This is a genomic window from Curtobacterium sp. AC272 (assembly GCF_979258155.1).
This window is the reverse complement of the sequence record NZ_OZ409838.1, coordinates 683746-914431: the sequence shown is the minus strand read 5'-3', so window position 1 is coordinate 914431 and position 230686 is coordinate 683746. Positions and strand designations below refer to the sequence as shown.

At 71.5% G+C, this 230686-nt stretch carries 184 protein-coding genes, 2 tRNA genes, 1 other RNA gene and 32 pseudogenes (1 of these 219 cut by a window edge); 149 read left to right on the top strand and 70 right to left on the bottom strand.

Annotation, left to right across the window (positions count from 1 at the left end; genetic code table 11):
• Positions 1–150: 150 nt before the first annotated feature.
• Entirely contained in the window at positions 151–2214 is a 2064-nt protein-coding gene (locus ACZZ0J_RS04525) for a glycogen debranching protein (RefSeq protein WP_463435098.1), read from the bottom strand.
• Between the two features lie 59 nt (positions 2215–2273).
• Here ACZZ0J_RS04525 and ACZZ0J_RS04520 point away from each other — a divergent pair, with 59 nt between their 5' ends.
• The 9 genes and pseudogenes from ACZZ0J_RS04520 (at position 2274) to ACZZ0J_RS04480 (ending at position 10140) form a co-directional block, all read left to right on the top strand.
• Complete coding sequence (locus ACZZ0J_RS04520) at positions 2274–3455, top strand: cysteine desulfurase family protein (RefSeq protein ID WP_131846415.1); 1182 nt, start codon at positions 2274–2276, stop codon at positions 3453–3455.
• A gap of 60 nt (positions 3456–3515) precedes the next feature.
• Positions 3516–4625, top strand: a complete 1110-nt coding sequence (gene prfB / locus ACZZ0J_RS04515) for a peptide chain release factor 2 (RefSeq protein WP_463435096.1) — start codon at positions 3516–3518, stop codon at positions 4623–4625.
• Positions 4626–4686: 61 nt separating this feature from the next.
• Positions 4687–5442 (top strand): cell division ATP-binding protein FtsE, encoded by a 756-nt coding sequence (gene ftsE, locus ACZZ0J_RS04510; protein WP_111086441.1) that lies wholly within the window; start codon positions 4687–4689, stop codon positions 5440–5442.
• A complete protein-coding gene (gene ftsX / locus ACZZ0J_RS04505; protein ID WP_111086440.1) occupies positions 5439–6353 on the top strand; it encodes a permease-like cell division protein FtsX in 915 nt (304 codons plus the stop codon). The genes ftsE and ftsX overlap by 4 nt, the downstream gene beginning before the upstream one ends.
• Positions 6354–6442: 89 nt before the next feature.
• Positions 6443–6918 (top strand): annotated as a pseudogene (gene smpB / locus ACZZ0J_RS04500) (SsrA-binding protein SmpB).
• 101 nt (positions 6919–7019) lie between these two features.
• Positions 7020–7396, top strand: a transfer-messenger RNA (tmRNA) gene (ssrA, locus tag ACZZ0J_RS04495).
• A 160-nt stretch (positions 7397–7556) separates the two neighbouring features.
• Positions 7557–8063 carry a hypothetical protein gene (locus ACZZ0J_RS04490; RefSeq protein ID WP_463435093.1) on the top strand — a complete coding sequence of 169 codons (507 nt, stop codon included), beginning with the start codon at positions 7557–7559 and terminating at the stop codon, positions 8061–8063.
• Positions 8042–8344: a hypothetical protein gene (locus ACZZ0J_RS04485; protein WP_463435091.1), complete on the top strand. Its 303-nt coding sequence runs from the start codon at positions 8042–8044 to the stop codon at positions 8342–8344. The genes ACZZ0J_RS04490 and ACZZ0J_RS04485 overlap by 22 nt, the downstream gene beginning before the upstream one ends.
• A 99-nt stretch (positions 8345–8443) precedes the next feature.
• A pseudogene (locus ACZZ0J_RS04480) lies at positions 8444–10140 on the top strand (APC family permease).
• Here ACZZ0J_RS04480 and ACZZ0J_RS04475 read toward each other — a convergent pair.
• From ACZZ0J_RS04475 to ACZZ0J_RS04465, 3 genes and pseudogenes are all read right to left on the bottom strand, one after another.
• A pseudogene (locus tag ACZZ0J_RS04475) lies at positions 10137–11442 on the bottom strand (LLM class flavin-dependent oxidoreductase). The pseudogenes ACZZ0J_RS04480 and ACZZ0J_RS04475 overlap by 4 nt on opposite strands.
• Before the next feature lie 3 nt (positions 11443–11445).
• On the bottom strand, positions 11446–12432 hold the full coding sequence (locus ACZZ0J_RS04470; protein ID WP_463438137.1) for a PLP-dependent transferase: 987 nt from the start codon (positions 12430–12432) through the stop codon (positions 11446–11448).
• A gap of 94 nt (positions 12433–12526) precedes the next feature.
• A pseudogene (locus tag ACZZ0J_RS04465) lies at positions 12527–12904 on the bottom strand (PLP-dependent transferase); the annotation flags it as partial.
• 135 nt (positions 12905–13039) lie between these two features.
• Here ACZZ0J_RS04465 and ACZZ0J_RS04460 point away from each other — a divergent pair.
• On the top strand, positions 13040–14296 hold the full coding sequence (locus ACZZ0J_RS04460; RefSeq protein WP_463435089.1) for an amidohydrolase family protein: 1257 nt from the start codon (positions 13040–13042) through the stop codon (positions 14294–14296).
• Positions 14297–14383: 87 nt separating this feature from the next.
• Here the strand turns inward: ACZZ0J_RS04460 and ACZZ0J_RS04455 are convergent, their stop codons facing one another.
• The 4 genes from ACZZ0J_RS04455 to ACZZ0J_RS04440 form a co-directional block, all read right to left on the bottom strand.
• A complete protein-coding gene (locus tag ACZZ0J_RS04455) occupies positions 14384–15073 on the bottom strand; it encodes a M50 family metallopeptidase (protein WP_463435087.1) in 690 nt (229 codons plus the stop codon).
• A 163-nt stretch (positions 15074–15236) separates the two neighbouring features.
• A complete protein-coding gene (locus ACZZ0J_RS04450; protein WP_240347339.1) occupies positions 15237–15350 on the bottom strand; it encodes a Rax2 family protein in 114 nt (37 codons plus the stop codon).
• Entirely contained in the window at positions 15350–17164 is a 1815-nt protein-coding gene (gene glmS, locus ACZZ0J_RS04445; protein ID WP_463435084.1) for a glutamine--fructose-6-phosphate transaminase (isomerizing), read from the bottom strand. The genes ACZZ0J_RS04450 and glmS overlap by 1 nt, the downstream gene beginning before the upstream one ends.
• Before the next feature lie 411 nt (positions 17165–17575).
• On the bottom strand, positions 17576–20074 hold the full coding sequence (locus ACZZ0J_RS04440; RefSeq protein ID WP_463435082.1) for a helix-turn-helix transcriptional regulator: 2499 nt from the start codon (positions 20072–20074) through the stop codon (positions 17576–17578).
• Positions 20075–20756: 682 nt separating this feature from the next.
• Here ACZZ0J_RS04440 and ACZZ0J_RS04435 point away from each other — a divergent pair.
• Complete coding sequence (locus tag ACZZ0J_RS04435) at positions 20757–22274, top strand: MFS transporter (RefSeq protein WP_463435080.1); 1518 nt, start codon at positions 20757–20759, stop codon at positions 22272–22274.
• Between the two features lie 81 nt (positions 22275–22355).
• Here the strand turns inward: ACZZ0J_RS04435 and hisN are convergent, their stop codons facing one another.
• The 4 genes from hisN to aroA all read right to left on the bottom strand — a co-directional run bounded on the left by hisN (position 22356) and on the right by aroA (position 27071).
• Positions 22356–23138, bottom strand: a complete 783-nt coding sequence (hisN, locus tag ACZZ0J_RS04430; RefSeq protein ID WP_123294773.1) for a histidinol-phosphatase — start codon at positions 23136–23138, stop codon at positions 22356–22358.
• An 18-nt stretch (positions 23139–23156) separates the two neighbouring features.
• A complete protein-coding gene (locus tag ACZZ0J_RS04425) occupies positions 23157–24161 on the bottom strand; it encodes a hypothetical protein (RefSeq protein ID WP_463435078.1) in 1005 nt (334 codons plus the stop codon).
• Positions 24162–24590: 429 nt separating this feature from the next.
• Entirely contained in the window at positions 24591–25688 is a 1098-nt protein-coding gene (rsgA, locus tag ACZZ0J_RS04420; protein WP_463435076.1) for a ribosome small subunit-dependent GTPase A, read from the bottom strand.
• A 3-nt stretch (positions 25689–25691) separates the two neighbouring features.
• A complete protein-coding gene (gene aroA / locus ACZZ0J_RS04415; protein WP_463435074.1) occupies positions 25692–27071 on the bottom strand; it encodes a 3-phosphoshikimate 1-carboxyvinyltransferase in 1380 nt (459 codons plus the stop codon).
• A 111-nt stretch (positions 27072–27182) separates the two neighbouring features.
• On the opposite strand from aroA, the gene ACZZ0J_RS04410 reads away from it, so the two are divergent.
• From ACZZ0J_RS04410 to ACZZ0J_RS04400, 3 genes are read left to right on the top strand one after another with little or no spacing between them, the layout of a single operon-like run.
• Positions 27183–27944, top strand: coding sequence for a sigma-70 family RNA polymerase sigma factor (locus ACZZ0J_RS04410; RefSeq protein WP_111086427.1), 762 nt, complete (start codon positions 27183–27185; stop codon positions 27942–27944).
• Positions 27941–28183 carry a zf-HC2 domain-containing protein gene (locus ACZZ0J_RS04405; protein ID WP_111086426.1) on the top strand — a complete coding sequence of 81 codons (243 nt, stop codon included), beginning with the start codon at positions 27941–27943 and terminating at the stop codon, positions 28181–28183. The genes ACZZ0J_RS04410 and ACZZ0J_RS04405 overlap by 4 nt, the downstream gene beginning before the upstream one ends.
• Positions 28184–28234: 51 nt before the next feature.
• The gene (locus ACZZ0J_RS04400; RefSeq protein ID WP_123294768.1) at positions 28235–28675 is read left to right on the top strand and encodes a GNAT family N-acetyltransferase; all 441 of its coding nucleotides are present in this window, start codon (positions 28235–28237) and stop codon (positions 28673–28675) included.
• A gap of 32 nt (positions 28676–28707) precedes the next feature.
• Here the strand turns inward: ACZZ0J_RS04400 and ACZZ0J_RS04395 are convergent.
• Positions 28708–32453: pseudogene (locus tag ACZZ0J_RS04395) on the bottom strand (multifunctional oxoglutarate decarboxylase/oxoglutarate dehydrogenase thiamine pyrophosphate-binding subunit/dihydrolipoyllysine-residue succinyltransferase subunit).
• A gap of 165 nt (positions 32454–32618) precedes the next feature.
• On the opposite strand from ACZZ0J_RS04395, the gene guaB1 reads away from it, so the two are divergent.
• Positions 32619–34058 (top strand): GMP reductase, encoded by a 1440-nt coding sequence (gene guaB1, locus ACZZ0J_RS04390; protein ID WP_463435069.1) that lies wholly within the window; start codon positions 32619–32621, stop codon positions 34056–34058.
• A gap of 152 nt (positions 34059–34210) precedes the next feature.
• Here the strand turns inward: guaB1 and ACZZ0J_RS04385 are convergent, their stop codons facing one another.
• The 4 genes from ACZZ0J_RS04385 to ACZZ0J_RS04370 form a co-directional block, all read right to left on the bottom strand.
• A complete protein-coding gene (locus tag ACZZ0J_RS04385) occupies positions 34211–35248 on the bottom strand; it encodes a hemolysin family protein (RefSeq protein ID WP_111086420.1) in 1038 nt (345 codons plus the stop codon).
• Entirely contained in the window at positions 35245–36627 is a 1383-nt protein-coding gene (locus tag ACZZ0J_RS04380; protein ID WP_123671645.1) for a hemolysin family protein, read from the bottom strand. The genes ACZZ0J_RS04385 and ACZZ0J_RS04380 overlap by 4 nt, the downstream gene beginning before the upstream one ends.
• Before the next feature lie 157 nt (positions 36628–36784).
• A complete protein-coding gene (locus ACZZ0J_RS04375) occupies positions 36785–37867 on the bottom strand; it encodes an NADH:flavin oxidoreductase/NADH oxidase (protein ID WP_194647922.1) in 1083 nt (360 codons plus the stop codon).
• Positions 37868–37877: 10 nt separating this feature from the next.
• Complete coding sequence (locus tag ACZZ0J_RS04370) at positions 37878–38510, bottom strand: HAD family hydrolase (protein ID WP_463435066.1); 633 nt, start codon at positions 38508–38510, stop codon at positions 37878–37880.
• Between the two features lie 65 nt (positions 38511–38575).
• Between ACZZ0J_RS04370 and ACZZ0J_RS04365 the strand changes: the two are divergent.
• A pseudogene (locus tag ACZZ0J_RS04365) lies at positions 38576–38938 on the top strand (NAD(P)H-hydrate dehydratase); the annotation flags it as partial.
• A gap of 35 nt (positions 38939–38973) precedes the next feature.
• Positions 38974–39690: an NAD(P)H-hydrate dehydratase gene (locus ACZZ0J_RS04360; protein ID WP_463435064.1), complete on the top strand. Its 717-nt coding sequence runs from the start codon at positions 38974–38976 to the stop codon at positions 39688–39690.
• A gap of 142 nt (positions 39691–39832) precedes the next feature.
• On the opposite strand, the gene ACZZ0J_RS04355 is transcribed toward ACZZ0J_RS04360, so the two are convergent.
• Entirely contained in the window at positions 39833–40543 is a 711-nt protein-coding gene (locus ACZZ0J_RS04355; RefSeq protein ID WP_323749153.1) for a YceI family protein, read from the bottom strand.
• A gap of 105 nt (positions 40544–40648) precedes the next feature.
• Between ACZZ0J_RS04355 and ACZZ0J_RS04350 the strand changes: the two genes are divergently transcribed.
• The 3 genes and pseudogenes from ACZZ0J_RS04350 to ACZZ0J_RS04340 all read left to right on the top strand — a co-directional run bounded on the left by ACZZ0J_RS04350 (position 40649) and on the right by ACZZ0J_RS04340 (position 42217).
• Positions 40649–41752: a glycosyltransferase 87 family protein gene (locus tag ACZZ0J_RS04350; RefSeq protein WP_463435062.1), complete on the top strand. Its 1104-nt coding sequence runs from the start codon at positions 40649–40651 to the stop codon at positions 41750–41752.
• Entirely contained in the window at positions 41713–41913 is a 201-nt protein-coding gene (locus ACZZ0J_RS04345) for a hypothetical protein (protein ID WP_463435060.1), read from the top strand. Before ACZZ0J_RS04350 ends, ACZZ0J_RS04345 begins: the two co-directional genes overlap by 40 nt.
• Positions 41910–42217: pseudogene (locus ACZZ0J_RS04340) on the top strand (thiamine-binding protein). Before ACZZ0J_RS04345 ends, ACZZ0J_RS04340 begins: the two are co-directional and overlap by 4 nt.
• Before the next feature lie 49 nt (positions 42218–42266).
• On the opposite strand, the gene ACZZ0J_RS04335 reads toward ACZZ0J_RS04340, so the two are convergent.
• Entirely contained in the window at positions 42267–42461 is a 195-nt protein-coding gene (locus ACZZ0J_RS04335; protein ID WP_463435058.1) for a hypothetical protein, read from the bottom strand.
• 124 nt (positions 42462–42585) lie between these two features.
• Between ACZZ0J_RS04335 and ACZZ0J_RS04330 the strand changes: the two genes are divergently transcribed.
• Entirely contained in the window at positions 42586–42771 is a 186-nt protein-coding gene (locus ACZZ0J_RS04330) for a hypothetical protein (RefSeq protein WP_123671650.1), read from the top strand.
• Positions 42772–43077: 306 nt separating this feature from the next.
• On the top strand, positions 43078–44343 hold the full coding sequence (locus tag ACZZ0J_RS04325) for an MFS transporter (RefSeq protein ID WP_123312344.1): 1266 nt from the start codon (positions 43078–43080) through the stop codon (positions 44341–44343).
• A 175-nt stretch (positions 44344–44518) separates the two neighbouring features.
• Here the strand turns inward: ACZZ0J_RS04325 and ACZZ0J_RS04320 are convergent, their stop codons facing one another.
• The 6 genes and pseudogenes from ACZZ0J_RS04320 to ACZZ0J_RS04295 all read right to left on the bottom strand — a co-directional run bounded on the left by ACZZ0J_RS04320 (position 44519) and on the right by ACZZ0J_RS04295 (position 52090).
• A complete protein-coding gene (locus ACZZ0J_RS04320; protein ID WP_111086410.1) occupies positions 44519–45190 on the bottom strand; it encodes a response regulator transcription factor in 672 nt (223 codons plus the stop codon).
• 87 nt (positions 45191–45277) lie between these two features.
• Positions 45278–46603 carry a hypothetical protein gene (locus ACZZ0J_RS04315; RefSeq protein ID WP_194647916.1) on the bottom strand — a complete coding sequence of 442 codons (1326 nt, stop codon included), beginning with the start codon at positions 46601–46603 and terminating at the stop codon, positions 45278–45280.
• Positions 46600–47757 carry a sensor histidine kinase gene (locus ACZZ0J_RS04310; protein ID WP_123339798.1) on the bottom strand — a complete coding sequence of 386 codons (1158 nt, stop codon included), beginning with the start codon at positions 47755–47757 and terminating at the stop codon, positions 46600–46602. Before ACZZ0J_RS04310 ends, ACZZ0J_RS04315 begins: the two co-directional genes overlap by 4 nt.
• Before the next feature lie 169 nt (positions 47758–47926).
• Positions 47927–49129 carry a homoserine O-acetyltransferase MetX gene (metX, locus tag ACZZ0J_RS04305; protein ID WP_194647914.1) on the bottom strand — a complete coding sequence of 401 codons (1203 nt, stop codon included), beginning with the start codon at positions 49127–49129 and terminating at the stop codon, positions 47927–47929.
• Positions 49130–49399: 270 nt separating this feature from the next.
• Positions 49400–50730, bottom strand: a pseudogene (locus tag ACZZ0J_RS04300) (bifunctional o-acetylhomoserine/o-acetylserine sulfhydrylase).
• A gap of 268 nt (positions 50731–50998) precedes the next feature.
• On the bottom strand, positions 50999–52090 hold the full coding sequence (locus ACZZ0J_RS04295; RefSeq protein ID WP_123339796.1) for an acyltransferase family protein: 1092 nt from the start codon (positions 52088–52090) through the stop codon (positions 50999–51001).
• Positions 52091–52208: 118 nt separating this feature from the next.
• On the opposite strand from ACZZ0J_RS04295, the gene ACZZ0J_RS04290 reads away from it, so the two are divergent.
• The 5 genes from ACZZ0J_RS04290 (at position 52209) to ACZZ0J_RS04270 (ending at position 55602) form a co-directional block, all read left to right on the top strand.
• Positions 52209–52982 (top strand): SDR family oxidoreductase, encoded by a 774-nt coding sequence (locus ACZZ0J_RS04290; RefSeq protein ID WP_463435052.1) that lies wholly within the window; start codon positions 52209–52211, stop codon positions 52980–52982.
• Between the two features lie 69 nt (positions 52983–53051).
• Positions 53052–53585: a phosphoribosyltransferase gene (locus ACZZ0J_RS04285; protein ID WP_173168683.1), complete on the top strand. Its 534-nt coding sequence runs from the start codon at positions 53052–53054 to the stop codon at positions 53583–53585.
• Positions 53582–54301 carry a Type 1 glutamine amidotransferase-like domain-containing protein gene (locus tag ACZZ0J_RS04280; protein ID WP_463435049.1) on the top strand — a complete coding sequence of 240 codons (720 nt, stop codon included), beginning with the start codon at positions 53582–53584 and terminating at the stop codon, positions 54299–54301. The genes ACZZ0J_RS04285 and ACZZ0J_RS04280 overlap by 4 nt, the downstream gene beginning before the upstream one ends.
• A gap of 5 nt (positions 54302–54306) precedes the next feature.
• Complete coding sequence (locus ACZZ0J_RS04275) at positions 54307–54990, top strand: uracil-DNA glycosylase (protein ID WP_463435047.1); 684 nt, start codon at positions 54307–54309, stop codon at positions 54988–54990.
• A 9-nt stretch (positions 54991–54999) separates the two neighbouring features.
• Positions 55000–55602, top strand: a complete 603-nt coding sequence (locus tag ACZZ0J_RS04270) for an N-acetyltransferase family protein (RefSeq protein WP_463435045.1) — start codon at positions 55000–55002, stop codon at positions 55600–55602.
• A 185-nt stretch (positions 55603–55787) separates the two neighbouring features.
• Here the strand turns inward: ACZZ0J_RS04270 and ACZZ0J_RS04265 are convergent, their stop codons facing one another.
• On the bottom strand, positions 55788–56486 hold the full coding sequence (locus ACZZ0J_RS04265) for a FadR/GntR family transcriptional regulator (RefSeq protein WP_463435043.1): 699 nt from the start codon (positions 56484–56486) through the stop codon (positions 55788–55790).
• Between the two features lie 206 nt (positions 56487–56692).
• On the opposite strand from ACZZ0J_RS04265, the gene ACZZ0J_RS04260 reads away from it, so the two are divergent.
• Positions 56693–58243 carry a GntP family permease gene (locus ACZZ0J_RS04260; RefSeq protein WP_463435041.1) on the top strand — a complete coding sequence of 517 codons (1551 nt, stop codon included), beginning with the start codon at positions 56693–56695 and terminating at the stop codon, positions 58241–58243.
• The gene (locus tag ACZZ0J_RS04255) at positions 58240–58767 is read left to right on the top strand and encodes a gluconokinase (RefSeq protein ID WP_463435039.1); all 528 of its coding nucleotides are present in this window, start codon (positions 58240–58242) and stop codon (positions 58765–58767) included. The genes ACZZ0J_RS04260 and ACZZ0J_RS04255 overlap by 4 nt, the downstream gene beginning before the upstream one ends.
• On the opposite strand, the gene ACZZ0J_RS04250 is transcribed toward ACZZ0J_RS04255, so the two are convergent.
• The 3 genes and pseudogenes from ACZZ0J_RS04250 to ACZZ0J_RS04240 all read right to left on the bottom strand — a co-directional run bounded on the left by ACZZ0J_RS04250 (position 58764) and on the right by ACZZ0J_RS04240 (position 62152).
• On the bottom strand, positions 58764–59522 hold the full coding sequence (locus ACZZ0J_RS04250) for a 3-keto-5-aminohexanoate cleavage protein (protein ID WP_463435037.1): 759 nt from the start codon (positions 59520–59522) through the stop codon (positions 58764–58766). The genes ACZZ0J_RS04255 and ACZZ0J_RS04250 overlap by 4 nt on opposite strands.
• Positions 59523–59533: 11 nt before the next feature.
• On the bottom strand, positions 59534–60448 hold the full coding sequence (locus ACZZ0J_RS04245; protein WP_463435035.1) for a L,D-transpeptidase: 915 nt from the start codon (positions 60446–60448) through the stop codon (positions 59534–59536).
• Between the two features lie 40 nt (positions 60449–60488).
• Positions 60489–62152, bottom strand: a pseudogene (locus tag ACZZ0J_RS04240) (ABC-F family ATP-binding cassette domain-containing protein).
• A gap of 81 nt (positions 62153–62233) precedes the next feature.
• Here ACZZ0J_RS04240 and ACZZ0J_RS04235 point away from each other — a divergent pair.
• Positions 62234–62650 carry an HIT family protein gene (locus ACZZ0J_RS04235; protein WP_123937737.1) on the top strand — a complete coding sequence of 139 codons (417 nt, stop codon included), beginning with the start codon at positions 62234–62236 and terminating at the stop codon, positions 62648–62650.
• Between the two features lie 84 nt (positions 62651–62734).
• Positions 62735–63040: an EthD domain-containing protein gene (locus tag ACZZ0J_RS04230; protein WP_194647904.1), complete on the top strand. Its 306-nt coding sequence runs from the start codon at positions 62735–62737 to the stop codon at positions 63038–63040.
• 100 nt (positions 63041–63140) lie between these two features.
• Here the strand turns inward: ACZZ0J_RS04230 and ACZZ0J_RS04225 are convergent, their stop codons facing one another.
• On the bottom strand, positions 63141–63482 hold the full coding sequence (locus ACZZ0J_RS04225; RefSeq protein WP_463435033.1) for a hypothetical protein: 342 nt from the start codon (positions 63480–63482) through the stop codon (positions 63141–63143).
• Positions 63483–63547: 65 nt separating this feature from the next.
• On the opposite strand from ACZZ0J_RS04225, the gene ACZZ0J_RS04220 reads away from it, so the two are divergent.
• Complete coding sequence (locus ACZZ0J_RS04220) at positions 63548–64447, top strand: NmrA family NAD(P)-binding protein (protein ID WP_463435032.1); 900 nt, start codon at positions 63548–63550, stop codon at positions 64445–64447.
• A 99-nt stretch (positions 64448–64546) separates the two neighbouring features.
• Here ACZZ0J_RS04220 and ACZZ0J_RS04215 read toward each other — a convergent pair whose 3' ends face one another.
• From ACZZ0J_RS04215 to ACZZ0J_RS04205, 3 genes are read right to left on the bottom strand one after another with little or no spacing between them, the layout of a single operon-like run.
• Positions 64547–65434 carry an alpha/beta hydrolase gene (locus tag ACZZ0J_RS04215; RefSeq protein WP_463435031.1) on the bottom strand — a complete coding sequence of 296 codons (888 nt, stop codon included), beginning with the start codon at positions 65432–65434 and terminating at the stop codon, positions 64547–64549.
• On the bottom strand, positions 65431–66114 hold the full coding sequence (locus ACZZ0J_RS04210; RefSeq protein WP_463435030.1) for a TetR/AcrR family transcriptional regulator: 684 nt from the start codon (positions 66112–66114) through the stop codon (positions 65431–65433). The genes ACZZ0J_RS04215 and ACZZ0J_RS04210 overlap by 4 nt, the downstream gene beginning before the upstream one ends.
• 9 nt (positions 66115–66123) lie before the next feature.
• On the bottom strand, positions 66124–66888 hold the full coding sequence (locus ACZZ0J_RS04205) for an acetoacetate decarboxylase (protein WP_463435029.1): 765 nt from the start codon (positions 66886–66888) through the stop codon (positions 66124–66126).
• 80 nt (positions 66889–66968) lie between these two features.
• Here ACZZ0J_RS04205 and ACZZ0J_RS04200 point away from each other — a divergent pair, with 80 nt between their 5' ends.
• Both ACZZ0J_RS04200 and ACZZ0J_RS04195 read left to right on the top strand, forming a co-directional pair.
• Entirely contained in the window at positions 66969–67835 is an 867-nt protein-coding gene (locus ACZZ0J_RS04200; RefSeq protein ID WP_131879730.1) for a 3-hydroxyacyl-CoA dehydrogenase family protein, read from the top strand.
• A 128-nt stretch (positions 67836–67963) separates the two neighbouring features.
• Positions 67964–69334 carry an amidase gene (locus ACZZ0J_RS04195; RefSeq protein WP_463435028.1) on the top strand — a complete coding sequence of 457 codons (1371 nt, stop codon included), beginning with the start codon at positions 67964–67966 and terminating at the stop codon, positions 69332–69334.
• 499 nt (positions 69335–69833) lie between these two features.
• On the opposite strand, the pseudogene ACZZ0J_RS04190 reads toward ACZZ0J_RS04195, so the two are convergent.
• From ACZZ0J_RS04190 to ACZZ0J_RS04180, 3 genes and pseudogenes are all read right to left on the bottom strand, one after another.
• Positions 69834–70997 (bottom strand): annotated as a pseudogene (locus ACZZ0J_RS04190) (extracellular solute-binding protein); the annotation flags it as partial.
• Positions 70998–71044: 47 nt separating this feature from the next.
• On the bottom strand, positions 71045–71938 hold the full coding sequence (locus ACZZ0J_RS04185) for a carbohydrate ABC transporter permease (protein WP_123294247.1): 894 nt from the start codon (positions 71936–71938) through the stop codon (positions 71045–71047).
• Complete coding sequence (locus tag ACZZ0J_RS04180; protein WP_463435027.1) at positions 71935–72918, bottom strand: ABC transporter permease; 984 nt, start codon at positions 72916–72918, stop codon at positions 71935–71937. The genes ACZZ0J_RS04185 and ACZZ0J_RS04180 overlap by 4 nt, the downstream gene beginning before the upstream one ends.
• A gap of 109 nt (positions 72919–73027) precedes the next feature.
• Here ACZZ0J_RS04180 and ACZZ0J_RS04175 point away from each other — a divergent pair, with 109 nt between their 5' ends.
• The 4 genes from ACZZ0J_RS04175 to ACZZ0J_RS04160 all read left to right on the top strand — a co-directional run bounded on the left by ACZZ0J_RS04175 (position 73028) and on the right by ACZZ0J_RS04160 (position 77896).
• Positions 73028–74131, top strand: a complete 1104-nt coding sequence (locus tag ACZZ0J_RS04175) for a LacI family DNA-binding transcriptional regulator (RefSeq protein ID WP_463435026.1) — start codon at positions 73028–73030, stop codon at positions 74129–74131.
• Between the two features lie 128 nt (positions 74132–74259).
• A complete protein-coding gene (locus ACZZ0J_RS04170) occupies positions 74260–75327 on the top strand; it encodes a hydroxyacid dehydrogenase (RefSeq protein ID WP_463435024.1) in 1068 nt (355 codons plus the stop codon).
• 641 nt (positions 75328–75968) lie between these two features.
• A complete protein-coding gene (locus ACZZ0J_RS04165) occupies positions 75969–77270 on the top strand; it encodes a heparinase II/III family protein (protein WP_463435022.1) in 1302 nt (433 codons plus the stop codon).
• Positions 77267–77896, top strand: a complete 630-nt coding sequence (locus tag ACZZ0J_RS04160) for a ThuA domain-containing protein (protein ID WP_463435020.1) — start codon at positions 77267–77269, stop codon at positions 77894–77896. Before ACZZ0J_RS04165 ends, ACZZ0J_RS04160 begins: the two co-directional genes overlap by 4 nt.
• Here ACZZ0J_RS04160 and ACZZ0J_RS04155 read toward each other — a convergent pair.
• From ACZZ0J_RS04155 to ACZZ0J_RS04125, 7 genes are all read right to left on the bottom strand, one after another.
• The gene (locus tag ACZZ0J_RS04155) at positions 77835–79652 is read right to left on the bottom strand and encodes a hypothetical protein (RefSeq protein ID WP_463435018.1); all 1818 of its coding nucleotides are present in this window, start codon (positions 79650–79652) and stop codon (positions 77835–77837) included. The genes ACZZ0J_RS04160 and ACZZ0J_RS04155 overlap by 62 nt on opposite strands.
• A gap of 248 nt (positions 79653–79900) precedes the next feature.
• Entirely contained in the window at positions 79901–80707 is an 807-nt protein-coding gene (locus ACZZ0J_RS04150; protein WP_463435016.1) for an ABC transporter ATP-binding protein, read from the bottom strand.
• Positions 80679–81497, bottom strand: a complete 819-nt coding sequence (locus tag ACZZ0J_RS04145) for an ABC transporter ATP-binding protein (protein WP_463435014.1) — start codon at positions 81495–81497, stop codon at positions 80679–80681. Before ACZZ0J_RS04145 ends, ACZZ0J_RS04150 begins: the two co-directional genes overlap by 29 nt.
• Positions 81494–82381 carry an ABC transporter permease gene (locus ACZZ0J_RS04140; RefSeq protein ID WP_463435012.1) on the bottom strand — a complete coding sequence of 296 codons (888 nt, stop codon included), beginning with the start codon at positions 82379–82381 and terminating at the stop codon, positions 81494–81496. The genes ACZZ0J_RS04145 and ACZZ0J_RS04140 overlap by 4 nt, the downstream gene beginning before the upstream one ends.
• Positions 82378–83331, bottom strand: coding sequence for an ABC transporter permease (locus tag ACZZ0J_RS04135; protein ID WP_463435010.1), 954 nt, complete (start codon positions 83329–83331; stop codon positions 82378–82380). Before ACZZ0J_RS04135 ends, ACZZ0J_RS04140 begins: the two co-directional genes overlap by 4 nt.
• A gap of 28 nt (positions 83332–83359) precedes the next feature.
• Positions 83360–84913 carry an ABC transporter substrate-binding protein gene (locus ACZZ0J_RS04130; protein ID WP_463435008.1) on the bottom strand — a complete coding sequence of 518 codons (1554 nt, stop codon included), beginning with the start codon at positions 84911–84913 and terminating at the stop codon, positions 83360–83362.
• A gap of 58 nt (positions 84914–84971) precedes the next feature.
• The gene (locus ACZZ0J_RS04125; RefSeq protein ID WP_463435006.1) at positions 84972–85913 is read right to left on the bottom strand and encodes an alpha/beta fold hydrolase; all 942 of its coding nucleotides are present in this window, start codon (positions 85911–85913) and stop codon (positions 84972–84974) included.
• A gap of 65 nt (positions 85914–85978) precedes the next feature.
• On the opposite strand from ACZZ0J_RS04125, the gene ACZZ0J_RS04120 reads away from it, so the two are divergent.
• Together ACZZ0J_RS04120 and ACZZ0J_RS04115 are read left to right on the top strand one after the other, a co-directional pair.
• The gene (locus ACZZ0J_RS04120; protein WP_463435004.1) at positions 85979–86914 is read left to right on the top strand and encodes a siderophore-interacting protein; all 936 of its coding nucleotides are present in this window, start codon (positions 85979–85981) and stop codon (positions 86912–86914) included.
• Between the two features lie 26 nt (positions 86915–86940).
• Positions 86941–87738 carry an ABC transporter ATP-binding protein gene (locus ACZZ0J_RS04115; RefSeq protein ID WP_463435002.1) on the top strand — a complete coding sequence of 266 codons (798 nt, stop codon included), beginning with the start codon at positions 86941–86943 and terminating at the stop codon, positions 87736–87738.
• A 210-nt stretch (positions 87739–87948) separates the two neighbouring features.
• On the opposite strand, the gene ACZZ0J_RS04110 is transcribed toward ACZZ0J_RS04115, so the two are convergent.
• The 6 genes from ACZZ0J_RS04110 to ACZZ0J_RS04085 form a co-directional block, all read right to left on the bottom strand.
• A complete protein-coding gene (locus tag ACZZ0J_RS04110; RefSeq protein ID WP_463438136.1) occupies positions 87949–88260 on the bottom strand; it encodes a Fe-S oxidoreductase in 312 nt (103 codons plus the stop codon).
• Positions 88261–88317: 57 nt separating this feature from the next.
• Positions 88318–89721 (bottom strand): dihydrolipoyl dehydrogenase family protein, encoded by a 1404-nt coding sequence (locus ACZZ0J_RS04105; protein ID WP_194647884.1) that lies wholly within the window; start codon positions 89719–89721, stop codon positions 88318–88320.
• Between the two features lie 55 nt (positions 89722–89776).
• The gene (locus ACZZ0J_RS04100; protein ID WP_123339765.1) at positions 89777–90598 is read right to left on the bottom strand and encodes an arginase family protein; all 822 of its coding nucleotides are present in this window, start codon (positions 90596–90598) and stop codon (positions 89777–89779) included.
• A 42-nt stretch (positions 90599–90640) separates the two neighbouring features.
• Positions 90641–91366 carry a PspA/IM30 family protein gene (locus tag ACZZ0J_RS04095; RefSeq protein ID WP_463435000.1) on the bottom strand — a complete coding sequence of 242 codons (726 nt, stop codon included), beginning with the start codon at positions 91364–91366 and terminating at the stop codon, positions 90641–90643.
• A 95-nt stretch (positions 91367–91461) separates the two neighbouring features.
• A complete protein-coding gene (locus tag ACZZ0J_RS04090; RefSeq protein WP_463434998.1) occupies positions 91462–92142 on the bottom strand; it encodes a hypothetical protein in 681 nt (226 codons plus the stop codon).
• Positions 92064–93359: a TPM domain-containing protein gene (locus ACZZ0J_RS04085; RefSeq protein ID WP_463438135.1), complete on the bottom strand. Its 1296-nt coding sequence runs from the start codon at positions 93357–93359 to the stop codon at positions 92064–92066. Before ACZZ0J_RS04085 ends, ACZZ0J_RS04090 begins: the two co-directional genes overlap by 79 nt.
• Positions 93360–93911: 552 nt before the next feature.
• Here ACZZ0J_RS04085 and ACZZ0J_RS04080 point away from each other — a divergent pair.
• A pseudogene (locus ACZZ0J_RS04080) lies at positions 93912–94301 on the top strand (4'-phosphopantetheinyl transferase family protein); the annotation flags it as partial.
• Between the two features lie 183 nt (positions 94302–94484).
• Here the strand turns inward: ACZZ0J_RS04080 and map are convergent.
• Positions 94485–95246 (bottom strand): annotated as a pseudogene (gene map, locus ACZZ0J_RS04075) (type I methionyl aminopeptidase); the annotation flags it as partial.
• A 32-nt stretch (positions 95247–95278) separates the two neighbouring features.
• Between map and ACZZ0J_RS04070 the strand changes: the two are divergent.
• Positions 95279–95548: a helix-turn-helix domain-containing protein gene (locus ACZZ0J_RS04070; RefSeq protein WP_123671677.1), complete on the top strand. Its 270-nt coding sequence runs from the start codon at positions 95279–95281 to the stop codon at positions 95546–95548.
• On the opposite strand, the gene ACZZ0J_RS04065 is transcribed toward ACZZ0J_RS04070, so the two are convergent.
• The 4 genes and pseudogenes from ACZZ0J_RS04065 to ACZZ0J_RS04050 form a co-directional block, all read right to left on the bottom strand.
• Positions 95545–96933 carry a M1 family metallopeptidase gene (locus ACZZ0J_RS04065; RefSeq protein ID WP_463434996.1) on the bottom strand — a complete coding sequence of 463 codons (1389 nt, stop codon included), beginning with the start codon at positions 96931–96933 and terminating at the stop codon, positions 95545–95547. The two genes, ACZZ0J_RS04070 and ACZZ0J_RS04065, sit on opposite strands and share 4 nt — an antisense overlap.
• Positions 96900–100783, bottom strand: a pseudogene (locus ACZZ0J_RS04060) (Pls/PosA family non-ribosomal peptide synthetase). The gene ACZZ0J_RS04065 and the pseudogene ACZZ0J_RS04060 overlap by 34 nt, the downstream one beginning before the upstream one ends.
• Before the next feature lie 317 nt (positions 100784–101100).
• Positions 101101–101172: transfer RNA gene (locus ACZZ0J_RS04055), tRNA-Arg, on the bottom strand.
• 242 nt (positions 101173–101414) lie between these two features.
• A complete protein-coding gene (locus ACZZ0J_RS04050; RefSeq protein ID WP_463434994.1) occupies positions 101415–101984 on the bottom strand; it encodes a hypothetical protein in 570 nt (189 codons plus the stop codon).
• Between the two features lie 59 nt (positions 101985–102043).
• Between ACZZ0J_RS04050 and argS the strand changes: the two genes are divergently transcribed.
• From argS to prmC, 9 genes and pseudogenes are all read left to right on the top strand, one after another.
• Positions 102044–103714: an arginine--tRNA ligase gene (gene argS / locus ACZZ0J_RS04045; protein WP_248703235.1), complete on the top strand. Its 1671-nt coding sequence runs from the start codon at positions 102044–102046 to the stop codon at positions 103712–103714.
• Positions 103715–103912: 198 nt separating this feature from the next.
• Positions 103913–104668 (top strand): LmeA family phospholipid-binding protein, encoded by a 756-nt coding sequence (locus tag ACZZ0J_RS04040; protein ID WP_463434992.1) that lies wholly within the window; start codon positions 103913–103915, stop codon positions 104666–104668.
• 48 nt (positions 104669–104716) lie between these two features.
• Positions 104717–106153: a diaminopimelate decarboxylase gene (gene lysA, locus ACZZ0J_RS04035; RefSeq protein WP_463438134.1), complete on the top strand. Its 1437-nt coding sequence runs from the start codon at positions 104717–104719 to the stop codon at positions 106151–106153.
• A 25-nt stretch (positions 106154–106178) separates the two neighbouring features.
• Positions 106179–107485, top strand: a pseudogene (locus tag ACZZ0J_RS04030) (homoserine dehydrogenase).
• 68 nt (positions 107486–107553) lie between these two features.
• Positions 107554–108632: pseudogene (gene thrC, locus ACZZ0J_RS04025) on the top strand (threonine synthase).
• A gap of 94 nt (positions 108633–108726) precedes the next feature.
• Positions 108727–109647, top strand: coding sequence for a homoserine kinase (gene thrB, locus ACZZ0J_RS04020; protein ID WP_463434990.1), 921 nt, complete (start codon positions 108727–108729; stop codon positions 109645–109647).
• Positions 109648–109829: 182 nt separating this feature from the next.
• Positions 109830–112115 (top strand): transcription termination factor Rho, encoded by a 2286-nt coding sequence (gene rho / locus ACZZ0J_RS04015; RefSeq protein ID WP_463434988.1) that lies wholly within the window; start codon positions 109830–109832, stop codon positions 112113–112115.
• A 3-nt stretch (positions 112116–112118) separates the two neighbouring features.
• Entirely contained in the window at positions 112119–113201 is a 1083-nt protein-coding gene (gene prfA / locus ACZZ0J_RS04010; RefSeq protein ID WP_111083862.1) for a peptide chain release factor 1, read from the top strand.
• Between the two features lie 14 nt (positions 113202–113215).
• A pseudogene (prmC, locus tag ACZZ0J_RS04005) lies at positions 113216–114090 on the top strand (peptide chain release factor N(5)-glutamine methyltransferase).
• Positions 114091–114243: 153 nt separating this feature from the next.
• Here the strand turns inward: prmC and ACZZ0J_RS04000 are convergent.
• On the bottom strand, positions 114244–114894 hold the full coding sequence (locus ACZZ0J_RS04000; protein WP_131879678.1) for an HAD family hydrolase: 651 nt from the start codon (positions 114892–114894) through the stop codon (positions 114244–114246).
• Positions 114895–114931: 37 nt separating this feature from the next.
• On the opposite strand from ACZZ0J_RS04000, the gene ACZZ0J_RS03995 reads away from it, so the two are divergent.
• From ACZZ0J_RS03995 to ACZZ0J_RS03870, 26 genes and pseudogenes are all read left to right on the top strand, one after another.
• Positions 114932–115606, top strand: coding sequence for an L-threonylcarbamoyladenylate synthase (locus ACZZ0J_RS03995; protein WP_123294277.1), 675 nt, complete (start codon positions 114932–114934; stop codon positions 115604–115606).
• Positions 115603–116829 (top strand): MraY family glycosyltransferase, encoded by a 1227-nt coding sequence (locus ACZZ0J_RS03990; RefSeq protein WP_463434985.1) that lies wholly within the window; start codon positions 115603–115605, stop codon positions 116827–116829. Before ACZZ0J_RS03995 ends, ACZZ0J_RS03990 begins: the two co-directional genes overlap by 4 nt.
• Positions 116830–116881: 52 nt before the next feature.
• Positions 116882–117421 (top strand): hypothetical protein, encoded by a 540-nt coding sequence (locus tag ACZZ0J_RS03985; protein WP_463434983.1) that lies wholly within the window; start codon positions 116882–116884, stop codon positions 117419–117421.
• A 1-nt stretch (position 117422) separates the two neighbouring features.
• On the top strand, positions 117423–118283 hold the full coding sequence (gene atpB / locus ACZZ0J_RS03980) for a F0F1 ATP synthase subunit A (protein WP_333925860.1): 861 nt from the start codon (positions 117423–117425) through the stop codon (positions 118281–118283).
• Between the two features lie 61 nt (positions 118284–118344).
• The gene (gene atpE / locus ACZZ0J_RS03975; protein WP_027465781.1) at positions 118345–118581 is read left to right on the top strand and encodes an ATP synthase F0 subunit C; all 237 of its coding nucleotides are present in this window, start codon (positions 118345–118347) and stop codon (positions 118579–118581) included.
• 9 nt (positions 118582–118590) lie between these two features.
• Positions 118591–119133, top strand: a pseudogene (locus tag ACZZ0J_RS03970) (F0F1 ATP synthase subunit B); the annotation flags it as partial.
• A 13-nt stretch (positions 119134–119146) separates the two neighbouring features.
• Positions 119147–119941 carry a F0F1 ATP synthase subunit delta gene (locus ACZZ0J_RS03965; RefSeq protein WP_123937769.1) on the top strand — a complete coding sequence of 265 codons (795 nt, stop codon included), beginning with the start codon at positions 119147–119149 and terminating at the stop codon, positions 119939–119941.
• A gap of 107 nt (positions 119942–120048) precedes the next feature.
• A complete protein-coding gene (gene atpA / locus ACZZ0J_RS03960) occupies positions 120049–121677 on the top strand; it encodes a F0F1 ATP synthase subunit alpha (protein ID WP_123294282.1) in 1629 nt (542 codons plus the stop codon).
• On the top strand, positions 121678–122580 hold the full coding sequence (locus ACZZ0J_RS03955; protein WP_123339744.1) for a F0F1 ATP synthase subunit gamma: 903 nt from the start codon (positions 121678–121680) through the stop codon (positions 122578–122580).
• Between the two features lie 47 nt (positions 122581–122627).
• Positions 122628–124083, top strand: a pseudogene (gene atpD, locus ACZZ0J_RS03950) (F0F1 ATP synthase subunit beta).
• A gap of 1 nt (position 124084) precedes the next feature.
• Positions 124085–124348 (top strand): F0F1 ATP synthase subunit epsilon, encoded by a 264-nt coding sequence (locus ACZZ0J_RS03945; protein WP_027465776.1) that lies wholly within the window; start codon positions 124085–124087, stop codon positions 124346–124348.
• Between the two features lie 263 nt (positions 124349–124611).
• Positions 124612–125115: a peroxide stress protein YaaA gene (yaaA, locus tag ACZZ0J_RS03940; RefSeq protein WP_463434973.1), complete on the top strand. Its 504-nt coding sequence runs from the start codon at positions 124612–124614 to the stop codon at positions 125113–125115.
• A gap of 104 nt (positions 125116–125219) precedes the next feature.
• Positions 125220–125798 (top strand): hypothetical protein, encoded by a 579-nt coding sequence (locus tag ACZZ0J_RS03935; protein WP_228505237.1) that lies wholly within the window; start codon positions 125220–125222, stop codon positions 125796–125798.
• Between the two features lie 52 nt (positions 125799–125850).
• On the top strand, positions 125851–126588 hold the full coding sequence (locus ACZZ0J_RS03930) for an FHA domain-containing protein (RefSeq protein WP_463434970.1): 738 nt from the start codon (positions 125851–125853) through the stop codon (positions 126586–126588).
• A gap of 3 nt (positions 126589–126591) precedes the next feature.
• A complete protein-coding gene (locus ACZZ0J_RS03925; protein WP_123294286.1) occupies positions 126592–127413 on the top strand; it encodes a PP2C family protein-serine/threonine phosphatase in 822 nt (273 codons plus the stop codon).
• Between the two features lie 140 nt (positions 127414–127553).
• Positions 127554–128282, top strand: a pseudogene (locus tag ACZZ0J_RS03920) (serine/threonine-protein kinase); the annotation flags it as partial.
• Positions 128283–128650: 368 nt separating this feature from the next.
• Positions 128651–128965: a hypothetical protein gene (locus ACZZ0J_RS03915; RefSeq protein ID WP_463438240.1), complete on the top strand. Its 315-nt coding sequence runs from the start codon at positions 128651–128653 to the stop codon at positions 128963–128965.
• The gene (locus ACZZ0J_RS03910; RefSeq protein ID WP_463438239.1) at positions 128962–130212 is read left to right on the top strand and encodes a hypothetical protein; all 1251 of its coding nucleotides are present in this window, start codon (positions 128962–128964) and stop codon (positions 130210–130212) included. The genes ACZZ0J_RS03915 and ACZZ0J_RS03910 overlap by 4 nt, the downstream gene beginning before the upstream one ends.
• Entirely contained in the window at positions 130119–130778 is a 660-nt protein-coding gene (locus ACZZ0J_RS03905; protein WP_463438133.1) for an Ig-like domain-containing protein, read from the top strand. The genes ACZZ0J_RS03910 and ACZZ0J_RS03905 overlap by 94 nt, the downstream gene beginning before the upstream one ends.
• On the top strand, positions 130706–134761 hold the full coding sequence (locus ACZZ0J_RS03900) for an Ig-like domain-containing protein (RefSeq protein ID WP_463434968.1): 4056 nt from the start codon (positions 130706–130708) through the stop codon (positions 134759–134761). The genes ACZZ0J_RS03905 and ACZZ0J_RS03900 overlap by 73 nt, the downstream gene beginning before the upstream one ends.
• 28 nt (positions 134762–134789) lie before the next feature.
• Positions 134790–135761, top strand: coding sequence for an AAA family ATPase (locus tag ACZZ0J_RS03895; RefSeq protein ID WP_123294288.1), 972 nt, complete (start codon positions 134790–134792; stop codon positions 135759–135761).
• Positions 135758–137170, top strand: coding sequence for a DUF58 domain-containing protein (locus tag ACZZ0J_RS03890; RefSeq protein WP_111083878.1), 1413 nt, complete (start codon positions 135758–135760; stop codon positions 137168–137170). The genes ACZZ0J_RS03895 and ACZZ0J_RS03890 overlap by 4 nt, the downstream gene beginning before the upstream one ends.
• Positions 137167–139626: a TgpA N-terminal domain-containing protein gene (locus ACZZ0J_RS03885; RefSeq protein ID WP_463434964.1), complete on the top strand. Its 2460-nt coding sequence runs from the start codon at positions 137167–137169 to the stop codon at positions 139624–139626. The genes ACZZ0J_RS03890 and ACZZ0J_RS03885 overlap by 4 nt, the downstream gene beginning before the upstream one ends.
• Before the next feature lie 188 nt (positions 139627–139814).
• The gene (locus ACZZ0J_RS03880) at positions 139815–141293 is read left to right on the top strand and encodes a zinc ribbon domain-containing protein (RefSeq protein ID WP_463434962.1); all 1479 of its coding nucleotides are present in this window, start codon (positions 139815–139817) and stop codon (positions 141291–141293) included.
• Entirely contained in the window at positions 141224–141505 is a 282-nt protein-coding gene (locus ACZZ0J_RS03875) for an FHA domain-containing protein (protein ID WP_463434960.1), read from the top strand. Before ACZZ0J_RS03880 ends, ACZZ0J_RS03875 begins: the two co-directional genes overlap by 70 nt.
• Before the next feature lie 70 nt (positions 141506–141575).
• Positions 141576–142289, top strand: a complete 714-nt coding sequence (locus ACZZ0J_RS03870) for a hypothetical protein (protein WP_463434959.1) — start codon at positions 141576–141578, stop codon at positions 142287–142289.
• A 5-nt stretch (positions 142290–142294) separates the two neighbouring features.
• Here ACZZ0J_RS03870 and ACZZ0J_RS03865 read toward each other — a convergent pair whose 3' ends face one another.
• Positions 142295–143287, bottom strand: a complete 993-nt coding sequence (locus ACZZ0J_RS03865; protein ID WP_463434958.1) for an asparaginase — start codon at positions 143285–143287, stop codon at positions 142295–142297.
• A gap of 58 nt (positions 143288–143345) precedes the next feature.
• Here ACZZ0J_RS03865 and ACZZ0J_RS03860 point away from each other — a divergent pair, with 58 nt between their 5' ends.
• Positions 143346–143855, top strand: a complete 510-nt coding sequence (locus ACZZ0J_RS03860; protein ID WP_194647861.1) for an OsmC family protein — start codon at positions 143346–143348, stop codon at positions 143853–143855.
• 6 nt (positions 143856–143861) lie between these two features.
• A complete protein-coding gene (locus tag ACZZ0J_RS03855) occupies positions 143862–144833 on the top strand; it encodes an FKBP-type peptidyl-prolyl cis-trans isomerase (RefSeq protein WP_194647860.1) in 972 nt (323 codons plus the stop codon).
• Positions 144834–145024: 191 nt separating this feature from the next.
• Here ACZZ0J_RS03855 and ACZZ0J_RS03850 read toward each other — a convergent pair whose 3' ends face one another.
• A complete protein-coding gene (locus tag ACZZ0J_RS03850; protein WP_463434955.1) occupies positions 145025–145387 on the bottom strand; it encodes a hypothetical protein in 363 nt (120 codons plus the stop codon).
• 98 nt (positions 145388–145485) lie between these two features.
• On the opposite strand from ACZZ0J_RS03850, the pseudogene dxr reads away from it, so the two are divergent.
• The 10 genes and pseudogenes from dxr to rbfA all read left to right on the top strand — a co-directional run bounded on the left by dxr (position 145486) and on the right by rbfA (position 158424).
• Positions 145486–146576, top strand: a pseudogene (gene dxr, locus ACZZ0J_RS03845) (1-deoxy-D-xylulose-5-phosphate reductoisomerase).
• 174 nt (positions 146577–146750) lie between these two features.
• Positions 146751–148085, top strand: coding sequence for a M50 family metallopeptidase (locus ACZZ0J_RS03840; RefSeq protein ID WP_463434953.1), 1335 nt, complete (start codon positions 146751–146753; stop codon positions 148083–148085).
• 24 nt (positions 148086–148109) lie between these two features.
• Entirely contained in the window at positions 148110–149582 is a 1473-nt protein-coding gene (locus tag ACZZ0J_RS03835; protein WP_463434951.1) for a purine-cytosine permease family protein, read from the top strand.
• Positions 149579–150139 carry a cysteine hydrolase family protein gene (locus tag ACZZ0J_RS03830; RefSeq protein WP_463434949.1) on the top strand — a complete coding sequence of 187 codons (561 nt, stop codon included), beginning with the start codon at positions 149579–149581 and terminating at the stop codon, positions 150137–150139. The genes ACZZ0J_RS03835 and ACZZ0J_RS03830 overlap by 4 nt, the downstream gene beginning before the upstream one ends.
• A 74-nt stretch (positions 150140–150213) precedes the next feature.
• Positions 150214–151347, top strand: a complete 1134-nt coding sequence (ispG, locus tag ACZZ0J_RS03825) for a flavodoxin-dependent (E)-4-hydroxy-3-methylbut-2-enyl-diphosphate synthase (RefSeq protein WP_111083888.1) — start codon at positions 150214–150216, stop codon at positions 151345–151347.
• A 294-nt stretch (positions 151348–151641) separates the two neighbouring features.
• Positions 151642–153393 carry a proline--tRNA ligase gene (locus tag ACZZ0J_RS03820; protein ID WP_463434947.1) on the top strand — a complete coding sequence of 584 codons (1752 nt, stop codon included), beginning with the start codon at positions 151642–151644 and terminating at the stop codon, positions 153391–153393.
• Positions 153394–153552: 159 nt separating this feature from the next.
• Positions 153553–154548: a transcription termination factor NusA gene (gene nusA, locus ACZZ0J_RS03815; protein ID WP_111083890.1), complete on the top strand. Its 996-nt coding sequence runs from the start codon at positions 153553–153555 to the stop codon at positions 154546–154548.
• 66 nt (positions 154549–154614) lie between these two features.
• On the top strand, positions 154615–154926 hold the full coding sequence (locus ACZZ0J_RS03810) for a YlxR family protein (protein WP_111083891.1): 312 nt from the start codon (positions 154615–154617) through the stop codon (positions 154924–154926).
• 73 nt (positions 154927–154999) lie between these two features.
• A pseudogene (gene infB, locus ACZZ0J_RS03805) lies at positions 155000–157849 on the top strand (translation initiation factor IF-2).
• Between the two features lie 110 nt (positions 157850–157959).
• Complete coding sequence (gene rbfA, locus ACZZ0J_RS03800; protein ID WP_123294301.1) at positions 157960–158424, top strand: 30S ribosome-binding factor RbfA; 465 nt, start codon at positions 157960–157962, stop codon at positions 158422–158424.
• A gap of 54 nt (positions 158425–158478) precedes the next feature.
• Here rbfA and ACZZ0J_RS03795 read toward each other — a convergent pair.
• Positions 158479–159368: pseudogene (locus ACZZ0J_RS03795) on the bottom strand (HhH-GPD family protein).
• A 52-nt stretch (positions 159369–159420) separates the two neighbouring features.
• Here ACZZ0J_RS03795 and ACZZ0J_RS03790 point away from each other — a divergent pair.
• Genes ACZZ0J_RS03790 through ACZZ0J_RS03770 form a run of 5 tightly spaced genes read left to right on the top strand, consistent with a single transcriptional unit; the run spans position 159421 to position 162674 of the window.
• Complete coding sequence (locus tag ACZZ0J_RS03790; protein WP_463434944.1) at positions 159421–159867, top strand: hypothetical protein; 447 nt, start codon at positions 159421–159423, stop codon at positions 159865–159867.
• 22 nt (positions 159868–159889) lie between these two features.
• Positions 159890–160849: a tRNA pseudouridine(55) synthase TruB gene (gene truB / locus ACZZ0J_RS03785; protein WP_463434942.1), complete on the top strand. Its 960-nt coding sequence runs from the start codon at positions 159890–159892 to the stop codon at positions 160847–160849.
• On the top strand, positions 160846–161211 hold the full coding sequence (locus tag ACZZ0J_RS03780) for a hypothetical protein (protein ID WP_463434940.1): 366 nt from the start codon (positions 160846–160848) through the stop codon (positions 161209–161211). Before truB ends, ACZZ0J_RS03780 begins: the two co-directional genes overlap by 4 nt.
• Positions 161212–161256: 45 nt before the next feature.
• The gene (locus ACZZ0J_RS03775) at positions 161257–161703 is read left to right on the top strand and encodes a hypothetical protein (RefSeq protein ID WP_123339724.1); all 447 of its coding nucleotides are present in this window, start codon (positions 161257–161259) and stop codon (positions 161701–161703) included.
• Between the two features lie 8 nt (positions 161704–161711).
• Positions 161712–162674, top strand: coding sequence for a bifunctional riboflavin kinase/FAD synthetase (locus ACZZ0J_RS03770; protein WP_463434937.1), 963 nt, complete (start codon positions 161712–161714; stop codon positions 162672–162674).
• A 100-nt stretch (positions 162675–162774) separates the two neighbouring features.
• On the opposite strand, the gene ACZZ0J_RS03765 is transcribed toward ACZZ0J_RS03770, so the two are convergent.
• The 3 genes and pseudogenes from ACZZ0J_RS03765 to ACZZ0J_RS03755 form a co-directional block, all read right to left on the bottom strand.
• Positions 162775–163218, bottom strand: coding sequence for a DUF349 domain-containing protein (locus ACZZ0J_RS03765; protein WP_463434935.1), 444 nt, complete (start codon positions 163216–163218; stop codon positions 162775–162777).
• Positions 163219–163400: 182 nt separating this feature from the next.
• Positions 163401–163715, bottom strand: a pseudogene (locus ACZZ0J_RS03760) (DUF349 domain-containing protein); the annotation flags it as partial.
• Between the two features lie 404 nt (positions 163716–164119).
• Positions 164120–164932 carry a peptidylprolyl isomerase gene (locus ACZZ0J_RS03755; RefSeq protein WP_463434933.1) on the bottom strand — a complete coding sequence of 271 codons (813 nt, stop codon included), beginning with the start codon at positions 164930–164932 and terminating at the stop codon, positions 164120–164122.
• Positions 164933–165061: 129 nt separating this feature from the next.
• Between ACZZ0J_RS03755 and ACZZ0J_RS03750 the strand changes: the two genes are divergently transcribed.
• The 9 genes and pseudogenes from ACZZ0J_RS03750 (at position 165062) to aroB (ending at position 175391) form a co-directional block, all read left to right on the top strand.
• On the top strand, positions 165062–166414 hold the full coding sequence (locus tag ACZZ0J_RS03750; protein WP_194648014.1) for a replication-associated recombination protein A: 1353 nt from the start codon (positions 165062–165064) through the stop codon (positions 166412–166414).
• Positions 166415–166637: 223 nt separating this feature from the next.
• Positions 166638–167267 (top strand): 30S ribosomal protein S4, encoded by a 630-nt coding sequence (rpsD, locus tag ACZZ0J_RS03745; protein ID WP_111083900.1) that lies wholly within the window; start codon positions 166638–166640, stop codon positions 167265–167267.
• Positions 167268–167398: 131 nt separating this feature from the next.
• Complete coding sequence (locus tag ACZZ0J_RS03740; protein ID WP_111083901.1) at positions 167399–167581, top strand: hypothetical protein; 183 nt, start codon at positions 167399–167401, stop codon at positions 167579–167581.
• A gap of 80 nt (positions 167582–167661) precedes the next feature.
• Positions 167662–170318: pseudogene (alaS, locus tag ACZZ0J_RS03735) on the top strand (alanine--tRNA ligase).
• Between the two features lie 2 nt (positions 170319–170320).
• Entirely contained in the window at positions 170321–170770 is a 450-nt protein-coding gene (gene ruvX / locus ACZZ0J_RS03730; protein WP_333925893.1) for a Holliday junction resolvase RuvX, read from the top strand.
• Positions 170771–170859: 89 nt separating this feature from the next.
• On the top strand, positions 170860–172362 hold the full coding sequence (gene mltG / locus ACZZ0J_RS03725) for an endolytic transglycosylase MltG (protein ID WP_228510019.1): 1503 nt from the start codon (positions 170860–170862) through the stop codon (positions 172360–172362).
• A gap of 43 nt (positions 172363–172405) precedes the next feature.
• A complete protein-coding gene (aroC, locus tag ACZZ0J_RS03720) occupies positions 172406–173626 on the top strand; it encodes a chorismate synthase (protein WP_123294309.1) in 1221 nt (406 codons plus the stop codon).
• Positions 173623–174297 carry a shikimate kinase gene (locus ACZZ0J_RS03715; protein WP_463434926.1) on the top strand — a complete coding sequence of 225 codons (675 nt, stop codon included), beginning with the start codon at positions 173623–173625 and terminating at the stop codon, positions 174295–174297. The genes aroC and ACZZ0J_RS03715 overlap by 4 nt, the downstream gene beginning before the upstream one ends.
• Complete coding sequence (aroB, locus tag ACZZ0J_RS03710) at positions 174294–175391, top strand: 3-dehydroquinate synthase (protein ID WP_463434924.1); 1098 nt, start codon at positions 174294–174296, stop codon at positions 175389–175391. Before ACZZ0J_RS03715 ends, aroB begins: the two co-directional genes overlap by 4 nt.
• Here aroB and ACZZ0J_RS03705 read toward each other — a convergent pair.
• Complete coding sequence (locus ACZZ0J_RS03705; protein WP_194647847.1) at positions 175388–176701, bottom strand: LLM class flavin-dependent oxidoreductase; 1314 nt, start codon at positions 176699–176701, stop codon at positions 175388–175390. The genes aroB and ACZZ0J_RS03705 overlap by 4 nt on opposite strands.
• A 383-nt stretch (positions 176702–177084) precedes the next feature.
• Between ACZZ0J_RS03705 and ACZZ0J_RS03700 the strand changes: the two genes are divergently transcribed.
• A complete protein-coding gene (locus ACZZ0J_RS03700; RefSeq protein ID WP_123937792.1) occupies positions 177085–177699 on the top strand; it encodes a deaminase in 615 nt (204 codons plus the stop codon).
• Between the two features lie 7 nt (positions 177700–177706).
• Here ACZZ0J_RS03700 and ACZZ0J_RS03695 read toward each other — a convergent pair whose 3' ends face one another.
• Entirely contained in the window at positions 177707–177901 is a 195-nt protein-coding gene (locus ACZZ0J_RS03695) for a hypothetical protein (RefSeq protein ID WP_194647846.1), read from the bottom strand.
• Positions 177901–178191: a hypothetical protein gene (locus ACZZ0J_RS03690; RefSeq protein ID WP_463434920.1), complete on the bottom strand. Its 291-nt coding sequence runs from the start codon at positions 178189–178191 to the stop codon at positions 177901–177903. The genes ACZZ0J_RS03695 and ACZZ0J_RS03690 overlap by 1 nt, the downstream gene beginning before the upstream one ends.
• 369 nt (positions 178192–178560) lie before the next feature.
• On the opposite strand from ACZZ0J_RS03690, the pseudogene ACZZ0J_RS03685 reads away from it, so the two are divergent.
• The 15 genes and pseudogenes from ACZZ0J_RS03685 to ACZZ0J_RS03615 form a co-directional block, all read left to right on the top strand.
• Positions 178561–179352 (top strand): annotated as a pseudogene (locus tag ACZZ0J_RS03685) (ABC1 kinase family protein); the annotation flags it as partial.
• Positions 179353–180108: 756 nt separating this feature from the next.
• Positions 180109–180672 (top strand): elongation factor P, encoded by a 564-nt coding sequence (gene efp / locus ACZZ0J_RS03680; RefSeq protein WP_111083909.1) that lies wholly within the window; start codon positions 180109–180111, stop codon positions 180670–180672.
• A 10-nt stretch (positions 180673–180682) separates the two neighbouring features.
• Entirely contained in the window at positions 180683–181135 is a 453-nt protein-coding gene (gene nusB, locus ACZZ0J_RS03675; RefSeq protein ID WP_463434918.1) for a transcription antitermination factor NusB, read from the top strand.
• Positions 181136–181191: 56 nt separating this feature from the next.
• Complete coding sequence (pyrR, locus tag ACZZ0J_RS03670) at positions 181192–181758, top strand: bifunctional pyr operon transcriptional regulator/uracil phosphoribosyltransferase PyrR (RefSeq protein WP_165900972.1); 567 nt, start codon at positions 181192–181194, stop codon at positions 181756–181758.
• Positions 181758–182717, top strand: coding sequence for an aspartate carbamoyltransferase catalytic subunit (locus ACZZ0J_RS03665; RefSeq protein ID WP_123294316.1), 960 nt, complete (start codon positions 181758–181760; stop codon positions 182715–182717). Before pyrR ends, ACZZ0J_RS03665 begins: the two co-directional genes overlap by 1 nt.
• Entirely contained in the window at positions 182714–184072 is a 1359-nt protein-coding gene (locus ACZZ0J_RS03660; RefSeq protein ID WP_463434914.1) for a dihydroorotase, read from the top strand. The genes ACZZ0J_RS03665 and ACZZ0J_RS03660 overlap by 4 nt, the downstream gene beginning before the upstream one ends.
• Positions 184069–184632, top strand: a complete 564-nt coding sequence (locus ACZZ0J_RS03655) for a PH-like domain-containing protein (RefSeq protein WP_194647841.1) — start codon at positions 184069–184071, stop codon at positions 184630–184632. The genes ACZZ0J_RS03660 and ACZZ0J_RS03655 overlap by 4 nt, the downstream gene beginning before the upstream one ends.
• Entirely contained in the window at positions 184629–185828 is a 1200-nt protein-coding gene (carA, locus tag ACZZ0J_RS03650) for a glutamine-hydrolyzing carbamoyl-phosphate synthase small subunit (protein WP_123937797.1), read from the top strand. The genes ACZZ0J_RS03655 and carA overlap by 4 nt, the downstream gene beginning before the upstream one ends.
• A complete protein-coding gene (gene carB / locus ACZZ0J_RS03645) occupies positions 185828–189121 on the top strand; it encodes a carbamoyl-phosphate synthase large subunit (protein ID WP_194647839.1) in 3294 nt (1097 codons plus the stop codon). The genes carA and carB overlap by 1 nt, the downstream gene beginning before the upstream one ends.
• A complete protein-coding gene (gene pyrF, locus ACZZ0J_RS03640) occupies positions 189118–190002 on the top strand; it encodes an orotidine-5'-phosphate decarboxylase (protein ID WP_463434909.1) in 885 nt (294 codons plus the stop codon). Before carB ends, pyrF begins: the two co-directional genes overlap by 4 nt.
• Entirely contained in the window at positions 189999–190952 is a 954-nt protein-coding gene (gene gmk / locus ACZZ0J_RS03635) for a guanylate kinase (protein ID WP_228510018.1), read from the top strand. Before pyrF ends, gmk begins: the two co-directional genes overlap by 4 nt.
• 27 nt (positions 190953–190979) lie before the next feature.
• Positions 190980–191243: a DNA-directed RNA polymerase subunit omega gene (gene rpoZ, locus ACZZ0J_RS03630; protein WP_114849971.1), complete on the top strand. Its 264-nt coding sequence runs from the start codon at positions 190980–190982 to the stop codon at positions 191241–191243.
• A 5-nt stretch (positions 191244–191248) separates the two neighbouring features.
• Positions 191249–192460, top strand: a complete 1212-nt coding sequence (gene metK, locus ACZZ0J_RS03625; protein ID WP_111083919.1) for a methionine adenosyltransferase — start codon at positions 191249–191251, stop codon at positions 192458–192460.
• An 8-nt stretch (positions 192461–192468) separates the two neighbouring features.
• The gene (locus ACZZ0J_RS03620; RefSeq protein ID WP_463434904.1) at positions 192469–194202 is read left to right on the top strand and encodes a primosomal protein N' family DNA-binding protein; all 1734 of its coding nucleotides are present in this window, start codon (positions 192469–192471) and stop codon (positions 194200–194202) included.
• On the top strand, positions 194199–194486 hold the full coding sequence (locus ACZZ0J_RS03615; protein WP_463434902.1) for a hypothetical protein: 288 nt from the start codon (positions 194199–194201) through the stop codon (positions 194484–194486). The genes ACZZ0J_RS03620 and ACZZ0J_RS03615 overlap by 4 nt, the downstream gene beginning before the upstream one ends.
• Positions 194487–194567: 81 nt before the next feature.
• Here ACZZ0J_RS03615 and ACZZ0J_RS03610 read toward each other — a convergent pair whose 3' ends face one another.
• Positions 194568–195023, bottom strand: a complete 456-nt coding sequence (locus ACZZ0J_RS03610) for a DUF4383 domain-containing protein (protein ID WP_463434900.1) — start codon at positions 195021–195023, stop codon at positions 194568–194570.
• A gap of 96 nt (positions 195024–195119) precedes the next feature.
• Between ACZZ0J_RS03610 and ACZZ0J_RS03605 the strand changes: the two are divergent.
• Positions 195120–196054: pseudogene (locus ACZZ0J_RS03605) on the top strand (methionyl-tRNA formyltransferase).
• Positions 196051–197624: pseudogene (locus tag ACZZ0J_RS03600) on the top strand (RsmB/NOP family class I SAM-dependent RNA methyltransferase). Before ACZZ0J_RS03605 ends, ACZZ0J_RS03600 begins: the two co-directional pseudogenes overlap by 4 nt.
• A 16-nt stretch (positions 197625–197640) precedes the next feature.
• On the opposite strand, the gene ACZZ0J_RS03595 reads toward ACZZ0J_RS03600, so the two are convergent.
• Entirely contained in the window at positions 197641–198294 is a 654-nt protein-coding gene (locus ACZZ0J_RS03595; protein ID WP_463434898.1) for an NAD(P)-dependent oxidoreductase, read from the bottom strand.
• Positions 198295–198356: 62 nt separating this feature from the next.
• On the opposite strand from ACZZ0J_RS03595, the gene ACZZ0J_RS03590 reads away from it, so the two are divergent.
• The 18 genes and pseudogenes from ACZZ0J_RS03590 (at position 198357) to ACZZ0J_RS03505 (ending at position 217753) form a co-directional block, all read left to right on the top strand.
• Positions 198357–198563: a TetR/AcrR family transcriptional regulator gene (locus ACZZ0J_RS03590; RefSeq protein WP_463434896.1), complete on the top strand. Its 207-nt coding sequence runs from the start codon at positions 198357–198359 to the stop codon at positions 198561–198563.
• Positions 198564–198828: 265 nt separating this feature from the next.
• Positions 198829–198957, top strand: a complete 129-nt coding sequence (locus ACZZ0J_RS03585; protein WP_463434895.1) for a hypothetical protein — start codon at positions 198829–198831, stop codon at positions 198955–198957.
• 47 nt (positions 198958–199004) lie between these two features.
• On the top strand, positions 199005–199664 hold the full coding sequence (gene rpe / locus ACZZ0J_RS03580) for a ribulose-phosphate 3-epimerase (protein WP_463434893.1): 660 nt from the start codon (positions 199005–199007) through the stop codon (positions 199662–199664).
• A 59-nt stretch (positions 199665–199723) separates the two neighbouring features.
• Complete coding sequence (locus tag ACZZ0J_RS03575) at positions 199724–199987, top strand: phosphoribosyl-ATP diphosphatase (protein WP_111084162.1); 264 nt, start codon at positions 199724–199726, stop codon at positions 199985–199987.
• 70 nt (positions 199988–200057) lie between these two features.
• Positions 200058–200897, top strand: coding sequence for an ATP phosphoribosyltransferase (gene hisG / locus ACZZ0J_RS03570; RefSeq protein ID WP_111083926.1), 840 nt, complete (start codon positions 200058–200060; stop codon positions 200895–200897).
• Complete coding sequence (gene hisF / locus ACZZ0J_RS03565; RefSeq protein WP_463434891.1) at positions 200894–201679, top strand: imidazole glycerol phosphate synthase subunit HisF; 786 nt, start codon at positions 200894–200896, stop codon at positions 201677–201679. Before hisG ends, hisF begins: the two co-directional genes overlap by 4 nt.
• A 43-nt stretch (positions 201680–201722) precedes the next feature.
• Positions 201723–202168: pseudogene (gene hisI, locus ACZZ0J_RS03560) on the top strand (phosphoribosyl-AMP cyclohydrolase).
• Entirely contained in the window at positions 202165–203709 is a 1545-nt protein-coding gene (locus ACZZ0J_RS03555) for an anthranilate synthase component I (RefSeq protein WP_463434888.1), read from the top strand. The pseudogene hisI and the gene ACZZ0J_RS03555 overlap by 4 nt, the downstream one beginning before the upstream one ends.
• Entirely contained in the window at positions 203706–204371 is a 666-nt protein-coding gene (locus ACZZ0J_RS03550) for a Trp biosynthesis-associated membrane protein (protein WP_463434886.1), read from the top strand. Before ACZZ0J_RS03555 ends, ACZZ0J_RS03550 begins: the two co-directional genes overlap by 4 nt.
• Positions 204368–204607, top strand: a complete 240-nt coding sequence (locus tag ACZZ0J_RS03545; RefSeq protein ID WP_173168620.1) for an HGxxPAAW family protein — start codon at positions 204368–204370, stop codon at positions 204605–204607. Before ACZZ0J_RS03550 ends, ACZZ0J_RS03545 begins: the two co-directional genes overlap by 4 nt.
• 16 nt (positions 204608–204623) lie before the next feature.
• Positions 204624–205409 carry an indole-3-glycerol phosphate synthase TrpC gene (gene trpC, locus ACZZ0J_RS03540; protein ID WP_463438132.1) on the top strand — a complete coding sequence of 262 codons (786 nt, stop codon included), beginning with the start codon at positions 204624–204626 and terminating at the stop codon, positions 205407–205409.
• 64 nt (positions 205410–205473) lie between these two features.
• Positions 205474–206688: a tryptophan synthase subunit beta gene (trpB, locus tag ACZZ0J_RS03535; RefSeq protein WP_131846519.1), complete on the top strand. Its 1215-nt coding sequence runs from the start codon at positions 205474–205476 to the stop codon at positions 206686–206688.
• Positions 206685–207479 carry a tryptophan synthase subunit alpha gene (trpA, locus tag ACZZ0J_RS03530; RefSeq protein WP_463434883.1) on the top strand — a complete coding sequence of 265 codons (795 nt, stop codon included), beginning with the start codon at positions 206685–206687 and terminating at the stop codon, positions 207477–207479. The genes trpB and trpA overlap by 4 nt, the downstream gene beginning before the upstream one ends.
• 98 nt (positions 207480–207577) lie before the next feature.
• Entirely contained in the window at positions 207578–208576 is a 999-nt protein-coding gene (gene lgt / locus ACZZ0J_RS03525; protein WP_194647832.1) for a prolipoprotein diacylglyceryl transferase, read from the top strand.
• 202 nt (positions 208577–208778) lie between these two features.
• A pseudogene (gene gltB / locus ACZZ0J_RS03520) lies at positions 208779–213295 on the top strand (glutamate synthase large subunit).
• A gap of 175 nt (positions 213296–213470) precedes the next feature.
• Complete coding sequence (locus ACZZ0J_RS03515; protein WP_463434880.1) at positions 213471–214928, top strand: glutamate synthase subunit beta; 1458 nt, start codon at positions 213471–213473, stop codon at positions 214926–214928.
• Positions 214929–215083: 155 nt separating this feature from the next.
• Positions 215084–216529, top strand: coding sequence for a pyruvate kinase (gene pyk / locus ACZZ0J_RS03510; RefSeq protein WP_123294333.1), 1446 nt, complete (start codon positions 215084–215086; stop codon positions 216527–216529).
• A gap of 130 nt (positions 216530–216659) precedes the next feature.
• Positions 216660–217753: pseudogene (locus ACZZ0J_RS03505) on the top strand (VIT1/CCC1 transporter family protein).
• Between the two features lie 3 nt (positions 217754–217756).
• Here the strand turns inward: ACZZ0J_RS03505 and ACZZ0J_RS03500 are convergent.
• Positions 217757–218296 carry an HdeD family acid-resistance protein gene (locus ACZZ0J_RS03500; RefSeq protein WP_165901426.1) on the bottom strand — a complete coding sequence of 180 codons (540 nt, stop codon included), beginning with the start codon at positions 218294–218296 and terminating at the stop codon, positions 217757–217759.
• Positions 218297–218479: 183 nt separating this feature from the next.
• Here ACZZ0J_RS03500 and exaC point away from each other — a divergent pair, with 183 nt between their 5' ends.
• The 3 genes and pseudogenes from exaC (at position 218480) to ACZZ0J_RS03485 (ending at position 221649) form a co-directional block, all read left to right on the top strand.
• Positions 218480–220021, top strand: a complete 1542-nt coding sequence (gene exaC, locus ACZZ0J_RS03495) for an acetaldehyde dehydrogenase ExaC (protein ID WP_123294335.1) — start codon at positions 218480–218482, stop codon at positions 220019–220021.
• A pseudogene (locus ACZZ0J_RS03490) lies at positions 220021–220418 on the top strand (DUF779 domain-containing protein). The gene exaC and the pseudogene ACZZ0J_RS03490 overlap by 1 nt, the downstream one beginning before the upstream one ends.
• 52 nt (positions 220419–220470) lie before the next feature.
• A complete protein-coding gene (locus ACZZ0J_RS03485) occupies positions 220471–221649 on the top strand; it encodes a GAF domain-containing protein (protein ID WP_463434875.1) in 1179 nt (392 codons plus the stop codon).
• A gap of 79 nt (positions 221650–221728) precedes the next feature.
• Here the strand turns inward: ACZZ0J_RS03485 and ACZZ0J_RS03480 are convergent, their stop codons facing one another.
• On the bottom strand, positions 221729–222211 hold the full coding sequence (locus ACZZ0J_RS03480) for a hypothetical protein (RefSeq protein ID WP_463434873.1): 483 nt from the start codon (positions 222209–222211) through the stop codon (positions 221729–221731).
• Positions 222212–222358: 147 nt separating this feature from the next.
• Between ACZZ0J_RS03480 and ACZZ0J_RS03475 the strand changes: the two genes are divergently transcribed.
• The 5 genes from ACZZ0J_RS03475 to ACZZ0J_RS03455 all read left to right on the top strand — a co-directional run bounded on the left by ACZZ0J_RS03475 (position 222359) and on the right by ACZZ0J_RS03455 (position 226188).
• Complete coding sequence (locus tag ACZZ0J_RS03475; protein ID WP_243650050.1) at positions 222359–223042, top strand: response regulator; 684 nt, start codon at positions 222359–222361, stop codon at positions 223040–223042.
• Positions 223039–224547 (top strand): ATP-binding protein, encoded by a 1509-nt coding sequence (locus tag ACZZ0J_RS03470; protein ID WP_463434870.1) that lies wholly within the window; start codon positions 223039–223041, stop codon positions 224545–224547. The genes ACZZ0J_RS03475 and ACZZ0J_RS03470 overlap by 4 nt, the downstream gene beginning before the upstream one ends.
• Before the next feature lie 12 nt (positions 224548–224559).
• Positions 224560–224641: transfer RNA gene (locus ACZZ0J_RS03465), tRNA-Leu, on the top strand.
• Positions 224642–224765: 124 nt separating this feature from the next.
• Positions 224766–225371 carry an ANTAR domain-containing response regulator gene (locus ACZZ0J_RS03460; protein WP_071291723.1) on the top strand — a complete coding sequence of 202 codons (606 nt, stop codon included), beginning with the start codon at positions 224766–224768 and terminating at the stop codon, positions 225369–225371.
• 277 nt (positions 225372–225648) lie between these two features.
• On the top strand, positions 225649–226188 hold the full coding sequence (locus ACZZ0J_RS03455) for an N-acetyltransferase family protein (protein ID WP_463434866.1): 540 nt from the start codon (positions 225649–225651) through the stop codon (positions 226186–226188).
• Here the strand turns inward: ACZZ0J_RS03455 and ACZZ0J_RS03450 are convergent.
• Together ACZZ0J_RS03450 and ACZZ0J_RS03445 are read right to left on the bottom strand one after the other, a co-directional pair.
• Complete coding sequence (locus ACZZ0J_RS03450) at positions 226133–226507, bottom strand: VOC family protein (RefSeq protein WP_123339689.1); 375 nt, start codon at positions 226505–226507, stop codon at positions 226133–226135. The genes ACZZ0J_RS03455 and ACZZ0J_RS03450 overlap by 56 nt on opposite strands.
• Before the next feature lie 29 nt (positions 226508–226536).
• Positions 226537–226905, bottom strand: coding sequence for a PaaI family thioesterase (locus ACZZ0J_RS03445; RefSeq protein ID WP_111084165.1), 369 nt, complete (start codon positions 226903–226905; stop codon positions 226537–226539).
• Between the two features lie 127 nt (positions 226906–227032).
• Between ACZZ0J_RS03445 and polA the strand changes: the two are divergent.
• Together polA and ACZZ0J_RS03435 are read left to right on the top strand one after the other, a co-directional pair.
• Positions 227033–229674, top strand: a pseudogene (gene polA / locus ACZZ0J_RS03440) (DNA polymerase I).
• Between the two features lie 117 nt (positions 229675–229791).
• Positions 229792–230686 carry the 5' portion of a DUF885 domain-containing protein gene (locus ACZZ0J_RS03435; RefSeq protein WP_463434863.1) on the top strand. 785 nt of this gene lie beyond the right edge of the window, so 895 of the gene's 1680 nt are visible here — the first part of the coding sequence; its start codon is at positions 229792–229794; its stop codon lies beyond the right edge, outside the window.

Genomic DNA, 230686 nt, shown 5'->3' with positions numbered 1-230686 from the left:
GCGCGTGGCGGGGCCGCCACGGGCCTCCCGTCCGACCGCCGGTTGGGACCACGTTGCGCCCCGCCGTGGTCATCGCGCCCCGACTCTCCGGGGCGCGATGACGTTGACGGGGCGCCGCGCGCGAGCGCGCGAGCGCCCGAACGCCCGGCGCTACGCCGGCTCGAACAGGTGGATGCCGGGGCCGTACGCGGTGAACACCTGGCCGGCGGGGCGGAGCCGCTCGTGGTCACGGTGCTTCTCGCTCGACCACGCGAGGCGGTAGCCGAGGACGTCCTCGCGCACCGGCAGCGTCAGGTCACGTGTGCGCCCGCTGCCGTGGACGACGACCAGCACGCGGTCGTACGGCTCGTGCTCGGGCGTCGACTCGGCGAAGTACTGCAGGACGCGGTGCACCGGCTGGTCCCAGCCCTCGATGGTCATCGGGTGCCCGTCCGGCCCGTACCAGGACATCCGCGAGGCGCCCGGGGTCTCCTGCCCCTCGACGCCGAAGCGCGTCGGCCGGAGTGCGGGGTGCGCCTGCCGGAACCGGGCGAGCGCGGCGACGGCCTCGGTCATCGACTCGGCGTCCTCGTCATCGGACCAGTCCACCGGGGTGAGGTCGTCGGACACGACGTACGCGCTGTTGTTGCCGTGCTGCGTGCGGCTCCGCTCGTCGCCCGCGGTGAGCATCGGCACCCCCGCGGAGAGCAGCAGCGTCGCCGCGAGGTTCCGCATCGACCGCCCGCGCGCTGCCCGGACGCCGCGGTCGGCGGTGTCGCCCTCGATGCCGTGGTTGAACGAGCGGTTGTCGTTCGAACCGTCGCGGTTCTCCTCGCCGTTCGCCGCGTTGTGCTTGCCGTCGTACGACACCAGGTCGAGCAGCGTGAAGCCGTCGTGGGCGGTGACGAAGTTGACGCTCGCGAGCGGACCGCGGTCGGCGCCGAAGACGTGGCGCGAGCCGGTCAGTGCTCCGGCGAGGGCGCCGATACCGGTGCGGGGCATGCCGTTGCGGCGTTCCTCGGCGATGTCCGTCAGCCAGAACTGGCGGACCGTGTTGCGGAAGCCGTCGTTCCACTCACCGGTGCGGTCGCCGGCCGCGCCGAACGAGCCGGTCTTCCAACCGTCGGGTCCGACGTCCCACGGCTCGGCGATGACCAGGGTGTCCTGCAGGTCGGGGTGGTTCCGGATCCGCTCGAGCAGCGGGTGTTGCGGATCGAAGACGTGGTGGGCGTTGCGGGCGAGCGCGGCCATCAGGTCGAAGCGGAAGCCGTCGACCTGCACCTCGCGGGCCCAGTACACCAGGCTGTCGACGATCAGGTCGGCGGTGGACTCCACCGAGGTGTCCAGGGTGTTCCCGCAGCCCGTGGTGTCGTAGTAGGTGTCCCGGAACGGCGGCGCGGCCTCGGTCCAGCGGTACCGCTCCGCGCCGTCGATGCCGCGGAGGCTCGTGGTGGGTCCGCCGAGGCCCTCTTCCGCAGTGTGGTTGTAGACGACGTCGAGCACCACCTGGATGCCCGCTTCGTGCAGCAGCCGGACCATGCCCTTGAACTCGCGCAGGACCGCGGACGCGCCCTCCGCCCGTGCGGGAGCCGAGGCGTGCGCGGCGTGCGGCGCGAAGAACCCGAGCGTGTTGTAGCCCCAGGCGTTCTCGCGGCCGGCGTCCCGCAGCCAGTTCTCGGTGTCGAACGCGTGCACCGGCAGGAGCTCGAGCGTCGTGACACCGATCCGGTGCAGGTGGGCGATGGTGCTCTCGTGCGCCACCCCGGCGTACGTGCCGCGCAGGTGCTCCGGCAGGTGCGGGTTCGCGGCGGTCAGGGTGCGGACGTTCGCCTCGTAGACCACGGCGCGGTCGAGCGGGACCGTGGGCTTGACGACGCCGCCCCAGTCGAAGGCGTCGTCCACGACGACGCTCGTCCAGCGGGGCGTCCCGGGCCCTGTCGGTGCGATGCCGCGGGCGTACGGGTCGAGCAGGGGGCGTGTCGGGTCGAACTCGTTGCGCGGTCCGACGGGCCCGTCGACGATCAGGTGGTAGCGGTCACCCGGGGCGACGCCTGGGGTCTCGGCCGTCCACAGGTCGGTCGCCGGCAGCCGCTCGAGCGGGTACCGGACCGGCTGCCCGCCCGCTCGCTCGACGACCACGACGACGGCCGTGGCGGTGGCGGACCGCAGGGAGAACCGCGGGACGTCGGCCCCGAGGTCGAACCCCGGGGTGTGGTCGATCGCTGTCTCGTGCACCCGACAAGGGTACGAGGACCGGCGCGTATCCTGGACACCGCTCGTTCCAGGGGGTGCAGATGCCGGTCTACCTCGACCACGCCGCGACGACGCCGATCCTGCCGGAGGCGCTCGCCGCGTTCACCGACGCGCTCGGAACCGTCGGCAACCCGTCCTCGATCCACAGCGCCGGGCAGCGCGCCAAGATGCTGCTCGAGGACGGCCGCGCCGCGGTCGCCCGGTCGCTCGACGCCGACACCGTCGAGGTCGTGTTCACCTCCGGCGGCACCGAGAGCATCAACCTCGCCGTGAAGGGCCTGTTCTGGGCGCGTCAACGCGACCGTGCCCGCCCCCGCATCGTCGTCCCGGGTGGCGAGCACCACGCCACCGTCGACACCCTGACCTGGTTGGAGACGCACGAGGGCGCCGTCGTCGACGTGGTCCCGTTGGACGCGCAGGGCCGCGTCGACCTCGTCGGACTGGAGGCACGACTCGCCTCCGCCGACGACGTCGCCCTGGTCACGTTCCTGTGGGCGAACAACGAGGTGGGCACCATCCAGCCCGTGTCAAGGATCGTGGAGCTCGCGCACGCCGCCGGCGTGCCCGTGCACAGCGACGCCGTCGCCGCCTACGGCCAGGTGCCGGTGTCGTTCGCCGCGTCCGGCCTCGACGCCCTGAGCGTCTCCGCGCACAAGGTCGGCGGACCGGTCGGCATCGGTGCGCTGGTGCTCGGGCGGAAGGCCACCGTCGAGCCCCTCATCCACGGCGGCGGGCAGCAGCGCCAGGTGCGCAGCGGCACGCAGGACGCCCCCGCTGCGGCGTCGTTCGGCGTCGCGGCCACGATGGTCGCCGCCGAGCCGATGCCGCACCCGTCGCTCGTCGCCCTGCGCGACCGGCTCGTCGCCGGTGTCCGTGCCGCCGTGCCGTCCGCCGTGCTGATGGGCGACCCCGACGACCGGCTGCCCGGCAACGCGCACTTCACGTTCCCGGGCTGCGAGGGCGACTCGCTGCTGTTCCTGCTCGACGCGGCCGGGGTCGCCGTGTCGACCGGGTCGGCGTGCCAGGCCGGCGTACCCGAGGCGTCGCACGTGCTGCTCGCGATGGGCCTGTCGGAGCAGGACGCCCGCGGCGCGCTCCGGATCACGCTCGGGCACACCTCGACCGATGCGGACGTCGACGCCTTCCTGGCCGCGCTGCCGGACGCGGTCGCGCGGGCCGGGGCTGCCGGCATGGCGTCGCGGGAGCCGCTGCTCGGGCGCTAGGGCGCCCTCCGGCGGGGGTGCGACGCCGACCGGCCTGCCGCGCCGGTAGGATCGGTGACCATGGTCGAACTGGACTTCACCGAGCAGCTCTCCGCCCTCCGAGAGACCTTCGGCAACATCCGCTCGGTGGTCGACGTCGACCGCCTGCAGCGTGAGATCGCCGACCTCAGCGAGCAGGCGGGCGCCCAGGACCTCTGGGACGACGTCGAGCACGCGCAGCGGGTGACGAGCGCGCTCTCGCACCGGCAGTCGGAGCTCAAGAAGATCACCGACACCGAGCGTCGCATCGACGACCTCGAGGTGCTCGTCGAGATGGCGAACGAGGGCGACGACCAGGACTCGGCCGACGAAGCCGTCGCCGAGCTCAAGGCGATCCAGAAGACCATGGGCGACCTCGAGGTGCAGACGCTCCTCGACGGCGAGTACGACGACCGTCCCGCCGTGATCACCATCCGTGCCGGGGCCGGTGGCGTCGACGCCGCGGACTTCGCCGAGATGCTCATGCGCATGTACCTGCGGTACGCCGAGCAGCACGGCTTCAAGACCACCGTGATGGAGACGTCCTACGCCGAAGAAGCGGGCATCAAGTCCGCCACGTTCGAGGTCGACGCCCCCCACGCCTTCGGCACCCTGTCGATCGAGGCCGGCACCCACCGCCTCGTCCGCATGTCGCCGTTCGGTGCAGCGGGCAAGCGGCAGACCTCGTTCGCCGCGGTCGAGGTCATCCCGCTCATGCCGGAGACGATGGTCATCGACATCCCCGAGAACGACATCCGCGTCGACGTCTTCCGCTCGTCGGGCCCCGGCGGGCAGTCCGTCAACACGACCGACTCCGCGGTGCGCCTGACGCACATCCCGACCGGCACCGTCGTCTCGATGCAGAACGAGAAGTCGCAGATCCAGAACCGTGCGGCCGCCATGCGCGTGCTGCAGTCGCGCCTGCTCCTCCTGAAGAAGGAAGAGGAGAACGCGAAGAAGAAGGAGCTCGCCGGCAACATCACGGCGAGCTGGGGCGACCAGATCCGGTCCTACGTGCTGGCGCCGTACCAGATGGTCAAGGACCTGCGGAGCGAGCACGAGGTGAACAACCCCTCAGCCGTGTTCGACGGCGACCTGGACGGCTTCATCAACGCCGGCATCCGCTGGCGCAAGCAATCCGTCGACGCGTAGGGGTTCGTGAGCCGCGCGCCTCGCTTGCTTTCCAAGCGGGGCGACCTACCCTGATCCGGTCATGATCAAATTCGACCAGGTCACCAAGGTCTACTCGGGCAACCCGAGTCCGGCGCTCGACAACCTCACCCTCGAGATCCTCAAGGGCGAGTTCGTGTTCCTCGTGGGCGCCTCGGGTTCCGGCAAGTCCAGCTTCCTGCGCCTCGTGCTCAAGGAGGAGAAGCCCTCCCGCGGCCAGATCCACGTGCTCGGGCAGCGCCTCGGGTCCCTGGCGTCGCGGAAGGTCCCGTACTTCCGGCGCAACCTCGGCGTCGTCTTCCAGGACTTCCGACTCCTGCCCAACAAGAACGTCTTCGACAACGTCGCGTTCTCGCTGCAGGTGATCGGCAAGAGCAAGGGCTTCATCAGCGAGGCCGTCACCGACGTGCTGAAGCTCGTCGGGCTCGCGGGCAAGGCGACCCGCATGCCGCACGAGCTCTCCGGTGGTGAGCAGCAGCGCGTGGCGATCGCCCGCGCCGTCGTCAACAAGCCGGCGATCCTGCTGGCTGACGAGCCCACCGGCAACCTGGACCCGACCACGTCCGCCGGCATCATGGCGCTCCTCGAACGCATCAACCAAGGAGGCACCACCGTGCTCATGGCGACCCACGACGCGAGCATCGTGAACCAGATGCAGCGTCGGGTCATCGAGCTGTCGAACGGCACGGTCCTCCGTGACGAGCAGTCCGGCGGCTACCAGACCCAGGCGGTCCCGATCCAGCGCGGCACCGTGTCGAACACGACCGGCATCCAGACCATCCCGGGGCTCATCCGATGAGGCTCGGGCTCGTCATGTCCGAGGTCGGCTCGGGCCTGCGGCGCAACGCGTCGATGGTCGTCTCCGTCGTCCTCGTGACCTTCATCTCGCTCACCTTCGTCGGGACCGCGATCCTGCTCCAGATGCAGATCAACCAGATGAAGGGGTACTGGTACGACCGGGCGCAGGTCGCCGTCTACCTGTGCACCGACACCGACACCACCGGCAACTGCACGGGTGCCAAGGCCACCGAGGACCAACGGAAGCAGGTCCAGGCCCAGCTCGAGTCGTCCACCCTCAAGCCGTACATCGAGAAGACGTACTACGAGGACCAGGACCAGGCGTTCACCCGCTTCAAGGAGCAGTTCAAGGACTCCGCGGCGACCGAGTTCGTCAAGCCCGAGTACCTCAACGAGACCTTCTGGGTGAACCTGAAGAACCCGTCGCAGGCCGACGTCCTCGTCGAGAGCCTGTCGAAGGTCGCCGGTGTGCAGAGCGTCGTCGACCAACGCGGCTACCTGCAACCGATCTTCAACCTGCTCAACGCGTCGTCGTACACGGCGATCGGCATCGCGGCGCTCATGCTCGTTGCGGCCGTGCTCCTCATCGCGACCACGATCCGGTTGTCCGCCTTCAGTCGCCGGCGAGAGCTCGGCATCATGCGGCTGGTCGGTGCGTCGAATCGGTTCATCCAGACGCCGTTCGTGCTCGAGGGGGTGATCGCCGCCGCCATCGGAGCCGTCCTGGCGGGTGGTGCCATCACCGCGGTGGTGTGGTTCTTCGTCCGGAACTTCCTGGCCGAGCGCTTCACCGGCACGGCGTTCATCGGCATGGGGGATGCGGCCATCGTGGTGCCGTCGGTGATCGTCATCGGGGTGTTGCTCGCCGCGGTGTCGGCGTCGATCGCCATCCGCCGCTACCTCAAGGTCTGATCCGCCGCGCCGGGAAGGTGCGTGGGGCGCCCGCTGTTGGGTAGTCTGTAGGGCTGCGCAGCGCGGTGCCCGGAACGAGAGGAGTCGTCATGGCGAAGGAACGCGGTGAGAAGATCATCGCGACGAACCGTCGCGCCCGACACGACTACCTCATCGAGGACACGTACGAGGCCGGCATGGTCCTGTCCGGCACCGAGGTGAAGTCCTTCGCATGGGTCGTGCCTCGCTGGTCGACGGGTACGCCTACATCGACCGGGGCGAAGCCTGGATCGATGCGGTGCACATCCCCGAGTACACCGAGGGCACGTGGAACAACCACGCACCTCGGCGCAAGCGCAAGCTGCTCCTCCACAAGCAGCAGATCGTGAAGATCTCGCACAAGACGGCTCAGGGCGGCTACACGCTGGTGCCGTTGCAGATCTACTTCCACGACGGCCGAGCGAAGATCGAGATCGCCGTCGCGAAGGGCAAGCGCGAGTTCGACAAGCGTCAGGCCATGCGGGAGAAGACCGACAAGCGTGAGGCCGAGCGGGCCATGCGCACGAAGAACCGCGTCGGCGAGTAGCGGCCTCGCACCTCGGTCGGCTAGACTGAGGGACTGCTCCGATCGGAGCAGTCGCAACACAACTCAACAGCGTGACAGCGGCTCGCACGTCCGGCCCGCATGGGGATGATCGGTTTCGACATTGCCTGTGTGCCGACGGGAAGCGGGCCGAGGACCCACGGTTATCTCGTGAACGATCCGTGGAAAACAACAAGTGCCAATTCCAAGCGCACTGACTTCGCTCTCGCTGCGTAAGCAGCCCAGCACATGAAGTCCGTCGGCCAGGTGACCGTCCCCTAACCTGATCCCGGCGTCATCCAGAGGACTTGCTGCACGGTTGCGCCTCAGGGCCGTGCGGGACTTGCACTGAGACTGGGCCCGTCGTCCTAGAAGCCGGTAGCAAAGGACGGGGCCGAGCAGAACGAACTATCCGGATACGCCCGTAGAAGACGTCGAATTGCAGCGATGGACGGGGGTTCGATTCCCCCCATCTCCACCATTCGCCGGTCGTCGAGCCGCTGTCACCACGTGTTGCACGAACGCCCCGTCACCGTCCCTGGACGATGCCGGGGCGTTCGCTGTTCGGCCACTTCGCAGGACTACGATCCGTTGCAGGCGCCGGGACACGCCCGCGCCGACCCCGAACGGAAGGCCCCCACGTGGTGCAGGAGATCGCGATCCGAGTCCGTCTGCGCGAGCAGGAGCGAGTGGTGCTCGCCGACTACGAGCGGATCGTGGGGTCCGTCGCGACGGTCGCTGCCCTCGCCGCCTGGCTGCCCACGCCCGACGCCCGCCTGGTCGTCCGCGGCCGGGGTGCCGAACCCGTCCGCCTCGAGACCGTCACCTACGGTTCGGTCGTCGAGATGCTCGTCGTGCTCGACCAGCGTTCGGTTGCCGTCGAGCGGGGTGCTGCAGCGATCGCGGCGCTGATCGAGTCGGTGCGGCACGAGCACGTCGCCGATGACGTGGCCGGGGCCGCCGGTGAGCTGGACCGCCTGGACCGCGCTGCACCGCGTGGGCGGTCGGTCGTCGAGCGCACACTCCGCACGTTCCTCGAGGTGCGCGCGCCGACGTGCTCGCCCGGAAGACGACCACTCGGGTCCGCACGGCGCAGGCGCTGCTGCGGCTCGCCGAGGACGACGCCGTGCTCACCGTCGAGCGGGTGACGGACGCGCTCGCCCCCGTGCTCGAGGAACACGCGGTCGACGTCGCGCTCGACACGGGTTCCGCCGTGGTGGTCGAGCCGATCGACGGGGTCGAGTCGCCGGAGCTGACCCCGGCCCTGCCGCTGCCCTCGGGGGAAGCGAAGCAGCAGCAGAAGCAGAAGAAGGACGACAAGAAGCCGTCCAAGAAGAAGGACCACGGCAAGAAGAAGTCCGACAAGAAGAAGTCGGACAAGAAGAAGTCGGACAAGAAGGACGACGACAAGAAGAAGTCCAAGAAGTAGCAGCCTGAGTGCTTATACAGCACAATTGTTTCCGGCATGTTAAAGAATCCGGCCAAGCTGCTGTCCCGGTGCCAGAGTCGATGAGCGCGACCCCCGTTCGTGGGGCGCGCTCACTCGACGGGAGCAGCAGTGGCTACAACGACGACGCCGGCGTTGCCGGACTCCGGCCTCAAGCGGAACGTGGGCTTCATCGGGCTCATCTGGGCCTCGACGGGGTCGATCATCGGCTCCGGATGGCTCTTCGGGTCGCAGGAGGCCCTGAAGACCGCGGGCCCGGCCGCGATCATCTCCTGGCTCATCGGTGGTGTGGCGATCCTCGTCCTCGCCCTCGTGCACGCCGAACTCGGCGGCATGTTCCCGATCGCGGGCGGAACGGCGCGGTTCCCCCACATCGCGTTCGGGGGCATCGCCGGTGCGTCGTTCGGCTGGTTCTCCTGGTTGCAGTCCGTGACCGTCGCCCCGATCGAGGTCGAGGCGATGATCAAGTACGCGCAGCACTGGCAGTTCGCGCACCCGTGGCTGCACACCACGACGGTGGACGGGGAGACGCAGCAGCTGCTCACCGGCGCGGGCATCGCGGTCGCCGTCGTCCTCATGGCGGTGGTCACCGTGATCAACCTGCTCAGCGTCCGGATCCTCGCGAACACGAACTCGGCGGCGACGTGGTGGAAGGTCGCCATCCCGCTGCTGGTCATCATCGTGCTGGCGTTCAGCGGGTTCCACGGCTCGAACTTCACGGCGGCCGACGGCTTCATGCCCGAGGGCGCCAAGGGGTCCTGGCGGCGGTGTCCACCTCCGGCATCATCTTCGCCTTCCTGGGCTTCGAGCAGGCCGACCAGCTCGCGGGTGAGGCGAAGAACCCGCGGCAGGACATCCCGCGCGCCGTCATCGGCTCGGTGCTCATCGGGCTGGTGATCTACCTGCTGCTGCAGGTCGTGTTCCTCGGGGTGCTCCGGTCGGATGCGATCCAGGGGTCCTGGGCCACCGCCGACTTCACGAAGTACACGGGGCCGTTCGCCGACATCGCGATGGCCGCGGGCCTCACGTGGCTGGCGGTGGTCATCTTCATCGACGCGATCATCTCGCCCGCGGGGACCGGGCTGATCTACGTGACGGCGACGAGCCGCATCTCCTACGGACTCAGTCGCAACGGGTACTTCCCGAAGGCGTTCGAGTGGACGACGAAGCAGGGCGTGCCGTGGGTCGGACTCGTCACGGCGTTCGTCGTCGGTTGCGCGTGCTTCGCACCGTTCCCCTCGTGGCAGGGGCTGGTGAGCCTCATCACGAGCGCGTCGGTCCTGATGTACGCCGGCGCCCCGTTGGCGCTCGGTGCGTTCCGGAAGCGGATCCCGGAGATCGAGCGCCCCTACCGGATGCCCGCCGCCGCGGTGCTGTCGCCGATCGCGTTCATCGTCGCGAACCTCATCATCCTGTGGACCGGGTGGGACACCGACTGGAAGCTCGGCGTCGCGATCCTCATCGGTGCCGTGGTGATCGTCCTGAACAACGTGTTCCGCGGTGCCTCGAGCGTCCGGCCGCGCTGGGACTGGAAGGCGGCGCAGTGGCTGCTGCCGTACCTGATCGGCATGGGGCTCATCGTGTTCCTCAGCGACTTCGGCCCGCTGACGCGCCCGGTGTTCCCGCTGTGGATCGACATCGTCGTCGTCGCGGTGTTCTCACTGGTGATCTACTACTGGGCGATCAACTCCGCCTCGGACCGTGCGGAGATCCTCCGCACGGCCGACGACGTCCGTGACGTCGAGGAATCAGGCGTGGTCGAGCCGGTCCACCACTAGAAGTCGAACAGGTTCGCCCGGATGCCCCCGGCGCCGTACTCCCGCCGCAGGAGCCCACGGCGCCGGAGCACCGGCACCAGGTCGCCGAACATCCGGTGGATCTGCGCCGGGTGCAGGTCGCCCGAGAAGATGATGCCGTCGTTGTCGGCGTCCGACCCGAGCTCCTCGATGAAGTCCGCGAACTCGTCGGCGGTCCCGACGAAGCCCTCGCGCGAGGACACCCGCCCCTTGCGGGCCTTGCGTTCCAGCAGCGAGCGCAGCGGGGCGTCCGGGGTGTCGCCGAGCAGCCCGCGGATCGTGCCGGCGGAGACGTGGTCACCGAAGGTCCCGTCCGGCACGGGAGCATCGAGGTCGAGCGCGAGCAGGTCCGTCTCGGAGTCGCTCGACCACGCGATCGCCGCGGTCCGCAGGTCGTCGTCGGACGGGTGCCTCGAAGCGGACACGATCCGGTCGGCTTCCTCGGGGGACGACACGATCTCGGGCTTCAGGACGAACAGGATCCGCAGGGAGTCCGCGGAACGCCCGGCGACGGCGGCCGCGGAGACCACCCGAGCGCGGTAGTCCCGCACAGCCGACGCCGACAACGGCGCGAGCGCGAGTTGCACGTCCGAGTGGGTGCCGGCGAACGCGAGGCCCCGACCGGAGCCACCGGGGAGACGACCACCGGGTCCGAGTCGAGCGGCAGCGCGTTGAGCGGGCCGTCGGCGGTGAAGTACGCGCCCTCGTGGTGGAACGCGTCGAGCGCGTCGCCGTCGGCGAAGCGCCAGTCGGAGGATCCCCGACGTACCCGGACGATCCCCACGAGTGCCAGAGCCGGCGGAGCAGCGTGATCCACTCCTCGGCACGGTCGTACGCCTGGTCGTGCGGCAGCGGTGGCAGACCGGCGTGCCGGGCACTGCCGACGTCGGTCACGACGTTGATGCCGAGTCGCTCGGAGGACAGGTGTGCCAGCGTGGCGAACTGTCGCGCGGCCAGGTACGGCGGCGTGAACCCGGCGTTCACGGTCGGGGCGATGCCGATGTGCGAGGTCGCCGCGAACAGGTACGGCGCGAGCAGCAACGGGTCGTGCTTCGGGCCGCCGTAGGCCTGGCGGATGCGCAGGTCGAGCGTCGACGGGTTGCCGAGCGAGATGGCGTCCTCGGCGATCACCAGGTCCATGCCGGCCTGCTCGAGCGTGCGGACGGACTGCTGGTACAGGTCGGGCTTGGTCCAGTCGTGGGCCCAGTCCCAGTCCGAGCGCCCCCACGCCTGCGGGCCGAACCCGCGCGAGAAGAAGTACCCGAAGTGTTGCGGTCGTGCCATCGTCTAGAGCTCCTCCGAGATCACGTGCGTGCCCGGGACCGAGTGTTCCAGGGACGCGCGCTCCGCGTCGGACGCACTCACCGGGCTCGCAGGCTCGCCCGGCGCGATCCGCGCGTCGCTGGCGCGCCGCCCCTGAGCGGATCGCGCCCGGTCGTCATCGCCGTCTGCGGAACGCAACGCGGCGAACCCGCGTTCCAGGTCGCGGAGCAGGTCCGCGACGTCCTCGATGCCGACCGACAGACGGATCAGGCCGTCGTCGATGCCCTGGTCGGCGCGCTCCGCGGCGGTCTTGCCGGCGTGCGTCGTCGTCGCGGGGTGCAGGATCAGCGAGCGGACGTCGCCCAGGTGGGTCATCCGGCTGAACAGCTGGACGCTGTCGATGAAGGTGTGCGCGGCGGCTTCGCCGCCCGCCAGCGTGAACGCGAAGACGGAGCCGGCACCGCGCGGCAGGTAGCGCTGGGCGAGGTCGTGGAACGGACTGGAGGCCAGACCCGCGTGGTCGACGCTCGTCACCTCCGGCTGTGCTTCCAACCACTGCGCCACCGCCAGCGCGTTCGCGCTGTGGCGTTCCACGCGCAGGCTCAGCGTCTCGATGCCCTGACGGATCAGGAACGCGTTGAACGGCGACGGGGTCGGGCCGATGCGCGAGGCGACGACGTCACGCGCGAAGACGACGAAGGCCCGGTTGCCGTAGCGCTCGACGTAGCTGTCGCCGCCGAGCGACCGCTCCGGGCTGGTGAGGTGCTGCCAGCGCTCGGGGGAGGCGGACCAGTCGAACGTGCCGCCGTCGACGACGACGCCACCCAGGCCCGCGCCGTGGCCGGACAGGAACTTCGATGCCGAGTGGATGACGATGTCGGCGCCGTGCTCGACCGGGCGGACCAGGTACGGCGTCGCCAGGGTGTTGTCCACGATCAGGGGGACCCCGGCACGGTGCGCGGTGTCGGCGACGCCGGTGATGTCGAGGACGTCGTTCTTCGGGTTCGGGATCGTCTCGGCGAAGAACGCCTTCGTGTTCGAGGCGGACGAGCCGTGCCCACTCGTCGAGGTCGCGCTGGTCGGCGACGAAGTCGACCTCGATGCCGAGGCGGCCGAGGTTCTGCACGAGCAGCCCCTTGGTGCCCTCGTAGATGCTGCGGGCGGCGACGACGTGGTCGCCCGCCTGCAGGAGGCCGAGGAACGCGATGGTGGCCGCCGCCTGGCCGCTGCCGACCAGGATCGCCTCGACGCCCCGCTCGAGCAGGGCGACGCGGCGCTCGACGTCGGCGTTCGTCGGGTTGCCGAGGCGGGTGTAGGTGTAGCCGTCCTCGGTGCCGGCGAAGCGGTCGCGCGCCTGGTCGAAGTCGTCGAAGAGGAAGCCGGAGGACATGTGGATGGCCGGGATCCGTGCGCCGTGCCCTGCGTCGGGCACGAAGCCGCCGTGCACCTGTTCGGTCGAGAAACCGTGATCGTCGTTCGCCATGGGACACCTCCGGGAGTCGTCTGGCGGTAGCCTCGCAGCCTTCGCTGCGTGGACAGGCGATTGCGGCGTTCCGTTACGCGGAACCGGGGTGCAGTGGGGTCGCGGCGGGGCCCTGGCGACTGCCACGATGGGGGCATGGCGACCGACGAAGCGACCCTGATCATCCGCGATGTCCGTCCGTGGGGTGGTGCACGGTCGGACATCCGGGTGGCGGACGGCCGCATCGTCTCGGTCACCGCGACCGGCGCGGGCGACGGCGTCGCGGACGGTGCCGATGCCGATGCCGATGCCGATGCCGATGCCGGTGCTCGGGTCGTCAACGGGCGCGGCCAGCTCGCGCTGCCGGGGTTCGTCAACACGCACGCCCACGTCGACAAGAGCTGGTGGGGGCACGAGTGGGAGTCGTACGGCGGCGAGCCCGGCACGCAGGGGCGCATCGCGCACGAGCGGGCTCGGCGTGACGCCCTCGGGATCCCGAGCGAACCCGTCGCCACGCGGGTGCTGCGCGAGGGGCTGCGCACCGGCACCACCCGGGTCCGCACGCACGTCGACGTCGACCTCGGCGTCGGGCTGCGGGGGATCGACGCCGTGCGTGCTGCGGCCGACGCGCTCGACGGTGCGGTCGAGGTGTCGATCGTCGCCTTCCCGCAGGACGGCGTGCTCCGGCGGCCCGGTGTGCTCGACCTGCTGCGGCAGGCGGTGACGGCCGGAGCGGACCACATCGGTGGGCTCGACCCGTCGCTCATCGACCGCGACCCGGTCGGGCAGCTCGACGGCCTGTTCGCCATCGCCGCCGACACCGGGTGCGGCATCGACATCCACCTGCACGAGCCCGCCGAGCTCGGTGCGTTCGCGTTCGACCTGGTGCTCGACCGGGTGGAGCGGCTCGGCATCGCACCCGGCAGGGTGAACATCGCCCACGGATTCGCGATCGTCGACGTCGATCCCGTGCGTCGCCGCGACCTGCTCGCCCGGATGGCGTCGCTCGGCGTCACGATGACCACGGTCGCCCCGGTACGGATGCGACAGCTTCCCCTGCACGAGTTCGACGAGGCCGGCGTGCGGTTCGGCTTCGGCACCGACGGCATCCGCGACCTGTGGAGCCCATACGGCGACGGCGACCTGCTCGGCATCGCGTGGCAGTACGCGCGGGCCGGCGGTGTGGTGCGGGACGAGGACCTGACCCGCGTGGTGGAGCTCGCCACGCGCGACGGTGCCCGGTTCGTCACCGACGAGGCGCACGACCTCGTGGCGGGGGCGCGTGCCGACGTGGTGCTGCTCGACGCCGAGAACCCGATGGATGCCCTGGTGCGGCGGGTGCCGCGGTCACTCGTGGTCGCCGGTGGTCGGGTGTTCGACCCCGCCGAGCTCGCGCAGCGCCCCTGGGAGTAGGCGCGGGGTTGCGCACGGAGTTTTCGACGATCCACGAGTCGATCACCGCGTGGATCGTCGCGGACGTGGTGCGACCACCGCACCCCGTCAGAAGAGTGCGCGCACGCCCGCAACCACGGTGTCCCAGACCTCGAGCAGCGGGACCCGTGCGAGCCACACCGCGAGGCCGTTCACCAGCACGAACAGCACGAACCAGACCCCCGCCGACACCCGCATCTCGGCTGCGGCGATGTGGAAGTCCGTCTGCACGCGGGCGCCGGTGAGCAGCCACCGTGCGACCTGCACGACCGACCGCAGTCCGTCGACGACGAAGAACGCCCCGACGGCGGCGACCACGAGCACCGTGGCCTCGGACGGACGCAGCGCCACCCACAGCGCCAGGACGTCGAACCCGAGCACGACGAGCAGGCCGAACCAGTTCCGCACGAACACCAGCGCCACGAGCCCGATCACACCGAGCACGGCGACGGGCAGCCACCGCGAGCCGTGCAGCACCCCGGTGACCAGCAGCACCCCGGCCCAGAGCGGCGCGCTGTACCCGGCGTAGAGGTTGAGGATCCGGACGAGCCAGCGGATGCCGCCGGGGACCAGGCCGAGCTGGACCCAGGCCTCGCCGGAGCCGTCCGGGTGCAGGTCGATGCGTTGGATGCGGCCGCCGAACGGGACGACGACGATGCAGTGCCCGACCTCGTGGGCGATGGTCGCGGCGATCCGGGCGACGCGTCCGACGAGTGGCAGGAACGGCAGGAGCGCGCCGACGACGAGTGCGACGAACACGAGGGCGGGGCTGCGGTGGTCAAGGGACCAGCATCGCAGCCGTGTCCCGCGAACTGCCCGAGACCCGGCGGCGAGGACGATGTGGAACGACATCCTCGACGTCGTACGACATCGAGAACGTCGTTCCGAGTCGCCGCCCGGCCGGCCCGCTCGCGCGCCGGGGTCAGCCCAGGACGGTCGGCCCGGCAACCACGACGACGAGCACCGTCGTCATGGCGATCGCGAACGCCGTGAGCACGACCAGGAACGTCGTCAGGTGGTTCATCCGACCGCGCATCACTCGACCGTCACCGACTTCGCCAGGTTGCGCGGCTTGTCGACGTCGCAGCCGAGCTGCAGTGCGAGTTCGCGGGCGAGCATCTGCAGCGGCACGACGGCCTCGAGCGGACCCCACGGTGCCGCCATGGCGCCCCAGGCGAGTCCGCCGGTGCCGCGGCTGCCGAGCGCCGGGATGTCCGACCCGTCGCCGCCGATGGTGATGACGAACCCGCCGCGGGCCCGGACCTCGGCGATCGCCGACTGGATCTTCGGCTCGCCGTGGTCGATCACGACGACGGGGGTGCCCTCGTCGACGAGGGCGAGCGGACCGTGCTTCAGCTCGCCCGCGGGGTACGCCTCGGCCCAGCGGTAGCTGAGCTCCTTGAGCTTGAGTGCGCCCTCGGCGGCGTACGGCAGCCCGGCACCGCGGCCGAGGAACAGGAAGCCGGTGGCCTCCTTCACGCTCGACACCAGGAGCGGCATCCGGTCGGCGGACACCTGCGTGGCGTGCTCGATGCGCGCCGGCAGGTCGAGCAGTTCGTCGACGAGCGCGTGGGCACGTGCGACCTCGATGCGGCCGGACGCCACGAGCGCGGAGATCACCGCGGCGACTCCGACGACGACCTGCGCGGTGAACGTCTTCGTCGCGGCGACGCCGATCTCCGGACCGGCGTGGCAGTCGAGCACGGCGTCGGCGCGACGGGCCAGCGAGGAGTGCATGTTGTTCGTCAGCGCGAGCACCGGGTGGCGGTCCTCGAAGCGGTCGAGCGCGCGGAGGACGTCGGCGGTCTCGCCGGACTGGCTGATCGCGACGACGAGGGTTTCGGGGCCGAGGACGGCCTGGTCGGCCTCGCTGGCGACGACGATGTCGGTGGGGACGCCGCCGATGCCGCGCAGCGCGGTGGCGATCACCTGGCCGGCGTTGAGCGAGGTGCCGCAGGCGACGATCGCCAGACGCTGGAAGGCTGGCAGCCCGAGGCCGACCCACATGCTGCCGTCCGCGGTGCGGCGGGCGATCCGGTCCAGGATCGTGCTGACGACGTCGGCCTGCTCGCCGATCTCCTTCGCCATGTGGTCGGGGTGGTCGCCGAGGTCCAGCGCGGTGGCGGCGAACGGCGACGGGGTGGGGAACGGAACGGGCACGGTGATCCCGTTCGACGACCAGGTCCAGGCCTCGCCGAGCTCGACGACATCACCGTCGCGGAGCGCCACGAAGGTCTCGCACCACTCGGCGATCGCACCGATGTCGCTCGCCACGAAGTCGCCGCGGGCGGACCGGGCGACGACGAGCGGGGAGCGGTCCGCGGCCACGACCATCCGGCCGTCGCGGGCGTCGAGGACGACGATCGCCCACGACCCCTCGAGCTGCGCGGTCGCGATCTGCACGGCGAGCATCAGGTCCGGGTCGACGGCCAGGGCGCGCTCGACGAGGTGCGCGATGACCTCGGAGTCGACCTCGGAGCGGAACCGGTGGCCCTGCGCCGTGAGCATGTCGCGCAGGCGGTCGGCGTTCTCGATGATGCCGTTGTGCACGATGCTGATCCGGCGCGAGCAGTCGGCGTGGGGGTGGGCGTTCGCCTCGCGCACGGTACCGTGCGTGGCCCAGCGGGTGTGGCCGATGCCGACGCCGGTCAGGGCGTCGCCGGACCGGGCGGCGACGAGCGTGCGCAGGTCCCCGACCCGGGAGACCGAGCGGATCGTCTCGGTGCGTCCGGTGGCGGTCCGGACGGCGATGCCGGCGGAGTCGTAGCCGCGGTACTCGAGTCGTTCGAGTCCGTCGAGCAGGTAGGGCGTCGCGTCGTCAGACACGCGGGCCGCGATGATGCCGCACATCGGCTGTCCCTTCGGGGGAACGGGGAGGGGAGTGGAGCGGGGTTCGGCACCGACCGCCGTCGGGTCTGCCGCGCGTCCGGGCCCTCGCGGTCCTGACCGGCGCCCGTCCTCGGATCAGGCGAGGACGGACGACGGAGTGGGTGGGCCACGAGGTTCGGGTACCGGACGGGGTACCGCGGTCTGGCCCCTGGGGAGGGGCACGGCGGTCGGTGCATGAGAAGCCTCACCCGGCGACGCCGCCACGGCAACAGTCGTCGACTGCTCTTGCGGTTCCCCGCGTGCGGGGGACGCCGCGGTGCGGTCGCGTGCGGACTCCCGCAACGCACGCCGCGTCCTGGACAGGGAAAAGGCGGACGGGAGGCCCGGTACCAGCTGGTACCGGGCCTCCCGTCCGCCTCGTGGTCGCGTCGACTACGTGAGCAGCGCGACCAGGTGGGAGCGCGACCGCGCGCCCACCTTGCGGTAGATCTGCGTGAGCCGCAGCTCCACCGTGCGCTGCGACATGAACAGCGACGAGGCGATCTCGCGGTTGCGGTAGCCCTCCGTCACCTTCTGCACCACGGCGCGCTCCTCGGCCGTGAGCGAGGTGAGCACCGCGGAGGCGTCCGGAGCGCTCCGGGGCGTCCCCGGCATCGACGCGGACAGCACCGGTGCGGACCGGAGCGACGGCCCCGTGCCGAACGGCGGCATGGCCGCTGCCGGTGCGGGGGTGACGAGGGGACGGCGCATGCCGGCCGCTTCGTACGCCGCCGCTGCTGCCGCACCGAGCCGCGGACGCTCGGCGGGGTTGCCGACCGTCGCGAGGGCCGCGAACGTCCGTGCCCGCTCGAACTGCGAGTCGTGCGGCTGGAACAGCTCCAACGCGCGGCGACGGGCGGTGTCCCGGGTGGTGTCGTCGGCGACGAGCGCGAGGCTCCTCGCCAGCACGAGCGCACCCCAGCGACCCGGTCGGGCGTGGTGGTCCGCAGCGAGCCGCGCGGTGATGGTGCGGGCGTCGTCGATCCGTCCGAGGCGTGCGTACGCCTCGACCAGGTCGCCGAGGTGCCGGAGCACCGCGGGGTTCCGCAGGGACCGACCGATAGCGTCCGCCGCTTCGAGTGCGGCGGCTGCCTCCTCCAGTCGGCCGTCGAGCAGCAGGACCCGACCGCGGAGCGCGTGCAGCTTCGCCGTCGCACCCCACAGGCGGCTCGTCGAACGGTGCTCGAGGCACCGGTCCACGACCGCCAGGGCATCGGCGGAGCGCCCCTCGGCGAAGTGCCGCCAAGCGATCGCGATGGCCCGCGACGGCTCACGGAGCCGTTCGACCACCGAGGAGCCGGCCTCCCACACGTCGATCGCGCGGAGCGCCTGCCGGAAGTTCCCGGAGCGCACCTCGTTCTCGGCGGTCAGGTAGCGGGCTGCCTCGGTCCACACCGGCGCCGTCTGCGGGCCACGGGCGAGGACGAGTGCGAACACCCGACGCGCGCTCCGGTACCGCTCGGCGATGCTCAGCGCGTGGGCGAGGAGTAGCAGGGCCGGGTCGGACATCGCCAGCAGCACCGACGTCGCGAGTCCGTCGTGCAGGTCGGTGTCCGACGGCAGGGTGCCGTCGATCGCGGCGATGAGCTCCCGCGCGGTCGTCGTGATCTCCAACGTGTGCGGAGACGCCGACGCCTCGAGGGGCTCGACGCGGTGCAGCAGGTCCTTCGCCTGGTCGAGCTCCCACGCCTCGGCACGGAAGCACGCCACCATGGCCATCAGCCCGGCGACCGCGTCCACGTCGGCCGGCTCGGTCGCGTCCACCGACACGAGGAGTTCGTCCGCGTGCACCGCGTCGCCACTGAGGTACTGCGCCGAGTACTGCAGGCGCAGCCGGCGGACCTCGTGCGCCGTCGTCCGGAACGGACGGAGCGCGGCGAGGTACCGCGCGGCGAAGCCGAGCAGCCGGTTGCCGAGCAGGGCCTCAGCGACCCCGAGCAGCGCGACGAGCTCGTCCTCGGTGCCGCCACCGACGTGCAGGGCACGCTCGGTGAGGGCGATCGCGGCGTGCACGTTGCCGTCCACCACGTACGACCGTGCGGCGCCGAGCAACGCGACCACGTCGGGGACGTCGTCGACGAAGCTCCGGTGCCACGCGGCGGCCCGCGGGTCGGACTCGGTGCTCGCCGTGGCCAGCGCGGCGTGCGCCGCGCGGCGGTCACGGGCGGGCATCCGCCAGTACAGCGCGGACCGGACCAGGGGGTCGCGGACCGTCACGCTCTGGCCCCGCACGGTGGCGAGGCCTGCTCCGACCAGGTCGTCCAACTCGTCGCGGTCCCAGGCCGTGGTCTTCGCGACCGGCACCAGGGCGAGTTTCGCGAGGACGTCCAGATCTCGTCCCGCGGCGGACCCGAGTGCGAGGGCTGCGAGGGCCTCGGTCGTCGGCGTGGGTCGGAGCGGGAGCACGATCGGCTCCGCGCCGGTGAGCTGCTCGCGGCTGAGCACCGCGAGTTGTTCGCGGAGCGCGCCGGGGTTGCCACCGGTCTCCGCGGCGAGGACGGCGAGGACGCCGTCGTTCGCTTCTTCCGGTGCCATGGTCCGGGCGAGGACGAGTGCCTCGTCGGACGGCAGCGGCTCGATGCGGAGCGCCGGCAGGGCCGCGAGCGGACCGTCCGACGGCACCGAACGGACCGTCGCCACGACGCGCAGAGCGGTGCCTGCGAGTCGGCCGGCGAGGAACGCGATGAGCTCCTGGCTCTCGACGTCCATGCGGTCGAGGTCGTCGATCAGCACGAGCGTCGGCGGCAGGGTGAGGGCGTGCACGGCGTCGAGGAAGTCGTGCGCCGCCGCCAGTCCGGCGGTCACGGGGACCGCCGTCTCACCCGTCTGCAGGAGATGGGCGATGTGGGCCGTCGCACGGGGGTCGTCGAGCGCGGTGAACAAGGAGGTCACGCCGGCCAGCGGCCAACGGGATTCACTCCCGTTGACACCGACCCGCACGACGGGGAGGAAACGCGGTTCGAGACCGCGTCGAGGACGCTGCTGCGTCCGGAACCAGGGTCGCCGACCACGACCATCGCGGACTCCCGAGGGAGTACAGCGAGGGTCGCGATCCGGTCGACCTCGAGACGTCGACCGGTGAGTGCCATGACTCACCGGCCTCCGGGCCCGGAAGCGGATCCTGCGGAGAGGTCGTCGGCGAACGCTGCGAACGCTGCGACGGGGCGCCGTGAGGCGGACCGGACTGCTGCACGGTGGGTGGCCGTGTCGGAGTACGGACGGATGGCGGCGACTGCGCGCGCGCCAGAGCTGTCGTGGATTGAATGCGGTCGACGAGTGAGGGTGCACTCGGTTCCGCTCGGGAACGATGATGTCATCGTCTGTATCACCCCTCGGGTTAGGGTCTTCGGACGAACACGGTCGGCTGCGCACGTGCACTCGGATCTAGGGAATCCAGGTGCTTGCGTGACCTTCCGTACGAGCACGATAACTCAGGTCCTGGCCATCTGAGCCGCCCCGCGCACCGCGTATCCGGCGACGGTGCCCCCAGTCCGGGGGCCACGGCGAGGGGGTGTCACCCACCCGGGGGTGGGTCTCGCCCGCCCGGAGGCCGGTCGGTGTACGAACGATGGTGATGTCCAGCGCTCACCCGACCGACGCCCGCCTCGACGACCGCACGCGTTGGAGGGCCTTCGCCGTGTGCGTCGCGGTGGCCGCCCTGACGATCCTCGACCTGTCGAAGGTGAACGTCGGGCTGCCGTCGATCGAGAAGTCCCTCGACGCCACCAGTTCGTCGCTGCAGCTCATCGTGGCGGGGTACGCGCTGGCGTTCGGCCTCGCTCTCGTGCCCGCCGGTCGGCTCGGCGACCTGAAGAGCCGCCGTGCCCTGTTCATCATCGGACTCGTGGCGTTCACCGTGTCGAGCCTGCTCTGCGCCGTGGCGCCGACCATCGAGGTGCTCATGGTCACGCGGATCCTGCAGGGCTTCGCCGCCGGCACCCAGATGCCGCAGGTGATCGGGCTCGTGCAGCAGTTGTTCCGGGGCCCGGAGCGCGGACGGGCCTTCGGGCTGTTCGGCGCCATGATCGGCATCTCGACGGCACTCGGCCCGACGATCGGCGGTGGCCTCATCGCGATCGGTGGTGAGGAGAACGGGTGGCGGCTGCTGTTCTGGATGAACGTGCCGCTCGGACTCGTCGCGCTGTTCTTCGCGATGCGGCTGCTGCCCAAGGCGGCGCAGGGCCAGGCGAAGGACCGCGAGCTGGACATCGTCGGCATCCTGCTGCTCGGCGCCGCCATCATCACGCTGATGCTGCCGTTCGTGCTCACCACGGGGGCCGGCGACTCCGGCGCCCGGTGGCTCTGGCTGATCGCCTTCGTCGTGTTCCTCGGCCTGTTCGTGCTCTGGGAGGTCCGGTACAAGCAGCAGGGCAAGTCAACGGTGGTGCACTTCGAGCTGTTCCGGCTGTCGTCGTACCGCAACGGGCTGTCGATCGTGGCCGTCTACTTCGCGGCGATCCCGGCGTCCTTCCTGATGGTGACGCTGTTCCTGCAGGAGGGGCTCGGGCTGTCACCGCTGTTCGCCGGCATGGTGAGCATCCCGTTCGCGGCCACGAGCGCCGTCGGGTCCTACATCGGCGGACGGATCGTCGACCGGGTCGGACGGGCCCTGGTGGTCTTCGGGCTGTTCATGGTCGTCGTCGGCTTCGTGCTCCTCATGCTCGCCGCGGTGCTGACCCCGCCGGAGGTCACGCCGTGGGCGATGGCCGGGGCGTTCCTGATCGGCGGGCTCGGTGGCGGGTTCGTGGTGTCGCCGAACCAGACGCTCACCCTGGCCGAGATCCCGGTGGAGCAGTCCGGGGTCGCCGGGTCGATGCAGCAGCTCGGGCAGCGCGTCGGGACCGCGATCGGGACCGCGGTGGCGACGAGCATCTTCTACGGGATCGTGCGGGGTGCCGCCGCGGGTTCGGGCGGTTCCGGTGGTTCCGGTGGTTCCGGCGGCTTCGCCGGCGGGAGTCGGCTCGACGCGTACCACGACGCGTTCCGGAGCGGCACGACGTTCACGGTGTCGCTGATGGCCCTCGCGCTCGTGCTGGCGGTCGGGGACCTGGTGGTGCGGCGGCGTGCTGCACGGCGTGAGGCGGCGGCGTGAGGCGGCGGCTGCGGCTGCCTGATCGACTCGGAACGACACCCGCGACGTCGTCCGACGTCGAGCGTGTCGTTCGGGGTCGTGCTAGCGGCGGATGACCTCGACGACGGCGTCGTGCACCAGGCCGTTCGTCGCGAGTGCACTGCCGTGCCAGGCCCCGGGGTCGCCGTCGAGTGAACTGAAGCGGCCGCCGGCCTCTTCCACGATGGGCACGAGGGCCGCGATGTCCCACGGCTTCAGGTCGGGTTCGCCCGCGATGTCGATGACCCCCTCGGCCACCAGCATGTACGACCACATGTCGCCGTAGGCGCGCGTCCGCCAGACCTTGCGGGACAGGTCGACGAGGGACTCGAGCCGGTCGTCGTCGTCCCACTGCTGGATGCTGTTGTAGCTCAGGCTCGCGTCGGACAGGTCCGCGACGCCGGAGACGCGGAGGTCGCCGTCGAACGAGTGCGCGCCGAGGCCCTCGGCCGCCCACCAGCGCTTGCCGAGCGCGGGGGCGCTCACGACGCCGAGCACGGGGCGGCCGTCGACCGCCAGGGCGATGAGCGTCGCCCACACCGGCACGCCGCGCAGGTAGTTCGCGGTGCCGTCGATCGGGTCGATGACCCACTGACGGTGGCCCTCGCTCGTCGCTTCGGCGCCGGTGTCCGCCGTGGTCTCCTCGCCGAGGAACGCGTCATCGGGGCGCTCGGTCGCGATCCGCTCGCGCAGGGCGTGTTCGACGGCCTGGTCGGCGTCGGTCACGTGCGTGCTGTCGGCCTTCTTCGACACGTGCAGGTCGGCGGCGCGGAACCGCTCGAGGCTGATCGTGTCGGCGATGTCGGCGAGCGAGCGGGCGAAGTCCAGGTCGGCGCTGAGGTCCACGGGTCGAGCGTAGCGGGGCTACGCGGCGACGACCTCTTCCTCTTCGAGCCGGGTGACCTCACGCTCGCGGGCGATGCGGGTGCGGCGGGCGACGAGACCGTGCACGACCACGCAGAGCAGGACGGCTGCGGCGAGCCAGAGCGCGAGCACCAGGGACGACCGGCCGAGCGAGGCGTCCGGGAAGTACTGCAGGTCCTGTGCCGCCTGCAGCCACGCGGCGCCGCTCCAGAAGGAGTGGAGTGCCGAGAAGAACCCGGGCACGAACGACGCCTGGAAGATGCCGCCGGACGACGTGAAGTTGAGCATCACGAACAGCATCGTGAGCACGGGCGTCGTCCACCGCCCGAGGACCGGGTGCAGGCCGACGCCGATCGCGACGATGATCGCGTCGTACAGCCAGGCGAACAGGAACACCTGCCAGTGGTGCGTGGTGATGACGCCGTAGATCGGGCCGGCGACGATGATGCCGATGCCGGCGACGACCCCGGCGGTGGCGAGGCCGACCACCGCGGTCCACACCGCGCGGAGCTTCGTCGCGACGGACGCCACGGCGATGGCCGAGGCGTAGCCGCCGACGCTCAGGGCGACGAGCAGGAAGAACAGCCCCTGCCCGGTGCTGTCCTGCTCGCCCGTGGGGACGACGTCGACGACCCGGAACGGCACGTGCTGTTCGTAGGCGATCGGCAGGAAGACCTTCTGCGCGGCGCTCGCGGTCGTCTCCGATGCCGCGGTCGACACGTAGAGCGTCGCGCCCGCGGTGGTCGGGGCGTACACGGCGGCCAGGTCGCGGTCGCGGATCTGCCGCTCGGCGTCCTTGGTCGACGCGACGACGTGGGCGACGAGGGCGCCGTCGGACTCGTCGGTGACGGTCTGCGCGAACACCTGGGTGGCGGCGGCCTGCCCGACGATGCCGACCGGCAGTTCCTTCGGCGCGGGGGCGTGGAAGGCACCGAGGTACGCCAGGCCCATCCCGGCGGCGAGGAACAGCGGCACGAGGATGTGCGTGGCGAAGGTCAGGAGCACCCGTCCGAGGCCGGCCGGGCGCAGGACGCTGTCGGTGCGCTGCGGTCGCGGTGCTCGTGAGGACTTGTGGGTGGGGGAGTGGTGCGCGTGCGACGTCGTTGTCGTGCTCGGAGGACGGGGCGTCGACGGCGGGGGTCGGCGCAAAGTTGTACTTTGCAACTTCAGACACGAGGGTTCACTGTACAACACCGCTGCACACTTGTCGACGCGTGTTGGGTGGGGTGCGGTCGGGCCGGGCACGGTGGGACGAGGTGCCACGTCCGAGCGCCCTCCGCCGAGGTTCCACGACATGCCGCACGCGGTTCGCCGAGGTTCCACGAACGGCCCGATCTGCCGCCGAGATGCGCAGATTTCGGAACCTCGACGGGCGCAACGGGTCCGACCGGGTCCGACGGGGTCCGGGGCGCGGGCGCGGCGCGGCGCGGCGGGCTACTCGAGGCCGGGGTCGGAGGCGCCCATGCCCGTCAGGAGCGCGCGGAACGAGTCGAGCCGTTCGACGCCGGTGGCACCGAGCTCGCCGTCCTGCACCCGGTCGACGATCTCCCAGTCGTGCGCCTGCGCCAGGGGGATGCCGTCCCGAGCGGGGCGCACCGGGATCGCGTGCGAGGCGAACGCGCGGAACACGTTCGCGGGGTCGACGTGCCCGAGGCCGAACGACCGCACGCCCGGGGTGTCGATGATCCACCCGCCGTCACGGACCCGCAGCGCGATCGACGACGACGAGGTGTGCCGCCCACGACCAGTCACCGAGTTGACGACGCCGATCGCCCGCGTCGACCCGGTCAGGGCGTTCACGAGCGTCGACTTGCCGACCCCGGAGTGCCCCACGGTCACGGTGACCTTGTCGTCGAGCAGGTCGTGCAGCGCCTCGAACGGGACGTCGTCGGACCGGCTCGTCACGATCCGGAGGTCCAGGCAGGCGAAGTGCGCCAGGAACGGTGCCGGGTCGGCGAGGTCGGTCTTCGTGATGCAGAGGATCGGGTCGAGCCCCGCGTCGAACGCGGCGACCAGGTACCGGTCGATGAGCCGGGTGCGGGGCTCGGGGTCGGCGGCCGCCACGACGATGAGCATCTGGTCGGCGTTCGCCACGATGACCCGCTCGACCTCGTCGGAGTCGTCGGCACTGCGGCGGAGCAGCGTGGTGCGCTCGGCGACCTTCACGATGCGCGCCAGCGACCCGGGGTCACCGGAGACGTCGCCGACGAGCGACACGTGGTCGCCGGTGACGACCGACTTCTTGCCGAGCTCGCGCGCCTTCGTCGCCGTGATGACGTGCTCGGCATCGGCATCGGCATCGGCATCGGCATCGGAATCGGAGCCGGACCCCGTCGCCACCAGCACGCCGAACCGCCCACGGTCGACGTTCGTGACCCACCCCACGGGCGCGTCGTCGTACGTCGGCCGGGTCTTCGTGCGGGGCCGGTTGCCCTTCGGGTTCGGACGCACCCGCACGCTCGACTCGTCGTACTGTCCGTACGGTTCGTCCGCGTCGGAGTCGTCACCGTCGACGTCGTCCCACCAGCTCATGCGTCAGGCCCCCGCGTCCCCGGTCGAGACCAACGCCGCCCACAGCTCGGGGAACTGCGGCAGCGTCTTGGCCGTGCACCCGATGTCGTCGACGGCGACGCCGTCGACGACGAGGCCCACGACGGCGCCAGCGGTCGCCATCCGGTGGTCGTCGTACGCGGCCCAGTCGCCGCCGTGGAGCGCGGCAGGCTCGATGCGCAGGCCGTCGTCGAGTTCGTGCACCGAGCCTCCCGACCGGTTCACGTCCGCTGCGAGCGCGGCGAGACGATCCGTCTCGTGCCCACGCAGGTGGCCGATCCCGGTGATCTCGGTCGGCCCGTCGGCCAGCGCGGCCAGCGCGACGAGCGCCGGTGCGAGCTCGCCGCCGCGGCTGAGGTCCAGGTCGAGACCCGGCAAGGAGGCCCCACCCCGGATCCCCACGCCGCCGTCGACGACCAGGTCGTCGCCGTCTCGGGCCACGCTCGCGCCCCACAGGGGCAGGAGCGTCTCGAGGTCGGCGCCGACCTGCGTGGTCTCGCGCGGCCAGGTGCGGATGCGGACGGTGCCACCCGCGACGAGCGCGGCGACCGCGAACGGCGCGGCGTTCGACAGGTCGGGCTCGATGGTGACGTCGCGCGCGGCGATCGGACCGGGGTGGACGACCCACTCGCCGACCGCGGGTTCGTCGACGGTCACGCCGCGGGCACGGAGCGCGGCGACGGTCATCTCGATGTGCGGCAGGCTCGGCAGGCGCTCCCCGACGTGGGTGAGGTGCAGGCCCTCGTCGAAGCGCGGCGCGGAGAGCAGCAGGCCCGACACGAACTGCGACGAGGCCGACGCGTCGATCGACAGGGTGCCACCGCGAACCGACCCGGTGCCGGTGAACGCGAACGGCATCGAGCCGTTGCCGTCGTCGGTGACGTCGACGCCCAGGTCGACGAGCGCCCCGATGATCGCGTGCATCGGACGCTTGCGGGCGTAGGGGTCGCCGTCGACGACGACCGGGCCGACCGCCAGGGCGGCCAGCGGCGGCAGGAACCGCATCACGGTGCCGGCGAGGCCGCAGTCGACGCGAACACCGCCGTGCATCGGTGCCGGGGTGATCCGGAGGTCCGGGCCGTAGGGGTTCGGCTGTGCACCAGGTGCCGGCTCGACCTCGTCGATCCCGACGCCGAGCTGCCGGAGCGCCGCGATCATGAGCGCCGAGTCGCGCGAGTGCAGCGGCAGGCGGATGACGGAGGGGCCGTCGGCGAGGGCGGCGAGCACGAGCTCGCGGTTCGTCAGCGACTTCGAGCCGGGCAGCGCGACGTCGCCGCGCAGGGGACCGCGCGCGAGCGGGGCGATCCAGGGGGCCGGGTCCGCGGCGGCCTGTGCACCGCTGTGGGAATGCGTCGTGTCTGCCATCGGTTCACAAGACTACTGAAACGATCGGGAGGACCCTTGGCGACAGCACTCGCACCCTCGCGGACGCGCCTGCCCGGCGTGTCCACGTCGCTCGCTCTAGACTGGCCCGCGATGACGACCGACGAGCCGCAGGCAGCACCGCACGACCTGGTCGAGGAGACCGAGGAGCAGCTCGACGCGGTCGAAGCGGAGGAAGAAGCGTCGTTCGTCGACGCGAAAACCGTGCCGGCCGACGAGCTCCGGGCCCTCTTCGAGACCCAGGCACTGCCCTTCATGGACCAGCTCTACGGCGCGGCGATGCGGATGACCCGCAACCCGGCCGACGCCTCGGACCTGGTGCAGGAGACCTTCGTCAAGGCGTTCGCCGCGTTCCGCCAGTTCAAGCAGGGCACGAACCTGAAGGCCTGGCTGTACCGGATCCTGACGAACACGTTCATCAACACCTACCGCAAGAACCAGCGGAACCCGTACCAGGGCACCATCGACGAGCTCGAAGACTGGCAGCTCGGCGGCGCCGAGAGCGTCACCCAGTCGATCTCCGCACGGTCCGCCGAGGCCGACGCGATCGACCACCTGCCGTCGTCCGCCGTCAAGGACGCCCTGCAGGCCATCCCCGAGGACTTCCGGATGGCCGTGTACTTCGCCGATGTCGAGGGCTTCTCGTACCAGGAGATCGCCGACATCATGAAGACCCCCGTGGGGACGGTCATGAGCCGTCTGCACCGTGGTCGCCGGCTCCTCCGGGGGCTCCTGGCGGACCACGCCCGTGAGACCGGCATCGTCCCGGACGCAGCGTCGACGGCGACGATGCGCGGACGAGGCCGGAAGACTGCCGCGACCGAGGGTCGCGTCGATGGGAAGGAAGCACGATGAGCGGCTGCGACTGCTCCAAGGCGAAGGCCGAGCTCGAGGAGTTCCTGCACGGGGAGCTCTGCCGCGAGGACGCGGCGGACATCCGTGAGCACATGGACGACTGCGAGGACTGCACGACCGAACACCGCGTCGGCGTCGTCCTGATCGAGACCGTGCGCCGCGCGTGCAAGGAGACCGCTCCGGAAGAACTGCGTGGCGAGATCCTCGCGCGCATCCGGCTGGAGCAGTCGACCCACTGAGGTCCTCGGCTCCGTCGTCACACGGCGGGTCGGGTCGGTAGTGTCACGGACATGACCCTCCTCGTCGAGTCGATCACCACCTGGTCCGACACGGACGTCTCCGACGTCGCTGCCCTCGTCCGCCTGCTCGGCCACGAGGTCGACGACGCGGCGATGCGCGCACGCCTCGAACGGCTCACGCCCGAAGCCGGACACCGCACCTGGGTGGTCCGTGGCGACGATGGCCGCGCGGTCGCCGTCGCCGGCGCGCAGGTCACCTGGGCGTACGCGAGCGACGAGCCGACGGCGCAGCTGCTGCTGCTGGTGGTCGACGACACGGCCAGGAGGCTCGGCACCGGTTCCGCGCTCATCGGCACCTTCGAAGCGTGGGCGGTCGAGCAGGGCGCGCGTCGCCTGAGCGCCGTCAGTGCGGCCGCCACGGACAGCGCGCACCGGTTCTACCAGAAGCGCGGGTACCACGACGCGGGTGTGCGCTACACGAAGATCGCGTAGCGCACACCCGCGTCGGGGTCCAGGCCGAGTGCCTAGCCGAGGGCTCTTTCGATGACCTCGGTGGCTTCCTGTGCGGAACGCTTCGACGACCCGGTGGCCGGCGCGGCGCTCGCGGCACGGGCGGCGACCGACAGCGGCCGACCGTCGAGGTGCGGCGACAGGTTCATGCAGACGAACGGCCAGGCGCCCTGGTTCTCCGGCTCCTCCTGCGCCCACACGACGTCGGCGTCCGGGTAGCCCGCGAGCACCTCGAGGATGCGCTCGAGGGGAGCGGTGCGAGCTGCTCGAGACGGACGAGGGCGACGTCGGTGACCCCGCGCTTGTCCACCTCGGCGCGCAGGTCGTGGTGCACCTTGCCGGAGTGCAGCACCACGCGACGGACCGCCGCCTTGTCAGCCACGCGTTCGTCGTCGATCACTTCCTCGAACGTGCCGTTCGTGAAGGCCTCGACCGCGCTCGTCGCCTGGCGCAGGCGGAGCATCGCCTTCGGGGAGAACACGATCAACGGCTTCTGCGGACGCTCCCACGCCTGACGACGCAGCAGGTGGAAGTACGACGCCGGGGTCGACGGACGGGCGACGACCATGTTGTCCTCGGCGCACAGCTGCAGGTAGCGCTCGATGCGGGCGGACGAGTGGTCGGGTCCCTGGCCCTCGTAGCCGTGCGGCAGCAGCAGGACGAGGCCGGAGCGCTGCCCCCACTTCTGCTCGGCGGACGAGATGAACTCGTCGATGACGGTCTGGGCGCCGTTCGCGAAGTCGCCGAACTGCGCCTCCCACAGCACGAGTGCCTCGGGCCGCTCGACCGAGTAGCCGTACTCGAACGCCATCGCCGCGTACTCGCTGAGCAGCGAGTCGTAGATGGTGAACCGGGCCTGGTCCTCGGTGAGGTTCGACAGCGGCAGCCACTCCTGGCCGTTCGACCGGTCGTGGAACACCGCCTGGCGCTGGACGAAGGTGCCGCGGCGGGCATCCTGGCCGGCGAACCGGACGGGCTTGCCCTCCACCAGCAGCGAACCGATCGCCATGAGCTCGGCCATCGCCCAGTCCACACCGCCGTTGCGCGTCATGTCGGTTCGCTTCGAGAGCAACTGCTGCAGCTTCGGGTGGATCGAGAAGCCGGCGGGCGGGTTGCTGTGCGCATCACCGATGGAGCGGACGAGCTCTTCGGACACTGCGGTCTCGCGGACCTCGACCTCGGAGTCGTCCTGCTGCGCCGCCGGGCGTTCGAGCCCCTGCACGGCACCGTCGTCGTCGACCTGGATCACCGGGATGGTGCCGGTCTGCGCCTCGTGCGTCTCGGCGAAGGCACGCTCCAGGCGGTCCTGGAAGTCGCGGTGCGCCTCGTCGTACTCTTCCTGCGTGATGTCGCCGCGACCGACGAGGGCCTCGGTGTACAGCGTGCGGACGGACCGCTTCGCCTCGATCAGGTTGTACATGAGCGGCTGGGTCATCGAGGGGTCGTCGCCCTCGTTGTGCCCGCGGCGGCGGTAGCAGATGAGGTCGATGACGACGTCGCGGTGGAACGCCTCGCGGTACGCGAACGCCAGGTCGGCGACGCGTGCGACGGCCTCGGGGTCGTCGCCGTTCACGTGGAAGATCGGCGCCTGGATCGTCTTCGCGACGTCGGTGGAGTACACCGAGCTGCGCGCCGATTCGGGCGGGGTGGTGAACCCGACCTGGTTGTTGATGACCAGGTGCACGGTGCCGCCCGTGCGGTAGCCACGGAGCTGCGACATCTGCAGCGTCTCGACGACCACGCCCTGGCCGGCCATCGCCGCGTCGCCGTGCACGAGCACCGGCAGGACGTTCGTCGAACCGGGGCCCTGCTTGTCCTGCTTGGCGCGGACGATGCCCTCGAGCACGCCGTCGACGGCTTCGAGGTGGGACGGGTTCGCCGCGATCGTCACGGGGATGCTCGAGCCGTCCGACGTGCGGAACAGCCCCTCGGTGCCGACGTGGTACTTGACGTCGCCGGAGCCCTGACCGGACACCGAGCCCGGCAGGGACGAGCCCTCGAACTCACGGAAGATCTGGCCGTAGGTCTTGCCGGCGATGTTCGTCAGGACGTTCAGGCGACCGCGGTGGGCCATGCCGATCGCGACCTCGGCCAGGCCGACACCGGCGGCGTGCTGGATGAGCGTGTCGAGGAAGGCGATGGTGGATTCGCCGCCCTCGAGCGAGAAGCGCTTCTGCCCGACGTACTTGGTCTGCAGGAAGGTCTCGAAGGCCTCGGCCTCGTTGAGCTTGCCGAGGACGCGGAGCTGCTCATCCTTCGACGGCTTCGAGTACGGGACCTCGATGCGTTCCTGCACCCAGCGGCGCTGTTCCGGGTCCTGGATGTGCATGTACTCGATGCCGACGGTGCGGCAGTAGGCGTCGCGCAGGATCCCGAGGACGTCGCGCAGCGGAGCACTCGTCGTGCCGGCCAGCCCGCCGGTGACGAACTCGCGGTCGAGGTCCCAGAACGTCAGTCCGTGGCTCTCGATCTCGAGGTCGGGGTGCGTGCGCTGGCGGTACTCGAGCGGGTCGATGTCGGCCATCAGGTGCCCGCGGACGCGGTAGCTGTTGATGAGCTCCTGCACGCGGGCGGTCTTGTTGACGCGGTGCGCCAGGTCGACGTTGATGTCGTTCGCCCACTGGATCGGCTTGTACGGGATCCGGAGCGCCGCGAAGATGCCGTCGTAGAAGCCGTGCTCGCCGATGAGGCGTTCGTGCACGTGCTTGAGGTACTCGCCGGAACCGGCGCCCTGGATCACCCGGTGGTCGTAGGTGCTCGTGAGGGTGATGGTCTTGCCGATGCCGAGCTCGACCAGGGTCTTCGACGCCGAGCCCTGGAACTGCGCCGGGTACTCGAGGGCTCCGGCGCCGATGATCGCGCCCTGCCCCTTGGTCAGGCGGGGGACCGAGTGCACGGTGCCGATGCCGCCCGGGTTCGTGAGCGAGATCGTGGTGCCCTGGAAGTCGGCCGGCGTCAGCTTGTTGTCGCGGGCCCGCTTGACCAGGTCTTCGTAGGCCGACAGGAACTGGCCGAAGGTCAGGGTCTCCGCACGCTTGATGCTCGGCACGAGGAGCGACCGGGTGCCGTCCTTCTTCGGGACGTCGATCGCGATGCCGAGGCCCACGTGCGCCGGGGCGACGACGAACGGCTTGCCGTCGCGCTCCTCGTAGAACACGTTCTGGCTCGGGAAGTCCTTGAGCGCCTGCACCATCGCCCACCCGATGAGGTGGGTGAAGGAGATCTTGCCGCCGCGGGCACGGCGCAGGTGGTTGTTGATGACGATCCGGTTGTCGATCATCAGCTTCGCCGGGATCGTCCGGACGCTCGTGGCCGTCGGGACGGTCAGCGAGGCGTCCATGTTCGACGCCAGGGTCTTCGCCATGCCCCGAAGCGGGGTCGCCACGTCCTCGTGGGTCTCCTCGTGGTCGTCGGCGGCGTCGTTGGCCTCGGCCGGGATCGGCGGCGGGGTCGGCTGGCGCGACGTGGTCTTCGCCTGGATCGGACCACCCTGCGCTGCCGCCTGCTGCTGCTGCTGCGGGGCCGGCGCGTCACCGGTCGCGGGCTGCTGCGTGGTCGACTGCGCGGGCGTCGAGGACTGCTGGTCAGCTGCCGGAGCGCCGCCGACCTGCGTGCGGTGGTAGCTCTCGAGGACCGGCCACCAGGACTTGTCGACCGACTCCTTGTCCGCGACGAACTGCTCGTAGAGCTCGTCGACGAGCCACTCGTTCGCCCCGAATTCGCCCGCGGTCTCGTCCGTTCCGGTCAGATGGCTCGACACAGCCGATCGCCCACTCTCCGTCGATAGATGCTCGTGTGTGTCGTGCGGCGCAACCCTGCCCCGCACAGGTGCCAGCCTAGCCGCTCGCACATGTCCGTTCGGTGTCAGCCGCGGCGCGAGTCGGGGCCCGGTCCGGCCTCCGGGCGGAGCCGTACAGTGGGGCCCATGAGGTTCTACGAGACGCGGCCGACACACGACCTGACCTACTCCGACGTCTTCCTCGTCCCGAGCCGATCCGGCGTGACGAGCCGCTTCGACGTCGACCTCGCGTCGAACGACGGCAGCGGTGCGACGATCCCGATCGTGAGCGCCAACATGAACTCGGTCACGGGTCCGCGTCTCGCCGCGACCCTGGCCCGGCGCGAGGGCCTCGGCGTCCTGCCGCAGGACATGCACCTGCAGGACCTCGACGCCGCGATCCGCTGGGTGAAGGACCAGCCGGTCGACTACGACACCGCCTACGACATGGGCTCGTCCACCACCGTCGCCGAGGCGCTCGAGCAGCTGCTGCCCGTCGCCGGTCGGGGCGTGGTGGTCCGCGACGCCGCCGGGGAGTACCTCGGGTGCGTCCCCGCCAGCCGGCTCGGCGACGCCGGTCCCGACGCGACGCTCGGCGACCTGCTGCACGGCGCCTCGACCGCGATCGACGCCGAGGACGCCGGCACACCCCGCCACGTCTACGACGTGCTGAGCGGCGCCGAGGTCGACTTCGCGCCCGTCGTGCGGCACGGCAAGGTCGTCGGCACCACGAGCCGGACCAGTGCCATCCGCTCGGACATCTACACGCCGGCCGTCGACGCGTCGGGTCGTCTGCGCGTCGCGGCCGCGATCGGCATCAACGGCGACGTCGCCGCCAAGGCGCAGGCCCTCGCCGCCGCCGGGGTCGACGTCCTCGTGCTCGACACGGCGCACGGACACCAGGAGGGCATGCTCCGCGCGCTCCGCACCGTCGCGGGGCTCCGGCTCGGCATCCCGCTCGTCGCCGGCAACGTCGTCACCGCCGACGCCGTGGCCCACCTCGTCGACGCGGGCGCGGACATCATCAAGGTCGGTGTCGGACCCGGCGCCATGTGCACGACGCGCATGATGACCGCCGTCGGCCGGCCGCAGTTCTCCGCCGTCCTCGAGACCGCGGCGGCGGCGCGGTCCCTCGGCGCGCACGTGTGGGCCGACGGCGGGGTCCGCTACCCGCGCGACGTCGCCCTCGCACTGGCTGCCGGCGCCTCGGCCGTTATGATCGGCTCGTGGTTCGCCGGCACCCTCGAAGCGCCGGGCGTGCTCCGTCGCGACGCCGCCGGCAAGGCCTACAAGGAGAGCTGGGGGATGGCGTCCGCCAAGGCCGTCCGCGAGCGCTTCGAGCGGCTCGACCCGTACGAGCGGGCCCGCAAGGAGCTCTTCGCCGAGGGGATCTCGTCGTCGACGATCTACCTCGACCCGGAGCGCCCGAGCGTCGAGGACCTGCTCGACATGATCACCACGGGCGTCCGGAGCTCCGCCACCTACGCGGGCGCCGCGTCGCTGGCCGAGTTCTCCGAGCGCGCCCTGGTCGGCATCCAGTCCGCCGCCGGTTACGAAGAGGGCAAGCCGCTCCCCGTCAGCTGGTAGCGCGCCGGTGGGCGCGGCCCTGGTCGCGACCACGAACGGACGGGAGGCACGTGGCGGTGTTGCCCCGGGCCTCCCGTCCGCCATCGCGAAAGCGACAGATCCCTGCGGAACGTTCGCGGGAATCTGTCGCTTTGGCGGAGCTGGCGGTGCGGCTACCGGCGCCGGGTCGCGTCCTCGACCTCGCCGACGAGCTCCTCGAGGATGTCCTCGAGGAAGAGCACACCGAGGGTCCGGCCGTCGGCGTCGAACGCCCGCGCGACGTGGCGGCCCGCAGCCCGCATGGTGGCCAGGGCGTCCTCCAGGTCCATCTCCGTGTAGAGCGAGATGAGCTGGCGGATGCGCTTCGGCGGCACCGGGTCGTCGAACTCGTCCGGCCGCAGGTCGATGACGTCCTTCACGTGCACGTAGCCCGTGGGGGAGCCGTCCTCGCCGACGAGCACGTACCGCGAGAACCCGCGCTGCGCCACCGCACGCTCGACGTCCGCCGGGGTGGCGTCCTCGGGCAGGGTGACGAGCTCGGCCATCGGCACGGCGACGTCGCGCACCTTCTTCTCGGTGAACTCGAACGCCAGGGCGAGCTTGCCGTCGTCGGTCAGGGTGCCCTCGCGGCGGGACTGCTCCACGATGGTCTGCACCTCTTCCACCGTGAAGGCGCTGACGGCTTCGTCCTTGGGCTCGACGCGGAACAGGCGCAGCACGGCGTTCGCGACCTCGTTCAGGCCGACGATGACCCAGTGCAGGCCGTGGCCGATGTACCAGAGCGTCGGCACGAGCAACAGCGCAGCGCGGTCCGGCATCGAGAACGAGATGTTCTTCGGGACCATCTCGCCGAACACCACGTGCAGGAACGAGACGAGCAGCAGCGTGATCACGAACGCCACGGTGCCGATGACCTCGACGCTCCAGCCCGTCAGGTGCAGCGGGACCTCGAGCAGGTGGTGGATCGCCGGCTCGGAGACGTTCAGGATGAGCAGCGAGCAGACCGTGATGCCGAGTTGCGTGGTCGCGAGCATGCGGGTGGCGTGCTCCATCGCCCACAGGGTCATCTGCGCGGCCTTCGAGCCTTCTTCTGCGCGCGGTTCGATCTGGGAGCGGCGGGCGGAGATGACGGCGAACTCGGCGGCGACGAAGTACGCGTTGCCGAGCAGGAGCACGAAGAGCCAGAAGATGCCCCACCAGTCGGAGCTCATCGGGTACTGCCCTTCGTGGCGGTCTTGGTGCCGGTCTTCGTGGCGGGGATGATGATGGCGGTCGCCGCGGTGTCCGTCGGTGGGGGCGTCGGGGTCCAGCGGATGCGGTCGATCCGACGGCCGTCCAGGCGTTCGACCCGGAACACGCCACCGTCGAGCGGGACCTCGTCACCGACCACGGGCAGGCGGCCGAGCGTCGACATGAGGAAGCCGCCGACGGTCTCGTACGGGCCGTCCTCCGGCACCTTCACGCCGGCGCGGTCCTCGAGCTCGTCGGGGCGCAGCAGACCGGGGAAGGTCAGCCAGTCGCGGGAGCGGACCACGTCGATGCGCGCGCGGTCGTGCTCGTCGGAGACCTCGCCGACGATCTCCTCGATGAGGTCCTCGAGCGTGACGACCCCGGCGGTGCCGCCGTACTCGTCGACGACGATGACCATCTGGTAGCCGCGGCCGCGGACCTCGGCGAGCAGGGTGTCGCCCGGCATCGTCTCGGGCACGCGTTCGGCGTCGGTCATGAGCGCCCCGACGGGGACCTCCGGGCGCTTCTCGCGGGGGACGGCGACGGCCTGCTTGACGTGCACGATGCCGACGACGTCGTCCGCGTCCTCCTCGATGACGGGGAAGCGGCTGAAGCCGGTCTTGCGAGCGAGGGCGATGACGTCCTGCGCGGACTCGGACACCCGGATGGTGGAGAGCCGCGGGCGTGGCGTCATGACGTCGCTGGCGCTGAGCTCCGAGAACGAGATCGTCCGCTGGAGGAGCGTCGCGGTGTCCTGCTCGAGCGACCCCTCGGACGCCGAACGGCGGAGCAGCGAGGTGAGCTCCTCGGCGCTGCGAGCACCGGACAGTTCCTCTTGCGGCTCGATGCCGATCGACCGCAGCACGGCGTTCGCGGTGCCGTTGAGCACCGCGACCGCCGGCTTGAACACGGTCGTGAAGGCGATCTGCAACGGCACGACGAGCTTCGCGGTCTGCAGCGGCAGCGCGAGCGCGAAGTTCTTCGGCACGAGTTCGCCGAGGATCATCGACAGCAGGGTCGCGATGACGAGCGCGATGATCGACCCGACGGTCTCGACGATGCCCTCTGGCAGGTTCATCGCCAGGAACGGCGCTTCGAGCAGCTTCGCGATGGACGGCTCGAGCAGGTAGCCGGTGAGCAGCGTGGTCAGCGTGATGCCGAGCTGCGCACTGGACAGGTGCGTCGAGGTGACTTTCAACGCCCCGATGACGGGTGCCAACCCCGGCTCACCGCGGTCGCGACGTGCCTCGACGTCGGCGCGGTCGAGGTTGACCAGCGCGAACTCGGACGCGACGAAGACGCCGGTGCCGAGTGTCAGCAGGATGCCGCCGACGAGCATGACGATGTCGATCGGACTCATGATTCACCCCCGTCCGCGCACGGGGATGACGTGCAGCTCACCGAGTGAGCGGCGGATGAGTGAGGCGAAGAACTATTCGGGGGATCGTCCACAGTGCTGCCAATCGTACTGCCTGCCCGAGGGGCCGACCGAGAATCCGTTCAGGAAGACCGCGCGTCTACGCCGTGACCCGCGCGCGGTGGTACTGCTGCGGCTCGTAGTCGACCGTCACGCCGAGCTCGACGGCCACGCGCAGCGGGAACCCCGGGTCGCGCAGGAACTCGCGGCCCACCATCACCACGTCGGCCTGTCCGGTCGCGACGATCTGCTCGGCCTGGAAGCCCTCGGAGATCATGCCGACCGCGATGGTGCCGATGCCGGCGTCGCGCTTGATCGCCGCGGCGTGCGGCACCTGGTAGCCGGGGCCGACCGGGATCGGCGCGCTCGCGACGTTGCCGCCGGTCGAGACGTCGGCCAGGTCCGCGCCGTGTTCCGCCGCCCACCGGGCGACCTGTGTGGTCTCGTCGAGCGTGAGCCCGCCGTCCACCCAGTCGGTCGCCGAGAACCGCACGACGATCGGGAAGCCCTCGCCGACCTCGGCACGGACGGCGTCGAGGACCTCGAGCAGCGCCCGGGCACGGTTCTCGAGCGACCCGCCGTACTGGTCGGTGCGGTGGTTGCTCAGCGGCGAGAGGAACTGGTGCAGCAGGTACCCGTGGGCGGCGTGGATCTCGACCAGGTCGAACCCGGCCTCGACGGCGCGGCGAGCGGACTGCGCGAACGCCAGTGCGACGACCCGGATGTCCTCGGTCTCCAGCTCGCGCGGGACCGCGTAGCCGTCGAAGGCCACGGCGGACGGGGCGACGGTCGACCAGCCGCCCTGGTCGGCGGGGACCGAACCGTGCTCGGACTCCCACGGACGGAACGTCGACGCCTTGCGGCCCGCGTGAGCGAGCTGGACACCGGCGGCAGCACCCTGTGCGTGCAGGAAGTCGACGATCGGCTTGAACGCGTCGCGCTGCTGGTCGTTCCAGAGCCCGAGGTCCTGCGGGCTGATCCGGCCCTCCGGCACCACGCCGGTGGCCTCGACGACCACCGCACCGGCGCCGCCCTTGGCGAAGCCGCCCAGGTGGACGAGGTGCCACGCGGTCGGCACGCCGTCCTGCTCCTCGGCCGAGTACTGGCACATCGGGGAGACCCAGATGCGGTTGCGGACCGTCAGATCGCGGATGGTGATCGGCTCGAACAGGGCGTGCGTCACGCGGGACTCCTCAGGGGACGGGCGCCGGCTCGGCCGCGAGTTCCGTCAGGAACGACCGCAGTGACGCCGACGACGTGTAGTGGTGGCCGACCGCCCCGATCGCTTCCGCGCCGGTGGCGTTCTCGGCCCTGTTGTCCACGAACACCATCTGCTGCGGCTCGATTCCCAGACGCGCGCACGTGTCGCGGTAGATGGATGCGTCGGGCTTCAGGACGTGCTCCTCGGCGCTCACCACCACCGTCTCGAACAGCGAGCCCATTGGGGAGCGTCGGTACGGGTCACCGAAGTCGAAGCCGGCGTTCGACAGCAGCGCCACCCGGGTCCCCGCGTCGTGCAGCTCCTCGACGATCGCCAGGGTCTCCGGCTCGACCTCGAACCACCCGGTGAAGTCGACGGCCCAGAACCGGTGGACGTCCGTGATGCTCCAGGTCCGCCCGACGCGCTCGCCGATCGCCCGCCAGTACGCCACGACGGACAGGTCGCCGCGGTCGAGGTCATGGCGGAGCTCCTGGTAGACGGGGAACAGCTCGTCGGCCGGCACCCCCGTCAGCTCGACGAGGGCATCGCGTGACGCGTGCGGCGTCCGGCTGATCACCTCGCCGTAGTCGAAGACCACCACGCGACCAGGCAGGAACAGGCTCATGCGCTCCACCGTAACGTGGGGCCGGTGAACGACTTCGTGCCCGTCCAGCCGTCCGATGCCGCCGCGTGGGTCACCGCGCCGACGGGGAGTCCACCAAGTACCGCCGCGGGGTGCTCGGCATCGCGACCGGCTCCGACCAGTACCCGGGTGCCGCGGTGCTCGGGGTCGACGCCGCGGTCCACACCGGCGTCGGCATGGTCCGGTACGTCGGGCCGTCGCGGGCGTCGGACCACGTCCTGGCCCGTCGCCCCGAGTCCGTCGCCGGCGTCGGTCGGGTGCAGGCCTGGCTCGTCGGCTCGGGCATCTCGGCGTCGTCGCTCGGTGACCTGGACGACACGACCGCCTCGGCCTTCACGCACGCTTCGGACGACGGCGTCCCGGTCGTGGTCGACGCGGGCGCGATCCCGCTCGTCGACCTCGGCCCCCTCGCCGTCCTGACCCCGCACGCGGGGAGCTCGCGTCGTTGCTCGGCGTCTCCCGCGAGTCGATCGAGCAGGACCCGGCCGCCGCGGCGCTCCGCGCGGCCGAGCAGACCGGCAGCGTCGTGCTGCTCAAGGGCGAGCGCACGCACGTGGTCACGCCCGACGGGTCGGTCCGGTTGGTGGCGTCGTCGGCGACGCCGTGGCTCGCCGCCGCCGGCGCCGGGGACGTGCTCGGCGGGGTGCTCGGCGCGCTCGTGGCGTCGCGGCAGGGTTCCGTCGAGGCTGCTGGTTCGTCGCTGACGCCGTCGGACCTCGCGCACCTGGCCGCGTCGGCCGCGGTGGTGCACGGGCTCGCGGCGCGGCGGGCGTCCGGCGGCGGGCCGTTCCCGATGACCGGGCTCATCGCCGAGCTGCCCGGGGTCGTGCGGGACCTGGTCGTGGACGGCGACGCGCGGGTAGCGGTCGGTGCGCGGCGACGCAGCACGACAGCGTCGACGTCGTACGACATCAGTGATGTCGCCTGTTGCGGATGCCGCGTGACGACTTCCGCGTTGTCGTGCGACGACGAGGAAGTCGTTCCTTGCGTGCGCCGGTGGTTGCACACGCGCGGTGACGACAGCATCGACGTCGTACGACATCGAGTTCGTCGTTCCTTGCGTGCGCCGGTGGTTGCGGGGCGGGGTGACGACGGCATCGACGTCGTACGACATCGAGTTCGTCGTTCCTTGCCCACGCGCATGGTTGCGGGCGCGGGGTGACGACATGGTCGACGTCGTGCGACATCGATCGTGTCGCCTGTTGCAGACGCGGGCGGGGACGGACGGGAGGCCCGGTGCCAGCTGGCACCGGGCCTCCCGTCCGCTCGTGCGCACGTCACGGGCGTGACGCGCGTCGCGGACGTCAGCTCGCGGGGGTCGCGTGCACCAGGAACTCGACCGTGCCGGAGTCGTCGACCTTCACGAAGCCGAGGCTCGGCGCCTGCACGCCGTAGTCCGAGAACGTGACCGGGATCGAGCCGGAGATGTCGACGCCGTCGCCGTTCAGGCCGACCTGCAGGTCGGCGGTGACGTCCTTCGTGACGCCGTGCAGCGTGAGCTTGCCGGCAGCGGTGACCTTCGTCGTGTCCGAACCGCTCGGGACCGCGTCGGCGATCGGCTCGGTGAGTTCGAACGTGGCCTCGGGGAAGGCGGCGGTGTCCATCGCGGAGTCGCGGAAGTAGGAGTCACGCTGGTCCGAGTCGGTGGCGATGTCGGCGACCTGCACCGTGATCGTCGCCTTCGTGATGCTCGTGCCGTCGACGGTCGCACTGCCTGAGACGCTGTCGGTGCGGCCGGTGACGGTGACGTCGGAGCCGTTCAGGACCTCGTGCAGGCGGTAGCCGGCCTCGGAGTCACCGCCGACCGTCCACGCGCCGGACAGGTCGGAGTCGTCGAGGGTGGAGGCCTCGCGGCTGGCGGCCACGGACGGTGCCGCTGACGCCTTCGCGTTCTCGTTGCTCGTGTAGACGTTCGTCGCGACGATCGCCCCGATGACGCCGAGCACGACGACGGCGGCGATGACGGAGATCCAGATGACGGCCTTGCGGCGCTTGCGCGGGGTTTCGGTGGTCACGAGCAAGACGGTGACACGTCATGGTTGGGGGAGCCTGGGATTCTCAGCCGGTTCGGGTGCGCTCGCTGCCGGTTCGGGCGCGCTCGCTGCCGGTACGCTCGTCCGGTGCGCAGGACCGGGAACCCGTGGATCGAACGCGTCGGGTTCGTCCTGGCGTTCGCCGCCGTGCACGCGGCGCTGTGGTGGCTGACCGCGGTCTCGGCGAACCTGCCCCTCGGCGACGTCACCATCACCTACAGCCGGTGGATCGAGACCGGGCGGAGCGCGGACTTCTGGGTCGGGATCGACGGCGAGTGGGTCTACCCGATCCTGGCGATCGTGCCGATGGCCGCCGCAGCACTCGGTGGGATCGCGTCGATCGGCTCCGGGTGGCTGCTGCTGATGGTGTTGCTCGACGCCGTGGCGTGTGCGTTCCTGTGGCGGTTCCGGGCGCGTGGCGCGCTCCGTTCTCTTGCGGACGGCTCGTCGGCGCGTGGCGTGCGGGTCGTGTGGTGGTGGCTCGCCTTCCTGCTCGCACTCGGGCCGATCGCGCTCGGTCGCATCGACACGGTGGCGACGGTGTTCGCGCTGGTCGGGGTGGCCTTCGTCGCCTCGCGGCCGGCGGTCGCCTCGGCGCTGTTCACCGCCGGTGCGTGGACGAAGGTCTGGCCGGCTGCCCTCGTCGGCGTGTTGCTGCTCCTGCGCAAGGGGCACCGCCGCGGTGTGCTGGCGGGCGCCCTCGTGCTCAGTGCGCTCATCGTGCTGGTCGACGTGCTCTGGGGCGGAGCGCCGTACCTGCTGTCGTTCATCGGGGAGCAGACCGGCCGGGCACTGCAGATCGAGTCACCGCTCGCGACGCCGTTCATGTGGGCGGCAGCGTTCGGGGCTCCCGGTGCGGCCGTGTTCTACAACCAGCAGATCCTGACGTTCGAGGTCTCCGGGGCCGGCACGCACGCCGCGGCCGCGGTCTCGACGCCGCTGATGGCCCTCGTGGTCGTCGCCGGTGTCGTCCTCGCGCTGTGGGCCGCACGCCGTGGCGCCCGTCGGGCCGAGCTCGCGCCCGTGCTCGCGCTGCTCCTCGTCGCCGCGCTCATCGCCACCAACAAGGTCGGGTCGCCGCAGTACATCGGGTGGCTCGCCGTGCCGGTCGTGTGGGGCTGGCCGCCGGGGCGCCGAGTGTGCGCCGGTTCGTGCCGATCGCGATCGCCGCGCTGCCCACCGCCGTGCTGACGCAGCTGATCTACCCGGCGTACTACGACCAGGTGCTCACGCTGCAGCCGTGGATGCTCGTGGTGCTGACGCTGCGGAACGTGCTCGAGGTGGCGATCCTGGCGTGGACCGTGGTCGAGCTGGTGCGGATGGGACAGGGTGCGGGCAGGATGGACGCATGATCGTCGCCTTCTCCGTTGCTCCGTCCGGTGGTCCCTCCGAACAGGCGGACGGCTCCGTGCACGACGCCGTCGCCGCAGCCGTGCGGGTGGTCCGCGAGTGCGGCCTGCCGAACCGCACGTCGTCGATGTTCACGGAGCTCGAGGGGAGTGGGACGAGGTCATGGACGTCGTCAAGCGCGCCACCGAGGCCGTCGGCGCCTACGGCACGCGGGTGTCGCTCGTGCTCAAGGCCGACATCCGACCGGGCCACACCGGCGAGATCGACGGCAAGCTCGAGCGGCTCGAGGCGGCGCTCGGCGAGTAGCGCTCGGCGCTCGCACTCGCGCTCGGCGAGTAGCGCTCGGCGCTCGCGCTCAGCGCTTGTCGCGCCGCCGTGCCCGAGTGCGACGGCGAGGATCCGGCCCGAGCACCACGAGCACGGTCAGCAGCGCGATGCCGGCGAGCACCGCGATGAGCACGACGACCATGCCCATCGGGTCGGTGGCGTCCTCGCAGTTCACGGGCGCGCCGGCGCGGCACGAAGCGAGCAGGGTGGCAGCGAGGGTCACGTGCTCATTGAACAACGAGGGCCCGCGCGACACGCCGACGCCCTCCCGCGGATGTCGGTGGTCGGGTGTCTCATGGCCCCTGTCGAGCCACATCCGGTGGCCCCGAGACGACGAGGAGCGCGTGATGACCCACGACGGCTGGTGCCCCGACTGCGACCTGCGAACGGTCGTCATCGACACGGACGAACAGGGCGAGAACGCCTGGGCGACGTGCGCCGAGTGCGGCGCCGGCTGGACGCACCGCGACGAGCTGCCCGAACTCGCTCCCGCATCGACGCGTCCCGCCCACACGGAGCGTCAGGCGGCCTGACCCGGTTCTCCTCGGGTACGGCCGGGCCAGCCCGGTGCGACCCGTGCCGGCCGCGCACGGCGACTTCCGTTCGGCCTTTGGAGCGGTCTACACTGCTCGGACCGGATGGTCGTCGCCACCCGGACCGTCCCGTTCGCTGCTGAACCCGGACCGGCACCCCGTTCGGGCGTGGCCGCGCTGCCGATCGGCACGTGGACCGCGGCGATCGCGGGACGCCTCCGTCACCACCGTCGCCCAGCCGACACCGTCCAGCCGACACCCCGATCCGACGCCGCCCGTGCAGGACGTCGTCCGAGAACAGGCCCCATGTCACAGCTCACGCCTGCGCGTCGCACCGCCGCGCTCATCTCGCTCGCCCTCGGCGGCTTCGCCATCGGGTCGACCGAGTTCGTCGCGATGGGTCTGCTGCCGAACATCGCGCAGGCACTGCTGCCGCAGCAGTACGGCCTCGATCCGGACGCCGGCATCGCGCACGCGGGCTGGCTGGTCAGCGCGTACGCCCTCGGGGTCGTCGTCGGTGCTCCCACCATCGCCGCGATGTCGGCGAAGTTCCCGCGCAAGGGCCTGATCCTCGTGCTGCTCGTCGGGTTCGTCCTCGCGACGATCGCGAGCGCGCTGCTGCCGTCGTTCGGCCTGGTGCTCGTCGCCCGCTTCGTCGCCGGCCTCCCGCACGGCGCCTACTTCGGCATCGCCTCGATCGTCGCCGGCGACATGATGGGCCCGGGCAAGCGCGGCAAGGGCATCGCGATGGTGCTGCTCGGCCTGTCGGTCGCGAACGTCGTCGGTGTCCCCGCGATCACCTGGGTCGGCCAGCTCGCCGGCTGGCGGATCGCCTACGGCGTCGTCGCCGCACTGTTCGCGCTCACGTTCCTCGCCGTCGCGGCCTTCGTGCCGAAGAGCGCCCGTGACGAGCACGCGACGATCGGCCGGGAGCTCCGCGCCTTCCGCGTGCCGCAGGTCTGGATCGTGATGGGCCTCGGCGCCGTCGGGTTCGGTGGGTTCTTCGCCGTCTACTCGTACATCTCGCCGCTGGTGCAGCACGTGACCGGCATGCCGGAGTCGTTCGTGCCGATCGTCCTGGTGGTCGTGGGCATCGGCATGGTCGTCGGCGGTGTGCTCGGCGGTCACCTCGCCGACCACAGCGTGAAGCGCACGATCTACTTCGGGATGTTCTCGCTCATCGGAGCCCTGCTGCTCACGGTGCTGACCGCGCAGTGGCTCTGGGGCATGCTGCTCGGCGCCTTCCTGCTCGGGGCGACCTCGTCGGCGATCCCGCCGGCGGTGCAGTCCCGCCTGATGGACGTCGCCGGCGATGCCCGGACGATCGCCGCGGCGCTCAACCACTCGGCCTTCAACATCGGCAACTCGCTCGGCGCGGCACTCGGCGGTGCGGTCATCGCTGCCGGCTTCGGGTTCGTCGCGCCGGGCTGGCTCGGCATCGTCCTCGCGCTGCTCGGCGTCCTCGTCACGATGTTCAGCTACTCGGTCGAGCGTCGCACCACGCGCCGTGCCGCGCTGCGCTCCCCGTCGCCGAGCACCGGACCGATCACCGCGCCGGTCCCCATCCACTGACCGCGCGCAGTGGGCGCGCCCACCCACCGGACGGGAGGCCCGTGGCGACGCCGCCACGGGCCTCCCGTCCGACGTGGGGTGCGGCAGACCGCCCATGGTGAGCAGAAATGGTCGGGTCCCGTGATGGGACCCGACCATTTCTGCTCACGAAGCGAGTGCGCGGACGCGCCGCGCGCTACAGGCCCAGCGGGCCACCGTCCTGCACGATGATGCCGTCGGTGATCGCCCGCTTCCGGAGCGCCACCTTCGTGCCCACGTCGAAGCCCGCGACGCGGTACTTCTCGCGGATCCGCTTGAGGTAGCTCTTCGCGGTCTCCTCGGAGATGCCGAGCTGGTACGCGACGCTCTTCACGGGCTCGCCACCGCCGTACAGCGCCATGACGCGGCGCTCCTGGGCGCTGAGCTTCGGGACGCCACCGACGTCGCCGCTGTTGATGGCCAGGTCGAGCTCGGCGGAGACGTACTGCTCGCCGCGCTGGGCGGAGCGGATCGCCTCGACGATCATGTCGGCGTCCTCGCTCTTCACCAGGTAGCCGAGGGCACCGGCCGCCAGGGCCTCGCGCACGACGTTCGGCTCCGAGTAGGTGCTCATCACGACGGTCTTCACACCGGCGGTCTTGAGCGTCGAGATCTTCAGCGACACCGGGATGGAGTCCTTGAGGTCCAGGTCGAGCAGCACCACGTCCACCGGGAACGCCGGGCTCGTCAGGAGCTCGGGCCAGGTCGTGACGGCGGCCACCAGGGTGATGTCGTCGGCGGCGCTCCGGATCCACTCCGTGAGCGCGCCGAGGAGCATCCTGTGGTCGTCGACGAGTGCGAGTCGGATGGGTTCCTCTGGAGTCGCCATGCGGGCGTCCTTTCTCGGGGGCAGTTCGTGCCCGATCCTAGGAGGGAGGGGCACGTGGCACGGGCAGGCTGTCCGGGTGTCCGGCAGCTACATCGACGGATGTCGGTCCACGACGCAGTGGGCGACGATGTGGAGCGCGCCGTCGCGGACGGTCTCGGTGTACGGACCGATGCGCTGCAGGGCGCTCCAGGCGGTGGGGCCGAGGCGTCGGCGCTGGACGCCGCGGGACTCGATCACGACCGGCACGTCCATCCGCTCGTCGGTGACGGGGTGGCCGTCGGACCCGACCGGGCCGAGCGTGACCGAGACGACCGGCAGACCGGGGGTGGCGGTGCGGCCGTCGCCGACCATCTGCCACAGGGCCTGCAGCAGTCCGTCGCGCTGCGCCGGGGTGAGGTGTCCGGCGAGGGCGCTCGGATCGGCGACGCTCACCGAACGGCCGAGGTGGTCGGACTCCGTGATCGCGTGGTACAGCCAGGTCTCGCGCCGTCCCTCGATGAGGTGCAGGCGGAGCTCGGTCGCGAGCGAGGCCGCGACGGAGCTCGAGGCGTCCGACAGCGGCAGGGGATCGGTGCCGTTCGCGACGGCGTCGAGCAGCTTCTCGGCGGCCAGGTCGAGTCGGGCGAGCTCGTCCGAGGCGAGCATGCCGACCGCGAACTGCGGCGCCTGCACGTTGCTCTGCACGAGCACCCGGTCGAGTTCCCGCTGCACGAGCTGCCGGAACCGCTGCACGACGTACAGGGCGATCGACGGCGGCACGACGACCAGGGCGAGCAGGGACACGATGCCCGGCAGCGTGTCGTTCGTGATCGGGGTCGAGGCGACGCTCATCCCGATGAACGCCAGGCCGAGGACCGCGATGGCCGCGGCGACCTCTCGCGCGGGTCGGAGCGTCGCGATCGGCAGGAGCGCGAAGCCCGCGGCGATCGACGCCGACGCCGTGTGGGCGATGTCGTGCTCGGGCCAGATCCCGATGAAGTCGAGGGTCACGACACACGCGAGCACGACGCAGATCAGCACGAAGGCCAGCCCGGTCAGCCGCTCGCCGTAGGTCAGCACGCTCAGGCCGACACCGACCGCGGCGACGATGTAGAGCATCCAGGCGGCTGCGGGCAGCCACGGGTCGGAGAAGTCGGACCAGCGGACCAGGAAGTACACGATGCCGGAGACGGCCTCGATGGCGGTGAGCACCGCGGCGCCGAGGCCGAGGTACCCGGCTCCGAGTGAGGCGCCGGGCTTGGCGGCCTGGCGGAGCGACCGTGCGCCGGTCGAGGTCGAGGGGAGCCCGCGGGCCTGCCGACGCTCGCTGGTGCGGTAGCGCTCGCGCGCCTCGCGACGGGTGCGGGGCGGCTGCTGACCGGTGGACTCGCCGGGCAGGCCGCGGCTGATGGTGTCCTCGGGGACCCGGGTCATCGCGGTGCCTCCAGGACGACGGTGGTGCCGGAGCCCGGCGCGGAGAAGAGCTTGGCGTCGCCGCCGACCTCGCGCAGCCGGCTCACGACGCTCTCCTTGAAGCCGAGTCGTTCGGCGCTGACGGTGGTCAGGTCGAACCCGACGCCGGAGTCCGTGACCATGGCGCGCACCATGTCGTTGTCGTGCACGATCGTGACGTGCGCCTCGCCGACTCCGGCGTGCCGGCGGACGTTCTCGAGGCACTCGCCCAGCGCGAGCAGGAAGGCGTCGAGCACGTGCGACGGCAGCAGCACCTGACCGGTGCCGTGCCAGCTGACCTCGAGGCCCATCCGCCCGAAGCGCTGCTTCACCGACTCGAGGGTCTGGCCGAGCGGCGACTCCTCTTCGCGGGTGAGCGAGTAGTCGCCGGACTGCGACGGCTGCGGGGTCGCGCCGAGTCGCAGGTGGCGGAGGAGTCTGGCGTCCTCGGCAGCTTGCTCGCGCATGGCCTGCTCGGAGACCCCGACGCCGGAGTGGGCGAGGAGCGTGAGCGTCGCGAGGACCGTGTCGTGCAGCAGCCGCGCCCCCTGCCGCCGCTGTGCCTCGGTCTCGCTGGCCTGGCGTTCGGCGCGGTGCGCGGTGCCGATGCTGTAGATCCGTCGGGCGACGCGGGGGATGCTGCGCGAGATCCAAACGGCCACGACCGCGATGAGCACCCAGCCGAGCAGGGCGCCGCTGACGGGCGTCGACAGGAACCCGCCGGTGGCCCACACCATCACGACGACGACGATCGCGCCGGTGCCGATCGTGAGTCCGAGGCCGAACGGCTGGCCGCGCTGCGCCATCAGCGGGGCGGAGAGCGAGCCGCCCGCGAGCGGCATGACGGCGCTGGCGACGAGCGGGCGGACCGATTCGTCCACGCCGGAGAACAGCAGCGCGAGCGAGGCGAGCCCCGTGACGAGGATCGCGGCGGTCCACCACACGGTGCCACTGCGCCCGAAGAACACGAACGCGGCGACCATCGCGGCGATGCACAGCAGGGCGCCCACGAGTGGCAGGGCGGAGACCGCGGCGGCGGAGACCACGCCGACGACGCTGATGAGCGCGCAGACGATGCCCACGACACGGGTCGTCGCCCGCAGCAAGCGGTCGCGTTCCTGTGCGATGAATTCCATCGATGTCCTGGTTGGTGACGAGCTGGTGTGACGGGTGGTGCGGGAAACCGAGCCTCGTTCAGTCGGGCTCGCAGCCATCCAACCACGGGCGACACCCGTTGGGGGGTGTTCGGCGCGCCGTGCCGCGCGTGCCGCGCATGCCGCTGCCCCGGTGCGCGCCGTGTCGCGCTCAGCCGTCGAGCAACCGCCGCAGGTGCGCGCCGACCTGCTCGTGCTCGATGAGGAACCCGTCGTGCCCGAACTCACTCTCGATCACCGCGGCCGTGTCACCGTCGAGCGTGGCCGGCACCCCCGCGGCGATCCGGTGCTGGTCCTCGATCGGGAACAGCCGGTCGCTCGAGATCCCCACGACGAGCGTGCGAGCCGTCACGAGTTCGAGCGCGGCCGCGACACCGCCCCGCCCGGCACCGACGTCGTGGGAGTCCATCGCGTGCGTGAGCGTGATGTACGACGACGCGTCGAAGCGCCTCGTGAACTTGTTGCCGTGGAAGTCGAGGTAGCTCTCCACCGAGAACCGCCCGTCGTCGCCGAGCGGGGACACATCGCTCTGCCACGACCGGGCGAACCGGCCGTTCAGCTCGTCCGACGCCCGGTAGGTCATCAACGCCATCCGCCGCGCGAGCGCCAGCCCGCGGTGCGGACCCTCGCCGGCGTCGGCCTCGTAGTAGTCGCCACCCGCGAACGCCGGGTCCATCTGGATCGCCGAGCGCTGCAGGGAGTTCGCCGCGATCTGGTCCGCCGTCGTCTGCGCCGTCGAGGCCAGCACCGCCAGCCGCTGGACGCGTGCGGGGTGCGACACCGCGAACTCGAGCGCGTGCATCCCGCCCATCGACCCGCCGACGACGGCCGCGAACACGTCGATGCCGAGCCGGTCCGCGAGCTGGCGCTGCACCTCGACCTGGTCGCGCACGGTGACGAACGGGAACCGCGAGCCCCACTCGACCCCGGTGGGTGCCACCGACGACGGCCCGGTGGTGCCCTGGCAGCCGCCGAGCATGTTGGGCGCGATCACGAACCAGTGGTCGGTGTCGATCGCGAGGCCGGGTCCGACGACGTCGCCCCACCAGCCGGCGGTGCGGTGCCCCGGACCGGGTGCGCCCGCGACGTGCGAGTCCCCGGTCAGCGCGTGGAACAGCAGGACGGCGTTGTCGCGCGCCGCGTTGAGCGTGCCCCACGACTCGTACGCCACCCGCACGGCCGGCAGCCGCCCGCCGCGCACCCACTGCTCGCCGAGGGATGCGAAGTGGCGCGCACCCGGGTGGTCGCCGGGGCGCCAGGCGCCGGTGACCGGCGGCTTGCCGATGGTGCCGAGTTCGGCACCGGGCACCAGGGTGGACGGCACGGAGTCCTCGGGGGTCGTCTGCCAGTCCATGGTGCGTCCAGTCTGCCGGGAGGCGCGGGTCGCCGCCGCCGTGTTACGTCACGTCCGCCCCGTGGCCGGGTCCCGGGCCGCGCTCGCGTCGTCCTGGTCCGGGCGTCTGCGGGTGGGTGCGCGGGCGGGTGCGACAACGTCGACGTCGTACGACATCGAGGAAGTCGCACGGCCGCGTCGACAACTGTTGCACGGGCGGGGAGACGACAAGGTCGACGTCGTGCGACGTCGACCTTGTCGTTCCGAGTCGGTGCCCGGGCGGGAAGAACGCTAGGCGCGCTGCCCCTCCTGCGAGACCGCACGGGCCGCGGCGAGCCCGGCCTCGAGGTCGGCCTTCAGGTCCTCGATGTTCTCGATGCCGACGGACAGGCGCACCAGGCCCGGCGTGACCCCGGTGGTGAGCTGCTGCTCGGGCGTGAGCTGCGAGTGCGTGGTCGACGCCGGGTGGATCACGAGCGAGCGCACGTCGCCGATGTTCGCCAGGTGCGAGAACAGCTGCAGGTTGTCGACGAACGCCTTGCCCGCGGGCACCCCGCCCTTGAGCTCGAACGACAGCACGGCGCCGACGCCCTTCGGCGCGTACCGGTTCGCCGCGGCGTACCAGGGCGACGTCGGCAGGCCGGCGTAGGCGACGGTCGCGACGTCCGGGTGCTGGTCGAGCCACTCGGCGATCTCCTGCGCGTTCGACACGTGGCGCTCGATGCGGAGCGACAGGGTCTCGATGCCCTGCAGCAGTGCGAACGCGGTGTCCGCCGAGTTCGACGCGCCGAGGTCGCGGAGCAGCTGCACGCGGGCCTTCACGATGTAGGCGAGCTCGTTGCCGACGGCCTCGGCGAAGACCGCGCCGTGGTACGACGGGTCGGGCGTGTTGAACTCCGGGAACTTGTCCGGGTGCTGGACCAGGCGAACTTCCCGCCGTCGACGATGATGCCGCCGATGACGGTGCCGTGGCCGCCGAGGAACTTCGTCGCCGAGTGCACGACGATGTCGGCCCCGTGCTCGAACGGACGGATGAGGTACGGCGTCGCGATCGTGTTGTCGACGATCAGCGGGACGCCGGACTCGTGCGCGACGTCGCTGACGCCGGTGATGTCGAGGACGTTGATCCGCGGGTTGCCGATGGTCTCGGCGAAGAAGAGCTTCGTGTTCGGGCGGACGGCGCGGCGCCACTCCTCGAGGTCGTCCTGGTCCTCGACGAACGTGGTCTCGATGCCGAGCTTCGCCAGCGTGTACTTGAACAGGTTGTACGTGCCGCCGTAGATCGACGACGACGACACGATGTGGTCGCCCGCACCCGCGATGTTCAGCACGGCGTACGTCTCCGCCGCCTGGCCGGACGCCACGAGGAGCGCGCCGCTGCCGCCCTCGAGTGCCGCGATGCGCTGCTCCACGACGTCGTTCGTCGGGTTCATGATGCGGGAGTAGATGTTGCCCGGCTTGGCGAGGGCGAACAGGTCGCGGGCCTCGTCCGAGTTCGCGAAGACGTACGAGGTCGTCTTGTAGATCGGGGTGGCGCGGGCGCCCGTGGTCGGGTCCGGCTGTGCGCCGGCGTGGACCTGCGTGGTCTCGAACCGCCACTGCGCGGCGTCGTTCTCGGTCATCTTGGTGCTCCTGTCCGGTGCGGCTGGGTGATGGGTTCGGGTGAGCTCGAGGGGGCCACGCCGGCCGGTCCCGAACAGACGCGCCAGCGGCTGGTCGGCCGTGCCCGGTGGGGATGCTGCTTTGCGTCGGGTGTCACGGTACGCAGGTGGCCGGGCCCGCACCACCGCACCCGCCTTCGGACGTAACGCGCGCGCCCGACGCGCCACGGGCCTCCCGTCCGTCCGTCCGCACCGTGCTGTCACCGTCGGACGGTGCGAGGTGGCACCGCTACGCCGCGTCGCGACGGAACAGCCAGCCGACGTTCGGTTCGAGCAGCCAGCGCATCCCGCGCCGCACGAAGGGCTGCGCCAGGAAGAGGCTGACCGCGCAGGCGATCGCGACCATCAGGAGCACGAACGGCCACGCGGAGTGCGGGCCGGCGAGCACGCCGGACTCGCGGATCGGGTAGAGCACGAAGGTGTGCAGCAGGTAGACGTACATCGTCGCCGCACCGAACTGCGTGAGCCAGATGTTCCGGCGGGGGATGAGCACCAGGAACGAGGCGGTCAGCAGCGTCGCGAGCAGCATCAGGCCGAAGCGCACGGCACCCGCCCACCAGGCGTCCTCGCCGAGACCCGAGTACGAGTCGTCGTAGAAGAACCAGTGGTGCAGGTCGAACTCCTTGAACTGCGGGATCCACACCGCGCAGGACACGGCCCACGCGGCGAACACCACGCCGGCGGCGACGCGCACCCGCACCACGGTGCGACGCGAGGCCTCGTACCAGCGGTCGAAGAGCCCCCACTGCTTGACCTGCCACCCGAGCAGGAAGAACGGGAGCAGGCTGATCGCGCGCGAGAGGGACAGCGTGGAGTCGACGTTGTCGAAGTAGCCGACGCCGATGCTGAACACGACGGCCCAGAACAACGGCCACCGCAGCTGCGCCAGGTACGGCAGGATCAGTTTGAAGATGCCGAGGGCCAGCAGGAACCACAGGGTCCAGGTCGGCTGCGTCGGGTTGAAGTCCTTGCCGCCCTCGACGATGCCCTGCACCACCGTCCAGATCGTCTGCATGATGATGTACGGCACGACGATGTCGGTGATCGTCCGGCGCATGCGTTTCGCCGTCGGGGTGTCGGCCGACGAGAAGTAGCCGCTGATCACACCGAACGCGGGCATGTGGAACGCGTAGATGAACGTGTAGAGCGCCAGGGCGTGCTCGCTCGCCGTCGTCTGGCGCTGGATCGCGTGGCCGATCACCACGAGGGTCACCGCGACGAACCGCGCGGTGTCCCACATCGGGATACGGCGCGGTGCCCGGCCGGGTTCGAGCTGCGTCGCCGGGGCCGAGGGAGCGGGAGGGGCGGCATCCGTCGTCATCGTCGGTCACGTTACCGGATCGTGACCTGGGAGGGTCGGTACGGTTGCTGCGGGGCGATCGGTTGCCCCGACACCGGGGCGAGCAGTCGCCCCGACACCGACGCAGGAGGCAGATCACATGGCAGCACGGCGCGCAGTCGTCACCGGAGCGAGCTCGGGCATCGGGGCGGCCACCGTCCGGCTGTTCCGATCGCGAGGCTGGGACGTGCTCGCCGTCGCACGCCGGGCGTCCAAGCTCGAGGCGCTCGCCGCGGAGACCGGGGCCGAGGTCCTGGTGGCGGACATCACGAGTGCTGCCGACGTCGAGGCGCTCGCCGCCCGCGTCGCCGAGCTCGGCGGCGCCGACGTCCTCGTGAACAACGCCGGCGGCGCGTTCGGCTCGGCCAGCGTCGAGGAGTCCGACGTCGACGACTGGCGGGCCATGTTCGAGGTGAACGTGATCGGCACGAAGCGCGTCGTCGCCGCGCTGCTGCCGCACCTGCGAGGCCGTGCGCGCGACACCGGGGGAGCGGACATCGTCACGGTGACGAGCACGGCCGGGTTCGTGGCGTACGAGAACGGCGGCGGCTACAACGCCGCGAAGTTCGCCGAGCACGCCCTGGTCGGCGCGCTCCGGCTCGAGCTGAACGGCGAGCCGATCCGCGTCGTCGAGATCGCCCCCGGCCTGGTGAAGACCGACGAGTTCGCACTCACCCGCTTCCGCGGCGACGAGCAGAAGGCCGCTGCGGTCTACGACGACGTGCCGGACCCGCTCGTGGCCGACGACGTCGCCGAGGCGATCGTGCACGCGGTGGAGCTGCCGCCGCACGTGAACCTCGACCTCGTCACGATCCGGCCGGTCGCCCAGTCGGCGCAGCACAAGCTCGCGCGCGGGACGCTCACGCCGCGCTGATCGCCTGCGCAGCGCCCGGGCGGTGGCCACAGGTCGCGGGCGCGGGGTCCCTGCCGGTACCGTGGACGGATGCCGATCAGCAGCGAACCCGAGCCCACGGCCCCGGCTCAGTCGACCGTGACCGTGACGAGCGGGCCCGAGGTGCTCGGATGGCTGGAGTTCGGTGACGCCGCACGCCTGCTCGCGAAGGACGTGCTGTCCTCCGGCTTCGAGCCCGAGGTCGTCGTCGCCGTCGCCCGCGGCGGGCTGATCATCGCCGGTGCCGTGGCCTACGCGCTCGGCACCAAGGAGTGCGGCTCGATCAACGTCGAGTTCTACACCGACGTCGAGCAGCGCCTGGACGAGCCCGTCGTGCTCGCACCCGCGCTCGACGCCCCGAGCCTGGCCGGCAAGCGCGTGCTCGTCGTCGACGACGTGTCGGACTCCGGTCGGACCCTCCGTCTGGTGGTCGACATCATCCGGAACGCCGGTGCCGACGTCCGCAGCGCCTGCCTCTACTCGAAGCCCGGCACCGTCCTCGAGCCCGACCACGTGTGGCGCCGGGTCGACGGCTGGATCACGTTCCCGTGGAGCGCCCTCGCACCGGTGACGGCCGAGTCGTGAGCATCCACCTCGTCGGCGGTGGACTCTTCGCTGCCTCGGACGCCGCAGCGCCCTTCCTCGCCGAGGCCACCGCACGCTCGGCCGCCGTCGGCCGGACGGTCCCGCGCATCGCTCTGCTCTCCGTCGCCGGCCCGGACGGCGGCAGTCCGTCGTCGACGGCCGACATCGCCGAGGTGCTCGGCGGTGCCCGCGCGGCCGAGGTCGTCGTCACCGAGGTCGCGGCCGGCGAGGTGTTCGACACGACCGTCCTGAGCGACGTCGACGCGCTCGTCGTCGGTGGCGGTGTCACCCCCGACTACCTGGGCGCGATCGCCCCGCTCGTCGACCAGCTCCGGTTGCTCGTCGCCGACGGCCTGCCCTACCTGGGCTACTCGGCCGGCGCGATGATCGCCGCCGACCGCGCGCTCGTGGGCGGCTGGCGCATCGGCGGCGTCGAGATCTGCCCCGAAGCGGCGTCCGAGGGCCTCGACGAGGTCGAGCTCCGCGAAGGGCTCGGCCTGGTCGACCTGACCATCGACGTCCACGCGGTGCAGGCCGGCACCCTCGCCCGCCTGATCGCGAGCGCCGAGGCGGAGTTCGTCACCGCCGGCCTGGCGATCGACGAGGACACCGCCCTCGTCGTCGGCGAGGGCGCGCTCGAGGTCCGGGGCACCGGCAGCGTCTGGCGGGTCATGGCCGGCGAGGAGTCGGTGGCCGTCGCCACGATGGGCGCGTAGCCGTCGTGGAACCACGACCGCTCGCCGACCTGGTCGACCCGGGCTGGGCGTCGGCGCTCGCTCCGGTGGAGGCCGACGTGCACCGCATGGGTGCCTGGCTCCGTGACGAGACAGCGGCTGGCCGCAACTACCTGCCGGCCGGCGCCGACGTGCTCCGGGCCTTCACCACGCCGTTCGACGCCGTGAAGGTGCTCGTGGTGGGGCAGGACCCCTACCCGACGCCGGGCAACCCGATCGGGCTGTCGTTCGCCGTCGACCCGGCAGTTCGTCCGGTGCCGCGCAGCCTGGCGAACATCTACAAGGAGCTCACCGCCGACGTCGGCGTGACCCCGCCGGCGCACGGTGACCTGCGCGCGTGGTCGGACCAGGGCGTGCTGCTGCTCAACCGTGTGCTCACGGTCCGTGCGGGCGACGCCGGCAGTCACCGCGGCAAGGGCTGGGAAGCCGTCACCGACCAGGCCGTCCGCGCACTCGTCGCCCGGGGACCCTCGCTCGTCGCCGTGCTCTGGGGCGCGCAGGCCGCGTCCGTCCGGCCGCTGCTCGGCGACACCCCGGTGGTGGCGTCGGCGCACCCGAGCCCGTTGAGCGCGTCGCGGGGCTTCTTCGGCAGCCGGCCGTTCTCGCAGGTCAACGCGCTGCTGCAGGAACAGGGCGCGGCACCGGTCGACTGGTCGCTGCCCGCTCAGTAGGCTCGGCACGTGCTCGAGGAGGAATACCAGCGACGGCGGGTCCTGCCGCGACACCTGCGTGCCCGGCCGGTGAGCGAGACCGCGTTCGAGTACCGGATCCGTGCCGCCGAGGCGAGTGACCTGCCCGACGTCCGTGAGATCCACACGCACTACGTCCGCAACTCGTCGGTGACCTTCGACCCGTCAGCGTTCACCTTCGCCCGGTGGAAGCAGCGCTACGACGACATCCGGAAGCGCAAGCTGCCCTTCCTGGTGGCCGAGAACCCCGCCGGGCAGATCCTCGGCTACGCGCTCGTGGACGCCTGGAACCCGCGCGACCGCTCGAACCGGGTGGTCGAGGACTCGATCTACCTCGGAGCGGCCTCGGGTGGCAAGGGGCTGGGCCGTGCGCTCATGGAGGCCCTGCTCGACGAGTGCCGGTCCGCCGGGGTCCGCGAGGTCGTCGCCGTGATCGCCGACCGACAGGCCGAGGCCTCGATCCGCCTGCACGAGCGGCTCGGCTTCGAGGAGGTCGGCCGGATGGGCAAGGTCGGCTACAAGTACGACCGGTGGCTCGGCACGGTGACGATGCGCCTGCGGTTGCGCGGTCCCCGCCTCTTCGCGCGCAAGTAGTCGGTCCGTCGTCCGTCGTCGTTCGGTCGCGGTGGGCCGCGCCGAGGTTCCGAGATCTGCGCATCTCGGCGTGCGGTCGCGCGCGTTGTGGAACCTCGACGACCAGCGCACGGCGTGTTGCGGAACCTCGGCGGTCAGCGCCCGGCGTGCCGGCCCTCGCCCGCCCCCGCACCCCGCACACCCGGTCAGCCGCGCGGGGCCTCGGCGATGAACTCGTCGCGCGTGACGCCGACGAGCGCCGTCGTCGCAGTCGCCGCGGCGGCCCCGTCACCTGCGACGAGCGCGTGCCCGACGGCCTCGTGGCGGAGTGCCGCCTCGCGCGTCCAGCGCGTGATGGTGTCGCGCGACTCCGACGTGCGGGTGCGCAGCAGGGCCTCGACGGTGCCGGCGAAGTGCGCGAAGACGGCGTTGCCGGAGCCGGTGAGCAGGGCGCGGTGGAAGCGGACGTCGGCCTCGAGGTACGCGCGGCTGTCCTCGCGCGCGCAGGCGGCGAGCATGTCCTGCGCGGCGTCGAGGACGGCGGACGCCCCGGAGCCGCCGGCGGTGAGCGACGCCGCGACGGGTTCGACGCCGAGCCGCAGTTCGAGGAGTTCCCGCTGCTGCACGAAGTAGGCGGGCGAGGCGCCACGCCAGCGGATGACCGTCGGGGCGAGCAGTTCCCACGACCCGATGCCGAGCACCTGCGTCCCGACGCGCTGCCGGGGTTCGACCAGTCCGAGCGACTGCAGGACGCGGAGCGCCTCGCGCACGACCGACCGGGACACGCCGAACTCGTCCGCCACGAGCTCGGGGCGGACCACCGTGCCGGGGTCGAGCGCACCGTCGACGATGCGCTGCCCGAGGGTGTCGAGCACGTGGGCGTGGAGTCCGCGGGCTGGGGGCATCGTTCCTCCGTGCAGTACGGGTCGCGCGGTCGGCGTGACGTCGGTCCCATCGAAACGGCAGACTGCGTCCGAGGGCGGACGGCGCGCGGCGGATCGTCGTATAGTCTGATTAATCAGATTATTGAGGGTTGGCGCGCGCAGCACCAACCGCCCCTCGACACGAAGGCGACGGAGCCGCGCGGCAGCGGCTCCAGGAAGGGGCACCGATGCCTCACGCTCCAGTCCACCTGCTCGCCCACCCCGTGGGCACGGTCCTCGCGGCCGAGGGCGGCGGTACCGAGACCGTCGACCCGTCCGGGCCGATCCCGCAGCTGATCATCGCGGCGCTGGTCGGCATCGTCGTGATCATCGCGCTCATCACCTGGCTCAAGGTCCACCCGTTCATCGCGCTCGTGATCGGTGCCCTGGGCGTCGGCATCGGTGCGGGGCTCGCGCCGGACAAGGCCGTCGTGAGCTTCGGCAACGGTTTCGGAGCGACGATGACGAGCGTCGGCATCCTGGTCGGCCTCGGGTCGATGTTCGGCAAGATGCTCGTCGACTCCGGCGCCGCCGACCGCGTGGTCGACACCCTGGTGCGCAGGTCGTCGAAGGCCGCGCTGCCGTGGACGATGGCCCTGATCGGTGCGCTGATCGGCCTGCCGATGTTCTTCGAGGTCGGCCTCGTGCTCCTCATCCCGATCATCGTGCTCGTCGCGAAGCGCAGCTCCGTGCCGATCATGAAGATCGCCGTGCCCGCCCTGGTCGGCCTGTCGACGATGCACGCGTTCGTCCTGCCGCACCCCGGCCCGCTCGTCGCGATCTCGACCGTCGGCGCGAACCTCGGCACCACGCTCGCCTTCGGCATCGTGCTGGCGATCCCGGTCATCATCCTGGCCGGGCCGGTGTTCGCCCAGTTCGCGGCACGCTGGGTCGACATCCCCGCGCCCGACATGTTCGGGTCGCGTGGGTCGGACTCCGGGTCGGCGTCCGGTCCGCAGGACCCCGCCTCGGGCGGACGGGAGGCCCGGCGCGGCCCCGCCACGCAGGACACCGCGTCCCTGCCGGGCGGCAAGAGCGACTTCACGCGCGTCATCAGTGAGCCGCGCAGTCCGTCGTTCACCGTCGCGCTCATCGGCATCCTGCTGCCCGTCGTCCTCATGCTCGCCCAGGCCGTCCGCGAGGCCACGATGCCCGACGCCGCCGGCTCGTGGGTGAGCCTGCTCGACTTCCTCGGGTCGCCGATGATCGCGATCGGCATCGCCGCGATCTACGCGATGGTCTTCTTCGCGATCGGCGGCGGCATGGACCGGTCCGCCGTGGCGAAGTCGCTCGAGAGCGCCCTGCCCCCGGTCGCCGGGGTGCTGCTCATCGTCGGAGCCGGCGGTGGGTTCAAGCAGGTGCTCATCGACACGGGCATCGGCGGCGTGATCGCCGACGCCGTGAAGGACTCCGGCGTCTCGGTGCTCCTCGTCGCCTGGGTCGTGTCGGCCCTGGTGCGCGTCGCGACCGGTTCCGCCACGGTCGCCACCGTGACCGCGGCGGGCATCATGGCCCCGATCGCCGCCGACCTGTCCACGCCGATGACCTCGCTGCTCGTGCTGGCGATCGGCGCCGGCTCGGTGTTCCTGTCGCACGTCAACGACGCCGGGTTCTGGCTCGTCAAGGGCTACCTCAACACCACCGTGGGGCAGACGTTCAAGACGTGGACGGTGCTCGAGTGCCTCATCTCGGTGCTCGGTCTGCTCGGTGTGCTGCTGGCCGGGGTGTTCATCCGATGAGCGGCGACTCCGCTCTCGACGCACGCGTGCTGGTCGTCATGGGGGTCTCCGGTTCCGGCAAGTCGACCGTCGCCGCGATGGTCGCCGAGCATCTCGGGTGGGACTTCGCCGAGGGCGACGCCATGCACCCGCAGGCCAACGTCGACAAGATGCACGCCGGTACGCCACTGACCGACGAGGACCGCTGGCCGTGGCTCGACGTCGTCGCTGGCTGGATCCGCGGGCACCTCGACGCCGGCACGCACGGTGTCGTGACCTGCTCGGCGCTGAAGCGGTCGTACCGCGACGTGCTGCGGGCGCCCGGCGTGGTGTTCGTGCACGTCGACGGTGACGGCGCGTTGATCGAACAGCGCATGTCGCAGCGGTCTGGCCACTTCATGCCGACGTCGCTGCTGCAGTCCCAGCTCGCGACGCTCGAGCCGCCGCAGGACGACGAGGCGCACCTGACGGTCGCGGCCGACCGCACTCCGGAGGAGGAGAGCGCCGAGGTCGTGGAGCGGCTCGGACTCGGCGGCGGCCGCTAGCTGCTGTCAGAGTCCGAGTCGGATCCGGTGCCGGCGCGGCTGGCTTCGGACACCAGGTGCGCTGCAGCGGCGGCGAGCTGTGTGTTCGACGTCACCGCCGTGCCGTCCTCGAGCACGCCCGTGTCCTCGAGCCCGGTGCGGATCGCGTGGCCACGCGCGAGGGCTCGGCGGCTCACCTGCCACGAGGCTGCGCCGATGCCGTGGTGCAACTGGGGGAGCCGGACCCCCGCGGCGGCGACGATCGACTCCATCGCCGCGTCGAGCGCGAGCGCGGTGTCGACGTCGTCCACGAGCGGCTCGACGACGAGGCGGACGAACCGGTCGTGTCCACCCTTCCGGACGAACCGCTCGGCGTCGTCGGTGCTCAGCACGCACGCCTCGACCCCGACGCCGCGTCGCGCGAGGAGATCGGTCACGTCGTCGATCCCGTCCTCGCCCTGGTTCGCGGCGATCAGGTCGGGCAGCTCCGTCCACGAGGAAACGAGGTCGAGACGTTCGCGGGGGTCGGGCACGATCGCTGCGAAGGTCGTGACGTTGAGCGGGATCCCCGGGCACGCCGCCCGCACGGCGCGGAGCATCCGGCCGACCGGTCCGGCGGCGAGCGACTCGGCGCCGTCGTCGTCGAAGGCGTGCAGGTGGAGGAGCGTCGCGCCCGCCGCCACACACGCTGCCGCGTCGCGGGCGATCTCCACCGGTGTGCGCGGCATCGCCGGGTGGGTGGTGTCGCCGTTCAGGGCGAGTTGCAGGTCGGGCACGTGGTCGCTCCTCAGCTGAACCGGATCGGGGTGCCGACGGGCAGGGCGGCGAGGGTGCGGGTCATCTCCGCCGAGATCCGCACGCACCCGTGCGAACTGCCGGTCGGGTCGGGGTAGTAGTGCAGCGCCGTCAGTGCCGCGTTGCCGCCGTACGACGGGATCCGCGACGAGTGCGCGCCGGTCAGGATGATCGGGTTGCCCTGCGTGTAGGTCACGCGGGTGTCCACGTACGCCGCTTCGACGTAGGTGGCGGTGTCGGACGGCGTGGGGTCCTCGGGGGTGCCGAGCCGGGCCGCCTCGGTCGCGGTGACCTGGCCGCTCCGGGTGACGACGGAGACCGTGCTCCGGGTGACGTCGACGCGGATCATCCGGTCGGTGTCCGTGACCGTGAAGTCGGCTGCCCGTGCCCAGGCGAACGTGGCGCTCGGCGCGTCCGGGTCGCCGCCGTCACCCGGGGTGCGGTTCCGGGCCGGGGTCGAGACGAGGAGCATGCCGCCGTCGACTCCGGGCGACCGGCCCCAGACGGCGGTGGCGGCGGGCAGGTCGATCGTCGACACCCGGTGCGACAGCGTGGCCACCGGGCGGGCGCGGCTCGACGGGCTCGCGTACAGGGCCACGAGGTCGTGCCGCGGGGTGGCGATCTGCCAGGTGTCCGCGGGGCGGACGTCCCCGCCGTCGAGCAGTTCGGGGACGACGCCGTCGTGGAACGCCAGCGGCAGGGCGGCGAGGGTGGCGGCCGACGGCGCGCGGGGGACGGCCGCGAGCGTCGGGGTGGGGGTCGGCGTCGCGGTCGCGGTGGCCCGTGCGGTGTGGGTCGGGTCGGCGCCCGGACGGTCGGCGGTCACCCCGACGACGACGGCGGCCGCGACGGCGAGCGCAGCCGCACCCCCGACCACGGCGATCCAGCCCCTGCGTCGCATCGGCATCCCCCTGTGCTCCTGGTGTCGGTCATCGTTCGTGACCCGGTCAGCGTTCGGTGACCCGGCCGGCGTCGACGTGCCACTGCCGGTCGAGGCGGACGGTCTCCAGCATGCGCCGGTCGTGCGTGACGAGCAGCAGCGTGCCGTCGTACGACTCCAGTGCCTGCTCCAACTGCTCGATGGCCACCAGGTCGAGGTGGTTCGTCGGCTCGTCGAGCACGAGCACGTTCACCCCGCGGGCCTGCAGCAGCGCGAGTCCGGCGCGGGTCCGTTCGCCGGGGAGAGCGCCGACGCGGGCCGTCCGACGTGGTCGGCCTTCAACCCGAACTTCGCGAGCAGCGTCCGGACGTCGGCGGTCGTGTACTCGGGCACGATCGCCTCGAACGCCGCGGCGAGCGACTGGTCGCCGGTGAAGGCCGCACGGGCCTGGTCGACCTCGCCGACGGCGACGCTCGACCCGAGCGAGGCGGTGCCGGTCGTCGGCACCTGCTTGCCGAGCAGTGCCCGGAGCAGCGTGGACTTGCCGGCGCCGTTCGGTCCGGTGATGCCGATGCGGTCGCCGCCGTCGACCTGCAGCGACACCGGGCCGAGCGTGAAGTCGCCCTGCGTGAAGGTGGCGTCGGACAGGGTGGCCACGACGGCCGAGGACCGGGGCGCGCTGCCGATCGTGAACTCGAGCTGCCACTCCTTGCGGGGCTCCTCGACCTCGTCGAGCCGCGCGATGCGGGACTCCATCTGGCGGACCTTTTGCGCCTGCTTCTCGCTCGACTCCGAGGCGGCCTTGCGCCGGATCTTGTCGTTGTCCGGGGCCTTCTTCATGGCGTTGCGCACGCCCTGGCTCGACCACTCGCGCTGTGTGCGGGCACGGGAGACCAGGTCGGCCTTGGTGGAGGCGTAGTCCTCGTACGCGTCGCGCTTGTGCTGCCGGGCGATTTCGCGCTCCTCGAGGAACGAGTCGTAGCCGCCGCCGAACAGCCGGTTGGACGACTGCGCCAGGTCGAGCTCGAGCACGCTCGTCACCGATCGCGCCAGGAACTCCCGGTCGTGGCTGACGAGCACGACCCCGCCGCGCAGGCCCCGGACGAACCCCTCGAGCCGGTCCAGCCCGTCGAGGTCGAGGTCGTTCGTGGGCTCGTCGAGCAGGACGATGTCGAACCGCGACAGCAGCAGCGCCGCCAGCCCGACCCGAGCGGCCTGCCCACCGGACAGCGCGGTCATGAGCGAGTCCGGTCCGACGCCGTCGTCACCGGCTCCGGTCTCGAGGCCGAGGTCGGCCAGGACGGCGGGGATGCGGTCCTCGAGGTCGGCGGCGCCCGCGGCGAGCCAGCGGTCGAGCGCCGTCGAGTAGCGGTCAGCGGCAGCGTCGCCGGCGTCGGGGTCGCCGAGCGCGGCGGCCGCGGCGTCCATGGCCTCGGTCGCCTCGGCCGAGCCGGTCCGTCGGGCGATGTACGCGGCGACGGTCTCGCCCGCGATCCGCTCGTGCTCCTGGGGGAGCCAGCCGACGAACGCGTCGGTCGGTGCGAGCGACACCGTGCCCGCCAGGGGCTCGTCGACACCCGCCAGCAGTCGGAGCAGGGTGGACTTGCCGGCACCGTTCACGCCGACGACGCCGATCACGTCGCCCGGTGCCACCGTGAGGTCGAGGGAGTCGAACAGCGTGCGAGCGGCGTACCCGCCGGACAGGCCCTTGGCGACGAGCGTGGCGGTCATGCGCCAATCGTCCCACGCGGCGGCGCGCGAACGGCACCGCCCCCGGAGCGCCAGGTGCTCCGGGTGCAGCACACTGGACGGATGGCATCCTGCGTCTTCTGCGCGATCATCGCCGGCGACGAACCGGCCGTGTGGGTCGAGCGCGAGGACCACGCCGTCGCGTTCGCGCCGCTGCCCGGGTCCGCGCTCGCACCCGGGCACACCCTCGTCGCACCGGTCGAGCACGCCGACGACCTGCTCGGTGCCGCACCGGTGGCGCTGGCCGCGACCGTCGCACTCGCCCAGCGGGTCGCACGGGCGATGCGGGGCGCACTCGGGGCCACCGGCACCGTCGTGCTGCAGGCCTCCGGCGCCGATGCCGGGCAGAGCGTGCGGCACCTGCACTTCCACGTCGTGCCGTGCTGGCCGGACGACGGCACGACGCACTGGCCGGAGCCGCCCTCGGCACACGTCGTCGACGGCGACCCGCACGCACTCCTCGCCGAGATGTTCGAGTAGCCGATCCCGGGCAGCGGTGCGCGGAACGGAGTGGAGTGGGCGCTGCACCGTCACCCGTCCCACCGACACCCGCAGGAGCACACCATGACCACGAAGATCACCCTGATCATCGACAACCCGGCCGACCCGTCGGCGTTCGAGCAGTCCTACGTGGAACTCGAGGCACTCGCCGCGAAGCTGCCCGGCCTGCAGCGGCTCGAGGCGGCGAAGGTCTGGCCGAAGGAGGACGGCACCCCCACACCGGCGCACCGCACCCTCGACCTGTACTTCGCCTCGTACGGGGACGCCTCCGACGCGGTGGCGACCGCCGAGGCCGGCGCGTTCTTCGAGCGGCTCGGTGGCACCGGCGCCACGTTCACCGGCCTGTTCTCCGACATCGAGCACGAGTAGCACCGGGCCGGGCCAGGCCGGGCCGGGCCCGTGCCCGTGCCCGTGCCCGGGTTTCGGGCTCAGCGACACTCCTCGGGTCCCGCGCCGCGTGGAGTGTCGCTCAGCGCGAACCTCGGCCCGGCAGGCCCGGCAGGCCCGGCAGGCCCGGCACCGGCGCCAACCGGCCCGCGCCGACGGGCAGCACACCCGCGCGGTACTCGAGCACCTCGGCATCGCCGACGGTCACCGTCGCCGCACCGAAGCGCCATGCCCGGTTGAACAGGTACACCCCGATCACGGTCCGGCCGTCGTCGGCGACCGCCCACGTGCCGGTGCCCCACTGCGCCGGGTGCCCGACCCCGTCGATCGTGACGGTCGGGCGGGCGAACCAGGTGAGCAGGGGGCGAGCGAGCCGGAGCTCGATCCGGCGCTTCGTCGTGCCGGAGGGGAGAGTCGTGTCCACCTCCGCAGGATACGTGGACTCCGCACCTGTACCCGCCGCACCCGCGCACCCGTAGCGTGGCGGCCATGACCACCACCGTCCTCGTCGCCGGCGCCACCGGAGACCTCGGCGGACGCATCGTCCGCGAGCTCCTGCAGCACGACACCCGCGTCCGCGTCCTCACCCGCCCGTCGAGCACCGGCGCCCAGCGGCAGTTCGCCGACGACGACCGCATCGACGTCGCCATCGCGGACTACACGGACGCACCGGCGCTGGTCACGGCGCTCGCCGGGGTCGACGTCGTCGTCTCCACGGTCAGCGGTACCCGCGCGGTGATCGTGGACGCCCAGCGCGCCCTGCTCGGCGCCGCGGTCCAGGCCGGCGTCCCGCGGTTCATCCCCTCGGACTACGCCGCCGACTACCGCTCGATCACGCCCGGCTCGAACCGCAACTTCGAGCTCCGCCGCGAGTTCGCCGCCGCCCTCGACGCTGCACCGATCCGTGCGACCTCGGTGCTGAACGGGGCGTTCACGGACATGCTCACCGGTCAGGCGCCGCTGATCCTCTTCGACCGCCAGCGGGTGCTCTACTGGTCGTCGGCTGACCAGGTCCTCGACTTCACCACGAAGGACGACGTCGCGCGCGTGACGGCGCTCGTCGCACTCGACGTGGACGCACCCCGTGTGGTCGAGGTCGCCGGCGACCGCGTCACGGCACGGTCGATCGCCGACACGATGTCCCGACTGACCGGCACCCCGTTCCGGTTGCAGTGGGCGGGGACGACCGGCACGCTGTCGGCGATGGCACGGATCGGCCGACGGCTGTCGAAGGACGATGCCGAACCGTTCCCGGCGTGGCAGGGCATGCAGTACTTCGTGAGCATGTTCAGCGGCGAGGCGGAACTCCACCACGTCGACGACGACCGCTTCGGTCCGCACGGGTGGACGAGCGTCCGCGACGTGCTCGCAGCCCACCTGGGCGTCTGACGGTCCGACCGGGAGGCCCGCCCCGCGTCGCGCAGGACGGCCGGCGGTCCGCCGCCGTGGCCGTCACGGGCACGCGCCGGCCGGGTCCTGCGCTGACGGTCAGGCGCCGCGGACGGCCCTGACGATCTCCTGCCGTGCTGCTCGTCCGCTGCGCGTCGGCAGCAGGGGGAACACGTGCAGCGCGCCGGGGCGCTCGCGCAGCGTGACGTCCACGCCAGCGGACCGGGCGGCCGCGACGAGCAGGTGCGCGTCGGGGTTCAGCACGTCGTGGGTCCCGGTGTGGACGAGCATCGGGCCGAGGCCGTGGAACGAACCGGTCAGGGGACTGACGACCGGGTCGTCGATCGACAGGCCGTCGGCCCACAGGTGACCGAGGACGCGGCCCCCGTCGCGACCGAGCCACGGGTCGCTCGGTTGCACCTCGGGGATGCGCGGGTTCGAGAAGCCGAGGTCGAGCGCCGGTGACACCAGGACGGTCCGGAGCGACGGTACGCCCTCGTCGCGCAGGGTCTGGGCGACCGACAGCGCGATCTGCCCGCCGGCGGAGTCGCCGGCGAGCTGCACCCGCCCGCGCTGGTCGATGACGCGGCGTGCGACGTCGATGACCAGGTCGTGTGCCTGTCGGGCGCTGCCGTCCGGCAGGAGTCGGTAGATCGGCACGGTCACGGTGGCGCGCGCCTCGGCGGCGAGCTGGGCGATGAGCGCCCAGTGCTGCGGGGCGATCTCGTGGACCCAGCCGCCGCCGTGGACGTACACGAGGTCGCGGAGCGGTGGCTGTCGGCTCGGGGCCACGGTGTACACGGGGGAGCCGCCCTGACGGTGGACGTCGACGCGCACGTCGGGCCGGAGGCGCTTCGGTGGTCCGGAGGGTTCGGGGCGGAGGGCCTGTCGGCGGACGGCTCGGTGCGCTCCCGCTTCGGTGACGAACGGTGCGTTCGCGTGCGTGGCCCGCAGGAACAGCGGGACCGCGGCTTCGGGGACGATCACGCGGTACCTCCTGCGTCGTCGGTGTCGTCGGTACCGTCGGCCTCGCGCACCGGCTCGCTGAGTCCGAGGAGTGCGCCCCGCACCGCGGCGACGCGGATGGTCGCGGCATCGTCGTAGAGCACCGTCTGGCTGACCGCGCCGACGTGTGCCGCGACCACCGCCCGGGTGAAGACGTCCGGCGCGACGGTGAGACGTCGGCCCTGCGCCGTGACCGACTCGACGAGCAGCGGTTCGAGTGCCGCGTGGAAGGCGTCGGTGTGCGCTCGGAGCAGTGCCCGGAGCTCGGGTTCGTGTCGCGCCCGGGACAGCAGGACCGAGCGGATCGCGTACCACTTGCCCTCGGGTGGCAGGCCGCCGAGGACACCGGAGACGATCGCGTCGACGGACTGCGGGTCGGTCGTGCCGAGCGCGGCCCGGAAGCCGTCCTCGAGCCGCTCGACGACCACGGCCTCCTGCGCTTCGTACACCGCGAAGAAGAGCTCGTCGGTCGTCGCGAAGTTCGAGTAGAAGGCCCCGCGCGTGAACCCCGCACGTGCGACGATCGCCTCGACGCTGGCCGAGGCCGAGCCGGTCTCGTCGAACAGCGCCTCGGCCGCGCGGACGAGCTCCGCGCGGGTGCTGCTGCGCCGCCGGGTGGGGCGGGCGGGTGCGGCGGTGTCGTCGCTCACTCGTGGGGACATCGGCTCATCCTAGGAGGCGTCGTCCGACCGGCGCGGGTCGGCCAGGTAGTCGTGCACGGACCGCACCGGCGCGAGCGTCAGGTCGGTCAGGACGTGCGAGGCGCTGATGACCTCGAGCACCGGCAGGTCGGCCATCGGCGCGAGGGCGTGCTCGAACAGCTGCAGGCGGGCGGGCCCGGTCCAGGCCGTCTTCACGACGATGTCGGTGATCTCGGTCCGCACGAGGTCGGCGGCGCGCAGCCCCAGGGTCGTCACGTCGGGGACGAGCTTCACCATCCAGGTCGGCACCGTGATCTGCGCCGCGGCCTCGACCGGGTCCATCGGCTCCCACTGGTACGCCATGGTCGCCGTCGCCACCCGCTCGGCACCGCGGTCGAGCGTGCCGACGAGGGCACCCTGGTCGACGCGCAACCCCGGGGTCCCGAGCACCTTCGGGTAGGCGCTCAGTTCGCGACCGGCGAGCGTCGCCGCGGAGTTGTCGAGGTACATGGCGTGCAGGTACTCGCCGACCTCGCCGTCGTGGGTGACCTGGATCGCCTGACCGGACTCGACGTAGGGGCCGTAGCCGTCGACGTCGCCCATCTTCATGACCTCGAACCGGACCAGCGGCGCGTCGACCCGCAGCGGCTCCGGCACGACGGCGCGGAGGGCGTCGGGGTCGGTCCGGTACACGACGTTGAAGTACTCGCGATCGGTGAAGCGCGTCGGGCGGAGCGGGTAGACCGGCGCGGTGAGGGGCGTGGTGGCGTGGCGGAGGACGTCCGAGGCCTGCATGGGAACTCCTTGTCGAGTTGCGATACGTTCCGTACTGAGTACGTTGTGTATCGAACTTACACCCGAGAACGAAGGACACCATGGGCTTCTCCCTGCCGACCGACATCCGCAACCGACCCGTCACCGTGATCGGCGGTGGGACCCTCGGCCGTCGCATCGCCCTGGTGTTCGCCAGCGCCGGTGGCGAGTCCCGCGTGTACGACCTCGCCGAGCCGGTCCGCACGGCCGCCGTCGAGTACGTCGAGCGCGAGCTCCCGGCGCTCGCCGCGGCGCGGGACGGGGGCGCGGTCGGCACCGTCCGCGCGTTCGACGACCTCGACGAGGCCGTCGCCGGTGCGTGGCTCGTCGTCGAGGCGATCCCGGAGCGCCTCGACCTCAAGACGACGGTGTTCGGACAGCTCGACCGCGCCGTCGGGGCGGACACGATCCTGGCGAGCAACTCGTCGTCGTACGCGAGCCGACTCGTGATCGACGAGGTCGAGCACCCCGAGCGCGTGCTGAACATGCACTTCTACATGCCGCCGGCGCAGAACGCCGTCGACCTGATGAGCGACGGGGAGACCGACCCCGCGGTCATCGACCTGCTGCTCGAGGTCCTGCCGACCTACGGCGTCCGGCCGTTCGTCGCCCGCAAGGAGTCGACCGGGTTCATCTTCAACCGCATCTGGGCGGCCATCAAGCGCGAGTCCCTGGCCGTCGTCGCCGACGGGGTCTCCACGCCGGAGGACGTCGACGCCATGTTCGCGGTGAACACCGGTTCGCCCGCGGGGCCGTTCCGGATGATGGACCAGGTGGGGCTCGACGTCGTCCTGGACATCGAGGAGCACTACGCGGCGGAGGACCCGCACCTTCCCGAGGGTCCGCGGCAGCTGCTCCGGCAGTACGTCGACGCGGGTCACCTGGGTGTGAAGACCGGCCGCGGCTTCTACGCGTACGACCAGCACTGAAGGACGACCAGCACCGTCGGACGACCGGCACCGTCGCCGCCTAGGCTCGGGAACCGTGTTCGAACTCCACCACCTCGCCGCACAGGAACTCTGGGACTGGATCCGCCGGGGAGGCGACCGCGCTCGAGGTGACGGAGCACTATCTCACCCGCATCGAGCGCCTCGACCCGGCCCTCGGTGCGTTCGTGACGGTCACGGCGGACGCCGCGCGCACGAGAGCCGACCGTCTCGGGGACCTGGTGCCGACGTCCAGGCCGTTGTGGGGCCTCCCGTCCGCCGACAAGGACCTGTACGACCGCGCCGGGGTTCCCACGCGCTCCGGCACCGCGAGCCTGCCGGAGCGCCCTGCCGGGGCCGACCACCCGCTCGTCGCGGCGCTCGACGCCGCCGGCACGGTGAGCCTCGGCAAGACGGCGTCACCGGAGTTCGGGATGTCCTCGTCGTCGGAGACCCGGTTCGGCGTGACGCGGAACCCGTACGACACGACCAGCGCGCCCGGGGGGTCGTCGAGCGGGGCGGCGGTCGCCGTGGCGGCCGGGCTGCTGCCCGCGGCCGTCGGGTCCGACGGCGGGGGATCGGTCCGGATCCCGGCCGCGGCGACCGGACTCGTCGGTCTGAAGCCGAGCCGCGGGCGGGTGCCGTCGATGCCCGGCCGCTCCGGCGTCGGTGGGCTCTCCGTCGCCGGCCCGCTGACCCGGTCCGTCGCGGACGCGGGGATGCTGCTCGACGCGCTCGTCGCGCCGACCGGGTTGCCGGAACCGTCGCCGTACGCCCTGGTCACACCGTCCCGCGGTGACGGTCCGTTCACCGCGGCGGCCGTCCGCGGTGAGGGACGCTTCGTCGTCGGGCTGCTCGACGGCTCACCGTGGGACGACACCGTCGACGTCGTGGTCGACCCCGCGGCGCGCGCCGCCGTCGAGGCCGCGGTGCGGGTGCTCGGCGAACTGGGGCACGGCGTCGAGGACGTCCGAATGCCGCGGGCGCCGTACGCCGACGCGTTCCGGGTGGCGTGGGAGAGCTCCGCGGCGCGGCTGCCAATGGTCCCCGGCATCGACCTGACGGCGCTCACGCCGCTGGTGGCGTGGCTCGTCGAGCGGGGACGGCGGCTCACCGGTACGCAGGTGCTCGACGCGATGACGGCGCTCGACACGTTTTCGGCGACGCTGATCGGTGCGTTCGACCGGTTCGACGCCGTCCTGTCACCGACCCTCGCACTGACCCCGCGGCCGCTCGGCTGGTACGGCGACGACCCGGACGAGGACTTCCGCCGCCAGTGCGCGTACTCGCCGTGGACCTCGATGGCGAACGTGGCCGGGCTCCCCGCGATCACCCTGCCGGTCGGGGTCACCGCCGACGACCACCCGGACGGCGGTGGCCTGCCGATGGGCGTCCAGTTGATCGGGCGTCCAGGGGGCGAGCGGGTGCTGCTCGCGATCGGGGCCCAGCTCGAGCGGCGGCTGCGCTGGCAGCGGCGGCACCCGGCTGCCTGGACCGCGTGACCGCCTGGGCTAGCTCTGCTTCTCGATCGCCTCGGAGTACTCGCGGCGCATCTTGTCCCCGGCGGCCGACACCCACGTCGCCCGTGCGGCCTTCACCTTCGCCAGGTTCGTCCGCCCGAGCACGTAGTCGTTGCACACGCTGTTGAACGCGGTGCTCGCCGACGCCGTCGCCGCGGCCGAGGGGGTAGAAGCCGTCCACCGGGTTCTTCACGAGCATGTCCTGCGTCTTGGTCTGGTACTGGTGCGACTGCCGCAGCTGCTCGTCGATGCGGACCGCGGTGTTCAGCACCTGCGGGCCGGCGCCGAGGCGGTACAGCGCGCTGGCGTTGATGGTCTGCTCGCCGGCCTTCGTCAGCGTCGCGTCCGGGCCGCTGCCGGTGTGGTGGACGCCCTTCTCGCCGTGGGTCAGCGTGAACGCCTCCTTCGACCCGAACGGTGCGGAGAGGTAGTCGATGAGCCGGAGCTGGGCCTTGATGCGTTCGGGCGTCGCCTTCTTCAGCGCGGCGAACGAGAAGCTCGACGTGCCCTGGTAGTTCGCACCGGGGCCGCCCGTCGCTCCGAAGGGCACGATGCCGCCCGTGACGATCCCCTTCGGCATCGACACGTCGAGCAGGGCGGAGATGCCGTCGAGGTGCATGAGCACGGTGCCGTTGTTGATGTACGTCTTCGCCTTCGCGCTCTCGAGGCTGGGGGTGTCCGGGTGGAAGACGCCGAGGTTCCAGAGCTTCTTGACGTAGCCGAGGGTCTCGAGCCACGCGTCGGTCTCGTTCTTGTGGGTGAGTTCGCCGCCCTTCGACATCGCCCACTGGTTCGGCACGCCGAAGGTGGCGCCGATGAAGTCGTACGCCCAGTCGACGCCGCTCGCCCCGCCCTGGCCGGCGATCGCGTACCGGCCGGCCTTGGCGTCGGTGACGGCCGTGCACAGCTCGGTGAACTCGTCCTTGTCCTTCGGGGCCGGTGCTGCGCCCGTCAGCTGCTCGATGAGGTCGGGGCGGCAGATCATCACCGACCCGAACGGCGGCCGGTGTTCGGGGACGCCGTAGATCTTCCCGTTGATGCGGGCGCTCCGCCACGACGCGGTGGGGATGTTCGCCAGGTTCGGGTAGTCCTTGACGGCGTCGCCGGAGAGGTGCTCCGACAGGTCCGCGAACTTCGCGTCGAGCAGCTGCGGGAACCGTGGTGGCATCGCGAACGTCAGGAACTCGACGATGCCCGGGATGTCGTTGCCGGCGGTCATCGTCGCGAACTTCGCGGCGAACGAGTCGCCGGGCACGAACGTCAGGTCGTACTCGGTGTCCGTCAGGCCGCCGACGTAGTCGAGGAACGAGTTCTGCGCCGGCGGCGGCGCCGCGTAGGTGACGACGAACCCGGTGGTCTTCTCACCGTCGCCGACCTTGCCGGTGACCGAGGTGAAGAGCTCGCTGTCCTGCGGGTACGAGTAGTACACGGGCTGGACGACGCCGTTGCCGGGTAGGTCGGGCTTCGGCCCCTTGGTGATGGGGACGTAGGTCGGCAGCGCGGCCACCTGGTCCGAGATGGTCGCGGCGTTGCCGCCGGTGGAGCACCCGGTCAGGCTGCCGGCGGCGCCGAGGGCGACGAGGCCGAAGGCGGCGCCGGAGATGAGGGTCCGGCGGCTGAGGCCACCGGTGGTGGTGTCGGTCATGGTTTCTCCCGTGAAGCGTCGGGTGGCAGTGGGGTGGTGGGGCCGTGTCAGCCCTTGACGGCGCCCGTCAGGACGCCCTTGGTGAGGTGGCGCTGCACCAGGGGGTAGGCGGCGAGGATGGGGATGATCGCGATCATCACGACGGCCATCTGGATCGACTCCGCCGGCGGCTGCATCGAGGCGTCGGACCCGGCGCCGGACACCAGGCTTGAGCCCTGCAGGACGTAGGTGCGCAGTACCAGCTGCAGCGTCCACTTCGTCGAGTCCGACAGGTAGAGCAGCGCGTTGAAGAACGCGTTCCAGTAGCCGACGGCGTAGAACAGGCCGACGACGGCGATGACCGCGCGGGACAGCGGGAGGACGAGCTGCCACAGGATGCGGAACTCGCCGGCGCCGTCGATCTTCGCGCTGTCGATGAGCTCCTGCGGGATGCTCATCATGAAGCCGCGGACGACCACCATGTTGAACACGCTGAACGCGCTCGGCAGGATCAGCGCCCAGTAGTTGTCGAGGAGCCCGAGCTGCTTCACCATGAGGTACAGCGGGATCATCCCCGGCGCGAACAGGAACGTGATGAGCACGAAGGTCAGCAGCGGCCGTTGGAACAGCGAGCCCTGTCGGCTGAGCGCCCACGCGGCGAGCACCGTCGACGCCAGGCTGATGACGGTGCCGACGACCGTGACGAGCAACGTGACCACCACGGCGCGGGTGACGACCCCGCCGGACAGGATCTGTACGTACGCGGACAGGTCGAACGACCTCGGCCACACGACGTAGCCGCCGGCAGCGGTGACGTCCGCTTGGCTCGACACACTGGTCGAGAAGACGATGAGGAACGGGAACAGCACGACGGCGAGGATCAGGACGATCGCGACGGCCTTGAGTGCGAGGACGACGGGTGTGGGTTTTCCGGCCCAGACCGGACGGGCGATGGTGCTCATGACCGTGAATACACTCCCTGCTCACCGAGCATGTGGGCGGCCTTGTTCGCCGCCATGATGAGGACGAACCCGACCAGGCCCTTGACCAGACCGACCGCGATGCCCGTCGACCAGTTCCCGTCGACGACGCCGTGGTAGTAGACGTAGGTGTCGAGGACCTCGGCGGCATCGGCTCCCACGGCGTTCCGTTGCAGGATGATCTGCTCGAACCCGACGGACAGGGCCTCGCCGAGCCGCAGGATCAGCAGGAGCACGATGATGGGCCGGATGCCCGGCAGCGTGATGTGCCAGAACCGGCTCCACGCCCCCGACCCGTCGATCGCGGCCGCCTCGTACAGGTTGTCGTCGATCGCCGCGAGCGCCGCCAGGAAGATGATCGTGCCCCAGCCGGCGTCCTTCCAGATCACCTGCGACGTCAGCAGCAGCTTGAACGTCTCCGGGTCGCTCATGATCCCGATGGTCCCCGTGTCGAGCTGCCGCAGCGCGTGGTTGACGACACCGCCCGATCCCAGCGACTGCTGGAAGAAGCCCACGACGATCACCCACGACAGGAAGTGCGGCAGGTAGAGCACCGACTGCACGGTCGCCCGGAGCCACGGCCACACCAGCGAGTGGATGAGGATGGCCAACGCGATCGGCACCGGGAAGAACAGGATGAGCTGCAGGAACGTGATCTCCAGCGTGTTCACCGTCGCCCGCCAGAACTCCGGGTCGGCGAACATCAGCTGGAAGTTCGTGAACCCGACCCACGGGCTCTGGGCGATCGGGATGTACGGCTGGTAGTCCATGAACGCGATGACGTTGCCGATCATCGGCACGTACACGAACAGCAGCAGCAGGACCACCGCCGGCGCCACCATGAGCAGCAGCGGGTAGTCGCGTCGCAGCCGAGCGAGGAACGGGACCTTCCGCGGGGCCGGGGCGCCACCGGACCGGGTGGTCCGGGGCTCGGTGGTCGGATCGACCAGCGTCGCGCTCATGTGGCTCCTTTGCTCACGTGGCTGGGGGTTTCGTCATCCTGTGGCGTCCGTATGATGACGGTCAAGCCGCGGTATTCACCCGCACACGAATCGAACACTGGGAGCGACGATGCACCCGACCAGACGGCACGAACGGATCCTCGCCGAGCTCCGCGTGCACGGATCCCTGTCCGCTTCGGACTTCGCCGAGCGTGAGGGGATCTCGGCCATGACGGTCCGCCGCGACCTGTCCGAACTCGCCGACCGCGGGGTGCTCCGGCGCGTGCACGGCGGCGCCGTCTCCGTCGAGACCCTGCCCACCGCCGGCGCACCGCACCGACCCGCACCCCGCCCCGACCGGGACACCACCGACGGCAGCGGCGCGCTCTTCACGCTCGGACTCGTCGTCCCCGACCCCGGCTACTACTTCCCGAAGATCGTCGCCGGTGTCGCCGAACGCACCGAGGCCCTGGGCGGCCGCGTCGTGCTCGGCGTCTCCCGCTACGAACCCGCCCGCGAACGCCAGCAGGTCGAACGCCTCATCGCCGCCGGCGTCGACGGGCTGCTCGTCACCACCACCGTCGCCGACGCCTTCACGACCCTCGAACTCCTCGACCACGCACCGATGCCCGTCGTCGTGGTCGAACGCTCCGTGGTCGAGGCCCCCGTCGGCTCCGCGCTCGAGTCCGTCCGCAGCGACCACGAGTCCGGCGCCGGCATCGCCGTCCGCCACCTCGCCGAACTCGGGCACCGCCGCATCGGCATGGCCGTCTTCGACACCCCGACCACCCCGCAGCTCCGCACCGGCTACGACCGCGCCGTCCGGCAACTCGGCCTCGACCCCGACGCCCCGGTCCACGTCATCCCGGACGACCAGGGCGTGGGCGCATCGACCAGGGCCTTCATCGAACGCTGCCTCGCCACCGGCACCACCGCCGTCTTCGTGCACTCCGACCAGTACGCCGTCGAGTTCGTCGAGACCGTCACCGAGATGGGCCTGTCGATCCCGGACGACCTGTCCGTGGTCGCCTACGACGACGAGGTCGCGGCGCTCGCCGGCGTGCCGCTCACCGCGGTCGCGCCACCGAAGAACGACGTCGGCCGGTTCGCGGCGACGATGTGCTTCGAGCGCATCTCGGCGACGGCGCAGGTCGGCTTCGCCCGTCGGCACATGACCCTGGCACCGACGCTGAGCGTGCGGGCGTCGACCGCGGCGGTCGTCCCCGGTCCGTGAGCGGACGGCGCGCGATCCGTGCCCCGGTCGTGTTCGCTTCGTGAGCGTTTGCGCCCCGCGGCTTGACTCCGCACACCGCCGAACGCTGGCATGGGGACGCCGTACCCCCGGAGAGGAACCGTCCGACGATGACGACACGCCCCGTCACGCCCCCCGTGGTGCCCGCCCCACACGGCCACGCGCACCGCTCGCCCGTCCCCGTCGCCTTCGTGATGCCCGAGGCGACCTTCGCCCGGGTGTTCGACCCCGGCGACCTCGCCGCCCTGCACGCCTCCGTGGCCGTCCGACTGGTCGCCGACCGTCCGCTCGACCCGGACGACCCGCGCGACCTCCCGCTGCTCGCCGACGCCGAGGTGCTCGTCACCGGGTGGGGCAGCCCCGTGCTGTCCGCGGACCGTCTGGACCGGATGCCGCGGCTCCGCGCCGTCGTGCACTCCGCCGGGTCGGTCAAGCCCGTGGTCGACACCGACGTGTGGGAGCGACGGATCGCCGTGGCGTCGAGTGCCGCCGCGAACGCCGTCCCGGTCGCCGAGTTCACGGTCGCGGTGATCGTGCTCGCCGCCAAACGGGCCTTCGCCAGCGCCGCCGCCCTGCGTTCGGACGAAGCCCCGGTCGACGTCGAGGGCTCGTGGCCGGTCGTCGGCATGCACGGCGTGACCGTCGGTGTCGTCGGCGCCTCGCGCGTCGGGCGGGCCGTCATCGAACGGCTCCGCGACTACGACGTCCGCGTGCTCGTGAGCGACCCGTACCTGGACGACGACGAGGCCGCGCTGCTCGGCGTCACCGTCGTCGACCTCGGCACCCTCGCCGCCTCGAGCGACGTCGTCACCCTGCACGCGCCGCTGCTGCCGTCGACGCGGGGGCTCGTCGACCGTGCCGTGATCGGGCGGATGCGGCCGGGCACCACGCTCGTGAACACCGCGCGCGGGGCGATCATCGACCAGGACGCCCTCGCCGACCGCCTGGACCGCGGCGACCTGGCAGCCGTCCTCGACGTCACCGAGCCGGAACGCCTGCCACCGGACGCCCGACTGCGGTCGACGCCGAACACCTTCATCACGCCGCACATCGCCGGGTCCCTGGGCAACGAGCTGCGTCGGCTCGCCGACAACGCGGTGCGCGAGACCATCGCGTTCGCGGCCACCGGCGCGTTCACCGACCCCATCGTCCCCGACGGCTTCGCCGTCCAGGCCTGAGGCCCGCCACCCGTCCACCACCGTCACCACCCGGAGACCCACCCCATGACCGTCACCGTCGACGCCCCGTCCTTCACCGACCGGTTCAGCCCGGCAGCGCGCGCGGCGCTCCGTCCGCGCACGTGGCGACCCGCGCCTCCCGTCAGCGACCGCCCGGCGTGGGCGCACGTCGCGGACGCCGACCGGGAGGCCCTCCTCACGGTCGCGCACGACCGTCGCGCCGCCGCGGCGGTCACCTTCCCGACCCTCGCCCTGTGGGCGACGTACAGTCGCGACGGCAACCGCCAGCCGTACGAGCGGGCCCAGCGGAACCTGCTCGAGTCCGCCGCGACCGCGGCCCTGGCGCTCGGCGTGACCGGCGACGCCGCGTGGGCGGACGTGCTCGGCGACCAGGTCTGGCGGATCCTGGAGCTGCGCGCCTGGTGCCTGCCGTCGCACTACGCGCTGCCCGAGGACGGCAGCCGGCCGTTCCTGCCCGTGCCCGGTCGGGACGTGCTCGACCTGTCGGACGCCTACGTCGGCGGCATGCTCGCGGCGATCGACGCGATCGCGGGGAGCGCCTCGAGCAGGACCGCCCCGGCATCCGCGCGCACGTCCACCACGAGATCCGCCGCCGCGTGCTCGACCCGTGGGAGCAGGAGGTGTACTCCTGGCACGGGGTCGACGGGCCGCCGAACAACTGGGCGCCGTGGATCGTGTCGAACGTGCTCGTGTGCGCCGCCGTGGTCGAGCCCGACCGCGATCACCTCGCCGCGACGATCGACCGCGCGCTCGTGATCCTCGACCGGTTCCGCGCCGGCTACGACGCCGACGGCAGCTGCGACGAGGGTGCCACGTACTGGTGGTGGGCCGGCGCGACCCTGTTCGAGGCCCTGGACCTGGTCGAGGAGCTCACCGGCGGTGCGTTCGACGGCTTCTCGGTCGAGCCGGTCGCCGCCATGGCCCGGTTCCCGATGGGCATGCAGATCGGTGCCGCGACGCAGGTCAACCACTCCGACGGCTCCCCGGCGCTGGCCGAGAACGCGAACTGGAACCTGCTCGCCCGCTTCGGGGAGCGCGTCGACGACGACCGGGTCGTGCGGCACGCCCGGTGGATGGGCCGGCAGCACGCCCTGCGGTTCGACGGACAGCTCGCCGCACTGTTCCGTCGGACGCTCGCCGAACTGCGGGACCCCTCGTGGACCGACGGCCCGGCCGAGCCCGGGATGCCCGCGTCGCTGTGGCTGCCCGGCACCGAGGTCGCCGTCGCCCGTGCCCACGACGGCGCGACCGACGGGTTCGTCCTCGCGGTGAAGGGCGGGCACAACGACGTCAGTCACAACCACAACGACGCCGGCGGGGTGATCGTCTCGCTCGACGGCGAACCGGTGCTCATCGACGTCGGGGTGGGCGTGTACCGCCGCGAGACGTTCATGCCGGAGCACCGCTACGGCATCTGGACGATGCGGAGTGCCTGGCACACCGTCCCGCTGCCGAACGGCGTCGAACAGCACGAGGGCGCCGCGTTCCGCGCGACCGGCACGGTGTTCGCGGACGACGGCGACGTCGCGTCGTGGTCCGCCGACCTGACCGCCGCGTACCCGGCGACCGGCGGACTGCGATCGCTCCACCGCACCGCGACGCTCGACCGGGCGGTGCCCCGTGACCGCGCCACCGCACGCGTGGTCGTCCGCGACACCTGGACGTTCGCGGAGCCCGGCACGATGACCCTGGTCCTCATGACCCGCGACGAACCCGTGCCCGTCGACGGCGGGCTGCGCGTCGGCCCCGCCCACCTGTCCGTCGACACCGAGCGGTTCGCGGTGCACGTCGAGCGGCAGGACGTCGACGACGCGAAGCTCGAGCGGGTCTGGGGGGCGGCGGTGCACCGTGTGCGGCTCGTCGCGCGGCAGGCGTCCACCGACGGCGAGCACGCGCTCACCGTGACCCGGGCGACACCGTGAGCGCGGTCCTGCTCGGCGGCTCCGGACGCTGGACCGACCCGTGGCACCCCTTCGCCGAGACGAACCCCGCGGTCACGGCGCTCGCTGCGTCGGCCGGCGTCGCCCTCGAGCAACCGGAGGACGTCGACACCGCCCTGGCCGCCTTCGCGACCGGACGCCTGCCGTCGCTCGTCGTCGTCGACGTCGGGCTGCCCCGCGACGACCGTCCCGTCCCGCTCACCGAGGCCCGAGCCGGCTTCCACCGCCTGCTCGCGAGCGACGTGCCGCTGCTCGTGCTGCACGTCGCCGCGACGTCGTTCGCCGACGACCCGCACTGGGAACGGGCCCTCGGCGGGGCGTGGGAGCGCGGCACGACGATGCACCCGCCGTTCGGGCCAGCGGCCGTCCGCGTGGTCGACGACGCGCACCCGATCACCGCCGGCCTGCCGGACTTCACCCTGGAGGACGAGCGCTACACGCACCTGCGGGTCTCGCCCTCGGTGCGGGTCCTGCTCGACCACGAGCACGAGGGGAGCGGCACCCGCTCGCCTGGGTGCACGAACGGCCCGGCGGCGGCACCACCGTCTACGACGCGCTCGGCCACTCCGCCGCGTCGTTCGCGTCGCCGGAGCACCGCGCGTTCCTGACGCGCGCCGTGACGTTCCTCGCGCGCTGACGTTCCTCTTGCGCTGACGTTCCTCTTGCGCTGACGGGACGGGGTGGGGGTGACCGCCTGGAGGCCCGGCACCGGTCTCGTGGACCGGCACCGGGCCTCCAGGCAGTCGCGTCTCGGGCGATGGTGACGTCGCCGACGACCAGCCAGCCCGCCTGCTGCGCGCCCTGCGCACCGAGCTCGATGCCGGGGGCGTTGCCCGCGGTGGTGTCGACGATCGCGATGCCCCACCGGTACGCACCCGCCGCGACGCCGGCCAGCGACGGACGGAACGCGTACGACGTCGGTGACCCCTTCAACCACGTCGACGGGTCGGACGCGGTGTCCACGAACGTCCCCGCCACGCTGCCGTCCGCACGGAGCAACGCGACCGCCGCCTTGTACTTGCCGTTCCACACCGGCAGGTTGTCGGGCAGGTACCCCCAACCGGTGTTCGTCCACTCGTGCGTGACGTCCACCGTCGCGCCGGCGGACGCCGAACCGGGCACGACCACGCGCGACGGGTGCAGGCGGTAGCCGCCCTCGGCGTCGAACCGCTGCGTCAACGGGAAGGTCTGCGCCGCGAACCACGACAGGGCCTCGCCGTTCCGCAGGTCCATCATGTTCACGTGCGCCTCGACCGAGTCGTCGAACTCGCCCTGACGGACGTCGGCGGTCGTCACGTACCCGCGCGGGTCCTGCGTGACGTCGTGCTGGGCGGTGACCCACCCGCCCTCCATGATGATCGGCCGCCTGTACCGCCACTTCGCGGCCATCGACTTCTCCCAGTCCGCGTAGTACGTGGTCATGCCGAAGGCGTCGTGGCGCAGGACGTAGCCCTTCTCGTACGCACCGTCGAGCATCCGCTCACTCTCGGGGTCCGGGGTGCCCCAGTCCTTCGGGCCCTCGATCATCCGGTGGTAGTTCAACGCCAGCGGCACCCGGGTGAAGTGCTCCTGGTACAGGTCGATGATCCAGTCGAACACCGGCTCGCGGTTCGCGGCGTCCTGGTACAGCATCGAGTGGCCCTCACCCCACTTGCCGAGCCCGTACCCGTCGATGAAGTCCGTCGTGGCCGGGTCGTCGTACTGCTTGCCGAAGGCCGCGACGAACGCGGCGTACTTCGCCTGGAACACGGGGTCGTCCGGGTACGGACTCCACACCGTCTTGCTGCCGGTCTGCGTCTCGTACCCGGCGGCCCCGGCGGCACGCACCCACGCGGGCGTGAAGTCCGACGACTTGTCGCGACTGTCCACCACGACCCGGAAGGCCAGCCGCAGCCCACGGCGACGGGCCTCGGCCAGGATGCCCGCGAACGCCGCGTTCGTGTCCCAGCCGTACACGCCCTCGGACGGCTCGAGGATCGTCCACGACACCCGCATGTACATGACCGAGGCGTGGTCGGACACCGTGACCGTGGTGCCGTCGGGCAGCGGGACGTCGTCGTACTGCGTCCAGTAGTCGGCGGGCGGCGCGGACGAGCCGTACAGCGCCCAGCCGTTGAGCGGGTTCCGCAGGACCGTGGTGGTGTCGGCGGCGAACTCCCGCTCGACCGCTGCAGCGAGGTGCGGGCGTCCGGGGTGGCCGGGGCCAGGGTGGCCGGGGCCGGCGGGGCCTGCGCCTGCGCCTGCGTGGGCGCGGCCGTGGGCGCTCGCCGGTGTGCTGCCGAGCACCCCGCTCGCTGCCGATGCGGTGGCGACGATGCCGAGTCCGAGTGCCGTGCGCCTGGTGATGTCGTGCGACTTGCTCATGCGTTCTCCCCTTCGAGAAGCGATCGGTGCAGGTCGATCGTCTCGACGTCCCGCTCAGTGGGCAAGCAGTCCCGCCCAGTCGAACAGGAGTCGCACAGCCCTGGCGACGCGGAACGACACTCCCGATGTCGTACGACGTCGATGTTGTCGTCGTCGCGCGCGCACAACTGTTGCGGGCGACCTGGAACGACACACTCGATGTCGTACGACGTCGATGTTGTCGTTCCGAGTCGAGAGCCCGCCCGCCGCTACGGCAGCGTCGGCGCAGCCTCCACCAGCGCCCGCGTCACCGGGTGCACCGGCGCATCGAGCAACGACACCGGCCCGTGCTCCACGATGCGCCCGGCCGACATCACCGCGACGGTGTCGCACAGCCGCTGGACCACACCGATGTCGTGCGACACCAGCACCAGGGTCAGCCCGAGGTCGTCGGCGAGCGATCGGAACAGCTCGATGACCCGTGCCCGCACCACCACGTCGAGGGCGCTCATCGGCTCGTCGCCGAACAGGATCCGCGGCCCGTGCACCACGGCCCGGGCGATCGCGATGCGCTGCCGCTGCCCGCCGGAGAACTCGTGCGGGTACCGGTCGACCACGTCTGCCGGCAGGTCGACCCGCTCCAGCACGTCGCGCACCAGCGCCCGGTGATCCCCGTCGATCCGCAGTGCCCGCAGCGGTTCGCCGACGATCGCGCCGACGCGCATCCGCGGGTCGAGGGACGCGTACGGGTCCTGGAACACCACCCCGGTCTCGCGACGGAACCAGCGCATCGCGGCCGCGGACCCGGACGCCACCACCGGACGACCGGAGGCGGTCACGGAACCCGCGGAAGGTGCCTCCAGGCCGGCGAGCAGCCGGACCAGGGTGGACTTGCCGGACCCCGATTCGCCGACGATCCCGAGCCGCTGGCCGGGGGCGACCGTCAGGTCGACGCCGTCGACGGCGGTGCGGACGGGGCCCGGTTCGAAGGGCCCGCGGCGGGGAGCCGGTAGGTGCGGTGCAGCCCGACCCCGTCGAGGACGGCGGTCATGCGGAGCCTCCGGACGGACGGGCACGACGGGCGGTGGCGCGCGCGGCGTCGACGAGCGCGACGGTCGCGGGGTGCTGCGGCGCGGCGAGCAGCGACGCGACCGAGCCCCGCTCGACGACCCGTCCGCCGTCGAGCACGACGACGGTGTCGGCGATCCGCGCGAGCACGGCGAGGTCGTGCGTGACGAAGACCATGCCGGCCGGCAGCCCTTCGAAGAGGTCGAGGATCCGCGCCTCGGTCGTGACGTCGAGCGCCGTGGTCGGCTCGTCGGCCACGAGGTACGCGGGCTGCCCGGCCATCGCCATCGCGATGCAGATCCGCTGTCGCTGACCGCCGGACAGCTGGTGCGGGTACTGCCGGAGCAGCGACTCCGGGTCCGGCAGTCCGACGTCCGCCGCCAGGGTGGTCGCCGCGGCACGTGCCGCCCGCCGGTCGAGTCCGCGGTGCAGCCGCAGCGGCTCCGCGATCTGCGCGCCGACGCGGCGCAGCGGGTCGAGGGCGGTGCCGGGCTCCTGGAAGACCATGCCGATGCCGGATCCGCGGTGCTCCGCACGCTCCCGGTCGGGCAGGCCGACGAGTTCGGTGCCGTCCAGGCGGATGCTGCCGGTGACGGTCGCGCCGACGGGCTCCAGGCCCATCAAGGCGAGCGAGGTCATGGACTTGCCGGATCCGGATGCGCCGATCACGCCCACGCGTTCGCCGGGAGGCACGGTGAACGTCACGTCGTCGAGGATCGTCCGCCCCGCGATGCGGACGGAGAGCCCCACCACCGCGAGCCCACCGGTGTCGGTGTGGCTGTGGCTGCGGTCGGTCATGCGGTCACCCCCGGGGTGGTCGTGGCCGGGTCGCTGCGGCGGTCGCCGCCCGCTGCGCGGTCGTTCGTCGTCAGCCGTGGGTCGGTGGCGTCGCGGATCGCGTCACCGAGCAGGGAGAGCGCGGCGACGACCAGCGCGATCGCGGCCCCCGGCCAGGTGGCGCTCCACGGGTGCACGCCGATGTAGGTCTGCAGGTCGGAGAGCAGGTTGCCCCACGACGCCGTGTCCGACCCGGCGCCGTAGCCCAGGTACGACAGACCGGCTTCGGCGAGGACCGCGGTGGCCATCGCGAGCGAGAGCTGCACGGTGAACAGCGGCGCGGCGTTCGGCACCAGGTGGCGGAACAGCACCCCGACACCACCGACGCCAGAAGCCCGGGCTGCGGTGACGTAGTCGCTGCGGGCGATGCGCCGGATCTCGCCGCGGGCGACCCGGGCGATCGTGACCCCGAAGGACAGCCCGACGCTCACGATGACGACCCCGAGCGAGCCGCCGAACACCGCGGTCAGGAGCATCGCGGTCAGCAGGGTCGGGAACGCCACCAGGATGTCGAGCAGGACGGCCGTGCCCTCGCGCACCCAGCGGGCGGTGAGCGACCCGATCGCGGTCAGGACGATGCCGACGACGCTCGCGATCACCCCGGCCCCGACGGCGACGAGCACCGTGGTGCGGGTGCCGGCGAGCAGGTAGCTCGCGATGTCGCGGCCGGCGGCGTCGGTGCCGAACCAGTGCGCAGCGCTCGGGCCCTCCCACTGGTGGAACGGATCGGCGCGGAACGGGTCCTGCGGCGTCCACACGAGCGACACGGCGGCGAGCACCACGAGCAGGCCGAGCACGACGACGGCGAAGACCCCGGTGGGGCGGGAGAGCAGGCGGCGGATCATCCGGACACCTCGCGTTGGCGTGGGTCGAGGGCGCGGTGCACGACGTCGACGGCGAAGCCGACCAGCAGCACGAGCCCGGTGAGCAAGAGCAGCTCGGACTGCACCTTGGTGACGTCGCGGCGGCCGACGTCGGTCACGAGCATGCGACCGACCCCGGGCAGCGAGAACAGCTGCTCGACGACGACGGCGCCGACCAGCAGCCCGGCGATCTGCACCCCGAGCACGGCGAGCACGGTGAGGGCGACCGACGGCAACCCGTGCCGGAGCAACGCCTGCGTGCGCGTCAGCCCGATCGCGGCCGCGGTGCGGACGTGGTCGGCGTCGAGCACCGACAGCGTCGCGGACCGGGTGAAGCGCAGGATGACGGCACCCTCGACCGCGCCGATGGTCAGGGCGGGCAGCACGAGCGACGCGAACGCACGCCCCGGCTCGGACCAGCCGTCGAGCGGGAAGCCCTGCGTCGGCAGCCAGTGCAGCGTGACGGCGAACAGCGCGACGAGCAGCATGCCGGCCCAGACGACCGGGATCGCGGCGACGGCCTGCGCCACGAACCCGATGACGGCGCCGCCCGGTCGACGGCGGAGCACCGCGGCGACGACCCCGAGTGGGACGCCGATCACGAGCGCGGTGACGAGTGACATGCCCGCGAGCGGCAGCGTGATCGCCAGCTTCTGCGCGATCTCCGGCGCGACCTGCCCGTTGGCCACCAGGGACCGGCCGAGGTCGCCGCGGAACACCCCGCCGATCCAGTCGAGGTACTGCACCACGACGGGCCGGTCGAGGCCGAGCTGCTGTCGGAGCTGCTCGACCTGCGCCGGGGTCGACTGGGTGCCGGCGACGACCTGTGCGACGTCGCCGGGGAGCACCCGCAGGGTCGCGAAGATGATGACGCTCGCGACGAGCAGCCCGACGACGAACAGCAGCAGCCTGCCGACCAGGAACCGGGTCACGTGCTCGGAGCTCCGGGCGCGGGTCGTCTCACTTGACGGCGAGCTTCGACAGGTCGAGTCGTGAGTTGCCGCCGTCGACCGGGAAGCCCGTCACGCCGGAGCGCACGGCGGTGATCTCGGTCGCCGTGTAGAGCCACTCGCCGGCGGCGTCCTCGCTCACGATCTTCGCTGCCTTCCGCAGGGCGTCGACCTTGGCGTCCTCGTCGGTGGCCGCGATCGACTGGGCGTACAGCGACTGCACCTCGGCGTTGTCGTAGCCGAAGTAGTAGTCGGGGTTCGCCCAGTTGCCGAAGTCGCGGGCCTCGACGTGGTCCACCATCGACAGGTCGAAGTCGCGCTCACCCGACTTCGGCGCCTGGAACACCGTCGACAGCCAGGTGGCGAAGTCGACGCGCTTGACGGTCAGGGTGATCCCGACGTCGGCGAGCTGCGACTTGAGCACGTCGCCGATGGTCGCCGGGTAGATGTTCGCGTACGTCAGCGCGAGCTTCAGGTTCTCCTGACCGGCGGCGGCGAGGAGCTGCTTCGCGTTGTCGGGGTCGTACGCGTCGATGTCGGTCAGGTCCTCGTACCCGGGGTCGAGCTCCGGGATCGGGCCGCCCTGCTCGACGCCCGTGCCGCCGATGGCCTTGATGAGGGCCTTCGGGTCGATCGCCTGCCGGATCGCCTGGCGCACCTTCTTGTCGGTGAACGGCGCCTTCTGGTCGTTGAACGCGAGCGTGTACTTGTCGGTCGTCTTGCCGGAGTGCAGCGCGATGTCCGAGTTGCCGTCGAGCTGGCTCTTGAGTGTTCCGTCGACCGGGTTGAGGACGTCGAGGTCCCCGTTCGCCATGGCGTTGACGGCCGTCGACGGGTCGGTGATGTACCGGAAGACGATCTTCGCGACCTTCGCCTTCGTGCCCCAGTAGTCGTCGTTGCGGTCGAAGGTGAGCGAGTCGCCCTGCTTCCAGCTCGCGACCTCGTACGGGCCGGTGCCGTTCGCGGTGTCCGACAGGTCGTTCGTCGCGGCCTTCTCGAGCACCAAGCCGGAGCGGCCGGTCAGGTTCCAGAGCAGGTCCGAGTCGGGCTTCGCCAGCTTGAGCTCGACCACACCGGTCGACGGGGACGTGATCGAGGTGACGCCGGCGAGCTTGGCGGAGTCGACGTAGGTCTCGTTCGACTTGACCTGCTCGAGCGACCAGACGACGTCGGCCGCGGTGACGTCCTTGCCGTCCTGGAAGGTGATGCCGTCGCGCAACGTGAACGTGTAGGTCAGCCCGTCGTCGGAGACCTCGTGCTCGGAGGCCAGCACGTCGCGGATGTCGCCGTCGGCGGTCCGGCCGACGAGCCCCTGGTACACGTTGTCGATGAGCACCTGGTCGAGCGCTGCACCGGACTGCGTGCGGATGTCGAGGCTGGTCGGTTCGAGCACGAGGCCGACGCGGACGGTGGCGTCGGCGCCGCCGTCCTCGTTCGACGAGCCGGAGCAGCCGGTCAGCGCGAGGGCGGAGACGACGGCGACCGCGGTGGCGGCGAGGGCAGCACGTCCGAGGCGCGTGGTGCGCGCAGCCCGGGCGGTACGGCGGGACAGGAGCGGACTCATGGGGTGTGGGTTCCTTCCGGACGCGAGGGCGATGGTCACAGCTCGCGCTCGCACGAGGTTACCGGGGGCCGGTACGGTCCCGCGACGGTTCATCGATCCGGTGCAACAATCCGTGACGTGCGGCCCATGCCCGGATCGCCGAAGCCAGTTCGAGGGGCGCTTGGTTCTGCACCGCGTGCCGTGCGGTGACCGTCACGATCTCGGCCTCCGGCAGGCGCTCGGCGAACGCGGCGTGCAGCTTCGGCGAGACGTACCCGCGGTCGCCGCGGACGAGCAAGATCGGCACGCGCAGTGCCTCGAGGTCGGGCCAGGCGTCGGCGAAGCGCCCCACCGACGACGTGCGGCCGGCGGGCAGGTGCGGGAAGTGGTGGCGCCGCACGAGCGCTCCGTCGTCACCGAGCCGCGTCGTGTGGCGCGCCTCGCGCAGCAGCACGTGCCGGTCGTCGCCGACACGTGCCTCGATCGCCCGGTCGACGACCTGGTCCAGGGTGGCGAAGGGCTCCTCGGCCTCGAGCGCCCGGGCGATCCGGTCGACCGCCCGCTGCGCGAAGTCCGGCGACATGTCGACGAGGACGAGCCCGGTCACCCGCTCCGGTGCCGTGGCCGCGAGTCGTGCCGACAGGATCGCGCCGAGGGAGTGCCCGACGACGATCCCCGGCGGGACCTCCAGGGCGTCGAGCGCCGCGAGCACGGTCGGCGCCGTCACGGTCGCCCCGTAGTCCGCGTCGTCCCGCCACGACGACCGGCCGTGGCCGGGCAGGTCGAGGGCGACCGCCGGCTCGCCGACGGCGAGCGCGGTCTGGTCGAAGCTGTGGGCGTCGATGCCGAGCCCGTGCAGGTAGGTGATCCGGGCCTCCCGGTCGCCCCACCGGATGGCGGACGTCTCCTGCCCGTCATCGGTGCGGACCACCTGCCTGGAGGCGCGGAGCGGCTCCGTCACGCCGCTCGCGCGGGCGAGGGCGGCCAGGTCTGCGAATTCGTCGTCGGGGGCAGCGGACACGAAGCGATCTTCGCACCGTCTGCGGGGTCTGGAGACCTTAGGTAAGGCATGCCATACTCGGATCCGTGGCAACCCGGTACCGCGTCTTCTCCGTCCGTGTGGCGGCGGTCACGTCCCTCACCCCGCACTTCGTCCGGGTGACGTTGACGGGCGATGCGCTGGCGGACTTCTCCTCGGTCGGGCTCGACCAACGGATCAAGGTCGTGCTCCCGCTCGACGGCGTGGGCTTCTCCGAACTGCCCGAGGACGAGGACTGGTACGCCGCCTGGCGTGCGCTGCCGGACGCGGAACGCAACCCGCTGCGCACCTACACCGTCCGCTCCTTCCGGCCAGACGCCCGTGAGCTCGACATCGACTTCGTCGCGCACGGCGACGCCGGACCCGCATCCCGCTGGGTGTCGTCCTGCCGGGTCGGCGACGAACTCCGGATCGTCGGACCCCGTGTGCCGGAGTCGCCCGAGGACCTGCCGACCGGTGCCGCCGAGTTCGCACCCGGGCACGCGAGCCGCATCCTGCTCGCCGGGGACGAGACCGCCGCCCCGGCCATCTGCGCCATCCTCGAGGCGCTCGACGTCTCGACCGTCGGCCACGTCTTCATCGAGGTGCCGACCGACGCCGACCGGCTGCCCGTGTCCGCGCCCGCCGGGGTCGAGGTCCGCTGGATCGCCCGGAACGGTGCGACCCACGGCGTGCGCATGACCGACCAGGTGCACGCGTGGGCGTCGACGGTCGTCGCCGGGGCTGCGTCCGTCGCCGGTTCTCCGTCGGTCGCTGCGGGTCCCACCTGTGGGGACGCCGTCGAGCTGGCGGACGTCGACGTCGACGAGCAGGTCCTGTGGGACGTGCCGGCCACCGAGGAGTCGCGCCCCGTCTACGCCTGGATCGCGGGCGAGGCCGGCTGCGTCAAGGAGCTCCGACGGCACCTGGTGCGCGGGGTCGGCATCGACCGCAAGCAGGTCGCGTTCATGGGGTACTGGCGGCACGGCAAGGCCGAGAACTGAACGCCGCAGCCGGACTGCCGACCGGCGTGGTCGGGCTCCCGACGACCGCGCTCGGCGTGCGTGGGCTGACGCTCGCGTACGACGACCGCATCGTGGTGGACGGGCTCGAAGTGGACGTCCCCGACGGTGAACTGACCGTCATCGTCGGTCCGAACGCGTGCGGCAAGTCGACGCTGCTGAAGTCGTTCGCGCGCACCCTCAAGCCCCGAGCCGGCACGGTGTACCTCGACGGGGCGCCGATCGACTCCTACCGTCCGAAGGCCGTGGCCCGGCGGGTCGGCATGCTGCCCCAGACGCCGATCGCCCCGGACGGCATCACCGTGCGCGACCTGGTGTCCCGCGGGCGGTTCCCACACCAGGACCTGCTGCACCCGTCGTCCGGGTCCGACCGGCGTGCCGTGCAGGCCGCCCTGGAGCAGACGTCGACGGTGGAGCTGGCGGACCGGAGCGTCGACGAGCTCTCCGGCGGGCAGCGGCAGCGGGTGTGGATCGCGATGGTCCTGGCGCAGGAGACCGACATCGTGCTGCTCGACGAGCCGACGACGTTCCTCGACATCGCGCACCAGTACGACGTGCTCGAGCTGGCCTCCGCCCTGCACGCCGCGGGTCGGACGGTCGTCGCGGTGCTGCACGACCTGAACCAGGCGGCGCGGTACGCCACCCACGTCATCGCGATGCGCCAGGGGTCGATCGTCGCTGCCGGGCCCCCGGCCGCGGTGCTGACGGCCGACCTCGTCGAGGACGTCTTCGGCCTGTCGTGCGTGGTCGTCCCCGACCCCGAGACCGGCACGCCCCTCATCGTCCCCCGTCGTCCCGCCGCCTGACCCGCGCGCCCGCCCGCGCCCGCCCGCCCCCGCCCCGAGGTTCCGAAATCTCGGCATCTCACCGCGCATCCGGGCCACCCGTGGAACCTCGGCGCAACGCACGCGGCATGTCGTGGAACCTCGGCGACAGGGCGACAGGGCGACAGGGCGACCGGGCGACCGGGCATCGCAGGGCAGCGCAGCAGGGGGAGAGCCGCGCGCGGGCATCCGTCAGCGGTAGCCGCCGTCCTCCAGCCCCGCCTCGACCTCGAAGCGGTTGCGGAGCGGGTCTCGGCCGGCGACGGCGCACAGCACGGGCATGAGCATGCCGTACCGCCGCCACTGCTCGACGTGCACCCGCTCGTGCCGCAGCACCCGGGGACCGTCGTTGTCGCGGGTCAGGTACACCGAACCCACGCAGGTGCCACCGCGACGGAACACCCACCGCGGCAGCCCCGAGCAGACGACGAGCCCGTCGACCACGCGGACACGACCGGTCGACAGCGGCACGCCGATCGCCAGGCCCACCGCCGTGGCGAACAGCCACCCCACCCGCGACACGGGAGTCGAGCAGCGCCCGGCGTGCCAGTCCGCGCATGCTCAGGCCGGGCGACCGTAGGTCTCGAGCAGACGGAGCCAGATCTCGTTCATCGTCGGGTATGCCGGCACCGCGTGCCAGAGACGGTCGACCGGCACCTCGCCGACGACGGCGATCGTCGCCGCGTGCAGCATCTCGGCGACGTCCTGGCCGACGAACGTGACGCCCACGACGACCCCGCGGTCCTCGTCGACGACCATCTTGGCGCGGCCGGTGTAGCCGTCGGCCTGCAGCGCGGAACCCGCGACGCCGCCGAGGTCGTACTCCACGGCACGGACGTTCAACCCCTGCTCGCGCGCGGCCTTCTCGGTCAGGCCGACGCTCGCGACCTCGGGGTCGGTGAACGTGACCTGGGGGACCGCGGCGTGGTCGGCGGTCGCGACGTGCGCGCCCCACGGTTCGGTGTGCAGCGGCGTGCCCTGGTGCCGGGCGGCGATCGCCTCGCCGGCCGCGCGGGCCTGGTACTTGCCCTGGTGGGTGAGGAGGGCGCGGTGATTGGCGTCGCCGACGGCGTACAGCCAGTCGGTGCCGTGCACGAGCATCGTGTCGTCGACCTCGAGCCAGTCGCCGGCGGTGAGCCCGACGGACTCGAGCCCGAGGTCGGCGGTGTGCGGGGTGCGGCCGGTGGCGGCCAGCACCTCGCTCGTGATGACGGTCGTGTCGTCGTCGAGCGTGGTGGTGACCAGACCGTGCTCGTCGCGGTCGACCCGCACGGGGTTCACCCCGGTGCGGACGTCGACGCCGAGCTCGCGGAGGGCATCGGTGACGAGTTCGCCGGCGAACGGTTCCATGCCGCCGAGCAGTCCGTGCCGGGCGACGAGGGTGACCTTCGCGCCGAGCGATGCCCAGGCGGTGGCGAGCTCGGAGCCGGCGACACCGCCACCGATCACGAGCAGACTCTCCGGCACCTGCTGGGCGCTGGTGCCCTCGCGGGTGCCCCACGGCTGCGCCTCGGCGAGACCCGGCACGTCCGGCAGTGCGTGCAGCGACCCGGTCACGACGGCGACGGCGGCACGGGCGGTGTGCGTCTCGCCGCCGACCTCGATCGTCTTCTCGCCGGTGATGCGGGCGTGGCCGCGGATCAGGGCGATGTCGGCGGACTCGAGCCAGGACACCTGACCGTCGTCCTTCCAGTCCGAGGTGAACGAGTTGCGGCGCGCGAGCACGTGGGCGGCGTCGAGTTCGCCGGTGACGGCCTGCTTCGCGCCGTCGAGCCGCTTCGCCGCTGCCAGGGCGTGGCCGCTGCGCAGCAGTGCCTTCGACGGCATGCACGCCCAGTAGGAGCACTCGCCGCCGACCAGTTCGGACTCCACGATCGCGACCGCCAGGCCGCGCTTGTGGGCGTAGTCCGCCACGTTCTCGCCGACTGCGCCGGCGCCGATCACGATGAGGTCGTAGTCCGTCATGAGGCCGAGCGTACGCGGACCGGCATGGGGTGCGCCCGGCGCGCCGGGTCGCTTCTCAGGCCACCCGGGAGGCGCTGGTCAACGCTCCGACGACGCGCAGGATCACGCCGAGGTCGTCCACTGCACGCTCCGGGTCGACGGGAGCGAAGCCGGTGAGCGCGGCGCCGGCCAGGCGGCGGCCGCGGGTCGCGGCCTGGATCCGCTCGACCAGTCCCGCGCCGTCGAGTCCGAACGGCACCGGCTCGAGCAGGCCGTCGACCTCGGACGGGTCGAGGACGTCGAGGTCGACGTGCACGAACACCGAGGTCGCTCCGGTGGCGTCGACGGCGGCGGCGAGGGCGTCCGGGGTCGCGGCGTCGACGTCCAGCCGGGTGATCCCGGCACGGTCGAGGGCGGCGTCCTCGGCGTCGTCGAGCCCGCGGACGCCCGCGACCACGACCGACGAGGCGGGGAGCACCGGCAGCGCGGGGAACAGCTCGTCGGCGCGGTCGACCAGGATCCGGAGGGCCGCGGTCTCGGCGGCGACGGGCTGGGCGCGGTTGAGCGCGCGGTACCCGCTGGACCCGGCGATGCGGACGAACGCGGTGTCCGGTCCGAGGCCGACGGTCGCGCCGAGGACGCTCGCACCGTCCCCGCCGACGACGAGGACCGGTTCGCTCGCGACGCCGGTCTCCTCGGCCACGCGGTCGGCGACGGCGAGTACGGAGGTGTAGCGGGCGACGGCCGTCTCGAGCCGGTCACCCGCGCCGGCGGGGACGTCGACCACGGTGGTGGACGCACGGGGGAGGTCGGCCGCGATCGCGGTCGCTCCGTCCCCGAGGCGCATCGCGCGCGACGACGCCGAACCCTGCCACTGACCGACCACGAGGAACTGCATCGTCTCAGTCTGTCAGCTGGGGTCCGGCGTCGTCCGGGAAGGTCAGAGGCTCGACGAGCCGCCGGACTTCAGCGCGGCGAGTCGCGCCTCGACCTCGGCGTCCTTGCCGACGTCCTCGAGGCTCTCGAACTGGGCGTCGAGGCTCGACGACTGCAGCTCCTGCTGCCCGAGGACCTTGGCCTCTTCGCGACGGACCTTCTCCTCGAAGCGACCGAGGTCGCTCGTCGGGTCGAGCACGTCGATGTTGCCGAGGGCGTCGTTGACCTTGGACTGTGCCTCGGCCGTCTTCGAGCGGGCGACGAGGTTGTCGCGCTTCGCACGGAGCTCCTCGAGCTTCTGCTCCATGCCGGCGAGCCCGGTCTTGAGCTTCTCGACCGCTTCGTTCTGCGAGGCGAGGTTCGGCTCGGCGTCCTTGACCTCCTGCTCGGCCGCGATCTGCTTGCCGATCGCGATCTTGGCGAGGTTGTCGAACTTGTCCGCCTCGGCCGTCTTGCCCTCGGTGCGGTACCTGTCCGCGGCGGTGGAGGCGTTGGCGGCCTTCTGGCCCCACTCGGACGAGGCGCGCTTGTCCTCTTCGTGGTCCTGCTCGAGCAGCCGCACGTTGCCGATCGTCTGCGCGATCGCCGTCTTCGCGTCGGCGATGTTGTTCGTGTAGTCACGCACGAGCTGGTCCAGCATCTTCTGCGGGTCCTCGGCGTTGTCGATGAGCTGGTTGATGTTCGCCCGCACGAGGGTGGAGATGCGGCCGAAGATCGTCTGCTTTGCCATTGCTGTTCCCTTTCCTGGAAGGTCTGACGTGGTGTGTCTGGTCTGTCGGGTTCTGGTCTGTCGGGTGTGTGGTCTGGTTGTCGGGTGCGCCGGCCTCAGAAGCGGCCGCCGCCGGAGAACCCGCCTCCGCCGCCTCCGCCACCACCGAAACCGCCCCCGCCGCCGAAGCCGCCGCCCCCGCCGCCCCCGAAGGAGCCGCCGCCGAAGCTGCCGCCGCGACCGCCGAGCAGGCCGCCGAGCACGATGCCGGTGACGAGGCCGCCGAGCTGGGCGCCGTTGCCGCCCCCACCGCCGAAGCCGCCACCGCCCCAGCCGCCCATGTCGTCGTTGGCCGAGTCCATCGCCGCGGCGGCGTACTGCTCGGCCGCCCGTGCAGCCTGCAGTGCCTGTCCGGGGTCGGTGGTGGCGAGCTGCACGGCGTCGTCGAGGGCGCGTTCGGCCTCGGACAGGCGGGTGCGGGCGGTCGGTCCGATGCCGCCACGGTGCAGCGAGATGTACTCGCGCGCCTGGCTGATCCGGTTCCGGGCGTCGCGCAGGGCGTCGTCGAGGGCGCGGGACGCCCGGCGCTGCTGCTCTTCGGCACCTCGGGCGGCCGCGATGGCCTGGTCGATCTCGGTGTTCGCCTTCGTGAGGGCGTCGACCGCGGTGATCGGGTCCTTCGGGTCGAACCCCTGCCGCAGCACGGTCTGCGCCCGGGTCACGGCCGCGGCGAGGTCGGGCCCGCCCACGGTGAGGGTCCGGGCTGCGGCGACGTCGCCCTCGATGTCGATGCGCATCGCCTCGGCGCGTGCGGTGGCTTCGGTGAAGGTGCCCTCGGCCGCGACCGCGCTGTTCGTGAGTTGCTGCACCTGGGCCAGGGCGTGCTGGGCGTCGCGCACGGCGACCACCGCTTCGCCCTTGTCGCCGGCCGCGATCGCCGCGGTGGCCGCGTTCGAGCGCTCGGTGGCGTAGGCGAGCACCTGGTGTGCCTGGTCGACGTTGTCGGCGACCGTCGCGAGGGTGCGGCCGGTGTAGTCCGCTCGGACGCGGTCGAGCGCGGCTGCTGCTGCGCCGACCGACGCCGGTGCTTCCGCGACGGCCTGGGCCAGTGCGGCGGCTGCTTCCTCGACGCCGTCCTCGAGCGACCGGAGCTTGTCGAACGACTCGGTCTGTTCCTCGATCGACGCGTGCGCCTGCTGGCAGATCGCGATGATCTGGTTCGCCCAGTCGGCACGCTGCTGGGGGAGTCCGGGATCTCGTCGTCGAGCTGCTGCCGGAACGTGAAGGCCTTGCGCACGGCCTGCTGCGCAGCGGCGACGGCGTCGGCGAACGGTTTCGCGGCGTCGGGACCGAACTGGGCCGTGGCGAACCCGACCTCCTGCTCGGCGGTGCGGAGCTCGTCGTCGATCGTCACGAGCGCGCCGCCGGCGGTGCGCTCGAGGTCGGCGAGGGACTCCTGCTGCGCCTGGGTGGCCGCCGCGGTCTTCCGCTTGTTGCGGGTGCGGATGACGAGCACGACGACGATCAGGCCGACGACGATGACGAGCAGCAGGATCCAGAGCCAGGTCAGGTTCGGCGGTGCCTGGGTGTCCGTCAGCCCGTTCGCGAACGCGACGGCCGCGCCGGACCAGTCGCCCTGCTTCAGCGCGGGGAGCAACGAGTCGTTCACGGCGCTCTGCACGTCGGACTCGGAGATGGCGGTCTCGTTCGTCTGCTGCACGTCGTAGTTGCGGTCGTCGACCGCGACCGACAGCAGGATGCCGTCGGTGTCGATCTGGTTCTGCTCCATGACCGCGGAGCCCCACGCGGTGTGGTCCGTCGGATCGGTGAACGTCGGCACGAACACGACGTACAGCTGCGTCTGGGTCTCGGCGTACAGGTCCTGCACCGCCTGTTCGACCTGCGCCTGCTGCGAGGAGCTGAGGGCGTCGGCTTCGTCGAGGACGTACGCCCCGCCCAGGTCGACGGGTGCCGTGGCCTGCGCGGTCGCCGCCGGAGCCAGGACGATCAGCATCGCCACGACTGCTGCCGTGACACGACCCCAGAGTCGCGCTGTCCCCCGTTCCGTCCTCGACCCGCTTGTGCCCGATCCGCGCTGGACCGTTCGCATCCGTCCTCCGTCCGTCACCGGTCGGCGCCGTCGGCGCCGTCCCGAACCGCGCCCTGAGAGCACCGTCGCCCGGAGTCTATCCACGGCACGCACGCGTCGGACGGACTCTCGGCGAACACTGTGGACAAGCCGATCCATGGGTGTCTTGTCCCCCGGAGCGGGGTAGGCTGACGCCACTGTTCGACGACGAACGGAAGGGAACAGCAATGGAGCGAACCACGAGTACCGAGGTCGTCCCGCTCGAGGACGGCTACCACCGCGTCTCGACGCCGGCGACCGGCGTGATCGGCTTCGTGCGCGAGCACGACGGCCGCTACGAAGTCCTGCGCGGACGCGTCCGCCAGGCGACCCGGTCCGAGGGTCTCTACAGCACGATGAACGTCGCACTGATCGCACTGACCCACGCGTAGCGACCACGGCCCTGGGCCGGCCACCCGCGCACCGTAGGCTGCGTGCGTGGGTGAGTCGGGCCTCCAGGCCGTCGTGGTGACGCTGTGCGCGACGGGTCCGGACCGCGCCGCGGACCGGGAGGCCCTGGTCGCCGCCGTCGCGTCGGCTGCGGGCGTCGAGACGGCGGCCGTGCGCGCGGGGCGCGTCTGCCCACACTGTGCCGGGACCGACCACGGTCGTCCCTGGGCCACGGTGCACGGCACCGCGTTCGGCGTCAGCCTGTCGCGCACGACCGGTGTGCTCGCGGTCGCTGTCGCGCCGGGCACGGTCGGCGTCGACCTCGAGCGGGTGTCCCGCGTCGGCGCAGCGCCCCTCGACGTCTTCACACCCGGCGAACGCGAGCGCTCGGCCGGTGATGGCGGCTTGCTCGCGGCCTGCTGGGCGGCGAAGGAGGCCGTGCTGAAGCGCGACGGCCGGGGCCTCCGCGTCGACCCGCTGGCCGTGGACGTCGACGTCGTCGACGGCACCGCGCGGTTCGAGGGGCGAGACCACCCGGTGTCGGTCCACCGGCCGGCCCCCGACCTGGTGCTCGTCGTGGCGGCCGGCGGGTTGCCCGTGGTGGTCGAGGGGTCGCTCAGCGGGGAGGGTGAGCACCTCGGCGCCGTCCTCGGTGATCGCGATGGTGTGCTCGGTGTGGGCCGTCCGGGCTCCCGTGGCGCTGCGGAGCGTCCAGCCGTCGGCATCGGTGACGAGCACGTCGGTGTCCGCCATCACCCACGGCTCGAGCGCGAGCAGGAGGCCGGGCCGGAGCGTGTACCCGCGGCCCGCGCGGCCGGTGTTCGACACGTGCGGGTCTTGGTGCATGGTCGAGCCGATGCCGTGGCCGCCGAACTCGACGTTGACCGGGTAGCCCGCGCTCTCGAGCACGGTCCCGATGGCGTGCGAGAGGTCCCCGATGCGCGCACCTGGTCCGGCGGCGGCGATCCCGGCGGCCAGGGCGCGCTCGGTCGCGTCGATGAGGGCGAGGTCCTCGGCGCGGGGGGTGCCGACGACGAAGCTCACGGCGGCGTCGGCGGCGATGCCGTCCAGCGACACCGCGAGGTCGAGGGTGAGCAGGTCGCCGTCGACCAGGGCCCGGTCGTGCGGCAGCCCGTGCAGCACTGCGTCGTTCACGGCGGTGCAGATGTGGTGGCCGAACGGACCGCGGCCGAACGACGGTGCGTAGTCGACGTAGCAGGAGTCCGCGCCGGCGTCCTCGATCATCTGCTTCGCCCACCGGTCGATCTCGAGCAGGTTGGTGCCCACGCGGGTGCGTTCGCGCAGGGTCTGCAGGATGGTGCCGACGAGGGCTCCGGTGGCACGGGCCTTCTCGACCTCGGCGGGCGTCAGGATCTCGATCACGCGGATGATCATACCGGTATTACTATGTGGGGATGGTCCGTCTCCCGCTCCGCCCCGACGAGGTCGCGCGCGGCCGCCGTCTCGGCGCCCTGCTCCGCCGCGCACGTGGCCCACGGTCGATCGTCGACACCGCCCTCGCCGCCGGGATCTCGCCCGAGACGCTCCGCAAGATCGAGACCGGGCGGATCGCGACGCCGGCGTTCTCGACCATCGCGTCCGTCGCCGGCGTGGTCGGGCTGTCGCTCGACGCGGTGTGGTCCGAGGTCAGCTGTGACCCGGCGGACGACGAGCTGGCTGGCTAGTCGACGCGCGGCGCGGGCAGCGCCGGTACCGACGCCTCGTCGATCCAGGGCCCGGTCACCGCTTGCACGTCCGCGACGGAACGTCCGGCGGCGTCCGCGAAGGCCTCGAGCACGTCGGGCACCGTCACCGAACCGTGCCGGTGCCGTTCGGTGATGCTGCGCAGCCCGGCGGAGAACGCGTCGTCGCCGAACGTGCGGCGGACGGCGTGCAGGGCGAGGGCCCCGCGCTTGTAGACCCGGTCGTCGAACATGTCCTTCGCGCCGGGGTCACCGACGACGAGGTCCTCGGGCTGGTCGAGGAGCCCCTGCCGGTACTGCGCCGCGAGCACGTCGGCGGTGTCGCCGCCGTGGTGCTCGGACCACAACCACTCGGCGTAGCAGGCGAACCCCTCGTGCAGCCAGATGTCCTGCCAGCGGGTGACCGTCACCGAGTTGCCGAACCACTGGTGTGCGAGCTCGTGCGCGATGAGCCGGTCGGTGCCGTGCTCGCCGTCGACGTGGTTCCGGCCGAACACCGCGAGCCCGTGGGCCTCGAGGGGGATCTCGAGCTCGTCGTCGGTGACCACGACGCCGTACGCTGCGAACGGGTACGGGCCGAAGCGGTCCGAGAACAGCGCGAGCATCTCCGGCACCTGCCCGAAGTCGGTCTTCGCGGCGGCCGCCAGGTCGGCGGGGTGGTGCAGGGTCACGGGGACGACGGCGCCGCGGAGCCTCGTCGTGCGGTACCGCCCGATCTGCACCGTCGCCAGGTACGTCGCCATCGGCTCGGTGGTGGCGTACGTCCACCTGGTGCCGATGCGGTCGCGTTCCTTGCCGAGCAGTTCGCCGTTCGCCAGGACGTCGTACGCGGCCTCGGCGGCGATCTCGAACCGGTAGGTCGCCTTGTCGTCGGGTCGGTCGTTGCACGGGAACCACGAGGGTGCCCCCGTCGGCTGGGCCGCGACGATGACGCCGTCGGTGAGTTCCTCCCACCCGACCTGGCCCCAGGCGCTGCGGACGGGGCGCGGGTTGCCGCGGTACCGCAGGTGCACGGTGAACGTGGTGTCGGCCGCGATCGGCGACGCCGGGGTCACGGTGACCTTGTGCACCGCCTTCGAGACCTTCTTCGCGCGGGTGCCGTCGACGTCGGCACGCTCGACGCTCAGGCCGTGCAGGTCGATGACGATCCGGTCGAGGGGTTCGTGGGCACGGGCGGTGATCGTCGCCGTGCCGTCGAGGCGGTTCGTGGCGACGCGGTAGTCGAGGCGGAGGTCGTAGTGCTCGGCGCTCCAGCGTCGGTCGCCGCTGTGCGGGGTGTACGGGTCGGCAGCGGGGGTGTTCGGCACGGTCCCAGTCAACCCCATGACGCCGGTCAGTCCGCCACGGTGGCCGGTTCGGCTGTCCACGGGGCGATGGGGTTGCCGGACCAGCGGGACCCGGTGGGCACCTGCTCACCGCGCATCACGAGCGAGGCCGGGCCCACCGTGGCGCCCGTGCCGATGCCGGCGGCGGGCAGGACGACGCTGTGTGGCCCGAGGGTCGCACCGGCGTCGAGCCGCACGGTGTCGAGCTGCATCACCCGGTCGTGGAACAGGTGGGTCTGCACGACGGTCCCACGCGCCACCGAGGCGCCGGCCCCGATCGTGACGAGGTCGGCCTCGGGCAGCCAGTAGGTCTCGAGCCAGGTACCGCGGCCGATCGTCGCGCCGAGGCTCCGCAGCCACGCCGCCAGGGCCGGGGTGCCCGTGGCCTGCTCGGCGAACCACGGACGGGCGACCGTCTCGACGAAGGTGTCCTGCACCTCGTTGCGCCAGACGAACGACGACCACAGCGGGTGCTCCCGAGCGGTGATCCGGCCGACGAACGCCCACTTCGCGATCGTCGACACCACGGCGGCGACGGCCCCGGCGACGATGAGCACCGGTCCGGCCAGCAGCACCGTCCACCCGACGCCGACCGTCGACCACAGGGCGAGCAGGGTGCCCGCCACGCCGAGGGCGATCGCAGCGGACACCATCGGGGCGACCAGCCGCAGCAGCTCCCAGCAACCGCGGGCGACCTTGAGCCGGGTGGGCGGACGGAAGGTGCGCTCCTCGTCGAACTGCGTCGCCGCACGGCGCAGCCGCACCGGGGGCGAGCCGAGCCACGACGACCCACGCTTGGCCTTCTTCGGCACGGCGGACAGCACCGCCACCAGTGCCTCGCGCGGGACGGAGCGTCCGGCGCCCGTCATCCCGCTGTTGCCGAGGAACGCCCGCCGCCCGACCTTCGACCGGCCGATCCGCACCCGGCCACCACCGAGCTCGTACGTCGCGACCATGGTGTCGTCGGCCAGGAAGGCACCGGACGCGATCTGCGTCAGCGCGGGGATGAGCAGGACCGTCGAGATCTCCGTGTTCCGGCCGACCTTCGCCCCGAGCAGCCGCAACCACACGGGCGTCACGAGCGAGGCGTACAGCGGGAACAGCAGCGTCCGCGCCGCGTCCAGCACCCGCTCCGTCGACCACGCCTGCCAGCCGATCCGTGAACGCACGGGGTGGCGACCCTCGTGCAGCCCGATGCCGAGCAACCGCACCGACCCGACCACGAGCAGGGCGTACACGGCCCCGGCGACGACGGTGGCGAGCGGCACCGTGGCGAGGGCGCGCAGCACGGCGTCGCCGAGCGACGACGCGCGCCCGACCAGGGCGACCGTGACCAGCAGCCCGACCGCGACACCGATCACCGGCAACCCGGCCACGGCCACGGAGCCGGCCCCGTACGCCAGCAGCCAGCGTCGGCGTGACGGGGGACGGGCCTCCCGGCCGTGCCTGGCCGACCCGACGCGTTCGGCGGGCGAACCCGCCCAGCGCTGACCGGCGGGCACCCGGCCGGCGACGGCCGAGCCGGCCTCGACCTCGGCGCCCGCGCCCACGTGCGCACCGGGCAGCAGCGTGGTGCGGCTGTGCACGACGGCGTCGTCGTCCACACGGACCCGGCCGAGCCGGAACACGTCACCGTCCACCCAGTGCCCCGCGAGGTCCACCTCGGGCTCGATCGACGCACGCTTGCCGATCGTGAGCATCCCGGTGACCGGCGGGAGCGTGTGCAGGTCGACGTCCGTGCCGATCCGCGCACCGAGCGCACGGGCGTAGTAGCTGATCCACGGCGCCCCGGCGGTCGAGGGACCGTCGACCGCCTCGGCGATCCGCTCCGCCAGCCAGACCCGCAGGTGCACCGAGCCACCCCGGGGGTGGTCGCCCGGACGGACCCCGACGAGCAGCAGCCGGGCCAGCACGACCGTGAGCGCCATCTTGCCGATCGGCGTCACGAACACCAGCAGCGCGACGACGAGCGCCGGCCAGGGGAGCACCGGCAGGAACGGCAGCGTCGTCGCGTGCAGCACCGCGGCGACCAGCGCCGTCCACGTCAGGACCCGCAACCCGCGCAGCACCTGCACCGGCAGGCCCAACAGTGTCATCGCGAGCCCCGTCGTCGGCGGGACCGGCGTCACGTCGCGCGATGCGGCCGCCACCGGACCGGACTCGTCCAACGCGGCCGCCAGCGCGCCGATGCGCGGGTGGTCGTAGACGTCGGCGACGGTCGTCGTCGGGAACCGCTCCCGGATCGCGGACACCAGCTGCGCCGCCGTCAGCGACCCGCCACCGTGCGCGAAGAAGTCGTCGTCGACGCTCGACACCGGCACCCCCAGGATCGCCGCCCAGCGCTCCGCGATCCACGCCACCGTGTCCGGCAGCATCGCGGCGTCGGTCGCCCCGGGCAACGGCCACGGCAGCGCAGCACGGTCGACCTTGCCCGACGTCCGCGTCGGCAACGAGTCCACCACGGCGACGAGCGGGACGAGCGCAGCGGGCAGCTCCTGCCGCAACCGGGCGTTCGCAGCCGCGACGTCCACCGTGGCACCCGCCACCGGCGCCACGTAGCCCACCAGCACCTGGTTGCCCGCCGGGGTCCGCTGCACCACTGCTGCACCACCGGCCACGTCGTCGAGCGCCTGCAGCGCCGCGTCGATCTCCCCGAGCTCGATGCGCCGACCACCGAGCTTCACCTGGTCGTCCGCACGCCCCTGGAACACGAGCCCCTCGGGGTCGTAGCGCACCAGGTCACCACTCCGGTACGCCCGCTCCCACCCGAGCTCCGGGAACGGCGCGTACTTCTCCGCGTCCTTCGCCGGGTCCAGGTACCGCCCCAACCCGACACCACCGATCACGAGCTCACCGACCCCGCCCGGCTCCACCCGCTGCCCGGCACCGTCCACGACCGCCAGGTCCCACCCGTCCAGCGGCAGCCCGATCCGGATCGGCTGCCCGCCGTCGAGCAGCGACCCGCACGCCACCACCGTCGCCTCCGTCGGACCGTACGTGTTCCACACCTCACGGTCGCGACTCGCGATCCGCGCGGACAGCTCCGGCGGGCACGCCTCACCACCGAAGATGACCAGCCGCACCTGCTCCAACGCATCGTCCGGCCACAGCGCCGCGAGCGTCGGCACCGTCGACACCACCGTGATCGTGTGCGCGATCAACCACGGCCCGAGGTCCACCCCGTCCGCACCAACGACCGCGGCGCCGGCACCAACGCAGCACCGTGCCCCCACGCCAGCCACATCTCCTCGCACGACGCATCGAACGCCACACTCAGCCCCGCCAGCACCCGGTCACCGGGACCGATCGGCGCCGCCTGCAGGAACATCCGCGCCTCGGCGTCCACGAACGCCGCAGCACTGCGGTGCGTCACGGCCACGCCCTTCGGCACGCCGGTCGACCCCGAGGTGAAGATGATCCACGCGTCGTCGTCCAGGTGGGGGAGTGCGGCGCTCGCCGTGGGGTCCGTCACGGGCAGCTCGCCGCCGTCGCGGTCGCGCAGGACGCCGCCGGCCCCGATGACGCCGACGACGCCGGCCTCGCCGAACACGAGGGTCGCGCGTTCCTCGGGGTCGTCGGCGTCGACGGGCACGTAGGCGGCTCCGGCGGCGAGGACCGCGAGGATCGACAGGTACAGGTCACGCCCGCCGGAGGGGATCCGCACCCCGACCCGGTCGCCCCGGCGGACGCCGCGACGGGCGAGGTCGTCGGCCTGCGCGCGCACCAGGTCGAGCAGGGCGGCGTAGTCGACGGTGCCCGCGGGGTCCTCGAGCGCGGTGGCGGTCGGGTGGGTGGCCGCCGTCGCCGCGAGGACGTCGAACAGGGTCCGTGGTGCGGGGGCGTGCCCGCCCCGTGCGAGTTCGAGCTGCGCGTTCCCGGTGCCGGTGGTCATCGGTTCCCTCTTCCCGGTCGCGTGCAGGACGACCGGCCCGTGATCCTAGGGGTGCACGTAACGCGCGGGGAAACACGGGGCAGTGCGGTGCGCGCGGGCTCTTCGTGAGCAGAAACTGTCGAGTCGCTTCCCCCGACCCGACCATTTCTGCTCAGCATCCGCCTCAACATCCGCGCGAACGCCGACATCGGCCACGCGATGCGCGACCCGACCCGACCCGACCCGGAGAAGTCTCAACGGGGGAAGGTCGCCGCAGGCGACATCGCGCGCAGCTGACTGAGCGCAGCGAAGGCACCTGCTTGCACGGGTGTGTCCAGTGCCCCCAGGAGGATTCGAACCTCCGCCCCTGCCTCCGGAGGGCAGTGCTCTATCCCCTGAGCTATGGGGGCCAAGGGGTAGAACAACCGTAGCAGGTCCGGCGCGCGCTCCCGGACAGCGCGTGTCGCGCACGAGACGCGACTGCAGGGCGGACGGGAGGCGCGGTGCGGGCCCGCCACGGGCCTCCCGTCCGCACCGTGCGGACTTCGCGGGCCCGAGCGGGGTTGCGCGCTCCGTGCGGCGCTGCAAGCGCGCACCAGGCGTGCACCCTCGCACCGGGCGGCGGACCCCGCACCGTGCCGGCGCGGTCGCGTCAGCCCGCGGGCGTCGCCGTCGCCGTCGGCTGCAGCGCTGCGCGCACCGCGTCGACGACGGGCTGTGCGCCGCCGGGCTCCGTGAACAGGGTCGACTGCGTGGTGATCCAGTACGGGTCGGCGAAGGCGTCCGCGCGGCCGATGCCGTCGTTCAGCGCGAAGTAGCCCTCGACGCGGTAGGTGGGGACCGATCCGCCCCGGTCGTACAGGGCGTCCTTCAGGTTCGTGAGCGACTTCTCAGGCAGGTCGGCGACGGCCAGGGTGATCGTCTCGGTGTCGTCGTCGGTGGCGACGAACTGGCAGACGCGGCCCCGCTGCTTCGCGATCGTCGCGGCGGGGGAGCCCTTCGCCGGCGTGAAGGAGTCGTCGAGCGCGAAGCTAGTCCCGTAGACGGACAGAGCCGCGGTCGGCAGGAGCTCGGCGCAGCTCTGCGACACCGTCTTGCCGACCGGGGTCGCACTGGGCGTCGGATCGCTGTCCCCACCGCCCGAGCAGGCCGACAGCGCGAGTGCTGCTGCGGCGGTGACGACGGCGACGGAGCACGCCCGGGCACGGCTTCGGGTGGTCATCCCGACATGATGGCCCATCGTCCGGCGTGCACCTGGGTGTCCCGGTAGACTCGTCCGCCGTGACTCCTGCCGAACTCTCCGCCGCGTACCTGTCGATCCTGACCGGGATCGTCGAGCGACGAGGCGCGTCCGAGACCGTGACGATCGGGGACTCCCACGTGGTGCTCGAGCGTCCGAAGAACCGTGCGCACGGCGACTGGGCCTCGAACGCCGCGATGCAGCTCGCGAAGCGCATCGGCACGAACCCGCGCGAGCTCGCGACGGAGATCGCCGGCGAGCTGACCGAGCTCGACGGCGTGGCCTCGGTCGACGTCGCCGGCCCGGGGTTCATCAACATCACGCTCGAGGCCGCTGCAGCCGGTGAGATCGCCCGCACGATCGTCGAGGGCGGCGACGCCTTCGGGCACGGCGACCTGTACGACGGCGTCCGGATCAACCTGGAGTTCGTGTCGGCGAACCCGACCGGTCCGATCCACATGGGCGGCGTGCGCTGGGCGGCGGTCGGCGACAGCCTGGCCCGCGTGTTCCAGGCGCAGGGCGGCCTCGTCACCCGCGAGTACTACTTCAACGACCACGGCGCGCAGATCGACCGCTTCGCCCGGTCGCTCGTCGCGTCGGCGCTCGGTGAGCCCACGCCGGAGGACGGCTACGGCGGTGCGTACATCGCCGAGATCGCGGCCCGCGTCATCGCGACGCTCGACCCCTCGGTCGACGTGAAGGACCTGCCGCGCGACGAGGCGCAGGAACTCTTCCGGCGCGAGGGCGTCGACTTCATGTTCGCGGACATCAAGTCGTCGCTGCACGACTTCGGTGTGGACTTCGACGTCTACTTCCACGAGAACGCCCTGCACGAGTCGAAGGCCGTCGAGCGCGCCATCGCCCGGCTGCGTTCGGCGGGCGTGATGTACGAGGCCGAGGGTGCCGAGTGGCTCCGCACGACCGACTTCGGCGACGACCGCGACCGCGTGGTCATCAAGTCCGACGGCGAGCCCGCGTACATCGCCGGCGACCTGGCGTACTACCTCGACAAGCGCGAGCGCGGCTTCGAGCGCAACCTGATCATGCTCGGTGCGGACCACCACGGCTACGTCGGCCGGATGATGGCGATGTGCGCCGCGTTCGGCGACGAGCCGGGCACGAACCTCGAGATCCTGATCGGGCAGATGGTCAACCTGCTCAAGGACGGCGAGCCGATGCGGATGTCCAAGCGCGCCGGCACGATCGTCACGATGGAGGACCTCGTCGACGCCGTGGGCGTCGACGCCGGCCGGTACTCGCTCGTCCGGTTCGCCAGCGACACCGCGATCGACATCGACCTCGACCTGCTCGTCAAGCGCACCAACGACAACCCGGTGTTCTACGTGCAGTACGCCCACGCACGAACCCAGTCCGTGGCCCGCAACGCCGAGGCCGCCGGGGTCGACCGCTCCGTGTTCGACGCCTCGCTGTTGACGCACGACTCCGAGGGCGCGCTGCTCGGCGCCCTCGCCGAGTACCCGCGCGTGGTGCGCCACGCCGCGGAGCTCCGCGAGCCGCACCGCATCGCCCGGTACATCGAGCAGCTCGCCGGCCTGTACCACCGCTGGTACGACGCCTGCCGCGTGACCCCGCTCGGCGACGAGCCGGTCACCGACCTGCACCGCACGCGCCTGTGGCTGAACGACGCCACCGGCCAGGTCGTCCGCAACGGCCTGGGCCTGCTCGGCGTGAGCGCTCCATCCCGCATGTAGCGGAGCGGCGGCGCGAGCAGACGGCCCAGTCGTTGTCGAAACGCGCCCCCTGACGGTCATCGCGCCCCGGTGTGCGCGGGCGCGATGACCCTGGCGGGGCGCGATCGAGTGCGGCCCGCGCGCTAGCGCCCCGAGCGCGTCCGACCGCACCCCGCGCCTCCAGGCAGGCTGACGGGACCACCTGGCAGGGTGGGACGCATGTCCGCCGCCACCGAACGCCCCCGCAAGCGCCGTCGCTGGCCCGTCGTCCTGCTCGTGGTCGTCGTCCTGCTCGCCGCCCTCGTCGTGACCGCCGAGTTCGTGCTCCGCGGGGTCGTCGACCGCATCATCGCCCAGCAGGTCGAGCCGTCGCTGCCCGACGGCACCACGGGCCAGGTCGAGGCGCACGCCGACGGCATCGTCATCCCGCAGCTGATCAGCGGCACCCTCGACCAGGTCGAGATCACGTCAGAGAAGCTCACCGTCGACGGCATCCCGCTCGCCGCCGACGTCACCGCGAAGGACGTCCCCGTGGACGGCAAGGGCGACGTGCACGACGTCGACGGCACGGTCACGCTGGCGTCCTCGAGCGTGAAGGACCTGTCGAAGTACAGCCCGCTGTTCGACCGGTTGTCCCTGGTGGACGGCGGCGTCGAGCTGTCCGGTTCCACGGCGGTGCTCGGCTACGACATCACCTACGCGGCGAAGGGCGACGTGGTCGCGCAGGACGACGGCCGCGGCATCACGATCACCCCGAAGAGCGTGCGGATCACGAACTCCGACCTCGGCCTCAAGGTGGACTCGATCCCCGGCGTGACGAACGTGCCGGTGCAGGTCTGCACGGCGCAGTTCCTGCCCGAGGCGCTCCGCGTGCGCTCGCTCGACGTCTCGAAGGCCGACGCGACGGTCCGCGTCACCGCGGACGCGCTGCCGCTCAACGAGCAGGGCCTGCAGACGGTCGGCAGCTGCGGCTGACCCCGTGGCTGCGTAACGCGGCCGGGAGGCCCGCCCCGCGTCGGTAGGATCGGGTCCCGTGAGCGAGAACCCCTTGCACCGCCGCGACTGCGGTTCCCGACGGACGCCTCCGAGCTGGTGGACCGGATCTGGCCCGCGTCCGCGACGCGGACCGATGACGGCGACCTGGCGGTCGGCGGTGTCACCGCGACGGACCTCGTCCGGCAGTACGGCACCCCGCTGTACGTCGTCGACGAGCGTGACGTGCAGTCCCGTGCGGTCCGGGTGCGGAACGCGTTCACCGAGGCGTTCGAGGGCATCGGCACCCGGGCGCACGTCTACTACGCCGGCAAGGCGTTCCTGACGACGCAGGTCGTGGCGTGGATGGCCGAGGCCGACCTGCGCGTGGACGTCTGCACCGGCGGGGAGCTCGCGGTCGCCCTGGCCGCCGGCATCGACCCGGCGATGCTCGGCTTCCACGGCAACGACAAGTCCGACGCCGAGATCGCCCGCGCGGTCGAGGTCGGCGTGGGCACGATCGTGCTCGACAGCCACGAGGAGGTCCAGCGCGTCGCCCGTGCCGCTGCCGACGCCGGGGTCGTGCAGCGCGTCCGCATCCGCATCAACAGCGGTGTGCACGCATCGACCCACGAGTACCTCGCCACCGCGCGCGAGGACCAGAAGTTCGGCATCCCGCTCACCGAGGCCGTCGCTGCGGCCGAGACGGTGCGCGCCGAGTCGTCGCTCGTGTTCGTCGGGCTGCACTCGCACATCGGGTCGCAGATCTTCGACGAGTCCGGGTTCCGCGAAGCCGCTCGACGCCTGATGGACGTGCACGCCACCCTCGTCGAGACCGGTCCGGTGCCCGAGCTGAACCTCGGCGGCGGCTGGGGCATCGACTACACCGAGGCCGACTCCGCGTTCGCGCCCGAGGACGTCGCCGACGCCCTCGCCGCGATCATCGCCGAGGCCTGCGCCGAGCGGGACATCCCGGTGCCCGAGGTCGCCGTCGAGCCCGGTCGCTACATCGTCGGGCCGGCGGGCATCACGCTCTACCGCGTCGGCACGATCAAGCCCGTCACGCTCGAGACCGGCGACGCGGAAACCGGCCACGCCACCCGCACCTACGTCTCCGTCGACGGCGGGATGAGCGACAACGCCCGTCCTGCCCTGTACGGCGCCGACTACACCGCTCGCCTCGCCCGGACGTCCGAGGCACCTGCCGTGCTCACCCGCGTCGTCGGGAAGCACTGCGAGAGCGGGGACATCGTGGTCAACGACGAGTACCTGCCGGGTGACGTCCAGCGGGGGGACCTGCTCGCCGTCGCAGCCACCGGGGCGTACTGCTGGGCGCTGTCGAGCAACTACAACCACGTGGGCCGCCCGCCGGTCGTCGCCGTGGCGGACGGCACAACCCGTATCCTCGTGCGGGGCGAGTCGATCGACGACCTCCTCGCCCGCGACACCGGGGTCCGCCCCGTGCCCCACGCCGGCACCGGTCGCTGACCCGACGAACAGGAACCAACTCCAGATGATCGAATACCGCAACGTCCGCGTCGCGCTGCTCGGGGCCGGCTCGGTCGGGTCCCAGGTCGCGCGGCTCCTGCTCGAGCACGCCGACGAACTCGCCTCGCGCGCCGGTGCCGGCCTCGAACTCGTCGGGATCGCCGTGCGCGACGTCGACGCCGCGCGTGACGTCGACCTGCCCAAGGACCTCTACACGACCGACGCAGAGTCGCTCATCCTCGGTGCCGACATCGTCGTCGAGCTGATCGGCGGCATCGAGCCCGCGCGCACGCTCGTGCTGCAGGCGCTGCAGTCCGGCGCGGACGTCGTGACGGGCAACAAGGCGCTCCTCGCGACCCACGGTCCGGAGCTCTTCGCGGTGGCCGAGCAGGTCGGCGCGCAGCTGTACTACGAGGCCGCCGTCGCCGGCGCCATCCCGATCATCCGACCGCTGCACGACTCGCTCGCGGGTGACCGCATCGAGCGGATCATGGGCATCGTCAACGGCACCACGAACTTCATCCTCGACCTGATGGACCGCGAGGGTGCCACGTTCGAGGACGCCCTGGCCACCGCGACCGAGCTCGGGTACGCCGAGGCCGACCCGACCGCCGACATCGAGGGGTACGACGCCGCGCAGAAGGCCGCGATCCTGGCCTCGCTGGCGTTCCACACCTCGGTGCCGCTCGCCGCCGTGCACCGCGAGGGCATCACCTCGGTCACCATCGAGCAGGTCCGCGCCGCCCGCAAGGCCGGCTACGTCGTGAAGATCCTGGCGACCGCCGAGCGACTGACCGACGCGGACGGCCGCGAGGGCGTCAGCGCCCGCGTCTACCCGGCCCTCGTGCCGGAGTCGCACCCCTGGCGAGCGTGCACGGCGCGAAGAACGCCGTGTTCGTCGAGGCCGAGGCTGCCGGCGACCTCATGTTCTACGGCGCCGGTGCCGGTGGCGTCGAGACCGCGTCTGCCGTCCTCGGCGACCTGGTGTCCGCCGCACGTCGGCACGTCATCGGCGGCCCGGGCGTCGCGGAGTCGACCCAGTCGGACCTGCCCGTCTTCCCGATCGGCACCGTCCGCACGCGCTACCAGATCACCCTGCACGTCACGGACGCCCCCGGCGTGCTGTCGACGGTCGCCGGCGTGCTCGCGAAGCACGGCGTGAGCGTCGAGACCGTCGAGCAGACCACCACGGGTGCCTCCGAGGGGACGGCAGCGCTCGTCATCGGCACGCACCTGGCGCGCGAAGCCGACCTGGCGGACACCGTCCGCACGCTCCGCGGCGAAGACGTGGTCCTGGACGTGACCAGCGTCCTGCGCTTCGTCGGCGCCTGACGCACCACGGGCCTCCAGGCCGACCGCGAACCACCACCAGACCGACCCACCGGACAGAGAGAAGCCTGATGGCCCACCAGTGGCAGGGAGTCCTGCGCGAGTACGCCGACCGACTCGACGTGACCGAGGCGACGCCGATCGTCACGCTCGGCGAGGGCGGCACGCCCTCATCCCGGCTCGTCGGCTCTCCGAGCGCACCGGCGCCGAGGTCTACGTCAAGTTCGAGGGCATGAACCCGACCGGGTCCTTCAAGGACCGCGGCATGACGATGGCGATCTCGAAGGCCGTCGAGCACGGCGCGAAGGCCGTCATCTGCGCCTCGACCGGCAACACCAGCGCCTCGGCCGCCGCGTACGCCACGCACGCCGGCATCACCGCCGCGGTGCTCGTGCCCGAGGGCAAGATCGCCATGGGCAAGCTCAGCCAGGCCGTCGCCCACGACGCCCAGCTGCTGCAGGTCCAGGGCAACTTCGACGACTGCCTCGACATCGCCCGCGACCTGGCGGCGAACTACCCGGTGCACCTCGTCAACTCGGTCAACAACGACCGCATCGAGGGCCAGAAGACCGCCGCGTTCGAGGTCGTGGACGTCCTCGGTGACGCCCCGGACTTCCACTTCCTGCCGGTCGGCAACGCGGGCAACTACACCGCGTACTCCCGTGGCTACCGCGAGGACGTCGCCGCCGGTCGCACGACGAAGCTCCCGCGCATGTTCGGGTTCCAGGCCGCCGGTTCCGCACCGATCGTGCGCGGCGAGGTCGTCAAGAACCCCGACACCATCGCCTCCGCGATCCGCATCGGCAACCCGGCCTCGTGGCAGTTCGCCCTCGAGGCCCGCGACGAGACCGACGGCTACTTCGGCGCGATCTCGGACGAGGCCATCCTCGCCGCGCACCACATCCTGTCGGCCGAGGTCGGCGTCTTCGTCGAGCCCGCATCGGCCATCGGTGTCGCCGGGCTGCTCGAGCGCGCCGACGCCGGCATCGTGCCGAAGGGCGCGAAGGTCGTCATCACCGTCACCGGCCACGGCCTGAAGGACCCGCAGTGGGCCCTGCGCACCGAGGACGGCAGCGAGGTCACCCCGACGAGCGTGCCGGTCGACACCAAGTCGATCGCGGACGTGCTCGGACTGGTCGCGGCGCAGTGAGCCCCGACCGCTCGTCCGGACCGGGGAGGGCGTCACCGCCCACAGTGCTGTACCGGCCGGACGGGCGGTCCACGCTGTGCCCGCCGGACGGGCCGTGCGCGTCCGCGTGCCGGCGACGTCCGCCAACCTCGGGCCGGGGTTCGACTCGCTCGGTCTCGCGCTCTCGCTGTACGACGAGGTCGTCGTCCGGGTCCGTCCGGAACCCGGCGCCACCGTCACGGTGCAGGGCGTCGGTGCCGGCGAGGTCGCCACCGACGACACGAACCTGGTCGTGCGTGCCGTCCGCCGCGGCCTCGAGCACGCCGGCGTCGACCAGCCCGGCCTCGAGCTGCACGCCACGAACGCGATCCCGCACGGCCGCGGGCTCGGTTCCTCGGCCGCCGCGATCGTCGCCGGTCTGATGGCGGCCCGCGGGCTGCTCGAGGGCATCGTCGACCTGGATGCCTCGACCCTGCTCAGCCTGGCCACCGAGATGGAGGGGCACCCGGACAACGTCGCCCCCGCACTCTTCGGTGGGCTCACCATCGCGTGGATGACGGCCGAGGGACCCGCGTACAAGCGCCTCCTGGTGCACCGCGGCGTCGCACCGGTCGTGTTCGTGCCGACGTCCACGCTGTCGACGAAGCTCGCCCGTTCCCTGCAGCCCGAGAACGTCCCGCACGCCGACGCCGCCTTCAACGTCTCCCGTTCCGCGCTGCTCGTCGCCGCGCTCATCCAGAGCCCCGAGCTCCTGCTCGCCGCGACCGAGGACCGCCTGCACCAGGCGTACCGGGCCAGCGCGATGCCGGAGACCGACGCACTGATCGGCCTGCTCCGGCAGCACGGGCTCGCGGCCGTCGTGTCGGGGGCGGGACCGAGCCTGCTCGTGCTCGGCAGCGACCCGGCACAACGGCTCACGGCCGCGGATCTCGTCGCCCGACACGGGGAATCCGACTGGCGCGCGCTCATGCTGGCCGTCGATCTCGGTGGTGCTACGGTGGTGGCGCACTCGGCGCTCGAAGCCGAACCCGCGTAACCGCACGGTATGCCCGTCCCCAAGGACAGCGCCTGCGACGTCGCAGGGTCCGGCGCGCGGGTGTGCATCTCTTTCTGATCACCGAATCCCGGTCCGTCGTCTGAACGGCGGTCGATGCATACCCGTGCATCCGGGACGGTGGAAACTCTCCGCGTTCTGCGGTTCGAAAGGAAACACCGACCTTGACCGACAACAACTCCACCCCGGTGGAGATCCCCAGCGACCTGCGCGCCCTCCGCCTGCCGGAACTCCAGCGCATCGCCTCCTCGCTCGGCATCACCGGGCTCTCGAAGCTCCGCAAGGGCGACCTCATCGCCTCCATCGAGGACAAGCGCCCCGTCACGGACGACGTCCCCGCCGCGGCAGCGCCCGCCACGATCCCCGCCGCGGCGCCGGTGACCGAGCAGCCCACGCTGCCGGAGCCCGCCGCCGAGGCACCGACCGCTCCGGTCGCCGACCCCGAGGCACCCGCCGTCGAGTCCGAGCCGGCCGCGCCGTCGCGTGCCCGCCGTTCGCGCCGCGCGTCGTCCGGTGGCACCGTGAACGCCGGCCCGACCTCGGCCGCCGAGCACACGAACGCCGGGCACACCGGTACCGAGGACCTGCTCGCGGGCCTCGACCAGGTGCGTGCCGAGAAGGACGCCCAGGAAGCCGCCCAGACGCAGACCGGTGGGCAGCGTCGCGGCCGCGGCCAGCGCGGTGCCGACCAGCAGGCCCAGCAGCCGAACGAGCCGGCCGAGCAGCAGACGCCGACCTCGGCACCTGCCCGGACCGAGCAGCCGGCCCGCACCGAGCAGCCGGCGCGCACCGAGCAGCAGAGCACCGAACAGCAGAGCACCGAGGGCGAGTCGCAGGACCAGTCCGGTGCCGCCGACTCCGGCGACCAGAACGACCAGAACGGTGAGGGCGGTTCGCGTCGCGGCCGTCGCAGCCGTGGTCGTGGCCGTGGCCGTGGGCAGAACGCCGAGAACGGCGAGCAGAACGGCGAGCAGCAGGACGGCCAGCAGCACCAGCAGGGCGGCCAGCAGAAGCAGAACGGTGGCGACCAGCAGAAGCAGGCCGACGCCAAGCAGGGCGACCCGAAGCAGGGCGACGCCAAGCAGCGCGACGCGAAGCAGGACGACCGCGCCGAGCAGAAGCAGCAGGCGGCGAACCAGCAGAAGCAGAACGGTCAGCAGAAGCAGGGCCAGCAGGCCCAGCAGAACGCCGACGACACCGAGGGCGGCCGCAGCCGTCGCCAGCGTGACCGCAAGCGCGGCCGTGGCGGCCAGAACGACGACTTCGAGCCCGAGGTCACCGAGGACGACGTCCTGATCCCGATCGCGGGCATCCTCGACGTCCTCGACAACTACGCGTTCGTCCGCACCACCGGCTACCTGCCCGGACCGAACGACGTCTACGTCTCCCTCGGCCAGGTGAAGAAGTACCACCTGCGCAAGGGCGACGCCGTCGTCGGTTCGATCAAGCAGCCCCGTGACAACGAGCAGCAGAGCCGTCAGAAGTACAACGCGCTCGTGACCGTCGACTCGGTCAACGGCCAGACCGCCGAAGAAGCAGCGGCCCGTGTCGAGTTCTCGGACCTCACCCCGCTGTACCCGAACGAGCGCCTGCGCCTCGAGACGGAGCCGGGCAAGCTGAGCACCCGCATCATCGACCTCGTGTCGCCGATCGGCAAGGGCCAGCGCGGCCTCATCGTCTCGCCGCCCAAGGCCGGCAAGACCGTCGTGCTGCAGGCCATCGCCAACGCCGTCGCGAAGAACAACCCCGAGGCGCACCTCATGGTCGTCCTCGTCGACGAGCGGCCCGAAGAGGTCACCGACATGCAGCGCACGGTGAAGGGCGAGGTCATCGCCTCGACCTTCGACCGTCCGGCCGAGGACCACACCACGGTCGCCGAGCTCGCCATCGAGCGTGCGAAGCGCCTGGTGGAACTGGGCCACGACGTCGTGCTCCTGCTCGACTCGATCACCCGTCTGGGCCGTGCCTACAACCTGTCGACCCCGGCGTCGGGCCGCGTGCTCTCCGGTGGCGTCGACTCGGCGGCGCTCTACCCGCCGAAGCGCTTCTTCGGTGCGGCGCGCAACATCGAGGACGGCGGCTCGCTGACCATCCTCGCCACCGCGCTCGTCGAGACCGGTTCCAAGATGGACGAGGTCATCTTCGAGGAGTTCAAGGGCACCGGCAACATGGAGCTCCGCCTGAACCGTCACCTGGCGGACAAGCGGATCTTCCCGGCCGTCGACGTCAACGCCTCCGGTACCCGTCGCGAGGAGCAGCTGCTCTCCGCTGACGAGGTCAAGATCACCTGGCGTCTGCGCCGAGCCCTCGCCGGGCTCGACCCGCAGCAGGCCCTCGAGATCGTGCTGCGGAACCTCAAGGAGACGCAGTCGAACGTCGAGTTCCTGGTGCAGGTGCAGAAGTCGGTCCCGACGACCGGCGGCGCTCACCACAACGGTCACCAGGAGTAACGCGTGTTCGAGTCGGTGGCAGGGCTGCTGGCGGAACACGAGGACCTGACGCAGCAGCTGTCGGACCCCGCGCTCCACGCCGATGCGGCCCGGGCGAAGAAGGTGAACCGGCGCTACGCCGAGCTCAACCAGATCAAGTCCGCGTACGAGTCCTGGCAGGCGGCGGGGGACGACCTCGCCGCCGCCCAGGAGCTCGCGCGTGAGGACTCGGCGTTCGCGGACGAGGTCCCCGGGCTCGAGGAGCAGTTGGCGGAGCGCCAGGAGCGTCTCCGCCGGCTGCTCATCCCGCGCGACCCCGACGACGGGCGCGACGTGATCATGGAGATCAAGGGCGGCGAGGGCGGCGAGGAATCGGCGCTGTTCGCGGCCGACCTCCTGCGCATGTACTCGCACTACGCCGAGACCAAGGGCTGGAAGGTCGAGCTCCTCGAGCGCACCGAGTCCGACCTGGGTGGCTACAAGGACGTCCAGGTCGCGATCAAGTCGAACACGACCGACCCGTCGCAGGGCGTCTGGGCGCACCTGAAGTACGAGGGCGGCGTGCACCGTGTGCAGCGCGTGCCGCAGACCGAGTCGCAGGGGCGCATCCACACCTCGACGACCGGCGTGCTGGTGTTCCCCGAGGTCGACGAGCCCGAAGAGGTCGCGATCAACCAGAACGACCTGAAGATCGACGTGTACCGGTCGTCCGGCCCCGGCGGGCAGTCCGTCAACACGACGGACTCCGCGGTCCGCATCACCCACCTGCCCACGGGCATCACGGTGGCGATGCAGAACGAGAAGTCGCAGCTGCAGAACCGTGAGGCCGGCATGCGCGTGCTCCGCGCACGCATCCTCGCGCGGCAGCAGGAGGAGCTCGACGCGATCGCCTCGGATGCGCGCAAGTCGCAGATCCGCGGGATGGACCGCTCGGAGCGCATCCGGACGTACAACTTCCCGGAGAACCGGATCGCGGACCACCGCACCGGCTACAAGGCGTACGACCTGGACCGCGTCATGAACGGTGCACTCGAGCCCGTCGTCCAGTCCGCCATCCAGGCGGACGAAGAGGCACGTCTGGCCGCCATCGGCGACCAGGACGCGTAGCCCTGGAGGCACGGATCACCTCCGACACGCCCCGCACGTTCGCCGCGGATCGCCTGCTCGAGCAGGCGGCGGAGGCGCTCGTCGCATCCGGCGTCCCGACGCCCCAGGTCGACGCCGAGCTGCTGCTCGCGTGGGCGACCGACACCTCGCGCGGTGCCGTGCAGGCCCGCGCGATGACCGGCGGCGCGATCGCTCCGGAGCACGTCGAGCGCTTCCGGCACGCGACCGCGCGGCGGAGCACCCGCGAGCCGCTGCAGCACATCACCGGGCAGGCGTACTTCCGTGCACTGACCCTGGCGGTCGGACCCGGCGTGTTCGTGCCCCGTCCCGAGACCGAGGGCGTCGTGCAGTTCGGCATCGACGCGCTGCGGGCCGTGGCCGTCCCGGAGCCGATCGCGGTCGACCTCGGGTCCGGCAGCGGTGCGATCGCGATCGCCATGGACACCGAGGTGCCGAACGCCGTCGTGTACGCCGTCGAACGATCGCCCGAGGCCCTGCCCTGGACCCGCCGGAACATCGACGCCCACGGCGGCACGGTGCGACTCGTCGACGGAGACCTCGCCGATGCGCTGCCCGAACTCGACGGCACCGTCTCGGTCGTCGTGTCGAACCCGCCCTACGTACCGGACGACGCGATCCCGATCGACCCCGAGGTCCGCGACCACGACCCCGCGATGGCGCTGTACGGCGGACCGGACGGCCTCGACGCCGTGCGCGCGCTGGCCGAGACGGCGTGGCGGCTGCTCGTGCCCGGCGGGGTGCTCGTCATCGAGCACGCCGAGCCGCAGGGCGCCGGCGTGCGCGAGGTCCTCGCGCGCCGGGGTTCCGGACCCCGGAGACGCACGTCGACCTGACGGGTCGCGACCGCACGACCACCGCGACCCGGTAGTCGGACGCACCCCGGGACTCCCGGTCAGTGTGGCGTGCTGAGCTGTCTGCCGTGCCGTGCTGGGCGTTGCCGAGCGGAAACGGGCGTACCTGGCCGTTCAGAACGACCAGGTACGCCCGTTCCTGGTTCCGATCGCGAACGTGATGGGAAGGATCAGGCGACGGGGGAGGCCTCGCGCTGCTGCGCGACGAAGGCGCGGACGTGCTCGCGCAGGTCGGTGTCGCGCTCGACGAGGACCGCGTGGATGCCGACGCTCCGGGCACCCGCGATGTTCTCCGGCATGTCGTCGGCGAAGAACGTGCGCTCGGCGGGCACGCCGTGGTGCTCCATCGCGCGGAGGAAGACTTCGGGCTCCGGCTTGCGGGCGCCGAAGTTGCTCGACGTGTCCAGGTGTTCGCCGAACAGCCCCGGCAGTGACGGTGCCCACTGGTGGATCCACCGACCCGCGAGCGGCCCGTTGTTGGTGAGCAGGCCGACACGCCCGTGCTCGCTCGCGATCCGGACGGCCTCGATGCGCTCCGGCAGCTCGGTCATCGCGGACCCGCGGATGCGCGCCCACTCCGCCTCGGGGACGTCGCACTCCATGGCCCGCTCGAACGCGGCGAGGTACTCGTCGCCGTCGGCGAAGTCGCCGGCCTCGGCACGCATCTCGTGGCCGCAGTCCCACCAGCGGCGACGGAGCTCCTCGAACTCGTGTCCGGTGAACTCGGAGAGTGCGGCCATCCGCACCTGCCAGTCGTACCGGACCAGGACGTCGTCCATGTCGAAGAGGAAGAGGAGGTGGGGCGCAGGGGTCTCGTTCACGATGTCCTCCATTGTGTCGCACTATCATCGTCGAGTCATGGCATCCCGATACGACTGCACCGACTCCGACGGGCTCCTGACCGGGATGCGGCTCGCACGTGCCGCCCTCGGGCGCGGAGACCTCGTCGTCGTCCCCACCGACACCGTCTACGGCCTCGCCGCGGACGCCTTCAACGCGGCCGCCGTCCAGCGGCTGCTCGACGCGAAGGGCCGGACGCGGCAGTCGCCGCCGCCGGTGTTGATCCCCGGCCCGCCGACGCTCGACGCGCTCGCGAGCGACGTGCCGCAGCAGGTGCGCGACCTCGTCGCCGAGTTCTGGCCCGGCGGCCTGACCGTGATCCTGCGCGCGCAGCCGTCGCTCGACTGGGACCTCGGCGAGACGCGGGGCACGGTCGCCCTGCGGATGCCGGACTCGCGGATCGCGCTCGAGCTCCTGCAAGAGGTCGGTCCGCTCGCGGTCTCGTCCGCGAACTCGACCGGCGATCCGGCGGCGATGGACGTCGACGCCGCGGAGCGGATGCTCGGCGACAGCGTGGCCGTGTACCTGGACGGCGGCGCGATCGGGGAGCACGAGGGCTTCGAGGCCTCCACCGGGTCGACGATCGTCGACGCGACGGGGCTGTCGGACGGCGGGAAGCTCCGCATCGTCCGGCACGGGGTGATCTCCGACGACGAGATCATCCGGGTCGTCGGAGCCGACCTCGTCGGATGAAGTACTACCTGCTGGCGGGGGCGATCGCCGCGGTCGTGAGCTTCCTGGTCAGCGTGCTGGTGTGGAGGCTCGGGCTCAAGTACAAGTGGTACCCCCAGGTCCGCGAGCGCGACGTGCACCGCACGCCGACTCCGCGCCTCGGCGGGATCGCGATGTACATCGGCGTCATCGTGTCGCTGCTGGCGGCGTGGTTCCTGTTCCCGTCGATCGCGGGGACCGACTACTTCCGGCTCGTGTTCTCCGAGCCCGGGCGCGTGCTGGCGGTGCTCGGGGGAGCGACGATCATCGTGGTCCTCGGCGTCGCGGACGACATCTGGGACCTCGACTGGATGACGAAGCTCGCGGGGCAGATCATCGCCGCGGGCATCCTCGCCTGGCAGGGCGTCGCGATCGTGTCGCTGCCGATCGGCAACACGCTGGGGGTCGGCTCGTCCTACATGAGCCTGATCTTCACGGTGCTGGCGGTGGTGCTCGTGATGAACGCGGTGAACTTCATCGACGGACTCGACGGTCTGGTCGCCGGGGTCGCGATCATCGCCGGCGGGGTGTTCTTCCTCTACACGTTCTTCATCAACCGCGTGGTCGTGCAGACCGAGTTCTTCTTCAACCTGCCGTCACTGCTGACGGCGGTGCTCGTCGGGTCCTGCTTCGGGTTCCTCATCCTGAACTGGCACCCGGCGAAGCTGTTCATGGGCGACGCGGGAGCGCTGCTCGTCGGCTTCCTGATGGCCACGAGCGCGGTGTCGGTCACGGGCAACATCGACCCCGCCGCAGTGCAGACACGCCAGGCGCTGCTGCCGGCGTTCATCCCGATCCTGCTGCCCTTCGCGATCCTGATCGTGCCGATCCTGGACTTCGGCCTCGCCGTCACCCGTCGGCTCAGCGCCGGCAAGTCACCGTTCTCGGCCGACCGCAAGCACCTGCACCACCGCCTGCTCGACATGGGGCACTCGCACTTCCACGCCGTGCTGATCTTCTACGCGTGGACCGCCACCGTCGCGGTCGGGTGCCTGCTGTTCCTGTTCGTGGACTGGTACTGGGTGGTCGCCTTCGTCGCGGTCGGCTTCACCGTGTGCGCCGTCGCCACGTTCGCGCCGCTCGGCCGGAAGCGCACCGAGATCGCCGCCCAGACCGCCAACCGCTCCGCCGCCGTGGTGGACGCCAGCCTCGACCCGCTCGACCGGGCCGCCAACGACCGCACGATCCCAGGAGACATCACGTGACCGCACCGAACGCGCTCGACCACGTCCGGCCGGTGTTCCGCCGCATCATCACGTGGGGCGCCGTGCTCGCGGTCGCCCTGGCGATCGTCGGGGGAGTCGTGGGACTGCTCGTCGCCGACACTCCGGGCTCGTCGGCGGCCTGCTCGGTGCCGTGCTCAGCGTGGTGTTCCTCGGCCTCACCGCGGTCAGTGTCCTCGTCGCGCTGCGTGTGTCCAAGGGGCAGATGATCTCCGGGGCCTTCTTCGGCATCGTGATGGGCACCTGGCTGCTCAAGTTCATCGTCTTCATCGTGCTGCTCGTGGCGCTGAAGGACCGCACCTGGGTGGACTTCCCGGTGCTCGCGATCGTGATCATCGCGGGGGTCGTCGGGTCCCTGGTCATCGACGTCGTCGCGGTGGCGAAGGCCCGCATCCCGATCGGCGTGCAGCTGCCCGGCGACGGGTCCGGTGGCTCCGCGGACGCTGAGAACCCGACCCCCGCAACTGAGAAGCCGGGAAGCCTCTCGCACCTGATAGGCTTCTCGGAGTCCGCCACCGGAGCCTTTCGCTCGGAGCGGGCAAGCCTCCACAACGTCCACCATCGCGTGCCATGATGTGCGCGCGCCGACACAGGAGACAGCGCTGCTATCCCACGCTCTTCCCCTGTCCCTCTCTGCTGCGGTTGACACCGTTGCGGCGGGGAGCAGCAAGGCCGCCGAGTTCCATGGTCCGTCGATCAACGAGTTCTTCCCGGATGCGATCTTCTTCGCCGGGACGCCGTTCGAGATCGATCGGGTCGTCCTCATCCGCTTCTTCGCCGTCGCCGTGCTCCTGGTGTTCGCCTTCGTGGGAACCCGCGCGCTGAAGCTCGTCCCGAACCGCGGTCAGGCGTTCATCGAGTACGCGTTCGACGTCGTTCGTCGCAACACCTTCGACAACCTCGGAGAGAAGGACGGCAAGCGCTTCCTGCCGCTCCTGGCGACGATCTTCTTCGGCGTGCTGTTCATGAACCTGACCGGTCTGATCCCGGGCATGAACCTCGCCGGCACCAGTCGCATCGCGATGCCGATGATCCTCGCGATCGTCGCCTACGTCGCGTTCATCTACGCCGGCCTCCGCAAGCACCCGGGCACGTTCCTCCGGAACTCGCTCTTCCCGCCCGGGGTGCCGTGGTTCCTCTACATCATCGTGACGCCGATCGAGCTCGTCTCGACGTTCGTGCTCCGTCCGGTCACGCTGACGCTGCGACTCCTGATGAACATGGTCGTCGGGCACCTGCTGCTCGTCCTGTTCTTCTCGGCCACGCAGTTCTTCTTCTTCGACGCTTCGCTCGGCTTCAAGGCCTTCGGCGTCGGGACCCTCGCGTTCGGCATCGCGTTCAGCTTCTTCGAGATCCTCGTCGCGCTGCTGCAGGCCTACGTCTTCATGCTCCTCACCGCCGTCTACATCCAGCTGGCGCTGGCTGACGAGCACTGATTCCTCACTGACCCCCTACGGGACCGGCAACCGTCGGACCCGCACCTCGAAAGGAAAACACGTGGACGCAACGACCGTTCTCGCGGAGATCAACGGCAACATCGCGACGGTTGGCTACGGCCTCGCTGCGATCGGCCCGGCCATCGGTGTCGGCATCGTCGTCGGCAAGACGATCGAGTCCGTCGCCCGCCAGCCCGAGCTCCAGGGCCGCCTGACGACCCTCATGTACATCGGTATCGCCTTCACCGAGGCCCTGGCCTTCATCGGCATCGCCACGTACTTCATCTTCACCAACTAAGGTTCCTCGATGCACAACGCACTCATCATCGCGGCGGAGGAGACGCACAACCCCCTCATTCCGCCGGTGTACGACATCGTGTGGTCGTTGGTTGCCTTCGTCATCATTTTCCTGGTGATGTGGCGTGTCGTCACGCCGCGCATCACGAAGATGCTCGATGAGCGCACCGAGGCCATCGAGGGTGGCATCAAGAAGGCAGAGGCTGCTCAGGAGCAGGCCGCTGCCGCGCTCGACGAGTACAACAAGCAGCTCGCCGACGCCCGCTCCGAGGCGTCCCGCATCCGTGAGCAGGCCCGCGCCGACGCCACGGCGATCGGCAACGAGGTCCGCGAGCAGGCAGCGGCCGATGCAGCACGCATCACGGCCAACGCCCAGGCGCAGATCGAGGCCGAGCGTCAGAGCGCCGTCCAGTCCCTCCGGTCCGAGGTGGGCACCCTTGCGCTCGACCTCGCGTCCGGTGTGATCGGCGAATCGCTCAAGGACGACGCCAAGTCGTCGGCAGTCGTCGACCGCTTCCTCGCCGACCTCGAGGCCTCGCAGGCCGCGAAGACGGGGAGCACTGAGCATGCGCAGCGCTACCAGAGAAGCACTCGCGTCCACCAGGGCGGTGCTCTCGGACCTCGGTTCGAGCGCCGACCTGGCCGTGGGTGCCGAGATCCTCGCCTCCGGGCGTGCGATCGCCGGTGCGCCGCAGCTGCTCGGGCTGCTGTCCGACCCGACGGCCGACCCGGCCGGCAAGAAGGTCCTCATCGACCGCGTCTTCGCCGGTCAGTCGCACGCGACTCGTGCGGTCTTGACCGCGGTGGCCGGCTCGCGCTGGTCCTCGCACCAGGACCTGCTCGCCGGCATCGAGGACGCGGGCATCCGCGCCGTCGCCGCCACCGCGGGTACCGACTCGCCGATCGAGTCCGAGCTGTTCGCCTTCGAGACCGCCGTCCGTTCGGACGCCGGCCTCGAGCTGGCACTCGGCACGAAGCTCGGCAGCCCGGCGCAGAAGGGCGCGCTCGTCGAGCGGCTCCTCGGCCCCAAGGCGTCGCAGCAGACCGTGACGATCGTCTCCGCGCTCGTGCAGCAGCCTCGCGGCCGCCGCATCGGTGAACTCGTCCGCGATGCCTCGCGCATCGTGGCCGAGCAGGACGGCAAGCTCGTCGCGACCGTGGTCACCGCCACGGCACTCACGACCGCCCAGTCGGCACGCGTTGCACGCGGGCTGGCCGAGCGCTACGGCAAGGACATCAGCATCAACCAGGTCGTCGACCCCACGGTCGTCGGCGGGGTCCGGGTGCAGATCGGCGGCGACGTCATCGACGGCACCGTGTCCACGCGGCTCTCGGAGCTCCGGCTCCAGCTCGCCGGCTAGGCGTACGGTCGAAGCCGCTCCTCCCAAGTCCACAACGGGAACTGCCGAGTCCGGCAGCGTCACCCTCTCGGAGCCGAAGGGCCCCGGAAAACCACAAGGAAAATCCCATGGCAGACATCACCATCAGCCCCGATGAGATCCGTGATGCCCTGAAGGACTTCGTCTCGAACTACGAGCCGACGAAGGCCTCCACGGCCGAGGTCGGGCACGTCACCGACGCCGGCGACGGCATCGCGCACGTCGAGGGCCTCCCCGGCGTCATGGCCAACGAGCTCATCCGCTTCGCGGACGGCACGCTCGGCCTCGCGCAGAACCTCGATGAAGACTCGATCGGCGCCATCGTGCTCGGCGAGTTCGCCGGCATCGAAGAAGGCATGGAGGTCACCCGCACGGGTGAGGTCCTCTCCGCCCCCGTCGGCGACGCCTTCCTCGGTCGCGTCGTCGACCCGCTCGGCGCCCCGATCGACGGTCTCGGCGAGATCGCTGCAGAGGGCCGTCGCGCCCTCGAGCTCCAGGCTCCCGGCGTCATGGCCCGCAAGTCGGTCCACCAGCCGCTGCAGACCGGCATCAAGGCCATCGACGCGATGATCCCCGTCGGCCGTGGTCAGCGCCAGCTGATCATCGGCGACCGCCAGACCGGCAAGACGGCCATCGCGATCGACACGATCATCAACCAGAAGGCCAACTGGGAGTCCGGCGACGAGGACAAGCAGGTCCGCTGCATCTACGTCGCCATCGGTCAGAAGGGTTCCACGATCGCCTCCGTCAAGGGTGCGCTCGAGGACGCCGGCGCGATGGAGTACACCACCATCGTCGCCGCCCCCGCGTCCGACCCGGCCGGCTTCAAGTACCTCGCCCCGTACACCGGCTCGGCCATCGGCCAGCACTGGATGTACTCCGGCAAGCACGTCCTCATCATCTTCGACGACCTGTCGAAGCAGGCCGAGGCCTACCGCGCCGTGTCGCTCCTCCTGCGTCGTCCGCCGGGGCGCGAGGCGTACCCGGGTGACGTCTTCTACCTGCACTCCCGTCTGCTGGAGCGTTGCGCGAAGCTGTCCGACGAGCTCGGCGCCGGTTCGATGACGGGTCTCCCGATCATCGAGACCAAGGCGAACGACGTCTCGGCGTACATCCCGACCAACGTCATCTCCATCACCGACGGCCAGATCTTCCTGCAGTCGGACCTCTTCAACGCGAACCAGCGTCCGGCCGTCGACGTGGGCATCTCGGTGTCCCGCGTCGGTGGTGACGCCCAGGTGAAGTCGATCAAGAAGGTCTCCGGCACGCTGAAGCTCGAGCTGGCGCAGTACCGCTCCCTCGAGGCGTTCGCGATGTTCGCGTCCGACCTCGACCAGGCGTCGCGTCGTCAGCTGGACCGCGGTGCCCGCCTGACCGAGCTCCTCAAGCAGCCGCAGTACTCGCCGTACCCGGTCGAGGAGCAGGTCGTCTCGATCTGGGCCGGCACCAACGGCAAGCTCGACACCGTCCCGGTGCCGGACGTGCTGCGCTTCGAGTCCGAACTGCTCGACCACCTGCGTCGCAACTCCGAGGTGCTCACGACGCTGCGCGAGACGAACCAGCTCAGCGACGAGACCGTCGCCGAGATGTCGAAGCAGATCGACGAGTTCTCGAAGAGCTTCCAGACGAGCGACGGCAAGACCCTCGGCTCCGAGCAGTTCGACGCGGCAGACGCCGAGGACGTCGACCAGGAGCAGATCGTCAAGGGTCGTCGCTAGATGGCAGCGCAGGTCCGGGTCTACCGACAGCGAATCAAGTCCGCGAAGACCACGAAGAAGGTCACTCGCGCGATGGAACTGATCTCGGCGTCGCGGATCCAGAAGGCGCAGGCCCGCATGGCTGCGTCCGGCCCGTACTCGCGAGCCGTGACGCGTGCGGTGTCGGCCGTGGCGACGTTCTCGAACGTCGACCACGTGCTGACCACCGAGCCGGAGTCCTCGACCCGTGCGGCCGTGGTGCTCTTCACCTCGGACCGCGGCCTGAACGGCGCGTTCAGCACGAACGTCCTCAAGCAGGGCGAGGAGCTCGCCTCCCTGCTCCGCAGCGAGGGCAAGGACGTCGTCTACTACCTGGTCGGCCGCAAGTCCGTCGGGTACTTCGCGTTCCGTGAGCGCGCGTCCGAGCAGCAGTGGGTCGGCAACACCGACCAGCCCGAGTTCTCGACGGCCAAGGAGATCGGCGACGCCGTCGTGGCGAAGTTCCTCCAGGACACCGCAGAGGGCGGCGTGGACGAGATCCACATCGTGTTCAACCGGTTCCTCAGCATGGCGACGCAGGAGCCGCAGGTCGTTCGCCTGCTGCCCCTCGAGGTCGTCGAAGGGGTCGAGGAGCCCGAGGGCAACGAGCCCCTGCCGCTCTACGAGTTCGAGCCGGACGCCGATGCGGTGCTCGACTCGCTGCTCCCGGTCTACATCGAGAGCCGCATCTTCAACGCCATGCTGCAGTCGGCTGCTTCCGAGCACGCCGCCCGTCAGAAGGCGATGAAGGCGGCCAGCGACAACGCGGACTCGCTGATCCGTGACTTCACCCGACTCGCGAACAACGCGCGTCAGGCGGAGATCACGCAGCAGATCTCCGAGATCGTCGGCGGCGCCGACGCCCTCTCGTCGAAGAAGAAGTAGTCCGCGTCGTTCGCGGACAGATACCCACCCTCAGGAAGGCACCAGCCATGACCGACACCGCAACCACCGCGGTCGAGACGTCGTCGGCGCCCGGTGTCGGCCGGATCGCCCGTGTCACGGGTCCCGTCGTCGACATCGAGTTCCCCCACGACGCAATCCCGGAGATGTACAACCTCCTGTTCACGACCATCACCATCGGTGACTCGTCGCAGGAGATCGGCCTCGAGGTCGCCCAGCACCTGGGCGACGACCTGGTCCGTGCCATCTCCCTGAAGCCGACCGACGGCCTGGTCCGTGGCCAGGAGGTCCGTGACTCGGGCGCTCTCGATCTCGGTCCCCGTCGGCGACGTCACCAAGGGCAAGGTCTTCGACGTCCTCGGGAACGTGCTCAACACGGACGAGAAGCTCGAGATCACCGAGCGCTGGCCGATCCACCGCAAGGCCCCGGCCTTCGACCAGCTCGAGTCGAAGACCTCGATGTTCGAGACCGGCATCAAGTCCATCGACCTCCTCACCCCGTACGTGCAGGGTGGCAAGATCGGCCTCTTCGGTGGTGCGGGCGTCGGCAAGACGGTCCTCATCCAGGAGATGATCCAGCGCGTTGCGCAGGACCACGGCGGTGTGTCGGTGTTCGCCGGTGTCGGTGAGCGCACCCGTGAGGGCAACGACCTCATCGGTGAGATGGAAGAGGCGGGGGTCTTCGACAAGACGGCCCTCGTGTTCGGCCAGATGGACGAGCCGCCGGGAACGCGTCTCCGCGTGGCCCTGTCGGCGCTGACGATGGCGGAGTACTTCCGCGATGTCCAGAAGCAGGACGTGCTCCTCTTCATCGACAACATCTTCCGCTTCACGCAGGCCGGCTCCGAGGTCTCGACGCTGCTCGGTCGCATGCCGTCCGCCGTGGGCTACCAGCCCAACCTCGCCGACGAGATGGGTGTGCTCCAGGAGCGCATCACCTCGACGCGTGGTCACTCGATCACCTCGCTGCAGGCGATCTACGTGCCAGCTGACGACTACACCGACCCGGCTCCGGCCACCACGTTCGCGCACCTCGACGCGACAACCGAGCTCTCGCGTGAGATCGCGTCGCAGGGTCTGTACCCCGCGATCGACCCGCTGACCTCGACGTCGCGGATCATGGACCCGCGGTACCTGGGCGCCGACCACTACGAGACGGCCACGCGCGTCAAGCAGATCCTCCAGAAGAACAAGGAACTGCAGGAGATCATCGCCATCCTCGGTGTCGACGAGCTCTCCGAAGAGGACAAGATCACGGTCGAGCGCGCTCGTCGTATCCAGCAGTTCCTCTCGCAGAACACGTACATGGCGAAGAAGTTCACGGGCGTCGAGGGCTCCACGGTGCCGCTCAAGGACACCATCGAGTCCTTCCGCGCCATCGCCGACGGCGAGTTCGACCACGTTGCGACGCAGGCGTTCTTCAACGTCGGTGGCATCAACGACGTGGAAGAGAAGTGGGCACAGATCCAGAAGGAGAACCGCTGACATGGCGGGTCTCAGCGTGAGCGTCGTCTCGGCCGACCGTGAGGTCTGGTCGGGCGACACCACCATGGTCGTCGCACGCACGACAGAGGGCCAGATCGGCATCCTCGCTGGACACGAGCCGATGCTCGCGATCCTCGCGCAGGGTCAGGTCCGCATCACGCGGGCCGATGGATCGACCGTCGCGGTCGACGCCGAAGACGGCTTCCTGTCGGTGGAGCACGACACGGTGACGATCGTCGCGCGGCAGGCCGCGCTGGCGTCCTGACCGGACTGACCGTCCTCCTCCCGCCTTCGGAGACGAAGCGAGAGGGCGGGGACACGAGCCGCACGCTCGATCTGCGTGCATCTCTCGTTCCCGGAACTGGCCGAAGAGCGGGCCGCGGTGATCACCGCGGCCCGCTCTGTCAGTTCCGAGGAGTCCTCGGCCAGGACGGCTCTGAAGCTCGGCCCGAAGTCGATCGCTGAACGGTTCCGCAACCTCGAGCTCGACACGTCGGGCACGATGCCGGCGATCGAGCGCTACACGGGGTGCTCTACGACCCCCTGGGCGCGCAGACCGCCGACGCGTCGACGCGGGCGTGGTGGCACGACCACGTGGTCGTGCAGTCGGCCATGTTCGGACCGATCGGTGCTGGCGACCCGATCCCGGCGTACCGCCTGTCGCACGACTCCCGGCTCGGGACGATCCGGCTGGCGTCGCACTGGCCGGCGACCTCGTCCAGGGTCCTGACCGCACGGGCGGACGGCCTGGTCCTCGACCTCCGGTCCGAGGGCTACCGGCAGCTCGGTCCCGTCCTGGACGCGGTCGCCCCGCGCGTCGTGAGCATCGACGGTTCCGGTCGCCGGCGGGCGTTGAACCACTGGAACAAGACGGCGAAGGGCCGACTGGTCGCGCTGCTCGCGCGCACCGGAGCGGTCATCGCGACCATGGACGACCTGGTCGACTGGGCCGCCGCGAACGGCGTCGTGGTCGAACGCGGCGAGTCCGGCTGGGACCTGGTCGCCGAGAGCCTGGAACCCGTCACCGTCTGACCATCGCCCCGGTCCGTCCTCCACAGGGCGGGCCGGGGCGCTGCTGTCCACAGGTGGTCGGTTCGTGCCTGACTGGAGGCCCGGATCACGCTTCGATGGCGTGCATGATCCCCTTGACGGCACACACCCCTGACCACACCGCAGTCCGGTTTCCTCGCGAGATCGCGGCGGCGGTCACACTCCCAGCAGCGGCCGCAGCGCTGGTCACGTCCGGCGTCGGCGCTGGCTCCCGCGTCGGCGCGATCGCGATCGTCACCGCCTGCGGTGCGCTGTCGACCCGCATGGCGCTCATCCCGTTCCTCGCCGCCCGAGACCAGCCGGATCCGCGCGCCATCCGGGGGTTCGACCCGTTCGGCGATCCCACCCCGCCGGCGTTGCACGGCCTCGGACCGGAACCGGACCGTGCTCGGCTGCGCACGGCTGGCGACCGGTGTGCCGAGGCCTGGCGGGTCTGGCGCGCCGAGGGCGGTCAGGCGGACAGCACGGCCGGAGCCGCCGGTGCGCTCGCACTCGGGGCCTGGTGCGCGTGGGCGCTCGGGTCGTCGGCCCGCGCCGAGACACGGGCGCGCTACGCCCTCGAGACCCGGGCCGACGACCCGCTCGCCGGGCTGGTCCTGCGGTCGGTCCTGGCCGGCAGCGCGCCGACGTGGGCCGGGCCCCGTCGTGACCGGCACCGATCGTGACCGGCGGGGACCGCCGACGGTGCGGTGTGACGGGTCGACCGGATCGTCTACGGTGGAGGACACCACACCCGAAGGGCTCCGGTTGCGCGACGACGACATCGAGGACACCGTCATCCGTCGACCCCGCGGGTCGGACGGCGGCGATCGCTTCGACGACGTGCTCGGCGACACCGTCATCCGCCCGCGCACGGAACCATCCGAGCCGGTCGGCGACCGTGCCGACGACCCTGCCGACGACGGAGCCGACCCGGAGGACACGGTCGTCCGCGCCCGTGTCCGGAGCGCCACCGGACCGCGCGTGCCCGCCGGAGCCGCCACGGGCCTCCCGTCCGTCCCTGCCGCGCCCGCGGCGCGTGTGCCGTCGATCCGCATCGGCGACCGCACCTTCCGTCTGGACCACCCGGTCGTCATCGGGCGGCGTCCGTCGCTGCCGCGGATCACCAGCGGCCCCGAACCGGAACTCGTGACGGTGCGCTCCGCCAACGGGCAGGTGTCGTCCTCGCACGTCCGCATCCACGCCGAGGGCGAAGCCGTGGTGGTGCAGGACCTGCGGTCCACGAACGGCACCGTCGTCCGACCGGCCGGCGCGCCGGTGTACCGCATGGCATCAGGTGCGTCGATCGTCGCGCTGACGGGTACGGTAGTCGAGGTCGGTGACGGCAACGCCATCGAGGTCCTCTCGCCGTACCTCCGGGTCGCACCGACGGCGGACGGGTTCCCACCGGTTCCCCCGTGGCCCACCGACCAGACAGCACACGGCACGCCCCGAACCCCCAGAGAGCGATCCTGAAACGTGACCGAACTCGGCCGAGCAGCGACTGCGCACGCCATCGACGTCCCCGGTGCCGACGGCGCCACCCTGACGCTCTCGTGGGGAGCCGCGACCGACGTCGGTCGTCGCCGTGACCACAACGAGGACAGCTACATCGTCGGGGCACCGTTCTTCGTCGTCGCCGACGGCATGGGCGGACACCTCGCCGGCGACCGCGCGAGCGACGCCGTCGTGCGTCGACTCGAGCAGGTGACGCAGGAACCCTTCACCACGCGGCAGGGCATCCAGCGGGCGCTGCTGCTCGCCACGGCCGACATCGAGCGCGCAGCCGGCGGCAACGCGATCGGAGCGGGCACGACCGTCACCGGCATCGCGCTGGTCGCGTCACTCGGCCAGCCGGCGGCCCTCGTCTTCAACGTCGGCGACTCCCGGACCTACCGGATCGAGGACGGCGTGCTGCGCCGCGTCACCGTGGACCACTCCGTGGTGCAGGAGATGGTCGACGCCGGGTTGCTGCGGGCCGAGGACGCCGAACAGCACCCGGACAGCAACGTCATCACCCGCGCGGTCGGGTTCGGCGAACCGCCGGCGCCCGACTGGTGGACCCTGCCGCTCCGCGCGGGCGACCGGTACATCGTCTGCTCCGACGGCCTGACGAAGGAGCTCGGCGACGCCGGCATCGCGCGCATCGCGGCGCGGGAAGCCGGTGCGCAGGGACTCGCCGAACGCCTCGTCGGTGACGCGGTCGTCGCGGGGGGCCGCGACAACGTCACCGTCGTGGTGCTCCAGGTCGACGCCGCCCCGGACGACGGCGACCTCGAGGACACCCTGCCGCGGCACTGACCGCCGGCACAGGACCCCCCGAACTGGGGGAGTGCGCCCGTCCACAGGTGGTCGGTGTGCGGATCGACGGTCACCGGCGCTTCGTACAATGACTGTGCCACGACGAGAGAGTTGGCCGCTCGGCCGGGGAGGAGATAGCGATGGCGCGTCGCCTGCCGTCCAACCCGCCCGTGATCGGCGGCTTCAGCCCCGTGCACGTCCTCGGTTCCGGCGGCTTCGCCGACGTCTTCCTGTACGAACAGGACATGCCGCGTCGTCAGGTCGCGGTGAAGGTCCTGCTCGACGAGGTCGTCGACGACCGCGTCCGGCAGATGTTCCAGGCCGAGGCCAACCTGATGGCGCGGCTCAGCACCCACCCGTCGATCCTCACGGTGTTCCAGGCGAGCGTCGCGGCCGACGGACGTCCGTACCTCGTGATGGAGCTGTGCTCCTCGTCGCTCAGCGAGCGGTACCGGCGTGAGCCGATCCCGGTGTCCGAGGTGCTCTCGATCGGTGTCCGGATCGGCTCCGCCCTCGAGACCGCGCACCGCGAAGGCGTGCTCCACCGTGACATCAAGCCGTCGAACATCCTGCTCACGGCGTACGGCAACCCCGTGCTGTCCGACTTCGGCATCGCGGCGACCATCGGCGGGACCGACCCGGACGAGCCCATCGGCATGTCGATCCCGTGGTCGGCACCCGAGGTCCTGATCGACGAGTCCCGCGGCACGATCCAGTCCGAGGTGTACTCCCTCGCCGCCACCGTCTACTCCCTGCTCGCCGGCCGCAGCCCGTTCGAGGTCCGGGGCGGCAAGAACGGTGCGAGCGACTTGATGAGCCGGATCGACAAGGGCGGCGTCAAACCCACCGGTCGCACCGACGTCCCACCGTCGCTCGAGCGCCTGCTCGCCACCGCGCTGTCCCGCAAGGTGCCGTCGCGCCCGACGACCGTGCTCGAACTCGTGCGCGGGTTCCAGCAGGTCGAGGCCGAGCTCGGGATCCCGCAGACCGCGGCCGACGTCGCGGTCGAGGCGTGGGCCATCGCGACCCCGACCCCGGAGGGCGACCGGACCATGATCCGTGAGCTCCAGCCGCCGTCGCGGGTCGGCGCCCGCCGCCGCACCCGTCGCGCGGTCCAGGGCGGCGTCGTCGCCGGTGGTTCGCACAGCGTCGGCACCGTCCACCGCACCGGATCGGTCACCCGTGCGCGACGACGCACCCGGTCGACGCTCGTCTGGGCGACGTCCTCGCCGTCGTCGTGGTCGCCGCCCTCGCCATCGCGACCGTGGTCGTCGTCGGGCGGCTCGGCGCCGGGGCGATCCCCGTGGTGGCGGACGTCCGCGCACAGCCCTCGGCGCAGGCGGTGTCGTTCTCGTGGGCGGACCCGGGTCTGCAGAGCGGCGACACCTACGTCATCTCGTCGAACGGCGCATCCAGTCAGCAGACCGGCACCACGTTCGTCGTCTCCGGGCAGCGCGGCGACGAGGAGTGCATCTCGGTCGCGGTCAACCGCGACGGCAAGACCGGTGCAGCGAGCGCGCAGAAGTGCGCGACCGTCGGGAGCGCCGGGTGATCCGCGCGCTCGTCGCGAGGCACCGATCCGCCGCCGTCACCACCGGGGTCTCCGTCCTGGTCGCTGCGGTCGTCGCGACGACCGCGCTCGTCTCGACGGGGTACCACACGCAGCGCGTCGACCTCGGGGACGGCACGGTGTGGGTGCCCTCCGCCGAGTACGGAGCGGTCGGTCGGGCCAACACCGGGGTCCTCCAGCTGAACACCGCCGTCGAGACCGCGAGCGACGACCTGTCCGTGTTGCAGCGCGGGTCCATGGTCTACAGCGTCGACCAGACCAAGGGGACCGTGGCCAAGGTCGACGTCGCCGACGCCACCGTCGGCGATGCCGTGACCCTGCCCGCGGGGACACCGCAGGTCTTCTTCGCGGGGGACACCGCGGTGATCGGCAACCAGGACACCGGCGAGCTGTGGGCGACGCCCGCGGCCGACCTCGCCGAGTTCGACGCCTCGACCAAGGCCGACCTGACGCTCGGGGCGGACACCGTCTTCGACGCCTCGGACGGACACGTCGCGGTGTACTCGGCGAAGACCGGCACGGCATCGCTCGTCGACGTCGGGTCGACGTTGTCCGTCGACCAACGGTGGAAGGTCGACATGGACCGCACCGACGACTTCCAGGTCGCGACCTTCGACGGCCACCTGGCCGTGCTCGACCGCACCAGCGGCGCCCTGTCGGTCGACGGTCGCACCGTGGAGCTGGGGGACCGGGTCGGGGCGTCACCCGCGCTCCAACGGTCTTCCGACACCTCGTCGGACGTCACCGTCGCGGGCACCGCGGGACTCGTCCGGGTCAGCGCCTCGGGGTCCGTCGACGCCACCGCGCTCCAGGTGTCCGGACGCGCGGCGCGCCCCTACGTCGACGGGTCCTGCACCTACGCGGCGTGGGCCGGGGTCAGGCGATCGACACCTGTGACGGCAACGCGCTCCAGCGGCTCGCGAGCACCGGTGGGACCAGCACGATGCAGATCCTGCACAACGGTCAGACCGTCGTCGCCAACGACCCCTCGAGCGGTCGTTCGTGGGCGATCGACCGCAGCGGCCAGCTCATCGACAACTGGGCCGACCTCATCAAGCAGGACGACGAGCAGCAGCAGGAGCAGGTCTCCGACGACGATCCCGAGGTCGACAAGGACCAGAAGCCGCCGGTGGCGGTGGACGACGACCTGGGCGCTCGTCCGGGACGCACCACGAGCCTCCCGGTCCTGCTCAACGACTACGACCCGAACGGTGACCCGATCATCGTGAGCGAGGTCGGGTCCATCTCGGAGTCCACCGGCCGGGTCGCCATCGTCGCCGACGGCCAGCGGCTGCAGGTGACGCTGTCGTCGCGCGCGACCGGCACTGTGACCTTCCCGTACACGATCACCGACGGCAACGGCGGGTCGGACACCGGGACCGTCCGTGTGACGGTGCGGCCGGAATCGCAGAACGAGGCCCCGCGGCAGGTGCGCGACACCTCGGCGGACGTGGTGCAGAACGGACACGTCGTCAGCAGCGTGCTCGGCGACTGGGTCGACCCGGACGGCGACCCGGTGTACCTGAAGTCCGCGACCGCCTCGGACGGCGACCGGGTGTCGACCACCCCGGACGGCCTGCTCGACTTCCGCGCGGACAGCGGCCGGACGGGCGACCGTGCCGTGCAGCTCGTCGTGAGCGACGGACGCGCCGACGGCCGCGGCTCGGTGACCGTGCGCGTCGCGAAGCAGGGGATGTGCCGCTGCGTGCCGACCCGTTCCCGGTGCAGGGCTACGCAGGCAAGGCGCTCACGGTCGAACCGCTCGACCACGTCCGGGGCGGCAACGGCACCGTGACCCTCACGAGCGTGTCGTCGTCGGCCGGGCTGACGGTCACCCCGAGCTACGACGCCGGTACCTTCCGGGTGCAGGGCGCGAGTGCCGGCGACCACCAACTCGAGTACACCGTCACCGACGGTGTGAAGACGTCGAGCGGCATCGTGCGCGTCACGATCCTCGCGCCACCGGACGCCTCGACCGCGCCCATCACGACCCCGAAGACGGTCTTCGTCAACACGCTCTCGAGCAAGGACACCGACGTCACCGCGACCGACATCGACCCCGCGGGCGGGGTGCTGCTCGTCACCGCCCTCGACGGACCCGAGCGGGGCAGCGGCGTCCAGGCGAGCATCCTCGACCAGCACACCGTGCGCGTCACGCTGACCGCACCGCTCGACGGGCCGGTGTCGTTCGGCTACACCGAGACGAACGGCCTCGCGTCGTCCACCGGCACGATCACCGTCGTCGAGATCCCCAAGCCCGACCGGATCCAGCCGCCCGTCGCCCAGCCCGACAGTGCGACCGTCCGGGTCGGCGACGTCGCGAACATCGACGTGCTCGACAACGACACCCAGCCCGAGGGCGAACCCCTGACCCTTGAGCCCGAGCTCGTGCAGAACGTGCCCGGCGACGGCGGTCTGCTGTTCGCCTCGGGTGACCACCTGCGCTACCTCGCGCCGAAGACCCCCGGCAACTACACCGCCGTCTACCGGGTCGCGGGTCCGGACGGCCAGTACGCCGACGCCGCCGTCTCGATCTCGGTGCGCGAGCGGGACGCCGCGACGAACAACCCGCCGGTGCCGCAGACCGTCACCGCCCGCGTCGTGGCCGGTTCGTCGGTGCGGATCTCGGTGCCGCTGAACGGGATCGACCCGGACGGTGACTCCGTGCAGCTCGTCGGCGTCGGCTCGAACCCGGACAAGGGCTCCGTCACCGACGTCGCGTCCGACGCCCTGACCTACGAGGCGGGCGACGACTCGGCCGGCACCGACGAGTTCACCTACACCGTGGTCGACGCCCTGGGGGCGCGTGCCACCGGTACCGTCCGCGTGGGCATCGCGCCCCGGGCCGAACAGGCGTCGAACCCCGTCGCCGAGGCCGACCACGTGACGATCCGCCCCGGCGGGTCGGTGACCGTCCGGGTGCTGCAGAACGACTCCGACCCCGAGGGTGGCCAGCTCACCGTGTCGGCGGCCGAGCCCACCGCCGACGACGTGTCGGCGAAGATCCTGCGGAAGCAGCAGATCCGGGTCACACCCCCGAAGACCGCGAAGTCGGGCGACTACGCCGTGCTCTACACCGTCGCGAACGCGAGCGGGGGATCGAGCACCGCGTTCCTCACCGTCACCGTCGACCCGGACGCGCAGCCCCTCCGCCCCGAGGTCGACGACACCACCCTGGACCTGCAGGACATCCTGCGGCGCGAGAGCGTGACGGTGGACGTGCTCGAGAACGTCTTCTTCGCCGAGGGCACCGCTGCCGACCTGCGGGTCGGGATCGTTGACGGCTACGGCGACACCGCGCGGCTCACCGACGACGGACGGATCACGGTCCGGCTCACCGACGAGTCCCAGGTCATCCCGTTCTCGGTCGCACGGGTCGACCACCCCGACATCGTGTCCTACGGCTTCATCAACGTCCCCGGGTTCGACGACGCCCTGCCGCAGATCAACCGCTCGGCCGGTGCCGTCACCGTGAAGAGCGAGGCCACGGTCCGCATCCCGCTCGAGGACTACGTCGTGACCGCGAACGGTCAGACGGCGAAGATCACGGACCGCGGGACGGTGAAGGCGACGCACGCGAACGGCCAGAGCCTGGTCGTGGACTCGTCGACGCTGCAGTTCACCTCGTCGAAGCTGTACTACGGCAACGCGTCCATCTCGTTCGAGGTCACCGACGGTTCCGCGGCCAACGGCGGGAAGGGCCGGGCCGCGACCCTCGTGCTCCCGGTCACCGTGACGCCGCGGTCGAACCAGCCGCCGGCGTTCACCGGATCGGCGGTCGAGATGCAGCCGGGCGAGACCCGCACCGTCGACCTGACCAAGCTCACCGACTACCCGTACCCGAAGGACCTGCCGGAGTTGCGGTACTCCGTGGTGAGCAAGCCGACCAGCGGTGCCACCGCGACGATCTCGGGCCAGCAGCTGACCATCGCCGTGCCGGACACCGCGAAGAAGAACACGACGGCGTCGATCGGCATCGGCGTGCAGGACGACGCCAACGCCGGACGTGCCGGCACCGTGACCGTCGGCGTGGTGGCGTCCACCCGACCGCTCGTGCAACCCGGCGCCGACAGGTCGATCACCAAGCGTGGTGCGACCACGACCATCGACGTGCTGACGAACGACCAGCCGACCAATCCGTTCCCCGGTGAGCGGCTGCGCGTCGTGAACATCCGCGGGCTCTCCGGCGGCCTGCCGAGCGGTGTCTCGGTGACGCCGAGCGCCGATCGCTCCCGCCTGCAGGTCCGGGTCTCCGACACCGCGAAGCCCGTCGACGCCCACCTGCAGTACCAGGTCGCGGACGCCACGAACGACCCGGACCGGTACGTGTGGGGCGACGTGACCGTCTCCGTGCAGGACGTCCCCGACGCCCCGGGCACACCGACCCGCACCGGCTCGTACGACGGCGGTCAGGCCACGCTGACCTGGTCGACGCCGCAGGGGAACAACTCGCCGATCACCGGGTACCGCGTGACGGGCACGAACGGCGTCTCGAAGAACTGCGGCACCGCGACCGTCTGCACGCTGACCGGGCTCGACCCGAAGGCGTCCTACCGGTTCCAGGTCATCGCCACCAACGCGATCGGCGACTCGAAGCCGTCGGGCAGCTCCGCTCCGATCAGCGCGGACTTCGTGCCGGCGCCGCCGAAGGGCATCACCGTCACGCCGAACGGGTCGACGCCGAACCAGCTCGACGTGAAGTGGAACGCCGTCGCCACTCCGAACCGGGGCAGCGCGGTCGACAACTACGTCGTGACGATCGAGGGTCCGGGGCTGTCCGACACCCGCAACACCGGCACTGCGACGAACACCTCGTTCGCCGGAGCCCAGAGCGCGGCGCAGTACACGGTGACCGTGTCGGCTCGGAACAGCGCTGATCGCAACGGCACGGTGGTGCAGTGGAACTCGGCGTCGGCGACGGGCTCGGCGATCGGTCGACCCGGAACCCCCTCCCTGAGCGCGACGGGGAACCGTCAGGGCTCGACCACTGCTGTCTCGTTGAACGCGACCGAGTCGAACTGGGCCGGTGGAGCACCGGGATGGACGATCGCGAAGTACGCTGCCAACACTCCGATCCCTGCCGGGTGTTCGACCGACGGCGCGGAGAGGACCTGGTCGAGCAGCAGCGCCAGCGACACGATCACGAGCCAGTACCGCTACGTCGCGTACGCCGACAACGGCCTGTTCTGCGCGCCCTCCCAGCCCGCCGGCGTCGAGGGCTACCAGACGCCGGACGCGCCCACCGGCAGCGTCAGCATCGGAACCGACGTCCGGAACCCACAGAACCACGTCGTCGACATCGCTGCGAGCGGGACGACCCGTTACCTGTACTACTCGGTGAACGACGGTCCCCGGGTTCGGTTCAACGGCAGCGCTTCGCTCGGTGCCGGCGCCGGGAACGGGATCGAGTCGAGGGTGGTCTTCACCGCGTGTGCGACCGATGGTGACTACTGCGCATCGAGCAGCGAGTCGAAGGGCACCGCGTACACCACCCGCGCCTCGGTGGTGAGCGCCGTGGTCGGCCAGGCGCCGGTCGTGAACCCACCCGACAACAGCAACAACGCGGCTCTGGTCCCCACGTACAAGGTGGAGTACTGCACCGACGGGCTTCTGGGAAGCTACAACTGCACCGAGGACAAGCCCGACGGTGCGGGGAAGTACGCGCTGAGCGACAACGTGCCGGTCGGGTTCGATGCGATCCGTGTCACCGCAACCGTCAACGGCACGCCCGACCCGAGCCCGGACACGTTCGTCATCACCCCCGCCGCCGGCAACTGACCATCCAGAAGGACGAGGACCACCCCGCATGAGCATGACCCCGGAGCAGGCCACCTGGTTCGCCGACGTCGCAGGCCGCATCGTGACCAACGTCGAGCAGGTGCTCCTCGGGAAGACGTTCGTGATCCGCCTCGCGGTGACGGCGATGCTCAGCGAGGGCCACCTGCTCCTCGAGGACGTCCCCGGCACGGGCAAGACGAGCCTGGCGCGGGCGATGGCGCAGAGCGTGCAGGGGACGACGAACCGCATCCAGTTCACCCCCGACCTGCTGCCCGGCGACATCACCGGCATCAGCGTCTACGACCAGCGCACGCAGGAGTTCGACTTCCACCGTGGCCCGGTCTTCGCGAACATCGTCCTCGCGGACGAGATCAACCGTGCGAGCCCGAAGACGCAGTCTGCCCTGCTCGAGGCGATGGAGGAGTCGGCGATCACGGTCGACGGCGTGAACCACCGCCTGGCGGCCCCCTTCATGGTCATCGCGACGCAGAACCCCATCGAGCAGGCCGGCACGTACCGTCTGCCCGAGGCGCAGCTCGACCGGTTCCTCATGAAGACCTCGATCGGCTACCCCGACCACGCCGCCACCGTGAAGATCCTCGAGACCTCGTCGGCTCCGTCGGCATCGGTTCCGCTCGCGAGCGTCGTGCCCGCGGCGACGATCACCGAGATGGCCGCGCTGGCCCGTACGGTGCACGTCGACGCCGTCATCGCCGACTACGTCGCACGGTTGGTCGACGCGACGCGTTCGGCCAGTGAGGTCCGCCTGGGCGTCAGTGTCCGCGGCGCGATGGGCCTCATCCGTTCGGCACGCGTGCTCGCCGCGCTGAGCGGCCGCCACTACGTCACGCCGGACGACGTCAAGGCCCTCGCCGTCCCGGTGCTCGCGCACCGCCTGGTGCTCGACGCCGAGGCGGAGTTCGACGGTGTCAGCGCGCCGAGCGTCATCGCACAGCTGCTGGTGGAGACGCCGCCGCCGGCCGACCGAGTCACGACGTGACGGACCGCCGGCCCGTCTCCACGCGTTCACGCCGTCCGTCCTCGACGCGGTCGCGTCGCGGGACGACGGCGTACGAGCGCACGGGGACGGTCGCCGGCCTGACCAACGTCCGCTCGCGCATCGTCGGTGACCGTGAAGGCGTCGCCGCGGATGCGGTCGTCGGGATCGTCCGGGTGTGGGCAACGGCCTGGAGGCTCGTCAAGCGTTCCTGGGGCGAGGTCTCGTCCGTCGTCACCGGGCTCGGGTGGACGGTCGCGGCCCTCACGCTCGTCGCGTTCGTGGCCGGCTACCGGTTCGGCCTGCGGGAGATCGTCGTCGTCGGGTTCGCGGGAGCGGTGCTCGTCGTCGTCGCCGCGATCGCGCTCATCGGTCGCACGCGGCTGGTGATCCGGATGCGCCTGCCGCAGCACCGTGTGGCGGTCGGCGACGAGGCCGGTGTGGTGGTCACGGCGGAGAACCCGACGCGTCTGCCCTCGGTGCCGACGACGGTCGAGGTGCCGGTCGGCCCGGGTCTCGTCGACGTCGCGATCCCGGCGATCGGCGCGCACGGCACGTTCGAGCAACTGGTACCCGTGCCGACCGTGCGCCGCGGCGTGCTCGATGTGGGGCCGGTCACCGGTGTCCGCGCCGACCCCGTCGGTCTCGTCCGTCGCGAGGTCGTCTGGACCGCACGCGAACAGGTCATCGTGCACCCGCGCACGATCGCGATCCCGTCGACGAGCACCGGCCTGGTGCGTGACCTCGAGGGGCAGGCGACCACCGATCTGTCGCCGGCCGACATCGCGTTCCACGCCATCCGCGAGTACATGCCGGGTGACGACCCCCGCACCATCCACTGGAAATCGACAGCGAAGTCGGGCGCGCTGATGGTGCGCCAGTTCGAGGACACGCGCCGCTCGCACCTGGTCGTGGCGCTGGGCATCGCCAGGTCGGAGTTCGGGGACGACGAGGAGTTCGAGCTCGCGGTGAGCGCTGCGGCCTCGCTCGGTGCTCGTGCGATCCGCGACGGCCGAGAGGTCTCGGTCGTGGTGTCGGAACGCACCCCGGAGTTCGCGAAGCGTGCCGTCTACGCGGTGCGGACCCTGCCGACGGTCACCCCGACGCGACTGCTCGACGACTTCGCCTCGGTCGGACTCGCCGATGCCTGCCTGCCCATCGCCGAGGTCTCCCGGATCGTCGGCAGCGACACCGAAGGCATCTCGGTGGCGTTCCTGGTCGTCGGTTCGACGATCGGGCTGCCGGCGCTCCGGCTCGCGGCGACCCGCTTCCCCGTCGGGGTCGAGGTCGTCGCGGTGATCTGCGAGCCCGAAGCACAGCCACGGTTCCTGCGGGTCGCGGGCCTGACCGTGATGACCATCGGCTACCTGGACGACCTCCGGCACGCCCTGCACCGATCGGCCGCCGCGTGAGCGCCCCTCCGGTGGCCGCGCCGACGCCGCCCGCGGAGCGTGCCCGTCGGTCGACCCGCCGTTCCGATCGCCGCGATGCCCGGCGGCTCGTGCCGTTCCGTCTGGCCGGCGGGACCCTCGTCGTGTGGCTCCTGCTCGCGGTCGCGAGTGTGTCGTGGTGGCCGGTCTACCGTGATGACTCGATGATCGTCGCTGCGGTGACCGCGATCGTCTTCGGCACCCTCGTCGCCCTCGTCGGCGCGGTCCTGCGGCTGCCGCTGGTCGTGGTGGCGATCGCGACGGTGGCGGCGTTCACGCTCGCCGGTGTGCCCGCCGCCGTGCCTGGTCAGGCCAACGGGGTCCTGCCGACGGGCCCTGGCCTGCTCGCGCTGTTCGCCGGCGTCGCGCTGGGGTGGAAGCAGCTGGTGACCATCAGCCTGCCGGTCGGCTCGTACGAGGCGCTCCTCGTGCCGTACTTCGTGACGCTCCTCGTCGCCACGGTGACGGCCGTGAGCGTGGCGACCTGGGCCTCCAGGCAGGAACTCGCGAGCATCCCGGCGCTGGTGCTGTTCGCGATCGGGGTGGTCGTCGGGCCGAGCCGGCTGGACACGTCGATCGTGACGGCCGTCGTGCTCGTCGCCATCGCGCTCGTGTGGGCGCTGACGGTGCGGCACGCCCGTCGCGCGGTCGCCGTGGCGACCACGATCGGGTCGTCGGTACCGATCGCCCGGTCGGTCGTCCGCCCGGCGCTCGTCGGCACGGGGACGATCGTGGCGGCGGCCGTCGTCGCGACGGGGCTCGGGCTGGTCGCACCGCCGGCGAACGAGCGCACCGTGGCCCGGACGGACGTCGTGAAGCCGTTCGACCCTCGCGACTACGTCAGCCCGCTGAGCGGCTTCCGGGCGTACGAGGAACAGAGCGCGGCGGACACCGCGCAGCTCCGGGTCACCGGGCTGCCGGAGAACGGGTTCGTGCGCATCGCGACGCTCGACACCTACGACGGCGTGGTCTACCGCGTCGGCGGGTCGGACGGCTCCTCGTCGTCGGGGACGTTCGAGCGGGTGCCGACGTCGGTCGACGTCCGTGGCGTGGACGGCACCTCGGTGCGCGTCGGGGTGACCGTCGACGGCTACAGCGGGGTCTGGCTGCCGACGGTGGGGGACCTGGAGCGCGTCGACTTCACCGGGACCGATGCCGACGACGAGCGCGGGTCCTTCTTCTACAACGGCTCGACGCAGACGGGTGCCGTGGTCGGCGGTGTCCGTGAGGGCACCTCGTACGACCTGACCGCCGTGGTCCCCGACCAGCCGACGGACGAGCAGCTCGCAGCCGCGCGTCCGGGCAGCGCCGCGGTCCCGACGGCACGCGAGGTGCCGGACGCCGTCCGCGAGACGGTCGAGGCGACGACCGACGCCGATGCGACGTCGGGTGCCAAGCTCGTCGCGGTGATCCAGGCGCTCAAGCGCAACGGGTACGTCAGCCACGGCGTCGGTGACGACCGGATGAGCCGCTCGGGGCACGGCGCCGACCGCATCCAGGAGCTCCTGACGTCGCCGCTGATGATCGGCGACCAGGAGCAGTACGCCGCGGCCGCTGCGCTGATGGCCGACGAGCTCGGGTTCCCGGCACGGGTGGTCATGGGCTTCACCGCGGGCGGCGACTCGGGGTCCGGCGGGGCGTCGGCGAGCGGCGGCACCACGACGTTCCGCGGCTCGGACGTCACCGCGCGCATCGAGGTCGACACCGCGCAGTGGGGGTGGGTGATGCTCAACCCGAACCCGAGTGTCCGCGAGATCCCGAACGAGCAGCAGCAGACGCCGCAGCCGGTGACGCGTCCCGAGACCGTCGTGCCGCCGCCTCCCGTCGATCAGCAGGACCAGGACCAGCAGGCGCCGCCGCAGAGCGACCGGAACACGCCGCCCGTGCAGCCGCTGTGGTTGCAGATCCTGCTCGCAGCGCTGCCGTGGGTGCTCGGTGCACTGGGGCTGATCGCCCTCGTGCTCCTGCCGTTCGGGGTGATCGTCCTGCTGAAGCGGGTCCGCCGCCGACGGCGGCGTCGTGCTCCGACGCCGCGCGGTCGCATCGTCGGGGCCTGGGACGAGTACCGCGATGCGCTCCTCGACCGTGGACACGACGTGGCCGGATCGGCCACGCGACGCGAGACCGTGGCCGGTGCTCCGGGTGAGGGCGGGACCGGACTGGCCGCCCTCGCCGACCGGGCGGTGTTCGGACCGAGCGACGTCGACCAGGCCGCTGCCGACCGGATGTGGTCGGCGACGGACGACGCGGTGGGGACCCTGCGCGCCGGTCGGACGCGCCGTGAGCGGTTCCGCACCGCCGTGTCGCTCCGGTCCCTGCGCGGACCCGAACGGCCGCGCGCGACCACCGGTCAGGGCTCGGCGAGACGCGGTGACTACGATGGCCGGAGGCCTGACGAGCGTCGTGGACGGCCGAGTGAGGACAGAGGCAGACCGTGATCAGATGCGAACACTGTGGATCGATGCTCCCGGAGGGGGCGATCTTCTGCGGTGAGTGCGGACGCGCGGTGACCGCCGGAGCGAGCCGCCGGCCGGTCGCTCCGACCCCCGTCGAGCAGGCGCCGCCACCGCCCCTGCAGCAGCCCGACTCCCACGGACGTCGCTCCGACCCTGCGGCTGACGCATGGTTGCCCGAGTCGACCCTCGACCCAGCCACCCGCGCCTGGCTGACCGGTGCCGACCGCCGCAGCAGCGAACCGCCGGCCGCGGTGCCGGTCCAACGCCCCGACGACCTCGCCCCGCGCGAGGCGCCGTCGCACGTGCACGGTGCGGGCTCCGGCCTCGGCGACTGGTCGAACGCTGCCGCGCAGCCCGACGCCGTCCCTGCCCCGGACGAACCGCCACTGGACCCGGACGCCTACCGCTCCGAGCCCGCAGACGTCCTCGCCGACGACCCCGAGCGGACCCGGCTGGCTCCTGTCGAGGACCGTCCCGCGACCCCGCCTGGTGCTGACGAGGCGCCGGCACCCGTGTGGGCGCCGCCGGTCGCTCCGGCCCCGACCGCGGCGCCGGCCGGACCGTCCTGGTGGGTCGGCCGCGGTGCCACCACCGAGGCCGCACCGCCCGCGTCCGGAGCCGAGTCCGCTTCTGTCGTCCCGCCGGTCCCGAGTGCACCGGCCGCCGCTGACGACACGTCCCACGACACGTCCCACGACACGCCCGACGGCACCGCGGCATCCCCGCACGCGACGGACGACTCGCCCGTGCACGTCGAGTCCGACGACGCCGACGACACGTCGTCCACCCGCTCCGGCGAACCCGTCCAGGACGGTGCGCTCGACCAACCGACCGCCGCCGCGCCCGTCGTGTCGCCGCCGCAGCCGGGGGACACCGCCGTCGTCGAGCCCCTGATCGACCGCCGACCGCCTCGGCCCGCGCCGCTCGTCACGCCGGGCATGCACGCCACGACCATCTGTCACGTCTGCGGCAACCGCCTCGAGCCCGACGACATCTTCTGCGGCGAGTGCGGGGCAGTCCGTCCCGCCGTGACCGCAGCGTTCACCGGACCGGTCGTGCCGCTGCCGATGGCGCGTCCGGACTGGGCGACCGAGCACTCCGGTGTGGAGTCGGCCGGCGCCGGCGGGTCGTCGTCGACCGACACGCCGGACGACGAGATCCCGGTCGATGCGCCCGCGGACGACCGGATCACGAGCGACGAGACCGCCGCGGACGACACCGCCGCCGATGACGAGTCGGCCCTGCCGGACAGCGAGGCCTCGCGCCCGGGTGGGCGTCCCCGCGGCGCACACGCGGCGCCGGTGACCGAGCCGTCCGAGCCCGGGGACGCGGCACCGCACGGAGAATCCCAGGACCCTGAACGGTCCTGGGCCCCGCCGGCGCAGGCCCCGCTCGCCGCACCCCTGCCTCCGGTCCCCGGCGCGACGGCACCCGAGCCCCGCTCCCGCCGTCGGACCGTCCCGCGGCCAGTGCGGACGCCGACGAGCTCGACGAGGACGTCGACGAGACCCGCATCGTCTCGAAGACCCCGACGCGTGCGCCGTTCCTGCTGCACTTCAGCACGGGCGAGCGGTTCGGGGTGCACGGCACCGGCCTGCTCGGTCGTCTGCCTCGTCCGCAGCCGGGGGAGCGCTACGACGACCTGCTGACCGTGCACGACCCGGGCAAGTCGGTGTCGAAGACCCACCTCGAGCTCGGCCGCGACGGTGACGATCTGTGGGTGTCCGACCGGTTCTCCGGCAACGGCACCGTCGTCCGCCACATCGACGGGTCGATCCGTCGGTGCGAGCCCGGGCGTCGGTACCGCGTGGAGCGCGGTGCACGGGTGGACATCGGCGAGCAGTTCTTCCTCGTGCAGTAGCGCTGCCGGACTTCTCCACAGATCGGTCGTCGTCGCCCCGGAGACGCCGCCGGCCTGTTGCGATGGAGGCATGACCCCGTTCGCTGCTCGGTGCGTCCTGGTCGGGACCGCCGTCGTGCTCGTCCTCGCCGGGGTGTTCGCGCCCCTCGACGGCGCTTCGCGTGCGGTGGTGTTCGCAGCCGCCGGGTGCTGCGCGGTGCTCGACGTCCTGCTGCACCGGTCCGGCGCTGGCGGGCCCCGCGAACCGGAGTCGCTGTCCGGCGACGAATCCGCAGCGGCGATCGAGCCCCTCTGTCCGAGCGCACCCGGACGGCTCCTGCTCGGCCACGGCCCGGACGGTGTCCCGTGGGAGACCCACGCGGCCGGTCACGTCGTGGTCGTCGGCACCGGGGCACTCGCCGCCGCGGTGTTCCGGGCGATCGCCGAACAGCTCCGCGCCACCGCCGATCCGTGGGACGACCTCCGCGGAGCCGGCAGATTCGGAACTCTCGCTGGGGACGCCGCGGCGCTGCCCACCGGCGCGGCCTTACCCAACGGTACGGCCCTACCCGACGGGCCGACGCTGCCCGACGGCACGGCGGTGCTCGCCCGCCTCGACCGCTCCGGACGTCCGAGCGGCACGGTCGTGCTCGTCCCGGGCCTCGGCGCGATGCCCCGGCTGTGGGACGCCGCGGTCGAGGTCACCCGCTACGGCTGCACCGTCCGTCGCCCACCCGACCGACGCGGTGTCACGCTCAGACCGGTGCTCCCGGTGCTCCCGGTGCTCCCGGTGCTCGTCGGGTGACGGCCTCAGCGCAGGCCGGAGCCGACGCGGACCGCGCCGACCGGCACGCCCCCGCCGAGCACCTGCTCACCCGTCGCCGCCAGGACGTCGGCCACGCCGTCGGCACCCACCAGCCCGTTCCGCTGCAGCAAGGTCAGCGCTGCGAGGGTGCCTGCACGCTGCGACCCGTCCAGCACCTTCACCGCGACCGCAGCCCCACCGGGCAGCCCCATCACCATGACGCCCTCGGCACCGAGCTTCGCCAGGACCTGCAACCGCTCGATCGTGACGGTGTTGGCCCGACCGACCCCGTCGATCGCCCACGGGTGCGCCAGGACGGCGTCGGTCAGTGCCGCGGAGTCGTCGTCGGCCCGAGCGACGACACCGGCGAACCCGCGTGCCAGTCCGGTCAGCGTGAGCGGGAACACGGGGGCGCCGCAGCCGTCGGTGCCGACCAGGTCGACCGTCTCGTGCGTGTACTCCTCGACCACCGAGCGGACCCGCTGCTGCATCGGGTGCTCGATGTCCAGGTACGTCGCCTCGTCCCACCCGTTGACGCGGCAGGCGGCGAGCATGCCGGCGTGCTTGCCCGAGCAGTTCATCGCCAGGCGCCGGGGGCCGTCCATCGTCCTTCCGGTGGCTCGGTCGAAGGGCATGTCCGGCGGGCACCCGAGGTCGGCTTCGACGTGGTCGAACGACTCGAGCATGTGCAGCGCGAGGGCTTGGTGCGCGGCGGTGCCGGCGTGGCTCGCGGTGGTCAGGACGAGTTCCTCGTCGGAGAACCGGGCACCGGCTCGGCGGACGGCCAGGGCCTGGAACGGCTTCATCGTCGAGCGCGGGTAGATGCTGGCGGCGACGTCGCCGACCGAGTCGACCACGGCACCTGCGGAGTCGACCACGACCCCGGCGCCGATGTGCCGGCTCTCGTCGAACCCCGACCGGTCGAGGACCGCGAGTTCGACCGACCCGTCGGCGGTGAGAGGATGGCGATCAGTGCGGACTTCGTGGCTCACCGTCATGCCGCCATGCTAGCCAGGGCGGACGACCGCCAGTGACGCCGACGAAGGAGCAGCACCCGTGCAGGACCACACCTACGAGGTCTCCGTCAGCTGGACGGGAGACCGCGGCACCGGCACCTCCGGCTACCGCGACTACGGGCGCGACCACGTCGTCTCGGCGGTCGGCAAGCCCGACGTGGCCGGCTCGGCCGACCCCACGTTCCGCGGCGACCGCGACCGCTGGAACCCCGAGGAACTCGTCGTCGCCGCGTTGGCCCAGTGCCACATGCTCAGCTACCTGCACGTCGCGGTGACCCAGGGCTTCACCGTCGTCGACTACCGCGACACGGCCACGGCATCGCTGAACCTGAACCGCGACGGCTCGGGCGAGCTCACCGGGGCGACGCTGCACCCGGTCGTGACGATCCTCGAGGCGGACCGGGTCGCCGACGCCGAAGCCGCCCACGCCACGGCCAACCAGCTGTGCTTCATCGCCCGGTCGGTGTCGTTCCCGGTGCACCACGAGGCCGAGACCGTCGTCCGTGCTGCGACATTGGCAGGGGACTCTTCAACGGGTGGGGCAGACTAGGTTCCCGTGAAGCGTCTGCGCCTGCTCCCGATCGCCCTCGTCCCCGCCGTCGTGCTGGGACTCGCCGCCTGCTCCGGCTCCGGCTCGGACGGGTCCACGGCCTCGCCGACCCCGACCGCCAGCGCGACCGCCTCGGCGATCACGTCCTGCCCGGACCCCGGCAAGTCCTCCGACGCGATCCGCGCGACCGGCTCGTTCGGCGGCACGAAGGCCCCGACGGTGAAGTTCACGGCCGGCCTCTCGGCGAAGAAGCCGCAGGCCACGAAGCTCGTGTCCGGCAAGGGCGCGTCGCTCGACGAGGGCGACTACGCCCAGGTGTCGTACACGGTCTACGAGGCCAAGGACGCCAAGAAGCTCGGCACCGTCGGCTTCGACGAGGGCAACCCGCAGGTCCTGTCCGTCGGCGGCTCGGGCTTCGGAGCCCTGCTCGCGTGCTCGAAGGTCGGCGACCGTGTGGCCGCCGTGGGCCAGTCGTCGGCACTCGGCTTCAACACCGGTGGCGAGATCGTGGTCGTCGCCGACGTCGTCGCGCAGACCCCCACCAAGGCGAACGGCACCCCGAAGGACCAGGACCCGGCACTGCCGACGGTCACGGACAAGTCGAGCGGCGAGCCGGAGATCACGATCCCCGACGGCGTGAAGGCCCCGACGAAGACGACGGTCGAGGTCCTCAAGCAGGGCAACGGCGCCGCGATCGCCGACGGCGACACCGCCCTCGTGCAGTACAAGGGCGTCGTCTACGACACCGGCAAGGAGTTCGACTCCTCGTGGTCGAAGGGCGCCCCGACGACCTTCACGGTCTCCGAGAGCGCACTCATCAAGGGCTTCGTCACCGGGCTCGTCGGCCAGAAGGTCGGCTCCCAGGTGCTGATCGTCGCCACGCCGGAGGACGCCTACGGCGCGACTCCTCGAGAAGGTTCAGGCATCCCGAAGAACGCCACCCTCGTCTTCGTGGTCGACATCCTCGCCAAGGGCTGAGCGCCGAAGTCGACACGACGTGAAGAGGCCGACCACTGACAACAGTGGTCGGCCTCTTCCGTCCTACGACAGCAGTCAGCGGCTCACCTTGGTGACCGTGACAGCTTTCGTCCACGTCACCGAGGCACCTGCTCGATACTCGTAGGCCATCCCGTTCGATGCCCAGAAACTCGTCCGTCGATCTCCGGACTTCACGCCGGTGACCCCCTCCATGTGCCGGTCTTCGTTCCGGTACCGGTCAAGCCGTACGGCCCGCCCGACGAACGCAGCATGCATGCGCTGGTGGCGGAGCATCCGGGTCCCACCGGTGTGAGCGCACGCGATCGAACGCTCATCGCCGCGAGGATGTCTCCGGTGTCTGGATCGGCCAGGGCCTCGACTGGAGCTGCGCCCTGCATCACGGCATCGATCTCCGCGTGTGACTGGGTCCCCCGCAGATCGGTCAGTACCGCGAGTGTGGTCGGCGCGGGAGTCGTTGCGTTCGCTGCCGTCGGCAGCGCTCCGATCCCCAACACCACGATCACGGCAGCGGCAACTGTGTTCTTCATCGACATCATTCATCCCCTCCTGAGGTTGCGTCGTCACCATAGCGACAGTGAAGTGCGGTGTGCAACATACTGCGCGCCTCGAGTGCGCAGATAGGCTGTGTGCCGTGGACACCCTTGAGAAACGCCGCATCGTCGTCCTCGGCAGCACCGGCTCGATCGGCACGCAGGCGCTCGACGTCGTCGCCCGCAACCCGGACCGGTTCGAGGTCGTCGGTCTGACCGCCGGTAGCAACCGTGACCTCGTGGTCGAACAGGCTGCCCGGTTCGGCGTCCGCGACACGGCGTTCGGCGCGCAGGACTCCGAGCGGCTCGTCCGCAACGTCGAGGCGGACGTCGTCCTGAACGGCATCACGGGGTCGGTCGGCCTCGGGCCGACGCTCGCGGTGCTCGAGACCGGTGCCACCCTGGCGCTCGCCAACAAGGAGAGCCTCATCGTGGGCGGCTCCCTGGTGCAGCGGGCCGCAGCGCCGGGCCAGATCGTCCCGGTGGACAGCGAGCACTCGGCGATCGCGCAGGCGCTCCGCTCCGGTGCCGACACCGAGGTGCAGCGGCTCGTCCTGACGGCGAGCGGCGGTCCGTTCCGCGGCCGCACCCGCGAGCAGCTCCGCGACGTCACCCCGGCGCAGGCGCTGGCGCACCCCACGTGGGACATGGGCCTCGTCGTCACGACGAACTCCGCCACGCTCGTCAACAAGGGACTCGAGGTCATCGAGGCGCACCTGCTCTTCGGCGTGCCGTACGACCGCATCGAGGTCACGGTGCACGCGCAGTCGATCGTGCACTCGATGGTCGAGTTCGTCGACGGCTCCACCATCGCGCAGGCCTCGCCGCCGGACATGCGTCTGCCGATCGCGCTCGGCCTGGCGTGGCCGGACCGCGTGCCCGGGGTCGGCGTGCCGCTCGACTGGACCACGGCGAGCACCTGGACCTTCGAGCCGCTCGACGCTGACGCGTTCGGCGCCGTCGCCCTCGCGAAGCGTGTCGGTGAACTCGGCGGGACCTTCCCGGCCGTGTTCAACGCGGCGAACGAGCAGGCCGTGGCCGCGTTCCACGCGGGCGCCATCGGCTTCCTCGACATCGTCGACACGGTCGAGCGCGTCGTCGAGGAGCACACCGCGGGGAGCCGTCACTCGACGGCGTGCTCGCTGCGGAGCACTGGGCCCGCGCCGCGGCGGACCGCGCGCTGACCCGCTGACGCGATCCGCGCCTCCCGTCGGTCGCATGGTCACCACGTGACGGACTGGGCCCACACCGCCGGTTCCGGCGCGACGCGTCAGCGGCGGGACGGCCGTGCCGGTGGGGAGAGGCTCAGATCACCTCCCAGACGGCGCTCGGCTCCGTCATGGCAAGCGTCCCGTACCCTTTCCCGGTGACCGTCGAATCCGTCCTGCTCTTCGTCCTCGGCGTGGTCGTCTTCATCATCGGCCTGCTGGTCTCGATCGGACTCCACGAGCTGGGGCACCTGTCCTTCGCGAAGCTGTTCAACGTCAAGGTGACGCAGTACTCGCTGGGGTTCGGCAAGGCCATGTGGTCGTTCAAGCGGGGTGAGACCGAGTACGGCATCCGCCCGATCCTGCTCGGCGGCTACATCTCGATGGTCGGCATGCTCAAGCCGCGCGCCTCCGGCCGCCCGAGTGCGATCACGAACACCGGCATGTACGGCGCGTTCGTGCAGGACGCCCGTCAGGCCAGCGCGGAGCAGATCGCGGACTCCGGCGGCGACGACTCCCGCGCCTTCTACCGGCTGACCCCGTGGAAGCGCATCATCGTGATGGTCGCTGGCCCCGCGATGAACCTGGTGATCGGGATCGTCCTGTTCGGCGTGCTGTTGTGTGGCTTCGGGTCGCCGACCACGACGTTCACGTCGAGCGTCGACTGCGTCCTGCCGACCAGCCAGACGACCGAGTGCACCTCGGGCGATGCGGAGTCTCCGGCGAAGCAGGCCGGCATCGCGTCGGGCGACGTCGTGCTCTCGGTGAACGGTGAGCAGGACCCGACCATCGCGCGCGTCTCCGAGGTCTTCCAGAAGTCGGCCGGCGAGCAGGTGACGGTCGTCGTCGAGCGTGACGGTGCCCGGAAGACGCTCGAGATCACCCCGACGACCGCCACCCGCGACGTCTACGACGCCGAGGGCAAGGTCGTCACGAACGACGACGGCACGACGAAGACCCAGCGGGTCGGTGTGGTCGGCGTCAGCATCGGGCAGTCGCTCGTGCGGCAGTCGCCGGCCGAGGTGCTGCCCGCGACAGGTGCGCAGATCTCCGCGTCGGCGCACCTGATCATCGACCTGCCGCAGCGGCTGGTCGCCGTCTGGAACGCGGCGTTCGGCGCGCAGGAGCGGTCGCAGGACAGCCCCGTGTCGGTCGTCGGTGTCGGCCGAGCGATCGGCGAGGTCTCGTCGATGAGCGGCGTGCCGGTGGTGGACAAGGCGTACACGATCCTCGGGCTGCTGGCCTCGCTGAACATCGGCCTGTTCGTGCTGAACATGGTGCCGCTGCTGCCGCTCGACGGCGGGCACATCGCCGGCGCCCTGTGGGAGGCGATCAAGCGACGGTCCTTCAAGCTCGTCGGCAAGGCGGACCCGGGCCCCATCGACCTGGCGAAGACGATGCCGCTCACGATGGTCGTCGTGGTGCTGTTGGCGGGGATGAGCGCGCTGCTGATCTACGCCGACATCGTGCGGCCCGTGAACCTGTTCGGGTAGTCGCTGCGGCGCTACGCTCAGCGGATGAGCACAGCGCCCACGAACTCCGGGCCCACCACCGCCGCGCCCGAGGTCCGCACCGTCGAGCGGCAGGGTCTCGACGTCATCGCCGAGTCCGACCGCAAGGGCACCCCGCGGGGACTGTTCTGGCCATGGTTCGCGGCGAACATCTCCGTCCTCGGCATCGCCTACGGATCGTTCGTCGTCGGGTTCGGGATCTCCTTCTGGCAGGCGACCGTCGTCTCGGTCGTCGGGGTGGTGTTCTCGTTCCTGCTGTGCGGCGTCGTCGCGATCGCCGGCAAACGCGGGTCGGCGCCGACGATGGTGCTGAGCCGTGCGGCCTTCGGGGTCCGCGGCAACCGGGTGCCCTCGTTCCTCAGCTGGATCCTCACCGTCGGGTGGGAGACCGCCCTCGCCGCGCTGGCGGTCCTCGCGACCTCGACGGTCTTCACCGAGCTCGGCTGGGACGGCGGGGTGCTGACGAAGGTCGTCGCCCTCGTCGTGGTCGCCGCGCTCGTGGTCGGGGCCGGCGTCGCGGGCTTCGACGTCATCATGCGCCTGCAGACCTGGATCACGGTGATCACCGCTGTGCTGACGGTCGTCTACGTGGTGCTCGCGGTGCCGTCCATCGACTTCGGCGCGATCGCCGCGCTGCCGACGGGCAGCAGCCAGCAGTTCATCGGAGCACTCGTCCTGGTGATGACCGGGTTCGGCCTCGGCTGGGTGAACGCCGCTGCCGACTACTCGCGGTACCTGCCGCGGTCGTCGTCCACCGGGGGAGTCGTCGGGTGGACGACCTTCGGCGGGGCGCTCGCACCGGCCGTCCTCGTGGTCTTCGGTGTCCTGCTCGCCGGTTCGTCGCCGGACCTGAACGCCGCGATCGGTGCCGACCCGATCGGTGCGCTCACGTCGATCCTGCCGGTGTGGTTCCTCATCCCGTTCGCCCTCGTCGCGATCCTCGGGCTCGTCGGCGGCGCGGTGCTCGACATCTACTCGTCGGGTCTGGCGCTGCTGAGCGCCGGCGTGAAGATCCCGCGGCCGGTCGCTGCCGGAGTCGACGGTGTGTTCATGGTGGCGGGGGCGATCTACATCGCCTTCTTCGCCGAGTCGTTCGTCATCCCGTTCCAGGCGTTCCTCATCACCCTCGGCGTCCCGGTCGCCGCCTGGGCCGGCATCTTCGTCGCCGACGTCCTGCTGCGGCGCACGGCCTACGCCGAAGGCGAGCTCGACGACCGTCGCGGCCGCTACGGCGACGTCCGGTGGGGCGCGATCGCCCTGGTCGCGGTCGGCACGGCGCTCGGGTGGGGCCTCGTCACGCTGGCGTCACCGGCGTGGCTGTCGTGGCAGGGCTACCTGCTCGGACCGTTCGGCCTCGGCGGACGCGACGGCGCCTGGGCCTACGCGAACCTCGGCGTGCTGGTCGCGCTCGTCGTCGGGTTCCTCGGCACCCTGCTGTTCGCCCGCGGCTCCGTGCGACGACAGGAAGCACAGCGGTGAGCACGATCGTCCCCGACGACGCCTGGCTCGTCGTCATCGACATGCAGCAGGTCTTCACGGGGGAGTCCCCGTGGGCCGCGCCGCGGTACGACCACGCCGGAGTCGGCATCGAGCGCCTGCTGCCCCGGTTCACCGGACGCACGGTGTTCACCCGGTTCGTCGCACCCCAGCGCCCGCAGGGCGCCTGGGTGCCGTACTACCGCGAGTGGCCCTTCGCCCTCGTGCCGGACGCCGACCCGCTGTACGCGCTGACCGAGCCCTTCGCGAGTGCGGCAGGGGACCGGAACGACCCCGTCGTGACCGAGCCGACGTTCGGCAAGTGGGGGACGGGCCTCCAGGCAGTCGTCGGTGAGCACCCGCACCTGGTGCTCACGGGGGTGTCGACCGACTGCTGCGTGCTGTCGACCGCCCTGGCGGCGGCGGACGCCGGAGCGACCGTGACGGTCGTCGCGGACGCCTCCGCCGGGGCGAGCGACGCGGACCACGAGCGGGCGCTCGACACGATGCGGCTGTACGCACCGCTCATCACCGTGGTGGACAGCGCCGCCCGGCTCTGAGCGTCCGGTGTGACCGGGCCGGGACGGTCGCAGCGAGCGCGTAGAGTGCTCACGTGCCCGCTGTGAACCTCGGTATGCCCAAGTCGCCCGAAACCCTCGCCCCTCGACGCAAGTCGCGCCAGATCCGGGTCGGCAAGGTGCTCGTGGGCGGCGACGCTCCGGTGTCCGTCCAGTCGATGACCACCACCCCGACGACGAACATCAACGCGACGCTGCAGCAGATCGCCGAGCTCACGGCCTCGGGCTGCGACATCGTCCGGGTCGCCGTGCCGACGCAGGAAGACGCCGACGCGCTGCCGATCATCGCGAAGAAGTCGCAGATCCCGGTCATCGCCGACATCCACTTCCAGCCGAAGTACGTGTTCCAGGCGATCGACGCCGGCTGCGCCGCGGTCCGCGTGAACCCGGGCAACATCCGCAAGTTCGACGACCAGGTCGGTGCGATCGCCGCCGCGGCGAAGGCCGCAGGCGTGTCGCTCCGCATCGGCGTCAACGCCGGGTCACTCGAACCGAGCCTGCTGCAGAAGTACGGCAAGGCCACGCCCGAGGCGCTCGTCGAGTCCGCCGTGTGGGAAGCCAGCCTGTTCGAGGAGCACGACTTCCACGACTTCAAGATCTCGGTCAAGCACAACGACCCGATCGTCATGGTCAAGGCCTACCGCCAGCTCGCCGCCGCCGGTGACTGGCCGCTGCACCTCGGTGTGACCGAGGCCGGCCCTGAGTTCCAGGGCACCATCAAGAGCGCCACCGCGTTCGGCATCCTGCTGGCCGAGGGCATCGGCGACACCATCCGCGTGTCCCTGTCCGCGCCGCCCGCGCAAGAGGTGAAGGTCGGCCTGCAGATCCTGCAGTCGCTCAACCTGCGCGAGCGCAAGCTCGAGATCGTCTCGTGCCCGAGCTGCGGCCGGGCTCAGGTCGACGTCTACCAGCTGGCGAACGACGTCACGAAGGGGCTCGAGGGCATGTCCGTCCCCCTGCGCGTCGCCGTCATGGGCTGCGTCGTGAACGGCCCGGGCGAGGCGCGCGAGGCCGACCTCGGCGTGGCGTCGGGCAACGGCAAGGGCCAGATCTTCGTCAAGGGCAAGGTCGTCAAGACGGTGCCGGAGCACGAGATCGTGCAGACCCTCATCGCCGAGGCGAACCGCATCGCCGACGAGATGGGTCCGGAGGCCGCGCTCGGCAGCCCCGAGGTCATCACCACTCCGTAGGTCGCGCTCCGGCACGGTGCGCGTCCGCGCTCGACGAGCGTCGCGAGCGTCCCGGACGGGAGGCCCGTGGCGGCCTGGCACCGGGCGTCCCGTTCGCACCGTGCGGACTTCGCGGACCCGTGGCGGGAAAGCAGTCCGGTGCGCGCTTGTGACACCGCACGATGCGGCTTGCGCCGCACCGTGCGGCGAACCTCGCACGGTGCGGCCCGCCCGGACCTCGCGCCGTGCGGCGAACCTCGCACGGTGCGCCCCCTCCCGTGCCGCGCCGTCGGCGCACGCCGCTAGGCTGGCCCCGTGGTCACACGGCTTTCGCATCTGTTCCTCCGTACGCTCCGCGACGACCCCTCCGACGCCGAGGTGACGAGCCACAAGCTGCTCGTCCGCGCCGGGTACGTCCGTCGCCAGTCCCCGGGGATCTTCGCCTGGTTGCCGCTCGGTCTCCGGGTGCGCGCCAAGATCGAGGGGATCATCCGCGACGAGATGGTCGCTGCCGGTGCGCAGGAAGTGCTCCTGCCGGCGCTGCTGCCGCGCGAGCCGTACGAGGCGACGAACCGCTGGACCGAGTACGGCGACGGCATGTTCCGCCTGCAGGACCGCAAGGGTTCCGACTACCTGCTCGCCCCCACGCACGAAGAGATGTTCGCGCTGCTGGTGAAGGACCTGTACTCGTCGTACAAGGACCTCCCCGTCACGCTGTTCCAGATCCAGGACAAGTACCGCGACGAAGCACGCCCGCGCGCGGGTCTGCTGCGCGGTCGCGAGTTCACCATGAAGGACGCCTACTCGTTCGACCTCACCGACGAGGGCCTCGAGCGCAGCTACCAGGTCATGCGCGACGCGTACGAGAAGATCTTCGCCCGCCTCGGCCTCGAGTACGTCATCGTCAAGGCGGACGCCGGCGCGATGGGCGGCTCCAAGTCGGAGGAGTTCCTGCACCCGATCGCCGTCGGCGAGGACACCTTCGTCCGCAGCGCCAACGGCTACGCGGCGAACGTCGAGGCCTACGTCACGCCCGTGCCCGCGTCCCTGCCGATCGAGGGCCAGCCGGACGCGGTGCTCCTGCCGTCGTCGGACACCCCGACGATCGACACGCTCGTCGCCCACGCGAACGAGGTCGCCCTGCGCGACGGCGCGCCGTGGACCGCCGCGGACACGCTGAAGAACGTCGTCCTCGCCCTCACCCACCTGGACGGCACGCGCGAGGTCGTGGTCGTCGGGCTCCCCGGTGACCGCGACGTCGACCTGAAGCGCGCCGAGGTGGCGTTCGCCCCGGCCGAGGTCGAAGCCGCAGGCGACGACGACTTCAAGAAGCACAAGGGCCTGGTCAAGGGCTACATCGGCCCGCAGGTCCTCGGTGCCGACAGCGCCACGGGCATCCGGTACTTCGTCGATCCGCGCGTGGTCGACGGCACGGCCTGGGTCACCGGCGCCAACGAGCGCGGCGTGCACGTCTCCGGCCTGGTCGCCGGCCGTGACTTCGTGGCCGACGGTGTCGCCGAGGTCTCCGACGTCCGCGCGGGGGACCCGTCGCCCGACGGCTCGGGTCCGCTCGAGACCGCCCGCGGCATGGAGATCGGGCACGTCTTCCAGCTCGGCCGCAAGTACGCCGAGGCCCTTGGGCTCAAGGTGCAGGACGAGAACGGCAAGCTCGCGACCGTCACGATGGGCTCGTACGGCATCGGCGTGACGCGCATCCTGGCGATCCTGGCCGAGGCGCACAACGACGACAAGGGCCTGGCCTGGCCGAAGAACGTCGCGCCGTTCGACGTGCACATCGTCGCGACCGGCCGCGACCAGGTCGCCTACGAGCTGGCGACGTCGATCGTCGCCGAGCTCGAGGGCGAGCGGTTCGACGTGCTCTACGACGACCGTCCCAAGGTGTCGCCCGGCGTGAAGCTCCGCGACGCCGAGCTGCTCGGCATGCCGATCGTGGTCGTCGCCGGCCGCGGCGCCGCCGACGGCGTCGTCGAGTTGTGGAACCGGGCGAGCGGCGAACGCCGCGACGTGCCGGTCGCCGAGCTGCTCGACGCGGTCCGCGCGATTTAGTCGCCACCAGGAGACGGACTGGAGGCCCGGTGCCAGCTGGCACCGGGCCTCCCGTCCGTCTCGGCTCGGGTCCGCGAGCCGCAGTGCGGTACGCTTGTGGCCGACTTCTGCGACGGTTCCATCCGCAGGAGCGACTCATCTGAATACGGAGGCACCTCGGTGAAGATCGATCTCGCAGTCCTGCGACTCATGGAGCGCGAGCGGGAGATCCCGTTCGACGAACTGGTCCAGATCATCGAATCTGCCATCCTGACCGCCTACCAGAAGCACGCCGAAGAGAACGGCGAGCCGGCCCACGCGCAGTCGCGCGTCGAGCTCGACCGCAAGTCCGGCGAGGTCAGTGTCTACGTCCCCGAGCTCGACGACGAGGGCACCGTCATCGGCGAAGCCGTCGACCAGCCGAGCGACTTCGGTCGCATCGCGGCCTTCGCGGCGAAGCAGGTCATCAACCAGCGCCTCCGCGACATCGGTGACGACAAGATCCTCGGCGAGTTCCGCGGCAAGGAGGGCGACATCGTCGCCGGTGTGGTCCAGCAGGGCCCGAACCCGCGCATGGTGATGGTCGACCTCGGCACGGTCGAGGCGATCCTGCCGCCCGAAGAGCAGGTGCCGGGCGAGTCCTACGCGCACGGGTCGCGCATCCGCGTGTACGTGACGAGCGTCGCCCGCGGCAACAAGGGTCCGCAGATCACGGTGTCGCGCACCCACCCGGGCCTGGTCCGGAAGCTCTTCGCCCTCGAGGTGCCGGAGATCGCCTCGGGCGTCGTGGAGATCACGTCGCTCGCGCGCGAAGCCGGCCACCGCACGAAGATCGCGGTCAAGGCGAACGAGCCCGGCGTCAACGCGAAGGGTGCCTGCATCGGCGAGCTCGGTGCGCGCGTGCGTGCCGTCACCAACGAGCTGGGTGCCGAGAAGGTCGACATCGTGGACTGGTCCCCGGACCTGTCGGCGTTCGTCGCGAGCGCCCTGTCGCCGGCCAAGGTGACCAGCGCCTTCGTGCTCGACGCGTCGACCAAGGCCGTCCGCGCACTCGTGCCGGACTACCAGCTGTCGCTCGCGATCGGCAAGGAAGGGCAGAACGCCCGCCTGGCCGCCAAGCTCACCGGGGCCCGGATCGACATCCAGCCGGACTCCATCCTGGACGGCGACGACTAGGCGATTTCGCCGCCGGCGTGCCCAGAAGGGCGCGCCGGATCGCGGACGTCCGAGGCAAGGAGTAGAGTGGTTCCCGTCAGAACGTGCATCGGCAGTCGTCGTCGCGCTTCCCGATCCTCACTCCTCCGAGTCGTCGCCCTGAGCGATGGCCGCGTCGTGGCGGATCCGAAGGCAGTCATGCCGGGCCGGGGAGCATGGCTCACACCGACCGTCGATGCCTACGATCTGGCCGTCAAGCGCAGGGCTTTCCGCCGTGCGCTCCGGTTGGATCGCGATCCCGACACGTCCGCGGTGCTCGACCACATCGTCGGCCTCTCACGAGCGTCGACCGAGCGCCCGGACATGACAGAACAGGCTGAACGGCTTATGGACAACTGATGAGCGGCTCGAAATGAGACCCGTCATCCATTGAGTCCTGCCCTTTACGGGGTGGGACCCGTGAAGGAGAACAGTGGCTAAACCACGCGTACACGAGATCGCAAGCGAACTCGGCGTCGACAGCAAGACCGCACTCGAGAAGCTCAAGGAGCTCGGCGAGTTCGTCCGGGGTGCCAGCTCGAGCATCGAGCCCCCGTTGCCCGGAAGCTCCGTGCCGCCCTGCAGGCGGACGGTGTCCCGGCATCCAAGCCCGCAGCCTCGGCCCCCGCGCCGAGCACGCCGGCCAAGAGCAGCACGCCCGCGTCCGGCGCGCCGAAGCCCGGTGGCCCGCGCCCCGGCCCGGTCCGTCCGGCACCCGCACCGGAGCCCGAGGTCCAGGCAGCACCTGCTGCCGAGGACGTCCCGACCCCGGCCGCACCGAAGTCCGTCGCCCAGCGACAGGCCGAGGCCGAGGCCGCACAGAAGGCCCGTGCCGAGAAGGCCGCCGCCGAGCAGCAGGCTGCCACGCAGCCGGCCGACTCGACCGGTGACGAGCCGAAGACCGACGCGGTGAAGCCCGGCTCCAGTGCCAAGCCCGCCGCTGCCGGTCCGAAGCCCGGTGGCCCGAAGCCCGGCGCACGTCCGGGCAACAACCCCTACGCGTCGAACCAGGGCATGGGCTCGCGCCCGCCGCGCCCCGGCAACAACCCCTTCGCCTCGAACCAGGGCATGGGCCAGCGCCCCGCCGCTGGTGCCGGTGGAGCGGGCATCCCGCGTCCGCAGCCCCCGCGTCCCGGCGTCCCGCGTCCGGGTGCACCGCGTCCGGGTGGGCCCGGTCAGGCGAACCGTCCCAACGGCTTCGGGCAGCGCCCGGGCCAGGGTGGCGGTCGTGGCGGTCCCGGTGGCGCCCGTCCGGGTGCCGGCGGCGGTGCCGGTGGCGGCTTCCCGCGTCCGGCCTTCAGCGGCCCGCGTCCCGCCGGTGGCGGTGGCCGTGGTCGTGGCCCCGGTGGTGGTACCGCCGGTGCGTTCGGTCGCGGTGGCGGCAAGAGCCGTGCCCGCAAGTCGAAGCGGACGAAGCGCGCCGAGTACGAGATGCGTCAGGCCCCGTCGCTCGGCGGTGTGCAGGTCCTCGTGGCGACGGCAACACGGTCGTCCGACTCCGTCGCGGTGCGAGCATCTCGGACTTCGCGGACAAGATCGACGCCATGCCCGGCAACCTGGTCACGGTGCTGTTCCACCTCGGTGAGATGGCGACCGCGACCGAGTCGCTGGACGAGGCGACGTTCGAGGTCCTCGGTGACGAGCTGGGCTACAAGATCCAGATCGTCTCGCCCGAGGACGAGGACAAGGAGCTCCTCGAGGGCTTCGACATCGACATCGATGCCGAGTACGCCGACGAGGACGACTCCGTCCTGCAGGTCCGTCCCCCGTCGTGACCGTCATGGGTCACGTCGACCACGGTAAGACGCGACTGCTCGACGCGATCCGGAACTCCAAGGTCGTCGAGGGTGAAGCCGGTGGCATCACCCAGCACATCGGCGCGTACCAGATCGTCACCGAGCACGAGGGCATCGAGCGTCCGATCACGTTCATCGACACCCTGGGTCACGAGGCCTTCACGGCCATGCGTGCTCGTGGTGCGCAGGTCACCGACATCGCGATCCTCGTGGTCGCGGCGGACGACGGCATCATGCCCCAGACGATCGAGGCGCTGAACCACGCGCAGTCGGCCAACGTGCCGATCGTGGTCGCGGTAAACAAGATCGACAAGGAAGGCGCGAACCCGGCCAAGGTCCGCCAGCAGCTCACCGAGTACAACCTGGTGGCGGAGGAGTACGGCGGAGACGTCATGTTCGTCGACGTCTCGGCTCGGCAGAACATCGGCATCCAGGACCTCCTGGACGCCGTGCTGCTCACCGCTGACGCCGGGCTCGACCTGCGTGCGAACCCCGACAAGGACGCCCGCGGTGTCGCGATCGAAGCACGGCTCGACAAGGGCCGTGGTGCGGTGGCGACCGTCCTCATTCAGTCCGGAACGCTGCACGTCGGCGACGCGATCGTGGCGGGCACTGCCTACGGCCGCGTCCGTGCGATGACCGACGAGAACGGTGTCGCGGTCAAGGCCGCCACGCCGAGCCGCCCGGTCCAGGTGCAGGGTCTGTCCTCGGTGCCCCGCGCCGGTGACACCTTCCTCGTCACCGAAGAGGACCGCACGGCACGTCAGATCGCCGAGAAGCGTGAAGCCGCCGAGCGCAACGCCCAGCTGGCCAAGGCCCGCAAGCGCATCTCGCTCGAGGACTTCACCCGTGCACTCGAAGAGGGCAAGGTCGACTCGCTCAACCTCATCATCAAGGGTGACGTCTCCGGTGCCGTCGAGGCACTCGAGCAGTCGCTCCTGGACATCGAGGTCGACGACAGCGTCCAGCTCCGCATCCTCCACCGCGGTGTCGGTGCGATCACGGAGTCGGACATCGACCTCGCCACGATCGACAACGCCATCGTGGTCGGCTTCAACGTCCGTCCGGACGTCAAGGCCCGCGAGCGTGCGGCGCGCGAAGGCATCGACGTGCGCTTCTACTCGGTCATCTACAACGCACTCGACGACATCGAGCAGTCCCTCAAGGGAATGCTCAAGCCCGAGTACGAAGAGGTCCAGTCCGGTGTCGCCGAGATCCGCGAGGTCTTCAGCTCCTCGAAGTTCGGCAACATCGCGGGTGTCATCGTCCGCTCCGGCACGATCACGCGCAACGCCAAGGCGCGCGTCATCCGTGACGGTGTGGTCCTGGCCGACGGACTGGCGATCGAGTCGCTCCGTCGCTTCAAGGACGACGTCACCGAGGTCCGCACGGACTTCGAGGCCGGTATCGGTCTCGGCAAGTTCAACGATCTCCAGATCGGTGACGAGATCGAGACCACCGAGCTCGTCGAGAAGCCGCGCGACTGATCGTGTGACTACCCTGGGCCCCGGCCTCCCTTCGCGGGAGGTCGGGGCCCGACCCTTTCCACGCAGAACCACCGGCGGGAAACGTCCCGCCACTGCCTCAGGAGGCACCCATGGCCGATCCGCAGCGCGCACGCAAGATGGCGGACCGCATCAAGGAAGTCGTCGCACGCCGTCTCGACAAGGGTCTGCGCGACCCGCGTCTCGGGTTCGTGACGATCACCGACGTCCGCGTGACCGGAGACCTGCAGCACGCATCGGTCTTCTACACCGTGTACGGCACCGACGAGGAGCGCGCCGACTCCGCCGCGGCACTCAAGGCCGCGACCGGCATGCTCCGCTCCGAGGTCGGCAAGAACATCACGGCGCGGCTCACCCCGTCGCTCGAGTTCATCGCCGACGCACTGCCGGAGACCTCGGCGCACATGGAGGACCTGCTCGTGCAGGCCCAGGTGCGTGACGAGCAGGTGCGCGCCGCGTCGGTCGGTGCGACGTTCGCCGGCGACGCCGACCCGTACAAGCACGACGAGGACGAGGACGACGAGTCCGACGACGAGCAGGACGTAGCGCGGGCGTAGCCCGACGAACGTCCGAGCGCCCCGCTGCATCGTGTGCAGCGGGGCGTTCGCGCGTCAGGCGTCCGGCAGGCGGTACCCGGTCGCGTCATCGCCGACCGCCAGCCCGTCGCGCAGCAGCGACGCGAGCGCTCGGTCCCGCTGCTCGGCGTCCGGCCAGACCGGTTCGATCTCCGACCGGGCGACCGGCACGTCGCTCGCGCGCAGCTCGGCCATGATCAGCCCGCGCACCTGCCGGTCGCTGCCGGCGAACTTCGCCTGCTTCGGGGCGCGCGGCCCGTCGTGTTCGGGGTACCCGGCCGCACGCCAGGCGCAGCGGTCCGCGATCGGGCACGCGTCGCACGCGGGGGAGCGAGCGACGCACACGAGCGCTCCGAGCTCCATCACCGCCGCGTTCGTCGCAGCGGCGTCGTCGCGGTCCGCTGGCAGCACGGACTCCATCAGGGGCAGGTCGTCCTTGGCCTTCGCCGGCCCGGGCTCGCCCTGGCCCAGGAGCGCGCGCTTCAGGACCCGCCGCACGTTGACGTCGACGACGGGGTGCCGGTCGCCGTACGCGAACACGGCGACGGCCCGTGCCGTGTAGTCGCCGATCCCCGGCAGCGCGAGCAGCGCCTCGACGTCCCGAGGGACGACGTTGCCGTGCTCGGTCGCGATCACCGTGGCCGCCGCGTGCAGCGCGAGCGCGCGTCTCGGGTAGCCGAGCCGGTCCCAGGCACGCACCGCGTCCGCCGGGGGCGACGCCGCGAGGTCCGCAGGCGTCGGCCACCGGGTGAGCCACGCCTCCAGTCGAGGGACCACGCGCGCGACCTGCGTCTGCTGCAGCATGATCTCGCTGACCAGGGTGCCCCACGCGGGAAGCCGGGGCGACGCCACGGCAGGTCGCGGGCCTCCTGTCGGAACCAAGTGGTCAACGGGGTCGCGATGTCGGGGACGCTCGCGTTCTCCACATCCGGCCGGGAGGCCCTGCTCGCGTTCACCACGACAGCCTACGGTGGACGCATGGCACGCTGGGCACCCGAAGAGACCGACACGATGGCCGCGATCGCTGCTGAGGTGATCGCGCAGGTCGGCACGAACCGAACCGTGATCGGCATCGACGGGCAGGACGGCACCGATCTCGAACACGTCGCCGCCACGCTGGTGGCCGGCTTCGAGCAGCACGGGGTGTCCGCGATGGCCGCGACGGCGCCGTCCGACGATCCCGACACGCTGCGCGACGAGGTGGTCACCCCGTTCCGCACCACCGGCGCTGGTGACGGCGTGCTGGTCGTGCACGGGCACGGGCTGCTGGCCCCGGGTGTCCGCGGGCTCTGGCGCTGGTCGCTGTGGGTCGAGCAGGAAGCCGGCCGGCTCGAGCGTCGGGCGGACGTCAAGATCGCCGCCTCCGCCGTCCTCGACGTCACCGATCCCGAGCACCCTCGTCGCGAGTGGAACGACGCCTGCTGACCGGCGCTGGTAATCTCCTCTGGTGCTCGAAACCGTGCCGGACGGCATCCTCCTCGTCGACAAACCGCAGGGGATCTCCAGCCACCGCGTCGTGTCGATCGCCCGCCGCCGCCTCGGTCTGAAGAAGGTCGGCCACGCGGGGACCCTCGACCCGATGGCGACCGGGCTGCTGCTCCTGGGGATCGGGCACTCCACCCGGTTGCTCACCCACCTGGTGGGCCTCGGCAAGACCTACACCGCCACCATCCGGCTCGGCGTGTCCACGGACTCCGACGACGCCGACGGCACCCCGACCGCCGCGACCGGCGTCGCCGCAGCGGACGTCTCGGACGAGTCCGTCGAGCGCGCCGTCGCCCTGCAGCGCGGCCGGATCGACCAGGTCCCGTCCACCGTCAGCGCGATCAAGGTCGACGGGCGCCGCGCGTACGACCTGGCGCGCAAGGGCGAGACCGTCGAGCTGAAGTCCCGCACGGTCACCGTCTCGCGGTTCGACGTCACCGGCCGGAACGACCGCACCGTCACGGTCGACGGTGCCGAGGTGGCGGTCGTCGACCTCGACGTCGTCGTGACCTGCTCGTCCGGCACCTACGTCCGCGCCCTCGCACGCGACGTCGGCGCCACCCTCGGCACCGGTGCGCACCTCACCGCGCTCCGCCGCACCCAGGTCGGCCCGTTCGACGTGGCCGACGCGATCGACCTCGAGGACGACGCCGTCGACGTCCGCGCGGCGCTCGCTCGTCCGGCCGACGTGGCACGCCGGTTGTTCTCGTCGGTGTCGCTCGACGCGTCCGCGGCGAAGGACCTGACCGACGGCAAGCGCGTCGCGGCCGACCACCCTGACTCGGACGAGCCGGTGGCTGCCGTGGCCGTCGACGACGACCGCCTCGTCGGACTGGTCTCGGTCCGGCGCGGACTGCTCCGGGTCATCACGAACTTCCCGGCGCCGGCTGCTCCGGCGTCGCAGAACGGGGCGCACGCGTGATCGAGTGGTTCATGTGGGTCCAGCTCGTCGTCGCGGTCCTGGCCGGGCTGTTCGCCATCGTGGTCGGGTTCATCGGCTGGAAGCCCAACGACTACACCGTGGGGTCCCTCGCGCTCATCGAGGTCCTGCTCCTGGTGCAGGGCGTCATCTCGATCGTGCTGCCCGCGACGGGCAGCCCACCGGACGGCAACGCCCTCGAGTTCGGGGTCTACGCCGTGTCGGTGCTCCTGGTGCCGCCGGCGACCATCGTCTGGGCCCTCGTGGACCGCACGAAGTGGAGCACCGTCGTCCTCGGCGCCGGCGCCTTCACCGTCGCGGTCATGATCTACCGGATGTACCAGATCTGGTTCGCCCTGAACTGACGCTGAGCGTCATGGTGGTCCGCGCACGTCGGTAGAATCGGTGCAATGGCGACCAGATCCTCACTCGCGACCGGCATCGGCCGCGTCCTCATCGCCGTGTACGGCATCCTCGCCCTGGCGGCGACGGGCCGGAGCGTCGTCCAGATCATCGAGAAGTTCTCGTTCGCGCCGTTCGCGTACACGGTGAGCGCCATCGCCGCCGTCGTGTACATCGTGGCGATGATCGCCCTGATCGTGCCCGGACGCTTCTGGTACCGCGTCGCGTGCGTCACGATCGTGTTCGAGATGACCGGCGTCCTCGTCATCGGCACGCTCTCGCTGTTCGACCGGCAGCTCTTCCCCGACGACACGATCTGGTCGTACTACGGCATGGGCTACGCCTTCGCGCCGCTGGTGCTACCGATCGCCGGACTCTGGTGGCTCCGCAAGCACCACCGCACCGCGACGGTCGAACCGGTGCCCGCATCGACCACCGCCCCCGTGGGCGAGTAGGAGCAGCCGTGCAGTTCTACGACGACATCGCCGACGTGGCCGAGGGCTTCGGTCCGAGCGCCGTCACGATCGGCAAGTTCGACGGCGTGCACGTCGGACACCGCGCGGTGATCGCGCACCTGGAGCGCGCCGCCCACGAACAGGGCCTGGTCGCCACCGTGGTGACGTTCGACCGGCACCCCCTCAACGTCATCGACCCGGAGCACGTCCCGCCGGCACTCACGAGCACCGCGCAGCGGCGCGAGCTCCTCGACGACGCCGGGGTCGACGCCACCCTGCTGCTGCGCTTCGACGAGGAACTGCAGTCGAAGTCGCCCGAGGTGTTCGTGTCCGAGATCCTCGTCGACACCCTGCACGCCCGGCTCGTCTTCGTCGGCAGCGACTTCCGCTTCGGGGCGAAGGGTGCCGGCGACGTCGCGCTGCTCCGCACCCTGGGCGAGCAGCACGGCTTCACGGTCGAGCTCATCGACGACGTCGACCTGGTGGACGACGTCCGCCCCGACGGCGAACGACGCGTCTCGTCGACCTGGATCCGCGAACTGCTCGGCGACGGGCGGGTGGCCGAGGCCGCCCGGCTGCTCGGGCGTGAGCACGCGGTCCGCAGCACGGTCGTGCACGGCAACCAGCGCGGGCGCGCCATGGGGTACCCGACAGCGAACCTCGACCCGGCGTTCGAGGGGTTCGCACCGGCCGACGGCGTCTACGCCGCGCGGGTGCTGCACGACGGCACGGTGTACCCGGCGGCCGTCTCGGTCGGCAACAACCCGACGTTCGAGGGCGTGCCCGCCAAGCAGATCGAGGCGCACCTGCTCGACGTCGACCTCGATCTGTACGGCGACCGCATCTCGGTGCTGTTCGTCTCCTACGTCCGCGGCATGGTGAAGTTCGACTCGATGGACGAGCTCGCCACGCAGATGCGGCAGGACGACCTCGACATCCGGTTGCTGCTGGGCCTGCCCACGCCGGTCTGAACGGCGGCGCCACACCGGACGCCAGCAGACGGCGCCACACGACGCCTCACGACGACGCCCCGTGACCGATCGGTCACGGGGGCGTCGTCGTGTGCGGTGGCTAGCTGCCGAGGGCGTCGAGCCAGATCTTGCGGGCGTCGAGCGCTTCCTGGGCGTCCTTGATCTTGCGGGCGTCGCCGGAGGCCTGCGCGTCGGCGAGCTCGGACTCGAGCTTGCCGATGGCGTCCTCGAGCTGGCTCGCGAGTCCGGTCTGCCGGGCCTTGCGCTCCGGGTTGGACTCCTTCCAGTGCGCGTCTTCGAGGCCACGCACGTGGTCCTCGATCGCACGCAGGCGGTCCTCGATGCGACGGACGTCCCCGCGGGGGACCTTGCCGACCTCGTCCCAGCGGCGCTGGATGCCGGTCAGGGTCTTGCGCGCCGCCACCCGGTCGGTGGCCTTGAGCAGCGGCTCGGCCTCGGTGAGCAGGGCCTGCTTCGCCTCGAGGTTGCCGGAGAACTCTTCGTCCTCGGCTGCGCTCTCGGCGTGGCGCTGCTCGAACAGCACGTCGCCGGCGGCCTTGAACCGCGCCCAGAGGGCGTCGTCGTGGCGCTTGCCGGCGCGCCCGGCGTTCTTCCAGTCGTCGAGGAGCTGGCGGTAGTCCGGGATCGCGTCGGACCCGCGCGAGGCAGTGCCTCGGCCTGCGACACGAGCTCCTGCTTGCGGGTGCGGGCATCGCGGTGCTGTGCGTCCAGCTCCGAGTAGAACGCGCGACGGTGCTGGTCGACGGTGGAGCGCGCTGCGCGGAACCGCTTCCAGAGCTCGTTGGCCTCGTTCTTGGGGATGCGCGGGCCGTCGTGCTGGTGCTGCTGCCAGCGGGCGAACACGTCGTCGAGCTGCGCGGTGATCTGCTTCCACTGTGCGCGTGCCGGGTCGACCGCCGCGAGTGCCTCGGCCTCTTCGACCAGCGCCGCACGGTGCGCGAGGGCGTCGTTCAGCGCCTGCTGTGCCTGCTCTGCCTGCTCCTTGGTGAGCGAGCCGAGCTGCTCGGTGAGTGCGCCCACACGGGTCTCGAGCGACTTGATGTCACCGACCACGCGGGCTTCGGCCACCAGGGTCGTCAGGTGCTCGACCGTCCGGGCGACGTCGTTCGCCGACGCACCACGCTGGACGCGCTGCTCGGCGATCTTCACCTGCCCCTCGAGGTCGGCGTACTTCCGCGCGAAGTAGGCGAGGGCTTCTTCGGGGGTGGCGTCCGGGTACTCACCGACAGCACGTTCGGTCTCTTCGTACCGGACGTACACGGTCCCGTTCTCGTCGACCCGCCCCCAGGTCGTTGCTTCGTCAGATCCCACAGGTCTCGCCTCGATCGTGGTCGTGCATCGCCGACGTCACCGTCGGCACGGTCAGGTCGTCAGCCTATTGCACGGACGGGCTCCGCGGCCCGCCGGACGCAACGGCTTGTGGACTACTTGTCCTGGGCGATGGTCGCGGAGGTGATCGTCGTCGCCACCTTCGGCTCACCGGTGCCGTCCTGGCCGGGCGACGAGATGCCCTTCGCGGCGATCTTCGACTCGAGTTCGGACAGGCCGCTCGTGACCTTCCCGACGACCGTGTAGCCGCCCGTGGAGCCGTCGAGCGTGGTGTCGCCGTAGACGATGAAGAACTGGGTCGACTGCGAGTACGGCGACGTCGATCGCGCGATCGCGATGGTGCCCTCGTCGTAGACCCCGTCGCTCGGGACGTTCTCGAGCGGGCCGTACTCGAACCCGGCGTCGCCCGTGCCGTCGCCGTTCGCCGAACCGCACTGCAGGAACTTCAGCCCGTCGCTGTCGGCCAGCCGGTGGCAGGTGGTGCCGTTGTAGAACTGCTCCTTGATCAACGAGATCTCGACGCTCGCGGCCTGCGGGGCCTTCGCGCCGTCCAGTTCGATGCCGAGGTCGATCGACTTGTTGAGCGTCAGCGAGCCCGTCCAGGTCGCGCCCTTGGCGATCTCCTTGCTCGGCACGTCGCCCGTGTTCGCCGCCGTGGCGCTGGCCGAGGGCGTCGGTGTGGCGGTGGCGCTCGCGCTGGCGTCCGCCGACCCGTTCCCCTGCGAGCCCGCGAAGGCGAGCTGTGACCCGGTGGCCAGGGCGGCGACCAGCACGAGGGCACCGGCGCCGACCAGGTTGTCGCGCACCCGTCGGCGGCGCTGCCGGTCGTGGAGTCCCTGGCGGGCCTGGTAGAGACGGAGGCGCTCGCGCGCCTCGCGGTTGTCGCGCGCTGGGTTCTTCGGTGCCACGGTGCTGTTCTGCCCTCTCGTCGCAGTGTGGAACGAGCGTATCCGAGTCGTCACCATCAACGGCCTGGGAGGCGCGGGGCTGTCAGTGGGTCGGCCTACGATTGGTGCATGGCAGCGGACCGTTCGAGCATGCGTGCGCCCACGACGGGCGGTCGCGCCGGTCTCGCGCAGGGCTCCGTCCCGCTCGCGGTGCGGATGCGCCCGACCAGCCTCGACGAGGTCGCCGGCCAGCAGCACCTGCTCGGCCGTGGGTCACCGCTCGTGCAGCTCGCCACCGGCACCCGCGACAACCCGGGCGGTGTGTCGGTCATCCTCTGGGGTCCTCCCGGCACCGGCAAGACCACGTTGGCGCAGGCCATCGCGCGACAGTCCGGACGCGAGTTCGTCGAGCTCTCCGCGGTGACCGCCGGCGTCAAGGACGTGCGCGAGGTCATGGAGAAGGCCCTCACCCACCGCGATCTCTACGGGTCCACGACGGTGCTGTTCCTCGACGAGATCCACCGGTTCAGCAAGGCCCAGCAGGACGCCCTGCTGCCCGGTGTCGAGAACGGGTGGGTGATCCTCATCGCGGCCACCACCGAGAACCCGTCGTTCTCGGTCATCTCGCCGCTGCTGTCCCGGTCCCTGCTCCTGACGCTCAAGCCGCTCACCGACGCCGACCTCGGCATGCTCGTCGACCGTGCGGTGGAGGACCCCCGCGGCCTCGGTGGCGCGGTCGTCCTCGGTGACGAGGCACGTGGGGCCATCGTCCGGTTGGCCTCCGGTGACGCCCGACGTGCCCTCACGGCGCTCGAAGCTGCTGCTGCCTCGGCTGCCGCGGCCCAGGACGACGACGACGACACCGTGCCGGTGGTCGACGCGGACACCGTCGCCGCGGCCGTCGACCGTGCACTGCTGCGGTACGACCGACAGGGCGACGAGCACTACGACGTCATCAGCGCCTTCATCAAGTCGGTGCGGGGGAGCGACGTCGACGCCGCGCTGCACTACCTCGCGCGGATGATCGAGGCGGGCGAGGACTCCCGGTTCATCGCGCGCCGGATCATCATCTCGGCGTCCGAGGACATCGGCATGGCGGACCCGCAGGCGCTGCCCATCGCCGTCGCGGCGGCCCAGGCCGTGCAGCTCATCGGCATGCCAGAGGGCCGCATCCCCCTGGCCGAGGCCGTCGTGTACCTGGCGACCGCACCGAAGTCGAACGCCGCCTACAACGGTGTGAACGCGGCGATGGCGGACGTCAAGGCCGGCCGGATGGGCACCGTGCCGATGCACCTGCGCGACGCGCACTACGCCGGGGCGAAGCGACTCGGCCACGGCAAGGGCTACGTCTACTCGCACGACGCCGAGCACGGGGTCGCCGAGCAGCAGTACCTGCCCGATGCGCTCGAGGGCACCGAGTACTACACCCCGACGGCGAACGGCTACGAGCGCGAGGTCGGTCCGCGGCTCGAACGACTCCGGAAGATCACCCGCGGGCAGTAGGAAGGCACGTCGAGTTCCTGCTAGCATTGCCGGGCCTACGTCCTGGTCCTCGAGCACGGCTGCGTTGAGGACAGAGTGCCACTCCGGTGGTACGGGGGCAGAGGTTCGGACTGTAGCCGTCCGATCCCACAGGCTCATCCCTCTGGATCCCGTCGTCGGAGCCACGGGCACTCGCGTGCCCGGCCTCCGGTGAGTATTCAGTTCGAACAGAGAAAAGGACCCTGTGTCTACCAAGTCACGTACCCGCAGCAAGACCCGCCTGTCGCGCGCACTCGGCATCCCGCTGACGCCGAAGGCCGCCCGTTACCTCGAGAAGCGCCCCTACGGCCCCGGTGAGCACGGCCGTACGCGCCGTCGTGCGGACAGCGACTACGCCGTCCGCCTCCGTGAGAAGCAGCGTCTGCGCGCCCAGTACGGCATCCGCGAGAAGCAGCTCCGCATCGTCTTCGAAGAGGCCCGCAAGACGAAGGGCCTGACCGGTGAGAACCTGGTCGAGCTCCTCGAGCAGCGCCTCGACGCCCTCGTGGTCCGTGCCGGCTTCGCCCGCACCACCGCGCAGGCCCGTCAGCTGATCGTGCACCGTCACCTGCTGGTCGACGGCAAGCTCGTGGACCGCCCCTCATTCCGCGTCAAGGAGGGCCAGCTGATCCACGTCAAGCCGAAGTCCGAGTCGATGGAGCCCTTCCAGGTCGCCGCTGCCGGTGGCCACCAGGAAGTGCTGCCGAAGGTCCCGGGTTACCTCGAGGTCGAGATCGACAAGCTCCAGGCCCGCCTCGTGCGTCGCCCGAAGCGCGCCGAGGTCCCCGTGACCTGTGAAGTGCAGCTCGTCGTCGAGTACTACGCAGCTCGCTGATCCACTGATCACCCCCGAACGGCGGGTCGTCCTCCGAGGACGGCCCGCCGTTCGGCGTTCCGGCCCCGAAGTGCCCGGCGGCTAAGCTTGTCCGGGCATGCACCGCCAGGGTGCACAGAGGGAGAGGCACCGTGAAGCAGCTGTTCTTCGTCGCGGTCGGCGTCGTCATCGGGTTCGCCGTGGCGCACCAGGTCGCCAGGACCCCCGGAGGCGCACGGCTCTTCGCCGTCGTCGACGCGAGCACGAAGGCCTTCACGGGCGCGGTCGCCGACGGGTACCGGTCCCGCGGGGCCGAGCTCCGCACCGACGTCTGAGTCGTCGAGCTCCACCGCGGTCCGGCCGCACCGTCGTCCCGCCTCCACCTCCCACCCCCGACCTGAACCCAGGAAGCACCATGCAGACCGCAGAGATCCGCCGCCGTTGGCTCCAGTACTTCGGTGACCGCGGCCACACCGTCGTCCCGTCCGCGTCCCTCGTCTCCGACGACCCGTCGCTCCTCTTCACGGTCGCCGGCATGGTGCCGTTCATCCCGTACCTGACCGGGCTCGTCCCCGCGCCGTACCCCCGTGCCACGAGCGTGCAGAAGTGCATCCGCACGAACGACATCGAAGAGGTCGGCAAGACCCTCGCCACGGCACGTTCTTCCAGATGAACGGCAACTTCTCGTTCGGCGACTACTTCAAGGAGCAGGCGATCCAGTTCGCCTGGGAGTTCCTGACCAACCCGGAGTCCGACGGCGGGCTCGGCTTCTCGCCCGACGACCTCTGGGTCACGGTCTACGAGGACGACGACGAGGCGATCGCGTTCTGGAAGCAGCACTCCTCCCTGCCCGAGGAGCGCATCCAGCGCCTCGGCAAGGACACGAACTACTGGTCCACCGGCCAGCCCGGACCGGCCGGTCCCTGCTCCGAGATCTTCTTCGACCGCGGGCCCGAGTACGGCATCGACGGCGGCCCGGCCACCGACGACGACCGGTACGTCGAGATCTGGAACCTCGTGTTCATGCAGTACCAGATCGCGGACGTCCGCTCGAAGTACGACTTCGAGATCACCGGCGAGCTGCCGAACAAGAACATCGACACCGGCATGGGGCTCGAGCGCGTCGCCTTCATCAAGCAGGGCGTCGACAACATGTACGAGATCGACCAGGTCCGCCCGGTCCTCGACCGCGCGTCCGAGATCTCCGGCCGCCGCTACGGCGCCGTGCACGAGGACGACGTCCGCATGCGGGTCATCGCGGACCACGTGCGCTCCGCGCTCATGCTCATCGCCGACGGTGTCAGCCCGTCGAACGAGGGCCGCGGGTACATCCTGCGTCGGCTGCTGCGTCGCACGGTCCGTGCGATGCGCCTGCTCGGGGTCGAGACCGCGACGTTCCCGGAGCTGTTCCCGGCGTCCCGCGACGCGATGCGCGACGCCTACCCCGAGGTCGCCTCCGACTACGACCGCATCGCGCGGATCGCCTACGCGGAAGAGGAGACGTTCCTCCGCACGCTCGCGCAGGGCACGACGATCCTCGACGTCGCCGTCGAGCGCGCGAAGCAGGACGGTGCGCCGTCCATCGGCGGGGACACCGCGTTCCTGCTGCACGACACCTTCGGGTTCCCGATCGACCTGACGATGGAGATGGCCGAAGAGGCCGGGGTCCACGTCGACCGGACCGCGTTCGAGACCCTGATGTCCGAGCAGCGTGCCCGGGCGAAGGCCGACGCGAAGAGCAAGAAGACCGCGATCGCCGACCTGAGCGTGTACAGCGCGTTCCGGGCGAAGGGCGAGACGGTCTTCCTCGGCTACGACGCGCTCGAGGCCGAGACGAACGTGCTCGGCATCATCGTCGGCGGCGTCAGCGTCGACCGGGCCGTGGCGGGCGACATCGCCGAGGTCATCCTCGGCGAGACGTCGCTGTACGCCGAGTCGGGTGGTCAGGACGCCGACCAGGGATCGATCGTCGGCAACGGCTTCGACCTCGAGGTCCTCGACGTCCAGCGTCCCGTCGCCGGCCTCTGGAGCCACACCGTCCAGGTCCGCTCCGGCGAGGTCGGTGTGGGCGACGCGGCGAGCACCGTGGTCGACGCCGAGTACCGCCGCGGCGCCACGCAGGCGCACTCCGCGACGCACCTGGTGAACGCCGCGCTCCGCGACATCCTCGGCCCCGAGGCGCTGCAGGCGGGTTCGTACAACAAGTCCGGCTACATGCGCCTCGACTTCTCGTGGTCGCAGCCGATCTCGCTCGCGACCCGTTCCGAGATCGAGGAGGTCGTCAACACCGCGATCCGCACCGACCTCGAGGTCTCGACCCGCATCATGCCGATCGACGAGGCCAAGGCGCTCGGTGCGCAGGCGCTCTTCGGTGAGAAGTACGGCGCCGAGGTCCGCATGGTCGACATCGGCGGTCCGTGGTCACGCGAGCTCTGCGGTGGGACGCACGTCGCGTCCAGTGCCCAGATCGGACTCGTCAACCTGGTGGGGGAGTCGAGCGTCGGGTCGACCAACCGTCGTGTCGAAGCACTCGTCGGGCTCGAGGGCTTCCGTGACCTCGCGGTCGAGCGGACGATCGTCTCGCAGCTCTCCAGCGCGCTGAAGGCGCCCCGTGCCGACCTGCCGACGCGCGTGCAGTCGCTCATGGAGGACCTCCGCACCGCGCAGAAGCGGATCGCCGAGTTCGAGTCGGCGAACCTGCAGCAGCGGGTCCCGTCGATCGCCCGGACCGCGACGACCGTCGGCACGACCACCGTCGTGGCCGAGACCGTCGACGGCCTGCAGTCCGGCGACGACCTGCGCTCGCTGGCGACCGGGGTCCGCGCACAGCTCGGTGACGGCGCTGCCGTCGTCGTGCTCGGTGCCGTGGTGAGCGGGAAGCCGATCGTGATCGTCGCGACCAACGACGCGGCGCGCTCCGCGGGCGTCCAGGCTGGTCCGCTCGCCAAGGAGGCCGCCGGTGTGCTCGGTGGCGGCGGCGGCGGCAAGCCGGACCTGGCCCAGGGTGGCGGCACCGACCCGGCGGCGCTCCCGGCTGCGCTCCGCGCCGTGAGCGCTCGGATCGCGGGCTGATCATGGCGATCCGGTCCGGGCGGCGGCTCGGCGTGGACGTCGGCCGTGCCCGGATCGGGATCGCCGTGTGCGACCGCGACGGGTTGCTGGCGACGCCGGTCGAGACCGTGCGCCGCGACGACTCGACCGACCTGCGTCGGATCCTCGAGATCGCGGACGAGTACGACGTGCTCGAGCTCGTCGTCGGACTGCCCCTGTCGATGTCCGGCGGCGACACCCCGTCGACGGACGACGCCCGGGCGTTCGCGGCCCGGATCGCCGAGCGCCGCCCGGTCCGGCTGGTCGACGAACGGCTGTCCACGGTGACCGCGCAACGCGGACTGCACCAGGCCGGCAAGAACACCAAGAAGTCGCGGTCCGTGATCGACCAAGCGGCCGCTGTTATCATTCTGCAACACGCGCTCGACCACGAACGCAGTGCCGGTGCCCCTCCGGGCACCACGCTTCCCTGACAGGGCGACCCACCGCGACCCGGCTGCCCTTCCGTCACCCGAGGACGACGGTGCCCAGGCGGAGTTCCCGACCGAGAGACCGAGAACCGTTGGCAGACGATCTGGACTGGAACGCGATCATCGCGCCCGGCAACGAAGCCGAGCGGCGGAAGACCACTTCCGACCGCGCAGCAGGTACCGATGACCGTGACGACTCCGCGCGGGTGACCCCGCGGCCGGAGCGTCCGATGTCCCGTCGCGAGGCTCGGGCGCTCGAAGCGGAACGCGACTCGACCGCTCCGCGCGAGCAGCCGGAGCCGGAGCCCGTGCGACCGCAGCAGGCGGCCCCGGAACTCCATCCCGAGGTCGCCGCGCTCCTGACCGGCGAGGTGCCCTCGGCGCCCGCCGCCGGCGGAGCCGGGTCCGACGCGCCCGACGGTACCGACGACGCCGGACGCACCGGTGGCGGTGGAGCCGCGGGAGGCGGCGGACGTGGTGGCCGTGGCGGACGCGGGGGAGCCTCCAGGCCGCCGCGCGAACCGCGCCCGAAGCGCCGTCGCGGGCCGCTCATCGCCGGCATCGTGATCGTCGCCGTGGTCCTCGCCGGCGGGGTGAGCGCGTACGCGTTCGCCGCCCCGAAGATCCAGCAGATCGTCGCCGCGGTCAGCGGCTCGCAGGAGCCGGACGACTACACGGGCACCGGCAAGGCCAAGGTGACCATCACCATCAAGCAGGGCGACATCGGCGAGAACGTCGCTGCGACGCTGCAGCGCAGCGGCGTCGTGAAGGACTCGAAGGTCTTCTACAAGCTGCTGCTGGCGTCACCCGACGTGCAGTTCCAGCCGGGTTCGTACTCGCTGAAGAAGCAGATGAGCTCGAAGTCGGCGCTGGCCGCGCTGCAGGACGAGAAGAACCGCGTCCAGGCCTCGATCGTGATCCCCGAGGGCACCGCGCTGGCCGACATCGAGGCCGGCATGGTCTCGAAGGCCGGACTGACCAAGGCCGAGGTGGACGCGGCAGCGAAGGACCTGTCCGCCTACGACCTGCCGTCCGGCGTCACCACGCTCGAGGGCTGGCTGTTCCCCGCGACGTACCCGATCAACCCGGGGTGGACGGCGGAACAGTACTTCAAGTCGATGGTCGACACGATGAAGGAGCGCCTGTCCGCAGCGGGTGTCGCCGAGGCCGATCAGGAGCACGTCATCGTGTTCGCGTCGCTCGTGCAGAAGGAAGCCGGCCTCGCCGCCGACTACCCGAAGGTCGCGCGGGTGTTCCAGAACCGGCTCGACCAGGGCATGCGCCTGCAGTCCGACGCCACCGTGGCCTACGGCACGGGCAACACCCACACCGTGACGACGACCGACGCCGAGCGTGCCGACGAGTCGAACGCGTACAACACGTACGTGCACGAGGGGCTGCCGCCGGCACCGATCTCGAACCCCGGGGACATCGCGATCAAGGCCGTGACGAACGAGGCCCCGGGCAACTGGCTGTACTTCGTGACGGTGAACCTGGAGACCGGCGAGACGGTGTTCTCGAACACCTACGACGAGCACCTCGTCGCGGTGAAGCAGTTCCAGGCGTGGCTCCGGGCACACCCCGACTACCAGTAGGGCGGCGACGTCGCACGGCGGTGCGCTGTGGGAGGATTGCTCCATGCTTCGTTGGTTGACTGCTGGTGAGTCCCACGGACCCGAACTGATCGCGATGCTCGAGGGCCTGCCCGCGGGTGTCCCGGTGTCGTTCGAGTCCATCCGTACCGATCTCGCGCGCCGCAAGCTCGGCTACGGCCGTGGCTCGCGCATGAAGTTCGAACAGGACGAGCTGCACGTGTCCGGCGGTGTCCGGCACGGGTTCTCGCTCGGCAGCCCGATCGCGATCCGGATCGGCAACACCGAGTGGCCGAAGTGGGTCGAGGTCATGAACCCCGAGCCGGTCGAGTCCACCGAGATGTCGCGTGGCCGCAGCGCCCCGCTGACCCGCCCCCGTCCGGGCCACGCCGACCTGGTCGGCATGCAGAAGTACGGCTTCGACGAGGCCCGCCCGATCCTCGAGCGCGCGAGTGCCCGTGAGACCGCGGCCCGCGTCGCGCTCGGCGCCGTCGCGAAGTCCTTCCTCGCCGAACTCGGCATGCGGTCGGTCGCGCACACCCTGCAGGTCGGCACGGTCCGCGTGCCGGACGGCACCGATCTCCCGCTGCCCGACGACGTCGACCGTCTCGACGACGACCAGTTGCGCTGCTTCGACGCCGACACCTCGGCGCGCATGGTGACCGAGGTCGAGGCCGCGAAGAAGGACGGCGACACCCTGGGCGGCGTCGTCGAGGTGCTGTTCTACGGCGTCCCGCCGGGGCTCGGTTCGCACGTGCAGTGGGACCGTCGGCTCGACGCCCGTCTGGCCGCGGCGATCATGGGCATCCAGGCGATCAAGGGCGTCGAGGTCGGCGACGGCTTCGCGACCGCGGGCCGTCGCGGCTCCGCGGCCCACGACGAGCTCTACCGCGAGGACGGCGAGATCTACCGGACGAGCGACCGCGCCGGCGGCACCGAGGGCGGCATGTCCACGGGCACCGTCCTGCGCGTCCGTGCCGGCATGAAGCCGATCGCGACCGTGCCGCACGCGCTGCACACCGTCGACGTCGTCTCGGGCGAGGACGCCTCGGCGCACCACCAGCGGTCCGACGTCTGCGCGGTCCCGGCCGCCGGGGTCGTGGCCGAGGCGATGGTGGCGCTCGTGCTCGCCGACGCCGTGCTCGAGAAGTTCGGCGGCGACAACGTCGTCGAGACCAAGCGCAACCTCGACGCCTACCTCGCGTCGATCCCGGAGACGCTCCGCACTCGTCGGACGGAGCCGGCGGCACCGGCCGACGCGTCGTGAGCACGAACGGCGGCGGCGCCGCGCCCGGGGGCGTCCCGTCCGGCGGCGGCGCCTCGTCCGGTGGCGCCGCACGAGGTCCGGCTGCGCCCGTCGTCGTGATCGGCCCGATGGGCGCCGGCAAGTCCAGCGTCGGCAAGCGCGTCGCGAAGGCGCTGGGCGTGCCGTTCACGGACACCGACCGGGTCATCGTCCGCGAGCACGGCCCGATCCCCGGCATCTTCTCCGACCGCGGTGAGCCGGCCTTCCGTGCACTCGAGGCCGACGCCGTCCGGACCGCCCTCGGTACCGGGGGCGTCATCGCCGTCGGCGGCGGAGCGGTGACGCACGCCGCCACCCGCGAGGCACTGTCCGGCGCCCGCATCGTCCTGCTCACCGTCTCGCCCGAGGCCGTCGCCGAGCGGATCGCCGGCTCGGACCGGCCCCTGCTCGCGAACGGCGGCATCGACGCCTGGCAGACGATCATGGACGAGCGTGCGGCGACCTACGCCGAGCTCGCGCACGTCGTCGTCGACACCTCGCGCCGTCCGATGTCCCGGGTGGTCGACGAGGTCGTGACCTGGCTGCGGAGCGACAGCAGTGCCAGCGGCGACAGCAGCGCCAGCAGCGCCAGCGGCGACAGCAGCGCCAGCCGACGCGACGACACCAGCACCACCACCGAAGGAGCACCGTGACCGACCCGATCCTGCCCGCAGGCACCACCGAGATCCGCGTCGGCGGTGACGACGGCTACGTGGTGGCGGTCGGCTCGGGCCTGCTCGGCTCGCTGCTCGCGATCCTCGGCCCCCGCGTCGCCAAGGTCCTCATCGTGCACGCCCCGACCCTCGGTGCGCGGGCGAACGACCTGCGTGACCTGCTCGTCGACGCCGGCCTCGAAGCCCTCATCGCCGAGGTGCCGGACGCCGAGGCCGCCAAGCGCATCGAGGTCGCGTCGTTCTGCTGGCAGATCATGGGCCAGTCCGACTTCACCCGCACCGACGCCGTCATCGGCCTCGGCGGCGGTGCCGTCACCGACCTGGCTGGCTTCGTCGCGGCGACGTGGTTGCGCGGGGTGCCGTACGTGTCGGTGCCGACGAGCGTGCTCGGCATGGTGGACGCCAGCGTGGGCGGGAAGACCGGCATCAACACGAACGAGGGCAAGAACCTCGTCGGTTCCTTCTCCGCCCCCCGCGCGGTGGTCGCCGACCTCGACCTCGTCCGCACCCTGCCGCGCAACGAGATCCTCACCGGCTTCGCCGAGATCGTGAAGGCCGGGTTCATCGCCGTGCCGGAGATCCTGGACATCATCGAGGCCGACGTCGCCCGCGTCACCGACCCGACGTCGCCGGAGTTCCGCCGCGTGGTGGAACTCGCCATCGCCCTGAAGGCCGAGGTCGTGTCCGACGACTTCACTGAGCAGGGACGACGCGAGATCCTGAACTACGGGCACACGCTCGGGCACGCCATCGAGCACGCGGAGCGGTACCAGTGGCGGCACGGTGCTGCGGTGTCGGTCGGCATGGTGTTCGCCGCCGAGCTCGCACGCTTGACGGGCCACCTCGACGACGCGACCGTGGACCGGCACCGGGCGATCCTGGACTCCCTGGACCTGCCGACGTCGTACGGGATCGGCCGGTGGCAGGGCCTCCTCGCCGCGATGCGTCGCGACAAGAAGGCCCGTGCCGGCATGCTCCGGTTCATCATCCTCGACGGTGTCGGCAAGCCGGTGATCCTCGAGGGCCCCGAGGACCACCTGCTGTTCACCGCCTACCAAGAGGTCGGCGTCTAGTACTTCTGCACGCCCAGGTGGTCGCGCAGGTGCGGTCCGGTGTACTCGGTCCGGTGCAGTCCGCGGCGCTGCAGCTCCGGCACGACCTTCTGGGTGAAGTCCTCGACCCCGGCCGGGAAGTGCGTCGGCACCGCCAGGAACCCGTCGCACGCCCCGGCCTCGGACCACGCCTGCATGGTGTCGGCGATCGTCGACGGCGACCCGATCATCTTCCGGTAGCTGCCCTCGGCGAAGTACCGGGCGGTCTCGATGACGGACAGTCCCTGTTGCCGTGACACCGCCATGATCGCTGCACGGTGTGACTTGCCGGCGTTCGACTCGGGCAGATCCGGCACGGGCGCGTCGAGGTCGAACTGCCGGAAGTCGACGCCACCGGCGAGGGGCTTCAGGTTGCTCAGTGCCAGGTCGTCCGGGATCAACGCCATCATCCGGTCGGCGAGGTCGCGTGCGTCGTGGTCGGTGTCGCCGACGATCGGGGTCATGCCGACGAGCACCTTGACGTGGTCGGGGTCGCGGCCGAACCGTTCGGCGCGCGCTCGGATGTCGTCGCGGAACGCACGGCTCTCGTCCGGGTCGGACTGCAGGGTGAAGACGACGTCGGCGGTGCGCGCCGCGAGTGCGCGGCCCGGCTCCGACGCACCCGCCTGGAACACGACGGGCCGGCCCTGCGGACTCCGACCCGTCGTCAGCGGTCCTCGCACACGGAAGTGCTCGCCGTCGTGCTGCAGGAACCGCATCTTCTCGATGTCGAAGTAGGTGCCGGATTCCTTGTCGCGCACGATGGCGTCCGGGTCCCACGAGTCCCAGAGCCCGGTGACGACGTCGACGAACTCGCTCGCCCGCTCGTACCGCGCCGCGTGCTGCACGTGGGCGTCGAGTCCGAAGTTCTGGGCTTCGTCCTCGTTGAAGGACGTCACGAGGTTCCACCCCGCGCGGCCCTTGCTGATGTGGTCGAGGGTCGAGAACCGCCGCGCGAGGTTGTAGGGGTCGTTGAAGGTCGTGGTCGAGGTCGCTGCGAGACCCAGGTGCGTGGTCCGCATCGCCAGGGCGGGCAGGAGCATGGTCGGGTCGAAGTGGATCGAGCGGGGGTTCGCCGCACCGTAGGTGTCGCCGGCCAGGATGTCGTTGCTGCGCCGGACTGCGGCCTGGTCCTCGAAGAACAGGGCGTCGAGCTTCGCTGCCTCGGCGAGTTCGGCGGCGCGGACGTAGTGGTCGATGCCGAGGTCGAGCTCGGGGACGGCGTCCGGCAGGCGCCAGGCGCCGAGGTGGTAGCCGGGGAACAGGAACACTGCGAGGTGGATCGTGGTCACGGGGGTCCTCTCGGAGGGGACGGTGCAGCAGGTGGGTGGGTGCCTCCGGCGGGCGGCCGGGAGGCATGGAGCAGGGTGCGCGGATCGGCGCCGCTCGGCGAGACGGCGCGCTCCAGGGCACGTGGACCGCCCGGCAGATCGGCGCGCGGCGGTCAGACGGACGAACGGACGGACGTCAGTGTCCGTGCGCGATGGCGCCGCGGGGCCAGCAGCGGGACGCGGCGGTCGCGTGGTGTGCCGTCATCGTCGCCCCCTGTCGCCCGTGCTCGTGTCGCGTTCTCTCACCGGCTCGAGCCGGTGGTGGACGACGCTACGGGCGTGGTGTTTCGGCATCGTTTCGATCGGGAAACACCGTCGAAACGATGCGCCGTTAGCGTCGCCGCATGTCTGCAGCAGCCCTCGCCCCGTTCCCGACCGAGCTCCGTGTCGGCGTCCCCGACTGGCTCCGCGACGCGCAGGCCGCTGCTCCGGAACACCTCGGCACCCGCGCGGAGCGGTTCGCGCTCGTGAACGCCCTCGCCGAACGGAACGTCGAGGAGGGCACCGGCGGCCCGTTCGCGGCGGCCGTCGTCGACGAGGACACCGGCGCGGTCGTCGCCCTCGGGGTGAACCTCGTGCTGCACACCAACCTGTCGTCGATGCACGCCGAGGTCGTCACCCTCGGACTCGCACAGGCTCGGACGGGCGCCTGGAACCTCGGCCGTGACGTCGGCCACCGGCGCGTGCTCGTCGTGAACGCCCAACCGTGCGTGATGTGCCTCGGCGCCCTGCTGTGGTCGGGGGTCTCCGCGCTGGAGTTCGCCGCTGACGGAGCCACGGTCGAGCGGATCACGGGCTTCGACGAGGGACCGGTGCCGGGGGACTGGCGCGAGCAGCTCGTTGCTCGGGGGATCGACGTGCACCAGGAGCACGGCACCGGTGCCGAGACGGCGCTCGAGCGTTACCGCGACCTCGTCGAGTCGGGCGCCACCGCGCGCTACAACGGCAGCGGTGCCTGACCCGGCGTCAGCGCAACACCCGCCGCGTCCGTCGCCACCACCACTTGACGTGCATCGACACGGTGGTGACGCCTGTCCGTTCGGCCTCAGCCATCTCAGCGACCGTCGCACCTTCCAACCACGCCGCGAGCTCGGCGTCGTCGTCGTCCGTTCCGTCGACCTTGAACGACGGCCGGTCGGGGAGCGGTGCGAACAGGTGCATCATGGTTCCTTCTCGTCAGGGGGCAACGGTGGATGTCGACGGAGTGCCCGCAGAGCGAGGTTCTTGTCGGCTTTCGACGCCCACCGTACGGTCATCATGCGCTCGAGCACAGTCCTCGAAATGTCGTGTTCCGCCGACGTCTCCTTGGGGCGCATCGCCCACGTCAACCGCTTCCACGCCTGGTCGCGGTCAGCGGAGCGACGGCTCTGGAACGCCCCGAACCAGCTGACGACCGCCGCCACGATCGCCGCTCCGGCGGCGATGCACGCCGCGACCATTGCTGTCTCCATGGGGCAAGCCTGCGGCAGTGGGCGCGACCCGACGCGACACGCGAGCCGACCTGTGGATGCCGGACCGCGCCTCCCGGCCTGTGCACGACAACGGGCGCACCCGGCGGACCCAGCAGCGGGGAGCAGACTGACGACGTGCCCAACCCACCCCGACTGAGCGACCTGTCCGGCTCGCAGGAGGCCGACGCCGGCACCCTCCGGTCCCGCGGCCGCCGGTTCACCGAACTGCTGTCGATCGCGAGACGCCACCGCCTCGTCCCGTTCCGTCGCCTCGACTTCTCGCACGACCCGGCCACCTCCGACCTGCGCCGCAGCCAGGCCGAGCACCTGCGTCGTGCGCTGGAAGAGGCCGGCGGCGGGTTCGTGAAGATGGGCCAGCTGCTCTCCACGCGTGACGACCTGCTGCCGGAGGAGTGGACCGAGGGACTCGCCCACCTGCAGCGCAACGTCACCGCCGCCCCCGCCGACCAGGTGCTCGCCCTGCTCGAACAGGAACTCGGCGCACCGGTCGACCAGGTCTTCGCGTCCTTCGACCCGGTGCCCGTCGCCGCGGCCTCGATCGCCCAGGTCCACCGCGCCCGCCTGCCCGACGGCACCGCGGTGGCGGTCAAGGTGCAGCGTCCCGGCATCGACGCCGCCGTCCGCCGTGACGTCGACATCGCGCTCCGCGTCGTCCGCTTCATGGCGCGCTGGTCGACCGAGGCCCGGCAGGTCGGCGTGCAGGACGTGGCCGCGCAGTACGCCGACGACCTGGTCCGCCAGGTCGACTTCGTGTCCGAGCTGAGGAACCTCACCGCCCTGCGTGCCGCACAGGCCCGCAGTGCCCGTCCGGACGAGGTCCGGTTCCCGGACCCGTACCCGGACCTGTCCGGGCGCCGCGTGCTCGTGATGGAGTTCCTGGAGGGCGACACGCTCAGCGCGATCCGCGCCGAGCGTGCGGACCGCGACCTCGACGGCCCGATGCGCGCGATCCTGCGCGCGTTCCTGCGACAGGTCGTCTTCGACGGCCTCTACCACGCCGACCTGCACCCGGGGAACGTCCTGGTGCTGCCCGACGGGCGGCCCGCGTTGATCGACTTCGGATCGGTCGGGAGGCTCGACCCGACCCTCCGGGACACGGTCCAGGACCTGCTGGTCGCCTACCTGCAGGACGACACCTCGCGGATCGCCGATGCGGTCCTGCGGATGGCACCGGTGCGCGACGCGCACGACGAGCCCGACTTCCGTCGGGACATCGCGCGCTTCGTCGCGGACGAGCTCGGACCGGGCGCGCGCATCGGCGTCGAGACGGTCGACGACGCCGTCGAGGTGTTCGGGCGGTACCGGCTCAAGGCGCCGGCGGACTTCGTCGCCGCCGCGCGGGCGCTGGCGATCTTCGAGGGCACCCTCCGGACGCTCGCGCCCTCGTTCGACCTGCTCGAGGAGTCCCGCGGGCTCGCCCGTGAGCAGATCACCGACCAACTCCGCCCCGGCAAGCTGCGCGACCTGGCGGCGAAGGAGCTGATCGGCGTGGTCTCCGCGGCCCGACGGCTGCCGCGCCGGGTCGACCGGATCGGCGAGGCGATCGAGACGGGCAAGTTCACCGTCAACATCCGGCTCTTCGCGGACCGACGCGACCGCGAGCTCGTGTCCGGCATGATCCGGCGCATCCTGCTCGTGCTGCTCGGCGCCGGTGCCGGCATCCTGGCGATCGTCTACCTGGCGCTGCCCGCCCGACCGGACGCGGCGATCTCGACCGCGGTGGCCGGGGCACTCCTCGGGGAGCGGCCGTGGTGCTGCTCGGCTGGGCGGCGATCGACTCCTGGCGCGCCCGGCGGCGGCGCTGATGGCGACGGGCGGGCGTCCGCTACACTCGTCCGGGGCCCAGCGCGGCCCGAAGACCTTTCACAACACGACCGAACGGGACACCGAAGACTCATGGCCAGTACCACTGACATCAAGAACGGCGCCGTTCTCATCATCGACGGCCAGCTGTGGTCGGTCGTGGAGTTCCAGCACGTCAAGCCCGGCAAGGGTGGCGCGTTCGTCCGCACCAAGCTGAAGAACGTCGTCTCCGGCAAGGTCGTCGACCGCACCTTCAACGCCGGTGCGAAGATCGACACCGCCGTGGTCGACCGCCGCGACTATCAGTTCCTCTACGAGGACGGCGACTCGTACGTGTTCATGGACACCGACACCTACGACCAGATCCCGGTCTCGGCGACGGTCGTCGGCGACGCGAAGAACTACCTGCTCGAGTCCGCGATGGTCACCATCGCGATGAACGAGGGCAACCCGCTCTACGTCGAGCTCCCGACGTCGATCGTGACCGAGGTCGAGACCGAGCCGGGCCTGCAGGGCGACCGCTCCTCCGGTGGCACCAAGGACGCGACCATCATCGCGACCGGCCACCGCATCCAGGTCCCGCTCTACCTCGAGAGCGGCACCACGGTGAAGATCGACACGCGCGACGGCAGCTTCCTCGGCCGCGTCAACTCCTAGGCGACGCTGTATGAGTGCTCGTTCGAAGGCCCGCAAGCGCGCCCTCGACATGCTGTACGTGGCCGAGGTGCGTGAGCTCCCGATCGCGGACGTCCTGGCGACCGAGACCGTCCGTCACCTGGACCAGCCCGAGCGTGCCTCGAGCTGGGACTACGCACGGCAGATCGTGTCGGGCGTCGATGACGCCCGCCACGAGATCGACTCCGTCATCATCGACCACGCCCAGGGGTGGTCGATCGCCCGGATGCCGGTGCTCGACCGCTGCATCCTGCGGATGGCCGTCTGGGAGCTCCGGTTCAACCCGGAGGTGCCGGACGCCGTCGCGATCGCCGAGGCCGTCGAGCTCGCCCAGTCGCTCTCGACCGAGGACTCCGCGGGCTTCGTGAACGGTGTCCTCGGAGCCGTCGCCGGCGGTCGTGCACCGTCCGGTCGGACGGTCGCAGGGGACCAGGAGTCCCGCTAGGCTTGTGCACGTCAGCATCCTTTAATGCCGTCCAGTGAGGCGGGGAAGGGGTCGACGTGGGTACCAGAACGGTCCTGCAGCAACCCGACATCACGCGCGCTCTGACGCGCATCGCACACGAGATCCTCGAGGCCAACCACGGCGGCTCGGACCTCGTCCTCCTGGGCATCCCGACCCGGGGCGCAGTGCTCGCCGAACGGCTGGGCCGTGTCCTGGCGGACATCGAGCCCGAGTGGCAGTCCGCGCGGGCGGGCATCGGGTCCGAACGGGTCGGCACGCTCGACGTGACCATGCACCGGGACGACCTCGGGCACGGCATCGGTCGTGCCCCGCACCGCACGGTGATCCCCGCCGGCGGCATCGACGGCAAGGTCGTCGTGCTCGTCGACGACGTCCTGTACTCGGGCCGTACGGTCCGGGCAGCGCTCGACGCCCTGCAGGGGATCGGCCGGCCTCGCGCCGTCCGGCTCGCCGTGCTCGTCGACCGCGGCCACCGCGAGCTGCCGATCCGCGCGGACCACGTCGGCAAGAACCTGCCGACCGCCTCGGACGAGCGGGTCACCCTGCACCTGTCCGAGACCGACGGCGACGACACCGTGTTCATCGAGCAGGGGGTGGCGTGATGCGGCACCTGCTCTCCACCGCCGACCTGTCGCGCGACCAGGCCGTGCACATCCTCGACGTCGCCGAGGAGATGGCCGAGGTCAACACGCGCGAGGTCCGGAAGCTCCCGGCGCTGCGCGGCAAGACGGTCGTGAACCTGTTCTTCGAGGACTCGACACGCACGCGCATCTCGTTCGAGGCCGCGGCGAAGCGCCTGTCGGCCGACGTCATCAACTTCGCGGCCAAGGGCTCGAGCGTCTCCAAGGGCGAGTCCCTCAAGGACACCGTGCAGACCCTCGGCGCGATGGGCATCGACGGCATCGTCATGCGGCACGGCTCGTCCGGTGCGCCGCGCGTGCTGGCCGACGCCGACTGGATCGACGTCCCCGTGGTGAACGCCGGCGACGGCACGCACGAGCACCCGACGCAGGCGCTGCTCGACGCCTTCACCATGCGTCGTCGCCTGCACGGTGCCGGGTCGCGTGGACAGGGCCTCGACGGCGTCCGGGTCCTGATCGTCGGCGACGTGCTGCACAGCCGCGTCGCCCGGTCGAACGCGTGGCTGCTCCGGACCCTCGGCGCGAGCGTGACCTTCGCCGCACCGCCGACGCTCCTGCCCGCCACCACGACCCCGTTCGGGGCCGCGGTGCACCACGACCTCGACGCCGCCCTGGCCGAGGACCCGGACGTCGTCATGACGCTCCGGATCCAGCAGGAACGGATGGACGACGCGTTCTTCCCGAACCCGCGCGAGTACACGCGGCACTGGGGCCTGACGGCTGCGCGGTTCGCCCGACTGTCCGAGCGCACGCTGATCATGCACCCCGGTCCGATGAACCGCGGGCTGGAGATCGCCGGCGTCGCTGCCGACGACCCCCGTTCCACCGTGGTCGAGCAGGTCGAGAACGGCGTCTCGGTCCGCATGGCGGTCCTCTACCTGGCCCTGACCGGCACCGAACCGAAGGAGTCCGCAGCATGACCGCTCACCTGATCCGCGGCGCGCAGCTGGTCGACGGCTCGCGCGCCGACATCCGACTGCAGGACGGCCGCATCACGGCGATCGGCTCCGGCGCGGACGCGAGCGGTGCCACGGTCGTCGACGCCGACGGGCTCATCGCCCTGCCGGGTCTCGTCGACCTGCACACCCACCTGCGCGAGCCCGGTCACGAGGAATCCGAGACGGTCCTCACCGGCTCGCGCGCCGCGGCGGCCGGTGGCTTCACCGCCGTCAACGCGATGGCGAACTCGAGCCCGGTCGCCGACACCGCCGGGGTCGTCGAGCAGGTGCAGGCACTCGGTGACGACGCCGGCTACGTCACGGTCCGCCCGATCGGCGCGGTGTCGCAGGGGCTGCAGGGCACGCACCTGTCCGAGATCGGTGCCATGGCGACGAGCAGGGCGAAGGTCCGGGTCTTCTCGGACGACGGCTCCTGCGTGGCCGACCCGCTCCTCATGCGCCGCGCACTCGAGTACATCAAGGGCTTCGGCGGGGTGCTCGCGCAGCACGCGCAGGAGCCCCGCCTGACCATCGGTGCGCAGATGAACGAGGGCCGGCTGTCGTCGGAGCTCGGGCTCGCGGGCTGGCCGGCCGTGGCGGAAGAGGCGATCATCGCCCGCGACGTCCTGCTCGCCGACCACGTCGGGGCTCGGTTGCACGTCTGCCACGTCTCGACCGCCGGCAGCGTCGAGGTGATCCGCTGGGCCAAGTCCCGCGGCATCGACGTCACCGCCGAGGTCACCCCGCACCACCTCGTGCTCACCGAGGACCGCATCGCCGGGCACGACGGCGCCCCCGGGTACGACGCCCGCTACAAGGTGAACCCGCCGCTCCGGGCCCGCGAGGACGTCGACGCCCTGCGCGCCGCCCTGGCCGACGGCACCATCGACATCGTCGCGACCGACCACGCGCCGCACACCGCTGAGGCGAAGTGCTGCGAGTGGCCGGCGGCGGCGAACGGCATGGTCGGCCTCGAGTCGGCGCTCAGCGTCGTGCAGTCCGCCGTCGTCGCGTCGGGGCAGCTCGACTGGGCCGACGTCGCCCGGGTCCTGTCCGAGGCGCCCGCGCGCATCGGCCAGGTCGAGGGCCACGGTCAGCGCATCGCCGAGGGCGCACCCGCCGAGATCACGCTCTACGACCCGACGGCCAGCCGCGAGTTCGCGGTCGCCGACCTCGCCGGGCAGTCGCAGAACTCGCCGTACCTCGGCATGACCCTGCCGGGCCGGGTGGTCGCCACGTTCCACCTGGGCGCGCCGACGGTGCTCGACGGCCGCCTCGTCGACGCCGACACCGTCGCCGCGCACGCCGCGGCACTCCGGACGGGGGTGCGCGCATGAGCGGCGACGCCGCACGCTGGTTGCTCGGCGGGGTGATCCTGCTCGCGGTGGCCGCGCTGTTCGTCGCCATGGCGCGCACCTGGCGGACGCGGACCAGGAAGCAGGCGGAATCCGTGCCTCCCGTCCCCGTCCCGACCACGATCGGACCGATGGTCGGGTCCTGGGACGGTTTCTCCGTCGCGACGACCCGTGCCGACCAGCCGCTGGAACGCATCACCGCCGGCGGGCTCGGGTTCCGGGGCCGCGGCGGCGTGCGCGTCCACGCGACCGGTGTGGTCCTGCGGCTCGCCGGCGCGGACGACCGCTGGGTCGAACGTGCTGCGGTCCGCGGTGCCGACCGCTCGACGTGGGCGATCGACCGGGTGGTCGAGCCCGGGGGACTGGTCCGTCTGCGATGGACGGCGACCGGCGCCGCAGGTGCGACGGACCTCGACACGTACTTCCGGTTCCCGGAGGACGACGCAGCAGCGCTGCTCGCCCTGCAGGGACTGACCGAGACCGGGCCGCAGGCGACTGCGGCCGATGCCCCGCGAACCGCGGGCGAAGGGAAGAAAGCATGACACGCGAACGGGCCGTCCTGGTCCTCGAAGACGGCACCCGGTACGACGGCTGGGCCTACGGCGCCCGCGGGCGCACGCTCGGCGAGGTGGTCTTCGCGACCGGCATGACCGGCTACCAGGAGACGCTGACCGATCCGTCCTACGCCGGCCAGATCGTGGTGCAGACCGCGCCGCACATCGGCAACACCGGCGTCAACGACGAGGACCCCGAGTCCCGTCGCATCTGGGTCGCCGGGTACGTGGTGCGCGACCCCAGTCGCGTGGTCTCGAACCACCGCGCGAACGCGTCGCTCGACGACCACCTGGTGCGCGACGGCATCGTCGGGATCTCCGGTATCGACACCCGTGCCCTCACGCGACGGATCCGCGACGCCGGCGCCATGAAGGGCGGCGTCTTCAGCGGTGCCGACGCGACGCTGTCGGAGTCGGAGCAGCTGGACGCCGTCCGGTCGCAGGCCACGATGGCGGGCGCGAGCTTCTCGGCGATCGTGTCCACCCCGGAGACCTACGTGGTGCCGGCCGAGGGTGAGCAGATCGGCCGGCTGGCCGTGCTCGACCTGGGCGTGAAGGCATCGACCACCCGCTACCTCGCCCAGCGCGGCTTCGAGGTGCACGTCGTGCCGCAGGACATCTCCGCTGCGGCGCTCGAGGAGCTCGCACCGGACGCCCTGTTCTACTCGAACGGCCCCGGGGACCCCGCGGCGTCGGACGCCCAGGTCGAACTGCTCCAGGGCAGCCTGCGGACCGGTCGCCCGTTCTTCGGCATCTGCTTCGGCAACCAGCTGCTCGGCCGCGCGCTCGGCTTCGGCACCTACAAGCTGCCCTTCGGGCACCGCGGTATCAACCAGCCGGTGCTCGACACCACCACGGGCAAGGTCGAGATCACGAGCCAGAACCACGGCTTCGCGGTCGACGCCCCGCTGGGGCAGGTCCTGGAGTCGCCGGCCGGGTTCGGCCGCGTCGAGGTCTCGCACTACTCGCTGAACGACGACGTGGTCGAGGGCCTGCGGGCGCTCGACGTGCCCGCGTTCAGCGTGCAGTACCACCCTGAGGCCGCCGCTGGTCCGCACGACAGCATGTACCTCTTCGACCGGTTCGCGGACCTGGTGCGCGCGCGACGTGACGGGGAGCCGCTCGACGCGGCCACCGCCGACGCGACCACTCCCGCAGCAGACATCACCAAGGAAGCGAACTGATGCCCAAGCGCGCAGACATCAACTCCGTCCTCGTCATCGGTTCCGGCCCGATCGTCATCGGTCAGGCCGCCGAGTTCGACTACTCGGGCACCCAGGCGTGCCGCGTCCTCCGTGCCGAGGGCGTCCGGGTCATCCTCGTCAACCCGAACCCGGCGACGATCATGACCGACCCCGACTTCGCCGACGCGACCTACATCGAGCCGATCACGAACGCGTGCCTCGAGGAGATCATCCGCATCGAGAAGCCGGACGCCGTCCTGCCGACGCTGGGCGGCCAGACCGCCCTGAACGCGGCGATCGCGCTCGACGAGGCCGGCATCCTCGAGAAGCACGGCGTCGAGCTCATCGGCGCCAAGGTGGACGCCATCCAGCGCGGCGAGGACCGCCAGCTCTTCAAGGAGCTCGTGCTCGAGTCCGGCGCCGACGTGGCCCGGAGCCACATCGCCCACACGCTGGAAGAGGCGAAGGAGTTCGCGAAGGACCTCGGCTACCCGCTCGTCGTCCGCCCGTCCTTCACCATGGGTGGTCTCGGTTCGGGCTTCGCGTACGACGAAGCCGAGCTCGTCCGCTTCGTCGGCGACGGGCTGCAGTCCAGCCCGACGACCGAGGTCCTGCTCGAGGAGTCGATCCTCGGCTGGAAGGAGTACGAGCTCGAGCTGATGCGCGACAACTACGACAACACCGTCGTCATCTGCTCCATCGAGAACGTCGACCCGGTCGGCGTGCACACCGGCGACTCGATCACCGTCGCACCGGCGCTCACGCTCACCGACCGCGAGTACCAGAACATGCGCAACATCGGCATCGACATCATCCGCCGCGTCGGTGTCGACACCGGTGGTTGCAACATCCAGTTCGCCGTCGACCCGTCGAACGGCCGCCTGATCGTCATCGAGATGAACCCGCGCGTCTCCCGCTCGTCAGCCCTGGCGTCGAAGGCCACGGGCTTCCCGATCGCGAAGATCGCCGCGAAGCTCGCCATCGGGTACCGCCTGGACGAGATCCAGAACGACATCACGAAGGTCACCCCGGCCAGCTTCGAGCCGACGCTCGACTACGTGGTCGTGAAGACCCCGCGGTTCGCGTTCGAGAAGTTCCCCGCGGCGGACGCCACGCTCACCACGACGATGAAGAGCGTCGGCGAGGCGATGGCCATCGGCCGCAACTACGCGACGGCGCTGCAGAAGTCGCTGCGGTCGCTCGAGAAGCGCGGCTCGAGCTTCCACTGGGACACCCCGGCGGCGGAGCTCGACAAGGACGCCCTGCTCGCGAAGTCGTCCGTCCCCACCGACGGCCGGATCGTCACGGTGCAGCAGGCCCTGGTCGCCGGCGCCACTGCCGACGAGGTCTTCGACGCCACGAAGATCGACCCCTGGTTCATCGACCAGATCGTGCTCATCAACGAGGTCGCCGCCGAGGTCGCGGCCGCCGACGAGCTCGACGCGGACACCATCCGGTGGGCCAAGGAACACGGCTTCAGCGACACCCAGATCGCGGCGCTGCGCAGCACCCCGGAGCACCCGGTCAGCGAGCAGCAGGTCCGTGACGACCGGCACGCCCTCGGCATCCGGCCCGTGTTCAAGACCGTCGACACGTGCGCCGGCGAGTTCCCCGCCCTGACGCCGTACCACTACTCGTCGTACGACGCCGAGACCGAGGTGGTCGCGAGCGACCGCAAGAAGGTCGTCATCCTCGGCTCCGGCCCGAACCGCATCGGCCAGGGCGTCGAGTTCGACTACTCCTGCGTGCACGCGTCCTTCGCGCTGAGCGACGCCGGGTTCGAGACGATCATGATCAACTGCAACCCCGAGACGGTCTCCACCGACTACGACACCTCAGACCGCCTGTACTTCGAGCCGCTCACGGCCGAGGACGTCCTCGAGGTCATCGAGGCCGAGGCCGCGTCGGGTGAGCTCGTCGGCGTCGTCGTGCAGCTCGGCGGGCAGACCGCCCTGGGCCTGGCGAAGCCGCTCGAGGCGGCGGGGATCCCGATCCTCGGCACCAGCCCGACGGCGATCGACTCCGCCGAGGAGCGCGGCCAGTTCTCCGCCATCCTCGACGCCGCGGGACTGCTCGCGCCGCGCAACGGCACCGCCCACGACCTGGCGAGCGCGACCGCCGTGGCCGAGGAGATCGGCTACCCGGTGCTCGTCCGCCCGTCCTTCGTGCTCGGCGGCCGCGGCATGGAGATCCTGTACGACTCCCCGTCGCTCGCCGACTACTTCGACCGGATGGCCGACCAGGCGATCATCGGCCCGGAGCTCCCGCTGCTCGTCGACCGGTTCCTGGACGACGCGGTGGAGATCGACGTCGACGCGCTCTTCGACGGCGAGCGGCTCTACATCGGCGGCATCATGGAGCACCTGGAAGAGGCCGGCATCCACTCCGGCGACTCCGCCTGCACCCTGCCCCCGGTCGGCCTCGGCCGCGCCGAGATCCAGGGCGTCGTCGACGCGACCGAGAAGATCGCCCGCGGCATCGGCGTGCAGGGTCTGCTCAACGTCCAGTTCGCCATCGGCGCCGGCGTGCTCTACGTCCTCGAGGCGAACCCGCGCGCCAGCCGCACGGTCCCGTTCGTCTCCAAGGCGCTCGGCATCCCGCTGGCCAAGGCCGCGTCCCGCATCATGACCGGCACCAGCGTCGACGAGCTCGTCGCCGAGGGCATGCTGCCGGCCCGCGACGGGGCGTTCGTCCCGATGGAGGCCCCGGTCGCCGTGAAGGAGGCCGTCCTGCCCTTCCGCCGCTTCCGTACCCGCGAGGGTCAGGTCGTCGACTCGGTCCTCAGCCCCGAGATGCGCTCCACCGGCGAGGTCATGGGCATCGACCGCGACTTCCCGCGGGCGTTCCTCAAGTCGCAGGACGCTGCGTACGGCGGCCTGCCGACCAGCGGCACGGTCTTCGTGAGCGTCGCGGACACCGACAAGCGCGCCATCGTGCTGCCGGTGCACCGCCTGCAGCAGCTCGGCTTCACGATCATCGCGACCGAGGGCACGGCGGAGATCCTCCGCCGCAACGGCATCGAGGTCGGCATCGTCGGCAAGTACAGCCAGGGCGGCGAGAGCGTCGTCGACCTGCTGACGCGCAACGAGGTCGACATCGTCATCAACACGCCGTCGGGTGCCGCCGGTCGTGCGGACGGGTACGAGATCCGTGCGGCCACGGTCGCAGCGGACAAGCCGCTGTTCACGACGATCGCGCAGATCGGTGCGGCGGTCGCGGCGATCGAGACGATCGGCACGCCGCTCAACGTCCGGAGCCTGCAGGACTACGCGCGGGAGCGCGCCACCTGGTGAGCGACGGACGATCGGGAGGCCCGGCCTCCTTCGGCGATCGGCTCGCGTCCGCGATGCGCGAGCGTTCACCGCTCTGCGTCGGCATCGACCCCCACGCCACCACCCTGGCGGCGTGGGGGCTCGGCCGCGACGAGCAGGGCCTGACCGCCTTCGGTGCGGCCCTGGTCGACGCGGCCGCCGGCCGCGCGGCGATCGTGAAGCCGCAGATCGCCTTCTTCGAGGCGGCGGGGGTCGCGGGCTACCGCGCGCTCGACGCGACGATCCGTCGGGCACGTGATGCGGGCCTCCTGGTCGTCGCCGACGTGAAGCGGGGCGACATCGGGTCGACCGGTGACGACTACGCGCTCGCGTGGCTCGACCGTGACGGGCCGTTCGCGGCCGACGCGATGACGGTGTCGCCGTACCTGGGCTACGGCTCGCTCAGCGGGACGGTCGACGTCGCCCGGCGGAACGGTGCCGGGGTCTTCGTGCTCGCTGCGACGAGCAACCCGGAGGCGCGGGTGCTGCAGACCGCGGTCCTGGCGGAGGGCCCGCGTGCCGGGCGGTCCGTGGCTGCCGGTATCGTCTTGGACGTGGCAGACGACAACCGGGCCGCGGGCGACCAGGCCCTCGGCGACGTCGGGCTCGTGCTCGGCGCGACCCTTCACCTCGACGACTTCGGCATCGACGCGGACGCGATCGGCACCGCGCCGCTGCTCGCCCCGGGCTTCGGCGCCCAGGGCGCCCGGATCGAGGACCTCCGTGCGCTGTACGGTGCGCGCGCCGAGCAGGTGCTCGTGAGCGAGTCGCGCGGGCTGCTGACCGACGGTCCGGACGGCGTCGCGGCACTCGTGTCCGAGCGCGCCGACCGGATCCGCGCCGCCCTCGGAGCCGCAGCATGACCGCCGACGGCGACCGCACCGACGGCGACCGCACCGACGGCACCGACCTGCCGGCCCACCGCACGCCACCGGAGGTCGACCGCGTCGCGGCGGCCCAGGCCGCGGTCGCCGCGCGACGCGCCCGGGCCGCGGTCAAGTCCGCGATCGCGTCGGGGGAGCGCTCGGCACTCGAGGTTGCTCGCTCGGCGTGGGACGACGCCCTCGTCGACACGACCTCGGCGGAGCGCTCGCTCCGGGTGCGCGACCTGCTCGTCAGCCTGTCCGGCATCGGTCCGGCACGTGCCGAGTCGATCATGGGCACGCTGCGCATCGCGCCGTCGAAGCGCCTCGGGGGCCTCGGCACCCGGCAGCGCACGGCACTGGCCGACTGGCTCGCCGCCCGCGGTCGCAAGCGCGGTGCCTCGAAGCTCGTCGTCCTCGCCGGGCCGACTGCGGTCGGCAAGGGCACGGTGAGCGCGTACATCCGCGAGCAGTACCCGGACGTGAACCTCAGCGTCTCCGCCACCACCCGGAAGCCCCGCCCGGGCGAGGTCGACGGCGTGCACTACTACTTCGTCGACGACGCTGAGTTCGACCGGATGATCCGCGAGCGCGAACTGCTCGAATGGGCCACGGTGCACAACTCGTACCGGTACGGCACCCCGCGGCCGCCGATCGACCGTGCGCTCGACGCCGGCGAGCGGGTCATGCTCGAGATCGACCTGCAGGGTGCTCGCCAGGTCCGTGACGCCATGCCCGAGGCCGTGCTCGTGTTCCTGCTGCCCCCGACGTGGGAAGAACTGGTGCGTCGACTCATCGGCCGCGGCACCGAGTCGCCCGAGGAACAGGCGCGTCGACTCGACACCGCGAAGGTCGAACTGGCCGCCCAGGACGAGTTCGACGTCCGCATCGTGAACTCCGATGTCGGCACCGCGGCACGACAGGTCGTAGACTTGTTCTCTGCGCCCTGACGGGTGCACCGACGACGAGGAGACTCCATGGCCAACCCCCAGGGCATCATCGACCCGCCCATCGACGACCTGCTCAGCAAGGTCGAGTCGAAGTACGCGCTCGTCATCTTCGCTTCCAAGCGTGCGCGTCAGATCAACGACTACTACGCCGACCTGCACGAGGGCTCGCTCTTCGACAACGTCGGCCCGCTCGTCGACTCGACGATCGACGACAAGCCGCTGTCCGTGGCTCTCCACGAGATCAACGAGGACAAGCTCACCGTCACCAAGCAGCAGCAGCCCTCCGACTGATCCCGGTGACTGCAGCTGCTCTGCGCCTCTTCACGTCCGAGTCGGTGACCGAGGGGCACCCCGACAAGATCTGCGACCAGATCTCGGACAGCATCCTCGACGCGCTGCTCACGGTGGACCCGCACGCTCGGGTCGCCGTCGAGACGATGGTGACGACCGGGCTCGTTCACGTCGCGGGCGAGGTCACGACCTCGGGCTACGTCGAGATCCCCAAGCTCGTCCGTGACGTCATCACGGGCATCGGCTACAACTCGTCGGACGTCTCCTTCGACGGCGCCACGTGCGGCGTCGAGGTGTCGATCGGTGCGCAGTCGCCGGACATCGCGCAGGGCGTCGACGAGTCGCTCGACTCCCGCACCGGCGCGGTCGACCCGCTCGACCGTCAGGGTGCTGGCGACCAGGGCATCATGTTCGGCTTCGCGACGAACGAGACCCCCGAGTACATGCCGGTCGCGATCTGGCTGGCGCACCGCCTGGCCGAGCGTCTGGCCGCCGTGCGCAAGTCCGGCGAGCTGGCGTTCCTGCGCCCGGACGGCAAGACGCAGGTCACCGTCGGCTACGACGGCGTCGTGCCGAAGACCGTCGAGACCGTCGTCCTGTCGACGCAGCACTCGCCGAGCGTCACGCTGGAGCAGCTCACCGCCGAGATCACCGAGCACGTGATCCGTCCGGTGCTCGACCTCGTCGACCTCGACTCCTCGCACGTCGACGTCATCGTCAACCCGACCGGCCGCTTCGAGATCGGTGGCCCCCAGGGCGACGCCGGACTCACCGGCCGCAAGGTCATCGTCGACACCTACGGCGGGGCCTCCCGTCACGGTGGCGGCGCGTTCAGCGGCAAGGACCCGTCCAAGGTCGACCGCTCGGCGGCGTACGCGCTGCGCTGGGTCGCGAAGAACGCGGTCGCCGCGGGCCTCGCCGACCGGCTCGAGGTGCAGGTCGCCTACGCGATCGGCCGCGCGAAGCCCGTCGGGCTCTACGTCGAGACCTTCGGCACCGGACACGTCGACGACGCCACGATCGAAGCCGCGATCCGCCAGGTCTTCGACCTGCGTCCGGCCGCGATCATCCGCGACCTCGACCTGCTCCGTCCGATCTACGCGCAGACCGCGACGTACGGACACTTCGGCCGCGAGCTCCCCGGGTTCACCTGGGAGCAGCTCGACCGCGTCGAGGAACTCCGCGCCGCCGCAGGGCTCGTCACCGCCGCCGTCTGAGGCACCGCGTGACCACCGTCGCGCGCGTCGTCCTCGACTCGCCGCTCCCGCAGTTGGACCGTCTGTTCGACTACCGGGTGCCGGCCGAGCTCGAGGACGACTGCGTGCCGGGGGTCCGCGTGAAGGTCCCGCTCCGCACCGGGGCGCGGATGTCCGACGGCTACGTCGTCGAGATCGTCGACGAGGGCGACTACCCGGGTGAACTCAGCGCGATCGAGACCCTGGTGTCACCCGTCCCGGTCCTGGCGCCGGAGATCTGGAAGCTCGCCCGCGCCGTTGCCGACCGCGCCGCCGGTGTTGCGTCCGACGTCCTGCGCCTGGCCGTGCCGACCCGCCAGGTCCGCGCCGAGAAGGCCTGGCTCGCGCGGGACACCTCGTGGTCGCCGCCCCCGGTGTCCGCACCGCCGGTGACCGGATACACCCCGGGCATGCTCGAAGGCGTGATCGCCGAGCACGATCGCGCTGCGGTCGCCGCGGTTCCCCACCCCGTGGCGCTGGTCAGGTGCTCCGGTGCCGACAGCGACGGAGACGACGCCGGCGACGCCGACCCCGTCTGGGTTCCAGGATGGGCCGCGACGCTTGCCCAGGCGGCCGCGCACACCCTCGCGGCCGAGCAGTCCGCCGTCATCGCCGTCCCCGACTTCCGCGACGTGATCGACCTCGAGCGCGCGCTGCTCGCGGTGCTGCCGTCGGAACGGGTCGTGCGCTTCGACGCCAAGCAGACGAACGGGCAGCGGGCCAAGGCACTGCTGCAGGCGCGGACCCACCCCGTCGTCGCGATCGGCAACCGCACGGCGGTGTACGCACCGGCGACCGATCTCGGGCTCATCGCGATGTGGGACGACGGCGACGCCTCGTTCATCGAGCAGCGCGCGCCGTACGTGCACACGCGTGACGTCGCCCTCGTGCGGGCGGCGCAGTCGGGCGCCGCACTGCTGTTCCTCTCGCACGCCCGCAGCACCGACGTGCAACGGCTCGTCGAACTGCACTGGCTGCAGGACGTCACGCCGTTCCGGGTGAAGACCCCGAAGGTCATCCCCACCGTGCAGCAGACCTCGGCCGAGGGCTACGCCGCGCAGGCGCGCATCCCGAGCTCCGCCTGGCGTGCCGCGCGCGAGGCCAGCCAGCACGGCCCGGTGCTCGTGCAGGTCGCGAGCCCCGGGTTCGGCACCGGGCTCGTCTGCGCGGAGTGCGGTGAGCGGGCGCACTGCCGGATCTGCGGCGGTCCGCTCGGCAGTCCGCACCGCGGTGCCACGCCGCAGTGCCGGTTCTGCGGTGCCCTCGCCGTGGGGTTCCGCTGCCCGACGTGTGGCAACGGCACCGTGAAGCCCGTGGGACAGGGCGCCCAACGCACCGCCGACGAACTCGGGCGGGCGTTCCCCGGCACCCGGATCGTGGTGGCCGACGGCTCGCGCCCGCTCGACGAGGTGCCCGCGCGGCCCTCCGTCGTCGTCGCGACCCGCGGTGCCGAGCCGAGCGTGCCCGGCGGTTACGCGTGCGTGCTCCTGCTCGACGGCGAGAAGATGCTCGCGCGCGAGGGCTGCGCGTGCAGGAGGACGTGCTCCGGTTCTGGACGAACGCCGCCGCGAAGGGCGCTCCCGGGGCCGAGGCGTACCTGGTCGGCATCGGCGGCAAGCTCGCGACGGCGATGGCGCTCTGGCGGCTCGACGGTCCCGCGCACGACGAACTCACCGACCGGCGCGAGCTGCACTTCCCGCCGGCGGTCCGCGTGGCGACGATGACCGGCACCGACGAGGCCGTCACCGCCGCCGTCGAGGCCCTCGAAGGTGCGACCGCGGGCCCGGTGCTCGGCCCGGTACCCGTCGAGGACGACGCCCTGCCGGGCACGGTCCGGGCGATCGTGCGGTTCCCGTACGCCCACGGTCCCGAGGTCGCGGCGACCCTCAAGGCTGAGGTGATCCGGCGGTCGTCGACCCGGCGGGTGCTCAAGGGTGGCAACCGGCGTCGAGCGGCACCGACGCTGCGGGTCCGGCTCGACGACGCCGAACCCTTCTCCGAGGTCTGACCCCGCCCAGCTCCGACGCAGAACGACACCCTCGGCGTCGTACGACGACGAGGGTGTCGTTCCGAGTCCGCGGCAGCAGCGTCAGGCGTGCGCGGCCCGCCCACCGACGCGCGGGAACACCACGCCGAGCGCGACCATCCCGACCGCGAGCACGAGGTGCAGCCAGTTGTCGGCCCAGTTCAGCGGCACGAAGTTCGCGCCGAACGAGTGCCCGGCGGTGAACAGTCCGTAGACCCAGAGCACGAAGTAGACGACCCCGCCGAGCACCAGGTACATCCGCGACCCGGTGGCGTACCCCGCCGCGAGCACCCCGACGACCCCGAACAGCAGGTGCACGACGTTGTGCAGCACCGACACCTGGAAGACCCCGAGCAGCATCGCCATCGACCCGTGGCCGGCGCCCGCGAGCGAGCCGGACGTCAGCCCGGGAACGAACCCGGCGATCCCGACCAGCAGGAACACGACGCCGACGAGCAGCGCGACCTTCTGGATGCTGGACCCTGCGAAGCGGTCGGTGGACGTGGTGACGTCGGACATGGGAACCCCTCTCGTGCTGTGCCGCAGACCGTACCCACCCGGTGCGGCGCCGGTTCGGGTCAGTCCACCGAGCGCGCGCGTGGGAGGATCGAACCCATGCGTCTCGTCGTCGCCGGCAGCCCCGCTGCGGCCGTCCCCACCCTCCGCCGCCTGGCGGCGTCCGACCACGAGATCGCTGCGGTCCTCACGCGTCCGCCGACACCGCAGGGCCGGAAGCGGGTGCTGACGCCGACACCGGTCGCGCAGGTCGCCGCGGAGCTCGGACTGCCCGTCATCGAGGCGAGCCGCGTGGACGACGACGTCACCGCGCGCATCGCCGCGCTCGACGTCGACCTCGGTGTCATCGTCGCCTACGGGGCGCTGCTCCGCCGCCCGGCGCTCGATGCCCCGCGCCTCGGCTGGGTGAACCTGCACTTCTCCGACCTGCCGGCGTACCGGGGTGCCGCGCCGGTCCAGCGGGCCGTGATGGCGGGGGACACCCGCACCGCCGCGTCGGTCTTCCAGCTCGTCGAGGCGCTCGACGCCGGCCCGGTGTTCGCGGCGGACCCGTTCGAGATCGACCCGGAGGCCACCGCCGGCGAGGTCCTCGCCGCCATGGCCGAGTCGGGTGCCGAGACCGTCGCCCGGGTGGTCGACGCCATCGCCGCCGGCACGGCCGTCGCGACCGAGCAGACCGGTGAGCCGACGCTCGCACCGAAGCTGACCATCGATGACGGGCGCATCGACTTCGACGCTCCGGCGGCGATCGTGCACGCCCGTCTGCGCGGGGTCACCCCGAGCCCGGCGCGTACGCCCACCTCGGCGAGACCCGCGTGAAGCTGCTCCGCAGCAACCGCTTGACAGGAGGCCCCGCGGACCCCGCCCCGCACCTCGCGCCCGGTGCGCTGGCACTCCACGGCGGTCGGCTGCTGGTCGGGACCGGTGACACTCCGCTGGCGCTGCTCGAGGTGCAGCCGGCCGGCAAGAAGGCGATGGACGCCGCAGCCTGGGCCCGTGGCCTGGGCGAACTGGACGGGAAGGTCCTCGCATGAGCCAGCCGACGAACACCCGGGGCGCCCGCCGCGGTCCCCGCCCCGCGAACGCCCGTCGTGTCGCGTTCGACGTGCTCCGTGCCGTGCAGGTCGACGACGCGTACGCGAACCTGCTGCTGCCGACACGCATCCGTCGTGCCGGCCTCACCGCGCGCGATGCCGCGTTCGCCACCGAGCTCACCTACGGCTCGATCCGGATGCTCGGTCGCTACGACGTCATCATCGCGCTGGCGTCGGGTCGTCGGCCGGAGAACATCGAGGCCGACGTCCTCGACGTGATGCGGCTCGGCGCCCACCAGCTGCTCGCCATGCGCACCCCGACGCACGCCGCGGTCGACGCCACGGTCGAGCTCGCCCGCGAGGTCGGTGCCCGCCGTGCCACCGGCTTCGTGAACGCCGTGATGCGCAAGATCGCCGCGCGTACCGACGACGAGTGGGACGGGCAGATCACCGAGGGCCGTGGCGGCGACGCCCTGCTCGCCACGCGGTGGTCGCACCCGGTCTGGGTCGTCTCGGCACTGCGCGACGCCCTCGCCGCGGAACGCTCCCGCGACGAGCTCGCCGCCCTGCTCGCCGCCGACAACGCCGCGCCCCGGGTGCAGCTCGCGGCGCTGCCCGGGCTCGCCACCGACGAGGACATCGCCACCGCGACGGCGCGCACGGTGCCCGACGAGGACGCAGGCGACGATGCCGCGTTCGCCGACGCGACGGGCGCGGCGGACGTGCCGGCGGCCCTGGTGCCCGCCGACGACGAACCGGAGGCCGACGGCGCGACCGGCACCGTGCCTCCCGTCCGGACCGTCGACCCCCTGCCGGCCGCCGACGCCCTGCCGGTCTCGCCCGTCGGGATCCGCGGTATCTCCGGTGACCCCGCGCGCGTGCCGGGCGTCGCCGCCGGGCGCCTGCGCGTACAGGACGAGGGCTCGCAGCTCGCCGCCCTCGCGCTGAGTCGGTCGTCCGCGGTGCGCGAGGGCGAGCGCTGGCTCGACATGTGCGCCGGCCCCGGCGGCAAGGCCGCGTTGCTCGCGGCCGAGGCGCAGCAGGGCGGCGCGACACTCGTCGCGAACGAGCTCGTGCCGGCACGTGCCGGACTCGTGCGGAACGCCCTCGGGGTGTTCGGCGACCACGTCCGCGTCGTCGAGGGCGACGCCCGGCGCTACGGCCGCGACGGCACCGGGATGACCTTCGACCGCATCCTGCTCGACGCGCCGTGCACCGGCCTCGGCGCCCTGCGTCGGCGTCCGGAAGCACGCTGGCGGAAGACCCCGAGGACGTCCAGGAGCTCGCGGCCCTGCAGACCGAGCTGCTCGACGCCGCGGTCCGGGTGCTCGCACCGGGTGGGACGCTCGCGTACGTCACGTGCTCGCCGCACCTGGCCGAGACGCGCGGGCAGGTCGACACGCTGATGGGGCGGCACGGGGGAGTCCTCGAGCAGCTCGACACCGCGACGATCGTGCGCGGGGTCGCCGCGCGCGACCCGGAGATCGCGGACGGCAACACGGCGCAGCTCTGGCCGCACCGGGTCGGCACGGACGCGATGTTCATCGCGTTGTTCCGTCGCGTGGGCTGAGCGCGTCGCCCGGCGTTCAGGCCGCTCGCCGGTAGGCGCTGCCGTCGCAGGTGTGCACGGCCGAGTCGTCGAACAGCGCCCGCAGGTTGTACGCGGCACAGTCCCGGAACGTGCCGATGCTGATCCACCGCGCCGACCGGCGGAGCTCGCCCTTCGTGGGACCGTCCGAGCCGATGCCGGCCCGGTGGACGGTCCAGGCGATGTCCTGCGCGTCGGCGTCGAGGTAGCGCATGACCGCCTCGTTGTCCGCGTGCTGGCCGCGGTAGTCCCGCGCGAGCGTCGACCGGACGACGCGGAGCACGGGGGCGAGCCGCTTGCCGGGAGGGGCGCTCAGCCCGCCGGCCTGGTACAGCAGGCGCCGGGTGCCGTTCCGGCGCATGGCGGGGACGAGGGCGCGGACGAACTCCGTGTTGACGGGTCGCTCGCGTTGCGCGGCGACGTCCCCGAGCATCACGACGACGCCCGTCACGCCGTCGAGCAGTGCATCGAGGTCGAGGTCGTCGGTGACCGAGCCCTGCACGACCTGCAGGTCGTCGTGCTGGACGGCCAGCTTCGACGGCGTCCGTGCGACTGCTCGGACGCGGTGCCCGGCGTCGAGTGCGAGTCGGGTGAAGTGCTGGCCGGTCTGGCCGGTCGCGCCGAACACGAGGAGGGTCTGTTCCGAAGGCATGTCGTCAAACTAGGCGTTGCCTAGAAAATAGTCAATGCCTAGTTCGGGACTAGGATGTCCTCATGACCGAGCGGCCCTTCCACCACGGGAACCTGCGGGCGGTGCTCCTCGACGAGGCCGTCGCGGTGCTGCGGGAGTCCGGGGTCGACGGACTCTCGCTCCGCGACCTCGCCCGCCGCGCCGGGGTCAGTCACGGCGCCCCCGGAGTCACTTCGTCGATCGGCAGGCGCTCCTCGACGCCCTCGCCCAACTCGGCTTCGACCGGTTGACCGCTGCCGTGCGCCGGGCACTGTCGGGTGCCGACGGGCTGGAGGACCGGTTCCGCCGGGTCGCCCTGGCGTACGTGGACTTCGCGATCGACGACGCGGCGCTGATGGACCTCATGTTCCAGGCGAAGACGACCGGCCGGATGGGCCCCGTGCAGGCTGCCGCGGAGTCGCTGTTCGCGGTGCTCGAGGGTGCCGTGGGAACCGCGACGACGGGGACGACGGTGCGGACGCCCGACTCCTCTTCAAGCTCCTGTTCGCGGCGACCATGCAGGGGATCGCCACCCTGGTCGTCTCGCACCGGATCGACCGGGCGCAGGGCGAACGGCTCGTCGACGCCGCGCTCGAGACGATGCTCGGCTCGGAGCTCGGCACCCGGGTGGTCGGCGGGCGCTGACGTCGCCGCGGAGCGGCCCGGCAGGCTCGCGCCGGTAGGCTTGCCCGGTGACGATCCGCATCTCGCCGAGCATCCTGTCCGCCGACTTCGCGAACCTCGAGCGTGAACTCCACCGCATCGAGACCGCCGACCTGGTGCACGTCGACGTGATGGACAACCACTTCGTGCCGAACCTGACGCTCGGGCTGCCGATCGTCGAGCGCCTGCAGCAGGTCTCCCCGGTGCCGCTCGACGTGCACCTCATGATCACCGACGCCGACGTCAACGCACCGAAGTACGCCGAGACGGGTGCGTCGAGCGTGACGTTCCACTTCGAGGCCGCGGACGACCCCGTGGCCACGGCCGCCGCGATCCGCTCGAACGGGGCCCGTGCCGCCGTCGCGGTGAAGCCCGGCACCCCGATCACCCAGGTGCTGCACCACCTCGACGCCTACGACATGATCCTGCTCATGACCGTCGAGCCCGGCTTCGGCGGCCAGTCGTTCATGCCGTCCGTGATGCCGAAGCTCGCCGACGCCCGTGCGGCGGTCGACGCCTCGGGGCTCGACGTGTGGCTCGAGGTCGACGGCGGCATCTCGGTGGACACCGTGCCCGAGGCCGTGCGCAGCGGTGCCGACACGCTCGTCGCCGGGTCGGCCGTCTACGGCGGTGAGCCCGCCGCGCGGATCGCGGACCTGCGCGAAGCGGCCGCGCGGGCGCGGGCATGAGCGCGACCCGTCCGGACGGTACGTCGGAAGCGTCAGCGGAGACCGGTAACCTGGACCGCGTGAAGACGTTCGACGACCTGTTCCAGGAGCTCACCGAGAAGGCGCGCACGCGCCCCGAGGGCTCCGGCACCGTCGCCGAACTGGACGCCGGCGTGCACCAGATCGGCAAGAAGATCGTGGAAGAAGCGGCCGAGGTCTGGATGGCGGCCGAGTACGAGGGCGACGAGCGCACCTCGGAGGAGATCTCGCAGCTCGTGTACCACCTGCAGGTCCTCATGGTCGCGAAGGGGCTGTCCCCGGCGGACATCTGGCGACATCTGTAGGACGCGCTCGGGCACTGCCCCTGCACCGACCTCGATCCGCCACGACCCCGACCAGAAAGCAGACCCCCTGATGCTCCGCATCGCCGTGCCCAACAAGGGCTCCCTGTCCGAGACCGCGTCCGACATGCTGCGCGAGGCCGGGTACGCCGGACGCCGCGACCCGAAGGCGCTGCACCTGCTCGACGAGCGCAACGGCGTCGAGTTCTTCTTCCTCCGCCCGCGGGACATCGCGACCTACGTCGGCTCCGGCGCACTCGACGTCGGCATCACCGGCCGTGACCTGCTGCTCGACTCCGGTTCCGAGGCGCACGAGGTCGACGCGCTCGGCTTCGCCGACTCCACCTTCCGGTTCGCCGGCACGCCGGGCCGGTACAGCACGCTGCAGGACCTCGACGGCGTCCGGGTCGCGACGAGCTACCCGGGCCTGGTCGGCGACTTCCTCGCTCGCCACGGGGTGACGGCGACGCTCGTCAAGCTCGACGGGGCCGTCGAGAGCGCCGTGCGTCTCGGTGTCGCCGACGCCGTGGCCGACGTGGTCTCCACGGGCAGCACGCTGCGGCAGGCCGGCCTCGAGATCTTCGGTCCGGTCATCCTCGAGTCGACCGCACTGCTGGTGTCGACCGACGAGACGATCCCGGGCATCGACGTGCTCCGCCGTCGACTGCAGGGTGTGCTCGTCGCGCGCGGCTACGTCATGCTCGACTACGACATCCCCACCGCGCTGCTCGAGCAGGCGACCGCCGTCGCGTCCGGCATCGAGTCGCCGACGGTGTCGCCGCTGCACGGCCGCGACTGGTCCGCCGTGCGCGTGATGATCCCGCGCGACGACGCGAACCTGATCATGGACGCCCTGTACGACCTCGGGGCCCGCGCCATCCTCGTCAGCCCGATCCACGCGGCCCGGCTGTGACCGCGGCAGCCACGGCGCCGGGCGGCGTGGCCGTCCGCGTCATCCCGTGCCTCGACGTCAAGGGCGGCCGGGTCGTCAAGGGCGTGAACTTCCTCGACCTGCAGGACGCCGGTGACCCGGTCGAGCTCGCCGCGCGCTACTACGAGCAGGGTGCCGACGAGCTGACGTTCCTCGACGTCGGTGCCACGATCGAGAACCGCGCCACGATGTACGACACGGTCACCCGCACCGCCGAGCAGGTGTTCATCCCGCTCACGGTGGGCGGCGGAGTCCGTTCCGTCGACGACGTGTCCCGCCTGCAGCAGTGCGGCGCGGACAAGATCGGCGTGAACAGCGCCGCGATCGCCCGGCCCGACCTCGTCGGCGAGATCGCTGACCGGTTCGGCGCGCAGGCCGTCGTGCTGTCGCTCGACGTCAAGCGCTCCGACCGCACCGCGTCCGGCTTCGTGGTCACCACGCACGGCGGCCGCACCGAGACCGACATCGACGCGATCGCCTGGGCGCGCGACGCCGTCGAGCGGGGCGCGGGGGAGCTGCTCGTCAACTCCATCGACGCGGACGGCACGAAGAACGGGTTCGACCTCGAACTCGTCGCCGCGGTGCGGTCGGTCGCGCGGGTCCCGGTCATCGCCTCGGGAGGCGCGGGTCGGGTCGAGCACTTCGCCCCCGCCGTCGACGCGGGTGCGGATGCCCTCCTCGCCGCGTCCGTCTTCCACCGCGGCGAGATGACGGTGGGCGACGTCAAGGCCGCGCTGCGCGCGACCGGCCACGCCGTCCGCTGAACCGCCGCCGCCCGCTGATCCGCCGCCGTAGGCTAGGAGTCTCATGACCGACAGCACCAGCACCGACACCGACGCGGTCCTCGACCGCGCACGTTTCGGTGCGGACGGGCTGCTCCCGCCATCGTGCAGGAGGAGTCGTCGAAGGACGTCCTCATGCTCGGGTACATGGACCGGGAAGCGCTCCGCCGCACCCTCACCGAGGGGCGCGTGACCTTCTGGTCGCGGTCGCGGAACGAGTACTGGCGGAAGGGTGACACGTCGGGGCACGCGCAGTACGTGCGCGACGCGGCGTTCGACTGCGACGCCGACACCCTGCTCGTCACCGTGCAGCAGGTCGGGGCCGCGTGCCACACCGGAGCGCACCGCTGCTTCGACGTCGATCCGCTCGCGCCCGTGACGGCGTCGGCGCCGACGGACGCGACCGCGTCCGGGCCGACGGACGCGACCGCGTCTGCCCCGGCCGACACGGCAGTGGAGGCGAGCCGATGACGACCGCGACGACCTCCGATGCGCCGCACACGACCTCCCGGCCGGAGTTCGACGCCCTGCTGCGCGACCACCGCGTCGTGCCGGTGGTGCGCGCGCTCTACGCCGACAGCGAGACGCCGGTGGGTGTCTACCGGAAGCTCGCCGACGGCCGGCCCGGGTCGTTCCTGCTGGAGTCCGCGGGCCAGGGCGGCCTCTGGTCGCGCTGGTCGTTCGTCGGTGTGCGCAGCTTCGGCGTCCTCACGCAGGAGGGCGACCGCGCCGCCTGGATCGACACCGGCATCGACGCCGAACGTGCGGTCGGCTCGCTCGACGGCGAACCGCTCGAGGTCCTGGCGCGCCTGCACGAGCGCTGGGCCACCCCGCGGGTGCCCGGCTCCCCACCGCTCGTCGGCGGGACGGTCGGGTTCATCGGGTGGGAGGCCGTGCGCCAGCTCGAGCACCTGCCGAACGTGCCGCCGGCCGACTTCGACGTGCCCGGACAGGCGCTGTCATTCGTCTCCGAACTCGTCGCGCTCGACCACCGCACCGGGCTCGTCCTGCTCGTCGCGAGTGTGCTGAACGACGGTACCGACGACGCCGACACGCTCTGGTCCGACGCGCAGCGCCGCCTGGACCGCCTGCAGGCCGACCTCGTCCAGCCGAGCGTCGCGACCGTCGCCGAGGCGTTCGAGATCGCCGAGCCGACGCCGACGCACCGTTCCACGCCGGACGAGTACATGGCCGCGGTGGAGCGCTCGAAGGAGTTCATCCGCGACGGCGACGTGTTCCAGGTCGTGATCTCGCAGCGCTTCGACCACGAGGTGACCGCCGACCCGCTCGACGTGTACCGGGTCCTCCGGACGTTGAACCCGAGTCCGTACATGTACTTCCTGGCCCTGGCGGACACCGCCGACGAGCGGTACTGGATCGTCGGCGCCTCGCCCGAGGCCCTGGTGAAGGTGCAGTCCGGCCGCGCCATCACGCACCCGATCGCCGGGTCGCGTCCACGTGGTGCGACGCCGGAAGAGGACGTCCGCTTCGGTGACGACCTGCTCGACGACCCGAAGGAACGCGCCGAGCACCTGATGCTCGTCGACCTGGCCCGCAACGACCTGCAGAAGGTCTGCGAGCCCGGTACCGTCGCGGTCACCGAGTTCATGACGGTCGAGCGGTTCAGCCACATCATGCACCTGGTGTCGAGCGTCGAGGGTGCGGTGCGCCCGGGGATGTCCGCCATCGACGTGTTCCAGGCGACGTTCCCGGCAGGCACCCTGTCCGGTGCGCCGAAGCCCCGCGCGCTGGAGATCATCGACGAGCTCGAACCGGCGAAGCGCGGTGCCTACGCCGGGGTCGTCGGCTACTTCGACTTCGCCGGTGACGCGGACATCGCGATCGCGATCCGCACCGCCCTGATCAAGGACGGGGTGGCACGTGTGCAGGCGGGTGCCGGCCTGGTGGCGGACTCCGACCCCGCCACCGAGCACGAGGAGACCATCAACAAGGCGGCGGCACCCCTGCGGGCCGTCGCCACGGCGAACCGGATGCGCGAGGTGCGCTCGTGAAGCGCTCGCGCCCGATCGTCGTCGTCGCCGGACTGCTCGTCGCCGGCATCATCATGCTGGCCTGGACGCAGACCTGGTTCACCGTGGACCTGCACGCCGGTGCCGCCGTCACCTCGACGGTCGACGCCGACGGGGCCGCGGTCGTGCCGCAGTACACCGCCCTGGCGATCGCGAGCCTGGCCCTGTTCCTCGCGATGACGATCGCCGGCCGGGTGCTGCGCATCGTGCTCGCGTGCGTCGAGATCCTGCTCGGTCTCGGCGTCGTGGTCAGCGCCATCACCGCACTCGGTGACCCGGTCGCCGCGGCGAAGGGTGCCGTCGGCGCGGTGGCCGGGGTCAGCGACCTGACCGCCGTGCGCCGCGTCGTGTCCGGCGTCGACGTGTCGCTCTGGCCGGCCGTCGGCATCGCCGGTGGGGTCCTGGCCGTCCTGCTCGGTGTCGTCGTCATCGTCGTGCAGCGTGCGTGGCCCGGTCCGAGCCGGAAGTACGGGGCAGCGACCGCCGGAGCCGCCGCCGACGCGCGTGCCGCAGCCCCGGTCGTGCGCGACGCCGTCGTGGACTGGGACGACCTCAGTGCTGGGGTCGACCCGACCGACGGCACGGTAGGATCGGATGGGCGTCGGTCGACCGACGACGCCGGAGCAGAACGAGGAGCACCGTGAGCAACACTGAGCCCGCAGAACTCGGCGAAGGCCACTCGCCGGCCGCCTGGACCGCCGTCGTGATCATGCTGATCGGATTCGCGGCAGGCACGCTGTTCTTCTGGTTCGACCAGCCGTGGGGTGTCTGGGCCTCCGCTGCCGTCGTCGTCATCGGTCTGGTCATCGGCGCGGTCATGGCGAAGGCCGGCTACGGCGTGAACGGCCCGAAGTACGTCGCCAAGCACCACGCCGAGTAGGACTCGCATGCCGAACGTGCTCGAGACCCTCGTCGCGGGCGCGCTCGAGGACGCCGCCGCCCGTCGCGTCGACCGCCCGTACTCGGACGTCGAACGCGACCTCGACCGGGTGGCGTCGCCACTCGACGCCCTCGCGTTCCTCGCCCCGGGCGACCGGGTGAAGATCCTCGCCGAGGTCAAGCGCGCCAGCCTGTCCCGTGGCTCGATGGCCCCCATCGAGGACCCGGCCGCACTCGCAGCCGACTACGAGCGCGGTGGCGCGTCGACGATCAGCGTCCTGACCGAGGGACGCAAGTTCCTCGGCAGCCTCGCCGACCTCGAAGCCGTCAAGGCCCGCGTCGGCATCCCCGTGCTGCGCAAGGACTTCATCGCCGACCCGTACCAGGTCGTCGAGGCCCGGGCCGCCGGAGCCGACGTCGTGCTGCTCATCGTCGCCGCGCTCGAGCAGCAGCAGCTGGTCGAGCTCCACACGCTGGCCGAAGAACTCGGCATGCGCGTGCTGGTCGAGGCGCACTCCGCCGACGAGGTCTCCCGTGGCCTCGACGCCGGTGCGCGGATCCTCGGCGTCAACGCACGCGATCTCACCGACTTCTCGCTCGACCGCGACCTGTTCGGGTCGCTCGCCGACCGCATCCCCGACGGGGTCGTGCGTGTCGCCGAGTCCGCCGTCGCCGGTCCCGCCGACGTCGCCCACTACCGCGCAGCGGGTGCCGACGTCGTCCTGGTCGGGGAAGCGCTCGTCACGGGTGCCGACCCCGCCGCCACCCTCGCGTCGTTCATCGAGGCCGCCGACCGCGGCTGAACGTTCCACCCGTCCGACGACCGGCACCGCCGGTCGCGTCGGACTCGTCCCGGGAAGACCCATCGTGACCTCACTCCGCGACCTGCACGGCCCGTACTTCGGTGACTTCGGCGGACGCTTCGTCCCCGAGTCGCTCGTCCTCGCGCTCGACGAGCTCGAGGCCGCCTTCCGCACGGCCTGGGCAGACCCGGCCTTCCGTGCCGAGCTCGACGAGCTCCAGCGCGACTACACCGGTCGTCCGTCGATCATCACCGAGGTGCCGCGGTTCGCGAAGCACGCCGGCGGTGCCCGCGTGATCCTGAAGCGCGAGGACCTGAACCACACCGGGTCGCACAAGATCAACAACGTGCTCGGTCAGGCGCTCGTGGCCCGTCGGCTCGGCAAGACCCGCCTCATCGCGGAGACCGGTGCCGGCCAGCACGGTGTGGCCACGGCGACCGCTGCGGCGCTGTTCGGCATGGACTGCGTCGTGTACATGGGTGCCGTCGACACCGAGCGGCAGGCGCTCAACGTCGCCCGGATGCGCTTGCTCGGCGCCGAGGTGATCCCGGTCGAGACCGGGTCGCGCACGCTGAAGGACGCCATCAACGAGGCACTCCGCGACTGGGTGGCGAACGTGGACTCGACCCACTACCTGCTCGGCACGGTCGCCGGCCCGCACCCGTTCCCCGAGATGGTGCGCGAGTTCCACAAGGTGATCGGTGAAGAGGCCCGGCAGCAGGTCCTCGACCGCGTCGGGCGTCTCCCCGACGCCGTCGCCGCGTGCGTCGGTGGCGGCTCGAACGCGATGGGGATCTTCGAGGCGTTCCTCGACGACGAGTCCGTCGCGCTGCACGGCTTCGAGGCCGGTGGCGACGGCGTCGAGACCGGTCGGCACGCCGCGAGCATCACGCTCGGTCGCGAGGGCGTCCTGCAGGGCGCGAAGTCCTACCTGATGCAGGACGAGGACGGCCAGACCATCGAGAGCCACAGCATCTCCGCCGGGCTCGACTACCCGAGCGTCGGGCCGGAGCACGCGTACCTGGCGTCGATCGGTCGCGCGCAGTACGCGCCGATCACCGACACCGAGGCGATGGAGGCGTTCCGGCTGCTCAGCCAGACCGAGGGCATCATCCCGGCGATCGAGTCGTCGCACGCGCTCGCGGGTGCGATGAAGCTCGGCAAGGAGCTCGGCCCCGAGGGCGTCGTGCTCGTGAACCTGTCCGGCCGCGGCGACAAGGACGTGGCGTCCGCCAGTCGCTACTTCGGCATCCTCGACGAGAACGCGGTGCAGCTGTGACCACGAACCAGACCGTCGCCACGACGATCGACACCGCCAACGTCGAGCGTGCCGGGGCCGTCGTGGGCTACCTGCCCGCCGGGTACCCCGACGTGCAGACCAGTGTCGACGCTGCCGTCGCCCTCGCCGAGAACGGCGTGGACGTCATCGAGCTCGGCCTGCCGTACTCCGACCCCGTCATGGACGGCCCGGTCATCCAGCGTGCGGCCGAGGAGAGCCTGGCGAACGGCTTCCGGGTCGCGCAGGTCTTCGACGCCGTGCACCAGATCACCGAGCGCGCCGACGTGCCGGTGCTCGTGATGACGTACTGGAACCCGGTCCTCCGCTACGGCGTGGACCGCTTCGCCGACGACCTCGTCGCCGCCGGTGCCGCCGGGCTCATCACGCCCGACCTGATCCCGGACGAAGCCGCAGAGTGGATGGCCTCGTCGGAGCGGACCGGCCTGGACCGCGTGTTCCTCGCGGCACCGTCCTCGTCCGACGCCCGGATGCAGCAGGCGGTGCAGGCGAGCCGCGGGTTCGTCTACGCCGTCTCGACGATGGGCGTCACCGGAGCACGGGCAGGCGTCGACGTCGCTGCACGCACCGTGGTGTCGCGGCTCCGTGACGCCGGCGTCGCGCGCACCTGCGTGGGCCTCGGCATCTCGACGGCCGAGCAGGTCGCCGAGGTCCTGGAGTACGCCGACGGCGCGATCGTCGGCTCGGCGTTCGTCCGCGCACTGGCCGACCTCGGGGTGCAGGGGGTCGCCGACCGCGCGGCCGACCTCACCACCGGCGCCCGCCGCTCCTAGTCCAGTTCCTGGCGGGCCCACGGTCCGCGCTACAGTGAGCGGGGCCGACGACACGTCGACACCGCGCCCCGTCAGTTCCGAAAGGCGACCGTTCCTCCATGCCCCTCCTGAGCATCCCGAGCCCGAGCACCGCCTGGCAGTACTTCGACCTGACCGCCTGGCTGCGCGACGTGTTCGGTTGGTCGCTGCCGCTCGACTTCCGCATCCACGCGTACGCGATCTGCATCCTCCTCGGGATCGTCGCCGCGGTCCTGCTCGCGAACCGCCGCCTCAACGCGCGCGGCGTCGAGCGGTGGATCATCATCGACATCGCGATCTGGGCGGTGCCCGCCGGCATCATCGGCGGCCGGCTCTTCCACGTGTTCACGCACGTGTCCGACTACTTCGGCCCCGGCATCGACCCGCTGTCCTTCCTGTACATCTGGGAGGGCGGGCTCGCGATCTTCGGCGCCCTGATCCTCGGGTCCGTCGGTGCCTGGATCGGCTGCCGCCAGGTCGGCCTGCGCTTCACGTCGTTCATCGACGCCGTCGTGCCCGGGGTCCTGCTCGCGCAGGCGTTCGGTCGGCTCGGCAACTACTTCAACCACGAGCTCTTCGGCATGCCGACCAGCCTGCCGTGGGGCCTGCAGATCGAGTCGACGAACGCCGCGTTCCCGAAGGGCCTGCCCGAGGGCACGCTGTTCCACCCGACGTTCCTCTACGAGATCATCTGGAACGTCCTGGGTGTCGTCGTCATCCTGCTGCTCGACCGCAAGTTCACGCTCCAGTGGGGCAAGGTACTCGCCCTGTACCTGATCTGGTACGGCGTCGGCCGGTCCTTCCTCGAGTCGATCCGCGTCGACACCAGCGAGACCTTCGCGGGCATCCGCACGAACGTCTGGATGTCGTTCGCGGCCATCCTGCTCGGGATCGTCATCTTCATCGTGCAGACCCGTCGGCACACCGGCAAGGAGCCGAGCCCGTACCTGCCCGGTCGCGAGCCCGGTCCGAAGTCCGATGTAGACTCCGACGACACCTTCTCGGAGCACGAGGACGACGACGAACGCCTCGTCGCCCAGGGCTCCGGAGCGGTCACGACTCCCACTGACCGCGCCTAGGAGCACTCCTCCCCGCCACAAGCGGGGCACGGGCACCAGTCCCGCCCGTCTGGGCGGAACGCACCACCGGGCCACCGCTGTCCCTGTTCCACTTCCTCGTGAGGACGGTTCCCCCATGGCGCTCCAGCCACTCCAGCCCTCGGCACCGAAGTCCCTCGTGCCGCCGCACCGGCGGTTCTCGGCGGTCCCCGACGCCACCGGCATGTACGACCCGGTGAACGAGAAGGACGCCTGCGGTCTCGCGATGGTCGCGACGCTGCGCGGGACGCCCGGCCACGACATCGTCGACGCTGCACTCGGCGCCCTCCGCAACCTCGAGCACCGCGGTGCCGTCGGTTCGGACGCCGGCACGGGCGACGGCGCGGGCATCCTGTGCCAGGTGCCGGATGAGTTCCTGCGCGCCGTGGTGCCGTTCGACCTGCCGGCGGCGGGGGAGTACGCGGTCGGCACGGCCTACCTGCCGACCGACGAGGGTGACCGGCACGCCGTCAAGGGCGCCGTCGAACGACTGGCGCGCGAAGAGGGCCTGAAGGTCCTCGGCTGGCGCGAGGTCCCGGTGCGTCCCGAGGTGCTCGGCACCCTGGCGCGTGCGGCCATGCCCGCGTTCGAGCAGCTGTTCGTCGCCTCGGTGCGCCACGACGTGCACGGCGCCTCGTGGAGCGGCATCGCGCTGGACCGCCAGACCTACCGGCTGCGCAAGCGCGCCGAGCACGCGAACGACCTCTACTTCATGTCGCTGTCGAGCCGCACCATGGTCTACAAGGGCATGGTCACGACGCTGCAGCTCGAGCCGTTCTACCCGGACCTCAGCGACGAGCGCTTCGCGTCGAAGCTCGCGATCGTGCACTCGCGCTACTCGACCAACACGTTCCCGTCCTGGCCGCTCGCCCAGCCCTTCCGGACGATCGCGCACAACGGTGAGATCAACACGGTGCGCGGCAACCGCAACTGGATGCGCGCACGGCAGTCGCAGCTCGAGAGCGAGATGCTCGGCGACGTGGCGCCGCTGCTGCCGATCGTCAGCCCCGGTGCGAGCGACTCGGCGTCGTTCGACGAGGTGCTCGAGCTCCTGACCCTGACCGGCCGGACGCTGCCGCACGCGGTGTCGATGATGGTGCCGGAGGCCTGGGAGAACCAGGTCGGGATGGACCCGGAGCTGCGGGCGTTCTACGAGTACCACTCGATGCTCATGGAGCCGTGGGACGGTCCGGCCGCCATCACCTTCACCGACGGTTCGCTCGTCGGCGCGACCCTCGACCGCAACGGGCTGCGTCCCGGTCGCTTCCTCGTCACCGACGACGGGCTCATCGTCATGGGGTCCGAGACCGGTGTCATCGACGTGCCCGCCGCGAAGGTCGTCCGCAAGGGCCGGCTGCGCCCCGGCCGGATGTTCCTGGTGGACACCGAGGCCGGCCGCATCATCGAGGACGACGAGGTCAAGCAGGGCCTGGCGTCGTCCGGCCCGTGGGGTGCGTGGCTCGACGAGGGCCGCATCAACCTGAACGACCTGCCCGACCGCGAGCACATCGTGCACACCCCGGCGTCGGTCACCCGCCGCCAGCGTGCCTTCGGCTACACCGAGGAAGAAGTCCGCATCCTGCTCCGCCCGATGGCGCAGGTGGGCGCGGAGCCCCTCGGTGCGATGGGGTCCGACACCCCGATCGCGGTGCTGTCGCAGCGACCCCGGCTGCTGTTCGACTACTTCACGCAGCAGTTCGCCCAGGTGACGAACCCGCCGCTCGACTCGATCCGCGAGCAGGTCATCACCTCGATGGGGATGGGCCTCGGTCCGGAGCGCAACCTGCTGTCGGCCGGCCCCGAGCACGCGAAGCAGATCACGCTGGACTTCCCGGTGATCGACAACGACCAGCTCGCCAAGGTGCAGCACTTCGAGACGGAGTCGGGTCGCCACCTGACCGTCACGATCAAGGGCCTGTACCGCGTCGACGCCGGCAAGAAGGCGATGCAGAAGCGCATCGCCGCCGTGTGCGACGAGGTCGACGCCGCCATCGAGTCGGGCAAGCAGTTCATCGTCCTGTCGGACCGCGACGGCAACGCCGAGCAGGCGCCCGTGCCGAGCCTGTTGCTGCTCGCCGCCGTGCACCACCACCTGATCCGCACCGAGCAGCGCATGAAGGTCGGCCTGATCGTCGAGGCCGGCGACGTGCGCGAGGTCCACCACGTGGCGTCGCTCATCGGGTACGGCGCGTCGGCGATCAACCCGTACCTCGCGATGGAGACCTGCGAGAACCTGGTCCGTGCCGGCATGATCACCGGGATCACCCCGGAACAAGCCGTCAAGAACGTGATCAAGGCGCTCGGCAAGGGCGTCCTGAAGATCATGTCGAAGATGGGCATCTCGACGGTGTCGAGCTACGCCGGCGCCCAGGCCTTCGAAGCGGTGGGGCTCAGCCAGGAGTTCATCGACAAGTACTTCACCGGCACGTCGTCGATCCTCGGCGGGGTCGACATCGACGTCATCGCGAAGGAGAACGCCGAGCGGCACGCCCAGGCGTACCCGCAGGACGGCGCGGTCCTGTCGCACGAGCGGCTGCAGACCGGCGGCGAGTACCAGTGGCGTCGCGAAGGCCCCCGCACCTGTTCAACCCGGACACCGTCTTCCGGCTGCAGCACGCCACCCGTGCCCGTCGGTACGACATCTTCCGTGAGTACTCGAGCGCCGTGGACGACCAGTCCGAGGAGCTCATGACGCTGCGCGGGCTGTTCCGCTTCAAGCACGGGGTCCGGAAGCCCGTCGCGCTCGACGAGGTCGAGTCGATCGAGTCGATCGTCAAGCGCTTCAACACCGGTGCGATGTCGTACGGCTCCATCTCGAAGGAAGCCCACGAGACCCTCGCGATCGCGATGAACCGCCTCGGTGGTCGCTCGAACACGGGTGAGGGCGGCGAGGACGTCGACCGACTGCTCGACCCCGAGCGCCGCAGCGCGATCAAGCAGGTCGCCTCCGGGCGGTTCGGCGTGACGAGCATGTACCTCACCCACGCCACCGACATCCAGCTGAAGATGGCGCAGGGTGCGAAGCCCGGCGAGGGCGGCCAGCTGCCCCCGCAGAAGGTGTACCCGTGGGTCGCCCGCACCCGGCACGCCACCGCCGGCGTCGGCCTCATCTCGCCGCCGCCGCACCACGACATCTACTCGATCGAGGACCTCAAGCAGCTGATCTTCGACGTGAAGCGCGCCAACCCGGCCGCCCGCGTCCACGTGAAGCTCGTGAGCCAGTCCGGCATCGGCGCGGTCGCGGCCGGGGTGACGAAGGCCCTGGCCGACGTCGTGCTCGTGTCCGGGCACGATGGTGGCACGGGTGCGTCCCCGCTCAACTCCCTCAAGCACGCCGGCACCCCGTGGGAGATCGGCCTCGCCGAGACGCAGCAGACGCTCATGCTGAACGGCATGCGCGACCGCGTCGTCGTGCAGGTCGACGGTCAGATGAAGACCGGACGCGACGTCGTCGTGGCAGCCCTGCTCGGCGCCGAGGAGTACGGCTTCGCCACCGCTCCGCTCGTCGTCGAGGGCTGCATCCTGATGCGCGTGTGCCACCTCGACACGTGTCCGGTGGGGGTCGCGACGCAGAACCCCGAGCTCCGCAAGCGCTTCTCCGGCAAGCCCGAGTTCGTCGTGAACTTCTTCGAGTTCATCGCGCAGGAAGTGCGCGAGCTCCTGGCCGAGCTCGGCTTCCGCACCCTCGACGAGGCGATCGGCCGGTCCGACGCGCTCGACGTCGACCGTGCCCTCGAGCACTGGAAGGCGTCAGGGCTCGACCTCGAACCGGTCCTCGCAGGCCCGCACTTCGAGGACGCCGAGCCGCGTCGCCACCAGCGCGAGCAGGACCACGAGCTCGAGCAGCACTTCGACGTGGGACTGATCCAGCAGACCGCCGACGTGCTCGACCACGGTGGTTCGATCGCGCTCGACCTGCCCATCCGCAACACCGAACGCGCGGTCGGCACGATGCTCGGCCACGAGGTCACGAAGCGGCACGGCGAGCACGGGCTGCCCAGCGGCTCGATCGACGTCACGCTGCGCGGTTCCGCCGGACAGTCGCTCGGCGCGTTCATGCCCGCCGGCATCACCCTGCGCCTCATCGGCGACAGCAACGACTACGTCGGCAAGGGCCTGTCCGGTGGCGAGATCATCGTGCGACCGGACGCCGGTTCGGGCTTCGACCCGGCGGAGAACGTCATCGCCGGCAACGTGATCGGCTACGGCGCGACCCAGGGCAGCATGTTCATCCGCGGCATCGTGGGCGAGCGCTTCCTGGTGCGCAACTCGGGGGCGACCGCGGTGGTCGAGGGCGTGGGCGACCACGCGCTCGAGTACATGACGGGCGGCCTCGCGCTCATCCTGGGCGAGACCGGTCGGAACCTCGGGGCCGGCATGTCCGGCGGCACCGCGTACGTCCGTGCTCTGCGCGAGGAGCACGTCAACACCGATGCCCTCGCGACCGGTGAACTCCGACTCGAGGCGCTCGACAGCGCCGACGTCGAGATCGTCACCGACCTGCTCACCCGGCACGCCGAGGAGACCGGTTCGACGCTCGCGTCCGACCTGCTCGAGTCCGGCGACCTGAGCGACTTCGTCAAGGTGCTGCCGCGTGACTACGCGGCGGTGCTCGAGACCCGTCAGCGCGCCGTCGACGAGGGGCTCGACCCCGACGGCGACGTCGTGTGGAATCGAATCATGGAGGTGACCGGTGGCTGAGCGTCACGCACGTGTGGAACCGGCAGCGCCCAACACGACCACGGAGGTGACCGGTGGCTGAGCGTCACGCACGTGTGGAACCGGCAGCGCCCAACACGACCACGGAGGTGACCGGTGGCTGAGCGTCACGCACGTGTGGAACCGGCAGCGCCCAACACGACCACGGAGGTGACCGGTGGCTGACCCCAAGGGATTCCTCAAGGTCCAGGAACGCGAACTGCCGGCACGGCGCCCCGTGCCCGTCCGGCTCATGGACTGGAAAGAGGTCTACGAGCAGCAGGAGTCGGGTGCCCTCAAGCGTCAGGCCGGCCGCTGCATGGACTGCGGCGTGCCGTTCTGCCACCAGGGCTGCCCCCTCGGCAACCTGATCCCGGAGTGGAACGACCTGACCTGGCGCGGTGAGGGCCGGCAGGCGATCGAGCGACTGCACGCGACGAACAACTTCCCGGAGTTCACGGGCCGGCTGTGCCCCGCTCCGTGCGAGTCCTCGTGCGTGCTCGGCATCAACCAGCCGCCGGTGACGATCAAGCAGGTCGAGGTCTCGATCATCGACGAGGCGTTCCAGAACGGCTGGGTCACCCCGCACCCGCCGGAGCGCCTGACGGGCAAGACCGTCGCCGTCGTGGGGTCCGGCCCCGCCGGGCTGGCCGCCGCGCAGCAGCTCACGCGCGCCGGACACACCGTCGCCGTCTACGAGCGCGACGACCGCATCGGCGGGCTGCTCCGCTACGGGATCCCGGACTTCAAGATGGAGAAGCGCCAGATCGACGCGCGCCTGTCCCAGATGCAGGCTGAGGGCACCCGCTTCCGTGCGGGCGTCGAGATCGGCCGCGACATCACCTGGGACGACCTGAAGTCGCGCTACGACGCGGTCGTCGTCGCCACCGGCGCCACGGTGCCGCGCGACCTGCCGATCCCGGGCCGCGACCTCGAGGGCGTGCACTTCGCGATGGACTACCTGGTCCAGCAGAACAAGGCGAACGCCGGCACCCGGGTCGACAACCAGCTGACCGCCGAGGGCAAGCACGTCGTCGTGATCGGCGGCGGTGACACCGGTGCGGACTGCATCGGCACCGCGCACCGGCAGGGCGCCCTGAGCGTGACGAACCTGGCGATCGGCAAGCAGCCGCCGTTGGAGCGTCCGTCCGAGCAGCCGTGGCCGATGTTCCCGACCGTCTTCGAGGTCACGAGCGCCCACGAAGAGGGCGGCGAGCGGCACTTCCTCGCCTCGACCGTCGAGTTCCTGGCGAACGAGGCCGGCGAGGTCCAGGCGCTCCGCGTCGCCGAGACCGAGTACCTCGACGGCCGTCGCGTGCCGAAGGCCGGTTCCGAGCGCGAGATCCCCGCAGACCTCGTCCTCGTCGCGATGGGCTTCACCGGTCCGGAATCCGACACGATCGAGCCGCAGCTCGGCCTGCCGACGACGGTGTCCGGTGCGCTCGACCGCCGCGCCGACTACACGACGAACGAGGCGGGCGTGTTCGTCGCCGGTGACGCCGGCCGCGGGCAGTCGCTGATCGTCTGGGCGATCGCCGAGGGCCGTGCCGCGGCGGCGAAGGTCGACGAGTACCTCGAGGGCTCGACGATCCTGCCGGCGCCGGTCAAGGCGACCGACCGCGCGATCTCGGTCTGAGATGACCGATCACCGCATGACCGACCACCACCAGATGCTCACCCCGGTGAGCGAGGGGCCACCAGCACTCGGTAAGGTGCTGGTGGCCTCGCTTCGTTCCGCGCGGCCCCACAGCGCGGAAACCAGAGCATCACCCACCACCACGAAGGAATCCATTGAGACGCGCAAAGATCGTTTCGACGCTCGGACCGGCAACGTCGGACTACGAGACCGTCAAGGAGATCATCGAAGCGGGCGTCGACGTCGCCCGACTCAACCTCAGCCACGGTGACTACAGCGTCCACGAGGCCAACTACGTGAACGTCCGTCGCGCTGCCGAGGAGCTCGGCAAGCCGGTCGCGATCCTCGTCGACCTGCAGGGTCCGAAGATCCGTCTGGCCAAGTTCGCCGACGGCCCGCACGACCTGGCGGTCGGCGACGTGTTCACGATCACGACCGAGGACGTCCCCGGCTCCAAGGAGATCTGCGGCACGACGTTCAAGGGCCTGCCCCAGGACGTCAAGCCCGGCGACCCGCTGCTCATCGACGACGGTCGGGTCCGCCTGCGCGTGCTCGACACCGACGGCGTCCGTGTCCGCACCGAGGTCGTCGTCGGCGGCACGGTGTCGAACAACAAGGGCATCAACCTGCCCGGCGTCGCCGTCAACGTCCCGGCGCTGAGCGAGAAGGACGAGGCCGACCTCCGCTGGGGAATCCGCCAGGGTGCCGACCTCATCGCGCTCTCGTTCGTCCGCAACGCCTCGGACGTCGTCCGCGCGCACGAGATCATGGACGAGGAGGGCAAGCGCCTCCCCGTCATCGCGAAGATCGAGAAGCCGCAGGCCGTGGACGCGCTCGAGGAGATCATCGACGCCTTCGACAGCATCATGGTCGCCCGCGGTGACCTCGGCGTCGAGCTGCCGCTCGAGGCCGTCCCGATCGTGCAGAAGCGGGCCGTCGAGCTCGCCCGCCGCATGGCGAAGCCGGTCATCGTCGCGACCCAGATGCTCGAGTCGATGATCTCGTCGCCGATCCCGACCCGCGCCGAGACCTCCGACGTCGCGAACGCCGTCCTCGACGGTGCGGACGCGGTCATGCTCTCGGGCGAGACCAGCGTCGGCGAGTACCCGGTGCAGACCGTCCGCACGATGGCCCGCATCGTCGAGTCGACCGAGGACCACGGCCTCGAGCGCATCGCGCCGCTCGGCACCAAGCCGCGCACCCTCGGCGGGGCGATCACCCTCGCCGCGGTCGAGATCGCGGAGTTCACCGAGGCCTCGTACCTCTGCGTGTTCACCGAGTCCGGCGACTCGGCGCGCCGCATGTCGCGTCTGCGCCACGGCCTGCCGATCATCGCCTTCACCCCGAACGAGGCCACGCGTCGCCGCATGGCGCTCACCTGGGGCGTCCGGTCGTTCCTGGTCGAGCGCAAGACCCACACCGACGAGCTCTTCTCGCAGGTGGACGACGTCCTGCTCGAGAACGGCCTGGCCGCCCCCGGCGACCGCGTCATCGTGACGGCCGGTTCGCCTCCCGGGATCGAGGGCTCGACGAACGACCTGCGCGTGCACCGGGTGGGCGACGCCCACGCCGAGGCCGCTCCGGCCTACGTGCGGGACTGATCCGCAGGATCCCGACGCCGACAGGGCGCGGACGGGAGGCACGGCGCACGAACACGCGTCGCCTCCGGTCCGCGCCCTGCCGCGTCTCCACGGCCCTGGTGGCGACCACCGGCCGGCCGCAGGCGGCAGGATGGCTGCTGTGAGCCTCCAGACCGAACACTCGACGCCGCGCGCCGACGTCCGCCGCTGGCGCCGCTACCTGGCCGACGAACGCGCCGAGGGCGCGGTGTACCGCAACCTGGCGGCTCGGCGGTCCGGAGAGGAACGCGAGATCCTGGCCGCGCTGGCCGAGGCCGAGGGGCGGCACGAGCAGCACTGGCTCGACCTGCTCGGTGACGACGTCGGGCGTCCGCAGCGGGGCAGCCTGCGCACCCGGGTCCTCGCGACGCTGGCGAAGCGGTTCGGGTCGGTGTTCGTCCTCGCGTTGATGCAGCGCGCCGAGGACCGCTCGCCGTACGCCGACGACGACGATGCGACGGCGAGCATGGCGGCCGACGAGCGCATCCACGGCGAGGTGGTGCGCGGGCTCGCGAACCGCGGTCGGATGCGCCTGTCCGGCACGTTCCGCGCGGCGGTCTTCGGCGCCAACGACGGACTCGTGTCGAACCTGGCCCTCATCATCGGCATCAGCGCGTCGGGCGCCGACCGGCACTTCGTCCTGCTGAGCGGCATCGCCGGCCTGCTCGCCGGCGCCCTGTCCATGGGTGCGGGGAGTACGTGTCGGTCCGGTCGCAGCGCGAACTGCTCGAGGCGTCCGCACCGCACCCCGAGGCCGGCCGCGCCGTGGCGGACCTCGACGTCGACGCGAACGAGCTCGCCCTGGTGTACCGCGCCCGCGGGATGTCCGAGGCCGAGGCGACCGAGCACGCAGCGCACGTGCTGTCGGGCATCGGTGAGCGACACCCGTCGACCGGTCCCGTCACCGTCACCGACGACCACGAGGCGGTGGGCAACGGCCTGAGTGCCGCGGTGTCGAGCTTCCTGTTCTTCGCGTCGGGCGCGATCATCCCGGTCGTGCCGTTCCTGTTCGGCATGCAGGGGTGGGCGGCCATCGCGGTCGCCGGCACGCTCGTCGGTCTCGCCCTGCTCGGCACCGGTGCGGTCGTCGGCGTGCTGAGCGGTGCCTCGCCGGGCAAGCGGGCGTTCCGGCAGCTGGCGATCGGGTTCGGCGCCGCGGTCGTGACCTACGCGCTCGGGCTGCTGTTCGGCACCGGGGCCGCCTGACGCCTAGCGGCGGACGGCGGCTCGCGGCGGGAGCAGCAGCAGGGCTGCGGCACCGACGACGATGAGGGCGATGCCGGCGAAGACCATGAACACCGTGAGCGCGAGGCCGGGTGCGACGAGCACGACGACGCCGCCGAGGATCGACAGCACGCCGCTCACCAGCGTCGGCACCCGGGACGACCCGGGGTGGCCGACGAAGCCGCCGACGATCGACACGATGCCCTCGATCACGAAGCCGACCCCGGCGAGCACGGCGTAGACGACCAGGGGGATCGCCGGGTCGAGCAGCGCGACGAGTCCGGCGACCGCGACGAGCGCACCGACGATGCCGGAGGTCCACCGCCACACCGTCGGTGTCCCGTGCCCGCGCGCCGCAGCCACGACCCGCAGGGCGCCGGCGACGACGAGGTACACGCCGAACAGCAGCGCCACGAGGACGAGCGACGGCCGGGGCCACACGATGGCGACGATCCCCAGGGCGATCGCGACGACCGCCGTGACGACGACGAACACCCGGAACGTGCGGACGGCACGAGAATCCACGGACACTCCTCCTGATCGGACGCGCTGGAGTCCCGAACGCTACCCGGCCGACGGCGAGCCCGTGCGGTCCTCGGATCCGAGCCGGCGTGAGCCCGTGCAACCGGATGCAACCCCCGCGGTCGTACGGTGCGAGCAGCACGCGAACCGTGCGTGCCCCGACAGCGTCGTCGAAAGGCCACCACCATGACCATCGCACCATCGCCCACCAGCTACGCCGCACCCGGCGAACCGGGCTCCCTCGTGCAGTACCGATCGCGGTACGACCACTTCATCGGCGGCGAGTACGTCCCGTCGGCGAGCGGGCAGTACTTCGAGAACCCCACCCCCGTCACCGGCAAGGTCTTCACCGAGGTCGCGCGCGGTGACTCCACCGACGTCGACCGTGCGGTGGCGGCGGGCTGGAAGGCGTTCCCGACCTGGGGGCGGACGAGCGCCGCCGAGCGCGCGGTCATCCTGAACAAGATCGCCGACCGGATGGAGGAGCACCTCGAGATGCTCGCGGTCGCCGAGACGTGGGAGAACGGCAAGCCGATCCGCGAGACCCTCGGCGCCGACATCCCGCTCGCGATCGACCACTTCCGGTACTTCGCCGGAGCGATCCGCGCGCAGGAGGGCTCGGCCGGCGAGATCGACCACGACACCGTGGCGTACCACTTCCACGAACCGCTCGGCGTCGTCGGACAGATCATCCCGTGGAACTTCCCGATCCTGATGGCCGTGTGGAAGCTCGCGCCGGCCCTGGCCGCGGGCAACTGCGTCGTGCTGAAGCCCGCCGAGCAGACCCCGGCGTCGATCCACGTGCTCGTCGAGCTCATCCGCGACCTCCTGCCCGCCGGCGTGCTCAACGTCGTCAACGGCTTCGGCATCGAGGTCGGCGCACCACTCGCCCAGCACCCGGACATCCGGAAGATCGCGTTCACGGGCGAGACCACCACCGGTCGGCTGATCATGCAGTACGCCTCGCAGAGCCTCATCCCGGTGACGCTCGAGCTCGGCGGCAAGAGCCCGAACGTGTTCTTCCCCGACGTCGCCGCCGAGAAGGACTCGTTCTACGACAAGGCGCTCGAGGGCTTCACCTTCTTCAACCTCAACCAGGGCGAGGTCTGCACGTGTCCGTCCCGGGCGCTCGTGGCGAAGGAGATCTACGACGGGTTCGTCGCCGACGGCCTCGACCGGGTGCGCGCCGTCAAGCAGGGCCACCCGCTCGACTTGTCCACGATGATCGGCGCCCAGGCGTCGAACGACCAGCTCGAGAAGATCCTGAGCTACATCGACATCGGCAAGCAGGAGGGCGCGAAGCTGCTCACGGGTGGCGAGCGCGCGGACCTCGGCGGGGAGCTCTCCGGCGGGTACTACGTCACGCCGACGGTGTTCGAGGGCGTGAACTCGATGCGGATCTTCCAGGAGGAGATCTTCGGTCCGGTCCTCGCGCTGACGTCCTTCAGCGGCTACGACGACGCGATCGCCACGGCCAACGACACCCTCTACGGACTCGGTGCCGGGGTGTGGAGCCGCGAGGCCACCACGCTGTACCGTGCCGGCCGTGACATCCAGGCCGGACGCGTGTGGTCGAACACGTACCACCAGTACCCGGCGGGAGCGGCGTTCGGTGGGTACAAGCAGTCCGGCATCGGGCGCGAGAACCACAAGATGATGCTCGACCACTACCAGCAGACGAAGAACCTGCTCGTGTCCTACGCCGACGGTCCGATGGGCTTCTTCTGATGCCTGACACCGCACGCGTGGCGGTCACGCCGGCGGCGGGGAGCTCCTGCGCACCCTCGCCGCCCGGCACGGCCCGCTGATGTTCCACCAGTCGGGCGGCTGCTGCGACGGCTCGAGCCCGATGTGCTACCCCGTCGGCATGTTCCGGACCGGCTCCGGCGACGTCCTGCTCGGGGCACTCGAGGTCGACGGCATCGACCCCGTCGAGGTGTACATGTCGGTGTCGCAGTTCGAGTACTGGAAATTTACTCATCTCACGATCGACGTCGTCGACGGTCGCGGCGGCGGGTTCTCGGTCGAGAGTCCCGAGGGCAAGCGGTTCCTGACCCGGTCGCGGATGTTCGACGACGCCGAGCTGGCGGATCTCGGCCTGGTCCCGGTCGCGCACCGGACGTAGGCTGGCCGGACTCGTCGCGACGGTGCGGCGGGTGGGGTCGATCGGAGGACGCATGCGCGCACCCGACCGGCTCCGCCCGCTCGTCGCCGCGTCCTGGCGACGGTCTGCGGCGGTCGACCCGGACGGGGTCCCTGCGCTCGCACTCGGTGACGACGAGCTCGACGCCGCCCGCCGGGACGGCCCCCTCGCCACCCTGCTGCCCGTGGTCCGGCACCTGCTGCTCGACGACACCCGGTCCGCCGGCTGTGTCCTGGCCGTCGGCGACGCCTCGGGTCGGCTGGTGTGGGTCGACGGCGCGCGGACGGCCCGACGTGCGGCGGAGGACATGGGCTTCGTCCCCGGGGCCGACTGGGCCGAGGACCGCGTCGGTACGAGCGCGCCCGGCACCGCACTGCGGCTGGATCGACCGGTGCAGATCCGCTCCGACGAGCACTACGCAAACGCCGTCAAGCCGTGGTCGTGCACCGCCGTGCCCGTGCACGACGCCCACGGGGCCACCGTCGGCGTGCTCGACCTGACGGGCGACGACCGGGCCGTCGAACGGCACACCCTCTCGCTCCTCACCGCCACGGTCGCCGCCGCCGAGGCACAGCTCGTCCTGGCCGCGAGCCGGTTCCCGGCGTCCGCCGCGTCGACGCCGCGCGCACCCGGCGCGGAACTGACGGTCCTCGGCACCGACACCGCCGTCCTGCGCGTCCACGACCGCCGGGTCCACCTGTCCGCGCGGCACTCCGAGCTCCTCGTCGTCCTCGCCGCGCACCCCGACGGGTTGGCGGCCGCCGACCTCGCGCACGCCGTGTACGGCGACGCCGGCGCCGTCGTGACGCTGCGCGCCGAGGTGGTGCGGCTCCGACGGGTCCTCGCGGAGCACGCGTCGGGCGTGACCGTGACGTCGCGACCGTACCGGGTGACCGGGATGGCGACCGACGTCGACACCGTGCTGTCCGCGCTCGACCGCGGGGCGCGCCTCCAGGCCGTCGACCGGTACACCGGGCCCGTCCTGCCGGGGTCGGCCGCGCCGGGGGTGGACGCCGTGCGCGACCTGGTGCGCGGTCGGTTCCGCGAGTCGGTCGTCGCGGACGGCAGCGTCGAGGCGCTGCTCGCGTGGGCGCGGACGCCGGACGGGGCGGCGGACGCGCGCGTGCTCCGCGCGCTGCTCGCGGTCCTGCCGCGGCGGTCGCCGCGACGGGCCGGTCTCGTGGCGGCGATCGAGGCGCTCGAGGGTCCCTGAACCGGTCGGGACGACCCGGCCTGGAGGCGCGCCCCGCGCGGTCGAGACCGCCGACGGCGCGCGCCTCCCGGCTTGGTGATCAGGAACCGGAGGTCGGCGCCGGGGTCGTGGTCGCGTCGGGAGCCGGCGGGGTGGGTGCCGTGGGCTTCGCACCGTCCTTCGGCGGGGTGGGTGCGGTGGGCTTCGCGCCGTCCTTCAGCGGGGTGGGTGCCTTCCCCTCGTCGCCCTTCGGCGGCGCGGGCATCGTCGCGGGGCCGCCGGCCTTCGGCAGCGCCGTGCAGCCGGGCGCCGTCGCGGGGCCGCCCTCGGGCGGAGCGGGCAGCGTCGCGGCGTCGCCGTCGGCCGGAGCCGGAGCCGGTGTGGTCGCGCTGGTCGGAGCACCGCTCGGTGCGCCCGTCGGGGTGCTCGGCGCCGGGGTGGTCGTCGCGGCGTTCGCCGTGGCGATGCCGAACCCGCCGAGCACCAGGACCGCGGCCGCGGCCGTGCCGATGCCGATCCGTCGCAGGAGGGCACCGCGTCGCGGGGTGGCAGCGGTGGTCGAGTCGTCTCGTTCGTCGCGCATGGGGGATCCGTTCCGTGTCCGGGCGGATCCGGGTGATCCGCCACTGGAGACGACGCTCGAGTCCGAATCTGAAGCATGCCTGAAGCACAGGGGTTCTCCAGCGTCCTCCATGCTCGGTGGCCGCCGGAGCGCCCTACGGTGTCCGCCGTGCCTGTTCCCGCTCGAATCCTGGTCGTCGACGACGACGACTCCATCCGGACCTCCGTCGCGACGACCCTGCGTGCCGAGGGCTTCCTCGTCGCCGAGGCGTCCGACGGACGCGACCTCGTCGAGGACCTCCGCCGCGCCGCGCCCGACCTCGTCCTGCTGGACTGGATGCTGCCCGGGCCGAGCGGCATCGTGCTCGCCGGCCGGGTGCGCTCCACCTCGGACGCCGCCGTCGTGATGATGACCGCGCGGGACGAGCTCGACGAGCGGTTGCGCGGGTTCGCCGAGGGCGCCGACGACTACGTGGTGAAGCCGTTCGCGATGGCCGAGCTGGTGGCGCGGGTGACGGCGGTGCTCCGGCGGCGCGGGCGGATCCCGTCGGTCGTCGAGGTCGGCGACCTCGTCCTCGACCCGGACGCCGCCACCGCTCGGCGTGCCGGTGTCCTGCTCGACCTCACCGCGACGGAGTTCCGCCTGCTGCGGTTCCTCGCCGAGAGCCGGGGCCGCACGGTGTCGAAGGGGCAGATCACGACGCAGGTGTGGGGCTACGACGACGTCGCGGCGAACGTCGTCGAGGTCCACCTCAGCGCCCTCCGACGGAAGATGGAGGCGCACGGGCCGCGGCTCGTGCACACCGTCCGCGGCATCGGGTACCGGCTGAGCGACGAGCGGACGGCGGCGTGAGGGTCCACGACGGTGCGCTCCGCACGACCTCGCTGCGGCTGCGCACGGTCGTCGCGATCGTGGTCCTGCTCGCGGTGCTGCTCGCCGGGCTGGCGGTCGCCGTCGAGGTGCTGCTCGGCATCCGGCTGCGCGCCCAGGCCGAGGACCGGCTCCGCGACCGCGCATCTGCCGCCGCCGCACTCGTCGGGACCGTCGACGCCGAGGACCTCGCCGACCGGCTCTCCGCGCAGGGCCTGTCGGTGCGCATCGTCCAGCCGGACGGCGGGGCTGTCGAGGCCGGTCCGACACCGGACCAGCTCCGGACGGGGCCACCGGACCCGGGAGGGCTGCCGGCGACGGTGCCGCGGGGCAGCGGGCTCGTCGGCGGGACGACGCCCACGGCCGCGGCGACGCCCACGACCACCGAGGACGGCGCCACGGTCACGTCGTCGTCCGTGCGCGAGGACGACGGGGTGCTCACCCTCGTGAGCCGACTCGACGACGGCACGCGCATCACCCTGACCGCCGGGACCCGCGACGTGCAGGACACCCTGGTGCAGCTCGGCTGGGTGATGGGCGGTGCCTCCGCGGCGTTCCTCGGGGTCGCCGTCCTCGGGGTGGTGCTCGTCGTCCGACGATCCCTGCGGCCGCTCGACGAGATGGCGACGACCGCGCGGTCGATCGCGGGCGGCGACCGCGGACGGCGACTCCGGCCCTCGCGGCAGGACACCGAGATCGGCCGCGTCGCCGTCGCCCTGGACGAGATGCTCGACGCCGTCGAGGGCGCGGAGCGCGAGGCCGTCGCCGCGGAGGCACGGGTCCGCTCGTTCCTCTCCGACGCCGCGCACGAGCTGCGGACGCCGGTGGCCGGGGTCCGGGCAGCGGCCGACACCCTCGTGCGCGACGGTGGCGGCGACGTCGCCACGCGCGAGGTGCTCGCCGTGCACGTCGTCCGCCAGGCCGACCGAGCCGCGCGGCTCATCGACGACATGCTGACGATGGCCCGGCTCGACCGGGGGATCGAGCTCGACCGACGACCGGTGGACCTCGGTGCCTTCCTCGTCGCGGAGGGCGACCGGCTGCGGGTACGGCTGCCGTCCGTCGCACTCGAGGTCGTGGTGCCCGAGCGGCCCGTCTCCGCCGACGTCGACGCCGAGCGGCTCGCCCAGGTCGTCGGCAACCTCGTCGACAACGCCGCCCGAGCAGCGGGGCCCGCTGGCAGGATCGTCGTCTCCCTCGACGATCCGGGGGCCGGCCCCGTGGTCCGGGTGGCGGACGACGGTCCGGGCATCGCGACCCGGGACCGTGCGCGGGTGTTCGACCGACTCGTCCGGCTCGAGGCCGCTCGCGACGCCCGGTCCGGCGGGGCCGGACTGGGTCTGCCGATCGCACGGGGCATCGCCGAGGCGCACGGCGGGTCCCTGCAGCACGCCGAGGTCGGCGTGGACGGCGAAGCCGGCGTGCTCGGCGGTGCGGTGTTCGAGCTGCGGCTGCCGGCGGCGGTCGAGGGGCGGGGGTCCTGCTAGCCTGGAGGTCTCGCGAGTGTGGTGGAATCGGCAGACACGGGGCACTCAAAATGCTCTGCCTCACGGCGTGCGGGTTCAAGTCCCGCCACTCGTACAACGCATGCTCACGGCGTGCGGGGCTGTTCCGGTACCGCGTCCCGCCACCCGTACAACGCTTTCTGGCAACCTGAGCCGTGTGCTGACATGAAGCACTTCTGACGTCTAGTAGGCTTGCGGCTGTGAGTGACACAGAAGCAACTGCAACAGCACCGCGCCGCGTCGTCGTCGCCGAGGACGAGTCGCTCATCCGCCTCGACATCGTCGAGATCCTCCGCGACAACGGGTTCGACGTGGTCGGCGAGGCCGGCGACGGCGAGACCGCCGTGCAGCTCGCCACCGACCTCCGCCCCGACCTCGTCGTGATGGACGTCAAGATGCCCCAGCTCGACGGCATCTCCGCAGCCGAGAAGCTGTCCAAGAACCACATCGCTCCGGTGGTCCTCCTCACGGCGTTCAGCCAGAAGGACCTCGTCGAGCGTGCGACCGAGGCCGGCGCGCTGGCCTACGTGGTCAAGCCGTTCACCCCGAACGACCTGCTCCCCGCGATCGAGATCGCCCTCTCGCGGTACCAGCAGATCATCACGCTCGAGGCCGAGGTCGCCGACCTGGTCGAGCGCTTCGAGACCCGCAAGCTCGTCGACCGTGCCAAGGGCCTGCTCAACGAGAAGATGGGCCTCACCGAGCCCGAGGCGTTCCGCTGGATCCAGAAGGCCTCGATGGACCGCCGTCTGACCATGCACGACGTCGCCAAGGCGATCATCGAGCAGCTCAGCGCCAAGAAGTAGCACCACCCGTCGCTCACGCCAGCGCCGTCGGACCCCGGTCCGGCGGCGCTGCTGCGTTCCCGGCGCGCGGGGCGCTCGGTGCGTGTGCATGTTGCGACACGACACCGGTCGATCGACGCGTGCTCTGTCGAAGTGTGCGGACGCATCCGGTGCGTGTGCATGTTGCGACGAGCTACCGGTTGATCGACGCGTGTTCTGTCGGAGTGTGCGGACGCATGCGCGCGCGCGGCGACGAGCGCGCGGGGCGGTGGAGGCGACCACCTGGCAGGCTGGAGGGGTGGACGACGTGGTGATCCGGGCCTCCCGGCCTGACGACATGCCGGCGGTGGCCGACCTGCGGTGGCGGTGGAGTGTCGGCGAGGGCGGCGCCGAGCCGGCCGCGACGCCGGACGACTACCGCGCGGCGATGACGGCCTTCGCACTCGAACACCCGGACACGCACCGGTGCGTGGTCGCGGAGCGCGACGGTGCGGTGCTCGGGATGGCGTGGCTCGGACTCGTCGCCCGGCCGCCGACCCCGGACCGGCCGGGCCGACGCCTGACCGCCGACGTGCAGACCGTCTACGTGCACCCCGACCTGCGCGGGCTCGGCGTCGCCGGACGACTCGTCACCACGCTGCTCGACATCGCGGACGACCTCGGTGTCGAGCGGACCTCGGTGCACCTCGAGCGTGGACGGAGAACGGCTCTACCGACGGCTCGGCTTCGGCGACGCACGGCTGCTGCTGCAGCGTCCGCCCGAGGACTGAGCGCTCGGCGCCTCAGCCGCGCGCGGGCAGCTGCTGGAGTGTCCAGGCGTTGCCGTCGGGGTCGGTGAAGAAGACGAAGCGACCCCAGGCCAGTTCGTCGACACCGATCGCGTGCACGCCGAGCCCCTGCAGGTGTGCGAGGGCCTCGTCGGCGTCGGGCACCACCACCTGGACGGACTTCAGCGACCCGGGCTGGACGTCGGGGGACATGATGCCCTCGCCGAACGCGATCGAGCACGCCGATCCGGGTGGGGTGGCCTGCACGAACCGCACGTCGTCGGACACGCGCTGGTCGTGGTCGATCGTGAAGCCGATGCGTTCGTAGAACTCGCGGGCCCGGTCGACGTCGCTGACGGGGACCATGACGAGTTCGATCTTCCAGTCCATGACGGACTCCCTGCGTCGGTGCGAGGGGTTCAGCGTGCCTCGCGGATGAGGTTGGTGATGCGGACGGTGGAGCAGCGGCGCCCCTGGTCGTCGGTGAGCACGATCTCGTGCGTGGTGAGCGTGTTGCCGAGGTGGATCGCGGTGCAGACACCGGTGACGGTGCCGGACGTGGCGCTGCGGGTGTGCGAGGCGTTCAGCTCGATGCCGACGGCGTAGCGGCCCTCGCCGGCGTGCACGTTGGCGGCCATCGAACCGAGGCTCTCGGCGAGGACGACGTAGGCGCCCCCGTGCAGCAGGCCGACCGGTTGGCGGTTGCCCTCGACCGGGATGCTGCCGACGGCGCGGTCGGCCGACATCTCGGTGATGACCATGCCCATCTTGTCGGCGAGCTCGCCCATCCCGCGGGCTGCGAGGCGCTCGTCGACGTTCCCGGTGATGGTGGCTTCGTCGGTCACGCGCTCGAACTCCCGTGTCGGATGGCGTCGGTAGGCTGTCCGGGTGTCGGACTCCGCAAAGCCTACCCTCATGGTCATCGACGGCCACTCGCTCGCCTTCCGGGCCTTCTACGCGCTGCCGGTCGACAGTTTCGTGAACCGCGACGGGCAGCACACGAACGCCATCCACGGCTTCATCTCGATGCTGCTCATGCTCCTGCAGCGCGAGAAGCCGACGCACCTGGCGGTGGCGTTCGACATCTCCCGGTTCTCGTTCCGCACCCGTGAGTACGAGGCGTACAAGGGCACCCGCTCCGAGACCCCGGCCGAGTTCAAGGGGCAGATCCCGCTGCTGCAGCAGGCGCTCGAGGCGATGGGCATCACCACCGTGACGAAGGAGGACTACGAGGCCGACGACATCCTCGCGACCCTGTCGTCCCAGGGTGCTGCGCAGGGGTACCAGGTGTACGTCGTCTCCGGCGACCGCGATGCCATCCAGCTCGTCAACGACGACGTGACGCTGCTGTACCCGTCGGTCCGTGGCGTCTCCGAGCTCACCCGGTACGACCGCGACAAGGTGTACGAGCGCTACGGCATCGAGCCGCACCAGTACCCGGACATCGCCGCGCTCGTCGGCGAGACCAGCGACAACCTGATCGGCATCGACAAGGTCGGCGAGAAGACCGCGGTGAAGTGGGTCACGCAGTACGGCTCGCTCGAGGGGGTCCTCGAACACGCCGACGAGATCAAGGGCGTCGTCGGCAACAACCTGCGCGAGCAGCAGGACCGTGCCGTCCGCAACCGCCGGCTGAACCGCCTGGTCACCGACGTCGACCTGCCCGTCGGTCCGGCCGACGTCGCGCTCCGTCCCCTCGACGAGGCCGCCGTGCGCGAGCTGTTCGCCAAGCTGCAGTTCCGGACGCTGCTCGACCGCGTCTTCAAGGTCGCCGGCTCCGGTGAGCCGTCCGAGCAGCCGGCCGAGGGCGGGGTGACGGACGGTGCCGCGACCCCGCCGTCGGTGAAGACCCTGATCGACGAGGAACTCGGGTACTGGCTCGAGCGCCGCAACGCGTCCGAGGCGGCGAACGGCTACGGCGTCGCGGTCGAGGTCATCGACGGCCGACTCAGCACCATCGGCATCGCCACGCACGACGACGCCGTCCAGGTGCCCGGTGGCAGCGGCGCGAAGGACTACGAGCAGCTGTCGGCGTGGTTCGCCTCCGACGCCCCGAAGCACTTCCACGACGCCAAGACCGCGATCAAGGTGCTCGCGACCGCGGGCTTCGTCGTGAACGGCATCGCCGGCGACGCCCGCATCACGGGGTGGCTCGCCCAGCCCGGCAAGCAGGGCAGCCCCTGGCCGACCTCGTCTACCAGGAGCTCGGTGAAGAGCTCCCCACCGCCGACCCGAACCAGCTCGTGCCGGAGACCGACCCGGTGAACGTCGGCGTGCACGCGTGGTTCGTCCTGCGGGTCACCACGGCGCTCCGTGCCCGGATCGACGAGTCGTCGCTCAAGGTCCTCGACGACATCGAGCTCCCGCTGGTGTCGGTGCTCGCGAGCATGGAGACGATCGGTGTCGGCATCGACCGCCCGGTGCTCACGGGGTTGTCGAAGGAACTGGGGGAGCGTGCTGCCGACCTGGCGCAGCAGGCGTTCGCCGAGATCGGGCACGAGGTGAACCTCGGGTCCCCGAAGCAGCTGCAGGAAGTCCTGTTCACCGAGCTCGCGATGCCCAAGACCCGCAAGACGAAGACCGGGTTCTCGACCGACGCCGCGAGCCTGGCCGACCTGCAGGAGCAGCACCCGCACCCGTTCCTCGGCCTGCTGCTGCAGCACCGCGACGCCACGAAGCTCCGCCAGATCGTCGACACGCTCGACGCGGCGATCGTCGACGGGCGCATCCACACCCGGTACGAGCAGACCGGCAGCAGCACCGGCCGCATCTCGTCGACCGACCCGAACCTGCAGAACATCCCGGTGAAGACCGCGGTCGGACGCCGGGTCCGGTCGGCGTTCGCCGTCGCGGAGCCGTACACGACGCTCATCACGGCCGACTACTCGCAGATCGAGATGCGCATCATGGCGCACCTGTCCGGCGACCCCGGTCTCATCCAGGCCTTCAACGAGGGCGAGGACCTGCACCGCTTCGTCGGCGCCCGCGTGTTCGGTGTCGAGCCGTCCGAGGTCTCCGCCGAGATGCGCACCAAGGTCAAGGCGATGTCGTACGGCCTGGCCTACGGGCTGAGCGCGTTCGGGCTGTCGAAGCAGCTCCGCATCGAGCAGTCCGAGGCCCGGACGCTCATGACCGAGTACTTCGCCCGGTTCGGTGCCGTGCGCGACTACCTGCGCAACGTCGTCGAGCAGGCGCGCGAGGACGGCTACACCGAGACGATCTTCGGTCGTCGTCGCCCCTTCCCGGACCTGAAGAGCCCGAACCGCGTCCTGCGCGAGAACGCCGAGCGTGCCGCGCTGAACGCGCCGATCCAGGGCTCGGCGGCCGACATCATGAAGATCGCGATGCTCGGCGTCGACCAGGACCTGCGCGACGGCGGACTCGAGTCGCACCTGCTGCTCCAGGTGCACGACGAGCTCATCCTCGAGGTCGCGCCCGGCGAGCAGGACCGCGTCGAGGAGATCCTGCGCACCCGGATGGGCAACGCGGCGGAGCTCACCGTGCCGCTCGACGTCTCGGTCGGTCTCGGTGCGAACTGGGAGAGCGCGGCGCACTGACCGCGGGTCGCGACGCGACCACAGGACGGACGGGAGGCCCGGTGCCAGCTGGCACCGGGCCTCCCGTCCGATGCGCGCCCGGCCAACGGAGCCTGCCGACGTGGGTAGGGTCGGAGCATGAGCGAAGAGCGTCCCGTCCGCCAGCAGACCGCCGTCGACCACGTGGCCGAGGGATGGGTCGCCACCCTCGTCGACCTCGACCCGACGACGGCCACGTACATCGGTGTGCCGGGTCGCACGGGGGAGTACGGCGACACCTCGCCCGCCGGCGCGGCCGCCCTGGCCGACGCGGCACGGGCCGCGAAGCGCACGCTCGACGCCGCGGCCGCGGTGGACCCCGTCGACGAGGTCACGAAGGCGGACCTCGGCGCCGAACTCGACCTGGTGCAGGAGTCGTACGCGCGGAAGCTGCACCTCCGCGACCTCAACGTGATCGCGAGCCCGGCCCAGTCCGTCCGCGAGATCATCGACCTGATGCCGACGGCGACCGAGTCGGACTGGCACGACGTCGCCAGCCGACTGCACGCGCTGCCGGACGCGCTCGAGGGCATCCGCGAGACCCTGCTCGAGGGCACGCGCGAGGACGTCACCCCGGCGAAGCGGCAGGTCGCCCTGGTCGCGGAGCAGGCCGCCCGCAACGGTGCCGAGGACGGCTTCTTCCGCCGGCTCGCCGAGGGTGCGGCGTTCGACGACGGCTCTCCCGTGCCGGACTCGCTCCGTGCCGAGCTGACCCGCGGGGCCGAGGTCGCGTCGGCCGCGTACCGGAGCCTCGGGCAGTTCCTCGAGCACGAGCTGTTGCCGCTCGCCACCCCGGTCGACGCCGTCGGGCGCGAGGCCTACGAGCTGCACTCCCGCCGGTTCCTCGGTGCTGTCGTCGACCTCGACGAGACGTACGAGTGGGGCCTCGAGGAACTCGCTCGCATGCGTGACGAGCAGGAGCGGATCGCGGACCGGATCGAGCCGGGTGCGAGCGTCGCCCGGGCCATCGAGGTGCTCGACACCGACCTGTCGC

Bases quoted from the DNA above. Each gene is read 5' to 3' on its own strand.
- ACZZ0J_RS04520 (WP_131846415.1), top strand. From the start codon at position 2,274: ATGCCGGTCTACCTCGACCACGCCGCGACGACGCCGATCCTGCCGGAG.
- prfB (WP_463435096.1), top strand. From the start codon at position 3,516: ATGGTCGAACTGGACTTCACCGAGCAGCTCTCCGCCCTCCGAGAGACC.
- ftsE (WP_111086441.1), top strand. From the start codon at position 4,687: ATGATCAAATTCGACCAGGTCACCAAGGTCTACTCGGGCAACCCGAGT.
- ftsX (WP_111086440.1), top strand. From the start codon at position 5,439: ATGAGGCTCGGGCTCGTCATGTCCGAGGTCGGCTCGGGCCTGCGGCGC.
- ACZZ0J_RS04460 (WP_463435089.1), top strand. From the start codon at position 13,040: ATGGCGACCGACGAAGCGACCCTGATCATCCGCGATGTCCGTCCGTGG.
- ACZZ0J_RS04450 (WP_240347339.1), bottom strand. From the start codon at position 15,350: ATGCGCGGTCGGATGAACCACCTGACGACGTTCCTGGTCGTGCTCACG.
- glmS (WP_463435084.1), bottom strand. From the start codon at position 17,164: ATGTGCGGCATCATCGCGGCCCGCGTGTCTGACGACGCGACGCCCTAC.
- ACZZ0J_RS04435 (WP_463435080.1), top strand. From the start codon at position 20,757: ATGTCCAGCGCTCACCCGACCGACGCCCGCCTCGACGACCGCACGCGT.
- rsgA (WP_463435076.1), bottom strand. From the start codon at position 25,688: ATGAGCTGGTGGGACGACGTCGACGGTGACGACTCCGACGCGGACGAA.
- aroA (WP_463435074.1), bottom strand. From the start codon at position 27,071: ATGGCAGACACGACGCATTCCCACAGCGGTGCACAGGCCGCCGCGGAC.
- ACZZ0J_RS04410 (WP_111086427.1), top strand. From the start codon at position 27,183: ATGACGACCGACGAGCCGCAGGCAGCACCGCACGACCTGGTCGAGGAG.
- ACZZ0J_RS04405 (WP_111086426.1), top strand. From the start codon at position 27,941: ATGAGCGGCTGCGACTGCTCCAAGGCGAAGGCCGAGCTCGAGGAGTTC.
- ACZZ0J_RS04400 (WP_123294768.1), top strand. From the start codon at position 28,235: ATGACCCTCCTCGTCGAGTCGATCACCACCTGGTCCGACACGGACGTC.
- guaB1 (WP_463435069.1), top strand. From the start codon at position 32,619: ATGAGGTTCTACGAGACGCGGCCGACACACGACCTGACCTACTCCGAC.
- ACZZ0J_RS04385 (WP_111086420.1), bottom strand. From the start codon at position 35,248: ATGAGCTCCGACTGGTGGGGCATCTTCTGGCTCTTCGTGCTCCTGCTC.
- ACZZ0J_RS04380 (WP_123671645.1), bottom strand. From the start codon at position 36,627: ATGAGTCCGATCGACATCGTCATGCTCGTCGGCGGCATCCTGCTGACA.
- ACZZ0J_RS04370 (WP_463435066.1), bottom strand. From the start codon at position 38,510: ATGAGCCTGTTCCTGCCTGGTCGCGTGGTGGTCTTCGACTACGGCGAG.
- ACZZ0J_RS04330 (WP_123671650.1), top strand. From the start codon at position 42,586: ATGACCCACGACGGCTGGTGCCCCGACTGCGACCTGCGAACGGTCGTC.
- ACZZ0J_RS04325 (WP_123312344.1), top strand. From the start codon at position 43,078: ATGTCACAGCTCACGCCTGCGCGTCGCACCGCCGCGCTCATCTCGCTC.
- ACZZ0J_RS04320 (WP_111086410.1), bottom strand. From the start codon at position 45,190: ATGGCGACTCCAGAGGAACCCATCCGACTCGCACTCGTCGACGACCAC.
- ACZZ0J_RS04315 (WP_194647916.1), bottom strand. From the start codon at position 46,603: ATGACCCGGGTCCCCGAGGACACCATCAGCCGCGGCCTGCCCGGCGAG.
- ACZZ0J_RS04310 (WP_123339798.1), bottom strand. From the start codon at position 47,757: ATGGAATTCATCGCACAGGAACGCGACCGCTTGCTGCGGGCGACGACC.
- metX (WP_194647914.1), bottom strand. From the start codon at position 49,129: ATGGACTGGCAGACGACCCCCGAGGACTCCGTGCCGTCCACCCTGGTG.
- ACZZ0J_RS04295 (WP_123339796.1), bottom strand. From the start codon at position 52,090: ATGACGACGGATGCCGCCCCTCCCGCTCCCTCGGCCCCGGCGACGCAG.
- ACZZ0J_RS04290 (WP_463435052.1), top strand. From the start codon at position 52,209: ATGGCAGCACGGCGCGCAGTCGTCACCGGAGCGAGCTCGGGCATCGGG.
- ACZZ0J_RS04285 (WP_173168683.1), top strand. From the start codon at position 53,052: ATGCCGATCAGCAGCGAACCCGAGCCCACGGCCCCGGCTCAGTCGACC.
- ACZZ0J_RS04265 (WP_463435043.1), bottom strand. From the start codon at position 56,486: ATGCCCCCAGCCCGCGGACTCCACGCCCACGTGCTCGACACCCTCGGG.
- ACZZ0J_RS04260 (WP_463435041.1), top strand. From the start codon at position 56,693: ATGCCTCACGCTCCAGTCCACCTGCTCGCCCACCCCGTGGGCACGGTC.
- ACZZ0J_RS04255 (WP_463435039.1), top strand. From the start codon at position 58,240: ATGAGCGGCGACTCCGCTCTCGACGCACGCGTGCTGGTCGTCATGGGG.
- ACZZ0J_RS04245 (WP_463435035.1), bottom strand. From the start codon at position 60,448: ATGCCGATGCGACGCAGGGGCTGGATCGCCGTGGTCGGGGGTGCGGCT.
- ACZZ0J_RS04235 (WP_123937737.1), top strand. From the start codon at position 62,234: ATGGCATCCTGCGTCTTCTGCGCGATCATCGCCGGCGACGAACCGGCC.
- ACZZ0J_RS04230 (WP_194647904.1), top strand. From the start codon at position 62,735: ATGACCACGAAGATCACCCTGATCATCGACAACCCGGCCGACCCGTCG.
- ACZZ0J_RS04220 (WP_463435032.1), top strand. From the start codon at position 63,548: ATGACCACCACCGTCCTCGTCGCCGGCGCCACCGGAGACCTCGGCGGA.
- ACZZ0J_RS04210 (WP_463435030.1), bottom strand. From the start codon at position 66,114: ATGTCCCCACGAGTGAGCGACGACACCGCCGCACCCGCCCGCCCCACC.
- ACZZ0J_RS04205 (WP_463435029.1), bottom strand. From the start codon at position 66,888: ATGCAGGCCTCGGACGTCCTCCGCCACGCCACCACGCCCCTCACCGCG.
- ACZZ0J_RS04200 (WP_131879730.1), top strand. From the start codon at position 66,969: ATGGGCTTCTCCCTGCCGACCGACATCCGCAACCGACCCGTCACCGTG.
- ACZZ0J_RS04185 (WP_123294247.1), bottom strand. From the start codon at position 71,938: ATGAGCACCATCGCCCGTCCGGTCTGGGCCGGAAAACCCACACCCGTC.
- ACZZ0J_RS04180 (WP_463435027.1), bottom strand. From the start codon at position 72,918: ATGAGCGCGACGCTGGTCGATCCGACCACCGAGCCCCGGACCACCCGG.
- ACZZ0J_RS04175 (WP_463435026.1), top strand. From the start codon at position 73,028: ATGCACCCGACCAGACGGCACGAACGGATCCTCGCCGAGCTCCGCGTG.
- ACZZ0J_RS04170 (WP_463435024.1), top strand. From the start codon at position 74,260: ATGACGACACGCCCCGTCACGCCCCCCGTGGTGCCCGCCCCACACGGC.
- ACZZ0J_RS04155 (WP_463435018.1), bottom strand. From the start codon at position 79,652: ATGAGCAAGTCGCACGACATCACCAGGCGCACGGCACTCGGACTCGGC.
- ACZZ0J_RS04145 (WP_463435014.1), bottom strand. From the start codon at position 81,497: ATGACCGACCGCAGCCACAGCCACACCGACACCGGTGGGCTCGCGGTG.
- ACZZ0J_RS04140 (WP_463435012.1), bottom strand. From the start codon at position 82,381: ATGATCCGCCGCCTGCTCTCCCGCCCCACCGGGGTCTTCGCCGTCGTC.
- ACZZ0J_RS04130 (WP_463435008.1), bottom strand. From the start codon at position 84,913: ATGAGTCCGCTCCTGTCCCGCCGTACCGCCCGGGCTGCGCGCACCACG.
- ACZZ0J_RS04105 (WP_194647884.1), bottom strand. From the start codon at position 89,721: ATGACGGACTACGACCTCATCGTGATCGGCGCCGGCGCAGTCGGCGAG.
- ACZZ0J_RS04100 (WP_123339765.1), bottom strand. From the start codon at position 90,598: ATGCAGTTCCTCGTGGTCGGTCAGTGGCAGGGTTCGGCGTCGTCGCGC.
- ACZZ0J_RS04095 (WP_463435000.1), bottom strand. From the start codon at position 91,366: ATGGCAAAGCAGACGATCTTCGGCCGCATCTCCACCCTCGTGCGGGCG.
- ACZZ0J_RS04090 (WP_463434998.1), bottom strand. From the start codon at position 92,142: ATGCGCATCGACATCGAGGGCGACGTCGCCGCAGCCCGGACCCTCACC.
- ACZZ0J_RS04085 (WP_463438135.1), bottom strand. From the start codon at position 93,359: ATGCTGATCGTCCTGGCTCCGGCGGCGACCGCGCAGGCCACGGCACCC.
- ACZZ0J_RS04070 (WP_123671677.1), top strand. From the start codon at position 95,279: ATGGTCCGTCTCCCGCTCCGCCCCGACGAGGTCGCGCGCGGCCGCCGT.
- ACZZ0J_RS04050 (WP_463434994.1), bottom strand. From the start codon at position 101,984: ATGACCACCCGAAGCCGTGCCCGGGCGTGCTCCGTCGCCGTCGTCACC.
- ACZZ0J_RS04040 (WP_463434992.1), top strand. From the start codon at position 103,913: ATGTCCGCCGCCACCGAACGCCCCCGCAAGCGCCGTCGCTGGCCCGTC.
- ACZZ0J_RS03995 (WP_123294277.1), top strand. From the start codon at position 114,932: ATGGCATCCCGATACGACTGCACCGACTCCGACGGGCTCCTGACCGGG.
- ACZZ0J_RS03990 (WP_463434985.1), top strand. From the start codon at position 115,603: ATGAAGTACTACCTGCTGGCGGGGGCGATCGCCGCGGTCGTGAGCTTC.
- ACZZ0J_RS03965 (WP_123937769.1), top strand. From the start codon at position 119,147: ATGCGCAGCGCTACCAGAGAAGCACTCGCGTCCACCAGGGCGGTGCTC.
- atpA (WP_123294282.1), top strand. From the start codon at position 120,049: ATGGCAGACATCACCATCAGCCCCGATGAGATCCGTGATGCCCTGAAG.
- ACZZ0J_RS03955 (WP_123339744.1), top strand. From the start codon at position 121,678: ATGGCAGCGCAGGTCCGGGTCTACCGACAGCGAATCAAGTCCGCGAAG.
- ACZZ0J_RS03945 (WP_027465776.1), top strand. From the start codon at position 124,085: ATGGCGGGTCTCAGCGTGAGCGTCGTCTCGGCCGACCGTGAGGTCTGG.
- ACZZ0J_RS03935 (WP_228505237.1), top strand. From the start codon at position 125,220: ATGATCCCCTTGACGGCACACACCCCTGACCACACCGCAGTCCGGTTT.
- ACZZ0J_RS03895 (WP_123294288.1), top strand. From the start codon at position 134,790: ATGAGCATGACCCCGGAGCAGGCCACCTGGTTCGCCGACGTCGCAGGC.
- ACZZ0J_RS03870 (WP_463434959.1), top strand. From the start codon at position 141,576: ATGACCCCGTTCGCTGCTCGGTGCGTCCTGGTCGGGACCGCCGTCGTG.
- ACZZ0J_RS03865 (WP_463434958.1), bottom strand. From the start codon at position 143,287: ATGACGGTGAGCCACGAAGTCCGCACTGATCGCCATCCTCTCACCGCC.
- ACZZ0J_RS03850 (WP_463434955.1), bottom strand. From the start codon at position 145,387: ATGTCGATGAAGAACACAGTTGCCGCTGCCGTGATCGTGGTGTTGGGG.
- ACZZ0J_RS03835 (WP_463434951.1), top strand. From the start codon at position 148,110: ATGAGCACAGCGCCCACGAACTCCGGGCCCACCACCGCCGCGCCCGAG.
- ispG (WP_111083888.1), top strand. From the start codon at position 150,214: ATGCCCAAGTCGCCCGAAACCCTCGCCCCTCGACGCAAGTCGCGCCAG.
- rbfA (WP_123294301.1), top strand. From the start codon at position 157,960: ATGGCCGATCCGCAGCGCGCACGCAAGATGGCGGACCGCATCAAGGAA.
- ACZZ0J_RS03790 (WP_463434944.1), top strand. From the start codon at position 159,421: ATGGCACGCTGGGCACCCGAAGAGACCGACACGATGGCCGCGATCGCT.
- ACZZ0J_RS03775 (WP_123339724.1), top strand. From the start codon at position 161,257: ATGGCGACCAGATCCTCACTCGCGACCGGCATCGGCCGCGTCCTCATC.
- ACZZ0J_RS03750 (WP_194648014.1), top strand. From the start codon at position 165,062: ATGCGTGCGCCCACGACGGGCGGTCGCGCCGGTCTCGCGCAGGGCTCC.
- ruvX (WP_333925893.1), top strand. From the start codon at position 170,321: ATGGCGATCCGGTCCGGGCGGCGGCTCGGCGTGGACGTCGGCCGTGCC.
- aroC (WP_123294309.1), top strand. From the start codon at position 172,406: ATGCTTCGTTGGTTGACTGCTGGTGAGTCCCACGGACCCGAACTGATC.
- ACZZ0J_RS03700 (WP_123937792.1), top strand. From the start codon at position 177,085: ATGTCTGCAGCAGCCCTCGCCCCGTTCCCGACCGAGCTCCGTGTCGGC.
- ACZZ0J_RS03695 (WP_194647846.1), bottom strand. From the start codon at position 177,901: ATGCACCTGTTCGCACCGCTCCCCGACCGGCCGTCGTTCAAGGTCGAC.
- ACZZ0J_RS03690 (WP_463434920.1), bottom strand. From the start codon at position 178,191: ATGGAGACAGCAATGGTCGCGGCGTGCATCGCCGCCGGAGCGGCGATC.
- efp (WP_111083909.1), top strand. From the start codon at position 180,109: ATGGCCAGTACCACTGACATCAAGAACGGCGCCGTTCTCATCATCGAC.
- nusB (WP_463434918.1), top strand. From the start codon at position 180,683: ATGAGTGCTCGTTCGAAGGCCCGCAAGCGCGCCCTCGACATGCTGTAC.
- ACZZ0J_RS03665 (WP_123294316.1), top strand. From the start codon at position 181,758: ATGCGGCACCTGCTCTCCACCGCCGACCTGTCGCGCGACCAGGCCGTG.
- ACZZ0J_RS03660 (WP_463434914.1), top strand. From the start codon at position 182,714: ATGACCGCTCACCTGATCCGCGGCGCGCAGCTGGTCGACGGCTCGCGC.
- ACZZ0J_RS03655 (WP_194647841.1), top strand. From the start codon at position 184,069: ATGAGCGGCGACGCCGCACGCTGGTTGCTCGGCGGGGTGATCCTGCTC.
- carA (WP_123937797.1), top strand. From the start codon at position 184,629: ATGACACGCGAACGGGCCGTCCTGGTCCTCGAAGACGGCACCCGGTAC.
- carB (WP_194647839.1), top strand. From the start codon at position 185,828: ATGCCCAAGCGCGCAGACATCAACTCCGTCCTCGTCATCGGTTCCGGC.
- gmk (WP_228510018.1), top strand. From the start codon at position 189,999: ATGACCGCCGACGGCGACCGCACCGACGGCGACCGCACCGACGGCACC.
- rpoZ (WP_114849971.1), top strand. From the start codon at position 190,980: ATGGCCAACCCCCAGGGCATCATCGACCCGCCCATCGACGACCTGCTC.
- ACZZ0J_RS03615 (WP_463434902.1), top strand. From the start codon at position 194,199: ATGACCGGCACCGACGAGGCCGTCACCGCCGCCGTCGAGGCCCTCGAA.
- ACZZ0J_RS03610 (WP_463434900.1), bottom strand. From the start codon at position 195,023: ATGTCCGACGTCACCACGTCCACCGACCGCTTCGCAGGGTCCAGCATC.
- ACZZ0J_RS03595 (WP_463434898.1), bottom strand. From the start codon at position 198,294: ATGCCTTCGGAACAGACCCTCCTCGTGTTCGGCGCGACCGGCCAGACC.
- ACZZ0J_RS03590 (WP_463434896.1), top strand. From the start codon at position 198,357: ATGACCGAGCGGCCCTTCCACCACGGGAACCTGCGGGCGGTGCTCCTC.
- ACZZ0J_RS03585 (WP_463434895.1), top strand. From the start codon at position 198,829: ATGCAGGGGATCGCCACCCTGGTCGTCTCGCACCGGATCGACCGGGCG.
- hisG (WP_111083926.1), top strand. From the start codon at position 200,058: ATGCTCCGCATCGCCGTGCCCAACAAGGGCTCCCTGTCCGAGACCGCG.
- ACZZ0J_RS03555 (WP_463434888.1), top strand. From the start codon at position 202,165: ATGACGACCGCGACGACCTCCGATGCGCCGCACACGACCTCCCGGCCG.
- lgt (WP_194647832.1), top strand. From the start codon at position 207,578: ATGCCCCTCCTGAGCATCCCGAGCCCGAGCACCGCCTGGCAGTACTTC.
- exaC (WP_123294335.1), top strand. From the start codon at position 218,480: ATGACCATCGCACCATCGCCCACCAGCTACGCCGCACCCGGCGAACCG.
- ACZZ0J_RS03485 (WP_463434875.1), top strand. From the start codon at position 220,471: ATGCGCGCACCCGACCGGCTCCGCCCGCTCGTCGCCGCGTCCTGGCGA.
- ACZZ0J_RS03480 (WP_463434873.1), bottom strand. From the start codon at position 222,211: ATGCGCGACGAACGAGACGACTCGACCACCGCTGCCACCCCGCGACGC.
- ACZZ0J_RS03450 (WP_123339689.1), bottom strand. From the start codon at position 226,507: ATGGACTGGAAGATCGAACTCGTCATGGTCCCCGTCAGCGACGTCGAC.
- ACZZ0J_RS03445 (WP_111084165.1), bottom strand. From the start codon at position 226,905: ATGGGCGAGCTCGCCGACAAGATGGGCATGGTCATCACCGAGATGTCG.